The organism is Streptomyces kaniharaensis (assembly GCF_009569385.1).
Classification (GTDB): domain Bacteria; phylum Actinomycetota; class Actinomycetes; order Streptomycetales; family Streptomycetaceae; genus Kitasatospora; species Kitasatospora kaniharaensis.
The window spans coordinates 280304-510989 of sequence record NZ_WBOF01000002.1 but is presented as its reverse complement, the minus strand read 5'-3'; the positions used below and the strand labels follow the sequence as shown (position 1 = coordinate 510989).

Annotated in this window: 197 protein-coding genes and 20 pseudogenes (2 of these 217 cut by a window edge); 118 read left to right on the top strand and 99 right to left on the bottom strand. The window is 71.2% G+C overall.

What is annotated here, in order from left to right; translation table 11 throughout:
* Positions 1-563: the 5' portion of a hypothetical protein gene (locus F7Q99_RS29910; protein WP_153467029.1), read on the bottom strand. It extends 205 nt beyond the left edge of the window; 563 of the gene's 768 nt are visible here — the first part of the coding sequence; it begins with the start codon at positions 561-563; the stop codon falls past the left edge of the window.
* Positions 564-725: 162 nt separating this feature from the next.
* Between F7Q99_RS29910 and F7Q99_RS29905 the strand changes: the two genes are divergently transcribed.
* Positions 726-1073 (top strand): hypothetical protein, encoded by a 348-nt coding sequence (locus tag F7Q99_RS29905; protein WP_230210995.1) that lies wholly within the window; start codon positions 726-728, stop codon positions 1071-1073.
* 56 nt (positions 1074-1129) lie between these two features.
* Here F7Q99_RS29905 and thpR read toward each other — a convergent pair whose 3' ends face one another.
* The gene (gene thpR / locus F7Q99_RS29900) at positions 1130-1717 is read right to left on the bottom strand and encodes an RNA 2',3'-cyclic phosphodiesterase (protein ID WP_326847329.1); all 588 of its coding nucleotides are present in this window, start codon (positions 1715-1717) and stop codon (positions 1130-1132) included.
* 99 nt (positions 1718-1816) lie between these two features.
* Between thpR and F7Q99_RS29895 the strand changes: the two genes are divergently transcribed.
* A complete protein-coding gene (locus F7Q99_RS29895; RefSeq protein ID WP_326847328.1) occupies positions 1817-2314 on the top strand; it encodes a phosphoribosyltransferase in 498 nt (165 codons plus the stop codon).
* 40 nt (positions 2315-2354) lie between these two features.
* Here the strand turns inward: F7Q99_RS29895 and F7Q99_RS41800 are convergent, their stop codons facing one another.
* Complete coding sequence (locus F7Q99_RS41800; protein WP_230210994.1) at positions 2355-2849, bottom strand: transglutaminase-like domain-containing protein; 495 nt, start codon at positions 2847-2849, stop codon at positions 2355-2357.
* Between F7Q99_RS41800 and F7Q99_RS41795 the strand changes: the two genes are divergently transcribed.
* Positions 2829-3089: a hypothetical protein gene (locus F7Q99_RS41795; protein ID WP_230210993.1), complete on the top strand. Its 261-nt coding sequence runs from the start codon at positions 2829-2831 to the stop codon at positions 3087-3089. The two genes, F7Q99_RS41800 and F7Q99_RS41795, sit on opposite strands and share 21 nt — an antisense overlap.
* A gap of 73 nt (positions 3090-3162) precedes the next feature.
* Here the strand turns inward: F7Q99_RS41795 and F7Q99_RS29885 are convergent, their stop codons facing one another.
* Positions 3163-3570 carry a DUF3592 domain-containing protein gene (locus tag F7Q99_RS29885; RefSeq protein ID WP_153467025.1) on the bottom strand — a complete coding sequence of 136 codons (408 nt, stop codon included), beginning with the start codon at positions 3568-3570 and terminating at the stop codon, positions 3163-3165.
* Between the two features lie 649 nt (positions 3571-4219).
* On the opposite strand from F7Q99_RS29885, the gene F7Q99_RS29880 reads away from it, so the two are divergent.
* A complete protein-coding gene (locus F7Q99_RS29880) occupies positions 4220-4930 on the top strand; it encodes a hypothetical protein (protein WP_153467023.1) in 711 nt (236 codons plus the stop codon).
* Positions 4931-4941: 11 nt separating this feature from the next.
* Here F7Q99_RS29880 and F7Q99_RS40570 read toward each other — a convergent pair whose 3' ends face one another.
* The gene (locus F7Q99_RS40570) at positions 4942-5571 is read right to left on the bottom strand and encodes a hypothetical protein (protein WP_195911308.1); all 630 of its coding nucleotides are present in this window, start codon (positions 5569-5571) and stop codon (positions 4942-4944) included.
* Positions 5572-5636: 65 nt separating this feature from the next.
* On the opposite strand from F7Q99_RS40570, the gene F7Q99_RS29875 reads away from it, so the two are divergent.
* Positions 5637-5873 (top strand): WhiB family transcriptional regulator, encoded by a 237-nt coding sequence (locus F7Q99_RS29875; protein ID WP_153467022.1) that lies wholly within the window; start codon positions 5637-5639, stop codon positions 5871-5873.
* Positions 5874-5995: 122 nt separating this feature from the next.
* Positions 5996-7372 carry an IS1380 family transposase gene (locus F7Q99_RS29870; protein WP_326846949.1) on the top strand — a complete coding sequence of 459 codons (1377 nt, stop codon included), beginning with the start codon at positions 5996-5998 and terminating at the stop codon, positions 7370-7372.
* 671 nt (positions 7373-8043) lie between these two features.
* Here the strand turns inward: F7Q99_RS29870 and F7Q99_RS29865 are convergent.
* Entirely contained in the window at positions 8044-9066 is a 1023-nt protein-coding gene (locus F7Q99_RS29865) for an ArsR/SmtB family transcription factor (protein WP_326847327.1), read from the bottom strand.
* A gap of 102 nt (positions 9067-9168) precedes the next feature.
* Here F7Q99_RS29865 and F7Q99_RS29860 point away from each other — a divergent pair, with 102 nt between their 5' ends.
* The 4 genes and pseudogenes from F7Q99_RS29860 to F7Q99_RS43400 form a co-directional block, all read left to right on the top strand.
* Complete coding sequence (locus F7Q99_RS29860; protein WP_153467021.1) at positions 9169-10461, top strand: MFS transporter; 1293 nt, start codon at positions 9169-9171, stop codon at positions 10459-10461.
* Positions 10462-10813: 352 nt separating this feature from the next.
* Positions 10814-11104, top strand: coding sequence for a muconolactone Delta-isomerase family protein (locus F7Q99_RS29855; protein ID WP_153467020.1), 291 nt, complete (start codon positions 10814-10816; stop codon positions 11102-11104).
* A 136-nt stretch (positions 11105-11240) separates the two neighbouring features.
* Complete coding sequence (locus F7Q99_RS29850; RefSeq protein ID WP_153467019.1) at positions 11241-11612, top strand: nuclear transport factor 2 family protein; 372 nt, start codon at positions 11241-11243, stop codon at positions 11610-11612.
* Between the two features lie 2 nt (positions 11613-11614).
* Positions 11615-11755 (top strand): annotated as a pseudogene (locus F7Q99_RS43400) (IS5/IS1182 family transposase); the annotation flags it as partial.
* Between the two features lie 477 nt (positions 11756-12232).
* On the opposite strand, the gene F7Q99_RS29840 reads toward F7Q99_RS43400, so the two are convergent.
* The gene (locus F7Q99_RS29840) at positions 12233-12697 is read right to left on the bottom strand and encodes a hypothetical protein (protein ID WP_153467018.1); all 465 of its coding nucleotides are present in this window, start codon (positions 12695-12697) and stop codon (positions 12233-12235) included.
* A 151-nt stretch (positions 12698-12848) separates the two neighbouring features.
* On the bottom strand, positions 12849-13106 hold the full coding sequence (locus F7Q99_RS29835; RefSeq protein WP_153467017.1) for a hypothetical protein: 258 nt from the start codon (positions 13104-13106) through the stop codon (positions 12849-12851).
* On the opposite strand from F7Q99_RS29835, the gene F7Q99_RS29830 reads away from it, so the two are divergent.
* The gene (locus F7Q99_RS29830) at positions 13090-13389 is read left to right on the top strand and encodes an alpha/beta hydrolase (protein ID WP_230210992.1); all 300 of its coding nucleotides are present in this window, start codon (positions 13090-13092) and stop codon (positions 13387-13389) included. The genes F7Q99_RS29835 and F7Q99_RS29830 overlap by 17 nt on opposite strands.
* A 79-nt stretch (positions 13390-13468) precedes the next feature.
* Here F7Q99_RS29830 and F7Q99_RS29825 read toward each other — a convergent pair whose 3' ends face one another.
* The gene (locus F7Q99_RS29825) at positions 13469-14290 is read right to left on the bottom strand and encodes an NAD(P)H-dependent flavin oxidoreductase (protein ID WP_326847326.1); all 822 of its coding nucleotides are present in this window, start codon (positions 14288-14290) and stop codon (positions 13469-13471) included.
* Positions 14291-14307: 17 nt separating this feature from the next.
* Between F7Q99_RS29825 and F7Q99_RS29820 the strand changes: the two are divergent.
* Positions 14308-14472 (top strand): annotated as a pseudogene (locus F7Q99_RS29820) (integrase core domain-containing protein); the annotation flags it as partial.
* 334 nt (positions 14473-14806) lie between these two features.
* Here the strand turns inward: F7Q99_RS29820 and F7Q99_RS29815 are convergent.
* Both F7Q99_RS29815 and F7Q99_RS29810 read right to left on the bottom strand, forming a co-directional pair.
* Positions 14807-16138 carry a hypothetical protein gene (locus F7Q99_RS29815; protein WP_153467016.1) on the bottom strand — a complete coding sequence of 444 codons (1332 nt, stop codon included), beginning with the start codon at positions 16136-16138 and terminating at the stop codon, positions 14807-14809.
* 52 nt (positions 16139-16190) lie between these two features.
* Complete coding sequence (locus F7Q99_RS29810; protein ID WP_153467015.1) at positions 16191-16763, bottom strand: hypothetical protein; 573 nt, start codon at positions 16761-16763, stop codon at positions 16191-16193.
* A 988-nt stretch (positions 16764-17751) separates the two neighbouring features.
* Here F7Q99_RS29810 and mscL point away from each other — a divergent pair.
* Positions 17752-18144, top strand: a complete 393-nt coding sequence (gene mscL, locus F7Q99_RS29805; RefSeq protein ID WP_326847325.1) for a large conductance mechanosensitive channel protein MscL — start codon at positions 17752-17754, stop codon at positions 18142-18144.
* A gap of 355 nt (positions 18145-18499) precedes the next feature.
* Here the strand turns inward: mscL and F7Q99_RS29800 are convergent, their stop codons facing one another.
* Together F7Q99_RS29800 and F7Q99_RS29795 are read right to left on the bottom strand one after the other, a co-directional pair.
* Complete coding sequence (locus tag F7Q99_RS29800; RefSeq protein ID WP_195911307.1) at positions 18500-18823, bottom strand: ATP dependent DNA ligase; 324 nt, start codon at positions 18821-18823, stop codon at positions 18500-18502.
* Positions 18820-19044, bottom strand: a complete 225-nt coding sequence (locus tag F7Q99_RS29795) for an ATP-dependent DNA ligase (RefSeq protein WP_195911306.1) — start codon at positions 19042-19044, stop codon at positions 18820-18822. The genes F7Q99_RS29800 and F7Q99_RS29795 overlap by 4 nt, the downstream gene beginning before the upstream one ends.
* Positions 19045-19340: 296 nt before the next feature.
* On the opposite strand from F7Q99_RS29795, the gene F7Q99_RS29790 reads away from it, so the two are divergent.
* The 4 genes from F7Q99_RS29790 to F7Q99_RS29775 are packed head-to-tail and all read left to right on the top strand — an operon-like array spanning position 19341 to position 25010.
* On the top strand, positions 19341-20741 hold the full coding sequence (locus F7Q99_RS29790) for a site-specific integrase (RefSeq protein ID WP_230210991.1): 1401 nt from the start codon (positions 19341-19343) through the stop codon (positions 20739-20741).
* Between the two features lie 53 nt (positions 20742-20794).
* Positions 20795-22489 (top strand): hypothetical protein, encoded by a 1695-nt coding sequence (locus tag F7Q99_RS29785; protein WP_153467012.1) that lies wholly within the window; start codon positions 20795-20797, stop codon positions 22487-22489.
* Positions 22486-24594 (top strand): integrase, encoded by a 2109-nt coding sequence (locus tag F7Q99_RS29780; RefSeq protein ID WP_195911305.1) that lies wholly within the window; start codon positions 22486-22488, stop codon positions 24592-24594. The genes F7Q99_RS29785 and F7Q99_RS29780 overlap by 4 nt, the downstream gene beginning before the upstream one ends.
* Positions 24591-25010 carry a hypothetical protein gene (locus tag F7Q99_RS29775; RefSeq protein ID WP_230210990.1) on the top strand — a complete coding sequence of 140 codons (420 nt, stop codon included), beginning with the start codon at positions 24591-24593 and terminating at the stop codon, positions 25008-25010. Before F7Q99_RS29780 ends, F7Q99_RS29775 begins: the two co-directional genes overlap by 4 nt.
* Before the next feature lie 221 nt (positions 25011-25231).
* Here the strand turns inward: F7Q99_RS29775 and F7Q99_RS29770 are convergent, their stop codons facing one another.
* From F7Q99_RS29770 to F7Q99_RS29755, 4 genes are all read right to left on the bottom strand, one after another.
* On the bottom strand, positions 25232-26221 hold the full coding sequence (locus F7Q99_RS29770; protein ID WP_153467011.1) for a DUF1259 domain-containing protein: 990 nt from the start codon (positions 26219-26221) through the stop codon (positions 25232-25234).
* A 129-nt stretch (positions 26222-26350) separates the two neighbouring features.
* Positions 26351-27391, bottom strand: a complete 1041-nt coding sequence (locus F7Q99_RS29765) for a YncE family protein (protein WP_153467010.1) — start codon at positions 27389-27391, stop codon at positions 26351-26353.
* On the bottom strand, positions 27388-28182 hold the full coding sequence (locus tag F7Q99_RS29760; RefSeq protein ID WP_326847324.1) for an ABC transporter permease: 795 nt from the start codon (positions 28180-28182) through the stop codon (positions 27388-27390). Before F7Q99_RS29760 ends, F7Q99_RS29765 begins: the two co-directional genes overlap by 4 nt.
* The gene (locus F7Q99_RS29755; RefSeq protein WP_326847323.1) at positions 28179-28919 is read right to left on the bottom strand and encodes an ABC transporter ATP-binding protein; all 741 of its coding nucleotides are present in this window, start codon (positions 28917-28919) and stop codon (positions 28179-28181) included. The genes F7Q99_RS29760 and F7Q99_RS29755 overlap by 4 nt, the downstream gene beginning before the upstream one ends.
* A 62-nt stretch (positions 28920-28981) precedes the next feature.
* On the opposite strand from F7Q99_RS29755, the gene F7Q99_RS29750 reads away from it, so the two are divergent.
* The 5 genes from F7Q99_RS29750 to F7Q99_RS29730 all read left to right on the top strand — a co-directional run bounded on the left by F7Q99_RS29750 (position 28982) and on the right by F7Q99_RS29730 (position 33084).
* Entirely contained in the window at positions 28982-29500 is a 519-nt protein-coding gene (locus F7Q99_RS29750) for a Chromate resistance protein ChrB (RefSeq protein WP_153467555.1), read from the top strand.
* Positions 29497-29928, top strand: coding sequence for a chromate resistance protein ChrB domain-containing protein (locus tag F7Q99_RS29745; protein ID WP_326847322.1), 432 nt, complete (start codon positions 29497-29499; stop codon positions 29926-29928). Before F7Q99_RS29750 ends, F7Q99_RS29745 begins: the two co-directional genes overlap by 4 nt.
* A gap of 176 nt (positions 29929-30104) precedes the next feature.
* The gene (chrA, locus tag F7Q99_RS29740; RefSeq protein WP_326847321.1) at positions 30105-31310 is read left to right on the top strand and encodes a chromate efflux transporter; all 1206 of its coding nucleotides are present in this window, start codon (positions 30105-30107) and stop codon (positions 31308-31310) included.
* Positions 31311-31372: 62 nt separating this feature from the next.
* On the top strand, positions 31373-31747 hold the full coding sequence (locus tag F7Q99_RS42775) for a hypothetical protein (RefSeq protein ID WP_153467008.1): 375 nt from the start codon (positions 31373-31375) through the stop codon (positions 31745-31747).
* A gap of 644 nt (positions 31748-32391) precedes the next feature.
* Complete coding sequence (locus F7Q99_RS29730) at positions 32392-33084, top strand: ester cyclase (RefSeq protein WP_153467007.1); 693 nt, start codon at positions 32392-32394, stop codon at positions 33082-33084.
* A 487-nt stretch (positions 33085-33571) separates the two neighbouring features.
* Here F7Q99_RS29730 and F7Q99_RS29725 read toward each other — a convergent pair whose 3' ends face one another.
* Entirely contained in the window at positions 33572-34285 is a 714-nt protein-coding gene (locus tag F7Q99_RS29725; RefSeq protein ID WP_153467006.1) for a DUF4386 domain-containing protein, read from the bottom strand.
* Between the two features lie 73 nt (positions 34286-34358).
* Here F7Q99_RS29725 and F7Q99_RS29720 point away from each other — a divergent pair, with 73 nt between their 5' ends.
* Positions 34359-35147 carry a TetR/AcrR family transcriptional regulator gene (locus F7Q99_RS29720; protein WP_407697883.1) on the top strand — a complete coding sequence of 263 codons (789 nt, stop codon included), beginning with the start codon at positions 34359-34361 and terminating at the stop codon, positions 35145-35147.
* Positions 35148-35365: 218 nt separating this feature from the next.
* On the opposite strand, the gene F7Q99_RS29715 is transcribed toward F7Q99_RS29720, so the two are convergent.
* The 4 genes from F7Q99_RS29715 to F7Q99_RS29700 all read right to left on the bottom strand — a co-directional run bounded on the left by F7Q99_RS29715 (position 35366) and on the right by F7Q99_RS29700 (position 39741).
* Positions 35366-36295 carry a hypothetical protein gene (locus F7Q99_RS29715; protein ID WP_326847320.1) on the bottom strand — a complete coding sequence of 310 codons (930 nt, stop codon included), beginning with the start codon at positions 36293-36295 and terminating at the stop codon, positions 35366-35368.
* Positions 36292-37518, bottom strand: a complete 1227-nt coding sequence (locus tag F7Q99_RS29710) for an MFS transporter (RefSeq protein WP_153467004.1) — start codon at positions 37516-37518, stop codon at positions 36292-36294. Before F7Q99_RS29710 ends, F7Q99_RS29715 begins: the two co-directional genes overlap by 4 nt.
* Before the next feature lie 393 nt (positions 37519-37911).
* Positions 37912-39369 (bottom strand): PI-PLC domain-containing protein, encoded by a 1458-nt coding sequence (locus F7Q99_RS29705; protein WP_153467003.1) that lies wholly within the window; start codon positions 39367-39369, stop codon positions 37912-37914.
* A 12-nt stretch (positions 39370-39381) separates the two neighbouring features.
* Positions 39382-39741, bottom strand: a complete 360-nt coding sequence (locus F7Q99_RS29700; protein WP_326847319.1) for a nuclear transport factor 2 family protein — start codon at positions 39739-39741, stop codon at positions 39382-39384.
* An 893-nt stretch (positions 39742-40634) separates the two neighbouring features.
* On the opposite strand from F7Q99_RS29700, the gene F7Q99_RS29695 reads away from it, so the two are divergent.
* Complete coding sequence (locus F7Q99_RS29695) at positions 40635-41387, top strand: hypothetical protein (RefSeq protein WP_153467002.1); 753 nt, start codon at positions 40635-40637, stop codon at positions 41385-41387.
* An 81-nt stretch (positions 41388-41468) separates the two neighbouring features.
* The gene (locus F7Q99_RS29690) at positions 41469-41969 is read left to right on the top strand and encodes a sigma-70 family RNA polymerase sigma factor (RefSeq protein ID WP_153467001.1); all 501 of its coding nucleotides are present in this window, start codon (positions 41469-41471) and stop codon (positions 41967-41969) included.
* 200 nt (positions 41970-42169) lie between these two features.
* Here the strand turns inward: F7Q99_RS29690 and F7Q99_RS29685 are convergent, their stop codons facing one another.
* Positions 42170-43720, bottom strand: coding sequence for an ISKra4 family transposase (locus F7Q99_RS29685; protein WP_153466693.1), 1551 nt, complete (start codon positions 43718-43720; stop codon positions 42170-42172).
* Complete coding sequence (locus F7Q99_RS29680; RefSeq protein ID WP_153466692.1) at positions 43717-44211, bottom strand: hypothetical protein; 495 nt, start codon at positions 44209-44211, stop codon at positions 43717-43719. The genes F7Q99_RS29685 and F7Q99_RS29680 overlap by 4 nt, the downstream gene beginning before the upstream one ends.
* 251 nt (positions 44212-44462) lie before the next feature.
* Here F7Q99_RS29680 and F7Q99_RS29675 point away from each other — a divergent pair, with 251 nt between their 5' ends.
* From F7Q99_RS29675 to F7Q99_RS29665, 3 genes are read left to right on the top strand one after another with little or no spacing between them, the layout of a single operon-like run.
* Positions 44463-44999, top strand: coding sequence for an RICIN domain-containing protein (locus tag F7Q99_RS29675; RefSeq protein WP_153467000.1), 537 nt, complete (start codon positions 44463-44465; stop codon positions 44997-44999).
* Between the two features lie 18 nt (positions 45000-45017).
* Positions 45018-45386 (top strand): hypothetical protein, encoded by a 369-nt coding sequence (locus F7Q99_RS29670; protein WP_153466999.1) that lies wholly within the window; start codon positions 45018-45020, stop codon positions 45384-45386.
* Positions 45383-46213, top strand: a complete 831-nt coding sequence (locus tag F7Q99_RS29665) for a hypothetical protein (RefSeq protein ID WP_153466998.1) — start codon at positions 45383-45385, stop codon at positions 46211-46213. The genes F7Q99_RS29670 and F7Q99_RS29665 overlap by 4 nt, the downstream gene beginning before the upstream one ends.
* Before the next feature lie 437 nt (positions 46214-46650).
* Here the strand turns inward: F7Q99_RS29665 and F7Q99_RS29660 are convergent, their stop codons facing one another.
* The gene (locus tag F7Q99_RS29660; RefSeq protein ID WP_153466997.1) at positions 46651-47001 is read right to left on the bottom strand and encodes a DoxX family protein; all 351 of its coding nucleotides are present in this window, start codon (positions 46999-47001) and stop codon (positions 46651-46653) included.
* A 95-nt stretch (positions 47002-47096) separates the two neighbouring features.
* On the opposite strand from F7Q99_RS29660, the gene F7Q99_RS29655 reads away from it, so the two are divergent.
* Entirely contained in the window at positions 47097-47528 is a 432-nt protein-coding gene (locus tag F7Q99_RS29655) for a winged helix-turn-helix transcriptional regulator (protein ID WP_153466996.1), read from the top strand.
* A gap of 430 nt (positions 47529-47958) precedes the next feature.
* On the opposite strand, the gene F7Q99_RS29650 is transcribed toward F7Q99_RS29655, so the two are convergent.
* Together F7Q99_RS29650 and F7Q99_RS29645 are read right to left on the bottom strand one after the other, a co-directional pair.
* Positions 47959-48639, bottom strand: coding sequence for a hypothetical protein (locus tag F7Q99_RS29650; RefSeq protein ID WP_153466995.1), 681 nt, complete (start codon positions 48637-48639; stop codon positions 47959-47961).
* Positions 48640-49947: 1308 nt separating this feature from the next.
* Positions 49948-50337 (bottom strand): annotated as a pseudogene (locus F7Q99_RS29645) (IS1634 family transposase); the annotation flags it as partial.
* Positions 50338-50532: 195 nt separating this feature from the next.
* On the opposite strand from F7Q99_RS29645, the gene F7Q99_RS29640 reads away from it, so the two are divergent.
* Together F7Q99_RS29640 and F7Q99_RS29635 are read left to right on the top strand one after the other, a co-directional pair.
* Complete coding sequence (locus F7Q99_RS29640; RefSeq protein ID WP_153463723.1) at positions 50533-51036, top strand: hypothetical protein; 504 nt, start codon at positions 50533-50535, stop codon at positions 51034-51036.
* 71 nt (positions 51037-51107) lie between these two features.
* Complete coding sequence (locus F7Q99_RS29635) at positions 51108-51944, top strand: transposase family protein (RefSeq protein ID WP_326846942.1); 837 nt, start codon at positions 51108-51110, stop codon at positions 51942-51944.
* A gap of 137 nt (positions 51945-52081) precedes the next feature.
* On the opposite strand, the gene F7Q99_RS29630 is transcribed toward F7Q99_RS29635, so the two are convergent.
* The 3 genes and pseudogenes from F7Q99_RS29630 to F7Q99_RS43395 all read right to left on the bottom strand — a co-directional run.
* Positions 52082-52996 carry an IS3 family transposase gene (locus F7Q99_RS29630; protein ID WP_326847294.1) on the bottom strand — a complete coding sequence of 305 codons (915 nt, stop codon included), beginning with the start codon at positions 52994-52996 and terminating at the stop codon, positions 52082-52084.
* The gene (locus F7Q99_RS41785) at positions 52993-53310 is read right to left on the bottom strand and encodes a transposase (RefSeq protein ID WP_230210971.1); all 318 of its coding nucleotides are present in this window, start codon (positions 53308-53310) and stop codon (positions 52993-52995) included. Before F7Q99_RS41785 ends, F7Q99_RS29630 begins: the two co-directional genes overlap by 4 nt.
* Positions 53311-53362: 52 nt before the next feature.
* A pseudogene (locus tag F7Q99_RS43395) lies at positions 53363-54298 on the bottom strand (IS1634 family transposase); the annotation flags it as partial.
* Between the two features lie 905 nt (positions 54299-55203).
* On the opposite strand from F7Q99_RS43395, the gene F7Q99_RS29615 reads away from it, so the two are divergent.
* Complete coding sequence (locus F7Q99_RS29615; protein WP_153466994.1) at positions 55204-55674, top strand: hypothetical protein; 471 nt, start codon at positions 55204-55206, stop codon at positions 55672-55674.
* 141 nt (positions 55675-55815) lie between these two features.
* The gene (locus F7Q99_RS29610) at positions 55816-56079 is read left to right on the top strand and encodes a hypothetical protein (RefSeq protein WP_153466993.1); all 264 of its coding nucleotides are present in this window, start codon (positions 55816-55818) and stop codon (positions 56077-56079) included.
* Between the two features lie 13 nt (positions 56080-56092).
* Here the strand turns inward: F7Q99_RS29610 and F7Q99_RS29605 are convergent, their stop codons facing one another.
* On the bottom strand, positions 56093-57094 hold the full coding sequence (locus tag F7Q99_RS29605; RefSeq protein WP_153466992.1) for a hypothetical protein: 1002 nt from the start codon (positions 57092-57094) through the stop codon (positions 56093-56095).
* Between the two features lie 195 nt (positions 57095-57289).
* Here F7Q99_RS29605 and F7Q99_RS43900 point away from each other — a divergent pair, with 195 nt between their 5' ends.
* On the top strand, positions 57290-57733 hold the full coding sequence (locus tag F7Q99_RS43900) for an LppU/SCO3897 family protein (RefSeq protein WP_456114941.1): 444 nt from the start codon (positions 57290-57292) through the stop codon (positions 57731-57733).
* Between the two features lie 89 nt (positions 57734-57822).
* Here F7Q99_RS43900 and F7Q99_RS29600 read toward each other — a convergent pair whose 3' ends face one another.
* A complete protein-coding gene (locus tag F7Q99_RS29600; RefSeq protein WP_153466991.1) occupies positions 57823-58494 on the bottom strand; it encodes a hypothetical protein in 672 nt (223 codons plus the stop codon).
* Between the two features lie 526 nt (positions 58495-59020).
* On the opposite strand from F7Q99_RS29600, the gene F7Q99_RS29595 reads away from it, so the two are divergent.
* Both F7Q99_RS29595 and F7Q99_RS29590 read left to right on the top strand, forming a co-directional pair.
* On the top strand, positions 59021-59479 hold the full coding sequence (locus F7Q99_RS29595; protein WP_153466990.1) for a hypothetical protein: 459 nt from the start codon (positions 59021-59023) through the stop codon (positions 59477-59479).
* A gap of 396 nt (positions 59480-59875) precedes the next feature.
* A pseudogene (locus F7Q99_RS29590) lies at positions 59876-60109 on the top strand (dehydrogenase); the annotation flags it as partial.
* Positions 60110-60238: 129 nt separating this feature from the next.
* Here F7Q99_RS29590 and F7Q99_RS29585 read toward each other — a convergent pair.
* On the bottom strand, positions 60239-61099 hold the full coding sequence (locus F7Q99_RS29585) for a helix-turn-helix transcriptional regulator (RefSeq protein WP_153466989.1): 861 nt from the start codon (positions 61097-61099) through the stop codon (positions 60239-60241).
* Positions 61100-61186: 87 nt separating this feature from the next.
* Between F7Q99_RS29585 and F7Q99_RS29580 the strand changes: the two genes are divergently transcribed.
* Positions 61187-61954, top strand: a complete 768-nt coding sequence (locus F7Q99_RS29580) for an SDR family oxidoreductase (protein WP_153466988.1) — start codon at positions 61187-61189, stop codon at positions 61952-61954.
* Entirely contained in the window at positions 61951-62259 is a 309-nt protein-coding gene (locus F7Q99_RS29575) for an SDR family NAD(P)-dependent oxidoreductase (RefSeq protein WP_326847317.1), read from the top strand. Before F7Q99_RS29580 ends, F7Q99_RS29575 begins: the two co-directional genes overlap by 4 nt.
* Here F7Q99_RS29575 and F7Q99_RS29570 read toward each other — a convergent pair.
* Positions 62237-62859, bottom strand: a pseudogene (locus F7Q99_RS29570) (winged helix-turn-helix domain-containing protein); the annotation flags it as partial. The gene F7Q99_RS29575 and the pseudogene F7Q99_RS29570 sit on opposite strands and share 23 nt — an antisense overlap.
* 78 nt (positions 62860-62937) lie before the next feature.
* Here F7Q99_RS29570 and F7Q99_RS43895 point away from each other — a divergent pair.
* Positions 62938-63018, top strand: a pseudogene (locus F7Q99_RS43895) (transposase); the annotation flags it as partial.
* 21 nt (positions 63019-63039) lie between these two features.
* Here F7Q99_RS43895 and F7Q99_RS29560 read toward each other — a convergent pair.
* The gene (locus tag F7Q99_RS29560) at positions 63040-63603 is read right to left on the bottom strand and encodes a carboxymuconolactone decarboxylase family protein (RefSeq protein WP_153466986.1); all 564 of its coding nucleotides are present in this window, start codon (positions 63601-63603) and stop codon (positions 63040-63042) included.
* 115 nt (positions 63604-63718) lie between these two features.
* Between F7Q99_RS29560 and F7Q99_RS29555 the strand changes: the two genes are divergently transcribed.
* A complete protein-coding gene (locus F7Q99_RS29555) occupies positions 63719-63994 on the top strand; it encodes a winged helix-turn-helix transcriptional regulator (RefSeq protein ID WP_268267661.1) in 276 nt (91 codons plus the stop codon).
* A 154-nt stretch (positions 63995-64148) separates the two neighbouring features.
* A pseudogene (locus F7Q99_RS43890) lies at positions 64149-64238 on the top strand (transposase); the annotation flags it as partial.
* Positions 64239-64326: 88 nt separating this feature from the next.
* On the opposite strand, the gene F7Q99_RS29545 reads toward F7Q99_RS43890, so the two are convergent.
* Genes F7Q99_RS29545 through F7Q99_RS29535 form a run of 3 tightly spaced genes read right to left on the bottom strand, consistent with a single transcriptional unit; the run spans position 64327 to position 67081 of the window.
* Positions 64327-64857, bottom strand: coding sequence for a hypothetical protein (locus F7Q99_RS29545; RefSeq protein ID WP_153466984.1), 531 nt, complete (start codon positions 64855-64857; stop codon positions 64327-64329).
* The gene (locus F7Q99_RS29540; RefSeq protein WP_153466983.1) at positions 64854-66344 is read right to left on the bottom strand and encodes a sensor histidine kinase; all 1491 of its coding nucleotides are present in this window, start codon (positions 66342-66344) and stop codon (positions 64854-64856) included. Before F7Q99_RS29540 ends, F7Q99_RS29545 begins: the two co-directional genes overlap by 4 nt.
* 41 nt (positions 66345-66385) lie before the next feature.
* Positions 66386-67081 (bottom strand): response regulator transcription factor, encoded by a 696-nt coding sequence (locus F7Q99_RS29535; RefSeq protein WP_153466982.1) that lies wholly within the window; start codon positions 67079-67081, stop codon positions 66386-66388.
* 625 nt (positions 67082-67706) lie between these two features.
* Between F7Q99_RS29535 and F7Q99_RS29530 the strand changes: the two genes are divergently transcribed.
* The 6 genes from F7Q99_RS29530 to F7Q99_RS29505 all read left to right on the top strand — a co-directional run bounded on the left by F7Q99_RS29530 (position 67707) and on the right by F7Q99_RS29505 (position 75619).
* Entirely contained in the window at positions 67707-69752 is a 2046-nt protein-coding gene (locus F7Q99_RS29530) for a transglycosylase domain-containing protein (RefSeq protein ID WP_230210988.1), read from the top strand.
* A 157-nt stretch (positions 69753-69909) separates the two neighbouring features.
* Positions 69910-70929 (top strand): permease, encoded by a 1020-nt coding sequence (locus F7Q99_RS29525; RefSeq protein WP_153466980.1) that lies wholly within the window; start codon positions 69910-69912, stop codon positions 70927-70929.
* Positions 70929-71687 (top strand): TIGR03943 family putative permease subunit, encoded by a 759-nt coding sequence (locus F7Q99_RS29520; protein ID WP_153466979.1) that lies wholly within the window; start codon positions 70929-70931, stop codon positions 71685-71687. Before F7Q99_RS29525 ends, F7Q99_RS29520 begins: the two co-directional genes overlap by 1 nt.
* An 87-nt stretch (positions 71688-71774) precedes the next feature.
* Positions 71775-73040, top strand: a complete 1266-nt coding sequence (locus F7Q99_RS29515) for a polysaccharide deacetylase family protein (protein ID WP_153466978.1) — start codon at positions 71775-71777, stop codon at positions 73038-73040.
* A 136-nt stretch (positions 73041-73176) separates the two neighbouring features.
* Complete coding sequence (locus F7Q99_RS29510; RefSeq protein WP_153466977.1) at positions 73177-73542, top strand: hypothetical protein; 366 nt, start codon at positions 73177-73179, stop codon at positions 73540-73542.
* Positions 73543-73654: 112 nt separating this feature from the next.
* Positions 73655-75619 (top strand): glycoside hydrolase family 9 protein, encoded by a 1965-nt coding sequence (locus F7Q99_RS29505; RefSeq protein WP_153466976.1) that lies wholly within the window; start codon positions 73655-73657, stop codon positions 75617-75619.
* 607 nt (positions 75620-76226) lie between these two features.
* On the opposite strand, the gene F7Q99_RS29500 is transcribed toward F7Q99_RS29505, so the two are convergent.
* Together F7Q99_RS29500 and F7Q99_RS29495 are read right to left on the bottom strand one after the other, a co-directional pair.
* Entirely contained in the window at positions 76227-77093 is an 867-nt protein-coding gene (locus F7Q99_RS29500) for a universal stress protein (protein ID WP_153466975.1), read from the bottom strand.
* Between the two features lie 144 nt (positions 77094-77237).
* Positions 77238-78827 carry an oleate hydratase gene (locus tag F7Q99_RS29495; RefSeq protein WP_230210987.1) on the bottom strand — a complete coding sequence of 530 codons (1590 nt, stop codon included), beginning with the start codon at positions 78825-78827 and terminating at the stop codon, positions 77238-77240.
* 308 nt (positions 78828-79135) lie between these two features.
* Between F7Q99_RS29495 and F7Q99_RS29490 the strand changes: the two genes are divergently transcribed.
* The 5 genes and pseudogenes from F7Q99_RS29490 to F7Q99_RS29475 form a co-directional block, all read left to right on the top strand.
* Complete coding sequence (locus tag F7Q99_RS29490) at positions 79136-81520, top strand: phosphoketolase family protein (protein ID WP_153466973.1); 2385 nt, start codon at positions 79136-79138, stop codon at positions 81518-81520.
* A 29-nt stretch (positions 81521-81549) separates the two neighbouring features.
* On the top strand, positions 81550-82374 hold the full coding sequence (locus F7Q99_RS29485) for a universal stress protein (RefSeq protein ID WP_153466972.1): 825 nt from the start codon (positions 81550-81552) through the stop codon (positions 82372-82374).
* A gap of 144 nt (positions 82375-82518) precedes the next feature.
* Positions 82519-82851: pseudogene (locus F7Q99_RS43390) on the top strand (universal stress protein); the annotation flags it as partial.
* Between the two features lie 128 nt (positions 82852-82979).
* Positions 82980-83123 (top strand): universal stress protein, encoded by a 144-nt coding sequence (locus F7Q99_RS43385; RefSeq protein WP_326847316.1) that lies wholly within the window; start codon positions 82980-82982, stop codon positions 83121-83123.
* A 156-nt stretch (positions 83124-83279) separates the two neighbouring features.
* Positions 83280-83594: pseudogene (locus F7Q99_RS29475) on the top strand (pyruvate formate lyase family protein); the annotation flags it as partial.
* On the opposite strand, the gene F7Q99_RS29470 reads toward F7Q99_RS29475, so the two are convergent.
* The 3 genes from F7Q99_RS29470 to F7Q99_RS29460 all read right to left on the bottom strand — a co-directional run bounded on the left by F7Q99_RS29470 (position 83519) and on the right by F7Q99_RS29460 (position 85877).
* Positions 83519-83713: a hypothetical protein gene (locus tag F7Q99_RS29470; protein WP_153466970.1), complete on the bottom strand. Its 195-nt coding sequence runs from the start codon at positions 83711-83713 to the stop codon at positions 83519-83521. The pseudogene F7Q99_RS29475 and the gene F7Q99_RS29470 overlap by 76 nt on opposite strands.
* On the bottom strand, positions 83706-84128 hold the full coding sequence (locus tag F7Q99_RS43790; RefSeq protein ID WP_407697882.1) for a hypothetical protein: 423 nt from the start codon (positions 84126-84128) through the stop codon (positions 83706-83708). Before F7Q99_RS43790 ends, F7Q99_RS29470 begins: the two co-directional genes overlap by 8 nt.
* Before the next feature lie 180 nt (positions 84129-84308).
* Positions 84309-85877: an oleate hydratase gene (locus tag F7Q99_RS29460; protein ID WP_153466969.1), complete on the bottom strand. Its 1569-nt coding sequence runs from the start codon at positions 85875-85877 to the stop codon at positions 84309-84311.
* A gap of 44 nt (positions 85878-85921) precedes the next feature.
* On the opposite strand from F7Q99_RS29460, the pseudogene F7Q99_RS43785 reads away from it, so the two are divergent.
* From F7Q99_RS43785 to F7Q99_RS41770, 9 genes and pseudogenes are all read left to right on the top strand, one after another.
* Positions 85922-86365, top strand: a pseudogene (locus tag F7Q99_RS43785) (universal stress protein); the annotation flags it as partial.
* Positions 86366-86457: 92 nt separating this feature from the next.
* Positions 86458-86817 carry a universal stress protein gene (locus F7Q99_RS43780; protein ID WP_407697881.1) on the top strand — a complete coding sequence of 120 codons (360 nt, stop codon included), beginning with the start codon at positions 86458-86460 and terminating at the stop codon, positions 86815-86817.
* Entirely contained in the window at positions 86739-87170 is a 432-nt protein-coding gene (locus tag F7Q99_RS43775) for a universal stress protein (RefSeq protein WP_407697880.1), read from the top strand. The genes F7Q99_RS43780 and F7Q99_RS43775 overlap by 79 nt, the downstream gene beginning before the upstream one ends.
* A 27-nt stretch (positions 87171-87197) precedes the next feature.
* On the top strand, positions 87198-87644 hold the full coding sequence (locus F7Q99_RS29440) for a universal stress protein (protein WP_326847315.1): 447 nt from the start codon (positions 87198-87200) through the stop codon (positions 87642-87644).
* Positions 87645-87752: 108 nt separating this feature from the next.
* Positions 87753-88424: a CBS domain-containing protein gene (locus tag F7Q99_RS29435; RefSeq protein ID WP_153466967.1), complete on the top strand. Its 672-nt coding sequence runs from the start codon at positions 87753-87755 to the stop codon at positions 88422-88424.
* A 741-nt stretch (positions 88425-89165) separates the two neighbouring features.
* The gene (locus tag F7Q99_RS29430) at positions 89166-90173 is read left to right on the top strand and encodes an AraC family transcriptional regulator (RefSeq protein WP_153466966.1); all 1008 of its coding nucleotides are present in this window, start codon (positions 89166-89168) and stop codon (positions 90171-90173) included.
* Positions 90174-90456: 283 nt separating this feature from the next.
* Complete coding sequence (locus F7Q99_RS29425; protein ID WP_153466965.1) at positions 90457-90765, top strand: hypothetical protein; 309 nt, start codon at positions 90457-90459, stop codon at positions 90763-90765.
* Between the two features lie 258 nt (positions 90766-91023).
* Positions 91024-91245, top strand: a complete 222-nt coding sequence (locus F7Q99_RS41775) for a hypothetical protein (protein WP_230210985.1) — start codon at positions 91024-91026, stop codon at positions 91243-91245.
* Positions 91246-91257: 12 nt separating this feature from the next.
* Positions 91258-91563: pseudogene (locus F7Q99_RS41770) on the top strand (formylglycine-generating enzyme family protein); the annotation flags it as partial.
* 426 nt (positions 91564-91989) lie between these two features.
* On the opposite strand, the pseudogene F7Q99_RS43885 reads toward F7Q99_RS41770, so the two are convergent.
* The 4 genes and pseudogenes from F7Q99_RS43885 to F7Q99_RS29400 form a co-directional block, all read right to left on the bottom strand.
* A pseudogene (locus F7Q99_RS43885) lies at positions 91990-92228 on the bottom strand (helix-turn-helix domain-containing protein); the annotation flags it as partial.
* Positions 92229-92661: 433 nt separating this feature from the next.
* Positions 92662-93840 carry a trypsin-like serine protease gene (locus F7Q99_RS29410; protein ID WP_153466964.1) on the bottom strand — a complete coding sequence of 393 codons (1179 nt, stop codon included), beginning with the start codon at positions 93838-93840 and terminating at the stop codon, positions 92662-92664.
* Between the two features lie 69 nt (positions 93841-93909).
* On the bottom strand, positions 93910-94149 hold the full coding sequence (locus F7Q99_RS29405) for a hypothetical protein (RefSeq protein ID WP_153466963.1): 240 nt from the start codon (positions 94147-94149) through the stop codon (positions 93910-93912).
* Between the two features lie 53 nt (positions 94150-94202).
* Complete coding sequence (locus F7Q99_RS29400) at positions 94203-94730, bottom strand: hypothetical protein (protein ID WP_230210983.1); 528 nt, start codon at positions 94728-94730, stop codon at positions 94203-94205.
* Between the two features lie 402 nt (positions 94731-95132).
* Between F7Q99_RS29400 and F7Q99_RS29395 the strand changes: the two genes are divergently transcribed.
* Positions 95133-99188: a polymorphic toxin-type HINT domain-containing protein gene (locus F7Q99_RS29395; protein WP_230211065.1), complete on the top strand. Its 4056-nt coding sequence runs from the start codon at positions 95133-95135 to the stop codon at positions 99186-99188.
* A 587-nt stretch (positions 99189-99775) separates the two neighbouring features.
* Positions 99776-100360 (top strand): annotated as a pseudogene (locus F7Q99_RS29390) (ISAzo13-like element transposase-related protein); the annotation flags it as partial.
* Between the two features lie 172 nt (positions 100361-100532).
* Here the strand turns inward: F7Q99_RS29390 and F7Q99_RS29385 are convergent.
* Positions 100533-101909: an IS1380 family transposase gene (locus F7Q99_RS29385; protein WP_326846949.1), complete on the bottom strand. Its 1377-nt coding sequence runs from the start codon at positions 101907-101909 to the stop codon at positions 100533-100535.
* A 210-nt stretch (positions 101910-102119) separates the two neighbouring features.
* On the opposite strand from F7Q99_RS29385, the gene F7Q99_RS29380 reads away from it, so the two are divergent.
* Together F7Q99_RS29380 and F7Q99_RS41755 are read left to right on the top strand one after the other, a co-directional pair.
* The gene (locus F7Q99_RS29380; protein WP_153466961.1) at positions 102120-103271 is read left to right on the top strand and encodes an IS30 family transposase; all 1152 of its coding nucleotides are present in this window, start codon (positions 102120-102122) and stop codon (positions 103269-103271) included.
* Between the two features lie 18 nt (positions 103272-103289).
* Positions 103290-104064 (top strand): annotated as a pseudogene (locus F7Q99_RS41755) (ISAzo13-like element transposase-related protein); the annotation flags it as partial.
* A 140-nt stretch (positions 104065-104204) separates the two neighbouring features.
* Here F7Q99_RS41755 and F7Q99_RS29365 read toward each other — a convergent pair.
* A complete protein-coding gene (locus tag F7Q99_RS29365; RefSeq protein ID WP_230210982.1) occupies positions 104205-105560 on the bottom strand; it encodes a HEAT repeat domain-containing protein in 1356 nt (451 codons plus the stop codon).
* 400 nt (positions 105561-105960) lie between these two features.
* Between F7Q99_RS29365 and F7Q99_RS29360 the strand changes: the two genes are divergently transcribed.
* The 3 genes from F7Q99_RS29360 (at position 105961) to F7Q99_RS29350 (ending at position 107826) form a co-directional block, all read left to right on the top strand.
* Positions 105961-106200 carry a hypothetical protein gene (locus tag F7Q99_RS29360; protein WP_153466958.1) on the top strand — a complete coding sequence of 80 codons (240 nt, stop codon included), beginning with the start codon at positions 105961-105963 and terminating at the stop codon, positions 106198-106200.
* A gap of 336 nt (positions 106201-106536) precedes the next feature.
* Positions 106537-106896 (top strand): hypothetical protein, encoded by a 360-nt coding sequence (locus F7Q99_RS29355; protein ID WP_153466957.1) that lies wholly within the window; start codon positions 106537-106539, stop codon positions 106894-106896.
* Positions 106897-107091: 195 nt separating this feature from the next.
* Positions 107092-107826, top strand: coding sequence for a response regulator transcription factor (locus tag F7Q99_RS29350; protein ID WP_153466956.1), 735 nt, complete (start codon positions 107092-107094; stop codon positions 107824-107826).
* Positions 107827-107918: 92 nt separating this feature from the next.
* On the opposite strand, the gene F7Q99_RS29345 is transcribed toward F7Q99_RS29350, so the two are convergent.
* Entirely contained in the window at positions 107919-109226 is a 1308-nt protein-coding gene (locus F7Q99_RS29345) for an RICIN domain-containing protein (protein WP_153466955.1), read from the bottom strand.
* Between the two features lie 424 nt (positions 109227-109650).
* On the opposite strand from F7Q99_RS29345, the gene eccCa reads away from it, so the two are divergent.
* The 15 genes from eccCa (at position 109651) to F7Q99_RS29275 (ending at position 136775) form a co-directional block, all read left to right on the top strand.
* Positions 109651-113685, top strand: a complete 4035-nt coding sequence (gene eccCa / locus F7Q99_RS29340) for a type VII secretion protein EccCa (RefSeq protein ID WP_326847313.1) — start codon at positions 109651-109653, stop codon at positions 113683-113685.
* Positions 113682-115073 carry a type VII secretion integral membrane protein EccD gene (eccD, locus tag F7Q99_RS29335; RefSeq protein ID WP_153466954.1) on the top strand — a complete coding sequence of 464 codons (1392 nt, stop codon included), beginning with the start codon at positions 113682-113684 and terminating at the stop codon, positions 115071-115073. Before eccCa ends, eccD begins: the two co-directional genes overlap by 4 nt.
* An 8-nt stretch (positions 115074-115081) precedes the next feature.
* Positions 115082-116470: a type VII secretion protein EccB gene (locus F7Q99_RS29330; RefSeq protein WP_326847312.1), complete on the top strand. Its 1389-nt coding sequence runs from the start codon at positions 115082-115084 to the stop codon at positions 116468-116470.
* 14 nt (positions 116471-116484) lie between these two features.
* Positions 116485-118914, top strand: a complete 2430-nt coding sequence (locus tag F7Q99_RS40555) for a hypothetical protein (RefSeq protein ID WP_195911301.1) — start codon at positions 116485-116487, stop codon at positions 118912-118914.
* On the top strand, positions 118911-122210 hold the full coding sequence (locus F7Q99_RS29325) for a right-handed parallel beta-helix repeat-containing protein (protein WP_195911300.1): 3300 nt from the start codon (positions 118911-118913) through the stop codon (positions 122208-122210). The genes F7Q99_RS40555 and F7Q99_RS29325 overlap by 4 nt, the downstream gene beginning before the upstream one ends.
* 177 nt (positions 122211-122387) lie before the next feature.
* The gene (locus tag F7Q99_RS29320) at positions 122388-122720 is read left to right on the top strand and encodes a WXG100 family type VII secretion target (RefSeq protein WP_153466952.1); all 333 of its coding nucleotides are present in this window, start codon (positions 122388-122390) and stop codon (positions 122718-122720) included.
* A 50-nt stretch (positions 122721-122770) separates the two neighbouring features.
* Positions 122771-123061, top strand: coding sequence for a WXG100 family type VII secretion target (locus tag F7Q99_RS29315; protein WP_153466951.1), 291 nt, complete (start codon positions 122771-122773; stop codon positions 123059-123061).
* Position 123062: 1 nt separating this feature from the next.
* Positions 123063-123719 (top strand): hypothetical protein, encoded by a 657-nt coding sequence (locus F7Q99_RS29310; protein WP_153466950.1) that lies wholly within the window; start codon positions 123063-123065, stop codon positions 123717-123719.
* A gap of 24 nt (positions 123720-123743) precedes the next feature.
* Positions 123744-126065, top strand: coding sequence for a WXG100 family type VII secretion target (locus tag F7Q99_RS29305; protein WP_153466949.1), 2322 nt, complete (start codon positions 123744-123746; stop codon positions 126063-126065).
* A 53-nt stretch (positions 126066-126118) separates the two neighbouring features.
* Positions 126119-126550, top strand: coding sequence for a YbaB/EbfC family nucleoid-associated protein (locus tag F7Q99_RS29300; RefSeq protein ID WP_326847311.1), 432 nt, complete (start codon positions 126119-126121; stop codon positions 126548-126550).
* Positions 126543-126938 carry a WXG100 family type VII secretion target gene (locus tag F7Q99_RS29295; protein WP_153466948.1) on the top strand — a complete coding sequence of 132 codons (396 nt, stop codon included), beginning with the start codon at positions 126543-126545 and terminating at the stop codon, positions 126936-126938. The genes F7Q99_RS29300 and F7Q99_RS29295 overlap by 8 nt, the downstream gene beginning before the upstream one ends.
* Before the next feature lie 104 nt (positions 126939-127042).
* Entirely contained in the window at positions 127043-134185 is a 7143-nt protein-coding gene (locus F7Q99_RS29290) for a WXG100-like domain-containing protein (RefSeq protein ID WP_153466947.1), read from the top strand.
* A gap of 106 nt (positions 134186-134291) precedes the next feature.
* Positions 134292-135047: a helix-turn-helix domain-containing protein gene (locus F7Q99_RS29285; protein WP_153466946.1), complete on the top strand. Its 756-nt coding sequence runs from the start codon at positions 134292-134294 to the stop codon at positions 135045-135047.
* Positions 135048-135111: 64 nt separating this feature from the next.
* Positions 135112-135795, top strand: a complete 684-nt coding sequence (locus tag F7Q99_RS29280) for a hemerythrin domain-containing protein (protein ID WP_153466945.1) — start codon at positions 135112-135114, stop codon at positions 135793-135795.
* 65 nt (positions 135796-135860) lie between these two features.
* Positions 135861-136775, top strand: coding sequence for a TIGR03619 family F420-dependent LLM class oxidoreductase (locus F7Q99_RS29275; RefSeq protein WP_153466944.1), 915 nt, complete (start codon positions 135861-135863; stop codon positions 136773-136775).
* 9 nt (positions 136776-136784) lie between these two features.
* Here the strand turns inward: F7Q99_RS29275 and F7Q99_RS29270 are convergent, their stop codons facing one another.
* From F7Q99_RS29270 to F7Q99_RS29260, 3 genes are all read right to left on the bottom strand, one after another.
* Positions 136785-140270 (bottom strand): BTAD domain-containing putative transcriptional regulator, encoded by a 3486-nt coding sequence (locus F7Q99_RS29270; RefSeq protein WP_153466943.1) that lies wholly within the window; start codon positions 140268-140270, stop codon positions 136785-136787.
* Positions 140271-140619: 349 nt separating this feature from the next.
* Positions 140620-141429, bottom strand: coding sequence for a hypothetical protein (locus F7Q99_RS29265; RefSeq protein WP_153466942.1), 810 nt, complete (start codon positions 141427-141429; stop codon positions 140620-140622).
* 125 nt (positions 141430-141554) lie between these two features.
* Positions 141555-145349 carry an RICIN domain-containing protein gene (locus tag F7Q99_RS29260; RefSeq protein WP_153466941.1) on the bottom strand — a complete coding sequence of 1265 codons (3795 nt, stop codon included), beginning with the start codon at positions 145347-145349 and terminating at the stop codon, positions 141555-141557.
* A 344-nt stretch (positions 145350-145693) separates the two neighbouring features.
* On the opposite strand from F7Q99_RS29260, the gene F7Q99_RS43375 reads away from it, so the two are divergent.
* Positions 145694-152935 (top strand): RHS repeat-associated core domain-containing protein, encoded by a 7242-nt coding sequence (locus tag F7Q99_RS43375; RefSeq protein WP_153466940.1) that lies wholly within the window; start codon positions 145694-145696, stop codon positions 152933-152935.
* Positions 152932-153312, top strand: coding sequence for a hypothetical protein (locus F7Q99_RS29250; protein ID WP_153466939.1), 381 nt, complete (start codon positions 152932-152934; stop codon positions 153310-153312). Before F7Q99_RS43375 ends, F7Q99_RS29250 begins: the two co-directional genes overlap by 4 nt.
* Before the next feature lie 133 nt (positions 153313-153445).
* On the opposite strand, the gene F7Q99_RS29245 is transcribed toward F7Q99_RS29250, so the two are convergent.
* The 9 genes and pseudogenes from F7Q99_RS29245 to F7Q99_RS29205 form a co-directional block, all read right to left on the bottom strand.
* The gene (locus F7Q99_RS29245; RefSeq protein WP_153466938.1) at positions 153446-154756 is read right to left on the bottom strand and encodes a tyrosine-type recombinase/integrase; all 1311 of its coding nucleotides are present in this window, start codon (positions 154754-154756) and stop codon (positions 153446-153448) included.
* Entirely contained in the window at positions 154756-154965 is a 210-nt protein-coding gene (locus tag F7Q99_RS29240) for a helix-turn-helix domain-containing protein (protein WP_195911299.1), read from the bottom strand. Before F7Q99_RS29240 ends, F7Q99_RS29245 begins: the two co-directional genes overlap by 1 nt.
* Positions 154962-156417: pseudogene (locus F7Q99_RS29235) on the bottom strand (replication initiator). The gene F7Q99_RS29240 and the pseudogene F7Q99_RS29235 overlap by 4 nt, the downstream one beginning before the upstream one ends.
* 141 nt (positions 156418-156558) lie before the next feature.
* The gene (locus F7Q99_RS29230; protein WP_153466937.1) at positions 156559-157305 is read right to left on the bottom strand and encodes a DUF2637 domain-containing protein; all 747 of its coding nucleotides are present in this window, start codon (positions 157303-157305) and stop codon (positions 156559-156561) included.
* Between the two features lie 41 nt (positions 157306-157346).
* Positions 157347-157547, bottom strand: a complete 201-nt coding sequence (locus F7Q99_RS41745) for a hypothetical protein (protein WP_230210981.1) — start codon at positions 157545-157547, stop codon at positions 157347-157349.
* 782 nt (positions 157548-158329) lie between these two features.
* The gene (locus tag F7Q99_RS29220) at positions 158330-158941 is read right to left on the bottom strand and encodes a class I SAM-dependent methyltransferase (protein ID WP_153466936.1); all 612 of its coding nucleotides are present in this window, start codon (positions 158939-158941) and stop codon (positions 158330-158332) included.
* Between the two features lie 213 nt (positions 158942-159154).
* On the bottom strand, positions 159155-159631 hold the full coding sequence (locus F7Q99_RS29215; RefSeq protein ID WP_153466935.1) for a hypothetical protein: 477 nt from the start codon (positions 159629-159631) through the stop codon (positions 159155-159157).
* A gap of 122 nt (positions 159632-159753) precedes the next feature.
* A complete protein-coding gene (locus tag F7Q99_RS29210) occupies positions 159754-160428 on the bottom strand; it encodes a response regulator (RefSeq protein WP_153466934.1) in 675 nt (224 codons plus the stop codon).
* A complete protein-coding gene (locus tag F7Q99_RS29205; protein ID WP_153466933.1) occupies positions 160425-161729 on the bottom strand; it encodes a sensor histidine kinase in 1305 nt (434 codons plus the stop codon). The genes F7Q99_RS29210 and F7Q99_RS29205 overlap by 4 nt, the downstream gene beginning before the upstream one ends.
* A gap of 261 nt (positions 161730-161990) precedes the next feature.
* On the opposite strand from F7Q99_RS29205, the gene F7Q99_RS43370 reads away from it, so the two are divergent.
* Positions 161991-163289, top strand: coding sequence for an alpha/beta hydrolase family protein (locus F7Q99_RS43370; RefSeq protein ID WP_326847310.1), 1299 nt, complete (start codon positions 161991-161993; stop codon positions 163287-163289).
* On the opposite strand, the pseudogene F7Q99_RS29195 reads toward F7Q99_RS43370, so the two are convergent.
* Positions 163286-164384, bottom strand: a pseudogene (locus tag F7Q99_RS29195) (IS630 family transposase). The gene F7Q99_RS43370 and the pseudogene F7Q99_RS29195 overlap by 4 nt on opposite strands.
* 433 nt (positions 164385-164817) lie before the next feature.
* A complete protein-coding gene (locus tag F7Q99_RS29190; protein ID WP_153466931.1) occupies positions 164818-165357 on the bottom strand; it encodes a YcxB family protein in 540 nt (179 codons plus the stop codon).
* 655 nt (positions 165358-166012) lie between these two features.
* Between F7Q99_RS29190 and F7Q99_RS29185 the strand changes: the two genes are divergently transcribed.
* The 3 genes from F7Q99_RS29185 to F7Q99_RS29175 all read left to right on the top strand — a co-directional run bounded on the left by F7Q99_RS29185 (position 166013) and on the right by F7Q99_RS29175 (position 169329).
* Positions 166013-167572: a HEAT repeat domain-containing protein gene (locus F7Q99_RS29185; protein WP_153466930.1), complete on the top strand. Its 1560-nt coding sequence runs from the start codon at positions 166013-166015 to the stop codon at positions 167570-167572.
* A gap of 294 nt (positions 167573-167866) precedes the next feature.
* Positions 167867-168508, top strand: a complete 642-nt coding sequence (locus F7Q99_RS29180) for a hypothetical protein (protein WP_153466929.1) — start codon at positions 167867-167869, stop codon at positions 168506-168508.
* Complete coding sequence (locus F7Q99_RS29175; protein WP_153466928.1) at positions 168505-169329, top strand: DciA family protein; 825 nt, start codon at positions 168505-168507, stop codon at positions 169327-169329. The genes F7Q99_RS29180 and F7Q99_RS29175 overlap by 4 nt, the downstream gene beginning before the upstream one ends.
* 115 nt (positions 169330-169444) lie before the next feature.
* Here F7Q99_RS29175 and F7Q99_RS29170 read toward each other — a convergent pair whose 3' ends face one another.
* The 4 genes from F7Q99_RS29170 to F7Q99_RS29155 form a co-directional block, all read right to left on the bottom strand.
* On the bottom strand, positions 169445-169720 hold the full coding sequence (locus tag F7Q99_RS29170; RefSeq protein WP_326847309.1) for a hypothetical protein: 276 nt from the start codon (positions 169718-169720) through the stop codon (positions 169445-169447).
* Positions 169713-170012 (bottom strand): hypothetical protein, encoded by a 300-nt coding sequence (locus tag F7Q99_RS29165; RefSeq protein ID WP_153466927.1) that lies wholly within the window; start codon positions 170010-170012, stop codon positions 169713-169715. Before F7Q99_RS29165 ends, F7Q99_RS29170 begins: the two co-directional genes overlap by 8 nt.
* 127 nt (positions 170013-170139) lie before the next feature.
* A complete protein-coding gene (locus F7Q99_RS29160) occupies positions 170140-171006 on the bottom strand; it encodes a hypothetical protein (RefSeq protein ID WP_153466926.1) in 867 nt (288 codons plus the stop codon).
* 70 nt (positions 171007-171076) lie between these two features.
* Complete coding sequence (locus F7Q99_RS29155) at positions 171077-172198, bottom strand: AraC family transcriptional regulator ligand-binding domain-containing protein (protein ID WP_153466925.1); 1122 nt, start codon at positions 172196-172198, stop codon at positions 171077-171079.
* 780 nt (positions 172199-172978) lie between these two features.
* Between F7Q99_RS29155 and F7Q99_RS29150 the strand changes: the two genes are divergently transcribed.
* From F7Q99_RS29150 to F7Q99_RS29140, 3 genes are all read left to right on the top strand, one after another.
* Entirely contained in the window at positions 172979-174061 is a 1083-nt protein-coding gene (locus tag F7Q99_RS29150; protein WP_153466924.1) for a C40 family peptidase, read from the top strand.
* A gap of 194 nt (positions 174062-174255) precedes the next feature.
* The gene (locus F7Q99_RS29145; protein ID WP_230210980.1) at positions 174256-174855 is read left to right on the top strand and encodes an RICIN domain-containing protein; all 600 of its coding nucleotides are present in this window, start codon (positions 174256-174258) and stop codon (positions 174853-174855) included.
* Between the two features lie 357 nt (positions 174856-175212).
* The gene (locus F7Q99_RS29140) at positions 175213-175908 is read left to right on the top strand and encodes a hypothetical protein (protein ID WP_153466922.1); all 696 of its coding nucleotides are present in this window, start codon (positions 175213-175215) and stop codon (positions 175906-175908) included.
* Position 175909: 1 nt separating this feature from the next.
* Here the strand turns inward: F7Q99_RS29140 and F7Q99_RS29135 are convergent, their stop codons facing one another.
* On the bottom strand, positions 175910-176125 hold the full coding sequence (locus F7Q99_RS29135; RefSeq protein ID WP_153466921.1) for a hypothetical protein: 216 nt from the start codon (positions 176123-176125) through the stop codon (positions 175910-175912).
* Positions 176126-176596: 471 nt separating this feature from the next.
* Here F7Q99_RS29135 and F7Q99_RS29130 point away from each other — a divergent pair, with 471 nt between their 5' ends.
* Complete coding sequence (locus tag F7Q99_RS29130; RefSeq protein WP_153466920.1) at positions 176597-177115, top strand: hypothetical protein; 519 nt, start codon at positions 176597-176599, stop codon at positions 177113-177115.
* A 402-nt stretch (positions 177116-177517) separates the two neighbouring features.
* On the top strand, positions 177518-178210 hold the full coding sequence (locus F7Q99_RS29125; protein WP_153466919.1) for a hypothetical protein: 693 nt from the start codon (positions 177518-177520) through the stop codon (positions 178208-178210).
* A 74-nt stretch (positions 178211-178284) separates the two neighbouring features.
* Here the strand turns inward: F7Q99_RS29125 and F7Q99_RS29120 are convergent, their stop codons facing one another.
* From F7Q99_RS29120 to F7Q99_RS29110, 3 genes are all read right to left on the bottom strand, one after another.
* Positions 178285-178689 carry a DoxX family protein gene (locus F7Q99_RS29120; protein ID WP_153466918.1) on the bottom strand — a complete coding sequence of 135 codons (405 nt, stop codon included), beginning with the start codon at positions 178687-178689 and terminating at the stop codon, positions 178285-178287.
* Positions 178690-178923: 234 nt separating this feature from the next.
* Positions 178924-179589, bottom strand: coding sequence for a response regulator (locus tag F7Q99_RS29115; protein WP_153466917.1), 666 nt, complete (start codon positions 179587-179589; stop codon positions 178924-178926).
* Positions 179586-180944 carry a sensor histidine kinase gene (locus F7Q99_RS29110; protein ID WP_153466916.1) on the bottom strand — a complete coding sequence of 453 codons (1359 nt, stop codon included), beginning with the start codon at positions 180942-180944 and terminating at the stop codon, positions 179586-179588. The genes F7Q99_RS29115 and F7Q99_RS29110 overlap by 4 nt, the downstream gene beginning before the upstream one ends.
* A 319-nt stretch (positions 180945-181263) precedes the next feature.
* On the opposite strand from F7Q99_RS29110, the pseudogene F7Q99_RS29105 reads away from it, so the two are divergent.
* A pseudogene (locus F7Q99_RS29105) lies at positions 181264-182740 on the top strand (alpha/beta hydrolase family protein).
* Positions 182741-183381: 641 nt separating this feature from the next.
* On the opposite strand, the gene F7Q99_RS29100 reads toward F7Q99_RS29105, so the two are convergent.
* Both F7Q99_RS29100 and F7Q99_RS29095 read right to left on the bottom strand, forming a co-directional pair.
* The gene (locus F7Q99_RS29100; RefSeq protein WP_153466915.1) at positions 183382-184413 is read right to left on the bottom strand and encodes an SCO2583/SCO2584 N-terminal domain-containing protein; all 1032 of its coding nucleotides are present in this window, start codon (positions 184411-184413) and stop codon (positions 183382-183384) included.
* Between the two features lie 347 nt (positions 184414-184760).
* The gene (locus tag F7Q99_RS29095; RefSeq protein WP_153466914.1) at positions 184761-185063 is read right to left on the bottom strand and encodes a hypothetical protein; all 303 of its coding nucleotides are present in this window, start codon (positions 185061-185063) and stop codon (positions 184761-184763) included.
* A gap of 55 nt (positions 185064-185118) precedes the next feature.
* On the opposite strand from F7Q99_RS29095, the gene F7Q99_RS29090 reads away from it, so the two are divergent.
* The gene (locus F7Q99_RS29090; protein WP_153466913.1) at positions 185119-185682 is read left to right on the top strand and encodes an aromatic-ring hydroxylase C-terminal domain-containing protein; all 564 of its coding nucleotides are present in this window, start codon (positions 185119-185121) and stop codon (positions 185680-185682) included.
* A 724-nt stretch (positions 185683-186406) separates the two neighbouring features.
* On the opposite strand, the gene F7Q99_RS29085 is transcribed toward F7Q99_RS29090, so the two are convergent.
* Positions 186407-187390: an ArsR/SmtB family transcription factor gene (locus F7Q99_RS29085; RefSeq protein WP_326847308.1), complete on the bottom strand. Its 984-nt coding sequence runs from the start codon at positions 187388-187390 to the stop codon at positions 186407-186409.
* 71 nt (positions 187391-187461) lie between these two features.
* Here F7Q99_RS29085 and F7Q99_RS29080 point away from each other — a divergent pair, with 71 nt between their 5' ends.
* Positions 187462-188706: an MFS transporter gene (locus tag F7Q99_RS29080; RefSeq protein WP_153466912.1), complete on the top strand. Its 1245-nt coding sequence runs from the start codon at positions 187462-187464 to the stop codon at positions 188704-188706.
* Between the two features lie 254 nt (positions 188707-188960).
* On the opposite strand, the gene F7Q99_RS29075 is transcribed toward F7Q99_RS29080, so the two are convergent.
* The gene (locus tag F7Q99_RS29075) at positions 188961-190961 is read right to left on the bottom strand and encodes a PE-PGRS family protein (RefSeq protein ID WP_153466911.1); all 2001 of its coding nucleotides are present in this window, start codon (positions 190959-190961) and stop codon (positions 188961-188963) included.
* A gap of 66 nt (positions 190962-191027) precedes the next feature.
* Positions 191028-191162 (bottom strand): hypothetical protein, encoded by a 135-nt coding sequence (locus F7Q99_RS42770; protein WP_268267660.1) that lies wholly within the window; start codon positions 191160-191162, stop codon positions 191028-191030.
* A gap of 31 nt (positions 191163-191193) precedes the next feature.
* On the opposite strand from F7Q99_RS42770, the gene F7Q99_RS29070 reads away from it, so the two are divergent.
* Positions 191194-191541, top strand: a complete 348-nt coding sequence (locus tag F7Q99_RS29070; protein ID WP_153466910.1) for an HIT family protein — start codon at positions 191194-191196, stop codon at positions 191539-191541.
* A gap of 479 nt (positions 191542-192020) precedes the next feature.
* Here the strand turns inward: F7Q99_RS29070 and F7Q99_RS29065 are convergent, their stop codons facing one another.
* The 3 genes from F7Q99_RS29065 to F7Q99_RS29055 all read right to left on the bottom strand — a co-directional run bounded on the left by F7Q99_RS29065 (position 192021) and on the right by F7Q99_RS29055 (position 193635).
* Positions 192021-192590 carry a GNAT family N-acetyltransferase gene (locus F7Q99_RS29065; RefSeq protein ID WP_326847307.1) on the bottom strand — a complete coding sequence of 190 codons (570 nt, stop codon included), beginning with the start codon at positions 192588-192590 and terminating at the stop codon, positions 192021-192023.
* A 126-nt stretch (positions 192591-192716) separates the two neighbouring features.
* Positions 192717-192866 carry a hypothetical protein gene (locus F7Q99_RS29060; protein ID WP_153466908.1) on the bottom strand — a complete coding sequence of 50 codons (150 nt, stop codon included), beginning with the start codon at positions 192864-192866 and terminating at the stop codon, positions 192717-192719.
* A gap of 103 nt (positions 192867-192969) precedes the next feature.
* Positions 192970-193635 (bottom strand): TetR/AcrR family transcriptional regulator, encoded by a 666-nt coding sequence (locus tag F7Q99_RS29055; protein ID WP_326847306.1) that lies wholly within the window; start codon positions 193633-193635, stop codon positions 192970-192972.
* A gap of 109 nt (positions 193636-193744) precedes the next feature.
* On the opposite strand from F7Q99_RS29055, the gene F7Q99_RS29050 reads away from it, so the two are divergent.
* The 4 genes from F7Q99_RS29050 to F7Q99_RS29035 all read left to right on the top strand — a co-directional run bounded on the left by F7Q99_RS29050 (position 193745) and on the right by F7Q99_RS29035 (position 196076).
* The gene (locus tag F7Q99_RS29050; RefSeq protein ID WP_153466906.1) at positions 193745-194710 is read left to right on the top strand and encodes an SDR family NAD(P)-dependent oxidoreductase; all 966 of its coding nucleotides are present in this window, start codon (positions 193745-193747) and stop codon (positions 194708-194710) included.
* Between the two features lie 134 nt (positions 194711-194844).
* The gene (locus F7Q99_RS29045) at positions 194845-195183 is read left to right on the top strand and encodes a hypothetical protein (protein ID WP_153466905.1); all 339 of its coding nucleotides are present in this window, start codon (positions 194845-194847) and stop codon (positions 195181-195183) included.
* An 18-nt stretch (positions 195184-195201) separates the two neighbouring features.
* On the top strand, positions 195202-195837 hold the full coding sequence (locus F7Q99_RS29040) for a helicase-related protein (protein WP_153466904.1): 636 nt from the start codon (positions 195202-195204) through the stop codon (positions 195835-195837).
* Positions 195822-196076 (top strand): hypothetical protein, encoded by a 255-nt coding sequence (locus tag F7Q99_RS29035; RefSeq protein WP_153466903.1) that lies wholly within the window; start codon positions 195822-195824, stop codon positions 196074-196076. Before F7Q99_RS29040 ends, F7Q99_RS29035 begins: the two co-directional genes overlap by 16 nt.
* Here F7Q99_RS29035 and F7Q99_RS29030 read toward each other — a convergent pair.
* The 3 genes from F7Q99_RS29030 to F7Q99_RS29020 all read right to left on the bottom strand — a co-directional run bounded on the left by F7Q99_RS29030 (position 196054) and on the right by F7Q99_RS29020 (position 198155).
* On the bottom strand, positions 196054-196770 hold the full coding sequence (locus F7Q99_RS29030) for a hypothetical protein (RefSeq protein WP_153466902.1): 717 nt from the start codon (positions 196768-196770) through the stop codon (positions 196054-196056). The two genes, F7Q99_RS29035 and F7Q99_RS29030, sit on opposite strands and share 23 nt — an antisense overlap.
* Positions 196771-197057: 287 nt before the next feature.
* Positions 197058-197507: a DUF5994 family protein gene (locus F7Q99_RS29025; RefSeq protein ID WP_153466901.1), complete on the bottom strand. Its 450-nt coding sequence runs from the start codon at positions 197505-197507 to the stop codon at positions 197058-197060.
* Between the two features lie 330 nt (positions 197508-197837).
* A complete protein-coding gene (locus F7Q99_RS29020) occupies positions 197838-198155 on the bottom strand; it encodes a hypothetical protein (protein ID WP_153466900.1) in 318 nt (105 codons plus the stop codon).
* A 142-nt stretch (positions 198156-198297) separates the two neighbouring features.
* Between F7Q99_RS29020 and F7Q99_RS29015 the strand changes: the two genes are divergently transcribed.
* Positions 198298-198525 (top strand): hypothetical protein, encoded by a 228-nt coding sequence (locus F7Q99_RS29015; RefSeq protein WP_153466899.1) that lies wholly within the window; start codon positions 198298-198300, stop codon positions 198523-198525.
* Positions 198526-199032: 507 nt separating this feature from the next.
* Positions 199033-199506 (top strand): DIP1984 family protein, encoded by a 474-nt coding sequence (locus F7Q99_RS29010; RefSeq protein WP_326847305.1) that lies wholly within the window; start codon positions 199033-199035, stop codon positions 199504-199506.
* Positions 199507-200085: 579 nt separating this feature from the next.
* Here F7Q99_RS29010 and F7Q99_RS29005 read toward each other — a convergent pair.
* Positions 200086-201141 carry a transposase gene (locus F7Q99_RS29005; protein ID WP_326847304.1) on the bottom strand — a complete coding sequence of 352 codons (1056 nt, stop codon included), beginning with the start codon at positions 201139-201141 and terminating at the stop codon, positions 200086-200088.
* Positions 201142-201213: 72 nt separating this feature from the next.
* On the opposite strand from F7Q99_RS29005, the gene F7Q99_RS29000 reads away from it, so the two are divergent.
* On the top strand, positions 201214-201954 hold the full coding sequence (locus F7Q99_RS29000; protein WP_195911331.1) for a PI-PLC domain-containing protein: 741 nt from the start codon (positions 201214-201216) through the stop codon (positions 201952-201954).
* A gap of 71 nt (positions 201955-202025) precedes the next feature.
* Here F7Q99_RS29000 and F7Q99_RS28995 read toward each other — a convergent pair whose 3' ends face one another.
* Positions 202026-203288, bottom strand: coding sequence for a YncE family protein (locus tag F7Q99_RS28995; protein WP_153466896.1), 1263 nt, complete (start codon positions 203286-203288; stop codon positions 202026-202028).
* Between the two features lie 248 nt (positions 203289-203536).
* Here F7Q99_RS28995 and F7Q99_RS28990 point away from each other — a divergent pair, with 248 nt between their 5' ends.
* Entirely contained in the window at positions 203537-204163 is a 627-nt protein-coding gene (locus F7Q99_RS28990) for a TetR/AcrR family transcriptional regulator (RefSeq protein WP_326847303.1), read from the top strand.
* 34 nt (positions 204164-204197) lie between these two features.
* Positions 204198-205328 (top strand): DUF6183 family protein, encoded by a 1131-nt coding sequence (locus F7Q99_RS28985; protein ID WP_153466895.1) that lies wholly within the window; start codon positions 204198-204200, stop codon positions 205326-205328.
* Here F7Q99_RS28985 and F7Q99_RS28980 read toward each other — a convergent pair.
* From F7Q99_RS28980 to F7Q99_RS28945, 8 genes are all read right to left on the bottom strand, one after another.
* Positions 205313-205588, bottom strand: a complete 276-nt coding sequence (locus F7Q99_RS28980; RefSeq protein WP_153466894.1) for a hypothetical protein — start codon at positions 205586-205588, stop codon at positions 205313-205315. The two genes, F7Q99_RS28985 and F7Q99_RS28980, sit on opposite strands and share 16 nt — an antisense overlap.
* Positions 205589-205667: 79 nt before the next feature.
* Complete coding sequence (locus F7Q99_RS28975) at positions 205668-206855, bottom strand: alpha/beta hydrolase (RefSeq protein WP_195911297.1); 1188 nt, start codon at positions 206853-206855, stop codon at positions 205668-205670.
* 339 nt (positions 206856-207194) lie between these two features.
* Positions 207195-209081, bottom strand: a complete 1887-nt coding sequence (locus F7Q99_RS28970) for a TniQ family protein (RefSeq protein WP_153466892.1) — start codon at positions 209079-209081, stop codon at positions 207195-207197.
* A 4-nt stretch (positions 209082-209085) separates the two neighbouring features.
* A complete protein-coding gene (locus F7Q99_RS28965) occupies positions 209086-210354 on the bottom strand; it encodes an AAA family ATPase (RefSeq protein WP_153466891.1) in 1269 nt (422 codons plus the stop codon).
* Positions 210351-212582, bottom strand: a complete 2232-nt coding sequence (locus F7Q99_RS28960) for a transposase (RefSeq protein ID WP_326847302.1) — start codon at positions 212580-212582, stop codon at positions 210351-210353. Before F7Q99_RS28960 ends, F7Q99_RS28965 begins: the two co-directional genes overlap by 4 nt.
* On the bottom strand, positions 212579-213430 hold the full coding sequence (locus F7Q99_RS28955) for a TnsA-like heteromeric transposase endonuclease subunit (protein WP_153466890.1): 852 nt from the start codon (positions 213428-213430) through the stop codon (positions 212579-212581). Before F7Q99_RS28955 ends, F7Q99_RS28960 begins: the two co-directional genes overlap by 4 nt.
* A 197-nt stretch (positions 213431-213627) precedes the next feature.
* Positions 213628-214152 (bottom strand): ATP-binding protein, encoded by a 525-nt coding sequence (locus F7Q99_RS28950; RefSeq protein WP_326847366.1) that lies wholly within the window; start codon positions 214150-214152, stop codon positions 213628-213630.
* A gap of 305 nt (positions 214153-214457) precedes the next feature.
* Positions 214458-214958 carry a hypothetical protein gene (locus F7Q99_RS28945; RefSeq protein WP_153466889.1) on the bottom strand — a complete coding sequence of 167 codons (501 nt, stop codon included), beginning with the start codon at positions 214956-214958 and terminating at the stop codon, positions 214458-214460.
* 251 nt (positions 214959-215209) lie between these two features.
* On the opposite strand from F7Q99_RS28945, the gene F7Q99_RS41735 reads away from it, so the two are divergent.
* Both F7Q99_RS41735 and F7Q99_RS42765 read left to right on the top strand, forming a co-directional pair.
* The gene (locus tag F7Q99_RS41735) at positions 215210-215656 is read left to right on the top strand and encodes a MazG-like family protein (protein WP_230211098.1); all 447 of its coding nucleotides are present in this window, start codon (positions 215210-215212) and stop codon (positions 215654-215656) included.
* A gap of 128 nt (positions 215657-215784) precedes the next feature.
* Positions 215785-215907 carry a hypothetical protein gene (locus tag F7Q99_RS42765; protein ID WP_268267684.1) on the top strand — a complete coding sequence of 41 codons (123 nt, stop codon included), beginning with the start codon at positions 215785-215787 and terminating at the stop codon, positions 215905-215907.
* A gap of 435 nt (positions 215908-216342) precedes the next feature.
* Here the strand turns inward: F7Q99_RS42765 and F7Q99_RS41730 are convergent.
* The 5 genes and pseudogenes from F7Q99_RS41730 to F7Q99_RS28920 form a co-directional block, all read right to left on the bottom strand.
* Positions 216343-216483 (bottom strand): annotated as a pseudogene (locus tag F7Q99_RS41730) (helix-turn-helix domain-containing protein); the annotation flags it as partial.
* Between the two features lie 361 nt (positions 216484-216844).
* Positions 216845-217321: a tyrosine-type recombinase/integrase gene (locus F7Q99_RS28935; protein ID WP_153466888.1), complete on the bottom strand. Its 477-nt coding sequence runs from the start codon at positions 217319-217321 to the stop codon at positions 216845-216847.
* 162 nt (positions 217322-217483) lie between these two features.
* Positions 217484-217738, bottom strand: coding sequence for a hypothetical protein (locus tag F7Q99_RS28930; RefSeq protein ID WP_153466887.1), 255 nt, complete (start codon positions 217736-217738; stop codon positions 217484-217486).
* A gap of 124 nt (positions 217739-217862) precedes the next feature.
* On the bottom strand, positions 217863-218414 hold the full coding sequence (locus tag F7Q99_RS28925; RefSeq protein WP_153466886.1) for a hypothetical protein: 552 nt from the start codon (positions 218412-218414) through the stop codon (positions 217863-217865).
* A gap of 127 nt (positions 218415-218541) precedes the next feature.
* Entirely contained in the window at positions 218542-220170 is a 1629-nt protein-coding gene (locus F7Q99_RS28920; RefSeq protein ID WP_153466885.1) for a sigma-70 family RNA polymerase sigma factor, read from the bottom strand.
* A gap of 424 nt (positions 220171-220594) precedes the next feature.
* On the opposite strand from F7Q99_RS28920, the gene F7Q99_RS28915 reads away from it, so the two are divergent.
* The 8 genes and pseudogenes from F7Q99_RS28915 to F7Q99_RS43770 all read left to right on the top strand — a co-directional run.
* Positions 220595-222247, top strand: coding sequence for an NPCBM/NEW2 domain-containing protein (locus tag F7Q99_RS28915; RefSeq protein ID WP_153466884.1), 1653 nt, complete (start codon positions 220595-220597; stop codon positions 222245-222247).
* A 224-nt stretch (positions 222248-222471) separates the two neighbouring features.
* Entirely contained in the window at positions 222472-224121 is a 1650-nt protein-coding gene (locus F7Q99_RS43365; RefSeq protein ID WP_153466883.1) for an RICIN domain-containing protein, read from the top strand.
* 113 nt (positions 224122-224234) lie between these two features.
* Positions 224235-225002, top strand: a complete 768-nt coding sequence (locus F7Q99_RS28905; protein WP_153466882.1) for a ferric reductase-like transmembrane domain-containing protein — start codon at positions 224235-224237, stop codon at positions 225000-225002.
* Between the two features lie 321 nt (positions 225003-225323).
* A complete protein-coding gene (locus F7Q99_RS28900; RefSeq protein WP_195911295.1) occupies positions 225324-226823 on the top strand; it encodes an NAD(P)/FAD-dependent oxidoreductase in 1500 nt (499 codons plus the stop codon).
* Complete coding sequence (locus tag F7Q99_RS28895; protein ID WP_153466880.1) at positions 226820-227041, top strand: hypothetical protein; 222 nt, start codon at positions 226820-226822, stop codon at positions 227039-227041. Before F7Q99_RS28900 ends, F7Q99_RS28895 begins: the two co-directional genes overlap by 4 nt.
* A gap of 187 nt (positions 227042-227228) precedes the next feature.
* Positions 227229-228251 carry a CAP domain-containing protein gene (locus F7Q99_RS28890; protein WP_153466879.1) on the top strand — a complete coding sequence of 341 codons (1023 nt, stop codon included), beginning with the start codon at positions 227229-227231 and terminating at the stop codon, positions 228249-228251.
* 24 nt (positions 228252-228275) lie between these two features.
* Positions 228276-228404, top strand: coding sequence for a hypothetical protein (locus F7Q99_RS42760; protein ID WP_268267659.1), 129 nt, complete (start codon positions 228276-228278; stop codon positions 228402-228404).
* Between the two features lie 430 nt (positions 228405-228834).
* Positions 228835-228930 (top strand): annotated as a pseudogene (locus F7Q99_RS43770) (transposase); the annotation flags it as partial.
* A 112-nt stretch (positions 228931-229042) separates the two neighbouring features.
* On the opposite strand, the gene F7Q99_RS28880 reads toward F7Q99_RS43770, so the two are convergent.
* Positions 229043-230023 (bottom strand): LysR family transcriptional regulator, encoded by a 981-nt coding sequence (locus F7Q99_RS28880; protein ID WP_326847301.1) that lies wholly within the window; start codon positions 230021-230023, stop codon positions 229043-229045.
* A 214-nt stretch (positions 230024-230237) separates the two neighbouring features.
* On the opposite strand from F7Q99_RS28880, the gene F7Q99_RS28875 reads away from it, so the two are divergent.
* Positions 230238-230686 carry the 5' portion of an SDR family oxidoreductase gene (locus tag F7Q99_RS28875; protein ID WP_153466877.1) on the top strand. It continues 421 nt past the right edge of the window, so 449 of the gene's 870 nt are visible here — the first part of the coding sequence; its start codon is at positions 230238-230240; its stop codon lies beyond the right edge, outside the window.

The window sequence follows — 230686 nt, the reverse complement described above, 5'->3', positions numbered from 1 at the left end:
ATCTGCGGGAAGAGGAAGTCCGGGTACGACCTCACCCCCTGGGCACGGGCCGCCGGGCCGCCCCGGTCCCACTCCCAATACCACAGCGAGAAGGCGAGGATGTTGGTCGCCCAGACCGCGCCGCCGGTGCCGAGCAGCGCCAGCGCACCCGGCGAGGCGGACGTGTGGATCAGGTCGCGCACCAGCTTCACCGCCGACCAGCCGTTGGCCAGGCTGATCACCGCCACCAGGGCCAGGCTCATCGAGCGCAGCAGCCGCGACGTCTGGTCGACACGCTTGTGTGGGTTGATGACCGCCAGGGCCACCAGCAGCGCCAGTTCCAGGGTGGGCAGCATCCAGTGCGGATGGATGGTCAGCCGGGTCGGCAGGGCCAGCTGCAGGCCTACGGCGGTGAGGATGGCGACCGAGACCGCCCAGCGCTGCTCACCCAGCGTGACCGAACGCCACGCCGGACGCTGTGGCTCCTCGGGCTCCGCCGGCTCCAGGAGCCGCTCGATCCGCTCCAGCCTGCGGTGCAGTGCCTCGGAGAGCTGGGCCGGGGCATGGGGTTCGGGCTCAGTCATGCCGCACAGTGTGACAGGCGTCCGATTTCACGATCGCGGTCGTGCCGGGTGCTCCGCGGGGCTGGCCTGCCACCTGCGGATAATGGCCGGGGCCGCAGGCGGGCCGCTCCGGCGGCACTGTCGGCACTGGCAGCACCGATCGGATGGAGAGGCGGAGCACGGATGACCCTGGAGGAAGGCCTGCGCGTCAGGCTGGCCGAGGACCTCGCGATCGGTGAGGCCGTTGCCGGGAAGCCCGGGGCCGTCGTCGGGTACCTCTCGCTGGGAGACGGGGTCGAGGGCACCGTCGAGCGGGTGGACGGCGAGGTTCCCGAGAGCCACGAGGTCCGCGAGTACCTGCGGCTCAAGGCGCTGTTCGAGGACTACGGGCACACCATGCCGGTGGCGAGCCGCGAGCCGCGAGCGGCTGGAGGCGGAGATCGCCGTGCTGGAGCCGCAGTAGGCCGCCCACCGGGAACGGGGGAACCTGGTGACGGCCCGGGTTCGGTGGGACAACGGCTTCGTCCTTGACGGGGTGCACCAGGACGTCCTCGCCCCGTTGCGGTGAGCGTCGTCGCCCCGGCCGGCTACGGCGCAGCGGTGCCGAACCGCCACGCCTCGATGTCGCGGTAGCGGATCGGGCCGGGGCCGCGGCCGAATTTGCTGCCGACCAGGTGGAGGCGCTCGGCCGGCCACGGGCGGCCCACGAACCCGGCGAGTCCGGCCGCGGCCTGCGGGACGCTGGTGGGATCGTCGCGGCGGGCGCGTGCCAGGGTCAGGTGGGGGCGCAGCGGGCGGTTGTTGAACTCGATCCCGCAGGAGGCGACGAGGTCGCGGACGTCGGTGGCGAGCTGGTGCAGTCCGTCGAGGTCGCCGTCGATGCCGCTCCACAGCAGCCGCTCGTCGAAGTGGCCGCCGCCGCGCAGGGCCAGGTGCAGGGCGGGGTGGGACGCGGCCCTGGCGGCGAGTACGGATCGCAGCAACGGCACTGCGGTGGCGGGCAGTTCGCCGAGGAAGGCCAGGGTGATGTGCCAGTCCTCGATCCGGTTCCAGCGCAGCTGCGGGTACTTGGCGTAGGCGGGCTGCAGGGCTCGGGCCAGTTCGTCCTTGGCGTCGTCGGGCGGGGCCAGCGCCACGAAGACGCGCAGGGTCGGGGGCTCGGGGTGAACGTCCACGGGGGTTTTCTAGCACCTCGGCCGCGGCGGGCGGCGGGGCGGGGGCTACCCTGTTGCCGCTGCTCGCCGCTCGGCCGGCCGACGAGGAGACTGAACGCTGTGACTGATGTGCGCGAGACCCTGGATTACCAGACGTTCGGGCGGGCGGTGCGCGAGCTCGCGCAGACGATCGCCGCCGACGGCTTCGAGCCCGATCTCATCCTGAGCATCGCCCGTGGCGGGGTGTTCGTGGCGGGCGCTCTGGCGTATGCGCTGGACTGCAAGAACATCCACCTGGTGAACGTCGAGTTCTACACGGGCGTGGGCACCACCCTCGAAATGCCCGTCATGCTGGCGCCCGTCCCGGCGGCGATCGACTTCACCGACAAGAAGGTCCTGATCGCCGACGACGTCGCCGACACGGGCAAGACGCTGAAGCTGGTGTACGACTTCTGTCTCGGTCACGTCGCCGAGGTGCGGTCCGCCGTCATCTACGAGAAGTCGCACTCCCTCGTGAAGTGCGAGTACGTGTGGAAGAAGACCGACGACTGGATCGAGTTCCCCTGGTCGACGGAGGAACCGGTCGTCAAGCGCGCGGGGCAGGTGCTCGACGCCTGACCGGGGCTGGGGCCCGGCCCCGGTGTGGCGGCCGCCCGTTTCAGCCGTCGGTGTTCGTCCCGGGGAGTTCGCTCGGCAGGTAGCCGTAGCCGTAGCCGTAGCCGTAGCCGTAGCCGTAGCCGTAGCCGGACCGGCCGGGCACCGCGTGGGCGAGCGCCTGGAGCACTGGGGCCGGCGGGGTGGCGAAGATGCCGGGGTAGTCGCGCTCGCCGAGTTCCGGGCGGACGGGCCAGGCGAGGCGTTCCGTCTGCAGGTCGTACTGTGCGTCCACGCCCTCCCGGTTGCCCCGGGCGTCCAGGCGGGACCAGCGGCCGTCCAGGTGCACGGCGTTGAGGGCGTGCAGGGCGAAGCCGCCCTCGCCGTACTCCAGCCGCTGGTAGCACAGGCCGGCCGGCACGCCCTGCGCCCTCAGCAGTGCGGCCAGCAGGTGGGACTTGCCGTGGCAGATCGCGTTGCGCGCGGCCAGCACCTCGGAGGCGCGGAACGCCCCGCTGTACGTGCCCGTGTCGGCGGAGTGCGCCACCTGGTCGCGCAAGGTCAGGGTGCGGACTGCTGGCGCCGTCCAGCGCCCGGCGTCTGGGCGCCCACCCAGACCCCCAGCGCCCTCACCACCGCCCGAGGCAACAAGCTCCTGATCACCACCCCGGCCGGCGTCGTCGACTTCCACACCACCACCGGGCGCAGCACCTGGGCCCTGCCACTTCCGGGCACCGGCCAACCATCTGGACCCGGCACGCAGCCGAACCTGCTCGAACGGGTGCCGGGGCGCTGGTGAGTTTGCCCGCCCCGGGGTGACCGGCCGCTGGCGAGTGAGGCAACAGGAATGAGAACGAGGAGGGAGAACAAGCTCAGCGGGTGAGCCAGATCCAAACCGCGACGCCGAGGAAGAGCACGCTTCCGGTAAGCAGGCTGATGACCATAGGTCGGAGGTACCTTCGCATGAACACCCTTCCATTCTCGGGGTGTTCGGGCAGATAGACGACCGGCACCTGGGTTCCAAGGTCCATCCCCATCCGCTTCCCCGTCGCCGCGGGCGTGAACCTGACGGGTCGGCCCTGCCGGTCGGTGAACTCGATGACGGGCGTCAAATCAAAATCGTCCGACGGCGCCAGATGCTGGTCCACCACCACCCCCTCGGTGTGTACGCCGTATTGGCGCAGCCGCGCTTGCAGCCGCGCCTCCCGCATACCACCCCACAGACACAGCAGGCTCGCCAACACGGCCAGCACGAAACCGATCACTTCACGTGTCGTCATATGTTTCCTGCTCTCCCTCGCCCAGCGCCAGCACGGGCCTGGCGCCAGGATGACGTTGCACCTCGCCGCGATGGTTCGCGAAGGCGCGGACACACCGGCTCCTCGGGCTTACGCGGTAGTGGCGGGGCCTGCGAAGGCCGGTAGCCGCCTTCGCCGTCGGGCACGCGACAGTTGCCCCTGATCAGCCTTCGCTGAGTCGAGCCGGCAGAGTCAGTGCAGTCAACTGACCATGCACAGCAGCGCCTCACCGGCCGTCCTGGGCACGTCGTCAGATCGCCTCGGCTCCCGCTTTTGTGGTCTGCCGGTGGCTGTCGCGTCTGCTGTCGCGCCCCTGCCGCGTGGGGGCTGTCGCGTGCTGTGACCTGGGCGGACGAGTGCTTACCCCCGCGTGTGGTCCGGGCGCGACAGCTGGGCGCGACGCGAGGCGCGGCCGTCCGCGGGCCTGAAGATCTGTGAGGACTGCCTGGCATCCCACGCCGGGCCGGTGGCCTACATCGACTGCCCCTCGTGCACCGGCGGAGGGAGGCGGCCATCGGGTGAGTGCGGCCCTGGTTCGGCTCTTGTGCCCGTGTATGCCCGAGGACGTGAGAGCGCGGAAGGGCCTATGTGGGAGAGTACGTGGCGATCACGAATCCTGGGGGTGGGATCAGTGCGCACACGTCACTGCGCGGTGGTGGGGATTGTTCTGGCGGTTCTCGGCGTGCCGGCCTGCACGGCCGACCAGAAGGCCGGGCCAGAGGCCGCTGCGGCCTTCACCCCGGTACCCGCGCCCAAGAACCTGCGCGAGGGCCTGCTGACCCAGGAGCGGCTTCCCCGGGGGTTCCGGCTGAACAAGGTGGAGGTCGACCCGAGGTCGACCGCCGCTTCGGCCACGCCCGTCCCCATCGCCTCGCTTCGGTGCGACGAACTCGAGGTCGACTCCTTCATGACGACGCACGCCCCGCCCTTGGAGAACGTGGCGGTGGACCTGGAACGGACGCCGACCGGCGGCGAGGGCGACGGCTGGTTCGGCCGGGAACTGCTCGACCGCTACGCGCCCGGCCGAGCGAACGAGGTCATGGACGCCATCCGCGGTGCCGCGAAGCGCTGCGCCTCCTTCACCACCACACTCACGGACGGCACGAAGATCCGGGAGACCGCGTCCGTCACGCCAGCCGGGGTGCCGGCTGACGACAGTCTCCTGATCCACTTCACCTCGACCTTCCCCGGCCACTCGAAACCCTTCGAGAAGGTCACCGGTTTCGTCCGCCAGGGCGACGTGATCCTCGTGGTGCAGCACTCCTCCAGCCAGAAACCGTCCACGGACACCCAAGAGGTCCTCGCCGCCGCCGTGAAGTCGTATCGTTCCGCCGGCGGCTGACGCCGTGCGCCTCAGTCCTCCATCTCCGGGGCACCCCAGAGCGGGAACCAACGGGAACGGTCCGGCTCGACAGGAAGATCGTTCTTGAGCATGTCTGGAGATCTCGATCTCCAGAGGATTGTTCCGCTTCTCCTGCCCACGCTGTTTACACATCGGGTAGAAGGTGCCGCCGTGCGGCTGTCAGCGGCCAAGATCGTTTCCCCCTCCCGCACCGCGCCGGTCAGCGGCAGGTGCTCCAGGGCACCGGCAAGGGCACCGTCCATACGCCGGCGCACCGCCTCGTCGTGCTCGGTCGTCTCCGGGGCGGTCGTCTCCGGGAACGGATCGTCGGCTGCGGCGCGGCGGGTGAACTCCTCGATGCGGCCCTGGTGCAGGGCCGGGGCCCGCACCAGCAGGTCGCGCTGCAGGGCGGCGGCGGCCCGGCACCAGCGGGTGCGCTGGGCGTTGGTGAGGCGGGCGGGCGGGGGCGCGGTCACCGGGTCGAGGTCGGCCACGCGTTCCAGGTACCAGGCGCCCGCGGCCCGGGCCGCGGGCGCCGCCTCGCGCCCCAGGTGCGGGAGGCTGAGGATCCGCCAGTTCTCGACGAGGCGCTGCCGGTCGGCCCCGCCGGCGGGGCCCCGGGCCTGCCGGATCGCCTGCATCACGCGCAGGGGGGACTCGCTGGCCGTACGCCCGCCGCGACGACACCGCCCCGCGACGCGACTGGCTGGACCGCGCGGTGTGCAAGCAGGACCCCGAGCTGTTCTTTCCCATCGGCAACCGGGGGCCCGCCCTCCTGCAGATCGAGCAGGCCAAGGCGGTGTGCAACCGCTGCCCGGTGCGCCCCGAGTGCCTGCTGCGGGCGCTGAAGACCAGCCAGGAGACCGGCGTCTGGGGAGGCGTCAGCGCGGACGAACTGTGTGCCATACGCCGCCGCGCCGCCCGGGCCCGGCGCAAGGCCTAGCCTCGCGCTTTCACGAGCAGCGCTGTCCGAGGCGTGATCAAAAGAACGAGGAGTGCCGCTGACCTGGGACGATTGGACTTGTCTAGGGTCATGATCGTCATCAAGAAAGCTGCACTCCTCAGGTGAAGAAGCGTAGCGGGTTGTATCCGAGTGTCCGCGTCGAGGGCGATGGTCGCGGGGTGGTCTCGCAGTCCGGCGCCGTGCTGCTGGTCGAGACCGCCCGCAAGGCGGGGCTGGACGCGGCGCTGTCGGCGGCGCTGACGCCGTGGCGCAAGCAGCGGGCGGTTCATGATCCCGGCAAGATCCTTCTGGACGTCGCGCTCGCCGTGGCCCTGGGCGGGGACTGCCTGGCCGATATCGCGATGCTGCGGGCCGAGCCCGCCCTGTTCGGCCCGGTGGCCTCCGACCCGACCGTCTCCCGCCTGGTCGACACCCTGGCCATGGCCGGACCGCGAGCGCTCGCGGCGATCCGCCGGGCCAGGGCCGAAGTCCGCGAGCAGGTCTGGCGGTTGGCCGGCAACGCTGCCCCGGACGCGGGCGGCGAGGTGATCGTGGACATCGACGGGGTCCTGGTCCTGGCGCACTCCGAGAAAGAGCACGCCGCCAAGACCTGGAAGAAGACCTTCGGCCACCACCCGCTGTTCGCGTTCGTCGACCACGGACGCGATGGTTCCGGGGAACCGGTCGCCGGCCTGCTGAGACCGGGCAACGCGGGCAGCAACACCGCCGCCGACCACATCGAAGCGGCCCGTCTGGCGCTGGCCCAGTTGCCGAGGAAGCACCGGCGCGGACGCCGAACGCTGATCCGGACGGACTCCGGCGGGGGCACCCACAAGTTCCTCAACTGGCTCACCACACGCGGCCGATGGCTGTCCTACTCGGTCGGGATGACTATCACCGATGCGATCCACCAGGCCGTGCTCCTGGTCCCGGCCTCGACCTGGACGGCGGCCGTCGAGCCGGACGGCGAGGTCCGTGACGGCGCCTGGGTCGCGGAGCTCGCCGGTGACGTGCTCAAGGGCTGGCCGAAGGGGATGCGGCTGATCGTCCGCAAGGAACGGCCGCACCCCGGAGCCCAGTTGCGCTTCACCGACGCCGACGGAATGCGGCTGACCTGCTTCGCCACCAACACCGCCCACGCCCCGATCGCGCACCTGGAACTGCGGCACCGCCAGCGGGCCCGCGCCGAGGACCGCATCCGCGCCGCCCGTGACACCGGACTGCGCAACCTGCCCCTGCACGACGCCGCCCAGAACCAGGTCTGGCTGGAGATCGTCCAGATCGCGCTCGACCTACTGGCCTGGATGCCGATGCTCGCCCTGACCGGGTCCGCTCGCCGGTGGGAGCCCAAGCGCCTGCGGCTGCGGCTGTTCTCCGCCGCCGCCCAGCTGGTCACCACCGGCCGCCGCTGGCACCTCCGCCTCGCCCGCCACTGGCCCTGGACCGACCTGATCACAGACGCCTTCGCACGCCTGCAAGCCCTGCCGAACCCCGGCTGACCAGCGACAACACCCCGTCCCGACGAGCACCCGCCACTTTCCGGAGCCGTGGAACCCGGCGCCCACCCGACGCGACAGCCGGGCCCTCGCCATACCCGTCGGCAGAACACCCAGCCCAGCCAAGCAGAAACGGCCCGCCAGCCAGGCTGACGAGCCGTCATGCAAGATCGAGGCTAGAACGCGGGCGCCGCCAACGCCACCGCCACCGACCCCGGCCAAAGCGGGAAACACCAGCACCCGCCCACCCCCGCCCCCGCCCTCGCCAGGGCGTGAACGACGCCCGCCCGCTCGCACCCGCCCCTCGGCACGCGGGAAGTCCCCGACGACGTCCGGGACTTCCCGCACAGCCGCCACCTCGCGTCCCGCTGCCGCGCGACAGAGCCGCCGCCATCCCGGCACAGTCCATGACCGCCGCGGTGGGCAGGGGGCGAACGTCCTGTCCGTACGCGGAGCCGGTCGCGCAGGCAGTCGTGCACCCTCGTCCACACCCGACACGCCGTGCTCCGGACACGGACCGAACGTGCAGACAGCTGAAGATGGCACCACGAACTCCTGGCAGTTACGGCCTGATCTCAACAATCGACCGGACTACCAGGAGTTCTCCATGCTCTGGCGTGTCACCCCGCAAGCCAGTTCTCGGACAGGGCTCTCATCGACGCTTTTGCTGATCTTCATCGAGGAGAACTTCGGGCCGAAGGCACCTCCGCATCGTCACGCCGTGCGTCCGCAGCAGCCAGCAGGACTTCCGCCGCCTCGGTGCGGACGTAGAGCACGTACCGGCCGCTGCGGTGTGCGTCGACCAGGCCGGCGAAGCGGAGAGCGGTCAGGTGCTGGGAGACTCCGCCGGCGGTGATCCCGGTACGGCGGGCCAGGTCGGTCGTCGAGGTGGGTGTGTCGAGTTCTGCCAGCAGGCGGGCCCTGGACCGGCCGATGACGGCTGCCAGGGCCTGTGGGAGGGCGGACCGCCGTTCCCAGAGCGTGGCCACGCCGCGCGGCGGATAGCGCAAAGTGGGTTGCCAGTTCGGGCTGATGACGGAGAAGACCCGGGGCCAGACGAATACCGACGGAACGAGCAGCAGCCCGCGCCCGCCGAGTTGTCGACTGCCACGAGCGTAGTGGTGCCCGACGTACAGGGTGTCGTCGTCCCAGGTGACGCTGGACGCCAGGTCGCCCAGCAGTTGGTCCGCTCCGTGCTCGGCGAACAGTCTGGCCCGGTGCAGCACGTCACCCTCCAGGAGGGAGCGCATCCGGGGCCAGTAGGGCGCGAGGGCGATCTCCCAGTACGACTCCACGATGTCGGCGAGTTCGGCGAGACCGCGGCGTGGATCGCCGCGCAGCCGGTCGATCCGCTCGGAACGTGGCGCGCGTGGACCGCTGAGGCCGGAGCGGACCTGCTCGGGTGGCGTCGCGCGCAGAACGGCGAGCTCAAGTCCAAGATCGGCGACCGAGGTTGTCGGTGGCGGCGCGATGAAGACCGGTATAGCGCCGGGCGGTTCCGGGACCAGATCGGCGAGCAGGCGCCAGTCCAGCCCCGAGACGGCCAACCGGCGGCCGACCTCGTCGCTCCACGGGCGGTGCAGCGGGTGCTCGGCCGGGCGCTTCAGCATCCTGACACTGGCCACCACCTCCCACAGCGGCGACAGGGCGAACCTCGTGCGGGCCAGATCGCGGACGGAGAACGCCAGGTCCAGCACGGTGCAGCCCTTCTGCGGAGGAAGACCCTGCGGTCAACGGGTCAGGATTCAGTACAGCCTAAATTCCTCGCCCGCCGGGCGGCGCCGCAGGAACCTCGCTCCATGACCAGCACTGATCTCGCCCGCGGGCCGGACACGGCCACTCCCACCCCCGATCCGCATCCCTCGGTCCTGCGAAACCCGGACTTTCGCCTGCTCATCGGCGCGGCCACGGTGAGCAAGCTCGGCACCGCAGTGAGTTCCCTGGCGGTACCGCTGACCGCCGTCCTGGCCCTGCACAGCTCGGCCGGACAGGTCGGCCTGCTGGCGATGCTGAGCACCCTCGCCTTCCTGCTGATCGGCCTGCCGGCCGGAGCCTGGGTGGACCGGATCCGCAGGCGGCCCGTGATGATCACCGCCGACCTGGTCAGGGCCGCGCTCCTCGGGTCGGTGCCAGCCGCCTGGCTGCTCGGTTGCCTAACGATCCAACAGCTCTATCTGGTGGTCCTGCTGACGGGCGCGGCCACGGTCTTCTTCGACGTGGCCACGCTGAGCCAACTGCCCGAACTGGTGGGTCGGGACCAGCTCACCCAGGCCAACGCCCACCTGGTGACGGTGGACGCCCTCACCCTGGTCGGCGGGCGCAGCGCGGGCGGCTTCCTGGTGGCACTGCTGTCCGCCCCGACAGCGGTCGTGGTCGACGCGGCCAGTTACCTGTGGTCGGCAATCCTCCTGCTGCGCATCCGCCGACCGGAGCCGCGCCCGCAGCACCGGCGCGACACCCGCCTCAGCGGCGATATCCGGGAGGGTCTGCGCTTCGTGTTCAGCCACCCGACCCTTCGGGCCATCGCGCTCGCCGGCGCCTGCACCAACCTGTCCATCCAGCTCTGCCAGACCATGCTGCCGGTGCTGTTCGTCCGTGAACTCGGCCTCTCCGACGGCATCATCGGCCTGTTCTTCGCAGCCGGTGGTGTCGGCGTGTTCATCGGTTCGCAGTCGGCCCGCCCGCTCGCCCGACGACTCGGCGCAGGTCGGGTGCTGTGGCTGATGGGCCTGGCCGTCGCGCCGTTCGGCGTCCTGCTGGCGCTGGCCGATCGCGGGCCGGCCCTCTGGCTCGCAGGGGCTGCCTGGCTGATCACCATGTGCAAGGTCGGCATCGACAACGTGCTCAAGGTCAGCTTCCGCCAGAGCGTGACACCGGACCACCTGCTCGGCCGGATGAACGCCACCATGCGGGTCCTGCTGACCGGCTCACTCGCGATCGGCGCCGCCCTGGCCGGTCTACTGGGCGAACTCGCCTCCGTCCGAACCGCCCTGTGGGTCGGCGCGGCCGGGCTCGCAATCGTCTGGGTACCGATCTTCTTCTCACCGCTGCGCGCCCAACGCGAACTGCCCGGCGCCGGCGCTCCGCGGTGAACCGATGACCACGACGAAAGAGCCGCCCCGAGGCCGATCGGGACGGCGCTCCGACTGTGGGCCCGTCCGTGACCGAGCTCTCGGACGGGCTCATAGTTCAGTCAACGAGCCTTCAAACGGCTGGCTGCCCTGAACTACTAACTGCGGTTGCAGTACTAAGGGTGGTGCGGGTGCCCAGGTCGCGGACGGCGGCGCTGCCGCCGGCGGCGTGGGCGTCCGCGACGTCCTGCAGATTCCAGGCGTCGCGCCGACCGGACCTCTCGGCGCGCCGCGCCCGCACATGATCACCGACACGCCGGGACCGGCGTTAGTGTCTTCAGTGTCGGGCACGACGTCATAAGGAGAGCCACTCATGGAGTTCCTGGTCGACATGGTGACCAGTGTGCCGGAGGGCACTTCCGAGGAGGCCGTGGCGGAGATCCGAGCCAGAGAGGCGGCCCGGGCCCGGGAACTGGCCGCGCAGGGAAGGTTGCTGCGGCTGTGGCGTCCGCCGCTCGCCCCCGGCGAATGGCGCACCTGGGGCCTGTTCAGCGCGGACGACGCGGAGCACTTGGAGCAGGTGCTTGCGTCGATGCCGCTGCGAGTGTGGCGGCACGACACGGTAACTGCGCTGTCCCCGCACCCGAGTGACCCCGGGCTCTAGGAGTAGCCGTCCCGGTTGCGCGGATCGGTGGTGGGCAGCCGGGCGGTTTCGTCACCCAGACGTTCGGGAGCCTCGAGCGTGCGCATCTGCGGTCCCTGGCAGTTCTGATCCCCGATCGCACCCGAGGAGAATCCCGATGAACAGCACGACAGACGCCGAAGCGATCCTGCGCGGCGTCCTCGACCAGTGGAAAGCGGCCGTCGACGCGCACGAACCGGCGCTGGTCGCCTCCCACTTCACCCAGGACGCGATCTTCCAGGGACTGCACCCGTACAGCGTCGGCCGGAAAGGCGTCGCCGACTACTACGATTCCCAGCCCCTCGGGATGACGACCGCGTATCGCATTCTCGAAACCAGGCGGCTCGCCGACGACCTCGTGCTCGGTTACCTGAGTGTCGACTTCTCGTTCACCGACCGGCCGACGCTAGGCGTCAATCTCAGCGTGCTGGTACAGCGCGCGCACGACGACTGGTACATCAGCCACTACCAGGTCTCCCGCATCGACTAGTCGTGGGGCGGGGAGATCTGACGAACGACGAGTGGGTGCGGCTTGAGCCGCATCTGCCGAAGTCCGGTGCTCGGGGCGGACGATGGTGCGACCACCGTCGGGTGATCAACGGGATCCTCGGCTGTCCCACTCGTAGGAGGCCCACTCTCCGGCCGACACCTTCACCTGCTGGGCCACGTACTCCACCGCAGCCCCGGCACATCCTCCGGACCTTCCGGGAAGCGGGCTCGACCTCGAAGAACTTCAGCAGCAGCGCGAAGCCCAGCCGGTTCGCCCCGGACTTGTTCCGCAGCCGCTTTATGTCCTCTTCCAGCAGCGTCCAGACGGAGATCAGCTCCTCCGGCTCCCACTCCTGCTGCACGACCAGGCCCTTCCCTTCGGCATCGACCACTCCGGCGTGATCAAGATGCCGACGCCCAGCCGGGCTGGGACGGGAACACCGAAACCCGAGACAACACGCCGTCACATCGGCGACAGAGAGCTACTTGTCACTTCGCCGTAGCTACCCGAGCGCAGGGCCGTGAGCCCTGCGGGTTCAGGGAAACTGAAGGCTCTTCAGTGGGAACCCGCGGGTCGAACGCTGTGCTCTGCGGGGGTCGACCCCCGAGTTCCGTGCCAACTCACGGCGAGGCGTCCTGGCGCGTGGGCGTCGCTGCCTCGCGGAGATGCTCCTCAACTGGACCCAGGTGCTGGTCATGGGCCAGGACGATTTCGTCCGCGAGGTTGAGGATGCGGATGGCGCCGTTGGGGAACTGGACGGTGATGCCGACGGCGAAGTCGTAGTCGCCGTTCTGGTAGCGGATCTCTCGGAACGCGAGGATCTGCTGGCCGATGAACCGGGTCATGGGGAAGTCGGGCGGGTCTTCCTCGACCGTGGTGTGGCCGTATTCGTCCATGTCGTAGGGGCCGTGGGGCTGGTCGATCTCCATGGACAACCCGTCACCCGGTGTGTGGAACCGGACGGGGCCGAGGCTGTCCATGTGTAGCCACATCTGCAGGAGGGAGGGCTCGGTGTCCTGGTAGTGGTGCCAGGACGTCGTCACCTGCAGTAGGCGTTTGCCGACAAGGTCCTCAGCGTTGATCATCCCCTGATGCTTTCATGGCGTTCAACGACTCGGTACTGGTTTCCAGGAGGCGCCGGGCCGAGTCCGCGTAGCGGATGGCGGTCTTCTCGTCGATGCCGAAGACGAGGGCGAGGTGGAGCGGGTCGGGTCCGTGGGTGAGGGCTTCTTCGAGCTAGCGGTCGACGCGGAGCCGTTCGAGGGTGGCGGTGAGGTTGCGGGTGGCCCGGGTGGTCCAGAGCTTGTCGGCGGGGCCGAGTTCGACGGCGGTCTTCTGGGAGATCAGCAGGTGGGGGTTGGCGGTGTTCGGCCAGCGGGTTCGGCGGTAGTCGAGCCAGTCCAGCAGGGCCCGGTGGGTCAGGTCGTCGAGCGGGCGGACGTGGCCGCCCACCGTGATGCGCCGGTTGCCGAGCTCGATGTCGTCCAACCGCATCGTGCGGATCATCTTCGGCCGTGCCGCGTGGACGGTCAGTGACATCCCGACCCTCGTCCTGTCCGGCGGCTTCGACGCCCAGATCGCGCCCAGCAGCGGACCGTACGCCGCCCGGACGCTGAGCCGCTCCACCGAGGTCACCGTCCCGTACGTCGCCCACGTGGTCCTTGCCGGCTCCGCGTGCGCGCAGTCGATCACCACCTCGTTCTTCGACACCCCGACGAGCCCGGACACGGGTTGCCTCGCGGGTCTCCAACCGCCGGCGTTCGAGATCGCCCCGTAGCCGAAGCACCCACCGACCGCGGCGGGATCGCCTTCGTGGGTCAGGGGCCCGCAGGGCGCCGGCACCGCGCCGGGGCCGGTCACCGGGCGGCGGCGAGACGGGTGAGGGTGTCGGCGGCGGGTTCGGTGCGGGCCAGGCGGTGGCCGGTGCCGGCCCACAGGTGGATCAGGTCGGTGTCGCCGGCGGCGCCGGCGGCCCTGCGCAGCGGGGCGGTGAGGTGGTGGACCGCCGGGTAGCCGAGCGGGGCGAGCGGTTCGTAGGTGTCGGTGAAGCGGTTGCGCAGGGCGCGGGCGGGGCGGCCGGTGAAGGCGCGGGTCAGCACGGTGCCGGTGAACGCCAGGTCGGCCAGGGCGGCCTTGTGCGGTGCGGAGGCGCCGCTCTCGTGGGTGCGGAGCAAGGCGGTGCCGGCCATGACGGCGTACGCGCCGGCCCGCAGCGCGGCGGCGGTGTCGGCGGGGGTGGCGATGCCGCCGGTGGCGATCAGCGGCAGGGGGACGGCGTGCCGGACGTCGCTCACCAGGTCGGGAAGGGGGATCGTGGCGAGGGGCCGGGCGGGTGCGAGGGTCGCGGAGTGTCCGCCGGCCGCCGGGGCCTGGACGACCAGCAGGTCGGCGCCGGTCTCGGCGGCGGCGAGGGCCTCGGCGGGGGTGGTGACGGACCGGGCGACCAGGCTGACCGCGTCCTGGAGGGCCCGGACGGTGTCGGGGTGCGGCAGGCCGAAGACCAACGGGACGGGGGCCCGGAGGAGCAGGTCGAGCTTGTCCGCCCAGGCGTCGTCGTCCTCCGTCACGGTGTCGGCGGGGAGGGCGACGTGGTGGCGGTCGGCCTCCGGCTGGAGGACGCGGGCGTAGGCGTGGTAGGCGTCCGGCGCGACGGGGACGGGATTGGGGGCGAACAGCACTCGCCGAGTCCTTCTTCGCCACCCTCAAACGGGAGCTGCTCGGCGACCGCCCCTGGCCCAGCCGCGCCGCAGCACGGACCGCGATCTTCGAGTGGATCGAAGCCTGGTACAACATACGCAGGCTGCACAGCAGCCTCGGCTACCGCAGTCCCGCCGAATACGAGACTGTCCTGGCAGCCTGATCACCACACCGATGGTGTCCGTCCAAGCGGAGCAAGCTCAGTGCCGAGCACAGACGTCATGTGCCGGGATCCTACTGTCAGTGACGGACGGCCGTTCGAAGACAACCCAGACTGGTGATCGAGCAGGCGAGTGTTAGCAGGTCCCGATGGATGTCGGCCGCCGCTCGTAGTGGGTCCGCAAGTGTTGAGAATCGAGCTCATCTCCAGGCCGAGGCCGTCAGCGGCGCGGCGGCGAGTCGAACTCCTGCGGCAGGTTCGCGCAGGCCGGTTGACGGCGTCCTGGGCTGGCGGCAGCCGGCAGAGCCGTGGACCGCACGGGACTACGGGCGCGCGCTCAGTGGTGGAAGACCTGCGCGGCGGTGTCCAGCCAGTACCAGTTGACCGGGGCGTACTGCTTCTTCAGCGCGAGGCGCCCGGAAGCGTAGCCCTTGAGCGCGGTCTCGACGGCGGCGGGCAGGATGTCGAGGTCCTCCGGCACCGGTACGCGGAGCAGCACGTTTTGCTTGCGGTGGGCGAGGAGGATTTCGCCGGCCGGGGTGCACTCCAGCAGCTCGAAGTTCTTCAGAGGCTTGTAGGGCTTGTCCGCGGTGGACATCCGGGAGCGCAGCTGACCGTCGGCGCTCCAGGCGAAGAAGCCGTAGCGGTTGAGGTGGAAGGCCCGGCCGCGGTGCGGGTCCGCCACGACCGTGAAGTCGAAGCCGGTGAACGGGCTGTCGTCGTACCGGTGCAAGCCCTCCAGACGGCCGCGCAGGGCGCCCTGGTCGTCGAGGAGCGCGAAGCTGAATTCCTGGCCCCGGTTGGTCGATCGGTAGATCTGGCCGAAGACCGGGATGACGAAGAGGTCATCGCCGAGGGCCGCCGGCCGGGTCATCTTGCAGTCTTCGTACCCGTACAGGCTGCCGGAGGTCCCGGTCAGCTCCGACAGGAGGTCGGTCAGTGTGGGTGACGGTCGGTTGTCCCGCCATACCGGCGCGTCACCATAGACGACGTGAGGGTTCTGGTCGGCGTCGGTCTGGCGGTCGGTCTTCGCGTGGAGGCTTGCGATGGCCCGCAGGGTGGCTTTGGAGCCGGGCGCGAGCGTGCTACCGGGATCGGAGACGGCGACGATGTTGAGGTTCGAGTCGGCCCAGTTGCTGAGCCCGTACTCCGATGTCATGCACAGGAGTCGGCCGGAGGGTGTGACGGTGATCGAGGCGGCGAAGGGGTCGCCTGTCCTCGCCTTCGTCTCCTCAAAGCCCCAGGGCATCGGCCACGTGGCCAGGACCTGGCTCAGGTCGGACGAGAACAGGTGGGTGCTACCGGGCCGCAGACTGAGGGCGATCGTCCCGTCCGGAAGGACCGCCAGGGTGTCGCCGTCCCCGTCCGGGATGATCGCCGACGGGGTGCCGTCCGGCCGGGGATGTCCGAACAAGGCGGTGGCGACGGGCGTTCCGTCGGGGGTGTAGCGGGTGATCGACCGGCAGCTGAGCTGGCAGTAGGTGGGGTCGGTTGGATCGCCCTTGCCCTGCCATGTGCGCCACACGGTGGAGACCACATAGGTGTCGCCGTCCGGAGTGGCCACGGCGTGCCTGGGGGTGAACGCCCAGCCGCCGACAGCCGGGTCGAGACCGTGGGCCTCGGCCAGCGACGCGGGCACCGTCAGAGGGAGGGTGAGTATCCGGTTCATGGTCGGAAATTCTGCACACGCCCACCGACAGCAACAGTCAGGTGGGACCAGCTCATTTCGTCGGTTGGTCGGGGTGCAGCTGGAAGCGGCGGCCCCACGGGCTCCGACGGGCGCCGGTGACGGGGCGCCGGGAGGGCGGACGGTGGCGTGGCGACGGCCGGCGCGGGCCGAGCCGTCCTTCGTGTGAGCCAGTCACGCAGGCGGCCGAGATCAGCAGCTGTGTCAGGGCGGGTTCGCGGGCCACCGCGGGGGCTCGCTGCCAGGTTTCCCGGGCGGCGGCAACGCCCTCGGTGCGGTGGACCGCCATCGTGGAGAGCACCTGGGACGTCACCGAATCCGCCGTCCGCGCCACCTGCCGCAGGCGCTCGACGCCCTGGTGCTCCCCGAGCCCGTAGACCGGCCTGGTCGCCAGGAGACCCAGGAGGAGCAGTGCTGCCTCCCAGAGCGCGTCGTTGCCGCGGCGCGAGAGCTCGGCGGCCAGGTCCCGGCTGGCGGCCGGTGCACCGGTGCGCACTGGGGCGTCGAGGGCGTATTCGACGAGGTCCTCGATGGTGGCGTTCTGGGGGAGCGTGTCGGCCAGGCCGGGGAAGGCTCCGTCCGGGGTGGGGCGGTCGTTGGAGGTCATCCCGTCGACCGTACAGGGCTGGGCGCGCTCGGGTATTCGCCGTCAGCCCCTGGCTGCCGACCGGTTGGGCCGACCACCTGGCCAGCTTCTTCGATACCGTCACCGGAGCCTGACCAGCTCGTTGTGCCCGGCATGATGGACGACCACTCGCCAGCAGGCCGCCGTCCTGGCTCAGCCCGACACCGGCGCGCGGCTCCGCCCGGTCGGCATCAGCCTCCCGCTCACGCCCGCTCTGCGAGCGGAACTCGCGCCGCTCCTCCGGCTGGCGCACGACGGCCTGGCCGAGCTCCCCGGCACCGTCGGGGGCCTGCCCGGCAGCCTGCCGATCCGCTACCTGCCGGTCGAGCCCGACATCGTGGTCAGGCGATCCTCGTGGACGAGGTCCGGCCCGAGTTCGGCCGCTACCGGCACCATCCGTGCGTCGTCCGCGTCCGGGCCGAATTGCATCCGATGCAACTCACGCCAGCGCCTGACCCAGACGAAACCGCAGGTCGTCAACCTGACGACGACTCGGATGACGCCCGCTGACTTACTGCTTCTCGGCCAGGTCCAACATGACGTCACAATGGCCCCGTCCGGTCTGGACATGGGTGCGGAATGCGCGGACCTCTGGAAAGTGCCGGCCTCGAACGACACGGCGGCACGAGGCGGCCGCCGAACCGTCGCCCGACTGGTTCGCCGCCTGCGCGGCGGCCGAGGAGGCAGTGCTCCGGCGGTTTGCGTGAGCTGGCCCGGCCTGCCCACAGAACTTATCGAGCCACTCGCGCAGGACGACGAGGAGCGCCCGTCTTCGCACACCTCACCACCGCCGCGAACCCGTGAGCGCCACAGGCGCGCCGCCGCACTGCGCATCGACCCATCACGAGCGACGAATGTCCGCCCCATGCCGGCCGATAGAGCGCCCCGCCACCCGGGCGGCCCGCCTGCCGTGCAGGAGCCTGCCCGGCGCCACAGACTCGGAGAAGGTACGGCTTCGAGGAGGCTGCGGGTGCTGCACGGGTTCAAGAAGTTCATCATGCGCGGGAACGTGATCGACCTGGCCGTCGCCTTCGTCATGGGCGCCGCGTTCGTCGCCGTGATGAACAGCCTGGTAAGTGACCTGCTGACCCCCTTGATCGCGGCCATCTTCGGCAAGCAGGACTTCTCGGCGCTCACCTTCACGGTCAACGGAAGTGTCTTCCGCTACGGCGCGTTCATCAACGCACTGATCTCGTTCGTCTTGATCGCCACCGCGCTGTACTTTTTCGTCGTCGCACCGCTCAACGCCGTCGCCGATCGCCGCCGCCGCAAGGCCGGTCTCCCCGTCCTGGACGAACCGCCGACCGAACTCGAGCTGCTGACCCAGATGCGGGACCTGCTCCGCGAAGCGCCGCGTCGCTGAACCCTCCGTGACGAAGCCTTCCAGGGCAGGCCGATAAACAAATTCAGGACAGTTCATCCTGGCGAGCCGAAGTCAGTAGCATCGCAATATTGAATGCTGCTCACGAAAGAACGTATATGGCCAATAGGCAATGTGTCTTCTCGTTGGCTTCCTAACTCCGCAATGCGCCTTGATGCGGGGTCGGCGCAATCATCTACTTGGGTACTGCCCCTGCAGTGCCAGCGCACTCAACTCCTGGCGGCTGTTGTTACCGTCCGTCGACCGTGTGGATTCCCGGGTTGCGTAGAGTCACCGCATATGGGCGATTGTTTGTAGAGAACTCATCCACAGTGGCCGCGTTTTGAGCTAGTTGTGATCAGCCACGCAGCCCCCGCCACACGGGTTGCCGGAGCCGGCCGGCGTCGGTGAGCTCCAGGAATTCGACCTCGGCATGCAGCTCGGGGCGGGTGAATCGGACCTCGGTGCCGCGTGGCAGCCCCAGCCCGACACCAGCGGTGAAGGGCGACACCGGTGAGGCGATGCGGCGCAGCGCGGCCGCCAGGGCGCGCCGCTCCGGTCCGGCGAAGCCGCTGCCGACCGAGCCGACGAAGAGCAGACGGCCGCCTTCGGCGGGCACGCCCACCAGGACGGCCCGCACCGTTGCGTTGCGGGGGCCGCCGGGCAGCCAGCCGCCGATCACGACGTCTGCACTCGCAGGTGCTTGATCTTGATCCAGTCCCGGGAGCGCGTGCCCGGTCGGTACAGGGAGTCCGCGCGCTTGGCGATCACGCCCTCCAGCCGGTGCTCCCGCGTCCACGCGTACGCCTCGCTTGCTGAGTCCCAGGCTGGCGGCACTCGAAGCCGCGGCCGCTCCAGGTCGAGGTCTTCCAGCATTGTGCGCCGCTGGCTCCTGGCCGGCATCGTCACCGCCTGGCGCCCGCTCACCCAGGGCCGTGGTGCGCGCGGGTCATCTGGGGCCCACCCCTCACCCAGGAGTGGATCATCTATTCCCTGTTGGATGAGCGTGTTGAAGCTGATCCACGGGAGTTGCGTTGGCCGAGTGGCGAGTCTTCTGGGTGCCGCAAGCAGAGGTCCAGCCTGTTGTCGGGAAGGCCGTGCTGGAGGGCTGGGAGGACCTGGCGGAACGCCAGAGACGTGTAGGTGTTCGCCCGGGAGATCCGATCTTCGTCGCACCCGACTACCGGGTGGATGGGCTGTTGAGTCTGTACGTCCAGAGCGGGGCGTTTCGCCGTCATACGCCGGAGACCAAGCGCAACTACGCGACGGACATCTGCCTGTTCCTTGCCTTCCTGTGGGCGCGAGGCCTCGCCTGGACGCAGGCGGTAGAGCGGGACCTTGAGGACTTCGAGCACTGGCGGCGGTTCGCCGCGGAGAATCCCCGGCTCATCGGCGGGTCGAAGTGGAACCGTGAGCTGGCCGCCCTGGTCGGCCTGTACGCGTGGGCCGCCAGGGCGGGCCACGTCCCAAGAAGTCCCGTCGGTACCCGGCAGGTGCTCGGGCCGTACGGTGCCGTGGTGTCGGCGCCGGTGGCGAGGGCGAAGGATGCGCGTCGCAGCAACGTTCACTGGCTGACCCCGAGGGCGTTTCGCCGGTGGGTCGAGGTCGGGCTGCGTGGCCAGGGTGGGGGCGGACTCCCGTTGCCCGGGTGGTGCGGCCGGTTGGAGGACCGGAACGTCGCCTTCGTCGATCTGCTGTATTCGTCGGGGATGCGGCGGAGCGAGGCCGGGTCGCTCCTCCTGTTCGAGGTGCCGCGGCTGCGGTTGGAGGGCGGCCGGTACTGCGTGGGGCGGATCGCGGCGGCGGTGACGCGTTCGAAGAAGGCGCGGACCTTCTACGTCGCGGCCGGTGTCGTCGGAGAGATCGAGACGTACGTGGACTCCTCACGCGCTCTGGCCGTCCGCAGGGCTCAGCGGGCTGGCCGCTACGAGGACTTGCCGCGGCTTCGGGTTGTCACGGACGTCGCGGGCGGGGTGAGGCCGACGGTGCGATGGCTGGACCACAACGGTGCCGCGGGCGAGCGCAGGCTCACGGATCTCACGGTCGCGGACCGGATGGCGCTGTACACCGAGGGCCCGCACGGTCTGGAGCCGTTGTGGCTGTGGCTGAACGAGCGCGGCCTGCCGCTCGCGGTGGACTCCTGGGAGGGCGTCTTTCGCACGGCCAACGACCGTTGCCGCCAGGTGCTCACCCCGGCGGGCGGCCCTTTCCCGGACCCGCACCGGGTGTACGCGCCGTATGCGACCGCGCACGCGTGCCGCAACAGTTTCGCGCTGTTCATGCTGGTCGTGCTGAACCACCTCATGGACCGCAGGTTCGGCCTCACTCCGGAGGAACGGCGCGACTTCCGGCTGCTGTACGGCGACCCCTGGCGCATGGTGCAGGATCTGCTGGGGCACGCCAGCCGCGAGACGACCTGCGACCTCTACCTCGCGCCGGTGGCCGACCTGCAACTGCGGGCCCTGCTGGCGGCGGCTCCGGACGCCAGCGAGCCGGGGCTGGCCTCGTTGGACGGGGTGTTCGCGCGCCTGGCCCGGGAGAGCGAGGGTATCCAGGACGTCGACGATCTGATGATGCCCGCCGTCGGCGGGGCGGCGTGAGCGGCCGCGGGCGCCGGGCCGCCCTCCCCGAGACGGTTCACCACCGGCCCGACGTGCTCGACAACGATGGGCTGGTCGTCCGTCACGCCAATACCGCCGGGCGGATCGTGGTGTACGACTTCTCCCTCCTGCCGGTGGGGGCGGCGATGCAGCGGTCGCTGGCCGCCGTGTTCGCCGGCTCATGCACACCCCGGACATGGGCCTCGCACTCCACGGGGAGAACGGCCTGGCGGTATGTGCGCCGGTTCGCCGACTTCCTGTCGACCATGCAGCGCCCGCCGGCGGACCTGGACGAGGTGACGGTGGCGGTGTGGAACGAGTGGGTGATGAGCCGACCGGCGACGGGAGCGGGGCGTCTGGACGTGGTCAGCGTGGCCAGGCTGCTGCGGCAGGACGCGCGGCTGCAAAGCGGTGCCGCCGGCGAGGCGCTCGCCCGCCGCAGCCGCAAGCCGGCGAGTTCGGTGGCGTCCTACGCCCCGGCGGAGTTCGACCAGGTCCGGCTGGCCGCCCGCCGGACCTTCCGGGCTGCGCGGCTGCGGATCGCCGACAACGCCCGCCATCTTCAGCGGTGGCACAACGGCGAGTTCCGCGAGGGCGGCGACGACTGGCTGCTGGGCGAGGCACTGGAGTGTCTGGCCCGCACCGGCGACGTCCCGCGCTACGCGCCCAAGGGGATCGCGGCCGCCGGTGTCGTGCACCGCTACGTCCGAGTGCTGGGCGGGCAGGGCGGGGACCGGACCTGGCAAAGGCTGTTCCTGTCCCTTCACGAGGCGACGGCGCTGGGGGTGCTGCTGCTGGCGGAGTTCGGCTGGAACCTGGCCGTGATCAGCTCCCTCGCGGTGCCCCAGGCCTCGCCGGATCCGGGCGAGGACGGCGCCCGGACCTACCGGATCGAGCTGGAGAAGCGGCGCCGTCCGGCGGGCCGCCAGTTCGAGACGCGCAACGTCACTGACGACGGCGCGGGCTCGAAGGGCCGTCTGATCACCGAGGCGCTCGAAGCTACCCGGTTCGCCAGAGCCGCCGTCCAGGAGCTGGCTCCCGGCAACAAGCTGCTCATCGTATGGAGGACGAGTGTCGCGGTGCGGGGGCTGGCGGACCTCGACCGGGAACCCCCGCTGGGGCCATTCCGCTTCGGCATCGAAACCAGGGCCGCGATGGCGTGGGCACGCAGGGAAGGGCTGGACGGATCACCGTTCCAGCGCGGCCGGCGGACGGTGAACGCCTTGTACCGGCGCGAGCCCGGGCAGAACAGCCAGGCCACCCACGACAGCACCTACGTACTGACCGACCCGCAGGTCAGGCACGACGCCCTACCGGTTATCGCGGCCGGCGCCGAGGAGGCCGCCGAGCGTGCCCGTCGGGCCGTACTCGTGGCCGAAGTCCGCGACCAGGCCGACCCCGGCGACCTGGAAACCGCGACCGCCGACTGCCACGACTACACCAACAGCCCCTACCCGGGCGCCAGCGGAAGCTGCGCGGCGTCGTTCCTGATGTGCCTGGGCTGCACCAACGCCCGCGTCCACCCAGGACACCACGCTCGGCTCGCCCACCTGCACCACGCCTTGGACAACCTGCGCACGGCCCTCGACCCCGCGGTGTGGCACGGCGCCTGGTCCGATACCTTCGCGCGCCTGGACGACCTCAAGTCCAAGGTCGGCTCCGGCCCGTGGGCCCAGGCTCTGGAACGCGTGATGGACGCGGACCGTGCGATCGTCGGCCACTTGCTGACCGGAGAACTCGACACGTGACCACCGCACCCAGCACCTCGGGCCGCCTCCTTCCCGCGCCGCACAGCCCGGTCGTCCCGCCGCAGCGCGCCGCCGGGGCCAACGCGCACCTGAACTCCCGCTTCGCGGACGACGTCTGGTCCCTCGCACCACTGATCGAGAACCCGAGCACGGGGACGTCATCGATCCACTGGCGCAACTGCCCCGAGCCGTTCCAGGCGGAGCTGCGGCTGCTGGTGTGGACGCTGATCAACAAAGAGCTCCGCCCGACGTTCCTACGCGAGCGTGCCCGGACCCTGCGCTCGCGCACCAGCGTCGCCGGCACCACGACGACCGTGCGCGTGTGGATGCACCTGGCCCGGTGGCTCACGGGCCGCGGCCTCGACACCCTCGCCGACTGCGATTCCGGTGTGCTCGACGCCTACGCCACGCACCTGCGCGAGCGCGGTGGCAGCCGGAGCTCCGTCGCCCAGGCCCTCCTGGCCCTGACCCGGCTGTGGGCCTTCGACGAACTCACCGCCCGCCCGGTCGGGATCGGAAGGCCGCCCTGGGACGAGCACGGCGTGGACGACTACCTTCCCGCCGCGACCACGAGAGGCGGTGAGAACGCCACCGAGGCCATCGCCGAGACGACGATGGGGCCCCTGCTGGTGTGGGCGATGCGCATGGTCGACGACCTGGCCGACGACATCCTCGCCGCCTGGGCCGAACACCAGCAGGTCCCCGTCGTCGCCAAGGCCACCACGCCGACCGAGACCGGCCTCGCAGCCCTCGACGCCTACACACACCGGCTCGACGCCACCGGCGCCCTCGTTCCCGTGATCCGCTACCGAGGCCGGATCGTCCTCGCCCGCCAGTACATCGCCGTGCTCACCGGGGCCTCCATGGACCAGGTGAACCTCTACGCCAAGCGCGGGCTGACCCGGGCGGCCCGGCTGAGGCCGGGACCGTGCCCCCTGCGTACTCCGATCAGGGGAACCGTCCACGGACAGCCGTGGCGCGAAGCGGTGAACCTAGACGAGGCCGCCACCCTGATGCGCCACCTCGGCACGGCCTGCTTCATCGTCATCGCCTACCTCACCGGCATGCGCCCCGGCGAGGTGCTGGGCCTGCACACCGGCTGCTGCCCCAACCCGCCGCCGGAACCAGACGGCAATCCGGGCCGCCACCTCATCCGCGGCCGCGAGTTCAAGACCGCCCGCGACGAGGACGGCAACCACCTCTCGCGCGGCACCGAGCGCGCCCTGCCCTGGGTCGCCATCGCCCCCGTCGTCAACGCCATCCGGGTCCTGGAACGCATGGTCCCCGACGGCCACCTGCTCTTCGACAGCCGCACCCACCACTTCGCCACCGTCCGTCCCGCAACCGGCTCCCTCGTCGCAGGAGCCATGGTCCGGCGGATCGAGGACTTCATCACCTGGGCCAACACCGAAGCCGCCCGCCACGGCCTCGCCCGTGAGACCATCCCGCCCGACCCCCACGGCAGGGTCGCCAGCGCCCGCTTCCGCCGCACCCTCGCCTGGCACATCGCCCGCCGGCCCGGCGGCCTCGTCGCCCTCGCCATCCAGTACGGCCACCTGCGAACCACGATCTCCGCCGGCTACGCCTCCCGCTCCCGCGACGGCATCCACGTCCTCCTCGACATCGAGACCGTTCGTGCCGTCGGCGACACTGTCACCGGCCTGCACCAGCACCTCGAAGATGGGGGCGGCATTTCCGGCCCGGCAGCGCGCCGCGCCATCCAGGCCGCCGCCCGTGCCCCCGAGTTCGCCGGCACCGTCATCACCGCCACCACCGCCCGCCGCTACCTCGCCAACGACGACCTGCTGATCTACGACAACCCCCACACCCTGCTGATGTGCGTCTACAAACGCGACCAGGCCCTGTGCCACCGAGACAGCGCCGCCGCCACCCCCACCCTCGACCACTGCGTCGCCGGCTGCCCCAACATCGCCCGCACCGATCACCACGCCGACCATCTGCGCGACCGGGCCCGAGCCCTTGCCCGGAAGGCCGCCCACCTGCCGGTGCCGCTCGCCCAACGCCTCACCACGACCGCCGAACGTCTGGACGCCCTCGCCGACCGCCACCACTTCGACCGCCAGATCCTCCAGGAGGGGCCGTGACGCCGGTGTCCGACGAGCGCGACCGCATCGTCGCCGCGATCGAGCGCATCCTCACCGGCGCCCCCGAACACTCCAACGGCGCGCTGACCATCGTCGCGCTCGCCCAGGAGGCGGGCGTCCCCCGCAACGCCCTCACCCAGCGCCACCTCGACCTGAAGAACCACTTCTACGACCGGGTCCGCGAGCGCGGGCTGGTCCCGGACAGCGAGACCCGTCTGCGCAAGCAGATCGTCAGGCTCAAAGAGCTGAGGGCGAGGGACGCCGAGCAGCTTAAGGAACTGCGGGCCGACGTCCAGGGCCTGGTCCAGGTCGTCAACCAGCTCACCCTGGAGAACCAGCAGCTGCGGGACGCACTCTCCTCGCCCGCGGGACGGGTGCGCGCGCTGCCGCTCCGGTCCGGCCCCGGCATGGCCTGACGTCGCCCGACCAGGCGGCCGTCTCAGGAGAGGCAGAGCTCGACCATGAGGGCCGTGAGCCCGGCGGGCAGGGGGTACGGGACGGTGCGCCGGGTCGCGGGTGGGGGCGGTTCCCCGGCGATCGCGCTGGGGAAGACGGTGGGTGGGATGCTTCGCCTTCGGTGCCGGGGCGGGCCGGGATGTCCCGGCCGGCCCCGGCGGTGTGCCGGTGACGGCTCGGGTCAGGCCGGGGTGGTGTTGGTGGCGTCCACCGCAGCGCGCAGGGCGCGGGCGAGGACGACGGCGTCCTCGACGGCCCAGAAGTGGCAGTAGAAGAGGCGGGGTTCGTCCATCAGGCCGTGGTTGTGCAGCTCGACGACGTTGATGCCGCCGTGCCGCAGGGCGGTCAGGACGTCCTGGACCTCGTCGGCGGTCATGCAGAAGTCGCCGTTGATCGCGGCCCTGCCGCCGCCGAGGGGCTGGAAGTTCAGGGCGGTGGTGACGCCCATGGCCGGGGGCAGGATGCGGCCGTGTTCGGTGACGGTCTCGCAGCGTTTGAAGGTGAACTTGTAGATCCCGCCGTCGTTGACGCCCTTGGCGTCGAGGGCGTCGTCGATGCCGACGGTGTCCAGGTCGAGCGCGGGCGGCGGCCCTGCCGGGACGGCCGGCGGGATGGCGGTCGTGTCCAGGGCGCTCTTCAGGGCGCGGGCCAGGACCGCCGGGTCCTCGGCCATGCCGTGGAAGTGGGTCCACCAGATCGCCGGTTCGTGGGCGAGCAGGTGCTTGTGGATCGCGGTCTGTTCCAGGCCGCCCGCGTGCAGGGCGTCGGTCGCCCGCTGCAGTTCGCCCTCGGTGACCACCAGGTCGCCCATCATCAGCGTGCGCCCGTCCTGGTAGCGGGCGAACACCGCGTAGCCGCCCAGGGATAGGCCCGGCTTGATGGTGACGCCGTAGGAGGTGACGTGCAGGTCCCGGCGTGGAAGGCCCACCTTGTACACCGCGCCGCCGTTCACCGTGCCGGAGCGGCTCAGCACGTCGGCCACGCCCTGCCAGTCCGCGTTCGTCGTGGGCACCGGCTGCAAGGCAGCGTGGCCGCCGTGGTGGCCCGGCTCGGCCTGGGCCGCCGCCGCTCCCGCGCCGACCAGCACCGGCGCCACCGCGGCGGCCGTCAGCAGCCGGCGCCGCGAGGGGCTCGCCGCCGCGTCCCCCGTCCGAATCCGCTTCGAGCTCATGACATCAGACCCTTCGTCAGACAATCGGGCGAAGTTATGCAACCACGGTTTCATTAATGGGAGAAGGAGGCGCAGTGAGCGGACGGAGGAAGGACGCGGATCGCTGCGGTCCTGCTGCTGGCCGCTTGCTCAGTGCGTGGCGGTCATGGTGAGCAGGGCGGGGTGGCCGCCGTCCCTGTGGGGGACGGGGTAGTAGGTGCGGTGGGTGACGGGGTCGACGGCGACGACGTGGGCGCCGTCGGCGAGGTGGGCGCGGCCGGTGACGGTCAGGTGGCGGGCCTGGTTGTCGAGAACGGTGACCCAGCCGGACTCGGCGGCCACGTAGAGGCGATGGGCGGCGGAGTCGTAGGCGAGGACGTCCGGGTCCTGGCCGACCTCGTCGGTGCCGGTGACCTGCCAGGTGGTCAGGTCGAGGGTGAGCAGTCGGGCGTTGCCGTCGCAGGCGACGAAGGCGATTCGGTCGTCGGGGGCGAGGGTGAGGCCGTGGTCGTGGTCACAGCCGGGCAGCGGGACGCGGCGGGTGACGGTGAGGGAGACCGGGTCGATAACGGCGAGTTCGTTGCTGCCCTGGGCGGCCACGAGGATCTGGCCGCTGGCGGGGTCGTAGGCGTTGTTGCCGGCCTCGTCGCCGACCTTGACGGTGCCGCGGACGGCGCCGGTGGCGGCGTCGACGACGGTCTCGGAGCCGCCGCTCTCGTTGGTGGTCCACACCGTGCCGTGGGCGGGGTCGTAGGCGAGGCCGTCGGGGAAGTCGCCGGTGGGGGAGCGTCGCAGGACCTGGCCGGTGTCCTCGTCGATGGTGGCCAGCTCGTTGGCGCCGGTGGCGGTGGCGAACACCCGGTGCAGGGACGGGACGGCGAGGACGCCGTGCACGCTGCTCAGATCGGGGATGGTGCGCACCACCTGGTTGCTGCGGGTGTCGACCTCGATGACCTCGCCGGCGCCGAGGTGGGCGATGAACAGCAGGCCCCGGTCGGCGTCCAGGCTCGCGTAGTCGAAGCGGGAGCTGTCGCCGGGCAGGGTGAGGGATTCGACCTGCTGGAGCGGGAGGTCGACGCGTGGCGGGTTCTGGCTTCGGGTGAGGACGAGGCCGAGCGCGATGCCGGCGGCGGCGAGCAGGGCGGCGGCGATCGTGATCACCGCGCGGCGGCGGAGGAACGGGGTGGTCATCGGCGGGCCTCGTCGGGGTCGGCGGCGGGGAGTGGGCGCAGGCGGTGGGCGTCGTCGAACAGGGCGCGTTCGGCGAGGCGGGCGGCGGTGAGCGCGGCGAGGGCGGCTGCGGCGAGCAGCATGTACATCACGACGATCTGGTAGCGGATCGCGGTCAGCGGATCGACGCCGGCCAGGATCAGGCCGGTCATCGCGCCGGGCAGGCTGATCAGCCCGACGGTCTTGGTGGAGTCGATCGCGGGGATGAGCGCGGTGCGCAGGGTCGAGCGCAGGTGGGGCGCGAAGGCGTCGGCGGCGGGCAGGCCGAGGGCGAGGCGGGCCTCGATGGCGGGCCGGGCGGTGCGGGCCTCGTCGCGCAGGCGCACCAGGACGAGGGTGGTGGCCTGCATGGCGCCGGAGACGACCATGCCGCCGACCGGGATCACCACCCTCGCCTGCGAGTCGATCACGCCGAAGAGGAGCAGTGTGCCCAGGGTCGCGGCGGTACCGACGGCGGCGGCCGTGGTGGCGATCGGCAGCGCGCGGGGCATGCCAAAGGCGCGGTGGGCGGAGACCCTTCCGGCGATGAGCACCATGAGCGCCAGCCAGCCGACGCCCCCGGCGAGGCCGGTGTGCCGGAAGACGAAGACCAGGATCGCGCCGACGGCCGCGAGCTGGACTCCGGCGCGGACGGCGGCGATCGCGATGTCCCGGGCAAGGTGCAGCCGTTGGCGCCAGGCGACCAGGACGGCGAGCAAGACCAGGGCGAGGGAGGCGGCGACCCCGGCCCAGGTCGGCACGGCGGGGTTCACGTCCCCTCCTGGAGGTAGTCGATGTCTTCGGCTGGCCCGGCGGCCACCAGTTGCCCGTCGCGCAGGACCAGCACGTGGTCCGCGATCCGGCGGGCCTGCGGCGTGTTGTGACTGACCAGCACCACGGCCAGCCCGCCCGCGACCAGGTCCTTGATCGTGTGCTCGACCGCTTGCGCGCTGGCCGCGTCCAGCGCCGACGTCGGCTCGTCCAGCAGTAGGACCTGGGGCTCGACCGCGAGCGCCCGCGCGAGGCAGACCCGTTGGGCTTCGCCGCCGGACAGCCCGGCCGTGGCCCGCTCCAGCATCCCGGCGGGCAGGCCGACCCGTTCCAGCAGCGCGGCGGCACGCTCCTCTTCGAGGTCCGTGCGGCCGACCCGCAGGTCGTCCAGCACACGATCGGTCAGCAGTACCGGCTGCTGGCCGACCAGGGCGACCCGGCGGCGCAGCTCCAGCACGTCCAGCTGCGGCAGCGGCCGGCCCTGGAACCGCACGAGCCCGGACGTCGGCTCGGCGAGGCGGTTGAGCAGCCGCAGCAGGGTGGACTTGCCGGCGCCCGAGGGGCCGACGAGCGCGGTGCACGCCGAGGCCGGGATATCGGCGCAGACCTCGTCCAGCAGCACGCGGCCGTCGCGGCGCACGGTCACGTGGTCTAGGGCGAAGGCCGTGCCGGGCGCATCCACCGTCGGTTTCCCCTTGAGCGCGGTCGCGGAATTGACGAAACCCAGGTTACAGTTCACCGGAGGCGGGTCGTTCGGACGTGGACAGCACGGAGGTGGTCGCGGTGACGGACCAGGGAGCCATGGAACACCCCCCTGTCGCCCAGCTGGCCCCGGGGCAGTGGGTGCTGCTGTCCTACCGGATGCCGCGCGAGCCCTCCACGCCGCGGATCGCGGTGTGGCGCAAGCTCAAGCAGCTAGGCGTCGCCCAGATCTCCGACGGCCTGGTCGCCCTGCCGGCCGACGCCCGCACCCGCGAGCAGCTGGAGTGGGTCGCCGAGGAGGTCACCGAGGCCGGCGGCACCGCCGGCATCTGGCTGGCCCAGCCCGCCACCCTCGCGCAGGAGCGCGAGCTGGCCGCCGCCATGGCGGCGGCCCGCGCCGAGGAGTACCGCAAGGTCACCGAGGAGGCCACGGCGCTCGGAGGACAGCTGGAAACAGACCGCCTGCGCGGGGTCCGCCGCCTGCGCGCCGAGCTGCACCGGATAGGGCGGCGCGACTACTTCCCGCCCCGCGAACGCGACCTGGCGCGCGCCGCCGTCGAACACCTCGTGGCAGCCTCCGCCACGCCCTCGAAGAAGAGGCCGGTGACGCAGTCGTGAAGTGGGCGACCCGGGCCGGGGTGCACATCGACCGCGCGGCCTGCGCATGGCTGATCCGCCGGTTCATCGACGCACAGGCGCAGTTCGTGTTCGTCGGCGACCCCGCGGCGGTGCCACCGGACGCGACGGCCTTCGACATGCGGGGCGTGGACCTCTCCCACCACGGCGACGACTGCTCCTTCGAGACCATCCTGCGGCGCTACGACCTCACCGATCCGGTGCTGTGGCGCATCGCCGAGATCGTCCACGAGGCCGACCTCGACGACCAGCGCTACGACGCCCCCGAGGCGCCCGGCTTCGACGTCGCCCTGCGCGGCCTGTCGATGGTCTGCACCGACGAGCAGACCCTCGCCGTGACGGGGCCGCTGTTCGACGGCCTGTACGAGTACGTCAAGCGCGGCCTGCTCCTCGGCAGGGAACCCGCCTGACGGCGCCGGGAGCCGGGCCGGCCCGCGCTCCTGATCTTCCCGGGGGCCTTCCGGCGCGCGAGGCCCCGGGCTGCCGCCCCATCGGCATGGGCCGCGAGGTGCTTCCGACTTTCCTGCGGCTTCGGGCGCCATGATCAGCGTTGATGTCATCATGTAACCCTGGTTACATTGAACGGGTGAGTAGCCCCAGCGCATTCCACGGCATCCCGGACGACGAAGCGCCATCGGTACCGACGCCTGTGCCGGCGGCCGACGGCGCCGGGTTCACAGCGGTGCTGCGGTACTTCCTGCGCCTGGGAACCTGGGGGTTCGGCGGGCCGATCGCCGTGGTCGGCTACATGCAGCGCGACCTCGTCGAACAGCGCGGCTGGATCGCCAGGCAGGACTTCCTCGACGGCGTCGCCCTCGGCCAGACCATGCCCGGCCCACTGGCCGCCCAGGTCGCCATGTGGGTCGGCTACCTCAAACGCGGCGCCCTCGGAGCCGCCGCCACCGCGCTCGCCTTCATCGGCCCGTCGTTCCTGATGGTCTCCGCCGTGGCGGCGGTGTACTCGCACTACTCCGGACTGAGCGTCGTCCAGTCGCTCTTCTACGGCATCGCCCCCGCCGTCATGGCAATCATCGCCATCGCCGCCTACAAGCTCCTCCGGCTCACCAACACCAAGGACTGGCGCGCCTGGACGATCAGCGCCGTCGTCTTCGCCGTCACCGCCACCACCGGCCGCGAACCGATCTACCTCATCGTCGGCGCCGGCCTGCTGCTGATCCTCCTCGACGCCCGGCCCGCCCTGCGGTGGCCCCGCTTCGGCAACCGGCTGAACGGCATCGGCCCACTGCCGCTCGCCCTCGGCACGCTCGGGACCGGCGGCACGCTGACCTCGCTCGGTCTGTTCTTCCTCAAGACCGGCGCCCTCGTCTTCGGCTCCGGGCTCGCCATCGTGCCGCTGCTGCGCGAGGGCGTCGTCACCCAGCACCACTGGCTCACCCAGGCTCAGTTCCTCGACGCCGTCGCCATGGGCCTGATCACTCCCGGCCCCGTCGTCATCACCGCCGGTTTCATCGGCTACCTCGTCGCCGGCCCCACCGGCGCCCTGGTCGCCACCGTCGCGATCTTCACCCCGATCTACCTCGGCGTCGTCATACCCGGCCGCTGGTTCGTCCGCCACCGCGACAACCACCAGGTCAAAGCCTTCGTCACCGGCGCCACCGCAGCCGCAGCCGGCGCGCTCGCCGGAGCCGTCGTCGTCCTCACCCGACAGGCCGTCACCGACCTGCCCACCACCGCCATCGCCCTGGCCACCCTCGGCCTGCTCTGGCGCTTCAAGATCCCCGAACCGTACGTCGTCCTTACCGCCGGAGCCCTCGGCCTGGCACTCCACTGACCGCCCGGCCCCAGGGCACCATCAGCACCACCAGGGACGCCCCACCGAACGGAAGACCCCACATGGCCGCCGCCGACGTCGTCTCCACCACCACGTTCAGCCACGCCCACATCCTGCTGACCGCCGCCGTCACCGCCGTGATCGCCCTCGTCGGCGCGGCCTGGCGCCTGCCCCGGTCCGCCTGGCAGGACATCGCCGCCGTAACCCTGCTCTCCGGCCTCTCGGTCTTCCTCTGGCGCACCTCCGCGAACATGCCCCAGCTGAACGACGACGGCCTGCCCGGCTTCTCCGCCAACGACTGGCTCGCCCCCACCCTCACCTACGTCTTCCTCAGCGTCTATGCCAAGCTCCGCCCGCCCGCGGACCCCCGCCGCTACGGACAGGCCCAGGCGATCGCGGTCCTCTCCTCGCTCGCTGTCAACGTCATTACCATCTGACTACCAAGCCCGCCTTCCACATCAAGGACGGCATCGAGCATTGCCTGACCAGTCAGACCTTCAACACGTTGAACTTGACAGGGAACCTCTACACCCCCGGAACGCTGCGCCCGGCCAAGCTGCACGCCGCCCTGCCCGACGGCGAGGAGGCCCAGTGACCGCCGCCCCGCTCACGATCGTGCCCAGCGACCGGAGCGACCGGCTCGCGGAATTGCTGAGCACTTCCCTGATGATTTGGTGAGTTCAAACGTCAGGGCGGCGTCGGTTGGCCAAGTGGCAAGTGGTGTGGGTACCCGATGTTGGCCGGTGGGGCGCGTTGCCACCCGAGGGGGTTCTTGGGATTCAGGATCTGCTGGCGGGGTTGCCCCGGATCGGACTGCGGCCCGGTGATCCTGTGTTCGTCGGCCTGTGGGGATTCACGGCTCTTTGCGGGATGTCGGTTCCCGCGCATGGCCTACTGTCCGTTCTCTCCGCCGTGCGGCGGTGCGGCGATGCGGTGCCCCGATTTCTCCTGCTGGGTCGCATGGAGGGGGCGGGGCCCGGTGCCCCGACTCTCCTCGGCGCCGAAGCGCGACGTGACACCCCGGGGCACAGTGGAGTCGCCACGTTGGTAGGCGAGGCATGTCAGAGGGAGAGGGTTCACGATGACCTTTGTGCAGATCGTCGAGTGCCGCACGGAGCGGCCGGACGAGCTCAACCAGCTGATGGACACCTGGATCGAACAGACTCAGGGCAAGCGAACCGCGACCCACACGATGGTCGGTTCCGACCGGGAGGACGCCCGGCACGTCGTGGAGATCGTCGAGTTCCCCTCGTACGAGGCGGCGATGCGCAACTCCGCCCTGCCGGAGACCGACCGGATCTTCCGCGAGATGGTGGCCCTGTGCCAGGAGCCGCCCACCTTCACCAACCTGGACCTGGTCCGCGACGAGCAGCTCCTCAAGGACGCGGCCCGCCGACTGCTGCTGGAACCCGCGGACGGGGACATGTCCGTCATTGACGACCTGGTCGCACCGGACTACCGGGACCACGACCCGTCGGTGGACGGCGACACGGTCGGCCCTGCAGCCGTCAAGCAGATGATCGAGGGCTACCGTCGCGCCTTCGATTTCACCTTCGACATCCAGAGCCAGATCGCCGAGGGCGACCAGGTCGCCACCCGCTGGATCTGGCGCGCTACGCACATCGGCGAGTACATGGGCATCCCGGCCAGCAACAAGACGATCGAGTCCTCCGGCATGACGATCTGGCGGTTCGAGGACGGCAAGGCCAAGGAAGGCTGGTGGAGCTGGGACGCCGTCGCCATGATGCGCCAGATGGGCATGATGCCCGGCTGACCGCTGGTACGACGGGCAGGGCCGGCCGCTCCCGCGGGCGGCCGGTCCGCCTCGTTCTGCGAGGACGAAGGTCACCGCCGAGAAGGCGCGGCAGCCCTGATCCGCGCGTATTCGCGACCCGCCCGGTGCAGCGCAGGCGGTGGGTCACGGCTGACTCGTGCCCCGGTCGGCCCAAACCCGCCGGGTGCTTTTGGCGACTGCACCGCGGCAGGGCGCATGGAGGAGGAGGTCTGAGCCACGGCGCCGACACCACCGACGCACGCGAGCACTACCCACTCCTCGACCAGGCGGTAGCACTCCGAGGAGGACGACCGGCACCGGCCGGTCAGGCCCTGGCCGAGCGGGACAACGACCCGCCCGGCACTCCCACGCACATCGAGGCGGCGAGGTTGGTGCGGGGCGTGCAGGGTGCAGTCAGTGCGCCTCTGGGCAGTCGGAGCCTTGGTGGATGGGCGGCCGCCCGGACGGGGCGGCCGCGCGAGTCCGGCTACAGCGCTGCTGGCTGTGGGGTGCTCGGGGACGGTGCTGAGGCGGGGTGCGCCTCGGTCGGAGCCCGGAAGCCCTTGATGAGCATGAAGAGGGCGAGGCAGATCTCCCACGCGAAGACGGGGATGGCGGCGAGCGCGGCCCAGACCGAGATCTGCTGGATGAGGCCGAACATCTGGGCGGCGCCCGAGGCGAACACCAGAGGGCCACCGATGAGTCCCAGCACGGGGATGAACCGGGGAACGAGCCGGGAGCGGTGCAGCAAGGAGGCCAGGAGCACGGTGTTGGTCCCGCACGCCAGGCTCGGGCCCACCAGGAAGGTCCAGTTGTGGAGGGCGACCATCGCCTCCCCGAGCGGGACGGCGCCGGGCTGGGCGGCGTGACCGTGGCGCATGGTCACCACGGAGAGCAGCGGGACGATGCCGACGGCGATGACGCCGGCCTCCAGGGTGCGCAGCCCGACGTAGCCGAGGGCCACTGCTTCATTCGTGCGCTTGACGACGGGGAACAGCGCGACGGAGGTGCCGACGATGGCCAGCGCCAGGACGACCTCGAGAAAGGCGCCGAGGAGCACTTGTGTGTCGGGGCCCGAGCCGGTGATGAAGCTGGCGTCGTTGAGGACCGGCCCGTACAGGATCAGCGCCGGAACGGATGTGACGTGGGTGATGAGAAACAGAACGCCGGCGGCGGCGGCGGTTCTTCGGGTGGATGTCATGGCAACCCCTCGGAAAGCAGAGGCATACGGTGTACACCTTGGAGGATTCGAACATAGGTGTACCCTGTACACCGTGTCAAGCAGCCAACGTTCCCGCCTCACCCCGGCCCAGCCGGACCCCTCCACCGCATCCGTCCGGCCGTCCGGCCGGACACGGCTCAACCGGGACCGCGTCCTGCGCGCCGCGGTCGCACTCGCCGACACGGCCGGCATCGACGCGGTGAGCATGCGCCACCTCGCCCAGGGGCTCGGAGTCGTGCCGATGGCGCTCTACAAGCACGTGGCCAACAAGGAAGAGCTGCTCGACGGCATGGTCGACGTCGTCATCGGCGAGATCGACCCGCCCGCCGATGATCCGAACTGGAAGCGGGCGGTCCGAGGACGCGTCCTCTCCGCGCGGCAGGCCCTGCTTCGTCACCCATGGGCACCGCCGGTGATCGAGTCCAGGGGCCAGGCCTCACCGACGGTCCTGGACTACATGAACTCCCTCATCGGCGCCTTCCGCGCCGGCGGACTCTCCGCCGACCTCACCCACCACGCGATGCACGCACTCGGCAGCAGGATGTGGGGCTTCACCCAGGAGGTGTTCCCCACGCCCCCGCCGCCTGCCGACCCCGAACTGCGTGAGCGCATGTTCCGCGAAGTCGCCCAGCGATACCCGCACATCGTCGAGATCGCCACCGCCGGAGCCCACGAACCCGGCTCCGCCGTCGGCAGCGCCTGTGACGACCAGTTCGAGTTCGAGTTCGCCCTCGACCTCCTCCTCGACGGAGTCGAGCGACTCCACCAGCAGTCGTGGAGCTCCACACACGCACGCGACCGCGGCCAAGGGACGCCGGACCGGGATTCGCCCGAGAGGTGACGAACGATCACCACCTCACGACCACGCTCCCGACCAGTGCGGCCCGCCGAGGCCGAAGACCTCGGCCAGCGGCAGGTTGCAGACCACGCACCGCCGCCCGCCACCGGCCCGTCGGGACGGTGGCGGGCGGCGGCCTCCCGGCGCCGGCGCTGCTCGTAGAGACGCCGGTCCTCTTCGGCGTCCCACCGGGCGTTCTCGTTGCGGCGGGGGTTCTCGTGTCAGTCGAGTGGAGCGGGTGACTCGGCGTTGCGGGCCAGCAGGTGGGGAGATCCGGTGCCGTCGGCCGGCACGCTCCAGACGTCGGAATCCTTGCCCGGGCTGGCCGGGAGTCCGTACGCGATCGTGGCGTTGTCCAGCCAGGCGGCCTGGTCGTCGATGCTGCGGGTCTCGGCGAGCGAGGTCTCCGCCAGGTCGTCCAATCGCAGGACGGTGAGTCGCCAGGTGTGGTCCGGCAGCATCTTCTTGAAGGCGATTCGGGAGCCGTCGGGGGACAGTGACGGGCATTCCACGTTGTCCTTGAGGGGGTACAGGTCGCGCCTGGCGAAGTCGCCTCGCATCAGCGAGCGGTGGCCTCCGGCTGACATCGTCAGGTAGAACACGTTGTCGTCCTGAGTGAAGGTCACGCCCCAGAAGTTGGCATCGGCCGGGGCGTTCTGGCCGTCGACGGTGAAGCTCTCCAGCGTCCCGACGATGGTGCCGGTGCGGGTGTCCATGATTCCCGAGCGGGTGGAGAACTGGCTGCCGTTGTAGGAGTCACCGGCCACAAAGACCGTCAAGGACACCATTCGGCCAGAGGGCGAGACCCGGGCGCGGTTGGGAGTGCCGTTCAGCGGCGTATTGGAGAGCTGCTTCAGATCCCGGTCGAGGATGGTGAGTTGGTAGGCGCCTGGCTGCTCCTGCAGGCACACCCCGGTGCCGGCCGCGGCGTAGACCCGGGCGCAGCGCAGGTCGGAGTGGACCCGGCTGCCGTCCGGGCGTTGGACGGCCAGGGTGCCGGTGACGGTGTCGCGGATCAGCAGGCCCGGGCCGGTGAGGGTCACGACGCCGTGGTCGCCGGTCGGCGCATCTCCCCGGCTCAGGGTGTAGCCGACCGCGACCGCGGCGAGCAGCACGGTCGACACGAGGGCGATGAGAATGCGCGACTTCACGAGGTGCGTCCTTTGAGCAGGGGTGTGGAGAGGGCCAGGGTCACCGCGACGGTTGCGGCGGCGGTGAGGTAGGCCGGTGCTGTGCCCCAGCTCTGCCAGGCGAGGCCGAACAGCACGGAGGAGAGGAGGTAGGCCATCGCCTGGCCGGTCTGGATCAGGGCGATCCCGCTGGTCCGCAGCTCCTCGGGCAGCAGTGGACCGGCGATCGCCATCAGGACCCCGTCGGTCGAGGCGTAGAACGCGCCGTACAACGCCAGGACCAGCCAGCTCGGACCGTGCCCGGTGGCGAGCAGCAGGTAGACGGCGAGCAGTACGGCGTAGCCGGCGAGTGCGACCGGGCGTCGGCCGATCCGGTCGGCGAGGCGCCCGAGAGGTGCGGCCAGGAGCAGGTAGCCGAGTGCGGTGGCGACGGCGAGCAGCGGGAACGTGGTGATGGGCAGGTCGTCCCGGCGTTGCAGCGTGAGGTAGACGAACCCGTCGCCGACCGTTGCCACGCCGAGCAGGGCCGCACCCGCGCAGACCATGCGGAACCGGCCGCGGCGCAACAGGCCGAGGGCGGCTCGCAACGAGACTGCTCCGGGTGGGAGTTGGTCGCGCCGGTCGCGGACGAAGAGGGCCAGCAGCAGCACGCCCAGGACGGCGAAGCAGAGGCTGACCATGAACACCGCGTCGTATGAGCGGCCTGGTCCTCCCGCGAGGGCGAGCGTTGCGACCGCGATCAGTGGACCGGCGAACGCGCCGAGGCTGTCCAGGGCCCGGTGGGCGCCGAAGGCGCGGCCGAGCCGGTCCTCGGGGACCGAGAGGGTGATGAGGGCGTCGCGCGGTGCGGTGCGCAGGCCCTTGCCGGTGCGGTCGGCAGCGATCGTCATGCCGATCAGTGCCGGTAGTGAGCCGGTGAACAGCAGGCAGAGCTTGGCGGTCGCGGACAGGCCGTAGCCGATGCCGGCGACCAGTTTGCGCTGCCGGAAGTGGTCGGCGAGGTAGCCGCCGAGCAGCCGGGTGAGCGCGGTTGCGCCGGTGTAAAGCCCGTCCACAGCGCCGAACTGAGCTGCCGACAGATGCAGCCCAAGTACCAGGTACGCGGGTAGCACCGAAGTGACCATTTCGGCGGAGACGTCGGTGACCAGGCTGACCAGGCCAAGGGCGAGGACATTGCCGGTGAGTATCCGAAGTGCTGGTTTTCCGGTGAGGGAGGCCTCGGCGCGGACGCCGGTGAGGTACATCGTGCGGGCTCGTCTCGTCGAGGGATCCGGGGTGCCCTGCCGCGAGCGGTACAAGGGGCCGCTCGCGGCAGGGCGGTCATGCTGAGGTCAGCCTTGTGCGGGGGCTCGTGGAACCTCGCCTGGAAGCGTGTCGCGTGGTGGCAGTGCCCCTGCGGCGGGGGGATCGGTTTACCGGAGGGGCACAGCCGGGTGCGGGTTCGTGGTCGCCGCCTGGGCCGCGCGAGGTGATGAGCCCGGTTGGATCAGCGGGCCGCGAGGGCGGGTCTGGGGATGGTGGTCTCGGCGGGTTGGGCTGCGGACGCCTTCGGCCGGCAGTTGCTGCCGTGAGCTCAGGGCGCCGCTATTCGGTGCCGCATGTCTGTGCGATGGAGGGCGATCGGCCCTGGCTTCGGCTCAGCGGAAGAGGTTGTCGTGGACGGTGGCCATCCGTGCCTGGTTGGGGTGCTTGCGGACCCAGTCCTTGATGATCTTCACCGAGTCGTCGGTATCGGGCTCCTTGCTGTAGTCCGACATCCGGTTTCCGGCGATCACACCGTTCACGCCGGTCTCGCCGAGCATCCGTGCCGCGCAGTCTTCACTGTCGGGCGCGGAGCCGATGGTCCAGGCGAAGACGCCGTTGATGTTCCCCGCTTCACGGTTGGCGACGCTCTCCTTGAGCCCCTTGACCTTGTCGCTGTCGGTCAGGGTCGGGCCGGGCGTACAGCCCCCGACAAAGGTCGCGAAGACCGCCGAGCCATCGGTGGCGAACCGGTGCTTGTTGTCGATGCCGCTGCCCTGCCTGGCAAAGGTGTCGCGCACGTGCGAGTAGGTGCCCGTCACGGCCACCGACTCCAGGGGATCCAGGTTCTGCTTGAGTGCGTTCCAGGCGGCGTTGTTGTCGGCCGAGTAGGGCACCTCGTACATCACCTGGATCCCGGCGGCCAGCAGCGTGTGACGGACCATGCTCCGCAGAAGACTGATCCGGGCAGGCTGGTCGCCTTCACCGTCCGGCTTGATGTCAACCCATACAGCCGCGAGGCTCTTGCCGTTTTGCCGGGCCCTGACCATTGCGTTGAGGATCGCAGCAGTGGTCTTCCGGGAGACCCTTTCCGGGAGGACCATCTCCGAGCTTGGGTTGCCGGGGTCACAGGAGATCCACTCGTGAGTACCGGAGTAGCACCAGTCGCCTTTCTTTGTGTCGAACGAGGCATCGACCTCGATGGCGTTGTAGCCGGCGTCGAGGGCGTTGTCGACCTGGTCGGCGGAGTTCAGGTTGTGGGCGAAAACGTAGGTCGGGCGCTGAGCGGCGACCGGGAGCTCGTACCAGGTCAGTTCCTGCTGGTAGCCGTGCCGCCAACCCCGGGTGTGTACTGCGTCGGTGCGCGGGCTGTCGCTGTTGGGGTCCTTGGCATCGACGTTCTGCCCGCTGTCCCAGAAGGACTGCAGGGCGTAGGCGCCCCAGGCCTCGGCGCCGCCCCAGGAGAAGTACTGCTGGTTGGGTGTGGGGGAGTTCTGGTTCTCCATCACGACGGCGCCCTCGTTGCCGCCCAGGTAGGTGGCGACCTTCTGCTTCTTGGGGTTGAAGAGCAGGAACTGGCCGCGGTCCCCGACCCGGATCCACTGGCAGTACGGGTCGGAGGCGTCGAACAGCGTGAGCCGGACATTGTCGTTGTCAGCGCTGGCACACAGGATGTGGTCTGGCCAGGCTCCGTTGGTGAGGAACATCGGCCCGGTCGCCGAACGCGCCGACGTGGCCGCGGAAGCATGGGTCGCCGGCAGTCCGACCAGGCCGACCAACGCGGTGCTGGCGGCAACGGCGGCGGTCCACAGGCGCCACACGGTGGGACAGGCGGTGCGCAAGAGCGTACTCATGGTCTGACCTCCTCAGCTCGTCGGCGTCAGCGTGTAGCGGACGGTCTGGGTCTGGCTGAAGCCGTTGCGGAAGACGAAGGTGTCCACACCGTGTTCGGCATGGTTGGTGTCGGAATCGGCGGAGCACTCCAGGAACAGGACCTCGCCCTCGAAGGCCTGGATCTTCAGGTCCCACCTGGCGTGCGGGAGGTCGGCGAACAGCCGGGCGAAGCCTTCGCGGACGCCGTCGTGGCCGTGCCTGACACCGGCCGGGGTGATGAAGGAAGCGTCGGGTGCGTAGTTCGCGACGATCCCGTCAAGGTCCTCGGCGACAAGCGCCTTGCCGTGGCTCTGGAAGACCTCTTGCGGGGTCCGGGAACCGGGTTCCTTCACTGGCAGCACCTTTCTGTGTTCGATCAGAGGACGGCCGCGGCGGTACGAGCAGGCCGTAGAGCTGTGTGGAGACCCGCAGCGGATCTCCATCGTTTGACCGCGTGCGCAGAGCATCGAGCCAGGCAGGAACACTAGGAAGAACAACAGGACGATCGGCCCCGTAGTCCTGCCTCTGACTCCAGCTGCCAGGTAGCTCGCGCTGCTTGTCAACGGCTCGTCAGGTCGCCCGTTGCCCCAGGGCTCCGGTTCGTTGCACCTGCCGTGAGCCCGCTCGTGGTCATGCATATGCCAATAGTGCGTGAACAGTCCTGCGGGGCGTGGCCCGGCGGGATGCGAGCAACTATGCAGACGATCCGTCAGATACGCAAGACCGGTTCGAGGACGGCGGAGGCGGCGAGTGGTCGGGCGGCGCCGCGTCGGTACCGCCGGTCCGGGGGACCGTTTCCGCTGGTCAGGGGCGTGGTGAAAAAATTTCGCCCGGGGTGCGACGGAACCGGGGGTCTGATCCGTCTTGGTGGGCAGAGCCCCGCTTGCGGGCGGGGCTCGTGTTGGCCGGCGTGTGAGCGACAGCAGAGGACACCACCGTCATGGACGACTTCCGTACCGCCCTGAGTGACGAGCTGTCAGAACTCGACGCTCCTCCGTTGGGTGATCTGGTCGCGGCTGCCACCCGGCAGGGACGGCGGGTACGTCGTCGGCGGGCTGTCGCCGCCGCGGTCGCGTTGACCGCGGCGGTGGCCGTCGTGACTGCGCTGGTGTGTGGCGTGCCGGGAACGGGCCGAGCGCAGCTGCAGGCGGCGGCCCCGGACAGGGACGGTTCCGTGCCGTCCGCCGGCTACCGTGCTCCAGGTACCGCGGCGAGCCCCGCCCCGGCACCTGCTCCAGGGACCGCGGTGCCGACCACCACGGCCACCGCCGCCCCCACCGGCCAGCTCGTCCCCGCGACCGGTCCGGCGCTCCTGGCCGTACTGCTCAAGACGCTGCCGCCGACCGAGAAGGCCAGCCATTTCGCCGCGGACTCGGGCGAATACCCCAGGGCCGAGGCCGACCTCACCGATGACAGCGGCACCGGAAGGATCACCGTCTCCCTGAGCTCCGACGCCGGGAACCCCTGCGACTCTGGCGCCGGCTCTGTCAACGCGTCCGGCCGGTGTTTCCGCGACGGCCACGGCCAGCAGGTCAGGATCTTCTACGGCCAAGTCGAAGGCACATGCACCCAGTACGTCATGGTGACCGTCACCCACCCCGACGGCACGGCCGTACATATCTCCATGCCCGACTGTCTCCCGAAGAAGGGCGACACCCACCCGCCCGGCACGATCGCGCTGACCGAGGACCAGGCCGTCGCCATCGCCGGAGACCCCGCATTCAGCCTGCGCATGGACGCCGGCTTCGTCCAAGCGGCAGCCGACCAGTTCCACGCCCTGCTTCTTACCGACCACCCTGACGGCACAGCCGTACATATCTCCATGCCCGACTGCCTCGCGAAGAAGGGCGACACCCACCCGCCCGGGACGATCGCGCTGACCGAGGACCAGGCCGTCGCCATCGCCGGAGACCCCGCACACAGCCGGCACATGGACTTCAGCTTCGTCCAGGCGGCAGCCGACCGGTCCCGCGACCTGCCCCCCACCGAACGATCTTGAGGACAGAATCCGCCTCGCGGCCCCGCCCAGGACCGCGAGGCCCCTCCCGTATCCGACGACACCAGGGCAGGACACCAGTACATGCGCAGTGAAGCAGAGTTCACGGCCTTCGCCGACGCCAACGCTATGCGGCTGCGCCAAATCGCGTACCTGATGTGCCGCGACTGGCACCTGGCCCAGGACCTCACCCAGACCACCCTCACCAAGATGTACCTCTCCTGGAACCGCGCCATCCGCCGCAACGACACCGACCCCTTCCCCTACGCCCGCAAAGTGCTCCTCAACACACTCCTCGACCACCGCAAACTCCGCCGTACCACCGAGCTGACGGTCGATCAGTTACCCGACCGCCCAGGCAACAGCGACCCCACCGAGACCCGCCTCACCCTGCTCGACGCACTGGCCCTGCTGCCCCCACGAGACCGCGCGATCGTGCTGCTGCGCCACTGGGAGGACCACAGCGTGGAGACCACGGCGCAGATCCTCGGCGTCAGCGTCTCCGTGGTGAAGTCGCAGAGCACACGCGCGCTGGCAACGCTGCGCGGCCATCTCGGAGCCGACCGCGAGCTGCTCTTCGGCTGACGAAGATCCAGTCGGACATGCCGCGGTTTCAACTGGCCAGCAAGCGCCCGGAACTCTGTCAGGAAGGGGGTCCTCGGAGGTCGCTTAACCGCCCTGGTTTTCCAAAGGAGTTTTGAAGTCCGGCGCGCAGCCTGTTGCAGGCCTGTGACGCCTACCGCGGCTATCCGGGATGGGTGCAGATCTGATGAGGGTGCTGTTGATCAGGCCGCGAGTGTGAGGTGGTCGCGGTAGCGGGCTTGGTGGTTGCGGGCGAACTCCTGCTTCTCGTGCCAGGTCCAGTAGGTGTCGAAGTCGCCGTTGGCGCGTAGAGCGCGGAGCTTGAGCACGGCTTCGGCGCCGGCGAGTCCCCAGCGGGCGCCGGTGATGTCGAGTCGGTCTTTGACCAGGTGGCGGCAGGCGCCCTCGATGATGCCCGTCGCGATGGGCCAGCCGTGTTCCAGCGCGGTGTCGTAGCGCAGGTACTGGGCCTTGTTGCGCAGGTAGCCGATGGCGTCGTCGATGCCCTTGCGGCGGTTCTTCTTCAGCCGGGCGGCGCGAGCGGCCTTCTCGAGGGAGGTTGCGACCTGTTCGGCGCCGCCGCCGAGGATGGTGCGGGCGTGGCGGGCGACGAAGGCTTCGGCGGCCTGGTCGCCGGCCTGGTGCAGGCACCAGGCCGCGTCCCAGAGGTACTCGAGCACGTGGATGAGGTCGATGACGATGTGCACCCGCGCGCCTCGGCGTTCGGCCTCCGCGGTGATGAGGTCGAGTTGGTGGCGGGCGCCGTCCACGAGCACGACCCAGGGCCGGCGGTTGGTGGGGTCGCGGTGCTCGGCCTGGTCGAACGCGGCGGCCACGACCTGGGCGGCGGGGTCGTCGACGGAGCCGGTCAGCCACTTGGACCTGGCCTTGGGCCCGGGACGGCGTTCGCGCCCCTCGCCCTGGCCGCCGTCGTCGCTGTCGCCGTCCTCACGGGGGTCGGGGTCGGTGATGATGTCGTCGACGCCGCGCTTGGTGGGCTCGGCGTCGTAGACCGCTGCGAGGGTGGCCATGCGCTTGCGGCCGTGCTTCTCGCCGGCGGCGAGTCGGGACTTCATCTTGTTGCCGCCCTTGACCTGCGCGGCCTTCGCGGTAGCCTCGCGCAGTGCTTCCGGCCTTATCACCACGCCCTTGCCGTCGACCGAGACCACCAGAGTGGTCGTGTCGGTGCACGGGGTCGGCACCAGGGCGTCGTAGAAGTCGTCGATGTCACAGGCGGCGCCGACCGCGAGTTCCTGAACCTGCCGGGGCCCGATCCCGGCGCCGGTGACGGCGTTGATCCGCTCGGTGGCCTCGGCGAACGAGCCGCGGGATGCCTCGATCGCGGCGAGCTTGGCCAGTCCGTGGCTGTGCATCCCCGCGGGCAGGTTCAGCACCGCGTCGGCCGGGTGCAGATCGGCCACCCCGCTGCCGCGGTAGGCGATCCGGGTCACCGTCACCTTCCCAAACACCGTAGCCAGGATCCGGGAGCGGCCCCGCTCGATCCTGGTGCGTTCGACCCCGCTGGCGTCCACCACCTCGGGCAGTCGTTGCTCGGTCAGCTCCCGCAGCCGGACATGGTCCTGGAACAGCTGCCGGGTCACTTCACGCATCCGCGAGCTCAGCAGGTCCTCCAGTTGCGAGTGCGTCAAGGCGGCTGTCTCGGCGGACCCGAGCTCGTCGGTGACCTGGTCGAACAGGTGGCGGGAGGCGGTGAACGCGGTCTCGGCGGCGGCCAGAGCCGCCTGGTCGCTCACCGGGCACCCGACCGCGACGCCAGCGCGAACAGCCCCGAGGCGGCCTCGACGAGGATGCCGCGCTCGACCAGCCGCTTCAGCTTCGAGCGCATGCCCTCAACGTGGTTGGCTTCCGTCCCCAGCCCCACCGCGGTGCACACCTCCTTGCACCGCAACGGGCCCGGCGCCTCGGCGAACGCGACCAGGACCCGCCGGTAGGCCGGCGAGGTCACCGTCGCGTCCCCGGCCGCCTCCGCCGCGAGCAGCACCGGCACGAGTTCCGTCAACGGCACCACCGCGGACTCGACGTCCCCGATCGGCTCCGAAGCAGCCGCACCCGGGCCATCGGCCAGCACCTCGTCCACGGTCTCCCGCGTGATCCGCAGCCGCGACAGCTCGGCCTCCACCTGCGACAACTCCTCGGACAGCTCAGCGATCCGCTCGCGCAGCCCCGCGGCCCGACTCCGGGCCCGATCCTCCCTGGCTTCCAACACGGCCAACAACGACGGCATGACCCCCACCCCTCGCTCGGCACCCGCGCACCACAGCGGGCTCATCACCACCGACGCTAGGAACCCCAACCACCCCACCGCCCACCGAACCCCAGCAAATCACCCCAACGAGGCACCCCTACAAGATCTGCACCCATCCGGGATTGCCCCGCGGGGCAGCCCGACACTCGACGCGGCACGGGACGCCTGGCAACGCCTGCTCGGCTCCCTCGCCCGTCCACACTGAATCCGACTCCAAGGGAGATCACCTGATGACACGCCATACGAAGCTCACAGCCGTCCTGCTCGCCACCGCCTCGCTGGCGCTCGCCGCGCCGTCCGCCGGGGCCACCACGAACACCGCCTCCGACTTCGGCCCGGCCGAGATCCGCACCGGCATGTACGCGGGCCCGGACGACCTGTGCCTAGAGGTCGCCGACTCGCGCACCGACGACGGCGCCCCGGTCCGGATTGCGACCTGCACCGGCGGCGACAACCAGAAGTGGACCCAGAGCGCCAACGGCTGGATCAACCTGCACAGCAGCAAGTGCCTGGAGATCCCCGCCTTCAGCACCACCCCGGGCACCCAGGCCGACCAGTGGACCTGCAACAGCGGCGCCAACCAGGCCTGGACCGACCCGAACGTCAGCCACTCCGGCACCCCCCGGCACATCGTCAACGCCAACAGCGGGCTCAGCCTGGACGTCGCCGGCGGCGTGATCGCCGACGGCACCCCCGTCATCCAATGGGACTTCCACGCCGGGGACAACCAGTTCTGGCACTACAACCCCGACAAGGGCCCGTTCTAAAGACAGGAGCTGCACATTATGAGCAAGCGCAGCTCGCGCTCGACCGCTGTCGCCACCGCCGTGGTCCTGGCCGCCGGCCTTGCGGCCGGGGTGGCACCGGCGGCGGTGGCCGACACCGCCCCGGCGGCCCTGGCACCCCTGGTGCTGGCGACCCCGGCCGGCACGCAGTTCAGCGAGCCCACCGGGGTCAGCAACAAGGGTGTCGTCGTCGGGTGGCTGTACGGGGAAGGTCCCACCTTGACGTACCGCGCGATCCGGTGGAACGCGGACCTCACGCCCACCATCCTCGCCCCGCTGGCGGGTGACACCGAGGACAAGGCCCTCGGTGTCAACGACGCGGGCACCGTGGTCGGGTTCTCCCGCCAATGGTCCGGACGCACGCGGTGAGCTGGGCTCCCGACGGCACGGCCACCGCCCTGGCTCCGCTGCCCGGTAACACCAACTCCCAGGCCACCGCGGTCAGCAGCACCGGCGTGGTGATCGGCTCCTCGTGGGCGGACACCGCGCACGAGCACGCCGTGGCCTGGGATCCGGACGGGACGGCGGTCGCGCTGGAGCCGCTGGGCGACGACGTCCGCACCGTCGTGGCCGGGATCAACAGCTCGGGTGTGGCGGTCGGGTACTCCCAGGGCGACGACATCCTGGGCCCGCGGCACGCGGTGGTCTGGAGCCCGGACGGGACTCCCACGGCCCTGAACGCGACGGGCTGGGCCGATAGCCTGGCCGTCAGGATCAACGACGCCGGTGTCGTGATCGGCTTCGGCGGGCCCAACCCCGCGGCCTTGCACAGCCTGATCTGGCGTGCCGACGGCTCCGTCACGGACCTGGGCTACTCCGTCCGGGTGGCGGCCGTCAACAGTTCGGGCACGGTGGCGGGCACGTCGGCCGCCTCGCTCGACACGCTGGGGTACGCCATGAAGTGGACCCCGGACGGTACGGCGACAGCGCTCGGGCCGAAGACATCGGGCTCGGATTTTTCTGACGCCACCGCGATCAACGACAGTGGCACCGTCGTCGGGTACTCCTGGTACGCCGACCCCGCCCGTGAGTTCCAGACGGCGCTGCGCTGGAACCCCGACGGGACGACCACCGTGCTGTGCCAGCCGGACGCCGCGTCGGCCAGGTTCATCAACAACCCGGGACTCGTCGTGGGGGTCTCGCTGGTCCACGGCCTGCACGGTTACGCCAGGCACTTCGCGGCGGTCTGGAAGTAGTCCCCCCACCTGTCGACGAGAACGGAGCCGCATGTCATGCGGATCGCGCCTGAGTCCTGCACGGCCCCGCTGGCCAACGATCCATCTGCCGAGCGGGTGTCCGTCGTGGACGGTGGAGGCACTGATGTCGGCCAGGGAGCCGTGTTCGGCAGCCCAGGGCGCGGGCGTGTGCGAGGGCTTCCTCGGCTGCGGCCCGGATATTGCGGCGCCGGGGCCGGGCGTTGGCCGCCGCCGTGCTGTCGATGCCCAACTCGCCCAGCAGCCACCGTTGTCCGGGGTGCAACTGCGCGTAGCGGGTGCATTTTACGCTGTGACCCACGGCCACCGGCTGATCTTCGTTTGTCGACACAACTCACGATGATCAACGGTGGCCGCCCTCGGAGGAGACCAACCTCACTCAGCACGATCAAGGCCAGCGTCAGACCGGCTGTCCGCTGTCAGAGGGTGGCAGCACGCAGCACGATCAGGGCGACGGAGGCTATGGTGAGGACCACCGCCGGAGACGCGCCCTTGCGGTCGCCGACGCGCAGGTGGAAGGCGACCGCCCCAGCGAAATAGAGCGTCAGGCCGATCGCGGCGGCGATTCCGATGGGTCCCCACCAGAGTCCGGCGATCGCACCGGCCGTGCCCGCGATCTGAGCGCCGATCAGGAAAGCCATCATGCTCTGCGGCACTCCGAGGGTGGACATCTGCTTGGTGATGTGCCGCGTCCGCAGAGACTTGGCCCCGGCCGATACCAGGAGAAGCGCCGACATGAACACGGTGACGACGGCAAGGGAGACGAACATGGCTGAAACCTCAATCATGCGAGATGCGAGTAAGGGGCGTGCGCACCTCGACGACGATAGGCGGCCATAAGGTACCTCCAGGTAACCTTCGGGGCATGAGCCTGCGACCCGGAATTGCCTTCCTCGCCGACTGTCCCGCTCTTCTGGCCATGGAGATCATCGCCAGCAAGTGGTCCATGGTCACGCTCTTCGCGCTGACCGACGGCCCGTTGCGCCACGGCGAGCTGGTCGAGCTGAGCGGTGGCATTTCGCGCAAGGTACTGACCCAGACGTTGCGCCGGCTCCAAGCCAACGGGCTCATCGAGCGGCACGCGTACGCCGAGGCGCCGCCGCGCGTGGAGTACGGCCTGACCGATCTCGGGCGAACCCTGGAGGAGCCCATCAGGATGCTCACCGCATGGGCGCGGGAGAACGGCGAGGCGGTCGTCACCTTCAGGGAAGCAGCCGAGGGGGCCAGGACCATCGAGGCGGATCAGGCGACCCCGGTGAAGACCCCTCCTGTTGATGAGAACCCGAGCCGTTTCTGATCAAGAAGAGGCTGAACCTGTAGACCCTGCCGTCGCCGGAGACTTGGCCATTCTCGTGATCGGGCCCTCCTGCAAGAGGCCAACGACGACCGTCACCTCAGGGTCAAGCCCTGGTCCTGAAGGAGCTCCCGCAACCGAACCCAGAGGGTGCTCGTACCAGTCCGCAGGTACTCGGTGTAATGGACGACGATGCTCGAAGCCATGAGGTCAGCCTTCCAGTCCGCCCGCGCGCAGCGGCACGGATGAGGCCACCAAGAATCGACGACGGGCGGCGGCAACAACAGGTCGCCCCGCAACAGTGATTAAGAACTACAGCTGGAATATTAGTGGGCAGCTGTAAATGGCTCTGGCGCGAGTTCCGTGAAAGGCCAGGGTCAGCCCGCCAGGGCGTTGGCTGACCGAACCCGGTCTGTGCAGGAGTTTGGCTGCGCTAGAACGCGACTGCCGACAAGTCGGTAGCGACTTCGACGGCCTGGTAGCCGTAGGTGTCCGCCGCATCGACGCGCAGCATGAGACAGAATCGATTGAGGGACTCGACCTCCTTGGCGAGACGCTTGTAGTCGTGCTTGAGCAGGTGCACCGCCGCGCGATTGGCAATCGCCGACTGCCCCATGATCATGAGGACCGGCTGTGCCGACTGGGGAGGGGTGAATTTCGCGACCAGTGCATGGTCCGTTCGTCCCTGCTTGTGAAGGAAGCGCTGACCATCGACGGTGAAGTCGCCACGTTGGTTGACCTTCACACCGGGCAGGTGCCTCGCCAAGTACTCGACGTTGCGTCGGTTCGATCCCAGACCACCGATGCTGAGTTCGGTACGATCCCCGTTCAGCTCAGGTGCTTCTGCGGCAACGAGAGAGAATGCACACCCTGATTCCTCGGCGAGCATCGCGAGTTCGATGATCGCGTAGACATCACCGTGCTCGGTGACGGTGGGCATCTGCCAGTGGCTGTTCAGGATGATGACGCACGGTGCACCGGGCCGCAGGCCAAGCAGTGCCTGCTTCTGGTGCAGGATGCGAGCGGTGCTCACACGCTTCCAGGCCCAGACGGACCCGCCGCTGACGACGCTCGTGATTAGCCCGATCACGACATTCAGCACTGCATCCGACACGAAGCCCCCGCCCTCGTCGTAGCAACACGATCTGATAGTCGGTGAGCCAGCCTACTGATCAACGGCCCCTGGGGCGTGGTGATTCGGTGGCTCTCGCTGGGGAATGTCAACGAGGCCAATCAGGGGTCCAGTACTGGTAGGAGTCTGTGATCGGGTGATCTGAGTGGGTTCGGCCAGGGCTTCGCATCGTCACTTGCTGTCACCGGCGGCGCTGAAGGCGCACCCCTATGACTCACCGGCGGCGAGATGCCACACGCCGTGGGCCAGATCGAGCGTCGCTGTATAGCCGGCCCGCTCCGGTAGCTGCTGGCCAAGGCGCCACGGCCGAGACAGAGCCGACAACTTGACGGTCACCGTGGTCCCGGACGTGTTCCCGACGACTCCGATCCAATGGGGGCTCTCAGCAATGAGCTGCTCTGGCAGCGCACTGTCCGGTTCCGGGACGCTCACTGATGAGGCTCCACTGGCGCACCGGCCTGCGCCTAGCTGCCGTCCTCGTCGCCGTTCGGGCTCGCCTCGTTCCGGCTGGGGGTTTGCTGCGTCCGGTCCTGCGCGCCGGGCGGGGTGGTGGTCTGGTCGTCCGTCAGGCGGTCGGGTGGTCCTCCAGGCGCTAGGCTTGTCGCTGCGGCAAAGGTAGTAGGTAAGGGGTGGGCCGCGGTGTCGCACTTCGATTCCTTCGAGTAAAAGGACACGTCGTGCCCACTCCTGGTGTGTTGAGGGTCTTCCTCCCTGCACTCTCGCTCCTGCCCCTGCTGCTGTTCGTCTTGCTGTCGGCGCCAGCGTGGGTTTGCTGGCCCTTCATGCCGGAACGAAAGCAGAGGGTCATGATCGAGGTGGTGCAGAAGTTGATCGACTGGACGCGCGCTTGCGCTAACGGCCGATAGCCGCCGGAGGAAGCGAGGAGGCGGGTGGCTGCCAGCAGCCACCCGCCTCCGGCCGGTTCTGGGAGCCCCGCGCGTCCTGTGTTGCTGGTCTGACCTGGTGTTATGCAGCCCAGGAGGGGCCTGGCGGGGCGTGTTGCGCCTGTCGTGTTGCACCGGCCTGCGCCGGTCTGCAGGCCTCGGCTGCTCCCCGCCGCCCGTGCCGCCCCCGGCCCGCTGCTGCGCCCGGCCGCCGTTCAGGCCGTGCCCCTGCTCTTCCCGCTGCTGCGCCCTGGCCGCCGTTCAGGCCGTGGCCGGGGCGTGGCCTGCCTGGCCCCGGGTTCGACGTAATTCGGTGCGCTGGAGTGTCGAATCTGGGCTCTGACCTGGGCGGACATGGGTGTGGCCGCCTGGAGAGCGTTTCTCTAGGAGGTGGCGTTTCGGCTGGTCAGCGGGGTGCGGGCTGGAGGTCGATGACCTGCTTCGGGTGAGGGATGCCGAGCTTGGCCAGCAGGTCGGTCTGTGGCTTGGTCAGGCCCGTGACCTGCTGGAACGTGCCGGTGGGGCCGGCGAAGGTCCCAACGTGGAGGCGCTGGAGCTCGCGACGGGCCTGGGGCCAGGTCGTCCCGGTCCGGGTCTCGATGATGCGGATGAGGAGGAGGAGGGCGAGCCAGCACAGGACGACGTGGGCGCGGATGCGCTCTTCGAGCCGGTGGTAGACCGGCCGCAGGTCGATGATCTGCTTCATGTCGCGCCAGCCGCGCTCGACTTCCAGGAGTTGCTTGTAGCCCAGGGCGATGTCCTCGGCGCTCAGGTGGGGGTCGCTGCAGTGAGGAAGTTCCATCGTGATTCGTGCAGGTCACCGGCCCTGGTGTGACAAGTGGTTGGGGTGCTCGCGCAGCTCATCACGGTGATCGTCGCGCGGAGATCATCCGTCAGCCTTTCTGGCTGTCTTCCCGGGATCTCCTGCACGCTGTGTGCCGGTCCCCTACTGTGCGAGCAGGGGCTGTGGTGGGCCCGCGCGGGAGGGGATATGGCTCAGAACCTGATGGTGTGGCTGCTGGAGCGCCGCGTGGTGCTGGAAGAACGCGTTGAGCGGCTGCGCAAGCAGCTGGCAGACACCGAGGCCGAAGTGGCTCGGTTGGAGGCCGCTGAGGTCGTCTACCGGCAGTACCAGGAGGACGCTGACGCCGGGCATCCCGACGCCGAGGCCTGGCAGCAGGCCCTGGAGGAGGCCACCGGCGGAGAACCCGCCGCGCCCGCGCCCGGCGCCGGTGTGACGCCGGGCGCCGCAGGCCAGCTGCTGATCCCGCACTGCGGCCAGGACAGCGGCCCGCAGGACCTGCCGGCCGACTATCAGGCGATCATGGGGATCGTCGCGGACGGCGACGGCCCGCTGCAGGCCAAGGACGTGGCCCGTGAGCTGGGGCTGGATCCGGTGCCGGCGAAGGTGGAGCCGGTGCGCGGGAAGCTGCGCAAGCTGGCCGAACGCGGCTGGATCACCCGAACCGCGGCCGGACGCTACCTGCCCCGGTAGGGCGCGCGGTCCCGGAATAACGGCCGATTCCCGCCGCAACACGGCTTACCCCGGCGGGAGTTGGGAAGCTCGTGAAAACCAGGACCAGCCCCACCGGGGACACCGTCAGCCTTGTCTACTCCGTCCGCCTGCCGCTGTCCAGCCGGACCGTCAACTACGTGGCCGGCCTGATCCGCGCCCACCGCAAGACGATCCGCTCCCGCTGGCGCAAGCTGGACGCCGGGCGGATCGCCGTGATCGCACTGGCCCACCTGCGCAACGACGAGCGGCTGGCCGACCTGGCCGGCGGCAACGCGGTCTCGGCCTCCACGGTGCGCCGGTGGGTACTGGAGGTGATCGACCTGCTGGCCGCACGCTCTCCCCGCCTGGACCGAGCGCTGGCGAAGGTGGCCAAGGACAGCGGGTGCGTGGTGCTTCTGGACGGCACGCTGATCCGTACCCGGCGGCGGACCGGCCGGGCGAACCGGAAGAACTACTCGGGCAAGCACAAGGCGCATGGCCTGCTGTTCCTCGCCCTGACCGACGCGAAGGGGCGGCTGTTGTGGATCTCCTCGGCCCGCCGGGGCGCCTGCAGCGAGATCACGGCCGCCCGCTACGAGAAGCTGTGCGCGCGGCTGCGGGAACTTCGACTGGGTGCGGTGGCCGACCTGGGGTTCGTCGGCCTGGACGACGGGGACCAGGAGCAGCCGGCGGTCATCACGGGGTTCAAGGCGAGCGGCGGAAAGCGCCTCTCGTCCCCGAAGAAGGTCGTGAACCGGCTGGTCAGCAGCCTGCGAGCGCCGGTCGAGCACGGCTTCGCGAACCTGAAGACCTTCCGGATCCTGACCAAGGTGCGCATGCATCCGCGGCACGCGACCGCACTCGTGCGGGCCCTGCTGGTGCTGACGCACCACCAGGTGGCACGGTGACGGATGATCTCCGCGCGGTGATCACCGTGATGAGCTGCGCGAGCACCCCAATTATTCGTCACACCAGGACCGGTGACCTGCACGAATCACGATGAAACTTCCTCAGTGTCAATCCCCTGTAACCGTGGAGTCCTCCGCTATGCGGCCTGGGCCTCCTGATGGGCCTCGGCTCGTGCCTTGCTGATGATCCGTTCGAACTCGACCGGTGGCAGCCCGCCGGCCGCGCTGTGTCTGCGCCGGGTGTTGTAGAAGTCCGTGATCCAGGTCGCGATCTTCAACCGGGCCTCTGTCCGGGTCGCGAAGCGGTGCCGGTGGATGTACTCGACCTTGATCGTCGAGTGGAAGCTCTCAGCGGCGGCGTTGTCCAGGGCCGACCCGACGCGCCCCATGGACTGGACGACGCCGAGGCGGTCACACAGCTCGTTGTAGGCCGCGCTGCTGTACTCGCTGCCGCGGTCCGAGTGGAAGATCACCCCGTCCACCTGGCCGCCCCGGGTGGCCGCGGCCATCTTGAGCGAGGCGCTGACCAGGGCGGCGTTATGGTGAGCACCCATCGCGTAGCCGAGCAGGCGGCGGGAGAACAGGTCGATCACCGTGGCCAGGTAGAGCTTGCCCTCGCCGGTGTCGATCTCGGTCATGTCACCGACCCAGAGCACGTTCGGCGCCACGGCGTCGAAGTGGCGATGCACCAGGTCGCGGGCCGCCTTCCGCTTGCCCTGCCTGGTCAGCGACCGGCGTCGACGCGGGGGCTTTCGGCCCTGGAGCCCGAGGTCGGCCATGATCTTGGCGACGGTGTTCTCCGAGACCTGCCAGCCCTCCGCCCACAGGTCGAGAGTGATCCTCGGCGACCCGTACGTGTTGCCGGACGCGGCGAAGAAATGCCGTATCCGCTCGGCGAGTTCAGCCCTTCGCACCTCGCGGCTGGTCGGCTCGGCCGGGCGGCGGCGCCACTTGTAGAACCAGGACTCGGACACCCCAAGTGCCCGGCAGGCGGTCGTGTGCGGGACGCCGTGCTCGGTCCTCTGTTCGGCGATGAAGCCCGCAACCGTCACTTCATCGCCTCCTTCACCCACAGGACCACCGATCGCTTGAGGACATCGCGCTCCATCCCGAGCTCGGCGATCTCCTTGCGCTGCCGGGCGTTCTCCTCCCGCAGCCGCCTCAGTTCGTCGCGCTCGGACTCGCTCAGGCCTCCGGCCGCCTCGGCATCCGCCCGGGCCCGGGCGCGGTGCACCCAGTTCTGCAATGTGCTCGTCTGCACGCCCAGGTCCCGCGCGACCTCCGCGGCTGACTTCCCGGTCTCCATCACGATGCGTACCGCCCCCGCGCGGAACTCCGCGTCGTACGAGCGCCTCTTCCCCGCCATGACCCTCAACTTCCCCTCTGGTCACGACTCCACGCTACGAGGGGAATGTCAGTAGGTAGCGGCGGTTCTCGGCGGAGGAGAAGCCGCGGTCGGTCACCCACACGATCTTCGAGAGGGTCCAGTCCCGCATGTCGTCCTTGACCTGCCGGATCAGCTTCTGGTCGGAGGCGTTGCCCGGCCAGCACCAGCAGCGGACCGGGATGCCGTCGCGGGTGACGGCCATGCCGATGACGATCTGCGGCAGGTCGTCGCGGGAGTCCTTGGACTTGCCGTAGGTGCGGAACCCGGCCGTGGTCGCGTCACCGTCGCTCTGGCCGTCGTCCAGCCGTCGGCCCTCCTCGTTCCGGGCGACGGGTTCGTCGGGCTCCTCCAGTTCGAAGTATGTGCTGGTGGTGTCGAAGAACAGCAGGTCCACTTCGAGGTTCAGCAGGTTGGCGACTTCGTCGAACACCTGCTTCTCCAGGTCGTCGGTCACCTCGTGCAGCCAGTCCATCGCCCGGTAGCAGGGCTGTTCGCCGGTCTCGGTCAGCCCGTCGATGTGCACGTCATGGGTGATCCAGTCGGCGGCCGCGAGCTTGGACGACGGTGCCAGTGCCCGGTTGGCGACCAGGGCGAATAGCATCCGCTCGGTGGAGGCCATGTCCCGGCGGCGGCCGCGCTTGGGCTGCCCGACCCGGCCCACGATCTGATCGATCTTCAGCCTGTGCCACAGGTGGTCGAGCACGTAGGTGCCGCCGAACGGCACCGAGGAGACGAACTCCAGGTCGGAGGCGGCGGTCGCGGCCAGCGCGTCGCCCGGCTCCAGCAGCTTCGATAGAGACACGACCAGGCGCTTGACCGCGTCGCGGTCGAGTTGGTCCTCGCGGCCGAAGGTGAACAGCACCTTCGGCACCGCCCGCCCCTTCACCGGGTCCCACTCGTTGTGGGCCAGGTGCAGGTACCGGACCGTGCCGGACTTGTTCTCCCGCTTCGTCGTCTTCACGTACACGGCTCCAGACCCTACGAGCTGTGCCCAGGCCAGCGCAGGCGAATCAAGAAAATCGCGTCTCTAGGCACTTTTCGCCCGTGGAACGACCTCCAACCCCGTGACCTGCACCTTCAGCCCCACAGAACCTCCATAGCCCCCGAATTACGTCGAACCCGGGCTGGCGGTCTCGGGCCCACCTCCTGGAACTCCTGCAGGACGGCCCCGCAGCGATCCAGCCGCTGCCAGCCACCGACGACCTCACCGAAGCCCGCCGCTGGTTCGGCACCCTCGGCGGCGCCATCGAAGGACGACACGCACCTGGAGCACGACCGTCCCATCGGACCGGGAGGCCTCCGCTGGAGCAATCTCCTGAACTGGTGGCAGGAGACAAGGGGAACCGGCGACGAGGTGGTGGACAGGAAGGCCCTGTACGAGCGGCTGCTGAAGTCGATGCGCACGGACGGCGAGTCGCCCCAGCGCGCCTCGAGGGCTTGTTTCCAGTCGGTGACGAGGTCGGTGAACGGGCGGCGGGACCCGAGGCGGGGGGTAGGGCGCCGGTGTCGACGAGGCCGGCGCGAGCGGCGAGTTGGGCGCCGCGGACTCCGGTGAACAGGGGCGTGCTGGTCACATCGATCCCGGTGGTTTTAGCGCCGGGAGCCAGCAACGCTTGTCGGTACCCGCTGGAAACGCTCTGTCAGCGACAACCTGAGTCTGGGAGCGCGCCGGTACCTGCTTCCGGCCGTCTCGTGTCCTGGTCGGCTCGGAGCAAGTGATCACGGCTCCGGACGCCTAATCTCTGGCCCCAGCCGCAACTGACCGCCAGGGTAGGTCCGGAGCGCGCCGCGGGCGTAACCCCGCCACCGAAGGCGCCGCCCGTACCTCGCTGTTCGCCGACCTCACCACCACCCGAGAGGACCCAGCACCTAATGTCCATATGGCCTTCGATCGTTGCAGTACTCGGTACCCTCGCCGGTGCCCTGACCGCCGGACTCCTCCAGCACCGTTCGGCACGGACCGCACGCGCCGAGGAACGCGCCGACAACCACCGCCAGGACCAGCTCGGCGCCGTCACCGACTTCGCGGCCGCCCTGGACGCGCACCGCTCGGCGATGTTCCATCGGGAGCGTCTGGCCCTGACCGAGGCCGGCCCCGAGCACCAGCTGGAGGCCCAGACGAGGTCCCACGACACCCGGGCGGCAATCACCGCGCCCCACATCCGCCTTCAGGTCCTGGTCCCCGAGCTGGCAGCCCCCGCCCAGCAGGCCGCTGATGCCACGTACGCGCTGCGCAAGGCCGTCGACCGGACCGAGCTGGACACCCGACGGCATGCGGCCAAGGAAGCATCCATCGCCCTGATCGCCGCGGCCGCCACCCTGCTGGGCCCCAACAACCGCTGACTGAGGGCAACAATGTTGGCGTCCTGGCCGTCCGGTCGTGCGGGTCCCATACGCCCTACAACACTCGTACGCTCCCGTGGCGGGTGCTCCTCTTTCTCGCCGACAAGCGCTCCTGGAAGCCGCAAACAACCGTTCTTGGAGATGACCTACGCAGCCAGCCGGGTCATCCTCGGTGCCCGCCCGGGCCTCGCCGTGCCGGAGCCCGTCGTGCACGCCGAGGCGTGGGAGGCCGGCGCGATGCTGCACGCCGCCCTCGCCATCGTCTTCAAGCTCGTCGAGTCCGTCAGGCCCGTTGGCGGGCCGTCAACGGCTCCCAGCTCGTCCCGCTCGTCCCCGCCGAGCCCGCTTCGAACGCGGCCAGCTGGTCGAGCGCCCCGCGGCGGCCGCGGCCTGAACGAGCAGTGACAAGGCCAGGCGGCTACATCAGGTCGCTGATGACCGGGTGATCCGTGGAGAGGGGGCAGGTGAAGACGCGCATGGTTTCTCGTCCCCCGAGTACGACGTCGGTCGGCCCCTGGTTCCGAAGCCGTTCGCTTGGACTACCTTCAAGGAAGCCGACAGGCGCCCAGGTCTCCGTGCCCCCGTCCCATTCGTCGCTGGCGATCGCGGCCACGAAGCGCATCCCGCTGCCGCACGTGCCGCACCGCACCGGCCCGTGGTAGCCGTGGTAGTTCCAGGGTTCATGGCCACCGAGCTTCCAGCCCGGGGCCGTCGAGAGGTCCCAGGAGTAGCGGGGGTCGTACTCTTCGGGGTCGTCGGGGTCACCGAAGGTTGCCATCTCCCATTCCTCGACCCCGGTTTCGAACTCCTCGCCCAGGGCGCCCGGGTGCGGGTACTCGGTCACCGGCTCCGGCCGCAGCAGGCAGGGGGTGGGCAGATAGCCGGGCTCACCGATGGCCACCGGCTCCGGCGGGGTCAGGAAGCGGTCTCCCAGGTCACCGGTGTGGCGGTAGCGGACTTGGACCCACGGGCCGGCGATTCCGTTGTAGGGCGCCCTCTGATCGTCGTAGACGTGCTGGAACGGACACCACAGGATCTGGAGGACATCCATGCCCTCCGGGAAACCGTCGTACCAGGGCACGTCATGCGCATACACCTGCATCACGGGCAGCAGAGGCCACGACGCGTCCGCGGGTATCTCGTCCCAGGTGATCTCACCGTGGTAGGTGAACCTTGTCGACCGCTCACCTCGGACGTTGGCGGGGCGATGGGGGTGCCGGTGCAACAGATGACTGCCGCCTGGGCAGGTCGGCCATGCTTCATCCTCCGGCCAGGCCAGCGGTCCTCCCACGGAGCTGTCGCGCGGGCCCGGAATCGCCGGCGCAGGATGCAGCCGGACCGCTGTCCTCGCATGGGCGGCGAGCTCGGGAAAGACCGAGGTGACATCCAACGGCCGCGGCGGAGAGACGGCGGCTTTCATCGCCGTCCCCGACGGTTTCCCGCGTAGTCAACGCGGTCGATGGGAAGAGCATCAGACGGCCATGGCGTCTGGACCAGACAAGCAGGCATTTCCTTGATCACACACGGCATCGTACGGAGGACCGTTCTCCCGCGACAGGGAGCCTGCGGCTTCCGGACCACGGTGGCGTTCCACAGGTCTTGACAATTGCTCGAAGTGGTGCCGTTCGTCGACGAGGAGCGGGACTCCGTGGCCCCTCGTGGTCAGGGGTCCGGGACGCGCCGGCGCCGGCGCGGTTGGTGGGTGCTGGGTCTCCTGTGCATCCTTGCGGCAGCGACCGCCGTCCCGCTGATCGCTGACCGGGCGGGTAAGCCGGAGCCGACCGGCGGGAGGGCGGGCGAGTGCCTGCGTGACCTCGGTGACAGGGATTCGCCCAAGCTGGAGCGCGTGTCCTGCACGGCTGCCGAGGCGGACTACAAGGTCCTCGCGCAGCTGCAGGACGCTACCGGATACAACCCGTGCACCTCGGCGACGGTGCTCGGAACCTTCGGCTCGGCGGGTCGATCATGTGCGGATCATCGCACTTCAGTCCGACAGGACCGCGACAAGGCTCAGGACCGGGGAGCCGGGGGTGGTGGCGGGCTTGGTGTTCGGCCTTAGTCGCCGTACTCGTGGGTGGGCATCTGCCGTCCTGGCCGCGCTCGTTCGGGCTTCGTTGTCGTGTTGATCTGCGGTTTCGGTCGCTTCGGTCACTGGTATCGGTTCTGACCTGCGGAAATCGTGCGATGACCGAGGGCTGCGGGCGCTGCCCGCTGGTCGCCGTCCGGGCCTGCCCGCTGAGCCCTGGCCCGGTCTGCCCGCTGGTCGCCGTCCGGACCGGGCCTGTCGTTCGGGCCGCCTGCTGCTGCGCCCGGGCCGGCTCGGCCTGGCTGTTGTGCGCCGCCGTTGTCTGGCCGGGTGTCGTTCCTGTTGGCTTCGGTCGGGCTGGGAGGCCTGGTGGAAGAGGGGGGGCAGCGGCCGGCGAGGTGGCGGGAGGTGAGTTCGATGTCCTGGAGCTGGGCGGTGGTCAGGCGTCGGGTTTCCCAGATGACCGTGGCCAGGTCCGCGGCTCGGGAGTGGAGGGGCGCCAGGTCGTCGGGTAGGTGGATGCCGCCGAGCGCTGCGAGGTCGGGGGTGGGGATACCGAGCACGCCGGCGAGGCCGGCGACCAGCTCGGGGGTCGCTTTCACGGTGCCGCGGCCGATCCCGCCGATGGTGGACGGTGACAGGTAGATCCGTCCGCCGGTGACCGCGTACAGGGCCTTGGCCGTGGACGTCCAGGTGAGATTCCGGCTGTGGGCGAGCTTCAGGAGCACCGCGCCGAAGCCCGGCTCGTACCGGTGGTATGGCCGGTCGACCCCGCCACGCCCCTCGCGCCGCACCAGGGGCTGCGCCCGGATCGCCGCCGCACGACCGCGATGCGTGGAAGTTTCCGCTTGTCGCGACGGTTCTGCTGCCGCTCTGCCAGATCCTCTACTGGTACTTCGTGCTGGTGCGCGCGGTCGAGGTCGACCAGTGCATGCCGCGGGGTGCCTGTGGGCGGGACTGGGGCCTGCAGTACGACGCTGCCTACGGTCTGATGGGCGCACAGTTGATGCTCATCTCGGCTGCCTGGTGCCTGCCGCCCCGGATGCGCTGGGCTGGTGATCCAGGACCTCGGCTGAGGGCGCCTTCCAGTGCCTGATCCGTCGGCCCTCGGCGTTCAGCGGCGGTGGCCTCGGCCCGCGCTGCTCTCCTCGTTCGGGGCGCCCAGGCCATCACAAGGGCGTGTTGCGGGTCTGACCAGGCGTTATGTGGCCGGGAGGGGACCAGGTGGGGCGTGTTGCAGCGCCGTGTTGCACCGGCTGCGCCGGTCCGCCGGCCTCGGCTGGTCCTTCGCCGGCCATTGGCATGGATGACAATCGGCTCATGAGCTTTCTGCAGGAGAAGGTGGAGCGGAACGATCTGATCAGGGTGATGATCACTGGTTCGCCTGCCCCGCAGCAGTTCACCGCGATCGTCGAAGAGGTGTACTCGGCACGGGTCTTCGAGGGCAACGTGGGATCGGAGATCCGCTTCGTCGGCAAACCGACTCACTGGGGCCAGCGGTCACTCGCCGTGGGCCAACGCGCGCTCCTCTTCATCTCCCGTGTCTCCGGCAGGTGGTACGAGGACGCCTGGGAGGGCGACCTTCCCATCGAGGAGATCGACGGCTCCGAGTACGCGCTCTACCGGGTCGCTCACGAAAGAGTCCTCACCTTCGACGGCCTGTCCGACTCCCTCAGGGCCAGCTGCCGACCGCACCCCACCCTGCCGATCACCACGTGTTTCAACCTCGCCGCGTTGGAGTGTCATCTGAACCGCCTCATCAAGCAGGGCCTGCCGTAGACAAGCAGTGTGCGCGCGGCTCCGCGCCGGGCCGCCGGCCTCGGCTGCTCCCCACTGCCCGCGCCGCCCCTGCTGCTGCGCCCTGGCTGCAGTCCCGGCCAGCACCCGTTGCCCGGCCGCGTCCAGCAGCACCTCGGCGTCGGCCCGCACCGCACCGCTTTCGTGCCGCGGCCGCTGGCCGCGGCACTGCCAGTACGTCAGAAGAGCGCCGTCGTCCAGGCCGTAGCGGGCGGCGACCCGGTCAAGAAGCGAGAAGGTCGTCTCCCCAGCGAGAGGCGACACACGGAAGACCCCGGAAACCATGACCCAGCCTTCCGTAGAAAGGCGGCCGACGACGTGTGTTCCCTGCTCTCACCGCCCTGGGCCGTCGGCTGGTGGGCCAGGAACACCACTGCCGCGCCTCGCCCGGCCTTCCTCAACGCCGTCACCATCCAGTACGCCAAGGAGCTGAGCGGCACCAACATTCTGATCAACAAAGCCTGCCCCGGCTACGTGGCGACCAATCTCAACAGGTTCAGCGGCACTCGGACCCCTGAGCAGGGTGCGGCGATCGCCATCCGTTTGGCGGCGCTGCCCGACGACGGCCCCACGGGCCGGCTGTTCGACGACAACGGTGTCGTGCCGTGGTGACGGACGTTACCTGCGCCGAATGACCTGCACGGCGCGATGTGAACCCCAGACGGCCGGCCTCCCCGCATGCTGGATGCGGGGAGGCCGGCCGCGTCAGACGAGCCGCCTGCGTTCGGGCCGGCTGCGTCGTCAAGGTGTCGGTTCGGCGACTTCCTGCGTGCCGATGACCGCGAGGAGGTCGAGCAGGCCGGAACTGTCCGTACCGGTTGCTGGGGTGAACCACAGCAGGCGCTGCCGACCGTCCTCGCTGAACAGGTTGAGGCAGTTGACCTCGACCAGACCGAGCACGGGGTGGTTGAGGCGCTTGCGGTCGTTCCGCCGGACCGCCACGTCGTGGTCGGCCCACAGCGAGGCGAACTCGGAGGAGGTGCCGAGCAGCGACTGGATCATCGAGGGGGCTTCGGTGTCCCTCGCGTCCCTGCGCGCGGCAGCGGCCCGTAGATCCGCGACGAAGGAACGGGACTGGGCTTCGTGATCGGCTTCGGGGTAGAGACGTCGGGCGTCGGGTTCCGTGAACCACCGGTGGACGAAGCTGGCCCGAGGCCCTCGGAAGCCGGTCTGGTCTCCGATCAGGGCCACCGCGGCAGGGTTCTGCACGAGGGTGACGTGCAAGTCGGTCATGACTTGTGCTGGTGTCGATGCCAGCCGGTCGAGGAGGTCGAGCATGCCGGGGTGCACGTGCGAGGCCGCTCCGCCCTGTACGGGCACCGGACGGTCCGCCAGGTGAAAGAGGTAGTCGCGTTCGTCGGCGGTCAGGCGCAGGGCCCTGGCCAGCGCGGCGATCATCTGCTCGGACGGCTGGGACCCGGCTCCACGCTCGAGCTCGTTGTAGTAGTCCACCGATGCTCCGGCGAGTTGGGCGACCTCCTCGCGGCGCAGCCCGGGGACCCGGCGCCGGAGCCCGGTCGGGAGCCCGATGTCGGCCGGGCGGATGCGTTCACGTCGCGAACGCAGGAAGGCTCCCAGCTCGGTGTACTTCGCAGGACTCATGACCGCCATTCTGCGCTTCGCCGGGACCTTGGCCCAGGGGATGGCATCCCCTGGTTGCGCGGGTGGGAGCGGTGCACCGTGGAGGACATGACCACGAACCACCAAGCTCGAACTCATGAACCGCCCGTCGCGCGGGTTGCCGTCGTCACCGGAGGATCACGCGGCATTGGCCGGGCGGTCGCCCGCAAGCTCGCCCAGGACGGCCTGGCCGTCGTCGTGAACTACGCCCACGACGCGGCTGCCGCCGAGGAGACGGCGGCGGCGATCACCGCTTCCGGCGGGCGGGCGATCCGGGTGCAGGCGGACGTGGCGGACGAGAGCGCGGTGGCCGCGGCGTTCGACCGGGCGGAGCAGGAGTTCGGCGGCGTGGACGTCGTCGTGAACTGCGCCGGTCGACTCGCTCTGTCGCCCATCGCCGACCTCGACCTCGCCGTGCTCGACGCCGTGCACCGCACCAACATTCGCGGCGCTTTCGTCGTCGCCCAGCAGGCGGCCCGGCGCCTGCGTGTGGGCGGCTCCTTCGTGGGGTTCTCGACCTCCGTTGTCGGCACCCAGTTCCCCGGGTACGGCGCGTACGCGGCGAGCAAGGGCGCCGTCGAGTCGATCACGCTGATCCTCGCCCGCGAGCTGCGCGGACGGAACATCACCGTGAACACCATCGCCCCCGGCCCCACGGCCACGGACATGTTCCTCGACGGCAAAACGCCCGACCAGATCGACCAGCTCGCCAAGACCCCGCCGCTGGAGCGGCTGGGCACCCCTGAGGACATCGCCAACGTGGTCGCGTTCCTCACCGGCCCGGAAGGGCACTGGGTCAACGGCCAGATCCTGCGCGCCAACGGCGGCATGGTGTGAGTGCGCGACCGAAGGTCGTGGTGATCACCGGCGCGTCCAGCGGCTTCGGGAACCTCACCGCACGGGCCCTGGCCGAGGCCGGCCACATTGTCTACGCCGGCATGCGCGCCACCACCGGCCGCAACGCACCGGCTGTCGCCGCGCTCGCCCAGGTCGAGAAGGACCGCGGCGTGCGGATCACCGCGGTGGAGATGGACGTCCAGAAACAGGAATCGGTCGACGCTGCCGTCGACCACGTGATGGCGGAGCAGGGACGGATCGATGTCGTGGTCCACAACGCCGGCGTCCCGATCGGCGGCCGCTGACCGTCACGACCGGGGTGCGGCCTCGCCAGCCCCAGGTGCGTCCTCTGGGCGGACGGCGGGTGAAGCCTGCTTCGTCCTCGAAGCAGATGTAGCCCCCGCAGGCCGCCCGCGCTCTTTTACCTCCGCCCAGGTCGCCTCCTTCCACACGCTGACGGCCTGCTCGTCCCGCTCGGCCACCCTGCGGGCGGGGACCTGTGGGCTGAAGCCGAGCCGGTGCATCAGCCTCGTGGCGCCCGAGACGCTGTAGGAGACGTGGAACTTCCGGCCGATCAGCGTGGCCACCCTTGCCGCGGTCCAGACCTGGTCCTCTACCCAGCCGTGCGCGGCCGGACCCTCCTCCAGATAGGCGGCCAGTTTCTCCAAGCAGCGCGACGACAGACGGCACCGCGATCCGCTCGGGCCGCGAGAGGCCAGTGCCCGGGCCCCGCCCTCCTGCCACAACTGGTGCCACTGGTAGGCCGACTTCGGGCTCACCCGCAGACGGCGCGCGACCTCCGGCGGCTTGACTCTCTGCTCGAACAGCTCGGCGGCCTGCATCCGCACCGACTCCCGGCGCACCCGTCCCGCGGCGGTCAGCCCGCCCCCATCCGCATATCTCACCCACCACCAGATACAGCCACCGCACCGCACCAATCAGGGACTTCGAGAAGGTTCACCCTGACGAGCCGAGGTCAGTAACGGCTGCAGTACCGGCCCGACACCCTCGACGGCTTCATAGCCGGCACCGACCTGACCCTCGACACCCCAACACCGCCCTGACGCGCGAAAGCCGGCAACGGATCACACCGCGGCGATTGGCTTGGTGCCGGGCTCAAGAGGCAGACGGAGCGCCCTGACGGCGAACGAGACGGCGTGGTACCAACCGCAGATCAGGACCAGCTCGAGCGCGGCGTCTTCATCGGCGACGGCGACCAGGTTCGCCCAGGTGTCGTCGGAGAGATCGAAGGTCGCGTGGAGCTCGTCGACGGCTTCAAGCACCGCACGGTCAGTTGCGTCCCAGCAGCCGTCCGCCGGCCTTCCGGCCGCGAGGGACGCGAGCTGCGCGGCGTCGAGTCCCGCCTTCTCGGCGAAGCCCGCGACGTGCACGGCCCACTCGTAGTCGGCGCCACAGAGCGCGGTCGTCCGGTCGATGACCAGCTCGCGCTGACGGAGAGTGAGAGCAGAGCGCCGAGAAAAGTAGTAGCTTCCCCAGCCCGCGATGGCGCGGGCGAGCTCGGGCCGGCGCGCCCACACCCGGAACAGCTGGATAGGCGAATGCCCGAGGAGCTCGAGGGCTGCGCCGGCTTCCTCGTCGTACGGCGGAGAGAGAGGTTCGATCCGCGAGTGCTTCGGTTTTAGAGGCATGGCGGCACGCTAACATTGATGCTTCGGAAAGCGAAGCAAATGAGGGAAGCAAATGGCTCGACCAACACCCCTCCCGGGCCGACGGGTCCGCGGCTCACAGACGGGGCGCCCGATCATGGCGCTGCTCGACCTCCTGGGTCGGCGCTGGGTGCTGCGAGTCCTGTGGGAGCTACGGCACGACTCGACGCCGACGTTCCGGCAGCTCCAGCAGCGATGCGACGGCATCTCCTCAAGCGTCCTGGCAGACCGGCTTCGTGACCTTGGACAGGCCGACCTCGTCGAGCACGCCGGCGAAGGCTACCTGCTCACCGGACAAGGCAGGACCCTTCTCGAACGTCTCGCCCAGCTCGACGCGTGGGCCGCTGACTGGCGGCCCAAGGCCGAGGACTGACGACCATCCCTGATCTTGGCCGGGAATCCCGGCCAAGCGCCGTCCGGCTACGGCTGGTCCGGAGCGGAGCCCCCGGCTGCAGCGCCGGTGCAAGCCCCGCGGGCCGGGCAGACGGGCCAGGTGGGTCAATCAGGCTCCTGCGAGACGGGGACGGCGCCCCAAACGCCTGCAGTACCGGCCCGACACCCTCGACGGCTTCATAGCCGGCACCGACCTGACTCTCGACACCCCGACATCACCCTGACGCGCCGACGTCAGTAACGGCCAGGTCGGACTTGGAGCTGGGGAACGGAATCTCGCCGTGACTGCGGTCGGTTCGAGCTTGGCAGGGGTTACCCGCCTGGCGGGTGCGCCGGTGTCTCGGTCGAGTAGGCGGCGGGCCGAGGGATGGAGCACTGGCTGCTGCCCTGAGTGAGCCGCCCGTCGGGTCCGGCCACCACGACCGTGACCCCCGTCGTCGCGGTGTCCGGGTCCTCGGTCTGGCGTGCCGCGGCGGCCGTGCAGATCAGTTGCCGGGTGGCCAGCGGCGACAACGGTCCGGTGCCCGCAGCAAGCTGTAGCCTCACTTCGGCGCCGCTCGCGCTAATCGTCGGGGCGGGGATGCGGGTCAGCGCGGTCGTCAAGCCGAGCTGACGGTCCCGCACGTCTGGGCCCGCGAGCAGGAGTTGAATGGCCGTGCGTACATCGACCGGGTTGGTGAGCTCACGGACTACCGGGACCACACGGCCGTCGGTGACGAAGAAGATCAGCGCTCTGGGCTGGATCCCGGTGGCCGGGTCGCCGGACTGGATCACGCCGGTCGTGGGAATCCCGCAGCCGGACAGCAGCAGGACTGCGGCGGCGAGCAGCATCGTGCGCCTCATGACCGCTCCTCCTCTCGGAGCTCGGGGAGGGGGAGTTCGACAATGAACTGGGCGCCGCCGTGGGGGTGGTTGGCCGCGCGGATGGTGCCGCCGTGGAGGTGCACGTTCTCGGCGGTGATAGCCAGGCCCAGGCCGCTGCCCTGCGTGCGGGTGCGGGCGGTGTCGGACTTGTAGAAGCGGTCGAAGATGTGCGGCAGGACGTTCTCGGGGATGCCGGGCCCGGTGTCCTGCACCTCGATCACCGCCCACCTCTCAGTTCCGTGCGCGCCGTCGCGGGCGGGCCGCGGGTCCGCATGCAAGGAGAGCCGTACCGGCGGTGCCCCGTGCCGCAGCGCGTTCGCGATCAGGTTCGCGACGACCACGTCGAGGCGGCGGGGGTCCACCCGGCCGCGCAGCGCGGCGGGCTCGGGTAGCCGGGTGTCCACGTGGTTCTGCCAGCCCCGGGCGATGAGGGTGCGCTGGACGGACTCGGCGAGGTCGATGTCGTCCAGGTGCAGGGCGGCGGCGCCGGCGTCGAAGCGGGAGATCTCCATGAGATCCTCCACCAGTCGGGCCAGGTTGGCGGTCTCCTGGCTGATCAGCCGGACGGCGGCGGCGGTGTCGGGGTCGAGCCCGGCGGCGTCCTCGTCGAGGATGTCGGTGACGACCGACATGGCCGCCAGGGGGGTGCGCAGTTCGTGGGAGACATCCGCGGCGAAGCGGCGGGCCTTGGTCTCCATGCGGCGCAGTTCGGCGACCGATTCCTCCAGGGCGGCGGCGGTCTCGTTGAACGTGTGGGACAGGTCGGCGAGTTCGTCGGAGCCCTGGACGGCCAGACGGGTGTCGAGTCGTCCCTCGGCGATGCGCCGGGTGGCCTGGCGCAGGTCCCGTACCGGGCGCAGCACGCCCCGGGCGGCGAGGAGTGCGAGGAGCACGGCCAGGACCAAGGCCGGTAGGGTGGCCCGTTCTGCGGCTGAGACGAGGGCCTGGACGTAGGCCTGTTCGGCGGTTTGAGGTACAACTACGAAGACGGTGAGGCCGGTGGCCGCGCGCTTGTGGTCCGCCGAGGCGAACGTGATCGGCATGCCGACGACCAGGTCGGAGCGGCCGGCGACGGTCACGCGCTGGAAGACGGTCGGCGTGTGGGTGGTGGCGGCGGTGCGTAGGGCGGGCGTCAGTTCGGTGAACGGGTCCTGTGGTGCGGAGGTGGCATTCAAGCCGCGATAGGTGGCCATGACCCGCCATTGCCGTGTGGGATCGGCCTCGGCGACGTTCGCCGCGAGGGCTGCCAGGTCCTGCTGCGTGGGCGGGAAGGTGAGGCCCCAGGCGAGGGTGTCGATTCGGTTCCGCACGAGGCGTATGACGGTGTCCTGGCTCTGCTGGAGGATGCCAGTGCGGGCCTCACGGAACGTCAGAGCGCCCGTGGACAGCGCGGCGAGGGCGGCCACCAGCGCGAAGGCCGCGACCAGTCTGATTCGCAGGCCGCCCGGCAGCAGTCGATGCCGCAACCGTTGGCGCGGAGGGGAGGTGTGTGGGGACAAGGGGGCCGTCACCGGGGGCTGTGGAACCGGTAGCCGAAGCCCCGGACGGTCTGGATGTAGCGCGGCTGCCGCGGGGGCTCGCCCATCTTGGTCCGAAGTCGTTTGACGCAGGCGTCCACCAGCCGGGCGTCACCGTGGTAGCTGTGTTCCCAGACGGCTTCCAGGAGTTGCTGGCGGCTGAACACCTGGCCGGGGGCGGCGGACAGTGTCAGCAGCAGCCGCAGTTCGGACGGGGCGAGCGGGACCGCCGCTCCCCCGCAGGTGACGGTGAGTGCGGCTCGGTCGATGCGCAGTTCGCCGTGCGTCTCGGCTGCCGGAGCAGCGCCCTCGGGCGACGGACCGGCTTCGACGCGGCGCAGTACGGCGCGGATCCTGGCATCCAGGACGCGGGCTTGGACGGGCTTGACCACGTAGTCGTCCGCCCCGGTCTCCAGTCCGACCACGATGTCCACGTCGTCGCCTCTGGCCGTCATCATGATGATCGGGAGCTGGCTGTCCGCGCGGACGCGGCGGCAGACCTCAAGGCCACCGATTCCGGGCAGCATCAGATCGAGCACCATGACATCCGGCTGGAACGACCGAAGCTGGGCCAGCCCGTCCTCCCCGGTCTCGGCCGCGGCGACTTCGTGCCCTTGGCGGCGTAGTGCAAGCCTGGCGCCTTCGCGGACAGCGGGGTCGTCTTCAACCAGTAGGACACGAGACATGAGGTCAGTATCGGTGCAGGCCGCCGGTCGGCCCGAACACTGTTACCTGATGATCACAATGCGGGAGCTGTTGCGGTTCGGTCATATTCCCAGCCCGGTTTCGATCACATACGCGGGCCAGCCTGAACGTCTGTGAGCACATCACGTCGAACTCGCCTTCCCGCGCAAGCACTTTCGAGCATCGGATCCCCGCCCGGCGGCGAACGGCCTGACCAGCTCAAGCTCCCCGGCGGCACGGTCCCCCGCCGTGCCGCCGGGGTCGTTCGCGCGCTCCCACCCTCCCGAAACCGAAGGCAGCCGCCATGGCCGAGAAGAATCCGTCCTCGCACCGGCCCGCCCGCCACCTGAGCCCGACTCGCCGAACCCCGTGCGGGACGACCACGCCCGCAACACCCCATCCGGCAACGTCCCATCACAAGGAGACATGAGTGAGGCTCAATCCGTCGACCCGTGCCCGACGCGGAGAGCCGCTCGAGGCCGATGGCTGCGCCCGCCGGGACCGCCGGCTCGACACCTGAGCGGTCGGCCGGCATCCGAGGCGGTCGGCGTGTAACCAAAATCCCTCCCCGACGTCGCCTCAAGGGGAGGAATTCGAACGAGAGTCCAGATCATGGAGGGGCGCGCATTGCCTGCCAACAGTCGCCACCAGGCCAAGCGGAGTCCGAGCCAGGGCAGGAGGGCCGGGCTGCGGCTGCGTCGGCTGGCCCGGGCCCTGGTCCGTCCCGAGCGCCGCAAGCCCCGGCGACCCAAGGGCTACCCCCGGCCGGACCGCACCGGGCTGCGCCGCTGGCTGCCGTCCTGGCGGCACCTGCTGCGGATCACACTGCTCGGCCTCGCCTGCCTGGTGGGCCTGGCCTGCTACGCCTACCACGAGACGAAGATCCCCACCGACCTCAAGGCCTTCGCCACCCAGCAGAACAACGTCTACTTCTGGGCCGACGGCCCCGAGATGGCTCGCACCGGCGACATCAACCGGGAGGACATCCCGCTGAGCCAGATCCCGCAGGGGGTGCAGTGGGCGGCGCTGGCCGCCGAGAACGAGACCTTCTACTCGGACCAGGGTGTGAACCTCCAGGGCATGCTGCGGGCGGTCTACAACATGGCGAGTGGTGGTGGTACGCAGGGCGGCTCCACCATCACCCAGCAGTACGTGAAGAACGCCTACCTGAACCAGCGTCAGACCATCGGTCGCAAGCTCACCGAGATCTTCATGTCGGTCAAGCTCGACCGGAAGCTGAGCAAGCAGCAGATCCTGGAGGGCTACCTCAACACCAGCTGGTTCGGCCGCGGCGGCTTCGGCATCGAGCGGGCGGCCCAGGCCTACTACGGCGAGGACGTCTCCCAGCTCAACCCGAGCCAGGGCGCCTTCCTGGCCGCTCTGCTCAAGGGCGCCGGACTCTACGACCCGGCGATCAGCCCGGCGAACCACCAGCGTGCGGTGGACCGGTGGAACTGGATCCTGGACCGCATGGTCAAGATCGGCAAGCTCTCCCCGGCCGAGCGGGCGACCTACACCACCTTCCCCGAGCCCCAGGCGCCGCCCAAGCAGGTTGGCCTCAGCGGCCAGACCGGCTACCTGGTGGGCATGGCCCGGCAGTACGTGACCTCGCGCACTGGCATCACCGATGCCCAGTTCGACCTCGGCGGCTACCAGATCTACACCACCTTCGAGAAGCCCGCGGAGAACGCGCTGACCGCCGCGGTACAGGCCGCGTCGGGCCGGCTGAAGGCCGACGACCAGCTGCGGGTGGGCGCCGCCTCGGTGGCCACCGACGGCCGGGTGCTCGCCGTCTACGGCGGCCCCGACTACCTCAAACAGGGCTACGACAACGCCAATTCGGCGATCGTGCAGGCCGGCTCCGCCTTCACCCCGTTCGTGTACGCCGCAGGGCTCGGCCAGGGCGTGCAGCGGCAGGTGGACGGCGGCCGCACGCCCGTCTCCCCGAGCACCACCTACAACGGCGACGACCAGGCGCCGATGCAGACCGCGGAGGGCCCGTACTGGGACCGCAACGGGAAGATCGTCAAGGGGCTCAACGACGGCGGCAAGTCCTTCGGGACGATCACCCTGCAGGAGGCGGTGGCGCAGTCGGCCAACAGCCCGATGGAGCAACTCGGCCTGGACGTCGGCCTGGACCGGGTCCGGCAGACCGCCACCTCGCTGGGACTGCTGCCGGACAGCATGGGCCCCCAGGTGCCGGCATTCTCGCTCGGCAACTCCACCCCGAGCGCTGTCCGGATGGCCGACGCCTACGGCACCTTCGCCGCCGGCGGCATGCACACCGACCCGTACTCGGTGCTGCGGATCACCCGCAACGGGTCCGGCGTCGGTCTCGACAGGCCGACGGCCACCCGGGTGCTGAGCCCGCAGGTGGCGCAGCACGTCGACGCGGCGCTGACCGAGGCGGTGCAGCACGGCACCGGGCAGGGAGCCCGGCTGCCCGACCGCCCGGTCGCCGGCAAGACCGGCACCACCCAGAACAACACCGCCGGCTGGTTCGTCGGCTACAGCGGCAAGGTGTCCACGGCGGTCGCCGTGTTCCGGCTGGACGCGCGCAGCGTGCAGACGCTGCCGCTGGACGGGCAGGGCGACCCGGCCAAGTCCGCGGCGGCAACCGCCTTCCCGGAGGACGTCTGGAGCAGCTACGAGAAGGACCTGCCGGCGGGGTGAGTCCACGAGCCTGGAATCGGGATCCCATGCCGCTCGGACGGGCGGTGACGCCAGGGACGTGGACACAGCGGGTCTTTGATCTCCAAGAAGACGTAGATGCGCCTGAGGAAGAGGTCCAAGGAACAGTGATCGGGGAGTGCGGGGGTGGCGGACGGCCATGACGGAGCAGGGGCGGGGCAGCGCCGTCGCGCAGCCGGTGGCGGCGCCACCCGGCAGGCGGCGCAGCAGGCAGCGGATCGGCTCGCTTGAGCTGCTGGTGGCCGGCATGGTGCTGCTGCTCGTGGGGCGGCAGTGGCTGGCCGGGTGGTTCACCGCCCCCGGGGTGCAGGCCTGGGCGACGGTCTTCGTGGCCATCTGCGTGCAGGCTGTGCCGTTCCTGGTGCTGGGGACGGTGCTCTCGGCGGCGATCACCGCGCTGGTGCCGACCTCGTTCCTGGAGCGGGCACTGCCCAAGCGGGCGGCGCTCGCGGTGCCGGCGGCGGGGTTGGCCGGGGCGGTGCTGCCGGGCTGTGAGTGCGCCTCGGTGCCGGTGGCGGACGGCCTGATCGCGCGCGGGGTGGCGCCGGCCGCCGCGCTGGCTTTCCTGCTCTCCGCGCCGGCGATCAACCCGGTGGTGCTCACCGCGACTGCGGTGGCCTTCCCCGGCCGGCCGGCGATGGTGCTGGCCCGGTTCGGTGCCTCGCTGGTCACCGCCGTCGTAGTGGGCTGGTTGTGGGCTCGGTTCGGTCGGCCGGAATGGCTGCGGCCCTCGGTGCGGCGGGAGCGGGGAGCCGGGGAGCGGCGGTGGACGGCGTTCCGAGCGGCGTTCGCGCACGAGTTCCTGCGCGCGGCCGGGTTCCTGGTGATCGGTGGCATCACCGCGGCCACGCTGAACGTGGTGGTTCCCCGGGAGTGGCTTGGTGGCGTCGCCCACCTGTCCGGCGTCTCGGTGCTGGTGCTCGCGCTGTTGGCGGTGCTGTTGGCGGTCTGCTCGGAGGCGGACGCGTTCGTCGCGGCCAGCCTCAGCGTGTTCCCGCTCGCGGCTCGGTTGGCCTTCATGGTGGTCGGTCCGATGGTGGACGTGAAACTGGTGGCGATGCAGGCCGGCACCTTCGGCTGGTCCTTCGCCTGGCGCTTCTCGGGGACCACGTTCACGGTGGCCGTCGCGGCTTCGGCGGTGGCGGGGTGGTGGCTGTGATGAGGCGTGAGGCGCAGGCGATCCTGCTGGTGCTGCTGGGCACCGCGGTGCTGCGGATCTCGCTCCTCAGCGACGCTTATCTGCGCTACGTACGGGCGGCGCTGCGGCCGTACCTGATCGCCGCCGGAGTGGTGGTCGTGCTGCTGGGTGTGCTGACCGCCGCAGTGGCGCTGCGCGCGGCCCGGCGTGCGGATGGGGACCACGACGTCCACGGCCACGACGTCCACGGCCACGACGCGAACAGCCACGATGCCCACGGCCACAGCCATGGCCTGCGGATCGCCTGGCTGCTCATCCTCCCGGTGATCGCCATCCTGCTGGTCTCCCCGCCCGCCCTCGGCCCCTACACCGCCCAGCACGCCGGGAACACCATGGCCAAGCCCGACACGGCCGCCACCGGCTTCCCGCCGTTGCCGACCGGCGATCCGCTCCCGCTGCCGCTGGCCGAGTTCGACGTCCGGGCCGCGTGGGACACCACCGAACCGCTGCTGGGGCGTCGGGTGAAGCTGCTGGGCTTCGTCATGCCGAAGAGCGGCGGTGGCTGGTACGTCACCCGTCTGGTGATCAGCTGCTGCGCGGCCGACGCGGTGACCTACAAGGTCGAGATCCGCGGCATGCCGATGCCGCCGACGAACAGTTGGGTGGAGGTGACCGGAGTCTGGCAGCCGGACCCGGCGCAGGCCCGGTCTGATGCCGTGCCGGCCCTCAACGCGGCCCAGGTGACGGCAGTTCCCCAGCCGCGCGATCCGTACGAGTAAAAGTCGTCACCATCCGTGCGGGCGACGGATGTGACTGCCATCGGCGTCTCCCCCATAGGGAGATCACTTCCAGGAACGAGGTTGACAATGAAGACCACCCGTCGTACCACGCTGCTGCTGAGCGGTGGCATCGGACTAGCGGCCGTGCTCGCGCTGGTTCCCGCCACGCCGGGCCCGGGCGGCCATCCGGGGGCCGCCGGGGCGACGCCGGAGAGTGCCGTGCCGAGCAGCCCGGAGGCCGGCCGTCCGAGCCCTTCGGCCAGCCAGACGTGGGACGGCACGGTCCACGTGCTCGGTGACGGGTCCACCTCCGACACCGGACCGGAGCCCAAGCAGCTAGTGCCGCAGAAGCTGAAGCCGGGCGAAAAGCCGCCGCAGTTCGTGGTCTTCTCCTGGGACGGCGCGCTGGAGGGCGACGAGCGCCTGTTCTCGCACTTCCTCCAGGTGGCGGAGCAGAGCAACGCCCAGATGACGTTCTTCCTGGCCGGCATCTACCTGCTGCCCAAATCCAAGCGCTACCTCTACCACCCGCCCCAGCACCCGGTGGGCACCTCGGCCATCGACCTCCCGACCGACCAGCACATCAAGGACACCCTCGCGCAGCTGCGGCAGGCCTGGGCGGACGGCGACGAGATCGGCACCCACTTCAACGGGCACTTCTGCAAGCCCGCCCCCGGCGGCGGCGACACCTGGAGCAGCTCCGAGTGGCTGAGCGAGACCCAGCAGGCCTACTCCTTCGTGGAGAACTGGAAGACCAACACCGGATACAACGACATCCCGCCGCTACCCTTCGACTACCAGAAGGAGCTGGTCGGCGGCCGGGCGCCGTGCCTGGAGGGGCAGACCAACCTGCTGCCGGTCGAGAAGCAGCTGGGCTGGCGCTACGACGCCAGCTCGCCGGGCGAGTTCCAGATATGGCCGACCAGGACGAACGGCATCTGGAACTTCCCTCTGCAGCAACTCCCGTACCCCAAAAAGAACTTCCAGTTCCTCTCGATGGACTTCAACCTCATGGCCAACCAGTCCGGCGACAACCCGTCGGACGACACGTCGAAGTACCCGGGCTGGGAGAAGGAGACCCGGGACGGCTACCTCAACGGCTTCGAGCGGGCCTACAACGGCAGCCGGGCACCGCTGTTCATCGGGAACCACTTCGAGACCTGGAACGGCGGCATCTACATGAAGGCGGTCGAGGACGTGATGCGGACCGCCTGCACGAAGCCGGACGTGCGCTGCGTCTCGTTCAAGGAACTCGCCGACTGGCTGGACGTCCAGGACCCCAGCGTGCTCGCCCGGCTGCGCACCCTGGATCCGGGCCAGGCACCGGACTGGGCGAGCTTCGTCAAGAAGTGACCTGCCGGGAGTAACTGCCTCACCATCAAGAACGGGTCGTCGAGAACGGCCCCCGGCCTGCCGACGCACGGCCGCCTTCGACGCCTGAAGGGTGTCAAAACCCCGATTAGGCCGCTGATACGGGCGATCGGGCAGAGTGCGGTCGGCGATCAGGGACGGCGAGTTTGAAGTCAGCCTCGGCGAGATCGCCGGCGAAGTCGACGGCGAAGCCGGCTTCGCGCAGGCCTCTGGTGATCGCCGGGCCAAGCTCTGGGTCGTCCTCAAGGACCAATACGCGCATGACCGGGGAGCCGACTTGGTCGGAAAGATCGCGAAAGACTGGGTCACGGTGATGGGAGTAGATTATGCGGCTTTGATGGGTCTAGGCATCCCCGAAGTGGACCGGTGGATGCCGGTTCGCGCTCGGGAGGCCGTCGAGGCCCGAAGAGCAGCGCCGGTCACCGGAGCAAGGTGCGGCGCGGGGACGGCGAGCCGACGGACGGCCTCACTCGACCGGTACTGAAGCACCAGGATGCCGTCGAAGGCGGCTTCACGAGCGTCGACGTGGCATGGGAGCTCCAGGTGCTGTTGCCTTCCTCATGATCGCCTCATGAAGCCGCTGGCAGCCTGCGGGCATGGAAAAAATAGGTGCCGGCGTCATCGGCATGACCGCTGTCGGCGTGGCGACCACCGTGCTCGCGGTCTGCTGCATCCAGTCCGCCCAGGGAACGACCGCAGCGGCCTCCACGTCCGCAGCACCTCGCGCCGTAGTGCGCGTGGACCAGGTCGGCTACACGTCCGGTGAGGCCAAGCAGGCCTACCTCATGACCTCCGCCTCCGCGTCCAAGGCGTCCTTCCGGGTGCGGGACGCCTCCGGAAAGGAAGTGCTGAGCGGCAAGGTCGGGGCCTCCACCGGCGGGTGGAACAGCACCTACAAGGCCGTTCACACCCTGGACCTGTCCCGCCTCACCGAGCCCGGTGACTACCGGGTGGAGGTGTTCGGGCCCGTGAGTGCGACCTCCCCGCAGTTCCACATCGCTCCCGCGGACGAACTGTTCGGCAAGCTCATCCAGGACAACGTCCGCTTTTTTCAGGCCCAGCGCGACGGAGCCAACGTCGTTCCCACCGAGCTGCGACGCAAGCCCTCACACCTGGCGGACCGCCAGGCCACCGTGTACGACACCCCCGCCTACGACGCGGACGAGAAGGTTCTGCTGGCGCCCCTCAAGCCGGTCGACGGCCCGGTCGACGTCTCCGGCGGCTGGAACGATGCCGGTGACTTCCTCAAGTTCACGCACACCGCCTCCTACTCCACCGCGAGTCTGCTGCTCGCGCAGCGGGCCATGCCCGTCGGTGGGAAGGAGCTGGCCGCCGAGAGCCGCCACGGGCTGGACTGGCTCGACAAGATGTGGGACGACGAGTCCCGCACCCTCTACGTGCAGGTCGGTCTCGGCAAGGGCGACACGGACGACGGCAGCGGCAAAATCCGCTCCGATCACGACATCTGGCGCCTGCCCGAGGCCGACGACGCCCTCCAGGTCAAGCCCGGCGACCCGAACTACCTGATCAAGCACCGACCGGTCTTCCGTGCGGCACCCCCCGGCAAACAGATCAGCCCCAACCTCGCCGGGCGCGTCGCCGCGACCTTCGCCCTGGCCGCCCAGCTGGACGCGGCAGACAACCCGGACCGGGCACACGCGGAGCTGGAAAAGGCCGCACACATCTACGAACTCGCCAATACGGCACCCGGTGACCAGCTGGTCACTGCCTTCCCCCACGGGTTCTATCCCGAGGCATCCTGGCAGGACGACATGGAATTCGGCGCCAGCGAGCTGGCCCTCGCCGGCCAGGCCCTCGGCGACAACCGGGCAGCCGACTGGATCAAGCAAGCCGGCCACTGGGCCAACCAGTACATCAACTCCGACACCAAGGGCACCCTGGGGCTTGGCGACGTCAGCGCACTCGCACACGCCGACCTCGCCAAGCTCCTCAACTATGGCGCCCCGAACACAGAGGTGACCAGCAGCCAGCTTGTCGCCGACCTCAAGCGACAGCTCGACGACGGCAGCTCCCGCGCGGCCCGCGACCCGTTCCGAGCCGGCGCCGTCTACACCGACTTCGACTCCGTGCCCCACACCTTCGGTCTGGCCGCCACCGCCCAGCTGTACCACCGCGTGACCGGAGACTCCCGCTATGACGCCTTCGCCACCCAGCAGCGCAACTGGACGCTGGGCGCCAACGCCTGGGGCTCCTCCTTCGTCATCGGGGCAGGCACCACCTTCCCGCACTGCCCCGAGCACCAGGCCGCCAACCTCGCCGGTGACCTCGACGGGGAAGGCGACATCCTGCTGGGCGGTGTCGTCAACGGCCCCAACGCCGCTGCCAAGCTCAAGGACCTCAACTCCTTCCCCGCCATGCGCAAGTGCCCGACGAACCAGGGCAACCCCTTCGCGGCTTTCGACGGACGCGGCAGCGGCTACATGGACCATGTAGGAGCCTGGCAGACGGTCGAATCCGCGGACGACTTCACCGCCACAGCCCTGCTTGCCTTCACCCTCTCCACCTCCACCCCCCAGAACGCCGAGGCCAACACCAAGTGACAACAGCGCAGCGTGGATCGCGTCGCGGCGCCGGGTGAGGTCGGCGTGCAGCAGCGGTGACAGACCGGGCGGGATCGGAGCCGGGCGTCCAGGCGCTCGGCCTCGGCGGCCACCGCGGTGGTGTTGCCGGGGTGAGGACGACGTTGTGGCATTCCAGCGGGCGGCACTCCAGCGGGACCGGGAGGGCCCGGCCCCCGGGGGCGGAGCGGGGGCGGTTGATTACCCACTGGCCGGCGCCGTCCCGGCTGCCGTCCGCCCCGTGCCGGTGGAGTTCTTGAGCTCTCTGTCCGGTAGGTGTCGAAGGCCGGGGTCGGTCCATGTTCGGCGGGGTCGTGATGCGCGGTCTGCGCGACGGCTGGACCAGTACGGCTGTCCCGGGGCAACGAGCCGTACACGGCGCTCTCCACCGGTCGGGTGCTCAGAGAACGTCGCATTCCAAGCGGGCCGGGGCAGTCAGGAGGAACAGCTGACCGGCCGCGTCGGCGGCCGGGAACTCGAGCCGGGTCCGGCGGACGCCTTCGGATGTTCGGCGTAAGCCTGGGCACGGGAAGAGGGCGGTGGACGCCGGGCGTGCCGCGGTCCACCGCCCTCGATGCGGTGGGTGGGTTCAGTCGTGCGGGACGACGGCGACCGGGGGCTGCGCGTGGTGGAGCACGGCGTGGGCGACCGGCCCGAGCCGCATGCCGCCGTGGTGCTGTGGGCGGCGTCGGCGGCCCACCACGACAAGGTCCGCGTCGGCGCAGGCGTCGACCAGGGCCGCGGCGCCGCTTCCGATCCTGCTGTCCTGGACCACCGTGACCTCGGGGTACTTCTCCTGCCAGCCGGTCATCGCCAGCGTGAAGAGTTCGTCCTCGATCTCCCGGAACTGCTCGGCCTCGGGCTGCGGGGCCACCCAGCCGGCGTAGCCCCAGACCGGCGGGGGCGTCCAGCCGTGCACGGCTCGCAGCACCGCCCCGCGCCGCTCGGCCTCGCGGAACGCGAAGTCGATGACGTCAGGGGCAGCCTCGCGGGTGTCGACGCCGACGACGACCTCGGCCCCGTCGGGCCGTTCGGTCCCGCCGGAGCGGACCAGCACGGTCGGGACCTCGCTGCGCGCGGTGACGGCCAGGCCGATGGAGCCGACCATGAGTCCGCCGAAGCCGCCGAGCCCGCGGGAGCCGAGGACCAGCATGCGGGCGTCGGCCGCCGCGTCGACCAGCACGTCGACAGGCTCGCCGCCCCCGATCAGCTCGGCGCGGATTTCCAGTCTCCGGTGGGTGTCGTCCACCGCTCGCTTGGCATCGGAGAGCATGCGCGTGGTCAGGGCACGGACGTCGGCCGGCTGACTGCGGTCGTTGTGCAGGTCGTCGAGCCAGGTCTGGGCGTGGACCAGGCGCAGCGGCAGGCCGTGGCGGGTGGCTTCGTCGGCCGCCCAGCGAGCGGCGGCGATGCTCTCCTCCGAGCCGTCAATGGCGGCGAGCACGTATTCGGCCATGGATGTTTCCTCTCCAGGATGGGCGAGTGCGGTGATGGTGCCGGGCAAGTTTTCGCGGGCACGGGCTTTCCGGGACAGGGCCGACCGGCGCCCGGCGGGCGGCCCGAAGGTCCCCCTGCCGGGCGCCGGCTGAATCCCCGTGTTTCAGGCGAAGGCGGTTCGCAGGGCCCGCAGGGCCGTGGCAGGCTCGGCCAGGGCGTGGTGGACCGGAGGGACGGGCAGGTCAAGGCCGAGGAGTTGGTAGACGGCGTGCATGGCGCCGCGCACGGAGTACTCGACGGTGAAGACCACGTCCTCGGGGATCTCGACGTACTGGCCGAGGAGGGCGAAGTTGCGCGCCCCGTGCGGGATCACACGCGGGCGGTCACCCGCGCCGCGGCGGGCGAACTGACTGGTGATGTAGGGCATCATCACGGTGGTGACGGTCGTGGTGGCGAGGACCTCCTCGGTCAGGTCCTCGAAGCCGAGCTGTCCCAGGAGTTCGGTGAGGATCTCTCGCCCGGTGCACTCGGCCATGGTCTTGGCAGTGTGTTCGCCCGGGGTGTCGATAAACAGGCCGTAGCCCCACAGGGTGAAGACGTCGTCCGGCTGTCCGTCGAAGTGCGGGGGGCGGGGGACGACGATCGACATCAGCCATGGCGAGTCCTTGAAGGTCATCAGCGCGCCGGTGCCCGGGGCGTTGCCGCTGAACTCTTCGATGCGCTTGAGCAGCGCGGGGCTGCGCATGGTGAGGGTGAACGACTCCCAGGCGGCCTCGGGGATGCTGCCGTTGAAGACGGCGGGCCGGCCGAAGTCGGAAGCCTTGCGGGAGAGGGTCTCCCAGAGCGTCCAGCTCCCGTCGCGCTTGTCGCGGATGACCTCGGGTGCGGTGTGGTCATCTCCGTAGGAGGCGTCGGCGGTCATCGAGCCGAGTGTGATGAACGCCAGGTCCAGATCGCCGAGTTCGACCTGCTCACGGAGGCCCTCGCGTTCGAGGTACAGGCGCTTGGCACGGCGGATGCCGCCGTGCTCGGTGAAGTCGACGTCGGTCACGGTGACGCCGTGCTCGAAGCGCACCCCGTGCTCCAGCAGCCACGCGGTGAGCGGCCGCACGATGGAGTCGTACTGGTTGAGGCGGGTGCGGCGTACACCGGCCAGGGTGTGGATGCGCGGGAACTCCTGGAGGAAGCGCAGCAGGTAGCGCTTCAGCTCGATGGCGCTGTGCCAGTTCTGGAACGCGAAGGTGGTGCGCCACATCGCCCAGAAGTTGGTGCCGAAGAAGTGCTCGGTGAAGAACTCGTCGATCCGGCGCGCGCCGATCACCGACTCGGGCAGGACCAGCAGCCGGGTCAGCTCCAGACGGTCGTGGGCGTTGAGGCCGAGGCAGGCGGCGTCGACGATCCAGTGGTCGCGGTCAATCAGCCGGGCCTTGGCGTCGGTCGGCCATGCCCGGTTGAAGTCGGTGATCTCCTGGCTGACGGAGACCTCCGGGTCGTCCAGCGTGGGGATCGTCTCCAACAGGTTCCACAGGCAGGTGTAGGCCTCGTCCTCCAGCATCCGCCCGCCGCGGGTCACGTACGCCGCCTCCGGTGAGCCCCGGCCGTCGAGCGAGCCGCCCGCGAGCGGGAGCTGCTCCAGAATGTGGATGTTCTCGCCGGGGACGTCGCCGTCCCGGATCAGGAAGGCCGCGGCGGCCAGGGCGGCGATCCCGCCGCCGACCAGGTACGCCTTCGCCTCGCGCTCGCTGTCGATCATGTCGTGTTCCATTCGTCCGCCGGGTCCGCCCCTGCGACGGTCGGCAGGGGGTGCCGCCAGCCTCCGGCAGCGCCGGGGAAGCGCGCGCGGGCCGACAGGCCCCGCTCCGGGGTCGTTGGTCCCCGGCTTTCTGGCCCGTCGGGCCCCGCGGCGGCGCACGGGAGGTTCGGCTGGGCCGCAGGTCCCTTTCCCACCCGCTGGACTATGACCCGGTCGGCCCTGTGTTGGAGCGGGTACGCGGCGTGACGATGGGTGCGGTCCGCGTCGGCGGCCAGCGAAGTCGACCGAACTCCGAGGAGACCGCAGCCATGACCGTGACCGCCGCATCAACGCCCGGAGAGCCGACCGAGGCCGAGCTGCGGGCGCTCGACGCCCACTGGCGGGCCGCCAACTACCTGGCGGCCGGTCAGATCTATCTCATGGCCAACCCGCTGCTGCGGGAACCGCTGCGTCCCGAGCACATCAAGCCCCGCCTGCTCGGCCACTGGGGGACCTCGCCGGGACTGAACCTCATCTATACCCACCTCAACCGGATGATCTCCCGGCACGACCTGGACGCCGTCTGCGTCTGGGGCCCGGGACACGGCGGGCCGGCGGTGCTGGCCGGCTCCTGGCTGGAGGGCAGCTACAGCGACACCTACCCGTCCGTCACCCGCGACGAGGAGGGCATGGCGAAGCTGTTCCGGCAGTTCTCTTTCCCCGGCGGAGTCCCCAGCCACGTCGCGCCCGAGACGCCCGGCTCCATCCACGAGGGCGGCGAGCTGGGCTACGCGCTCTCGCACGCCTACGGCGCCGCCTTCGACAACCCCCACCTGCTGGTCGCCTGCGTGATCGGCGACGGTGAGGCGGAGACCGGGCCGCTGGCCGCCTCCTGGCACAGCGACAAGTTCCTCGACCCGGTGCACGACGGCGCGGTCCTGCCGGTCCTGCACCTGAACGGCTACAAGATCGCCAACCCGACAGTGCTTTCCCGCCTGCCCGAGGACGAACTGGACGCCTTGCTGCGCGGTTACGGCCACGATCCGCTGTACGTCACCGGCGACGACCCGATGGCCGTGCACCGCGCGATGGCCGCCGCCATGGACACCGCCCTCGACCGGATCGCCGCCGTTCAGCGCGCCGCCCGCGAGGACGGAGCCACCGAGCGTCCGGCCTGGCCGGTGATCGTGCTGCGTACCCCCAAGGGCTGGACCGGCCCGCACGAGGTGGACGGCGTGCCGGTGGAGGGCACTTGGCGCGCCCACCAGGTGCCGCTCGACCAGGTCCGCGACAACCCCGCCCACCTCGCACAGCTGGAGGAATGGCTGCGCTCCTACCGCCCCGAGGAGCTCTTCGACGAGCAGGGCCAGCCCACCGACCAGGTCCTCGAGTGTGTTCCCGAGGGACGCCGTAGGCTCGGGGCGAACCCGCACGCCAACGGCGGCCTACTACTGCGCGAGCTGCCCCTGCCCGAGCTGGAGCGCTACGCCGCCCCGGTCGACAAGCCCGGCGCCACCCTGCACGAACCCACCCGGATCCTCGGCGACCTGCTCGAACAGGTGATGGACGATACCGCCGAACGCCGCGACTTCCGGATCGTCGGCCCGGACGAGACCGCCTCCAACCGGCTCCAGGCCGTCTACGGCGTCACCGGCAAGGCCTGGCAGGCCGCCACCCTGCCGGTCGACGAGCATCTGGCCCGCGATGGCCGGGTGCTGGAGATCCTCTCCGAACACACCTGCCAGGGCTGGCTGGAGGGCTACCTCCTCACCGGCCGGCACGGTCTCTTCTCCTGCTACGAGGCCTTCGTCCACATCGTCGACTCGATGGTCAACCAGCACATCAAGTGGCTGCGCACCACCCGGCGGATCCCCTGGCGAGCCCCCATCGCCTCGCTCAACTACCTACTCACCTCGCACGTCTGGCGCCAGGATCACAACGGCTTCTCCCACCAGGACCCGGGCTTCGTCGACCACGTCCTCAACAAGAGCCCCGAAGCTGTCCGGGTCTACTTCCCACCGGACACCAACACCCTGCTGGCCACCGCCGACCACGTACTGCGCAGCCGGGACTACGTGAACGTGGTGGTCGCCGGCAAGCAGCCCTGCTTCGACTGGCTCACCCTGGACGAGGCCCGCGGGCACTGCGCCCGGGGCGCCGGGATCTGGGAGTGGGCGGGTACGGACGAAGGCGACCGCGAGCCCGACGTGGTGCTGGCCTGCGCCGGAGACGTCCCCACCCAGGAGGTGGTCGCGGCGGCTGAGCTGCTGCGCCGTCACCTGCCCGACCTGGCGGTGCGGGTGGTGAACGTGGTGGACCTGGCCCGACTGATGCCCGCCGAGGAGCACCCGCACGGCATGCCCGACGCCGAGTTCGACGCCCGCTTCACCCGCGACAAGCCGGTGATCTTTGCCTACCACGGCTACCCGTGGCTGATCCACCGCCTCGCCTACCGCCGCGCCGTCCACCCGCAGCTGCACGTGCGCGGCTACAAGGAGTCCGGCACCACGACCACCCCCTTCGACATGGTCGTCCGCAACGACCTGGACCGCTACCGCCTCGTCATGGACGTCATCGACCGGGTGCCCGGCCTCGCGGTGCGCGCCGCCGCCATCCGGCAGGCGATGGCCGACCAGCGCAGCCGGCACCACGACTGGATCCGCGAGCACGGCACCGACCTGCCCGAGATCGCCGACTGGCAGCCGGGCAGCTGACCCGGGCCGGGGCGCCCCACGAGAGGGAGATGAGCACCATGGACCTGACTGTCACCGTAGGCGTCGACGGCTCCGAGGCCAGCCTGGCCGCCGCCGACTGGGCCGCACGTGAGGCGCTGCTGCGTGACCGACCGCTGCGCGTACTGCACGCTCTGCCCCTGATGCCGCACCTGCTCCCCAGCTGGAGCCGCCAGACTCGTCCCAGCGGTGACCTGCTGCACGAGGTCCGGCACGTCCTCGCGGTGCGCCACCCGCAGGTGCCGGTCCGCACCGACGAGGTCCACGACGCCGTCACCTCGGCGCTGGTCGCCGCTGGAGAGGACGCCGAACTGCTGGTCCTCGGGGCGCGTGGCAGCGGCGGCTTCCCGGAGCTGCGGGTCGGCTCCACTGCCCTGCACATCGCCGCGCGGGCCGGCTGTCCTACGGTGCTGCTTCCGGTGGACGGCCCGGGCGCGCATCCGCGTGAGCAGGTGGTGGTGGGGCTGGACGCCCGCCGCCCGGCCGAGGAGGCGCTCCAGTTCGCTTTCCTGGCTGCACGAAGCCATGGCCTGCCGCTGCTTGTGGTGCATGCCGACGAAGGTTCGGAAGCTGGAGGAGCGGAGCGGGGCCGGAACGGCGGGGGCACGCTGCTCTCTCGAGTCCTGGAGCCCTGGCAGCTGACCTATCCCGATGTCGAGGTGGTCGCGGACACCGAGTGTGCCTCGCCGGGCCGGGTGCTGGTGGAGTCGTCTGCCAAGGCCCGGCTGCTGGTGCTCGGCCGCCGCCCGGGTGATCGGGTCGCCTGGCTCGGCCCGGTGGCCCACGCGGTCCTGCACCACGCCGACTGCCCGGTGGCGGTCGTGCCCGAGGCATGAGCTCAGCCCCTGACCGGGACCTTTGGGACCGGCCAGGGGCTGCTCGGCCTCTGTGGCAGGCCTTCACCAGCCGTGAGCCTGTCCATCAGACACGGGGTTCGCGCACATCGGTGCCGCGACCGGAGAGCGGAGGAGGACGTGATCATGTCTCACGCGGTTGTGGTGGGAGTCGACGGATCGGCGCAGAGCGCGGCGGCGGCCGAGTGGGCGGCCTACCAGGCGCATCGGAGCGGTCGGGCCCTGCGGCTGATCCACGTCGGCGCGCGGCCGGAGTTCTCGGTGGAGGCCGCGGACCCGGTGGAGCTGCTGCCCCGGCCGGTGCTCGCGTTGCGGGATCAGATCGTGGAGGTGCTGCCGGGCCTCACGGTCTCCTGCGAGCACGTGCCCGGCAGTCCGGCCGAGGCACTGGTCGCCGCCGGAGACGGCGGAGGCCTGCTGGTGCTCGGCTCGCGCGGGATCGGCGGCCTCGCCGGGCTGCTGCTCGGGTCGGTCGCGTTGCGCGCGGCGGCGCACGCCGCCTGCCCGGTGGTCCTGGTCGGGGCCGGTACGGACGGCCAGGGCGACGTGCACGGTGACGTCGTGGTCGGGGTGGACAGCAGTCACTGGTGGAGGCCTCGCGCAGCGCTTCGCTGGTGGTGGTGGGCCGGCGGATCCCGGCGGGCCGGCTGGCTGTTCCCGGGCTGGGCGCCGTGGCCCACGCGGTGGTGCACCACTCACACGCCCCGGTCGCGGTGGTGCCGCACGACTGACCGACAATGCCACGCCGGCCGTGGCAGGACCGGCACTTGGTCCTGCCACGGCCGCTGGCGTGCTCGGCCCCGGGCGTTCTTGGGTGTCGCAGCCTGCGGTGAGGGACCTTCGGCCCGCAGGCATACCCCATCGGCCGCCTCCCCGTGCGGCACTCCCCGGCCTACGGCAACAACGACGACCGGGCCGACGAGATCGCCGTCCGACTGGTCGAGGACTTCATGGCGAAGGTGCGCAGGCACCCCACCTACCGGGGCGCCGAGCACACCCAGTCCGTCCTGACCATCACCTCCAACGTCGTCTACGGCAAGAAGACCGGCAACACCCCGGACGGCCGCCGGGCCGGCGAGCCCTTCTCCCCGGGCGCCAACCCGATGAACGGACGCGACGCCCACGGCTACGTCGCCAGCTCGATGTCCGTCGCCAAGCTGCCGTACGAGCAGGCCGAGGACGGCATCTCGCTCACCAACACGGCGAGGCGGCCAAGTGCGTCGAGTTCATCCGCGCCTCCGGCGGCGGCGCCACCGGCGGCGGTGGCGAGCCTCCGCTCCAGCCGGTCTTCACCGGCGAGCTGCTGCACCGCTTCAAGCACGCAGGACGCCGCCACCGGCGGCGACGCGCATCCCGACGCCGCCGACGAAGGCGAGGCCTATGCCGAGCAGGCCGAGCATGAACAGCCAGTCGGCCCAGGCCTGGCCGGCCCACTGGTGGAAGGTGGACTGGAGCGGGCCAGCCGAGACGTGGCTGAGGAAGCCCTTCGTCGGGGAGCTGCCGTTGAGCCAGGATCCGGCCTCTCTGGTGGCGTAGCCGAGGCCGAACGTCTTGTCGAGGAAGGCCCAGAGGAAGACGAAGCCGACAGTGATCCTGGCGCCCGCGATTGCGAGCCGTGCCCCGGTGGTCAGGGCGATGGCGTTCGGTGTCTCTTGGGCGTGCCGGGCCGCGACCGGTCGCCGGTGCGTGGCGAGACGGTGGGTGAACCGGGGGAGGTGCGGGTGGTGGACGGCCATGGAGAGCTCTCCTTGTCGATTTCGCGGTGGATCGGTCGTTTTGCGGCGCTGGGACAGGACCGTCGGCCGGCCTTTGAGGCACCGGGCTCCGAGGTGCAGGGCTCCGAGGCGCCGGGCCGGGTCGTGCGGGTGGAGCGGGGAGGCGGGCGGTGCCCGCCTCCCCGGGGCGAGCCGGTCGGGCTACTTCCGGTGCATGGTGTGCAGTGCCTGGGCCAGGACGTGCGGGTCGTGGTGGCCCTTGTAGACGGCCGGGGGCTGCCGGTCGAGGTCGAGCAGTTGCGCGACGGCGGTCCAGGCGGTGCGCACGGAGTACTCGACGGTGAAGACGACGTCGTCTGGGACCTCGGCGTACTGGCCGATGAAGGCGAGGTTGGTGGAGCCCTTCGGCACCACCTGCGGCCGGTCGCCGTGGCCGCGCGCCAGGAACTGGCTGGTGATGTACGGCATCAGGCAGGGGATGACGGTCGAGGTCCCGGCGATCTTCTCGGCGGTGTCGGGGTCCAGGGCCAGGTGCTGGAGGACCTCCTGGAGGATCTCCGCGCCGCTGCACTCCCGCATCGGCTTCTTGACGAAGGTGCCGGGCTTGTCGGGGAAGAGGCCGTAGCCCCACCACACGGAGACGCCTTCGGGCTGCTGCTGGTAGACCGGCTGACGGTTGACGACGACGGTGAGCAGCCACGGGGAGTCGGTGAGGGTGAGCAGGCCGCCGCGGCCGGTCGGCCGGCCGGTGAACTTCTCCATCCAGTCGAGGAAGGCCGGGTCCTTGGCGGTGACGGTGAAGGACTCCCAGGTGGACTCGCCCGCGTGGAGGTCGAAGACGGCGGGGTTGCCGAAGTCCTCGCGGCCGCGCGCGATCCGGTGCCACAACAGGAAGGAGTCGGGGCTGAGGGAGGTGTCCGGGTCCTCCGGCGGGGCGGTGTGGGAGCCGAGGACGGAGTCGGCGGTCATCGAGCCGTTGGTGACGAACACGAGGTCGTCGTCGTTGACCGGGATGTCGTCCTGCGCGCCGGTGAAGTGGATGCGTTCGACGCTCGTGCCGGGCCCGTGCCGGAAGGCCAGGTCCGCGACCCGGTGGCCGGTGTGGAGGTGGACGCCCTGCTCCAGGAGCCAGGCGGTGAGCGGGCGGACGATCGAGTCGTACTGGTTGTAGCGGGTCCGGTAGATCCCGGACATCGTCTCGAACTCCGGGAAGAGGTGGACGAACCGCTTGAGGTAGCGCCGGAATTCGATGGCGCTGTGCCAGGGTTCGAACGCGAAGGTGGTGCACCACATGTACCAGAAGTCGGTGGTGAAGAACCCCTCGTCGAAGCAGTCCGTGATGCGCTTGCCGTCCAGCAGCCGCTCGGGCGTGGCCAGGCACTTGACCAGTTCGAGCCGGTGGCGTTCGGAGAAGCCCATGGCGTGTCCGTCGCAGATCTCGCCGCCTGCGCGCACCAGTCGGGCGGGGTCGTCCCAAGGGGACTCCTCGTGTGAGTCGAGGATGTCCTGGGTGGCCGACTTCGACGGGTCGTCCAGCGAGGGGATGCCGGACAGCAGGTCGTACGTGCAGCGGAACTGTGCCTCGAACATCCGGCCGCCGCGCATCGTGTACCCCGTTTCAGGCGTGCCGCCCGCGTCCAGGCTGCCGCCGACGTCGTCCTGGCCCTCGTAGAGGTGGATGTCGCCGCCGGCGAAACCCGCGTCCCGGATGAGGAACGCTGCTGCGGACAGGGCGGCTATGCCGCCGCCGACCAGGTGGGCCTTGGGCATCGGATGTCTCCTCAACTGTCGTGCGCCGAACCGTCATCGGCTGGATGACCAGCGATCCCGGCGGTTGGTGCCGGGCGATCGAGTCCATCGATCGGGGGTGTGGACGACAGCTTGCTGCCGGGCCGGCTGGTGGGTCGTTGGGCCGTTGGTCACCGGTGGCGGAACGACGGTCCCGGTGGCATCCCGGGTGCGCGGGACCGGCGGACCGGGACCTTCGGGCCGTCGTGCCCGTGCCCGGGCCCTTGGTCGTCGGCGTCGGCCGCTCCGCGGCCGGCCGCGGAGCCGTGAGCTGGGCGGCGGACGAGGCCGCCCGCACCGGCCGGGCACTGCGGCTGGTCCACGTCCTGGCGTGGCCGCGGACCGATCCGGACGAGGACACCCCGCGCCTGCTGGACGATCACGTCCGGGGCGGGGGCGACATCGTCCTGGCACAGGCACGCAAGCTCGTCGAGGAGCGGCACCCCAGCCTGGAGACCGGGACCCGTGTGGTCGACGGGCCGCGGGCGCGCGGGCTGCCGAGCAGGCCGCGGACGCCTCGCTCCTGGTCGTCGGAGCCAAGCGCAGGCCGGTTGTCGAGCAGGTGCTCACGCTCCCGCCGATCGGCATCCCGCTCAGCTCCCACGCCCCCTGCCCGGTGGCGGTCGTCCGCGAGGCGGCAGACACCGCCGCGAATGCCCCCAGGCCGCTGGTCGACGTCGGAGTGGACGGATCGCCGGGCTCCCTGGTGGCTCTGGAACTCGCCTTCGCGCAGGCCGGGGCACACGGGGCCGTGCTGCGCGTGGTCCAGGTCTGCCGGTCTCGGCCGGGGTGGACCTCCGCCGCACGCGCGGAGGCTGCAGGCTGGGATGAGGCCGAACTGCCGTGTGTAACACGCGAGTTGCGCAAGAGCGCGACCCGCGAGTCGAGGTCGAACACGAGGTGGTCTTCGGACGCCCCGTGAGAGCACTGCTGGGCGAGGCCGCTCGGGCCCGGTGTCTCGTCGTCGGCTCGCGGGGCCTCGGCGGCTTCCGGGGTCTGCTCCTCGGGTCGGTGAGCCATGCCCTGGTCGAGCACGCGAAGTGTCCGCTGATCGTCGTCCCCCGCGCAAGGGGCCCGCTGAGGGCATGGCGCGGATCCCGGCCTCGGCCGCTCACGCGGTCCGGGCGGGACCGGCAGGCCCGAGACCGCACCGAACGGCATTGCCTTCGGCAAGGAACTCGCATCCCTGTGCCGGGCAAGGGCCGGGCTGAAGGTCCCGGCCTTCGGGACCCGTTCGGTCCTTCGCAACTTCGCCGGCAGTGCCGATGGTTGTGACCAACGAGAACACGAAGGAGAAGGCACGTGAGCGAGCAGACCGGACCGGAGCAGCGGATCGTGGTGGGTGTAGACGGATCGCCGGCGTCGGTTGACGCACTCCGGTGGGCCGTCGGCCAGGCCCGCATGCAGGGTGCCGTGGTGGAGGCCCTGATCGCGTGGCAGCACCCGGTGGCCACCGGGTGGACGGTGCCGATCGAGGCCTACGAGGACCTTCCGGGCCTCGCGCGGAAGGTCCTCGACGACAGCGTCAGGGAGGTGACCGGTTCCGGCGCTCCGGTCGGGATCAGGACCCGGGTGCAGGAGGGCGGCGCCGCGGCGTGCCTGCTGGAGGCGGCCCACGGCGCAGAACTCCTGGTCGTCGGCAGCAGGGGCCACGAAGGCTTCGCCGGAGCCCTGCTCGGCTCGGTCGGCCAGCACTGCGTCCAGCACGCGCCCTGCCCGGTCATCGTGGTTCGCCACCGGAACGACTGACCCGGCCGGCGCACCGGCCCGCCGGCCCACACCCGCACACCCAGCGACCCGCACACCCAGCACCCACACGCGCGGCCGTGCCGCCGATCGAAGAGGAGCGAACCGACCATGCGACACCGGATCGTGGGAGAACTGATGACGTCGGCCGTCGTGCACGTACGGCCTGACACCGGGTTCAAGGAGATCGCCCGGCTGCTCGCCGAGCACGACATCACCGCCGTGCCTGTCCTCGATCAGGAGGACCGGCCGCTCGGCCTGGTCTCCGAGGCCGACCTGCTGCTCAACGAGGCCGCCCAGGAAGACCCCGCCGGACTGCTCCTCACCCCGGACCTACCGCCCCGCGAGCGCGCCCGCAGCCGGGCCACCACCGCCGTGGGCCTGATGACCGCCCCGGCCGTGTGCGCGCGCCCGGAATGGACGGTCGTCGAAGCGGCCCGCCTGATGCAGAGCGAGCGCGCCAAGCGCCTGCCCGTCGTCGACGAGGCCGGCCGCCTGGTGGGCATCGTCAGCCGCAGCGACCTGCTCCGCGTGTTCCTCCGGCACGACACGGCGATCCGCGAGGAGATCCGGGCCGAGGTCCTGCGCCGCGTCCTCGGCATCGACCCGGACGCGCTCGACGTCCAGGTCCACAACGGCCGTGTCACCCTCACCGGCACGCTCGACCACCATGGCCAGGCGCCGGTGGTCGAGCGCCTGTGCCGAAGCGTGGACGGCGTCGTCGACGTCACCAGCCACCTCAGCCACCGCACGGAGGCCGCCGCCCTGCACCGGGTCGGCTGACCCACCGCCGGAGTCCCCTGGGCCGCCATCGACGACTTCGACGGCGGCCGACCGGTATCGTTCGCATCCCCGGAGGTGGATCTCCTTCCTGAGCCGCCCTCCGGACAGCACCGGTCGGTCGCGGCGGAAGGACGGGCGTGATGGGGCACCCGGACGCGGAGCACTCCGGTGATGCCATCTCCCCGGCACCCAGTTGCGCACTGCCGCGGTGACGGGGACCTCCACCGGTGTCCCCGCACGCTCGCGGGTGGTGAACGTCCAGGCAGAGGCGTCGAAGGCCTCCCAGGTCGGGGCTGCGGTCTCGAAGGTGGCGTCGCCGCCGTCGACCTGGCCACCACACCAACGGTGTCCGTCAAAGCGGAGCAAGCTCACTTCATCGGTGCAGCCATGGCAGAGGCTCCCTTCTCACGGCCAATCAGGCCATATCCGGCAACCTTCCGCACCCCGGGGGAACCTCACTTGCCGAGCCGGCCTACAGACATGGCCAGCAGGAACGGGCCGTCGCGGTCACGAGCCCGCGATCAGCGCCTCTTGCGAGAACCCGCCCCCTGCCCGTCTCTCCGAGCGGACCCACAACAGGTCACTTGATCGGGGCCCCCTGTGGGCCGCCGTCACGGGGCCGGTTCCGTTGGCACTCCGGTTTCCTTCGGGTGCGTACTTGGCGTGGACATTGCTGTAGATGATGATGTCGTCGGGGAACCTCGCCGGTTCGGCGGGGGAGTGCTTGCTGGAGGGGTGGAGATGGCGGTTGATGTCCCGGGGGCTCCGTGGGACGAGGGTTTGCCGGCGAAGGAGCGTTTCGAGTACTGGCGGGACGTGCTGGGCAAAACGCGGGATTGCGATGCGACGAGTGCGCACGCGGACAGCTTCGACGCGGAGTTGCGGTGGTCGGAACTGGGTCCCGTGGCGATGTTCTGGACATCGTTCCGGTCCGTCCGCTTCGTCCGCAACGAGCGAATGGTGCGGCGCGCGGACAGTCCGGAGCTGTATCACCTGACCCTGCTGACCTCCGGTGCCCAGGCACTACGGCGCGGGGAGGACCAGCGAGACAAGATCGGCCCCGGGGAGCTGTCGCTGGTGGACAACACGACCCCGTACGACGTGAGGGTCTTCGGCGCCGGTCCGGAGGACGCCCACGCGGCCGGGTTGGGCATCGACATCCCCCAGCCGTTGCTGCCGGTGCCTGGCTGCCTGGTGCGCGACCTGCTCGGCCGTGGATTGTCGGCGAACGTGGGCTCGGGCGCAGTACTGGCGCACTTCCTGATCGGGCTGGAGCGTCAGGCCCACACCCTGCAGCCGGCCGAGGCGGCCCGCCTCGGGACGGTCGTGGTCGACCTGGTGGCGGCCTGGATCGCAAGGGAACTCGACGCCCTCCCCGCCCTGCCGCAGGAAACCCGGCGGCGGGCCCTGATGGAGAGCGTCCGCAGGTTCATCCGCCACAACCTCCACGACCCGGATCTGACCCCGGCCACGGTCGCCGCCGCCCACCACATCTCCCTCAGCTACCTGCACCGTGTCTTCACCCAGGAGTCGCAGGGCGAGACTGTCGCCGCCTGGATCCGCAGCCAGCGGCTGAAGAAAGCCCACCACGACCTGGCCGATCCTGCGCTGCGCGCCGTGCCGATCCACATCGTCGCCGCCCAGTGGGGCATCCCCCGGGCCGACGACTTCAGCCGAGCCTTCCGGGCCGCGTACGGGATCTCGCCCAGCGAGCACCGGCACCAGGCGTTCGCGCTGACAGCCGAGTAGATGCACAACCAAGGAACTGTCGACCCAGTGCCAATCTATTCACGCGACTTCGGAACTATCGTGGTATCACGTGAGGGCGCGGAAGAGATCGGGTCCATGAGCCTATTCTCGGATGCCCTTTCCGGTCAGAGAGGTCGATGGAAAGCTGGGTGAGCAGCAGAGCCGTGTGGCGCACAACTCCAAGGTCATTGCCATTGGCACTGTTGGAATCCTATAGCAAGGTGACAATCAAACAGGGGGAGTAACCATGCTGTTTTCTGGAATAGCTCGCAAGGGTGCCGCCGTGGCACTGACTGGCGCATCACTGGTGGGCGTCAGCCTTGCCCTGGCGGGCCCTGCTTCGGCGGATTCGCCGTCGATCTCGTGCACGACGGCGCAGAACGGACGCACGATGAACTTCAGCTGCGACGTGAACTCGACCGCCACGTACTACCTGCGCGTGGACTGCAAGGGGGCCATTCCCTGGATCGGTGACTTCACCAAGGTGTGGACCGGCACGCTGGATGGTCCCCAGCACTACACCTACTCCATCACCTGCCCGTACACCTACGGTCCCAGCAATGCGGGTTGGGGCCTTGGGCTCGGCGCCTGACAATGCCTAGTACAGCGTCAGGCAATCCTTCGCCCTGTCGCGCAGAAATTGCCTGACGCTGTACTAGCATCGATCTTTCGTGACGGCCCGTCGGTTCATTCGGCGGGCCGTTTCGGCTGCTCGGGCTGGTGATGGGCACGCCTGCGGTCCGGCTGTCGCGTCGGGTGGGCGCCAGGCTTCGGACGTCATGGAGGATCGCGGCGACCGCGACGTGCTCGGCGTGCGCCGAGGGCCCGAGCTGCGGGCAGCACCGGACGCTTGCTCGCCTGGGTGCCGGTGGCGGGCGGGACGTGCCTGTTCGGCGACCGCCGGAAACCGGTGAAGGTGGCCGACCTCGAGTGGACGGCCGCACCGCTGACGCCCTTCCAGCTCGGGCTCGGGCCGGATCACCGGCCACTGGTCGCAGTGGCCCATGCGCAGGCGGCCCGGATCGCGGCCGACCTGGGCGGACGGCTGCCGCTGTCGAAGGAGTGGGAGTAGGCGGCCTCCGGGGCCGAGCGCCGTCCGTACCCGTGGGGCGGCGAGGACCCGGACCAAACGCGGGCGAACCTGCGTGGCACACGCGGACGGCTCACCCCCGTGAACTCCCACCCCGACGGGCGAACCCCGGACGGTCTGTGGGACATGGCGGGCAACTGCTGGGAGTGGACGTCGTCGGCCACGATCGGCGACGGCTTCGCGATCCGGGGCGGCTCCTACAACTCGCTCCCGCTGTACGCCAGATGCACGTTCTTGAACGCCGCCCCCGCCGAGCTCATCTCGCCCGGCATCGGCTTCCGGGTGGTGAGAGCGGCGTGATCGGCGACCTCGTGATCGCGGGCTGCTCGCACCACAAGGCACCGGAATCCCGGCCGCTGCCCGCCCTGGAGCGTGGCCATCCGCCCTGGGTACCCCGCAGCGCGACCGGGATCCGGTGGGCCGAGATTGACGACGCCGAGGCCGACGACGTCATTGGTATTCGGAGAGCATCGTGTCCTCAGGATGGATGTCCCAGGCTCGGCCAGGGCAGCTCACTGGTGGTTCAGAATCAGCTCATCGTGGACCGGGGCTGCGGTCATTCGTCGATGCGTTGAAGGATGTGCGTGAAGTCGCCGGACTCCACCAGGCCGACAAGGACCTGGGGTCATATTGCTGATGCCGGCGTCGCGGACGATGAGGCCGTCCGAGCACGAGAAGTAGGCGCCGCCGAGGGCTTCCCCGGTCGCCGCTCACCGCTTCATGAGGCTCCTTCCACGCGGCGACGGACTGCTCGTCGCGCTCGGCGACCCGCCGCGCGGGAACCTGCGGGCTGAAGCCGAGCCGGTGCATCAGCTCGTGGCACCCGAGACGCTGTAGAACACCTGGAACTTCCGACCGATCAGCGTGGCCACCCTCGCCGCGGTCCACACCCGGTCCTCCATCCAGCCGTGCGCGGCCGGCCCCTGCTCCAGGTACGCGGCGAGCTTCTCCAGGCAGCGCGGGCTGCGGCTCAGGTCCATGCAGTCGGCGAGGAATTCGGCGCTCACCGAGGTGGCCTCGACCATGTCGAACTCGCTGTCGCGGGCGACGAAATAGAGCCGGTTGCGGTTATCCTTGCGCCCGTGGCAGGGGAGGTGGAGCAGGAGGACGTCGCCGCGTTCGGCCTCCTGGAAGAACCGCTGGATTGCCCGCCGCCAGGTGTGGGCCGGCTCGTTGTGCAGCACCCTGGTGGCCGGGATCTGTGAGGTGGAGGCGTCACGTGACGGCTACAGGTCGGGTTCGGAGCCGTTCGAGCCGGTGGCGTCCTTCACCGGAGCAACCCGGGCGTCACCCTCATCAGCTGGTCCCAGCAGGTGACCGGCGCGTAACTGAGGCCCACGACAAGCGGAGCGGCGTCCAACCTGGGACTGTCGGACGCCGCTCGGTGGTGACTTACAGTCAGATCGTCCAGACCTGGTCCGCGTACTCCGGGATGCAGTCGAACTGGGTCAGCTTCTGGCCGGCTGCCGCCTCCGGCGACCAGCCGATCATGCACTTGTTGCTCTTGACGTTGCGCAGCTGGTAGCCGCCGCCGTTCACCGGCTCCAGCTTCCACACCTGGTCGGCGTACTGCGGGTCGCAGAAGATCTGGACCACCTCGGCGCCGTTGTTCGGCGTCTGCCACGGCACGTAGGCGCACTTGTTGGACTTGACGTTGCGCAGCGAGTAGCCGCCGTCGACCTTCTGGAGGTCCCAGATCTGGTCGACGTACTGGCGGTCGCAGCCGACCTGGACCAGGTTGGCCATGTCCTGCGGCGTCTGCCACGGCACGTAGGCGCACAGGCCGCTGTAGTTGTTCTTCAGCGAGGCCGTGTGCAGCCGGGTGTCGAACACCCAGCTCGCCAGGTCGTCCACCCGGGTCTCCACCGCGCCGGTCCGGGTCTCCGCGCCGGAACCGAGGCAACCACCCTGCCAGGACAGGCTGTTGACGCCCGCCAGCTCCACGGCGCCGCCCGCCGTGGCGCGCAGCGCCGGACCGCCGGTGTCACCCTTGCAGATCGCGTCCTTGCCGGCCGTCTTGCCGGTGACGGCGACGGTGGTGGCGGTCGAGGACTGCACGGTGAACGAGGCGCTGTGCAGCGTGTTCGGCACCCACTCGTCCTTGGTGCGGCCGTAGCCGGCCACGGTGAGGGTCTCACCGGCGGTCGGCGCGGCGCCCACCTTGACGGTGGGGATGCCCTGGGCCGGCTGGGCGAGCTTCACCAGCACCAGGTCGCGGTCGGCACGAGGCACCAGCTGGGTCACCTCGGACGTGAACCCGGCGTTGGTCGTCAGGTCGGTGCGTCCAACCGTCGCGACCGTCTTCAGCTTCGGCGCACCGGCCTGCAGCGCCTGCGGCTGCGCCGGGTCGTCGGCGAAACAGCTGCTCGCCGTCAGCACCCAGTACGGGTCCACCAGCGAACCGGTGCACGAGCGCTGGCCGCCGATGTCCAGCTTGGTGGTGAACGCGTACGTGCCGTTCGGCACGCTGTCACCGACGGCGGCGCCGGCCGGGACGGAGGCGAAGGTGGTGAGTGCGCCAGCGGCGAGAACGGCAGTCAGGCTGCCCGTCCGTGCCGGCCGCGAGGTGAATAGCATTGGTTAGTTTCTTCCTGGAACGCGTGAGAGTTGGCGCCCCGGCCCCGGGGGCAGGGCGCATTGACTGGGTCAGCTGGTGGTGGTGGCGGTGATGGCCTTGGCGTTGGTGGCGCCGCCGGCGACCTCGCCCCAGGGGGTCCACCTGCCGGCGTTGTAGTCGGCGTCGCGGTTGTAGATGGACGCGTACGCACCGTCGCCGGCTATCTCGCCGGTCGTGGCGCTGGCCGGCGAGACCGTGAGTGCACCGGCCGCTATTGCGGGGGTGAGGAGTACCGCCTTCCACGATGAGCGTGGAGTGGTGCCAGGCAAGAGTTCAGTCCTTGGGAGAATGAGAGAGACGATACTTAGAGGTTCGTAGGGGATCAGCCAGTGACGCGCAGTTCGACGAGGACGGAGCGCTTTCCGCCGGGCAGGCTTTCACCGACGGGCGCGGTTGAGTTCGGGCTGACGTCGACCTTCTTCTCCTCGCCGCCCGCGACGAGCCTGGCGCTGACGGCGCGTTCCTCGGTCCAGATGCCGTAGACGTCCGGCAGTTCCATGGCGAGGTAGCCGCTCGTGCCGGAGACGGTGAAGCAGTAGCCGCGCTTGTCGAGTCGGGACTCGATGAAGATCTCGTTCGACGCCTGGCAGTCGGTCGGCACGCTGTTGTCCGGGCCCTCCTTGAGGCGGATGTGCCCGTCGCCCTGCTTCAGTGAGATCTTCCGTTCTTTGAGGATGCGGTCGGCCCCGGGGTACTGGAAGTCCTCGACGGCGGAGGGCATGGCAATGTCCGCCGAGTCCGCACCGGGGGCGGCCTGCGCGGCCGTGAGGGATGTGAGTCCGATGCCTGCTGCGGTCAGGGCGCCGACGGCGCAGGCCAGGACTGCCGTCCGGGAGCGGGATATCAGCATGGTTGGGATCCTTCTTCTTGATGCTACGTCACTATGGTTTGCTGGGTGACTACATGATTATTACTCACGATTAGGCGTGCGTAAGATAGCAGCATTAACTCGCCCGCGAACCAATCGCCGGCTCGTGCAGTATCAGGTTGTGGCATGCGGTGACATGGGCATTTGCCGCGACCGGATCCCACCTCGCGAGTGTCCCCCGCGCCTCCGGGTGCGGTGCCGGGGCGCCAGGTGGATCCAGGACGCGTGCTGACGCATGCCCCAGGAGAGGAATGTCTTGTGAAACACCCCTCGCGCTCCTCGGGAGCGCCGGGAGGCGCCGGGAGGAAGCGGCCCCCGGGAAGCCGGATAGCGGGGTTGCGTCGTGCATGCGCGGTCCTGCTGCCGGTGGCCCTCGCCACCAGCATGCTCAGTGCAACACCCGCGTTCGCAGCCTCCTCTGACCATGACTCAGACCTAGCCGGACTGACTGACCGCGGCTATGTCGTTGGCCTCTGGACTACCGGTGGTCCCGGTGTGAAGGCGGCTGCCGAGGCCGCGCTGACTGGCTCGGACGAGGACGTCAAGCGCTTCCTCGAGGTCGAGAGGGACGACGCCGAGTACCACGACGACCGGGTGTCGGCGTTCCAGATGTTCAGCCTCGGCGGGCCCGGGGTGCGCGAGGCCGCCACCAAGGCGCTGAAGGGTTCCACGGACGACCTGCGCGCCTTCCTCAGGGACGGCTGGCGGACCCCGCTGGAGCAGGACCGGCGGGTCGAGGCCTTCCAGCTCGTCGCCACCGGCGGCGTGAGCGTCAGGGAGCAGGCCACCGCCGCGCTCAAGGGCACGCCCGAGGACGTGAAGAAGTTCCTCGAGCAGGGCCAGTACGACGCCCTCGAGGTCGACAACCGCGCACGAACGATGCAGCTCCTCGGCTCCGGCGGCCCGGCCATGAAGGAAGCCGCCAAGGTCGCTCTGCGCGGCACGCCCTCCGACATCGCCGAGTTCCTGAACATCGGCCAGTTCGTCGCCCGCGCCCGGGACCAGGAACGCGCCACGATCTCCCAGCTGGCCGACCAGGCCGAACAGGCCGGCGCCCAGGCGCAGGCCGCCAAGGACGCCGCCAAGGCCGCGTCCGCGCGCGCAGTCGACGCGTCACAGCAGGCCAAGGAATCCGCGGAGACCGCGGCGAAGGAGACCGAGGCAGCCGGCCAGGACCTGACCCGCGCCACGGAAGCCGCCACGCGCGCGGCCGATGCGGCCCAGGGCGCGGCGACCGCCGCCCAGCAGGCGGTCGCCGCCGCCGGTGCCGCCAACCAGGCCTCCCGCATCGCCTCCAGCGCCGCGGCGCAGGCCGCCAGCGCGGCCAGTGGCGCAGCCCTCGCGGCGGGCAACGCCCGCAAGGCCGCCGCCGCCGCCTCCTCGGACGCGGGCAAGGCCGCCGAGGCCCGCCAGCGAGCCGAAGAAGCACGCAACGCCGCGAACGACGCCCAGCGGGCTGCGGACGCCGCGAACAATGCCGGCACCGCCTCCCAAGCGGCGGGCGAGGCCTCGGCTGCGGCCAAGAGCGCCAGCGGTAACGCGAACGCGGCCGCCGGTTCGGCGGAGAAGGCCGGCCGTCTGGCGAGCGCCGCCGGTGCCGGCTCCAACCGTGCGCAGGCCGCGGCCGAACAGGCCCGCCGCCAGGCGAACGAGGCCAACCGGGCCGCGGAGGCGTCCGCGACGCTGGCCGGCCAGTCCGCCCAGGCCGCCTTCCAGGCCCGCGACGCCGCCCACACGGCGGCCACGCACGCCCAGAACGCGGCGACGGCCGCGGACCAGGCCGCCGAGCACGCAGGCCAGTCCGCCGTCTCGGCGGCCGAGTCCGCCCGGCAGGCCGGCGAAGCACGCACGGCTGCGGCGGCGGCGAGCGAGGCGGTGAAGACCGCCAGCGGCGTCTACGAACTCGCCCGCAAGACCGAGGCCGAGGACCTGACCGCCCGCACCGCCGCTGCCGTCGAGACCGCCCGGGACACGAAGAGGGCCGACGACGAGGCCATCGGTGGAATCGGCACCCTCCTCGCCAACTGGCGGGCCCAGGACCAGGAAGCCGCCGCCCTGGCCGCCGAGGCCGCTCGTCCCGGCGCGGACCCGAAAGCACTCGCCGCCAGGGGCCGCAAGGCCGCACTCCAGGCCATGAAGACCGGCGGCCCCTGGAGCCAGGAAGCCGCCACGGTCGCCCTGGCCGGCACCGACGACGCCGTCCTGAACTGGGTGCGCACCGGCCGGCACAAGGCCGAACTGGACGACATGCGCCAGAACGTGCAGGAGATCGCCCAGGACAGCCCCGACGAAGCCGTCCGCACCGCCGCCACCGCCGCGCTCAAGGGCGACGCCCAGCAGATCGAGGCCTTCTACACCACCGGCCAGCACGAGGCCGCGGTCACCGACAACCGCGTCCGCGCCTATCAGCTGATCGCCACCGGCGGCACCAGCGTCAAGGAAGCCGGCGAGAAGGCCCTGCGGGACGGCTCGCCCAAGGCCGTCGCCGCCTTCCTGATGACCGGCCAGTACACGGCCCGCCAGATCGACGAACGCGTCCAGGCCACCCAACTGCTCGCCAGCGGCGGCCCGGAGGTCCAGGCCGCAGCCAAGTTCGCACTCGCCGGCACGCCCGATCTCGTCAGCTCCTTCCTCAAGACCGGCCAGTACATGGCCGACCGCAAGGACCAACTCGCCACCGCCCACGCCGCGCAGATGCGCCGCCTGATCGCCGAGGCCTCCCAGACCGCGGCCAAGGCCCAGCAGGACGCCTGGGAGGCCACCGAGGCCGCGGCCGTCGCCGCCGGCGCCTCCGGCGACGCCGACAACGCCCGCAACCAGGCCCGCGCCTCCGCCGACCAGGCGGCCGGATTCGCCGCTGACGCCGGCAAGTCCGCCCAGGACGCCGAAGCCTCCGCCACCCGCGCCGCCCAGTCCGCCACCACCGCCCGCACAGCCTCCCAGGCCGCCGCCCACGACGCCGGCAAGGCCACCGCCTCCGCCAACCGCGCACGCGCCTCCGCCGCCCAGGCCCGCCGGTCCGCCAACACGGCCCGCGACGCCGCGAACCAGGCCTACACCTCCGCCGTCGCGGCGGGACAGGACGCCGGAGCTGCCCAGCAGGCCGCCGACGAAGCCTGGAGCATCACCGCGGAGAAGCAGATCCAGGAACGCCAGGCCGAACTGAACGCCGAGGATCCGGGCATCCAGGCCGACACCAAGAAACTCGAGGAAGAATTCACGAAGGAGCTGGAAGCACAGATCCGGGCAGAAATCTGGAGGGCCGAGTACGAGCGCGAGCGCAGCGGTCAGCCAATCTGCAATGCGGTCACGATTGCCGATGCCTGGAAATGCACGCTACCCGGACCGAACGGGACACCTCCACTCGTCGGCGGCGTACCAGGACTTCTCGCCCAGTGGGGATCCCAATTTCAGGATTTCCAAGACGAGGCCCTGCTCGTCAAGAAGGTCGTCAAGGCCATCCTCGGTGTTGACAGCGCCGAAGAATGCATCAATCAGAAGAGCGTCAGCGCCTGCGCAGAAGTCGCCATCACCTTCTTCCCGGCCGGAAAAGCGGCAAAACTCGCAAAACTAGCAAAGGAAGCCAAGGACGTTGAGGATGTGGTCAAGGCACGGCGGCTAGCCCGGGCGGCTGAGGCGGCTGAGGCATGCGAGCGGTCTCACAGCTTCCCGGCTGGTACTCCCGTTCTGATGGCCGACGGAGAAGCCATGCCGATCGAGCGGGTCCGTGCCGGCGATCAGGTGCGGGCAACCGACCCCGAGTCCGGCGAGACCAGCTCCCGCCGCGTCGACGCCACCATTTACACTCCCGACGACCGAGACTTCACCGGCCTCACCATCAAGTCGGCGGACGGCACTACCGCCACCATCACCTCCACCGACCACCACCCGTACTGGGCCGAGAACCGGCACGCCTGGCGAAACGCCTCCGACCTCACAACCGGTGACACCGTGCACACGGCCGCCGGCCAGCCCGCGCTGGTCACCGCCACCCAGCACTGGAAGACCCTCCAGCCCGCATACGACCTCACCGTCAACACCGTCCACACGTATTATGTACTCGCCGGGAACATGCCGGTGCTCGTCCATAACTCCAATGGCTGTGGCGTCATAGTAGATCCTGGAAAGTGGGACTATTTCTTCGGTCGAGTAACCTCGGGCACTCACAACGCACCGAGATCCGCACAGAATTTGGCGCAGCTGACACGCATCGGCATACATGACAATCCCGAAGGCCGCCAGATAATGATGGACTTCTTCAATAGCCAGTTTGCCTCCGGCGGCAACATATTGAAGGAATGGACCGATCAATACGGAAAGTATGAGGTCAGGGACGGCCTCCTGGCTGGACCGGGTGGATTCCTGCATGTAGAGTCAACCTGGCAAATTACCGAGAATGGACCTCGCCTTACCACCATCATTCCTCGAGGAGGCCGGTGATGTCATATCAGAGTTTCGTCGTTCCCTCTGATTCTGCGATCCTCGACGCCCTGGGTGTGGAGCCGACCGTGTCGGAAGTTGGCGATTCCAGTCGGGTTATCACTCTTCGGTCAGGCGATGACGATAGGATCGTTTTTTCCTACGACATCCCAGGGAGGTCAATTCGGATTCAATGGTTCCGAGGGGCGGCAATGCTGGTTGATCTATTCCGAGAGGGTGCCGTTCTTCTCCGACTTGAATCGGAAAATGGCAGCCCGACAATCAGGGTCTCCTTCGATGTGAATTCAATGGCCGGTGAAATATTTATTCGGATATGGCCGGAGGTTGCAATTGGTGACCAACTCTTGATGCGGTGATACATTCACTCGCTTTCTAGCCTCGATCTTTCGTGACGGTCCGTCGGCTCATCCGGCGGGCCGTTTCGGCTTTCCTGGCCGGTGGCGGGCATGCCTGCGACCCCTGAGGGGTGTCAAAACTCCGATCAGGCCGATGAACTGGGGGTTTCCTGCGGGTTGCGAGGCGGCCAGGGAGCTGACGATTAATAACTTATTGTTCTGGCCAGGTGGTTGGGGCCATAGGATCCCGGTGTGACGGAGGAGACTGAGGCTGTGCTCGGGGAGGCGCTGGCCGCGCTGCTGCCGCATCTGGATGAGCGGCAGCGGCGTCTGGCGCTCGGGGCGGCGGCTCAGGTGTTGGGCTGCGGCTCAGGTGTTGGGCTGCGGCGGTATTCGTCGAGTCGCTCGCGTCGCGCGGGTGGCGGAGTCGACGGTGACGCGCGGTGCGCGGGAACTGGCCGCGGGCGGTGAGCCGGCTGACCGGGTCCGGGCCGTGGGCGGTGGCCGCAAGCGGCTGCGCGAGAGTGATCCGGGACTGGTGGCGGCCCTGCTGGCGAGGTGCTCGGCCACTGCGCGGTCGCCGGGCGGGAGTGGCACCGGGCCGGACAGCCGGTACGGGTCCGCGCCCACGACTATCCCGAGAAGGACGCCCGAAAGGCTGTCCCCTACGGGATCTACGACCTGAACGCCGATGCCGGGTGGGTATCGGTCGGCTGCGATGGGGACACTGCCGCCTTCGCGGTCGCGACCCTGCGCCGCTGGTGGGAGGCGGAGGGTCGGGCACGCTACCCGGGCGCGACCCGCCTGCTGATCACCGCCGACGCGGGCGGCTCTAACCTCGATCTTGCATGACGGCTCGTCAGCCTGGCTGGCGGGCCGTTTCTGCTTGGCTGGGCTGGGTGTTCTGCCGACGGGTATGGCGAGGGCCCGGCTGTCGCGTCGGGTGGGCGCCGGGTTCCACGGCTCCGGAAAGTGGCGGGTGCTCGTCGGGACGGGGTGTTGTCGCTGGTCAGCCGGGGTTCGGCAGGGCTTGCAGGCGTGCGAAGGCGTCTGTGATCAGGTCGGTCCAGGGCCAGTGGCGGGCGAGGCGGAGGTGCCAGCGGCGGCCGGTGGTGACCAGCTGGGCGGCGGCGGAGAACAGCCGCAGCCGCAGGCGCTTGGGCTCCCACCGGCGAGCGGACCCGGTCAGGGCGAGCATCGGCATCCAGGCCAGTAGGTCGAGCGCGATCTGGACGATCTCCAGCCAGACCTGGTTCTGGGCGGCGTCGTGCAGGGGCAGGTTGCGCAGTCCGGTGTCACGGGCGGCGCGGATGCGGTCCTCGGCGCGGGCCCGCTGGCGGTGCCGCAGTTCCAGGTGCGCGATCGGGGCGTGGGCGGTGTTGGTGGCGAAGCAGGTCAGCCGCATTCCGTCGGCGTCGGTGAAGCGCAACTGGGCTCCGGGGTGCGGCCGTTCCTTGCGGACGATCAGCCGCATCCCCTTCGGCCAGCCCTTGAGCACGTCACCGGCGAGCTCCGCGACCCAGGCGCCGTCACGGACCTCGCCGTCCGGCTCGACGGCCGCCGTCCAGGTCGAGGCCGGGACCAGGAGCACGGCCTGGTGGATCGCATCGGTGATAGTCATCCCGACCGAGTAGGACAGCCATCGGCCGCGTGTGGTGAGCCAGTTGAGGAACTTGTGGGTGCCCCCGCCGGAGTCCGTCCGGATCAGCGTTCGGCGTCCGCGCCGGTGCTTCCTCGGCAACTGGGCCAGCGCCAGACGGGCCGCTTCGATGTGGTCGGCGGCGGTGTTGCTGCCCGCGTTGCCCGGTCTCAGCAGGCCGGCGACCGGTTCCCCGGAACCATCGCGTCCGTGGTCGACGAACGCGAACAGCGGGTGGTGGCCGAAGGTCTTCTTCCAGGTCTTGGCGGCGTGCTCTTTCTCGGAGTGCGCCAGGACCAGGACCCCGTCGATGTCCACGATCACCTCGCCGCCCGCGTCCGGGGCAGCGTTGCCGGCCAACCGCCAGACCTGCTCGCGGACTTCGGCCCTGGCCCGGCGGATCGCCGCGAGCGCTCGCGGTCCGGCCATGGCCAGGGTGTCGACCAGGCGGGAGACGGTCGGGTCGGAGGCCACCGGGCCGAACAGGGCGGGCTCGGCCCGCAGCATCGCGATATCGGCCAGGCAGTCCCCGCCCAGGGCCACGGCGAGCGCGACGTCCAGAAGGATCTTGCCGGGATCATGAACCGCCCGCTGCTTGCGCCACGGCGTCAGCGCCGCCGACAGCGCCGCGTCCAGCCCCGCCTTGCGGGCGGTCTCGACCAGCAGCACGGCGCCGGACTGCGAGACCACCCCGCGACCATCGCCCTCGACGCGGACACTCGGATACAACCCGCTACGCTTCTTCACCTGAGGAGTGCAGCTTTCTTGATGACGATCATGACCCTAGACAAGTCCAATCGTCCCAGGTCAGCGGCACTCCTCGTTCTTTTGATCACGCCTCGGACAGCGCTGCTCGTGAAAGCGCGAGGCTAACGGCTACCGGGTGCGGGCCTGGAAGAAGGAGCTGGTGCAGTCAACCCGTCAGCGCAACATCCCAGATGACGGAGGATGTGACGCATGGCGAGGTTGGGGCGTCCGGGCATGTCGGACACACAGAAGCGAGAGTTGTGGGACCGCTGGAAGGCCGGAGAGTCGATCAGCGAGATCTCGCGGGCATTGGGCAGGCCACCAGGCTCGATCTTCACGATCATCAAGTCCAACGGCGGATACGTGCCACCGGTCCGGCAGCGGAGATCGGGCCAACTGACGCTTCCCGAGCGGGAGTCGATCTCGCGCGGTCTTGCTCGGGGCGACTCGATCCGCTCGATGGCCCGTGCCCTGGGTCGGGCCGCCTCGACCGTCAGCCGGGAGATCGCTCGCAACAAGGGGCCCGCCCGCTACCGGGCCGTTGATGCCGAGGACCGCGCCTGGGACCGCGCCCGCCGCCGCCAGCCGTGCCTGCTCGCGACGAACGCGCAGCTTCGGGACTTCGTGGCTGAGAAGCTTGCCGAGGACTGGTCACCGGGGCAGATCTCCGGTCATCTGGCCAAGGTCCACGCTGCCGGATCGGGGATGCGAGTGAGCCACGAGACGATCTACAAGTCCCTGTTCATCCAGGCCCGCGGCGTGCTCGCCAAGGAGCTCCAGAAACACCTGAGGTCCGGCCGTCCGACGCGCCGCAATATCCACAACACCGTTACGGGGCAATGGCGTTCGCAGATCAAGGACGCAGTCTCGATCAGCGAGCGGCCTGCCGAAGCGGATGATCGCGCGCTTCCGGGCCACTGGGAAGGAGACCTTCTCCTCGGCCGCGGGCTGACCCAGATCGCCACGGTCGTCGAACGCTCCACCCGCTTCACCGTCCTCGTCCAGCTCGACGGGCGGGACATGGCCACCGTCACCGCGAGGCTGTCCGCCAAGATGCTGGAGCTGCCCGCAGACCTCAGGAAGTCTCTCACCTGGGACCGAGGCATGGAGCTGGCCGGCCACAAGGACGTCACCGCCGCGACCGGCCTGAGCGTGTACTTCGCCGACCCGCGAAGCCCATGGCAGCGCGGTACGAACGAGAACACCAACCGCCTGCTGCGTCAGTACATGCCCAAGGGCACGAGCATGGAACACCTGACCCAGGACGACCTCGACAAGATCGCATTGAAGCTGAACACACGCCCCCGGAAGACCCTCGACTTCGACACGCCAGCCGATAGGCTGGAGCCCCTGTTGCGCTGACGGGTTGACTGCACCTCGGCTTTTTTCGCCCACGCCACCGGCCTGGCAGTGACGGTCTGTCACTTTCCTCCCGGCACTTCGAAGTGGAACAAGATAGAGCACCGGCTGTTCTCACGGATCTCAACCAACTGGCGAGGCCGCCCGCTGACCAGCCACGAGGTCGTCGTCGGCGTGCATCGGCGCGACCACCACCACTGGCCTGACCGTCCACGCAGAACTCGATCCCGGCAGCTACCCCACTGGCATCACCGTGCCCGACCGGGTCATGGACCGGCTCCCCCTGGACGTCCACACCTGGCACGGCACCTGGAACTACACCCTGCGTCGCGAGCCGCTCGCCCCCGAACCCCCGGCAGCCTCACCGGAGTTCGGCCGCTTCCCCGTCGGTGACAATGCCCCGGCCTGGCTGCACCACCCCAGCCTGACCGGCATGGATCAACCCGACTGGCAAGACCTCCTGGAGCACTACCGCCACTACCTCGCCGAGAACCCTCCCATCATGATCCCGGGCAAGAAGACCGGGCCGGGCACCGGCAGTCGCTACCTGTCCGCCTCCGACCGGCTGCTGGTCGCCGTCCTCAAGAAACGCTGGAGAATGCCCCAACCGCCCCTCGCGGCACTCCTCGGCACCTCTCAAGCACTGATCGGCGACGCCGTCCGCGAAGCCACCCGCGTCCTCCAGGCCCTCGACCACACCATCCCCATCGGCGCCATCACCGTGACCACAGCCGACCAACTCGCCGCGATCGCGGGCCATGTCCAGAGCTCGGAGAGGCGCACAGAGACCAAGTAGTAAATTTTCGTCAGCTCCCAGGTGCCCGGCGATCTCCCGATTCGCCCGCTTGAGCTTGAAGTTTCGGGCGACGAGCCGGTCAGACCGGGTCGGGTGATCGGCCCCCGCGGCATCCGAGGCTCGCGTTAATTTCCGCTTCGTCAGACTCGGTCGGGTTGGTTGCGTGTGCGGTACCGCCAAAGGGCGAACAGTCGGTGGTCGTGCTCGGAGAAGGCATCGAGCGGTCCGATCCGCTGGTACGCCTGCTCGGCCCGTGGATCGTCGCGGCGGGCGAGCGCGAAGGCCGCCTCCAGGCGCAGGTCTTTGTCCTCCTCGTCGAGGAGTGTGAGGAAGGCGTCCAGACTGGGGGTGGTCCGGTCATCGGAGAGCGCGAGGGACTCGGCAGCGTGGCGCCGTACCCAGAGGGCGTCGTCGCGAAGCAGCAGAAGCAGGGCGTCCCGGATCGCCGGAGCGAGCTGATTGTCGAGCGTGAACCGTGGGGCGAACACCTGGGCCACAGCGGCCCGGACCTTGGGATCGGGATCGCGAACCATGCCGAGCAATGCGGACGTTGCCGCCTCACTGCGTGCGGTCCGCTCCCGGCTCAGACAGAACGCCACCTCGCTGCGTACGCGCGGGTCCGGATGGTTGGTGTACTGCAGGCCGATGGCCTCCTGGTCCGGATGCTCCCCACCGTTGTAGACGCCCAGGATGTTGGCGAGCACGTGCCCGTCGGGCTCGTCCTGTGCCCAGGACGCCAGGAAGTCGACATCGCGGGCGACGTCCGATGCGCGGTCCGCCGTCGCGAGAAAGCCCCGGTGCCACAGAACCGACGCCAGGAAACGACGGTGCGTGGGATCGGGATGGTGACGCAGAGCGGTGAGCTCGGACCATATGCGTGGGCCCCGGCGCTGGCTCAGATAGTAGGAGGCGGCGAACCAGTTACTGTCCCCGTCCTCCGCGTGCGGGACGGCGCGTGCCATCACTTCAGCGAGGGGCGGTAGTACACCGAACCGCCACTCCAGGTGGGTGAGGATGGCCCCGTGTCCGGCCCGTACGGTGAGCCCGCCGAGGGAAACCTCGTCGATCGTGTCGCCGTGGGCGTCATCGATCCGATGCGTGACGGCCGGGCCGGCAGCTCCGGTCCGGCGGCGCAGTTCCTCGACCACGCCGATCTCGTACCAGTGCCGAGCCAGGTCGAGCAGTTGTCGTTGCGAAGCTTTGGGCACACGGAGCCGAGGAGCATCTCCGAGTACCACGGTGACCAGCGCGGGGGAGCCGGTGTCGACTGCCCGCACAAGCGGCGTGCTGCCGTCCGGAAGCTCACGGTCCTGGTTGGCGCCCCCGTCGACCAGGACCTCGGCGGTGAGGTGATCGAGCCCGGCCACAGCGGTGCAGAGCAGGGGCAAGCCATCGGAGCCCAAGGTGTCCGGCGCCGCGCCTTGCTCCAGACAGGCCCGCACCGTGGCGGCGTCCCTTGCGATCACGGCGCTGACCAACCGGTCGGTCAGGTCCAACGACGGCTCCGTCAATGCTCCCCCTGATGATGTGTTCGAAGAAAGCAACGTACCCGGAACAAGCGAGATGATGCCGAGCCCGCCCGGCAGCGACGAAGTGCTTGACCAGGTGCGGGAGGAACGCGACGCAGCGTGAACGAGTTATTCGTCGGTCTTGTCCGTCAGGCCGCGCACGGCAGACAGGCGTCGAGTCCGTCGATTGAGACGCTTGCTTGCTGGTGTTTCTCCCACCGCGCGCGGGTGAGCCGCAGTCGGCGCATGATGGTGACCTGGCCGCGCACGGTGAGGTGCTCGATGCCGTCTGGCTCGTAGCCGGGCTGCTGGACACCTGGAACGATGACGGGTTGTCCGCGAAGGCGCCGGAGGTTGCCTCGGCTGCTTCCAGCCCTGCGACTGCCACGTGGAGGACGGCTGCGCGCATTTCGGTGCCGATGCCTCGTCCCTGGTGTCGAAGGCCTATCCAGGAACCGGTGTTGACCTCACGCAGGATCGCGTAGTTGCGGGCGGCGATCGTCTGCTGACCGACGATCTGGCCGTGCTCGAAGACCGCGATACCCGGTGGGTAGTCGAGCGGACCACCGCCGCCCACGCCTTCCTCACTCTCCGGCGCCTCGACCCAAAAGTCGAGGCGCCGGCCTGAGCGAATGCGCAGGTCGCAGTGGGGTTCCGGGCCGGCCGAGGGCGATCTCGGCGTCGCCCCCGGGGGGAGTCCGGGCTGGCCAGGGCGCTCGCCAAGCTCGGCGCCGGCTCGCCCGCCGGGCGGGCCCCGGCGCTGGCCGCCGCGGGCCTGCTCGCGCTGGCAGCTGCGGGCGCCCCGGCCTGGTGGCCGGGCGGCGGTGCGCGGGCCGTCGAGGGTCCCCGGGGCAGCGACCGGTGGCCCGAGGGACACCGCGCGCCCCGGGCCGGTGACGGGACCGGCCTGCGCGCGGTTACCTCACGGGGTCAGATGATCCGACGACCCCTCCGGGAGACCTTGATGAGCCCGAACGGAACGATCCCGCGCCGCCTCGCCACTGCCGCCGCCCTGGGCGCCGCCGCCCTCGCGACCGCCCTCGCCCCGGCCGGTGCGGCCCAGGCCGCGACGCCGGGGCAGTTCACCCTCTGCTCCGACGGCTACTACTCCTCCTACGCGGAGTTCCCCGACCGGCACTTCGCCACCAGGATCGTGGACCCGGGCACCTGCGCCACGATCGGCGTTAGCGGCCAGAGCAAGGACATCGTCGTCCTCCACCAGGCCAACGGCGCCGTCATCGGCTCCTTCTCCTTCGACGACGCGACCGGCACCGGCGTCTCGACCACCGGGAACGCCTGGTCGGCGGGCTACTACCGCTGGTGACCCGCCGCCACGGTCGCACCTGAGGACCGCCGGTGAACCCCCGGTCACCGGTGCACCGCGCCGCGCACCGTCCGGGTGTCCCCATCCCCGGGCGGTGCGCGGCGCGCCCTGCAACCCACTTGCAAGTTCCCACCAAGAGGGCCCGCCTAGCGTCATCGATCTCCGAACCGTCGAGGACAGGCGAGCCCGAACCCCATGAACACCATTACGACCCCGAGGACCCCGACCGCCCCCGAGCCGGTCGCGGTCCCGGCCCCCGCCCGCCGCGGCCCGAGCGCCCCGAGGGACGTCGGCGTGATCCGGACGATCGCCGTCGCGGTGCTCGCGAGCGACCCGATCACCGGCGAGGGGACGAGCCTCGGGCTGCGCCGCCACCCTGGCCTTCGGCTGCTGCAGGACGACGAGTTCCCGCTCGCGGACGTCGCGCTGCTGCTCACCACCGGGGTCACCGAGGAGACCATGACCCGGCTGGAGGAGTTCGCGGCCCGGTCCGACAACCCCGGCCTCGGCGTCGTCCTGGTCACCGAGAGCATCCGCGAGCACCAGGTGCTGCGCGCGGTCGAGCTCGGCCTGCGCAGCGTGCTCTGGCGCCAGCAATGCGACTTCGACAGGGTGCTGGAGGCGGTCCGCCGGGTGGCCGTCGGCGGCACCGACCTGCCCCCGGCCGTCCAGGGCTGGCTGGTGGACGGCTTCCGCTCGGTCCAGCGCGACGTGCTGGGCCCGCGCGGCCTGACCGCGGCCGGCCTGGAGACCCGCGAGGTCGCCGTGCTGCGGCTGCTGGCCGACGGCCTCGACACCGCCGACATCGCCCGGGAGCTGAGCTACTCCGAACGGACCATCAAGAACATCGTCAGCGGCATGATGACCCGGTTCGGCTTCCGCAACCGGACCCACGCTGTGGTGCACGCGATCCGGTCGGGCGTGTTCTGAGCCGGTCGGGCGCGCCCCTGGCCCGGACCGCCGGATGCACCCCGAACGGTCCGGGCCGCCCCGCCGCCCGGTGGGGCGGCCCGGACGGACGGTCAGCGCAGGTACCACTTCTGGTTCGACGTGCCCGTGCACTCCCACAACTGGAGCCCCGTGCCGTTCCCGGAGCCGTGGTCCCGGGCGTCGACGCACTTGCCCAGGTGGGTGTTGACCAGGTCGTGCGCGGGGTTGAGGCCGAACTGCTGGGCCCAGCCGCCGTTGCAGCGCGCCAGCTGGATCACCGTGCCGTCGTCGGCCGAGGCGCCGGCGACGTCCAGGCACATCCCCATCGCGCGGACGGTGCCGTCCGGCCGGAAGTCCCAGGTCTGCGCCGCGCCGCCGGTGCAGTCCCACAACCGCAGCGGGGAGCCGTCCACGGCGGCGCGCGCCGACACCTCGACGCACCGGTCGGACTCGTAGCCGGCGACCATCCGGCCGCTCGGGGCCGGGGCGGGCGCCGGTGTCGGCGGCGCGGGCTGTGCCGCGGCCGGTGCCGGTGCCGCGGGCTGGGCCGCCGCCTGAGGCCGGCTGCCCGCCGGAGCGGCCGGCTGGGCCGGGTTCGCGGCCGGGGCGCCGGGCTGCTGGGCCTTCGGCGGGGCGGCCGGTCCGCTTGCCGGCTGGGGCGCGGCCGGGGCGCCGGGCGCGGCGGCGGGGTTGCCCGCAGGCGTCGCCGGGGCGGTCCCGGGCAACGGTCCGGCCTCCAGCGGGCCGTCCACCGGCCCGGTGGCGGACGGCGAGGCCGCGGTGGTCGCGGTGGTGGTGCTCCCGGGGGAAGCGTCCGCCGTGGCCGGGACGCTGCCCTGGGTCCCCGGGACGCGGGGTGCGGTAAGGACCGGACCGGTCGGCAGCACTCCGTTCGCCGGGTGCTCCTCGCCTCTGGGACCGGCGGTGACTGACACGGCCGTCACGGCGAGGGCGACCAGCACTCCGGCGGCGACCAGCACCCCGGCGATCCGGGCGCTCCGCTCCGGCTGTTCCTCCTCGGCGCCGGCGCGTTGCGCGGACTCCGCGTGGGGCTTCCGCTCCTTCCGTGCGGTGACGGGCCCGGTACCGGCGGTTCCGGTGCCGGGCTCCCCGGCGGGGGTGCGCTCCGGCCGGGCGGGCTCGCCGCCGGTGCGCTCCGGCCGGGCAGTGCCGGCCTCGGGTTCCCCGGGCTCGGGTTCCCCGGCATCCGGCTCGCCGGCCGCCGGACCGGCCGGGGCTTTCGCCGGCGCGGGGCCGGAACCGGCTCCGGCGGCGGCTTCCCACGGCAGGGCGCGGTCCCAGAGTGCCCCGCCCGGGCCGCTCCCGGCCGACGGGGCGCCACCGGGCGGGAGTTCGGCGGACCCGCCCGGCGGGTCGGTGGACGGCGTCACGCGATCCATATGTCTCTGCTTCCACTCTTCGTCGGCCCCGCACGTCCGTGCCGCGGCGGTCGATCGGGCGCACGGGGGAGGAACGACCGGCCCGGCCGCTGACCGGTGCCCGGGCGACTCGCACGGGCACGGCCGGCGCACACGGACGGCGAGGCCGCCGCCAGTCAACCGCCCCGACCGGCCGCCCGCCCCGCCCCTGGCGCGGACGTGGACCCTTCGCACGGGATTCGTTGCCTCAAGGTGCAGATCCCCACCGGACACCGCGGCCCCGCCCGCCGTCCGGTTGCCCCACCGGACACGCTTCCTGGTCCGCCGGGACAGCGAAGGGCCGTGACGGCAGGGCGGGCCCGCCGCATCTCCCTAGGCTGCCGACGCACAGCGAACCGCCCGGCTCCGCAGCCCGGGGCACGGGAGAGACGGGAGAGAACCGGACGTGAGCACCGTGGTCGTCAAGCGCCCACCACGCGCCGAGGGCCCCCGCCCGCCGGAGGAACAGGTCGAACTGGCCGAGCCGCCGGTGCTCGGCGAGCCCGCCACCGCGGACTTCGGCTCCGTGCTGACGTACCTGCCGATGGGCCTCGGCGCCGGGGCGATGGTGCTGATGTTCTCCGTCGGCAACGGTGGGCCGGCGATGTACACGATGTCCGGGATGATGGGCGTCGCCATGGTCAGCATGACCCTGGTCCAGATCGGCCGCCCCGGTGCCGAACGCCGCCGCCGGGTCCGCGCCGAGCGCCGCGACTACCTTCGCTACCTGGCCCAGAAGCGCCGGCAGGCCCGGCAGGCCGCCGAACAGCAGCGCGCCGCCCTGCTCTGGGACAACCCCGACCCGGCCGACCTGTGGACCCTGGTGCCGGGCCCCCGGCTCTGGGAGCGTCGGCCCGGCGACCAGGACTTCGCCCGGGTCCGGATCGGCACCGGCACGCGCCGCGCCGCCCTGGAGTTCCTGCCCCCCAGGACCAAGCCGGTCGAGGACCTCGAACCGCTCTGCGCGATCTCGCTGCGCCGCTTCACCCGCGCCCACCAGACAGTGCCGCACCTGCCCGTCCCGGTCTCCCTGCAACGCTTCACCGCCGTCGAGTTCGCCGGCGAGCACGCGGACGCGCTCGCCCTGGCCCGCGCGATGGTCGCCCAGCTCGCAGTCCTCCACTCGCCCGACGAGCTGCGCGTCGCCGTGCTCGCCGACGACGCCGGCCGGCGGGACTGGGACTGGCTGAAGTGGCTGCCGCACAACGCCCACCCGCAGGAGGAGGACGCCGCCGGCCCCGTCCGGCTCGCCGCCGCCGACCACGACGCGCTGCTGGACCTCCTCGGCCCTGCCGTCCGCGACCGCCCGGACCACGACACCGGCTCCACCCCGAGCGTGGCCGAGCCGTTCACGGTGGTCGTCGCCCAGGGCGTCCGCCTCCCCGAGACCTCCCGCCTGCTCGGCGCCGGCCTGCGCGGCGTCGTCCTCCTCGACCTCACCGGCACCGTCCCCGGCGGCCCCCGGGTGCTCCGGCTGACCGCCCGCGACGGCCGGGTCGAGTTCCCCGCCGGACCGGAGACCGTCACCGCCCGCGCCGACCGGCTCGGCCCCGCCGAGGCCGACACCCTGGCACGGGCGCTCGCACCGCTGCGCACGGGCGGCGGCGCCGACCTGCGGGACCGTCCCCTGGAGTCCGACCTCGACCTGGCAGCCCTGCTCGGCATCCGCGACGTCCGCGGCTTCGACGTCGCCGCCCGCTGGCGCCCCCGCCAGGCCCAGGACGCCCGCCTCAAGGTGCCGATCGGCCTCACCGAGGACGGCGAGGTCGTCGAACTGGACCTCAAGGAGTCGGCGCAGGGCGGCATGGGACCGCACGGACTGCTGATCGGCGCCACCGGCTCCGGCAAGAGCGAGCTGCTGCGCACCCTGGTCGTCGGCCTGGCCGCCACCCACTCGTCCGAGCTCCTCAACCTGGTGCTGGTGGACTTCAAGGGCGGCGCCACCTTCCTGGGCCTCGACCGGCTGCCGCACACCTCCGCCGTCATCACCAACCTCGCCGACGAGATCCACCTCGTCGACCGGATGCGGGACGCCATCAGCGGCGAGATGATCCGGCGTCAGGAACTGCTCCGCGAGGCCGGCCACCCGTCGCTCTACGAGTACGAGAAGGCGCGTGCCGCCGGGGCCACCCTGGCCCCGCTGCCCGCGCTGCTCATCGTCGTCGACGAGTTCTCCGAACTCCTCGCCAGTAAGCCCGAGTTCATCGACCTCTTCGTCTCCGTCGGCCGGCTCGGCCGCAGCCTCGGCGTCCACCTGCTGCTCGCCTCGCAGCGCCTGGACGAGTCCCGGATCCACCGGGTCGAGGGCCACCTGTCCTACCGGATCGCGCTGCGCACCTTCTCCGCCATGGAGTCGCGCAGCGTCATCGGCACCGCCAGCGCGTACGAACTCCCTCCCGCCCCCGGCAACGGCTACCTCAAGGTGGACACCACCAACCTCGTGCGCTTCAAGGCCGCCTACGTCTCCGGCCCCGCGCCGGCGCCGCCGCACCCCGACCAGCAGGCCCGCACCGCGCCCGCCCGGGAGGTCACCGCCTTCGGCCTCGACCAGCAGGGGCCGCTCGCCTCCGCCCGCGCCGAGGAGGAGGCCGCGCTGCTCTCCCTCGCCGAACAGGCGCTGCGGCGACGGACCGCCGAGCCCGCCGCCGGGGAGACCGCCGAGAGCCTCTCCGAGGTCCTGATCGCCCGGCTGGAGAACGGCGGACCGCCCGCCCGCCAGGTCTGGCTGCCCCCGCTGGCCGCCCCGCCCAGCCTGGACCAGCTGCTGCCCGGCCTCGTACCGGACCCGGACCGCGGCCTCGGCACCCCCGACCCCGGACTGCGCGGCGCGCTGAAGGTCCCGCTCGGCACGGTGGACCGCCCCTTCGAGCAGCTGCGCGACCTGCTGGTCGCCGACCTGTCCGGCGCCGACGGCCACATCGGCGTGGTCGGCGCCCCGCAGACCGGCAAGTCCACGCTGCTGCGCACCCTGATCCTCGCCCTCGCCCTGACCCACACCCCGGCGGAGGTCCAGTTCTACTGCCTCGACTTCGGCGGCGGCGGCCTGGTCTCCACCGCCGGACTCCCGCACGTCGGCTCCGTCGCCACGCGCCTGGAGCGCGACCGCGTCCTGCGGACCGTCGCGGAACTCCACCAGCTGCTGGAGCACCGCGAGCAGCTGTTCACCTCGCGCGGCCTGGAGTCGATGGCCGCCTACCGCGCGCTGCGCGCCCGCGGCGGGGGCGGCGGCACGTCCGGCGACCCGCTCCCCGACGACCCGTACGGCGACGTCTTCCTGGTCGTCGACGGCTGGGCCACGCTCCGCCAGGACTACGAGGAGCTGGAGCAGCGGGTCATGGACCTCGCCGCCCGCGGCCTCTCCTTCGGCATCCACGTGGTCGCCTCGGCGGTCCGCTGGTCCGAACTCCGCGCCCGGCTGCGCGACCTGCTCGGCACCAAACTCGAACTGCGCCTCGGAGACGCCATGGAGTCCGAGGTCGGCACCAAGGCGGCCGCCGCCGTGCCGCACCGCCCCGGCCACGGGCTCACCGCCGGCGGACACCACTTCCTCGCCGCGCTGCCCAGGACCGACAGCTCCGCCCGCACCGAGGACCTCACCGCCGCCACCAAGGCCGCGGTCGCCGAGATCGACGCCTTCGCGACCGGCGCCGCCGCCCCCGGCGTCCGCCTGCTGCCCACCCGCCTGGACGCCCACCGCCTCCCGGGCCCGGACGACACCCCCGAGCTGCGGTTCTGCCTCGGCTGGGACGAGCAGCGCCTCGCCCCGGCCTGGCACGACTTCGGCACCACCCCGCACCTGGCCGTCTTCGGTGACGGGGAGACCGGCAAAACCAACGCGCTGCGGCTGGCGATCCGGGCCGTCACCGCCCGCTACCGCCCCGAAGAGGCCCGCATCCTGCTGGCCGACCCCGGCCGCGGGCTGCTCGACGACGTGCCCGAGGCGTACCGGGTCGGCCTCGCCGTCGACGCCGACGGCCTCACCCGGCTTGCCGAGAGCGCCGTCGCCTCCGTCGGCAACCGGGTGCCCGGCACCGACGTCACCCCCGCACAACTGGCCCGGCGCGACTGGTGGCAGGGGCCCCGCCTGTTCGTCCTCGTCGACGACTACGACCTGCTCACCGGCGCCCCCGGAACGGCCGCCCCGACCGCCCCGCTGGTGCCGCTGCTCGCCCAGGGCGGGCACATCGGGCTGCACGTCGTCGTCGCCCGCAGCACCTCCGGCGCCATGCGGGCCGTCATGGACCCGCTGCTGCGCCGGATGTGGGAGCTCGGCAACCCCGCGCTGCTGCTCTCCTACCCCAAGGAGGAGGGCAAGTTCCTCGGCGAGGCCAAGCCCCGCACCCTGCCCGCCGGACGCGCCCAGCTCGTCACCCGGCGCACCGTCACGCTCGTCCAGACCGGCCTCGTCCCCGCTGGCCCCGCCCCGACTGGAGCACGATGACCACCGCACCGCCCCCGGTCGAGGCCACCGAGGTCTGCCGGCTCACCGTCGACGGCCCGGCCGGCCGCGCCGACCTCGCCGTCCCCGTCACCACCACCGTCTCCGCCCTGCTGCCGGTGCTGCTCCGCGCCCTGCCCGCCGGGCCCGACCGCGCCGACGGCCGATGGGTCCTCCAGCGCCTCGGCGACGAGCCCCTCGACCCCGGGGCCACCCCAGCCACGGCCGGTCTCCGTCACGGCGACGTCCTCCACCTGCGCCCCGCCGGGGCGCCGTTGCCCGTCCCACACTTCGACGACCTCGCCGACGGCGTCGCCGACCGCGTCGGCCGGGGCCCCGGCCGGTGGCGGCCCGGCCTCACCCGCGCCCTCGCCCTGGTGCTCGCCGGCGGGGCCCTGGCCGCACTCGCCGCCGCCCTGCTCGGCGCCGGCGCGGGTCCGGCCACCGCGGCGCGCTGCGCGGCCGCCGCCGCCGGCCTCACCACCGCCTGCGCCGTGACGGCCCGGATGCGCGCCGACCGGGGCAGCGTGCTGCTCACCGGCGTCGGCGCGCTCTGGTTCGTCGCGCTCGCCGGGTTGACCCTGCGGGCCCCCGCCGGCGGCCACCTTCCGGGCGCCACCGCGGTGCTGGCCGCCGCCGGCGGCGTCGTGGCGCTCGCCGCGCTGCTGCTCGGGATCGGCGCGCTGCCGCTGGCCGTCCCCGGCACGGCTCTGGTCACCGGCGTCGCCGCGGCCTGCGGTGCGATCGCCGTCCGGGCCGGCTGGGCCGGCGCGGTCCAGGCCGCCGCCGTCCTGGCGGTCGCGCTCTTCGTGCTCGGCCACCTGGCGCCGCGGCTCGCGCTGCGGGCGGCCCGGCTGCGCGTGCCGCACCTGCCGCGCGACGCCGACGAACTCCAGTGCGACATCGAGCCCGAACCCGGCGAACGGCTGGGCCGCCGGGTCACCCTGGCCACCGCCTTCCTGGACACCATCGCCGCGGCCTCCGCCCTGGTCCAGGCCGCCGCCGTCACCCTGCTGGTCGTCCTCGACCCCTCCTGGGCCGGGTGGCTGCTGCCGCTCACCCTGGGGGCCGCCCAGCTGCTGCGCGCCCGTGGCACGGAAGGCACCCTTCAGCGCGTCCCCGCGCTGCTGTGCGGCGCCTACGCGGCGGCGCTGGTGCTCGTCCTCCGGGTCGCGCCCGCCGGCCCCGCCGGGCAGGCCGCCGCGATCGCGGTGCTGCTCGCCGCCGCCGCGCTGCTGCCCGCCGCCGCCTGGCGGCTGCCGCGGGCCCGGCTGCTCCCGATCTGGGGCCACCTCGGCGACCTCGCCGAGACCGTCACCGCGATCGCCCTGCTGCCGCTGGTGCTCCAGGTGATCGGTGTCTACGCCCGGCTGCGGGCCCTGGCCGGCTAGGGGCGACCGTGCAGACACGACGCGACCACGTGCAGTCCTACCAGTTCGCGATGGGCCGACTGGCCTCCGCCCTCGTCGGGGGTGACCCCGGCCAGGGCGACAGCCCCACCCGCCGGTCCGCGCTCGGCACCGTCCTCGGCGCCGGCGTCGCCGTCCTGCTCTGCGGCGGCTTCGCCGTCGCCGGCCTGCTCGCCCCGCCGGCGAGCACCGCATGGCGCAAGGACGGCGCCGTCGTCGTGGAGAAGGAGACCGGCAACCGCTACGTCTACCTGGGCGGCGAACTCCGCCCGGCCCGCAACCAGGCCTCGGCGCTGCTGATCGCCGGCGGCCCGGCCGCGCCCGAGACGGTCCCGGCCGAGGTGCTGGCGGGCACCCCGCGCGGCGTCCCGGTCGGCATCCCGGACGCCCCCGACGCCGTTCCGGCCGCCGCCGGGCTGCTCGACGGTGCCTGGGCGCGGTGCCTGCGCACGGACGTCACCGGCGCTCCGGCGCCGGGTGCGGCGGGCGGCGGAGCACCGGCCGGGTCAGCCGCCGGGGGAGGCGGCCAAGGCGCAGGGGGAGGTGCGGCCGGGGGTGCCGTCCCGGTGGGCCAGACGCTGGTCTTCGGGCCGGCCGCCGACGTGCTGCCCGGCCTGCCCGCCGGCCGGGCAGCGCTGGTCGCCGGCCCGGACGGCGCCCGCCACCTGCTGGTGGGCGACACCAAGTACGCCGTCCCCGCGGACTCCGCCCTGATCGCGCTCGGCCTGGACGACCGGCCCGCCGTCGCCGTCCCGGCCGACTGGCTCGCCGCCGTGCCCACCGGAGCGCCCCTCGCGGCGAGCGCGCCGCCCGGCGCCGGGGCCCCGGCCGGCACCGTCGCCGGCCAGAGCACCGTCACCGGCCAGCTGTTCAGCACCGGCCCCGGCGCCGACGCCCACCACTACGTCCAGCGCGCCGACGGCCTCGCCCCGGTCGGCCCGACCGAGTACGCCCTGCTCGCAGCCCTGCCCGGCGCTCCCGCCCCACGGACCGTCACCGCCGCCGACCTCGCCACGGCCCCGCTCTCGGCCGACCGCGGCGCACTCAACCGACTCCCCGCCGTCACCGGCCTCCCCGCCCCCGACGCCGGCGCGCTCTGCCTGCGGACCGGGCCCGGCGGCACGGTCCGTCTCGTCCTCGCCCCGGTCCTCGCCCGCCCCGTCGTCCTGCCGCCCGGCACCGGGGTGCTCGCCACCGGGCCGGTCGGCGGCCCTCCGTACCTCGTCACCGAGCAGGGCGCCCGGTACCGGGTCACCGACGGCGACGCCCTCCGCGCGCTCGGCCTCGGCGACGCGCGTCGCGTCCTGACCCTTCCCGCCGACGTCCTCGCGCTGCTGCCCGAGGGCCCCGCCCTCGGCCGCGCCGCGGCGCGCCGGTGAAGGGGGAACGGACCGTGCGACTGCGCCTGCGCGCCGGAGACGGCGGCGCCCTGCTCATCCACCCCAAGGGCGGCCCGGACGGCCGGGCCGTCGCCTTCGCCCGCGGCCTCGCCCGCGACGAACGGCACATCCTGGTCGTGGTCGACCTGCCCGCCGGCGCCGCCGAGCGCGAGTGGACGGCGGTTGCCCGGCTGCTCGCGCCCGCCCGCTACGGCAGCCTGCGGCTGGTCTTCGGCCGCGGCGACCGCACCGAGGTCGGGCAGGCGGCCGCGCGGATCGCCGAACGGCTCGACCGGGAGGTGATTGCGCCCGACGGCGAGGTCACGCCCACCGTCACCGGCGGACTCTTCGTACCCGCGCACCACGGCGACGGGTGGCTGCGGTACCGCCCGGGCCGGGCGGCCGAGCGGGACGGACAGCGGTTCCCCAAGCCGTCCTGGGAGTTCTCCACCCCCGTCCGCCCCTGGCCGGCCGGTCCGCACGCGGTCGCCGAGCCGCTGCCCGCCGGGGTCTGGCTGCGCAGCACCCGGGAGGAACCCGCGGACGCCGAGCGGCGGCACCTGGTCGAGGCCGTACCGGCCGACCCGGAACTGCTGCTCGTCGTGCTCGGCAGCCCCGGCGCCCCGGCGGTCACCCTCGACGAGGTGGCGAATTTCTGGGGCGCGGTGCTGCCCAGCGCCCGGCCGGCGGTCCGCTTCGTCCTGCACGGCACCCTGGACACCCCCGCCACCGCCGATCCCGGGCAGGCCCTCGCCGACGCACTCGGCCACCCGGTCGTCCGGTACGCCGCCCTCCCGGCCGCGGTCGGTGACGCCGGGGGCGTCCTCGTCGCCGCGGGCCCGGCACCGACCGGGCCGGGCCGCCCGGCGGAGCTGGTGCACCTCCCGGGGGGCGGCACGCGCTCCGCGCCACCGGTGCCGGCACCGGGAGGTGCTGCCGGGTCTCCGGGGGCGGATCCTGGCCGGCCATCGGGCGGGGCGATCGAGGCGGTCGGTGCGGCCGGGTGCGAAGCCAGGGCCGCCGTTCCCCGGACGGCCGACGCGCACCAGACCGTGGTCCGCGCCCCCGCGGCTCCGGCTCCGGTCGCTCCCGGGACGACGCGGCTGCCGGCCATCCCGGCGCCGGCCGGCGCCGCGCCGGTGCGTGCCGGCGCGACCGTTCCCGGGCCGAACGGCTCGCAAGCCCCTCACCCCCAGGTTCCCCTTCCCGGGGCGGCTGGTCCGGAGACCGCTCGTCAGAGCGCGTCCCTTCCGGAGCCGGGCTCGCCGGAGAGCCTTCGCGGCGGCGGAACGGCCACGGAGCCGGCGCGCCACGAGGCCGCTCGCCGGAGCCCCGGCGCCCCTGCACAGGCCGGGCCCGAGCCCCGTGGCGAGGATGCGGCCGCCGGCGGTCCGGGAGGCTCGGACGGCGTCGGTCCGGACGCGGCCGTCGCCGAGCCTGCCGTGACCCTTCCGGCACCGGACCCCTCGAACCCGGACCCGAACCCGAACCGCAACCCGGCCCCGGCGCCGGCACCGCGGTTCCGGCTGGAGTCCGGCGGGCCCGTGCCCGCGCCGGCGGCGGCCCGCCCGGTGCCCGACCCCGCGCCGGAGCCGTCGCGCCACCCGGTGCCCGCGCCGCCCGAGCCGACTCCGCCCCCGACCCCCGCGCCCGCCCGGGTGCGGATCCAGCCGACGCCGACGGTTGCCGCCTGTGCGGTGCCGTCGGAGCGCGGGATCGACCAGGAGCGGGACTGGGTGCGTCGTACGTTCAGCGAGCAGTTCAACGCGATGGCCGGCTCGGTGTCCCGGGTGATGTCGGAGTCCCCGGGGCTGCGCGGGGAGGGCCGGGCCGGGGGGTCGGCGGCGCTGACCGAGCTGGTCGCCGTCCGGCTCTACCTCTCGGGCGACGGCCGCCGGGCCGACGCCGCCGTCCGGAGCGCGGTCCCGGGCCCGCACGTGCCGATGGCCCGCTGCGTGGCGGCGGGGCTGGGCCGGCTGCCCTCGTACCGCGGGCCGGCGCTGCTCCGTACCCGGCTGGACGCGTCGGAGCGGGCGCTCTACCGCGAGGGGGAGCTGCTCACCGAGTGGGCCTTCTGCCACGCCCGCACCACGTTGCACCCGGGCCCGTCGGACGGGACCGATGTGCTGGTCTGGTCGATGACGGCCCGTCGGACCGCCCTGCTGGACCCGTCCGTGCCCGACCGGGTGCTGTTCCTGCCCGGCACCGGCTTCAAGGTGCTGCGGGTGGACGGGCGCACCGTGCTGCTGCGCGAGCTGTCCCCGTCCGAGATCACCGCCGACGGCCGGGTGCAGCTGCGCCCGGCGAAGCTCGACGCGCTGGCCCTGGCCGGCCTGGAACGGATCCTGCCCGCGCTCGCCGGTGCCGGGACCGACGACGACGCCGAGGGCGCCGACCCGCCCGGCCTGGTCCCCACCACCCCTTCGGAAGGAGCCCGCCCGTGAGCAGACAGGTGCTGTTGGTCTCCCCGGTCCGCCCGGGCGCCCACCGCTCGATCTCCGCCGCCCTCGCCGAGGCCCCCGAGGGGGCGCTGATCACCGTCGCCCCGGGCCGGTACGAGGAGGCGCTCGTCATCACCCGCGCGGTCACCGTGGCCGCCGGGGACGTCGGAGGCGCCGGCGACGGCGGGACCGTCGAGGTGCACGCCGTCGCCGGCAGCACGGTCGTGGTGGACGCCGAGGCGGTCGGGCTCTCCGGCCTGGTGCTCTCCGGCACCGACCGGCAGGCCCCGGTGCTGGACCTGCGCCGCGGGCAGTCCGCGCTGGACGGCTGCCGGATCCGCGGCGAGGCGTGGGCCGCCGTGCTGGTCCGGCAGGACGCCACCCTCGCCGCGCGCGGGTGCCGGGTCGACAACCCGCACGGCGCGGGCGTGGTGGTCACCTCCACCGGCGCCAGCGTGCTGGAGGACACCGAGGTGGCCGACGCCGGCTCCTCGGCCGTCGTGGTCGCCGAGCGCGGACGCCTGGAGGTGCGGGACTGCCGACTGGTCCGTCCCCGGGGCAACGGTGTCTGCGTCAACGGCAGCGGCACGGTCGTCATCGAGGCCACCCGCATCACCGGCAGCGCCAAACCGGGCGTCGCCGTCGAACAGGAGGCCCGGGCCGAGCTGCGCCGGGTCACCGTGTCCGGCAGCGCCGCGGTGGACGCCTACCTGACCAGCCGGGGCGAGACCGTCCTCGCCGGCTGCGCCTTCGAAGGGTCGGCCGGCCAGGCGGTGCACGTCGCGGGCGGGGCGGCGCCGGTGCTGCGCGGCTGCACGGTCGACGGTGCGGCCGACACCGGGGTGGAGGTCACCGGGGGCGCCCGGCCGGTGCTGGAGGACGTCCGGATCACCGGGGCACCGGTGGGCCTGCGGGTGACCGGCGCCGGCAGCGTCGCCGTGGCGGACCGGCTGACCGTGCGGGACGCCGCCACCACGGCCGTCCGGCTCGCTGACGGTGCCGCCGCCGAGCTGGACCGGCTCACCGTCAGCGGGACGGCCGGCGACGGCGTCCGGGCCGACGGAGGGGCCGAACTGGCCCTGCGGGAGGCGGAGATCACTCTCGCCGGCGGCCACGCGGTGGACCTGGCCGGCCGGTCCACCAGCGGACGCCTCACCGGCGTCAGGCTGGGCACGACCGGCGGCGGTCGGGGCCTCGGCGTGCTGGACGGCGCGAGCGTCAGGCTGTCCGGTTCGACGCTGGACGGCTGCCCCGCGGTTGTCGGTGAGCAGGGCGAACTGGACGCCCACGACAGCGAGTTCACCGGATCCGGGGCCGACGGCGTACAAGTCCTGGAGGGCGGCTCGTTCACCGCCGTGGGCTGCCGGATCAGCGGTGCGCGTGGCCACGGCGTCGACGTGCGGGCCGGGGCCCGCGCCGACCTCGGCAACTGCACGGTCGTCGACAACGCGGGCGACGGGGTCAGGTCGGCAGGCCCGGACGGCTCGGCGCTGGTGCACGACAGCGACGTCCGGGACAACGGGACCGCCGCCCGTCCGGAGCGCGGCGCGGGGGCGGACGGCGCGCGGCCGGCCGACGGCACCGGCGCCGTCCCGGGCCTCCCCGGCACCGGGCCGCTGGCCGAACTGGACGCGCTGGTCGGCCTGGAGAGCGTCAAGCGCGAGGTCACCGGCCTGATCAACCTCAACCGGATGACCCAGCGGCGGCAGGAGATGGGCCTGCCGATGCCCCCGATGAGCCGCCACCTGGTGTTCGCGGGCCCGCCCGGCACCGGCAAGACCACGGTGGCCCGGCTCTACGGCGCCGTCCTCGCCGAACTGGGCATCCTCGGCCAGGGCCACATCGTCGAGGTGGCCCGCGCCGACCTGGTCGCCCAGATCATCGGCGGCACCGCCATCAAGACCACGGAGGTCTTCACCAAGGCGCTCGGCGGGGTGCTCTTCGTCGACGAGGCGTACACCCTGACCAACCAGTCCCGGGGCACCGGACCGGACTTCGGACAGGAGGCCGTCGAGACCCTGATGAAGCTGATGGAGGACCACCGCGACGAGATCGTCGTCATCGTCGCGGGCTACTCCGAGCAGATGGACCAGTTCCTGGCCTCCAACCCCGGCATGGCCTCCCGGTTCTCGCGCACGGTGGAGTTCCCCAACTACGAGCCGGCGGAACTGGTCACCATCGTCCGGGGCCTGTGCGCCAAGCACTGCTACGAACTGACCGGGGACGCGGGGGCGGCGCTGACCCGCCACTTCGAGGACGTCCCCAAGGGGCCGACGTTCGGCAACGGCCGGGTCGCGCGCCAGGTCTTCGAGACGATGATCAGCAACCAGGCGTCCCGGCTGGCCGTCCGGCCGCCCGCGGACGACGGCGAACTCAGCCGCCTGACCGCCGCCGACCTCACCGCCCTGCCCGGCGAGGCCGAACGGCGGGACCGGCCGGCCGGGGAGACGCCGCCGGCGCCGGCCGCCGCCCCTGCCGCGCCCCTGCCGTCACGGGCGGCCGCGGCCTCGTGCCACCTGGCCGGGCTCACCGGCCTCACCACCGTCCGGCAGGCGCTGGCCGCCCGGCTCGACGTTCTCGTCGAGCGCGACCAGGGCGCCGCCGGCCTGGCGGACGTCGTGCTGGAGGGACCGCCCGGCAGTGGTCGGCGCGCCCTTGCCACCGCCTATGCCCGCTCGTTGGCCGGGGCCGGCCTCGTGCCGCTGGGCACGCTGGAGCGGCTGCCGCTGTCCGCCGTCCCGGCCCGGTGGGCGGAGCAGCCGCGCGCCCGGCTGGCCGACGCCTTCCGGGAGGCCGCCGGAGGGGTGCTGCTGGTCGAGGCGGATCCGCTCTTCGAGCGCCGTCCCGCCGCCGAACAGGCGGCGGTGGTGGACGCGTTGGCGGCCGAGGCGGCCGGACGGGACGCCCACGGCGCCGTCCTGGTGCTCTCCGGGCGGGCGCCGTACCTGATGGACCTGCTGGTCGCGCGCACCGATCTGGCGGGCGGGTTCGCCGAGTACCTGCGCCTCCCCGCTTACAGCGGACCGGAGTTGGCCGAGCTGACGGAGCGACGGCTGGCGGCGCTGGGCCTGGTCGTCGCGCCGGAGGCCCGTGCGGTGCTGGCCGGGCAGGACCCGGCGCACGGCGCCCGCGGAGCCCACCTGCTGGCGCGCCGGATCGCCGGGAGCGCCGGGTCCCGCACCGTGCTCCCGTCGGACGTGCCGCCGCCGGGAGGGGCGGGCGGGGCGGTCGTCGGCCGGCCGGACGTACCGGCTCCCGCCGTCCACGAACCGGCGGCCGCGGTGCCGGCGGGGTCGTGAGACGGTCGGCCGGGGCAGCGATCGGGGGTCGGCGGGGCAGCGCGGCCGCGATCCGCTTCCCGGCCGGCCCGGAGCGGACCAGCATGACAGACCGGGACATTCCCCACCCCGCCGCCCCGCCGCGGACGACCCGCGAGCCGGGCGGTACAGGGGCACCAGGACCGAAGGGACCGGCCGATGGCCAATCAGACGACCTCCGTCAACATCGAGGGGATGCTCGGTGCCCAGGGCAGCTTCCAGACCGCGGTGGACGAGGTGAACCGCACCTACACCCAGATGGCCGGCCAGATCGAGGCGCTCCAGTCGAGCTGGACCGGGGACGCCTCGGCGACCTTCCTCAGCGCGATGAGCACCTGGCTCCAGGACTTCGGCACCGTCCGCCAACAGCTCGGTCTGATGCTGGAGAAGCTCCAGGCCAACACCGGTACCTACGGGACCACCCACCAGGCCACCACGGACGTGGCCGCCCAGCTCGGCAGGGGGATGGCCAACCCGCTGCCCGGCTTCTGACCGGCCCCGCCCCGCCTTACCCGCCGCCCCGCACACCAGAGGAGTCACGCATGAGCACGTACGTCGTCAACATGAACCAGGTTGAGTACGTCGTCGGTGAGATGGCCGCGATCAGCAACAGGCTCCAGGAGACCCTGAGCCAGCTGGACGACGGCACCAAGCAGCACCTGAGCGAGTGGAGCAGCGACGCCCGCGGCACCTACGACGCGGCGAAGCTCAAGTGGGACGCCGCAGCCGCCGACATGGTGCTCCAGGCCCAGAACGCGACCACCGCCCTCGGCCAGATCCACGAGGCGTACCACGCGGGCGAGCGGCACGGCGTGAGCCTCTGGGCGCAGTGACATGGCGGACACCGACGACTCCCTCGCCGCCCGCGACGACTCCCACAACGCCTCCGACGGGACCTACAACAACAACGACTACGGGCTGGGCACCGGCAGCAACGAGAGCGGGAACGGCACCGGCGTCTCCATCCACTGGGACGGCGATTCCAACGTCGGGGCCGGGCACGGGACGTTCGGCGACTCCAGCCCGGTCCCGGTGCCGGCGGTGCCGCGCAACGGCGCGACCGGCCCCGGCGCGGTCGCGGTCAGCACGCCGTCGCTGGACCTGTTCGCCGCCAACATCGAGCGGCTGATCCAGCCGGTGAAGGACGTCGCCACGGCCCTGGAGGACGTCTCGGTCGCGCCGGGCGCCTTCTACCACGCCAACATGATGCGCAACAAGGTGAACGGACCCAACGGCGACACCGGGCTGAAGAAGGCGTTCACCGACTCGCTGGCCTCGCTGGTGACCGGGCTGACCGACCTACGGGACGGGGTCAAGGCGCTGAGCGCCAAGTACCGGACGGTGGAGGAGGCCAACGGCATGACGGCCAGGGACTTCCACGACGCCCTGTCCGACGCGGTCGGCGACTTCAACGCGGTCGCCACCGTGGCCGGTGGCGCCGGAACGGACAAGCCCGGTCCCGGCGCAGGGAACTCCCCGGCCCCGTCCTGACCGAGGACCGAAAGGAGAGCGGACGTGCCCGATTACAACAACCACGGCTTCCACCAGGGCGACGACGGGGCGGTCTTCGGCAACCCGGACCCCTCCGCGACGGGTTCGCGCGGCGACTACGAGGTGTGGGACTGGAAGCAGATCATGGCGGCCATCAACGGGATGTCCTCCGGGGTCGGCAACGAGGCCAATCGGTCCCACGCCCGGGCGATCTCCGACCCGCAGTCCCTCCAGGACGCCGCCAACACCTTCTACCGGGTGCAGAAGGCGCTGGAGGCGGTCGGCAAGAGCCTGGTCGACCAGGCCAAGGCACTGGCCGGGGACGACGGGCCGTGGCGGGGCGCGGCGGCGGACTCCTTCCTCGACACGATGACCACCTTCTCCCGGCAGGTCCTCGCCAACGCCAAGGTGCTGTCCGGCGGTTCGACCGGGATGCACTCGGTGCCGCATCAGCTGGCGAACAACGCCGTCACGCTCCGGAACGCCCAGCTCAAGATCGTCGAGATCGACACCTGGTACGCCAACCGGGCGCACGCGCTGGGCATCACCCCGATGTCCAACGGCCTCATCCCGATCAGCCTGCGGCCGGAGCTGGTGCACGCGATGAGCGAGGACATGCGGGTCGTGCTGAAGACCCTGGCCTCGCACTACCAGTTCACCTCGGACGCGATCGTCTCCCCGCAGCCGGTGCCCTCGCCCGTCGACGGTCCGGGTACCGGCGACGGCCCGAACACCGCCGACCTCCCCGGTGGCGGTCCAGGTCCGCTGCCCGACCCGGCGGGGACCGGCGGGGGGCTCCCGGGCGGCGGCGACCTCGCCGACCTCTCCGACCTCGCCGGCGGAGGCCTCGGCGGCGCCGGCGGGCTCGGTGACCCGGGGGACCTCGGTGGTGTCGGCGGGCTGGACGGCGTGGGTGGCCCGGGGGACCTCAAGGGCCTCGACGGCTCCTCGTTCCCCGGCGGGCTGGACCTCGGCGGTCCCGGTCACGAGCTCCCCGGCCTCCCCGGCCTCAACGGACTGGACCCGCTCTCCTTCCCGGGCCTCGGCGGGCTGGGCTCCGTGGACTCGCTGCGCGGCCTGGACGGTCTCGGCGGGGCGGGCCTCGGCGCGCTGTCCGCGATCCCCCCGCTCGCGCTGGGCGGGACGGCCGGTCTCGGCGGCATCGGCGCCCTCCCCGAGGGCCTCGCCACTGGCCGCGGCACCACCTCCGGCCTGGCCGGCTTCCCGCGCGGGCTCGGCCTCGGCGGTCGCGTGGGCGCCGCCGGTCCCGCCGACGGCGAGGAGAAAGCCGCCGAGGAGCTGCGCGACGGCGCGCCCGTCGGGCTGCCGGCCGGCGCCGCCACCGAGTCGGCGTTGCCGGCCGGACTGGCCGGGGCCGGGATGCCTTTCATGCCCGGCATGGGAGGCGCTTCCAACCGGTCCGAGAACGCGGGTGAACGGTCCGACGCCTCCGGCCTGCTGACGCCCAGTGCGGAACCGTGGGAGACCGGGACGGAGCAGGAGGAGCGGGAAGCCGGATCGGACACCGGCGCGGCGGCCGGCGGCGAGGGGCTCACCGTGGGCGGGGTGCCGTTCCTTCCGGCGGCCGGTCCGGCGGCGGCCGCCCGGGACACCGGGGACGGGACCGGATCGCGGTCCGAGGCCTCGGGCCTGCTGGACGCGGGCACCGACCCCTGGACGGCCTCCGGGCCGGTGGCCGCGGACCCGGCGGAAGCGAGCGCCGGTGCTCCGGCCGGTGCCGGCCCGGCCGTCGTCCTGCCCGGCTTCGGCGCCCCGGCCGCGGCCGGCCCCGGAGCGGCGGCGCCGCGGACGGGGGCGCGGGGTGGCGCGGAGAGAGCCGCCGCCGCGGCCACCGGCCCCGGTACCGCCGCCGCCCCGTCCGCTGGGGCGCAGGGTGGGGCGGGCTCCACCGAGGACCGGACGGCGGTACTTCCCCGGCCCACGGCGGACGGCGCCGAGGAGGACACCGCCCTCTGGGAGCGCGGCGCGGGTGCCTTCGTCCCGCTGCTCTGGGCGGCGGCACCGAGCCGGGACGGCCGGTCCGCCGGCGAGGCCGACGGGGGAACCACCGAGGCGGCCGAGCCCTGGTCGACCTGGCAGCCGGACCGGCTCGTCTCCGGCACGGCCGGCGGCTCGGGCGACGGAACGGGTGTCACCGTTCCGCCGGTGACGGGCTGCGGCGACGGCCTGCCGGAGCCGGCCGAGCCGGCGGAGGAGGCCGTGCCGGCCGACGCGGACCAGGCCGACGAGACCGCCGGGCGGTCCGGGGTCGCCCACCTGTTGGTCCAGGAGGAGAGCACCTGGGGCGCCGTTCCGGACCGTTCCGCCTCCGGCACGGCCTACTGACCGGCCCGCCCGGAACGACCCCACGACGAGACCCGACGACGAGAGGAACACCCGTGCCCAGCCCCTACGACCAGGAGATCGAGGACCTGCTGGCGCTGTACGCCCGCCAGCGGGAGGAGGCCGCCGAGACCCGGCGCCGGATCGCGGCCACGACGGCGACCGCGACCGATCCCCGGCAGGCGGTCAAGGTCACCGTCGGGGCGCAGGGCGAGCTCACCGCGGTCGAGTTCCCCACCGGCGCCTACCGCCGGATGGCGCCCAAGGAGCTGGCCGACCTGCTGGTCACCACGGCCGCGCGGGCCCGGGAGGAGGCGCTGGAGATGGTGGCCGGGGTGGTGTCGGACGGGTTGCCGCCCGGCGTCACCGTGGGCGACCTGCTCCAGGGCCGGGTCGACCCCGCGGCGCTGCTGCCCGAGGACCCGGCCCTGGCGGACGCCGTCCGGGAGTACGTCGAGCACGGTTTCGAGGGGGCGGACCGTGGCTGACCACGTCTTCTCCGTCGACACCGAAAGGCTGGCGGCCGCCACGCCGCAGGTGCAGGAGCTGGCCGGGCTGATCAGGTCGGTCGGCACCCGGCTGGAGGCCCGGCTCGGCGAGTTGGGCGAGTGCTGGGGCGACGACTACACCGGGCGGGAGTTCCGGGACCAGTACCTCTCGCCCAAGGAACAGCTGACGGAGGCCGTCGGCGGCACCGCGGAGGTGCTGGACAGCACCGTCGACGGCATCGGGACGATGGCCAAGGGCTTCCGGCGGACCGAGGAGCAGAACGTCGAAGCCCTGCGGACCCTGACCTCCGCCGTCCCGGACGTGCCCGGCGTCGGCGACGCCGGGCACGGGCCGCGTACGGGCGGGCCCCACGTCGGCCGCCGCTGACCTCCGCCGGCCGGCCCCCGCGCGTGCCCGCGTGCCGCCGGGGCCGGCCGGCCCCGCATCCCTGTGACCGCCGACGAAGAACCCGACGAAGAACACGGTGCCGAATGAGCGTCGAGATGCCCCCCGCCCTCGCCTGGGTCTCCAAGCTGGCCGTCGGCCAGTCCTGGCCCAAGGGTGACGAGGACAGGCTGCGGAAGCTGGGCTCCGCCTGGGACGACGCGGCGCAGGAACTGCGGGGCATCAGCGAGGGGATGGGGTCGTCGGCCAACGGCGTCCTGGAGAGCATCAGCGGGCAGGTGGCCGAGGAGTTCCGGGCGTTCGTGACCCAGCTGGAGTCCGCCCTCCCGGAGATGGCGGAGTCCTCGAAGCAGCTGGGCAAGCTCGGCCGGCACACCGGGGTCCAGATCGAGTACTCGAAGTACATGATCCTCGGCCAACTCGTGCTGCTGGCCGGGCAGATCGCGCAGTGGGCGTTCTTCGCGCCCGAGGTGCTCCCGGCCGCGATCACTTCGGCGCGGGCGGCGGTCAAGAAGATCCTGCGGCGCCTGCTGATCTCGGTCGCCGCGGGTGTGGCGCTCAACCTGGGCCTGGACGCCGCCGTGCAGACCATCCAACTCCTCAAGGGCGACCGGACGCAGTGGAGCGTCGACAACACCGTCTCCGCCGCGGTCTCCGGGGCGATCGGCGGCGCCGTCGGCGGGGTCTTCTTCGGCGTCGGCGGCGTGGTCGTGCCCCGGTTCGCAAACTCGCTGATCGGCAAGGGCGTGTTCGGCGCGGCCACCGGGGTGACCACCGCGGGGATCATGCTGGGCGCCTTCGGCGGCGAGGAACTCCTCGGGGCGTCCGTCCTGGCGGGTGCCGTGGGCGCGGTCGGCGGCGGCGGCCGGCGGCGGTTCGGCGGTAAGGGCGAGAAGGTCGACGTGGACCCGGTCGACGTCGACCTGCCGGACAAGCCGGTACTCGACCTGCCGGAGGCCGGGCCGCCGGAGCGGGCCGACGCCCCGGTGCCGGTGGTGGGCGGGTCCGGACCGGGCGGTACCGGTGGTGCGGGCGGCCGGGGTGCGTCCGGCCCGGCGGCCACGGTCGCCGACGACCGTCCCCGGACCTCCGGCGGCCCCGGACGCGACCACGCCGGTGGTCCGCCGGGCGTAGTAACCGGGCGGGCCGCCGCAGTCCTGCCGGGTTTCGGGCCGGCCACCGCCGACATCGGCCGGGCCGGCGGCCATGGCGCTGCCGGGACGACGACCCGGGGTGCGGGTACCGGCGGAGCGGCGGCCGTTCGGCAGGGCGCGGTCGGCGCGGCTACGTCCGCGGGATCCGGCCGCGGGCAGGGCGGTACGGGCGGGGCAGCCGTGCGCGCCTCCGGGCCGCAGGCCGGCGGCGGTCGGGCGGCCGAGGGCGCGTCGTCCGGCGGGCACGCGGGGCCGGCCGTGCGGACGGTGGCCGGCCCCGCCTCCGCTACCACGACGGCGGGTGGCCCCGGGACGGGCACGCCCGCCGGTGGCGCCGTGAGCGCGGGCCGGACGCCCACCGGTGCACCGGAGATCCGCACCGAGGGCTCGCGGGGCGTGGCGTCCGGCGCCTCGGCGGCCGAGGCCCCGTCCGTGCAGGCCGGCCGCCCGGCTCCGGCCGGCGGCAGGCCCGTCACCTCCGGCGGTCCGTCCGCCCCGGGCGCCGCTGCGGGCGGTCCCGCGCGGCCCGCCGCCGGGCCCTCCGCCGCGGAGGGCCCGCGCCCGGGGGACGGACCGGCCACCCGGACGGAGAGCGCCGGCGGACCGGCCGCCGCGCGGGCGGAGTCGACCCCGCGCCCCGCGACCGCGACCGCGGCGGCGACGGCCGGCTCCGGCCCGGAGGCGGGCGTCGGGCGCGCCGCCGGTCCGCGGCCGGTTGCCGAGGAAGGCCCGGGCGTCGGGCCCGCCACCGCGGACCCGCGTCCCCCGGGGTCCCGCCCGCCGGTCCCGCCGGCCCGGCTCGACCCCACGCCGCGCTTCGTCGTCCGTTCCGGCTTCGAGGCGCGCCGGGTCGCCCACGAGGGGAGGACGGTCACCGACCTGACGGTCCGGATCGCCTTCCGGGGCGGCGGCTCCGGACACGACCTCGCCGCGATCTGGCGCAGGGTGACCGAGGGCGTCGAGGAGCACTACAACCGGCCCGGCTACCGGCTCGCCAACGGGGACCGGCTGCACGTCACCGTCCTGCGCGCCGACCCGGGCGAGTCGGCGCACCTGACGGTCGACCTCGTCGGCCGCGACCGGGGCATGGACCAGCGGTCCTGGTGGCCGGACGCCGAACCGGTCGACTACGCCCACGAGGTGGGCCACCAGCTCGGCCTGCGGGACGAATACCGCACCAAGGACCTGCCGCACCGCCCCGACGGCGCCGGCAGCCTGCTCGGCGACTACCGTGCCCCGGCCGCCGGAGGCCTGCGGCAGGCGGGTCTGCGCGAGCGGCACCTCCAGCTGATCTCCGCCGCGGTCGGCGACCTGGCGGCCCCGCCCGCCGGCCCGCACCACCCGAGCTGGGACCGGGCGCGGGCCGCCGCCACACCCCACGACCGCGGCACCGCCTGGGTGGACCCGGTCTCCGACCCGCTCAAGCGGCAGGGTAGCGGGCCCAGGCTGCACCCCGTCGGCGCGCCGGCGGTCGCCCCGCGTACGCACACCACCCCGACCGGTTCGCACGGCACGCCCGGCGGAACCGCCGCCGGACCCGGGCACACCGGCGCTGCCGCAGTCGGCGGCGCCCAGCCGGCACCGCCCGACACCTCCGAAAACTCGCTAATCATGCAGCCGGGTTACGCGTCCGGCGACCAGTTCGGAATCTGCGTCTCGCTCCTGCACGACCCCGGCCTGCACGTCCTGATCGCGCGCGGACCGGCGTTCGGCACACCCGGCCACGACCCCGTCCAGGACAAGTCCCGGGCGATCGCCGACTTCTACCGCTCCAGCGGGATCGACGACAGCCGGATCCTCTTCGTCGACGTGCCGGGGATGGAGAAGCACGGCGTCTGGCAGGCCCTGAAGGCCGAGGCCGGGCGGATCGCGCAGCAGGACTGGGGGATCCGCAAGGCCTACCGCGACATGTACCAGGTCAAGGAGATCTGGGGGGTCACCGACGGCACCGGCTACGTGAGCGAGGTCTTCTCCCAGGAGCTGCGGGGCACCGTACGGACCGCCTGGGGTCTGACGGACGCCCACGACGGCCGGATCGTCGACTGGCTGGCCGGCCGCGGGATCCACCTGCCCGCCGGGCAGGGCCGGGTCCTGGTGCTCTGGTCCCGCTTCACCGGCAAGGCCACCCAGTGGAACGACCTCCGCAGCCGGATGGAGCACGACACCAGCTTCCAGGGCATCCGGCAGATCGTGCGCGACGTCGCCGGCTCCTACGACGCGGTCATCATCACCGGCGACCCGCATCCGAACCCGGCGAAGAGCGACAAGTGGGACGACCTCGTGATGCAGCTGCGCACCGAGCTGCGGACCGACACCATCCACCACATCACCGGCTTCTGGAAGGGCGGTTCGCCGGAGCTCACCTCCTGGGGCGGCGACACCCGCACGGGCCAGTTCCTGCTCTACGACCACCTCGACCGCCACCACCAGCTCGACCACCTCGGCTTCCGCTCCGGGAACCTGGAAGCCGTCGCGCTGATCGGCCACCGGGTCTCCTACCTGGAGGAGGAGGGCGCGAGCGGCGCGGCCCGGATGGAGCAGTGGCACGACAAGCGACACGGCTTCACCCGGAAGGGCGGCCTGGCGCCGGGCTACGAGCGCGTCATCGTCCCCGACCCCCCGACGGCGTCCGGCCGGTACTCCAAGCAGTTCGACGTGGACGGCTACATGAAGGGCGGCCGGGCCTACGAACCGCCGGACGAGCACGCCTGGTGGCGCAAGCCGGTCGAGGTGTACGGACACGAGCGCGGCTTCGGTCTCGACGGACTCGACTCCATCCGCCACCAGTTGGGGCTTCCGGCGGTCGACCGGGACCACGGCGCCGCCGCCTTCTTCACCGACCGGATCCAGCACGTGGCACGCAAGTACGAGACGCTGCGCAACGCCGTCGTCACCTACGGGGGCGACAGCCAGTACCTGGCCCCGTACGACGCGTACTTCAGGACGCCGCCCGAGCAGTTCCAGGGCGGGCCCGAGCAGCTGTACCGGGCCATCGTCCACGGCGGCCTGCCCGCCCTGCCCCGGCTCTGGGAGTACTACCGCGGCCTCGTCGTGCAGTCGTACCTCCGCACAGCGGGCGCGCAGGGCGCGTTCGACCCGCAGGGGGGTGCTTCCCAGGGTGCGCACGGCGCGGCGGGCGGTCACGGCGCGACGGGGTCCGGTGAGCTCCCGCCGCAGGCACCGCAGACCGACGGGTCCGGGCGGACGGACGGTGCGGCACGTACGGACGGTGCGGTGCGGGAGGACTCCGCGACGCGGCAGGACACCGTCGCGCCGGCCGCCGCCCGGGAGCTCTACGGCATCCCGGAGAAGAACTTCGGCAAGTTCCGGCGGCTCGCGCAGGAGCGGCGCCTGGTGATCGACGTCCGGCCGACCAACACCGACGCCCCCAAGTGGCTCGACCAGGGGATGCTGCCCAAGCCCAAGGACATCAAGGCCAAGACCATCAACGAGCTGGACGTCCACCTGGGCGCGAACCGTGAACACGTCGGCCTGGTCGGCTACTTCGAGCCGGTGCCGCCCTCGCACGAGGGCCTCGACGCGACGACCCGGGCGCGCCTCGACGCGCGGTACCGCCAGCGCGCGCACGAGTTCGCCGAACTGGCCCCGGTCATCGACCGGTTGACCGCGGAGGGCCGGTTCCGGGTGGAGAACGGGCTGGTGCTCGGTCAGGACGGGCGCGGCGAGTGGCGGGCCATCACCGGCGACCACGACGTCTTCGACATCTCCAGCCCGGGCGGCTCCCGGCTCACGCCGAACCGGTACGGCAGCGTGGTCGAGGAGATGATGGCCAACGACATGGCGGTCATGCACGGCGCGCACAGCTACTGGGAGCCGCAGTCGCCGTTCAGCAAGGGCATCTTCGACAAGATCAACGCGTCGCACCTGCCGGGCGGCGAGCCGCTGCTCCGCTTCCGTCCCGACGCCGACCGGGCCGACCTCGTCCACGCCGTCGAACGGCCGGGACGGCCGGAGGGCCCAGCTTCCGCCGGCCAGCCGGGGGCCGAAGGTCCGTCGGCGCACCCGGGGCGGTCGGCGGCCCCGCCGCACCCAGTGCCGGACGCGCTCCCGTCCGCCGGCCCGGAGTCGCCGCCGTCCGCCGTCCCGCCCGCGCACGACCACGCCTCTTCACCAGGCCCCGCGCCCGCCCAGCGGCGTGCCTTCGCCTTCACCGAGGGATCGACCGAGCCGGCCGGGGCCGAGTCCGCCCGGGTCGACGCCTTCGCCGCCGCGCTGGCCCGCGACGTGGCCGAGCGCGCGGCCGCCGGGCTGCCGCTGCCTCGGCTCACGGTCACCGGCCACGGCAACGGGACGGTCGCCGGCATCCCGCACTTCGGCCGGGCGATGGCGATCGGCCGGGAACGGGCCGAGGCCGTCGCCGCCGCCCTCGTCCGGCGGCTCGACACCCACCTGGCCGACCGCCACCCCGGGCCGACGGCGGCCGACCTGGAGATCACCGTGCGCTCCCGGGGGCAGGAGCCGCCCGACGGCGAGGACGCCGGCCGCGCCACCGGGCAGACCCTCCGTCAGGTCGTCGTGACCGTGGAGCACCCGACCGCCGCCGCCGACCGGTACGCCGGGGAGGTCGCCCCCCGCGCCCCCGCCGCGGATCCGCACACCCCGACCGAGGGCACCAGTACGGCCGCCGGCGGCCACGGCACCCACGTCATCGGCGGCCACGGCACCCCCGCCGCCGGTTCGCACCCCCCGGCCGAGGGCAGCGGTACGGCTGCCGGCGGGCACGGCACCCCCGCCGCCGGTTCGCACCCCCCGGCCGAGGGCAGCGGTACGGCTGCCGGCGGGCACGGCGCCCCCGCCGCCGGTCCGCACCCCCCGGCCGAGGGCAGCGGCACCGCCGCCGACCGGAACGCCACTCTTGCCGCCGACCGGGCCGCCGCGTGGAACCTCTCCCGGGAGGACCACGACAACCTGAAGGCCGCCATCCGGCACGGAGTCGACGAGGAGACCCAGACGTACCTGTTCAACAACGGCCCCCGCCCCGAGCACGCCGCCACCGCCATCGGCGAGCACCCCTCCTGGGTCGACGAGCGGGCGCTCGGCCGCTGGGCCGTCGGGCTCAAGCTCACGCCCAAGTACGAGACCACGGTCGCCCTCAACCGGCTGACCGCGGCGGGCGACGGGCCGCAAGGGCGCTCGCTGCTCTACCTCGGCGCCAACTCCGACATCGAGCACCCGCTCTTCACCACCCGTGCCACCGAGATGACCCTGGTCGGGGTCGATCCGAAGGGCCTCAACGCGAAGACCCGCGCGGCCCACCTGGAGGAGGTCGTCGAAGCGCTGGAGCGCTCGCTGGGTTCCTACGCCGGGCCGGGCCACACCGTCGCCACGGTCAAGAAGGTCGAGGGCGTGGTGGCCACGATCACCGTCGAGGGCCCGGGCGGGCCGGTGCTCACCGTCGACTACCACGCGCTGACGTACGACGAGTACCTCGAAGCCCACCCCGGCGAGCGGTTCGACGTGGTGATGGACAAGGACTCCTGGCTGCTGGACTGGCGGCCGGAGCAGGCCGCCGCGGAGGCCGTCACCGGTCTGCTCGCCGACGGCGGCACGTGGGTCGGCGGCACCGCCCTGGGGCCGTCCGTCGAGGCCGGCTTCACCCGCACCCCGAACGACCGCCTCGGCCTGGCGGGAACCAAGTGGAGCGGCTACCAGGACCTGTACGTGCGCACCCCCTCCGGCCGTGCGGTAGCCGAAGCCACCCGCCTCGACGACCTGCTCTCCTCGGTCGCCAAGGTCACCGAGACCCGCTTCAAGTTCCGTGACTTCACCTTCGACGAGGACAGGTACCGGGAGATGCTGGCGGCGGATCTCGAGTACGTGCTGCCCTTCCACGAGTACTTCAACAGCTCCGACGCCGCCCAGAACACCGCGAGCGCGATCGAGCTGCTCCCCGGCGTCGCGGAGCACCTCGCCGCCGAGATCGCCTCGTTCGCCGGGCGGAGCGGCGACTTCGGTGCCCGGCGCATCCTGGCCGACCTGGCGCGGCTGCTCGAACTCGACCCCGCCCTGGTGCTGCCCCCGGACGGGGCGGAGGGAGGGGGCGCTGCCGAGTGACCCGCCCGGAACCTCCCCCGTGCGGGTACGCCCGGCCGGCGGCCGGCCATGTCCGGTCGCCTTTCGCTGCGCCCGTCCGCACCGGCGGGGCGCCTAGGCTGGGGCCGTGATCGAGCTCCCCGGCTTCGCCGTCCTGTTGGCCCGTCTGCTGGACCACCGGGGCCTGGCGCCCGCCGACCTGGCCCGGCGGGCGGAGGCCGCCGAGCCCGAGGTGGCCGCGGTCCTCGCCGGCGCCGCGCCCGAACCCGCGCTGCTGCGCCGGCTCGCGCCCGCCCTCGGCCTGGACCCCGCCGACCTCTTCGAGTTCGCCGCCTTCCCGCTGCCGGAGGACCTCGCCCCGGCCGGTGGCATGGCCACCACCTCGATCACCGGTGTGGTGCGGCTCGCCCTCGCGCTGCCGCCCGCGTCCCGGGCCGAACTCCGCGCCGGCGTCGCCGGGCTGCCGTCCGCGAAGAACCGCGGGCGGATCGAGGGCCTGCCCGCCGCCCTGCCGGACCGGCACACGCCGGGGAACCTGCTGATGCGGATGGTCGCCACCCGCAACCTCGGCTGGAACGGCACCGCGAAGGTCGTCCAGCTGCTGACCGGCCGGTCCCGGATGGCCACCGTCTACGGTCGGATCGCCTCCGGCGAGGCCGAGTTGACCCCGGAGCTGGTCGCCGACCTCGCCACCGTCCTGGCCCTGCCCGCGGCGGACCTCGCCGCGGTCCTCGGCCTCCCGGTGCCGGCGGACGCCCCGGCCGCCCCGGCGCCGGGCGAGGCCGTCACCGACGCCGCCCTGCTGCTCCGGGACCTCCGGCGGCTGGGCGTCGAGCAGTTGCGCGAGGCCGAGGACCTCGCCCGGGTCCTGCCGCCGGCCTGAGACGGGCGCATCGCGGCAAGTCGGGTGCAAGTGCCCTGCAACCGGGCTCCGAAGACTGGGTGTCATGACTTCGAGCAACTCCTCCGATGCCACCGTCCACCACTACACCCGCGAAATGGCGATGATCCACCAGGTGTTCCGCCGCGAGTCGCGCCTGCTGGCCGAACTCGTCCAGGAGGTGCGCCCCGGCGACACCGAGCGTTCCCGGATCCTCGCCGAGCACTGGCGGCAGTACGCGGTCGGCCTGCACGCCCACCACACAGGCGAGGACGAGATGCTCTGGCCGGTGTTGCTGCCCCACCTGGACCTCGACGCCGAGCAGGTCCTGGCGATGGAGGCACAGCACCACGGGCTCAGCGACGGGATCGAGGAGGTCCGGGGGCTCGTGGAGCGGTGGGAGTCCCGTGCCCTGGCCGAGGACCGCGACGAGCTCGTCGCGGCCCTGCACCGGCACCACCGCCAGCTGTGCGCCCACCTCGACGAGGAGGAGCGGCAGGTCATGCCGCTGGTCGCGCTCCACGTGAACGAGAAGCAGTGGCAGGCGGTGGGGGAGCGGGGCCTCGCCGAGACGCCCAAGAACCGGCTGATGATCGCCCTGGGCGCCATCCTGGAGGACACCTCGCCCGAGGAGCGCCGGGAGTTCCTCACCCGGCTGCCCCTGCCGGCCCGGGTGCTGTGGCGGCTCTTCGGGCAGCGGCAGTACCGCCGCGAGACCGACCGGATCCGCGGCCGGCGCACCGCCGCCTGATGGGCCGTCCCCGTCCCACCCCCTCCCGTCCCACCCCCGCCGTCCCGACCGAGGAACTCCCACCGATGCGCATCGGATTCTCCGTCCCCCAGTTCGGCCCGTTCGCCGACCCCGACCGCAGCGCCGCGATGTGCACGGCGCTGGAAGCACTGGACTGCCACAGCCTCTGGGTGGGCGACCGGCTCCTGTCGCCGCTCACGCCCCCCGACGGCTACGCCAGCGGGGGGCCGATGCCCGTCCGGTACGGCACCCACCTCGACCCGCTGCTCGCCCTGGGCCTGGCGGCCTCGGTCACGGAACGGGTGCGGCTGGGCAGCAGCACGCTCAACGCCCTGTGGCAGCCGCCCCTGGTGCTCGCCCGGGCGCTGACCACCCTCGACCTGATCAGCCGAGGGCGGCTGGAGGTGGGCATCGGGCTGGGCTGGATGCGGGAGGAGTACCAGGCCACCGGGGTGCCCTGGCAGGGCCGCGGCGCCCGGCTGGAGGAGACCCTCGATGTCCTGGACGCCGTGTGGTGCGGTGATCCGGTCGTCCACACCGGCCGGCTGTGGACGATCCCCGAGTCGACCGTGCTCCCCAAACCCCTCCAGGGCCCGAGGCCGCCGATCCTGCTGGGCGGCTTCACCCCGCCCGCCCTGGAGCGGGTCGGCAGGCGGGCGGACGGCTGGCTCGCCGCCTCGATGCCGGTGCCCTACCTCGACGGTCTCTGGGCGGTCGCCGCCGAGGCCGCCGAGCGGGCGGGGCGGGACCCGGCGGGCCTGCGCCGGGTGTTCCGGGTGAACCCCGAAGTCACCACGGTGGAGGCGGATCCCTCGGAGATCCACCACCGTGGGACGGTGCGCCAGATCTGCGACCACCTCAGGGTGATGTGCGGGTCGGCGACGGACGAGGTGCTGGTGGACCTTCAGCTGACGACCGATTCGCCCGAGGAGTTCCTCGACCTGGCCGCGGCCTTCATGGCCGAACTGACCGGACCGTGACAGTTGCCGCTACGCGGGTGCCGGCGGCAGCCCGTCCAAGGCCGTCCGGGCGGCGTCCGCCCACAGCGGGGAGTCCCAGGCGGCCGCCACCCGCGCGGCTTCGAGGTAGTGGCACCGGGCCCGGTCGGGGCGGTCCAGGAACCGGGCGAGGTCGCCCAGGGTCTGCGCGACGGGCCGGAAGACGATGCTGAGGCTGCTCGCCCCGCCCGGGGAGGACTCCAGGGGGAGCAGGTCCCGGTAGACCTCGGCGGCCGCCTCCCGGTCCTCCAGGGCGATGGCGGCCGCGCCGCGCAGCCCGGTCAGGATGAGGAAGGCGAAGTCACGCCGGAGCGGCGCGCGCCGGCCGAACACCTCCCGGGCCTCGTCGGGCCGGCCGGCGGCCAGCAGCGCGAGAGCGGTGAGGGACTCGTTGACCGGCTGGTACTGCTCCCACACCGCGAGCAGCATCGGCAGCACCTCGGCCAGCCGGCCCTGCTGCAGCCGGATGCACCCGACGGCCAGCGCCGCCAGCCCGTCGAGGTCCACCGCTCCCCGGGCGCGCAGCTCCGCCACCCCCGCCCCCAGCGCCTGCTCGGCCTCGTCGAAACGACCCCGGGCCATGGCGAGCATGGGATCGCGCAGCCTCGCGACCGCGAACGCGCCCTGGAGCTCGTAGGTGCGGGCGATCCCGTCCGCCTGGACCAGGCACCGTTCCATCTCGGCCGGGTCGTTGTGGGCGGCGGCGATCCGGGCGGCGATGTAGGACGTCATCCAGGCGTACTCGGGGCTGTCCTGGGAGGCGGCCACCTCGGCCAGTTCCCGGTGGAGTTCCGCGTAGGCGGCGGGTTCGAGTTCGCCGTCGACCCGGCGCAGCAGCGAGGTGAGCGTCAGGCCCCACAGCCGGGGCTCGCCCACCCTGCGGGCGAGTTCCACGGCCTCGCGGGAGACGGCCACGGCGTTGGGGTCGATGTCGTCGAGCGCGTCGGCCAGCTGGTCGAGGAGCAGGCACCGCTGCCGGTCGGATGCCGCCGGGCTCTCCAACAGCGTCCTGAGCTCCTCGACGGCCTCGGTGTCGAAGCTCGCGTAGGCGCGCACGCGCCAGGGCGTCGGTTCGGTCCACGTCGTGTAGGCGGCGGCCAGCAGGTCGTCCCGGCCCTCGGCACGGGCCACCCGGACGGCCTGCTGCTGTGCCTCGCGGGCCGGCACCACGGCCCCCATCCGGACCCGGCAGTCCACCAGCTGTCCCAGCAGCGACACCTGCAACAGGGCGGCGTCCTGGTCGGCGAAGGCGGCCGGGTGGTCGGCGAGGAGGCCGAGGGCCGAGGTCAGCAGGGCCTCGGCGTTGCGGGGGGCGTAGCGGCGCACCGCCTGCTCGCACGCCAGCCGGGCGTGGTGGACCGCGGGCCCGGCGTCGGCGGTCACCACCGCAGCCGCCTGCAGGAGGTGGTGGGCCGTGGCGGCGACGTCGTCCGAGCCGAGCGCGATCAGGCTCCGGCCCAGGCGGGAATGCATCCGTGCCAGGCGCAGCCGGGTGAGGTCGTCCTCCAGGGCGTCCCGCACGAGGGCGTGGGTGAAGCGGACCGTACCCGGACGGGGCTCGGTGAGCAGCCCGGCGGTGACACCCGCGTCCAGGGCGTCGAGCAGCTGCTCGGCATCGCAGTCCGCGGCGTGGACCAGGAGGGCCACCGCGGCCTCGCGTCCGGCCACGGCCGCCAGCCGCAACCCGGCCGTGACGGTCGGCGCGAGCAGGGCCAGCCGCCGCCGCAGGACGTCCTGGACCCCCTGCGGCACGCGGGCCAGCGCCTGCTGCTCGCCCTCACCGGCCATCAGCAGCGAACTCTCGTGCAGGTAGAAGGGGTTGCCCCCGGCCCGTTCGGCCAGCGCCGCCGCGGCGTGCTCGCTCATGCCGGCCGCGCCGCGCCGCAGCAGCTCCTTCGCCTGGGCGTCCGACAGTCCGCCGATCGCCAGCCGGACGGGCGAGCAGGCGGCCAGGCGGGCCAGCGCCCCGGTCAGGTCGCCCTCGCCGGTGCGGTACGAGCCCACCAGGAGCAGCGGGACGTCCCGCAACTGCTCGGCGCAGAGCAGGAACAGCTCGATGCTCTCCTGATCGCCCCGGTGCAGGTCGTCCAGCACGATCGCCAGGGGCCGCCGCCCGGCCGTCTCACGGAGCCAGCCCAGCAGCGCCCGGTGCAGGCGGAAGCGCCGGGCGGGGCTGCCGTCCGGCTGCTCGGCGTCGCTCGTGGTGCCCGGCGCCAGCAGCGGGGCGAGCTCATCGGCGTACGGGCCGGGCGGCGAGGCCTGCGCCAGGGTCGGCAGCATGTCGAACCAGGCCCGGCCGGGCGGGGCGCCGTCGGTCTCCGGGCAGTTCCCGGTGCCGACCAGCCAGCCCTGGTGCGGCAGTTGGCGAATGGCGGCCTCCAGGAGGCTCGACTTGCCGATGCCGGCCTCGCCGGTGACCAGGACCACCTGGGCCCGGCCGCCCCGGGACCGGTCCGCCGCGGCCGCGAGCCGGGACAGCTCCTCGTCGCGGCCCAGGAGCCGACCGGGCGTGAGCACCGTGGGCGTCCGGCGGTCGACCGTCACCACCGGAGCGCGCATCGCCTCGGCGGGCGCTTCGGTCGTCCGAGCCGCGGCGGGTGTCCCGGTCGCCCGGTGGAGCACGTCCAGGCGCTGGTGCAGCAGGGCCTGTTCCAGTTCCAGCAGCGCGGGCCCGGGTTCGACGCCGAGTTCCTCGTCGAGGACGTGGCGGGCCCGGCGCAGTGCGGCCAGGGCCTCCCCCTGGCGGTCCCGGGCCCACAGGGCCAGGGCCAGCAGCCGCCAGCCCTCCTCGTGCAACGGCTGCTCCCGGGTCAGCGTGCCCGCGTCGTCGAGGGCCTGCGCGACCTGCCCGCAGCCCAGCCGAGCCGCGGCCAGCCGTTCGCGGGCGGTGCGGTGCACCTCCTCCAGCCGAGCGCGTTCACCGGCCGTCCACGGCTCGTCGGAGAACTCCGCGTACGGCTGCCCACCCCAGGAGGCGAGCGCCTCGGCCAGGCCCTCGGCGGCGATCCGGGCGGGCAACCCTGCCTCCGAACACGCCGCCACCCGGCTCTCGAACACCCAGGCGTCCACCGCGTCCTGCTCGACGGCGAGGGCATAGCCGTACGGCGCGCTGACCAGCAGCCGCGCGGGCGTGCGCGGTGCCCGTTCCGGTTCGAGGACGCGCCGCAGACGCGCGATGTAGGCCTGGAGCGATCCCTGCGCACTCGACGGGACACGCGTCGGCCACAGTCGCTCGATGATCCGCTCCGTGGGTACGACGGCCCCACGGGCGAGCAGCAGTTGGACCAGCACCATACGGGCGAGCCGACCACCGGTGTCGACCGGGCGGCCGTCGACCTCGACCCGGAACGAGCCGAGCACCTTCCATACGATCATGACGAGGACATCATAGGAGGACGGGACGTCGGCCACGGACGGCAGGACGTGCTGCTCCTGTGCCGCGTCGGGCCCGGCCGCCACGTGGTGATGCCAAGTCATGTCCGCGAGCCCCACATGAGGATCCAGGCGAGGACACGCCCGCTCCCTGATGCACCAAATCACATGCGGTCAGCATGGCTGGACTTGAGTGGATGCGTTCCAGGTGCGCTGGAGGCAGTGGACCCTTTGGTCGATGAACGCCACCCTGAAGATTCAGATGATCTCCGCAATTGAGTGTGATGCATGTCATGCGTCTGTATCGAACCGCTCGGCCCCTCGGGTCCGGGCGGGCTCCTTGACGGTCAGCCCAGCCAGTCTTCGGCGGGGTGCCGTCGCAGCAGGTGGTCGGCCTCCGGGCGGGCCCGCCGGCCGCCTTGCACGGGGCAGGCGCCCAACGGGCCCACCCTTCTCAGGCTCCGGCGCTCTTCTTCAGGGCTGCCAGGTCGATGATTTGGTCGGCAGGCGGGAGGGCGGCGTCCAGCGGGGTGCCGTAGTCGGCGAAGTCCATGGCCACGTCCTGCTCCTTGGACTCGACGCGCACTGGGCGCGCCGGGGTCTCGGTGGAGACGTGCCCGGTGAACCCACCCTCGTCATGGGTGATCGCGAGGATCTCGACGACCTTAACGCCGTTGACGGTCGTGGTGCCGCTGTTGACGACCTGGTTGGCGCGGGTGCCGTCGCCGAAGACGGGGATGCTCTTGCGGTCGCACACCTGGGTGACGGTGGTCATCGCGTCGCCGGGGACGAGGCGCAGCCAGCGGTCCTTGCCGAGTTCGGCCGCTGCGGGGCCGGTGAGTTTGGCGAGGGCCTGGGCGTCGGGCTTGACGAGGGTCTGTCCCGAGGTGCGCAGCACCTGCGTGGTTCCCTGACCGGCGGTGGTGAAGGATCCCTTGCAGTTGCCCTGGGTGTCGGTCTGCACGGTGAAGTCGGTCTTCTGTCCGTCGGTGGTGAGGTGTCCGGTGATCTTCACCGTCGGGGCCTTGAGGAAGTCCTGCTGGGCACGTTCGAGGATGATGACGCCGGTCATCGACTCGAGTCGTTCGGTGGGGCTGGGGGAGGCGGAGGCGGCGGTGCCGGCAACGTGGCTGTCGACCTTGTCGGGGCCGCAGGCGGCGACCGATGCCAGAGCGAGGGCTGCGGCGGTTGCAGCGAGGGCCCTCTTGGTGGTGACGCTGGTGCTGCGCCGCTGGTCGGCGGGGTGCTCAGGGGTGGTGTTCACGGGTTCCCATGGGTGTGTACGGGGTGGTGGTGTCGGCGTGGGGCGGGGCTTCGCGACGGGTGCCGGAGCCCCGCCCCTGCGCTTGCGTGTCGGGTCAGTTCACGGTGTTGGTGCGGCGTGGCCGATCAGGGGGCGTGCGGTTCGTAGTTCAGGGTCCATTGCTGGTTGGCCTGGAGGCTGGGGCAGTCCCAGATGTCGAGGCGGGTGCCCTGGGCGGTGGACCAGCCGGGCAGTTCGAGGCAGCGTCCGCCGGGGTTGTCCGGGGTGACGGTGGCGGGGAGGTAGATGCGGCCGTCGGCGCGGACGGACCACTTCTGGCCGGTGTTGCCGATGCACCTCGACAGGACGAGGCGGGCGCCGTTGCCGAGGGCGTTGTCCTTGGTGGAGACGCACCAGCTGCCGGCGCGGATGGTGCCGTCGGTGGCGAAGTTGAACCGCTGGTTGATGGTCTGCCAGCAGGCGTAGGCGGCGATCTCGGTGCCTTCGTTGGGGCCGCCGATGGCGTCGGCGCACAGCCAGTTCACGAGGTTGGGGTGGACGGTGACGCTGGAGTCGGCGTAGCCGGCGAAGTTCCAGTGGTCGAAGGCCTCGACCTTGCCCTTGACCCCGGTGCTGCTCTTGCCGGGGAAGATGGCGATCGCGTTGGTCCTGTCGATCACCCAGAGGTCGACGGTGCCGTCGTTGTTGAGGTCGCCGGCGCCGATGCGGGGGTAGTCGGCCGCGGGCAGGGCCTGGCCGACGGCCAGCTTGATCCCTTGGCCGGGCTTGGTGAGCGCGGTGTAGTCCACGGTTCCGTCGGCCTTCCAGCCGAGCGGGTAGGCGAAGACGTCGCCGGTGGTGCGGTTCCGTGCCCAGAGGGTGGTCTGGTAGGTCGGGTCGGTGGCGCCGGGGAGGGTGGTGGCGCCGTTGGCGGCGCCGGGGTTGATGAGATCGAGGTCGGCCCAGCTGCCCGAGGTGGCGGGGATGAGCGTGGCGGCGTCGAGGCTGTCGACCTGGCCGTTGGGCTGGAAGAGGTAGAGGTTGTTGTTCTCCAGGGTGAGGATGGAGGTCTGGGTCATGATGACCTTGCGGTCGGGGTTGTTCGGCTCGCCGCCGATGGCCTCGCCGTCGGGTGTGCCGAGGGCGATGGCCTGGGAGACGTCGCTCCAGTTCTTGCCGTTGTAGCCGGGGCACGGGGCGCCGGTGCCGTAGGTGGTGCACGCGGGCCGGTTGAGGGCGATCGGCATAAGGGTGTCGTAGCGGCCTGTGCCGCTGTTGGGGATCAGGTAGAGAGCCTCCCGCAGCTTCGAGGTCGTGTCCTTGTTGTAGTGGGCGATGATCTCGTCCACGGCCTGGCCGACGGCGAAGGTGCCGTGGTGGCTGACCTGGAAGTCGGACCACGTCGCGCCGTAGTCGCGGTTGCCGGGCGCGGCGGCCGCGGGGGCGGCGAGGGACGTGGTGGGGTCGCTGGTGCCGCCGATGATCCGCAGGTCGCCGTTCTTGTCGACGGTGACGACGTCGGGCTTCTGGTCGTTGTCGACGTCGCCGAACAGGGGCTGGGTGCCGGGCTTCCAGGGGACGTAGAAGTTGTAGACGGCCGGCTGGCTGTAGTTCCCGGCGTTGTCCATGGCCTGGGCGTAAAGGGTGTTGGTGCCCCAGTCCTTGGGCTTGTACTTGTAGGGCTGGCCGGCGGGCATGGTGCCGCTCTGTCCGCACTTCCAGCCGGTGACCGGAGTCGAATCCGTGCTCACCCGGACGCAGGCGACGCCGGACGCCTGGAGTCCCTGGCCGGGGGCCGGGTCGTCGGCGTTGATGACGAAGGTGCCCTCGTCGTTCATGTACTTGGCGGGGTTGGGGTTCGGGGTGCCGGACGGCGGGAAGTCGTTGGAGCTGATGCTGACGCGGGGGTTGGTCTTGTCGACGCGGAAGTAGCACCACGCGCTCATCGGCGAGGTGAGGAGGCCGTCGGAGGATGCGGCGTACCAGCCGTACTGGTGGCCGTCACTCAGTGAGCCGACCGACAGGTTGTAGCCGGGGTTGTTGTAGCTGCCGAGCCAACCGCCGTCCTTCACACTGAAGTTGGGGTCGTTGTCGTCCCACATGTGGAAGCCGGTGTAGAGGGGCTGGCCGCTGGGTGAGTAGCTGTTGGCGGTGAGGTAGACGTTCTGGTTGCTGCCGATCCAGCCGGGGTTGTCCCAGGGGTTGGCGCCGCCGCTGGTGCACCGGGTGGTGGTGCCGTTGCCGGCGAAGCCGGGGGCGGGGGTGGTGTGGGGGTCCCAGATGGTGGGGGTGATGTCGTAGGTGGTGGTGACGCTGGGGTTGTTGGCGATGTAGTGGCGGTATTCCTTGGTCCACTCGGTGTCGCTGGGGGCGATGCCGATGGTCCAGGTGGCCCACTTGCCGGCGGCCGCCTGCTTCATGATGTCGGTGACCTCGACGGCCATGGGGCCGGTGCCGGTGATGGGCTGGCCGCCGACGTACGTGCAGCCCCCCATGATCTGGTTGCCGTTGTCGTTGCACGGCTGCTGGTACCAGTTGGTGTCGCCGTTGATGGCGGTGGGGGCCCAGTAGACGCCGAGGTTGGTGGCGGTGCTGGGGCTGGAGGCGCCGGTGACCTGGGCGTTGAGGATGGAGGTGAAGAGCGTGGGTGGCACCTGGGCGCCGGCGACCTGGGTGTAGATGGCGGGGTTGACGCCGAACTGGAAGTAGGCGCGCTGGCGGCCGAAAGTGCCGCAGTCCTCGCTGGGGTCGGAGCTGTGGTAGCCGCAGAAACCGGTGGCGAGGTTGGACTTCGCGTTGAAGTTCTTCGCGTCCTTGTGGTTCTCCTGCACCTCGACGGAGCTCTGCGTGTAGCTCGTGACGGCCGTGAGGGTCGGGTCCAGATACCAGGGGCCGGTACCCGAGCCCAGCGCCTTCGGGTCCGGGGTGAGCTCGATGGCGTCGCCCGTGGCCTTGCTGCCGATCCGGGCGACGTTCGCTCCGTCGCCCGGGGCCTCGGCCGTGGACAGGGTCCCTTCGACCGGTGCAGGGTCGGCGGCCGGCGCCGCGGTCAGCGCCGCACGCGCGAACGACCTGGAGGCGGCGGCGGGCGCGGCTGCGCCGGGCTTGGAGGAGTCCCACTGCAGGGGTGAGGGGGAACGGAACCGCAGAGCGCCCTTGTCATCCTTGACATCGATGCGTCCCTGGTCGTCCGAGGAGACGGTGAGCCCCTGGGCGGTGAGGGGGAAGTGCAGGGTCTTCAGAGCGGGGTTGGCGGCGGCCGCGGGTGTGCGGACGACGATCACGTCCCGCCAGCCGCCGACAGGAAGTGCCGTCAGTTGCAGGTCGACGTCGGGCAAAACGTTCCGGTAGGTGGCCGTCGCCCCGTTCAACGACGGCTTCGGCAGCGCGAAGGGGGCACCGACGGAGAGCTTCTTCCCATCACCAGTGGTCACGGTGGCCATCGGCCCGTTCCCGCCGCCGGAGAACGTGAGGGCGGTGCTCGCAACCGTAGGGCTGACTGTGCCGTCGGCGTTGGGCCGCAAGGTGGAGTCGATGTCGGCCCACACGCCGTCGCGCTTGATGCGCACGGGCTGGGCGTTGTCGGTAGTCGACAGTGTGCCGTTCGGGTTGGCCACGGTCTTCGAGGCCGAGTCGGTCATCGCGTCGACCACGACCGGCTTGCCCGTGGACTTGGCCTTGGCGATCGCGTCGAGTATCGCCTGCTGCACGGGAGTTCGGGGTGGTGCCGGCATCGACGGGACGATCGGCCTCACTCCGCCCACAGGTCCGTGGGTCGGGGTCGCCGGAGTTGGGCTGCCGTCGGCTGCGAGGGCCGTCGGCGCGGTGAGCAGGGCGAGGCTCAAGGCGCAGCCGGTGCCGAGAGCGGTCAGGGCGAGCGCGCGTTTGCGTATGGATGGTGGCGGTGGAGTGTCCATGATTGTGCGCGGCGTGGTGGACATGCTGCTTGTGTGATTCCCTCCCGGTCGGCTGCCCCCGTGATGGGGGGCGTTCGGGTGGGAACGATGCGGTCTGATCTACGGTCGGGTCAAACCCGTTGCCGACTTGCGTGGACATGTCCGGAAAGCCGCGGACAGCGAGGTCAAGAGTTTATAAAAATCTCATATGCAGTGTTCGAACGATCTGGCGGCGTGTCGGTGAGCTCACATATCGTCACCTCGATCATGGCATAGCCATGCCCATATGACGTTGTGTCGATAGTTAGTGAGGAGCCGTCACGGTGCTGGATAGGCCTGCCCGGAAACGGGCCGGGACACGAATAGGCGGTCGATGGCGGTCGCCGGCGGTGGCGGCAGTGGTCGCCCTGGCGATGGCCGGAGTGTCCGTGCCGCCAGCGGCGGCGTGGACCTTCCCCCAGCCCGAGGGGGAGGTCTGGACTCCCCCGAACACGCCTCTGGGCAACGAGACCGTCCCGGTCAAGGGCCGCGATGTCCGGCCCCCGGGTGCCAAGCCGGCGGGAAGGACGGCGCAGTGGAAGCCGGAAGCGGTCGCGCCGGTGGTCACCGGTACCGAGACGGTGACGCTCGGGCTCAACAGCGCCGAGGCCGACGCCGCCCGAAAGGCGACCGGCGGCGCATCGCCCGCCTCCGGCGGGACGACCGGCACCAAGGCCGGGGCGCTGGCGGTCGAGGTTGCGCCCGGGGCCGGCAAGGGCGAGAGCGCACACGCCGTCACCGTTCGGGTCGCCGGCGCGGACAAGGGCAAAGCCGCGGGCGCGGCGGGGCCGCTGATCGCCCTCTCCGACGCGGAGCCGGTGGCCGGTGGCAACGGGCGCAGCGCAAGCGTCACGCTCGACCTCAAGGCTCTCCAGGCGTCTGGTTGGTCGGATCGAGCCGCCCTGGTCGCCCTGCCGGCGTGCGCGCTTACGACGCCCGAGCGCCCCGAGTGCCGGACGCAGACACCGGTCCCGTCCAAGACGGACGGCTCCGGCAAGATCACTGCCGACGTGACTCTGCCACCGGCGGCTGCCGCACCCCTAGCGGGCAAGGGCCAGAACGGCGCCGTGAAGACGTCGTTCACCACTGCGCAGGCGGCGGCCGCCGACGCAGGCAGCGGTAGCTCCGTGGTCATTGCGCCGACGCCTTCGCCGTCGGGCCCCATGGGTAACTACACCGCGACTTCCCTGTCGCCGTCGATGGCATGGACAGCGGGGTCCAACGCGGGCAACTTCACCTACAACTACCCGATCCAGGTGCCCCCCTCCCTCGGCGGGGCTGCCCCGGTCGTGGCGCTGGGCTACAACTCAGCGGCGGTGGACGGCAAGACCTCCGCAGTGAACGCCCAGCCCTCGTGGATCGGTGACGGCTGGGGCTACGAGCCCGGATTCATCGAGCGCTCGTACCGCAGCTGCGACAAGGCCGGCATCACGGGTTCGTCGGACCAGTGCTGGGGCGGCCAGAACGCCACCCTCTCCCTGGGTAGCCACTCCGGCACGATCGTACGCGACGACGCCAGCGGCGTCTGGCATCTCCAGAGCGACGACGGCTCCAAGATCGAGCAGCTCACCGGCGCACCGAAGGCGGCCGGCGATATCGACTACCGGGACATGGAGTACTGGCGGATCACCACCTCCGACGGTGTCCAATACTACTTCGGCCTCAACCACCTGCCCGGCGGCGACGGCACCGACCCGGCCGCGAACTCCGTCCTCACGGTCCCGGTGTACTCGCCGAACAGCGGAGACCCTTGCTACAACTCCGGCAGTGGGAAGAACTCCTGGTGCCAGATGGCGTGGCGCTGGCAGCTGGACTACGTCATCGACCCGCACGGCAACCTGACCACCTACAAGTACGCCACCGAGGGCAACAAGTACCAGCGCGGCACCGTCCAGGGCGGCGGCACCGGCACCCTCACCGACTACCAGCGCGCCGGCTACCTCAAGGAGATCGCCTACGGCCAGCGCCTGGACGACCAGAAGGCCGCCAAGGGCACCGCCAGCCCGGCGGCGAAGATCCTCTTCACCGTCGCCGAGCGCTGCACCCCCGGCGCCACCACCGACTGCTCCGAGAGCCAGCGCACCACCGCCAACGCCAACGCCTGGCCGGACACTCCGGTTGACCAGATCTGCACCGACAGCACATGCGTGAACTCGGCGCCGACGTTCTTCACGACCAAGCGCCTGACCACGATCAGCACCCAGGTCTGGGTCAACTCCGCCCCCCGCACCGTCGACACCTGGAATCTCAACCAGGAACTCGCCGACCCCGGCGACGGGACCAAGCGCCTCCTGCAGCTCGACTCGATCCAGCGCGTCCCCAGCAACGGCCAGGCCGAGATCAAGAACCTGCCGGCCATGCAGTTCGAGTACAAGATGCGCGCCAACCGCATCGACGGTCTCGTCCCGGCCGAGAAGATGTTCATGCGTCCGCGCATCCAGGGCATCACGACGGAGACCGGCGGACGGATCGACGTCCTCTACACCGACCCCGAGTGCTCCCGGGTCAACAACCGCATGCCGGCCTCCGAGGACAACAACTCGATGGCCTGCATGCCCACCAAGTGGTACCAGACCGACCCTGCCACCGCCAAGAAGACGCTGATCACCGACTGGTTCGACAAGCCCCTCGTCAGGAGCGTCGTCGAACAGGACCGTGTCAGCACCCCCGCGATCGAGAAGACCACCGAGTACACCTACAACGGCGGGGCCGCGTGGCACCGCAACGACGCCGAGTTCGCCGACCCCCGTACCTGGGACAACTTCCGCGGCTACCAGTCGGTCACGACTACTACCGGCAGCGGTGCCGCGAGCGAGGCGCCCAAGACCCAGCAGACGGTCACCTACCTGCGCGGCATGGACGGCGACTACCTCGCCACGGGCCAGCGGAGCGTCCAGGTCGCCAGCCCCCTCGGCGGAACCGTCACCGACAGCGACTGGCTGAGCGGGCGCGCCGTGGCCACCGAGGTCTACGACAAAGCCGGCGGCACGGTCCAGACGATCAGCGGAAGCACCTACAGCGGACAGCCGATCACCGCCACTCACACCCAGAGTGCCGGAGCGCCCGCGATCTACGCCCGATTCCCGGACTCCGAGACCACGGCCACTACCAAGGCCCCCCTCGCCGACGGCAGCTGGCGCACCACCACAACCGTCACGACCACCGACCCTGCCAACGGCAACCGCGTCAAGCAGGTCAACGACAAGGGCGACGGCACCGCCTCCGCCCCCGAGACCTGTACCAGCGTGAAGTACGCGACCAGCGACAACCCGCAGCGTGTCCTGCTGACGTCGGAGATCGTCACCGTTCAGGGCCCGTGCGGTACCACCGCGTCCGCCGCCAACACGATCGCCGGCATCCGTACGCTCTACGACGGCAGGCCCTTCAGCAAGGCCGGCGCGACCGGCGATGCGACCAGCACCCAGGTCCTTGACCACTTCGACCAGGCCGGAAACCCGGTCTACATCCAGGGCGCCACCGCGACCTTCGACGCCTACGGGCGCCCGCTGACGACCGCGACGACCGACGGCTCGGCCTACGACCGCGACGGCGCGCAGGTGAGCGGCCCGTCGACCACCCCCGCCGTGACGTCCATGGCGTTCACCCCGGCTTCCGGAGCCCTGCCGACCGAGACCCGGTCCACCGGACCCATGCCGGGCTGGACCAGCACTGTCACGCAGGACCCCGCGCGCGGCTCGCCCTTGACCGACACGGACGTCAACGGCCGTGTCACCACAGCCCAGTACGACGCCCTCGGCCGCATCACCGCAGTGTGGGCGCCCGACCGTCCTACGAGCGAGCTTCCCAGCAAGAAGTTCACCTACGCCGTGAACGGGACGACGGCGCCGTCCACCGTCAAGACGGAGTGGATCAACGACGACGCGGTCACCTACTCCGCGAACATCGACATCTACGACGGCCTGGGACGGCCCCGCCAGACCCAGCGCACCAGCGACGCCAAGCCCACCGGACGCCTGATCACCGACACCGTCTACGACACACACGGCTGGGTGATCAAGACCTCCAACCCGTACTACGAGAAGGGCTCCTTCCCTACCGAGTCCGTCTTCATCCCCGCTGCCGACGGCCAGGTACCCGGCCAGATGTGGAACACCTACGACGGCCGCGGCCGGGCACTGCGCTCGGAGTTCCGCTCCTACGGCAACCTCCAGTGGGCCACCACCACCGCCTATCCCGGCGCGGACCGCACCGACGTCACCCCGCCTGCGGGCGCAATGCCGACGACGGCCGTGATCGATGCTCGCGGGCACACGACCGCCCTGTGGCAGTACCGGACCACGTCGGCGACCGGCAACGCCGCTGACGCGGATGTCACCACCTACGGCTACACGCCCGGCGGTCTCGCGTCCACGCGGACCGACAGCAGCGGCAACACCTGGAGCTACACCTACGACCTGCGCGGACGCCAGGTTTCCGCTTCCGACCCGGACACGGGCGTGAGCCAGACGTTCTACGACGTCAACTCGCGCATCGACCACACCGTCGACGCCAAGAACAACACGCTCGCCTACAGCTACGACCTGCTCGGCCGCAGGACCGGCATGTACAACGGCAGCGTCGCACCGGCGAACCAGCTGGCGTCCTGGACCTACGACACCATCCTCAAGGGCCAGCCCACCTCCTCCACCCGCTACGTGGGCGGCGCGAGCGGAGCGGCCTACACCAAGGCCGTGACCGGCTACGACACCGCCTACCGCCCGCTCGGCGCCTCCGTCACCATCCCGTCCGCCGAAGGCGCGCTCGCGGGCACCTACACCACCACCAACACCTACAGCCCGGTCATCGGCTCACTGAAGAAGGTCAGCATCCCCGCCGCCGGCGGACTGCCGGCCGAAACCGTCAGCTACGGCCGCACCATCACCGGCCTCCTCACAGCAGCCGCCAGCCTCAACAAGGCGGTCATCGCCAAGGTCGAGTACGACGCCCTCGCGCGACCCGTCCGTACGACCGCCGGCGAATACGGCAAGCAGGTCGTCTCGACCCAGCAGTACGACTGGTCGACCGGCCGCGTCATCAACTCCTTCGTGGACCGGCAGGTCGGCACGACCTCCGTCGACCAGACGAGCTACACCTACACCCCGTCCGGCCGGGTGACCTCGGCCACCACCGTCCAGGACGCCAGTGTCACCGACACCCAGTGCTTCACCTACGACTACCTGGGCCGGCTGACCAACGCCTGGACCGACACCGGGGGCACCTTCACCACCGCCGACTGGACTGACACCTCCGGCGTCGTCCACGGCACCGGTAGCTCCACCACCGTCGCCGGCATCGGCGGCTGCAAGAACGCAACCGGCCCTGCCGTTGTCAGCCCCGGCGGGCGCACGATCGGCGGACCCGCACCGTACTGGAACACCTATGGCTACGACGCGACCGGCAACCGCACGAGCCTCGTCCAGCACGACATCACCGGCAACAGCCTCAACGACACCACCACCACGCAGACCTTCGGAGCCGCCAAGAGCCTCAACACCCCCACCAGCGCCCCCAACACCGGTGGCGGAACCGGCGGGCCCCACGCCCTCCTCACCTCCACCACCACCGGCCCGAGCGGCACCAAGGCCGTCGGCTATCAGTACGACGCCAAGGGCCGCACCACTGCCATCACCGACACCAGCGGCACCACCACCCTGACCTGGAACGGCGAGGACAAGCTCGAGAGCCTCGTCAAGACGGGGCAGGCCGGCGCCACGACCTACCTCTACGACGCGGACGGCAACCAGCTCATCCGCCGCAACCCCGGCAAAACCACGCTCAACCTGCCCACCGACGAACTCACCCTCGACACGGCCAGCGGCTCGCTGAGCAACGTCCGCTCCATCGCCGGACCCGGCGGCCTGACCTACACCCGCGTCACCGCCGCCATCGGCGGTGGTCAGGTCCTCATCCAGGCCTCCGACCCGCACGGAACCAACAACCTCCAGATCACCGCCACCGCGACCCAGCCCGCCACCCGGCGACTCAGCGATCCGTTCGGCAACCCCCGCGGCACCCAGCCTGCGGCCGCCGCCTGGGCCGGCAGCAAGGGCTTCGTCGGCGGAAGCAAGGACGACACCACCGGCCTCACCAACCTGGGCGCACGCCAGTACGACCCCGGCACCGGCCGGTTCATCAGCCCGGACCCGATCCTCGACACAGCCAACCCGCAGCAGTGGAACGGCTACGGCTACAGCGAGAACGACCCGGTCAACCTCAGTGACCCCAGCGGCCTCAGCTCGGAAGAGTGCGGCAAGCTCTACGACTGCCACGGCGGCACCATCACGTTCAGCAATACAGCGGAGACCAGCGGTTACGTCGACGCAGACACCCAGCGCCGCTACTACGAGACATTCAAGGACGACACTCAGAGCACAACCCACCAGTGGATCAGCGACCAGATCACCAAACACCCCGGTGTATCTAAGCCCATGGTGGTCAAGCCCATGAGCAAATACGATCAGGGCGTCGCGGATGTTCTCATCGGTTTCGTCAACGGCCTGGTCCAGCCGGCCAAGGATCTCAAGGGCTGCGTGACCGGGAAGGGCTGCAAGCCGCTCGCGACCGACGCGAACCCGATTGCGGGGACAATCCAGAGTGTCTCGGGGATGGTCGACACCGGCAAGCAGATGTACCACCAGATCCAAAATGGCGAGTACGAGTACACCGGCGGAGAGATTACAGGCCTGATCCTGATAGCGCTAGTGACGCATAAGGTCGCTAAGGGGCTGGGCGCCGAAGTCCCATGCCGAAACAGTTTTCCGCCCGATACACCGGTCCTGATGGCCGACGGAAGCGCCAAGGCCATAGGTGACATCAACCCCGACGACACTGTCACGGCCACCGACCCACAAACAGGCCAAACCTCATCCGAAACCGTCACCGCCAAAATCGTCGGCCACGACGACACCCAGTTCACGGAATTGACCCTCTCCACCTCAGACGGGAAGACCACCCCGCAGACAACTCACTCCCTGGTCTCGACCGCCCACCACCCCTACTGGGACGAAACAACCAAGACCTGGACCGACGCCCAGGACCTGCAAGCCGGCCACCAGCTCTACTACCCGGGCCACGGCCTGGTCGTCCTCCTCGCCATCCGGACCTACACCACAGCACCCCAAACCGCCCACAACCTGACTGTCGCAAACCTCCACACGTACTATGTACTCGCGGGCAACACTCCGGTCTTGGTCCACAACAGTAATTGCGGGCCAGACCTCGGTGGCAATTGGACGCCGCGCGCGAAGTCTGCAATTAACGGCGTCGCTGACTGTGACCAGTGTGCTCTCGATATTCAGAAGGCGCTCGGGGGTGGTGACATCTACCAGGTTGCTGGCCGATTCCCTGGCGCCCGGCCATACGTGTACCGTGGCGTCGAGACTAACTGGCCTCAGCATTTTGTTGTCATCAAGGATGGAAGGGCATTTGATGCCTGGACTGGCAGAGGTGGGGAATCAATCGAGGACTATATGAAGAACTTTGCAGACCCGAGCATCCCTGGCGACGATGCAAATGAGATCCTTAAGCTGACACCGGGGACTCTGACGCCAAATCCAGCTAGTGGCGGTCTCACCTGGAGGCCTAACCCATGACGGCCGAGGTTCTGCCCGTTGAACTGCTGTTGAGAAACCTGAAGTTCAGGCCATCGATGTTCTTCCTGGATGGCTCGTTCGCGCAGTACGTCGCATTCTTTTCAGGGTTCGGTGTCAGTTCAGAAGCTGCGGAAGTCCCTTTTCTGGACGGGTTCGCCGAATGGATCGCAGCACATGCGAGAAGTGGCCATAACTTGACTTGGCCTACTCTCGTTCTCCGATCCATCTGGCCCGAGTGGAACGGCTCTGTATCGGACTGGAGTAAGCTGGATTCGATTTCCGACAAGCATGCGGTTCGAGTGCTATTCGAGCTGCTAGCGGCCTTCAAAGGAATCGATCCAGGCGTGCTCGGCCTTGCGACCGACGGAACGCCGTGACGGCCTAAGTCTGCGATGCGGCGTTATTGCAGATAAAAGCCGTCGGCCAAACTAGAATGCCATGCCAGAAGCCCCGCTGAAATGTCATCAGCGGGGCTTCTGGGGCTCTTGACGGCAGTAGTTGACGGCAACGTCAGCGGACGGGTGCTGCACAGAGCGGCGGCTCGTTGCCGTCGTCGGGGTCGGTGGCTGCCCCGGAGGACTGTCCGAGGGTGCGGCCGAGGAGGTCGATGGCGTCGCGCTGGAGGCGGAGGCGGACGTGTGCGTAGACGGTGGCGGTGACGCCGATGTGGGCGTGGCCGAGGAGTTCCTTGATGACGACGAGTTCGACGCCCTGTTCCAGGAGAAGGGTCGCAGTCGAGTGGCGGAGGTCGTGGAAGCGGATCTGGCGGAGGTGGGCGCGGCGGAGGAGGGCGTTGAAGCGGCGGGTGAGGGTCGCGGGTTCGATGGGGTGGCCGTCGGGCCGGGTGAAGACGTGGCCGCTGTCCATCCAGCCCGCGCCGGCCTTTTCCTTCTCCTGGGCCTGCTGCTTGCGGTGGGCGCGGAGTGAGAGCAGGCAGGGGGCTGGGAGTGCGATGCGGTGTTCGGAGCTGACTGTCTTGGTGGGGAGGGTGGTCAGGCCGCCGGTGCGGGTGCGCTGGAGGGTGCGGCGGATGCTGGCGGTGCCGCTGCTGTGGTCGAGGTCTTCCCAGCGCAGGCCGAGGAGTTCGCCCTTGCGGAGTCCGGTGCGGAGGGCGAGTTCGAACAGGGCGTGGAGGCGGTGGCCCTGGGCGGTGGTGAGGAAGGTGCGGGCCTCGTCAGCGGTGAGGGGTTCGAAGCGGCGGGGGCGGGGTGTGCCGGTGCGGACGTTGCGGGCGACGTTGCGCGGGATCTCTTCCTCCCGGACGGCGTGTTCCAGGGCGGACTTGAGGACGGAGTGGATGTAGGCGAGGGTCAGCGGGGAGAGCCGCTTGCCGCAGCATGTGCCGGTCGCGCAGCAGCGGGGTTGGGTGCGGGCGGCGTCGAGGCCGCGGGCGCAGCACTGGCAGGTGGTGCGGAGCTGGTTGAGCCAGGTGCGCACGTCCTTGGCGGTGAGTTTGGCGAGCTTCTTCTTGCCGAGGCCAGGGATGAGGTAGCGGTTCGTGCAGGCGGTGTAGCGGGTGTGGGTGTTCTCGCGGAGCTGGTGGATGGCGACGTTCTCCAGCCAGTAGGTCAGGTACGCGCCGAGGCTGCCCTGTACGGAGGGGGCGGGGACGCCGCGGTTGCTGGTGGCGATCTTCTCGGTGAGCTTGGCGAGGGCGTCCTTTCGGGTGGTGCCGTAGACACGGACGCGCTTGCGGGTGTCGCCGACGGCGAGGACGTAGCCGGCGGCTTCCCAGCGGCCGTCCTTGCGCTGGTAGACGGTGCCGTCGCCGTTGGCGCGGCTACGACGCGAGGGGGCGGGGGTGTCGCGGGGTGTGGTCATCAGGCGGCGTCCTGTTCGAGTCGGGTGCGGATGAAGTCGGTGAGTGCGTGGGTGGGTATGCGGCGGGCGCGGCCGAGGGTGATTGAGGCGTGTTGCCGGGTGCGGAGCAGGTCGTAGACGGCGGAGCGGCCGAGTTGGAGGCGGGCCATGACCTGGGGGACCGTCAGCAGGTCTTTGCTCATGCCCGGTCCGGGGAGCAGAGCGGTCATGAGGGGCCGCCCTCTACGGTGAACTGCCGTGCCAGTTCTCTGCGGTGCCAGACGGCGGCGGCGAGGAGTTCCGCGCCGGGGCTGTAGCCCGAGCCGTGGTAGGTCCAGTTGCCGATTACGAGGGTGGTGCTCGGGTCGAGGTCGGGCAGGCCGGCGTGTGCGCGGGCCTGTTCGGTGCGCCAGGCGCGGCGGTCGTCGCGCAGCGCGCCGAGGGTGACGGAGTAGCAGCGGGACTTGGTGGAGAAGTGGCCCCGGAAGCCGAGCATGTGTGCCCACTTCCAGAGCTTGAGGTCGGCGAACACTCCGGGCGGTTGCCCAGTTCCCAGCATGTGCGGATCATCTGCCGCACGTGGCGTTCGAGGCGAGGCGGGGCAGGGGTCGGGCCTGTCCGGTGCCGCCGCAGGTGGTACACGTGAGCGGGGTTCCGTGGCCGGTCAGGGTCATGCCGCGTCCCTGGCAGGGGCGGCAGAACAGGGCGCGGTCGAGAGCGCCGGATGAGTCGGCGGACTTGGTGGCGTACTTGGCCACGTAGGCGGCGACCGCGTGATCGGTGAGCTCGGCGTTGGTGCCGAAGGCGGCGATCTCGCGCACGTCGAGCTGTTCGCCCCAGGTGAGTTCGCGTTCCCCGACCGCGTCCGAGACGACGCTGACCGAGACGCGGGCGGCGGCGGCCCGGATGGCGTCGGCGAGCAGGGTCACGGTGGCGGACGGGGGCGGGGGCGGGGGCTGGGTGCTGCCGTGCGGGCCGTCGAGGCGGATCACGGCGTGGAAGTGGACCAGGCCGCGCTTCTGGTACTCGGCGACCTTGGCGAAGGAGACGCGCAGCACTGCGCGGGCCGCCTTCTGGGTCAGGCTGAGCCGGGCGGCGATCTCGCGGCGCAAGTAGATCGTGAAACGAACCCACAAGGCTCCGGCGTGGGCGTCGAACAGCACCGCGCCCGGGTAGTCGTAGGTCTTCGGGTCCAGCGGCGTGCCAAGCAGCGCGTCCCCGAGTTCGTGGCGCTTGCCGCAGCGGCAGGGCCGGAGGGCACCGCCCGTGTCGGTGAGGCGGCTGTGGACGGGGTCGAAGGACGGCGCGGTGAGCGTGGCGAACACGCGGGGGTGGGTGCGGACGGTGTCCGGCACGTTCTTGCAGCCGGTCAGGCCGGCGCGGATGAGTTGGAAGGTGTCGGCGGCGTAGACGCGGGAGCAGGCCGGGCAGCGCGAGGCGCGACGGTTGCCGCAGGCCGTCAGCAGGCTGCCCGTGGGTTCATCGGCCGTGGTGTAGGAGCGCAGTACCTCACCGGTTGCCGTGTCGATGGTGGTGGTCTGGTCGAGCAGGCGCACGGGTTCGGTGCAGCCGCCGAGGCGGTCGATCTGCTGGTGTGCGCGGTCGAAGTCGGGCAGGTTGACCAGGTGGATCAGGTCCCGCACGGCGGGGCTTGCCACGTGGCGCAGGTCCAGGGTGACCATGTCGGGGCGTGTCCCTTCTGTCGGGTGGGGTTGCCCCGAGCAGCAACCAGCCGGGCAGGAAGGCGTGTTGGTGCTGCTCGGGGCAAGGGAAGCCGAGCGCGGTCGGGCGGGGTCGGTCAGGTGGGGAAGGGGCCGGCGGGCTCAGGCGGAGAGCTGAGCATGTGCGGCGGTGGCCAGCGGCAGCGTGACGCCCAGGCGGGCCTTGAGCTGACCGGGCGTAATGTGCGCGCCCTGTTCGGCCTGATGCGTCTCGGCGACGCGCCGGGCAGCGATCAGCAGGGCCTCAGGGACGGCCGGGAGCGAGGCGGAGACGATCGTCTTGGCCGGCACGGGAGCGGGCTCATCAGTGAGGATCGCAGCCGGGGCAGGCGCCGGCTCGGAGGCCGGTGCGAGGGCGGGTTCTGGTACGGGGTCGAGCGCTGCGAGCGGGTCGGGCAGGTGTTCCACGGCCGGAACCGGGGCGGGGACCTCCGCCGTCTTCGGGCCGCTCAGGGTGTGGAAGTGGCGGAGGAACTGGGGGCCGACCTGGCCCCAGCCGAGCAGCAGCAGCGGGGCGACCGCATCGACGGCGGCACGGCCGTAGTGTCCGGCTACCAGGGGTTCGGCGACGTTCAGAGCCAGGGTCAGCAGGCCGCACAGGTGCATCAGGCGGGTTGCGGCCGTCAGCTCCTGTTGTGGAACACCGCGCAGGGACAGCAAGCGCAGACCGACGAGGAGCCCGATCACGGACAGGTCAACCATGGGGGCGATCAGCGGCGCGATCGGGTGGGGCACCCCCAGGCGCAGGGCCAGTGCCCAGACGTTGCCGAAGGAGAACACGAACGCCAGCAGGGCGATGACCGCCATGACCACGGTCACGGTGCGCTGTGTGAGGCGATCCTCGGCCATCAGGCCAACTCTCCTTTCTTGATGGTGAGTTGCCAGATGCGTCAGGCCGCTTCGGTCATCGGGGTGTCGGCGTCGTCGTTTATGAAGGCGGGCTTCCAGTCGACCGGGCCCGGGTAGACGTCGAGGTACGCGGCCGGGTCTTCGGTCAGGTGGGCGGTGTCGTCGGCGATCCGGGCCGCGTCGGCGTCGGACACGTACGGGGTGCGCACGCGGGTGAAGCCCGGACGGCCCTGCACTCCCATGGAGGCCACCCCGACGTAGGCCGGGTCCTGGAGATTGACCGGGTTCGCGTCCGGCCAGTTGCGAATGTCGTCCCCGAGCGCGGCAACGGAGGCTTCCGCCGTCTTCTGCGAGTGCGGCGACGATCGTTGCCAGTCCTTCGGCGAGGATCTCCTCGGCGGTCGGGAGCGGTGGCAGGAGGGAGGGCCGCTTGCGGACGGCGGCGACGGTGGTCTGGTGGTTCTCGCCAGTCTTGGCGACCCGGGCCCGGGCGGCGTTCTTCCGGGCGTGGTTCTTGACCATCGGGTGTCCTTGCTGGTGGCCGGCCCGCGATCCGGGCCACTGGACGGCACCGGGACAGTCTGCTGCGAGGCGGGCGTTGATGCGGGGCACCGTCAGGACGTTGGTGCTGCCGGTCGCGGCCGTCAGCGGTCCGGGACCGACACACCGAGCGGCCCGCCAGCAGGGTATCGGGACGGCCGGCACCGTCGGGCCGACTTCGCCTTGTGGCGCGCTGTCAGCTGATCGAGCAGCTGGCCCGCGCGGACCGCATCCCGGGGTGCTGGGTAGCCCGGGTACCCCCTTGCCCTCGGGAGCCTGTGCCCTGGGCAGGGGGACCGGTGGTCGGGGTGCTCTATCCGGCGGCTGCTGTCTGGATTTCGCGGATCGGCGCGCGGAGGTCGATGACGGCGACGCCGTCCGGGGCGTCGATGTCGCCCTTGCCGAAGCGGATCCAGACCGACACTGCCTACGGCTACGGCCGTCCAGTCTATGGTTCGGCCGGGCGGGAACCGCCCGAGCGGCGTCAGGCGTCGATCGGACGCAGCACCGCGTAGTACGCGAACGGCGGACCGAAAAGCCGGGCGACCCGCATCCCGGCTCCCTCCGCCAGGCTGATCAGCGAGGACGGCCGGATCTGATGCCGGTCGAAGAACTCGCCGACCACCAGCCGCCCGAACGGCTTCAGCGCCCGGCGCAGCTCGGCCAGCGTACGCGCCGGATCCGGGATCTCGCCCAGCGCCGTCACCAGGTAAGCCGCATCGAACGAGTCATCCGCAAAAGGAAGTTCATGTGCGTCGGCGCAGTTCGGCACGATGTTGTCGATGCCCTGCTCCTTGGCCCGGCGGCCCACGTGGTCGAGCATCTTCTGCTGGATGTCCACGATGTCCAGCTGGCCGTTCGGGCCCAGCTGCGGTGCGACGTGCAGCGACTGCAGGCCGGTTCCGGGGCCTATCTCCAGGATCCTCTCGCCCTCCCGGGCCTGCAGCACGTGGTCCAGGCGCTTCAGAGTCAGGAACGGCAGCGGCAGGTCGAGCAGCCAGCGCTGAGAGTACGGGTACGGCGCGGAGTCGGTGAACCACCAGGTGGCGACGGCGGCGGCAGCGCCCGCGCTGATCAATGCCCGCGAATGCCTCATAATTCCTCCCTAAATGTCCGATTGGGCCATCGAAGCATCTCTGATGGTCAATCAGTTGTGTTTGTGTGCAATCTGCTTGCGCCAGCGCCGACTTTGTCGGCAGTCGACCCGAGCGGGCCGAACGAACCGCCCGTGGACCGCCGTTGCGGCAGGCCGGGGACTTCCGAAACGGACCGGACCGCACGCGCCGATCACCGTCACGAACTCTTCCGCTCATCGGCCCGGCCGAGGGAAGGTCCGGGTCGCGAGAGCCGCGCAGGCCACCGCCAGCGGCAACTCGGCGAAGACCGCCATCAGCACCGCCAGCTTGAAGTCCGAACCCGGGGCAGCCGTCATGGTGTCGAACCAGGTGTCGACCAGCAGCAGGGCCGAAGTCGCGGCGGAGGTCAGGCAGGCCCGGCAGTCGCCGCGCCTGAGGAGCAGTCCGGTGGAGAACAGGCCGAGCGCCTCAAAGCTGTCCAGACCCGTCCACGTCCAGGCCCAGTGCGAGGCCTGAGCGGTGGCCGGCAGCCCGGTGTGCAGGAAGACCAGCCAGGGAATCATGGCCAGCCCGAGCACGGTGAGGACCGTGGCCGCCCGGCGAAGCAGCAGGGGGAACGTCGAAGCGGCCGCGGCCTTCGGAAGGATCCGCGAGACACCGGAGCCCGAACCGGCGTCCTCGCGGACCAGACGGACCCGATGCGTCCCCATGTCCCTGTGCTCCCTCGCTCGTCCGGCTGTGGCGACGAGGAGGAATCTAGGAAGGCGACGGCCCCGCGGACGTCACACTGCGGGGCCAACTTCGGCGTGATACCCGGGTACTCATGGGGGCTCTACTGGCCAGGCGTCACGAGCCCGGACTCGTAGGCGAGCACGACGGCCTGGGTCCGGTCGCGCAGGTCGAGCTTAGCGAGGATGCGCCCGATGTGGGTCTTGACGGTCTGTTCGGCGAGCACCAGCTGCGCGGCGATCTCCTGGTTGGACAGGCCCCGGGCGATCAGCTCCAGCACCTCCGTCTCGCGCGGGGTCAGGCCGTTGAGCCGCAGCTTGGGGTCGCGGCGCCGGGCGGGCCGGGCGCGGGCGAAGTCCTCGATCAGGCGGCGGGTGACGCTCGGCGCGAGCAGCGCCTCGCCGCCCGCCACGACCCGGACGGCGGTGATCAGGTCGGCGGGCGGGGCGTCCTTGAGTAGGAAGCCGCTCGCCCCGGCGCGCAGCGCCTCGTACACGTAGTCGTCCACGTCGAAGGTGGTCAGCATCAGCACCTTGGGCCGGTGCGCTCCCGGGACGGAGGGGTCAAGCAGCCGGCGGGCGGCCTCCAGGCCGTCCATGACGGGCATGCGGACGTCCATCAGCACCACGTCCGGGTGGGTGCGGCCGCTGACCTCCAGGGCCTCGACGCCGTCCGCCGCGTCCCCCACCACGTCGATGTCGCTCTGGGCGTTCAGCAGGGCGGCGAAGCCGGCCCGCACCATGGCCTGGTCGTCGACGATGATCACGCGGATGGTCATGCGGCTGTCTCCCGGGGCGGTTCGATTAGCAGGACGGCGGCCACCTTGAAGCCGCCGTCCGGCAGCGGGCCGGTGTCCAGACTGCCACCCGCCAGCCGGACGCGTTCGCGCATTCCGACCAGTCCGTGCCCGGTACCCTCGGCGGCGGCCTCCAGGGACTCGGTGCGCTCCGCGGGGGGCGCGTTGACGACCGTCACCCGCAGCTGCGGGCCGTCCGAGGCCAGCGACACCCAGGCGCGGGCCCCGGGCGCGTGCCGGACGACGTTGGCCAGCGCCTCCTGCACGATCCGGTACGCGGACAGGGCGGCGGCGGGCGGCATCCGGGCGTCGAGCCCGTCCTCGACGGCGAGTTCGGCGGGCACCCCGGCCCGGGTCACCGCCTCGACCAGCTGGGCGAGTTGGGGCAGCCCGGGCTGCGGGGCCCTCTCGGTGGCGGACTCCTCGCTGCGCAGCACGCCGAGCAGCCGGCGCATCTCGGACAGGGACTGGCGGGCGCCGTCCGCGATGGCGGTGAACTCCTCGGCGGCGGCGGCCGGGACGCCCTCGATCCGGTACGGCGCGCTGACGGCCTGCACCGCGATGACCGACATGTGGTGGGCGACGACGTCGTGCAACTCCCGGGCGATGCGGGCGCGTTCCTCCAGCAGGGTGCGCCGTTCGCGCTCGACCTCGCTGATGTGCTCCTGCTCGCTGAGCAGCCGCCGGGCCTCGGCGCGGTCGCGCACGGCCCAGCCGAGCAGCAGCGCGGCGCCGCTGAGGGCGATCAGCAGCACGGCGGTGCCGTCCGCGGCCCGGGGCTGGCCGAGCAGGACGGTGAGGGCGGTGAGCAGCACGGTGGTGACCCAGACCGCGATCACGGTGGGTCGGCGCTCGCGCAGCCCGAGGGCGAGCAGCACGAAGGTGTACGCGATGACCATCGGCGCCGTCCACGGCCAGCTGCCCATCAGGTGGGGGTGCCTGGCGGTGACGGTGGCGGTGGTGACCAGGGTGGCCGCGCTGATCCACCAGGCGGCCAGGGGCCGGGTGGTGGCGAGCAGCAGCGGCGTGGTCTGGGCGAGGGTCAGGGCGGCGGCGACGGGGAGGGGCACGTCGTAGAAGCCGCGCAGGCAGGCGATTCCGGCGGAGATCAGCGGGATCTGGAGGATCATCGCGACGGCGTACGGGAAGCGGCGGATCCAGCGGCGGCGGGAGCTGCCGAACAGCGGGGTGGGCTCGCCGTTCGGGGTGGTGAGGTTGCGGTACAGGGCGCGCAGTTGCCGGGCGGCGTAGCTGCGGGCGTCGGTGGCGGTGGGCGTGTTCATCGCGGGCCAGCCTAGGAGCCGGGGCCCGTACGGGCGTCGGACCGGAGTGCGAGATTTTGGGGGCTACTCCGGTACGGGGTGATACCTGGGTATTAGTGCAGCGCCGCGTTGATCCTTCGGGGGTTCATGCGGCTTTGAGTGGGCTGCCGTCGTAGGTCCAGCGGTAGGGCTTGGCGTCGTGTTCGTCGTAGGCCAGGACGAAGGTGGCGCTCGACGATGCCGGCGAAGGGAGCCCCGCGCCGCACGACATAGTCCCGGCGTATGACTCCGGTACCTCGTGGGGGCTACGAACGGCACCGGAATGTTTGCCTCTGTGGGTTGATTCGATACGGAGCTGTGGAACCTAGCGTCGATCCCATGAAACGCAATCGCCGTATCAGCGCTGTCGCGGTGCTGGCGCTCGCCGCCCTCGTCACCGGAACCGGCGCCGGGTTCGCCGCCACGACCACACCGTCGGTCACACCGGTGGCCACGCACGCGTTCGACACCGCACCAGCCAAGGCCGCCGCGCCCACGCGGTCCTTCCAAGGCACGCTCCCCGCGCCGACCGGCCCCTACGCCGCCGGCGAGGACGTCATCCACCTCACCGACGCGAGCCGTCTTGACCCGTGGGTGCCGTCATCCGGCCCCCGCCAACTGGCCGTCACGATGGTCTACCCGGCCGTCCCCGGAACCGGGACCCCGGCCCCCTACATGACCCTCGCCGAGGCAGCCGGAATCGTCCAGCGGCAGAAGCTGCCGACGAGCTCCGGCGTCACCCCACAGACCCTTTCCAGCGTCACCACTCACGCCTTCGACGGCGCGCGGCCGCAGCGCGGCAAGTATCCGCTGGTGGTCCTCTCACCCGCGCACGAGGACCCGCGCATCACGCTCACCTCGCTCGCGACCGACCTGGCCAGTCACGGCTACGTCGTCGCGCTCGTCGGCGACACCTACGAGGACAGCGGCGAGACGCTGGCGAACGGCCAGACGCCGCCGTGCGCGATCTGCGGTGACCCGGCGCGGATCGACTCCATCCCCGCCAGCCGCGCGCGGGACGTGTCCTTCTTGATCGACCAGTTGACGCATGGCAATACCGGGTGGCGCCTGGCACACCTCATCGACAAGCACGAGATCGGCATGGCCGGACACTCCATCGGCGGAGCGGCGGCCTCCGCCACGATGATCGCCGACCCGCGAGTACGGGCCGGCGTGAACATGGACGGCGCCTTCAAGCCGGCCCCGATGCCCGGCCAGATCAACCGGCCGTTCCTCATGCTGGGTACGGCCGACAACCACCCGGTCGGTGGCGACGACACCACGTGGGGGCAGGTCTGGGCCGCCCTCGGCGGCTACAAGAAGTGGCTGACGGTCGCCGGCGCCGACCACTTCAGCTTCAGCGACCTGGACCTGCTTCACGAGCAGGCCGGGTTCCCGACGCCGCCCCTCTCCCCGGAACGCGGGGTGGAGATCACCCGCGAGTACGTGACAGCGTTCTTCGACCAGACCCTGAAGAGGATCCACCGTCCGCTGCTGGACGGCCCCTCGCCGAACAATCCGGAAGTACTCTTCCAGCCCTAGTGTCCTGCGCCGGAGATCCGTCGGCAGAATCGGGCGAGGGAGTCGAAGGATCTCGTCGGCGGTCTTGGTCCAGGTGAACGGTTTGGGGTCCTCGTTCCAGTTCTTGATCCAGGCGCGGATGTCCCTCTCAAGGGCCTGAACGTTCTTGTGGGCACCACGTCGGATCATCTGGTCGGTGAGAAAGCCGAACCACCGCTCCACCTGGTTGATCCACGAGGACCCGGTCGGGGTGAAGTGCATATGGAATCGGGGATGTTGCGCCAGCCAGGCACGGATGGCCGGGGTCTTGTGGGTGCCGTAATTGTCGCAGATCAGGTGGATGTCGAGCCCGTCGGGAACCTCGCGGTCGATCTTGACGAGGAACTTCTTGAACTCCGCCGCACGGTGCCGGCGGTGCAGTGAAGTGATGACCTTCCCGCTGCTGGTGTCGAACGCGGCGAACAGGGTGGTCAGACCGTTGCGCACGTAGTCGTGGGTTCGACGCTCCGGCATGCCCGGCATCATGGGCAGGACCGGCTGGGAGCGGTCGAGGGCCTGGATCTGCGACTTCTCGTCGACCGACAGCACCACCGCACCTTCGGGCGGGTCGAAGTACAGGCCGATCACGTCGTGGACCTTCTCGATGAAGAGCGGGTCGGTGGACAGCTTGAAGGTGCCGACCAGGTGGGGCTTGAGCTGGAACTTCCGCCAGATCCGTCCGACGGTCGACTTCGAGAGGCCGCTGCGGGCGGCCATCGAGCTCCGGGACCAGTGTGTCGCGTTCTTCGGGATCTCCTCCAGCGTCGCCACGACGACCGCCTCGATCTCGTCGACCGCGATCGTGGGCGGCCGGCCCGGTCGGGGTTCGTCTACCAGGCCGTCCAGCCTCTCGGCGAGGAACCGGCGTCGCCACTTGCGGACCGTGTCCGCAGTGATGCCCAACTCCCTTGCCACGCCGACGATCGACGGCACATCAGGACCGTCGCAGGCCAGCACGATCCGGGCCCGCAGAGCCAACGCCTGGGCGGACGAGGCTCTGCGGGCCCACCGCGTCAGCGTGGCCCGTTCCTCGTCGGACAGCAACAACGGTTCCAAGGCGGGACCACGACGGCGCACCGGGAGATCAGGAGAAGAAGAGCTCACACACAACTAACGACGGATCTCCGGCGCAGGACACTAGTGCAGCGCCGCGTTGGTCCTTCGAGGGTTCATGCGGCTTTGAGTGGGCCGCCGTCGAAGGTCCAGCGGTAGGGCTTGGCGTCGTGTTCGTCGCAAGGCCAACACGAAGGTGTCGATGGCCGCGGCCAGTTCGTCGCGGGAGGCGAACTGGCCGCGGCGTAGTAGACGTCGGGTCAGGGTTGGGACCGACCGTCGGGCCGGTGCTGATTCCTGGGCGACCGTACGCTGCCCACAGTTGGAAGCAGCACCGGCCCACGACCCAGTCGTCCCGGCTTCCGCTTTCGCGGCCTCCGGTGGCTGTCGCGCCCCCTGTCGCGCTCCCTGTGCGGCGGCTGTCGCAGTCAACGGCCTGGCCCGGGCCCGGGTTCCATCAGGCCCGGACCTCCGGGGCCGGGCCTGCAGGCGCCGGACGGTCGACCGGGGCCGCGTGCCGGGCGAGCAGGGCGCGCAGCGCGTCGGGGTCCGCCGTCCCGCGCTTGGCCAGGATGAGCAGGCAGGAGCCGCTGCGGTTGAGCACCACGAACAGGTGCTCCGTCTCCACGAAGCCCGACAGCGTCGCCCACGCCCGGGTCTGGGTGCCGCACCGGTCGGTGACGGTCACCCCGGCGCCGTCCACCACCACGGTGCGGGGCCCGCCGCGCCGGGTCACCCGGCGGTGCGCCGAGGCCGCTTGCAGCCGCGGGGCGTACACCGCCAGCGCCACCAGGGCGACCGCCATCACCACGTCCGAGGCCCCCACCTCGCCGTCCGCCAGCTTCAGCGCGCCGCCCAGCAGCGAGACCGCCGCCGGGACCCACCAGACCACCCGTGCCGCCCGGCCCACCGTGGTGTGCCGGGCCTGGGCTGCGAAGGCCTCGCGGAAGTCCTCGCCCGTCGGCGTGTACGCCAGTTCCATCCGCCCCTGCTCCACCGCTGCTCCCTTGATCCACATTTCGGTGCGCGGATGCTAGCAAAGGGTTCGCAAAGCGGTGCGTCAGGCCCGGTCCCCGGCCGGCCGGCCCGGACCGGCTGGAGTGCCCGCAGTGCGCACGGGACCGCGCTGAGAAGAACCTGGGCCCGTTGGTGCTGCCCGCCCCGACCAAGCGCGAGCAGGTCGCCGCGCTGGTGTCCGCTCCGGAGGATCCGTGGTGGGAGGACCGGTGCTGCACGCGAAGCTCTACCCGGCGAGGGGCCGCCGGGTGTGACCTGTTGGTGTTGTGGGGCGCGAAATGGCCTCACGTGCCGTGTTGTCTGGACCTTTGGTTGTGCCTGTTGGGGGTTTTGGCCGGGTCGGCGTTGGGCTGGATTGATGATCGGCGTGATGTTTTCAGTGGGTTCGGCGTTCCTGTTCGCTCGGGGTTGGGTGGTGGTTCTTCCTGCTCAGAGGCATGTTGTGAGTGGGCAGTGGTGAAGGGCCGCGCTGATGTGGTGATGAAGCATCACTCCGAGGTGCGGTGAAGCACAGACGCCGATCGTTATCGCGGCTGCTGGGGACCGGCTGGCAGTGGTGAGGCCCGGGACAGGGATCTTGTGGGCGTCGTATATATGGGAAGCGGCAGGTTGATCGGCTCCGGCAGGATGGCGCGGTGAACTTCTTCTTCCGTCGCCAGCAGCCGCTCTCGCAGACTTTCCCGGGCGTGGATGTCTTGGAGGGTGTCCGGCTGGCGGTTGCCGAGGCGCGGTCTCGGGACGGGGATGCGTTCGAGGAGTTGATCGCCGCGCTGCTGGAGGTCGGCTCGGCCGGGGATCTTGAAGACTCGTTCGAGGCGCTGCGTGTGCTGGCGGGACGTCCGGCGCTGCTGCTGCGCCTGGACGCCTTCATACGACGGGAGTCGGCGTACTCGACGCGCCCCGCCCCATCACTCGCCGAGGCCGACCCGGTCGCCCTCGTCCTGGCGGCCTCGCACGCCGATGGCCGCATCCGTGAGCGCGCGCTGCAGCGGATGCTGAACCAGCCGCGTCCCGAGCTGATGCCGTTTGTCGTCTTGCGGACCAGCGACTGGGTCCGTCAGGTACGGGCGCCCGCGTGCGCGGCTCTGGCCGTGCTGCTCCACGACAACCCCATGCTGGCCACCTCGGCGACCGTGCGCACGGCCCTGCTGATCAACCGGCGCCGGCGCGGCGCCTTCGCCCACGGTCAACTGCTCGTGCCGCTGCTGGCCGGGTCGGGCACGGCCCTGTCCGGAAGGCTTCTCACGGCGCCCGAGCCGGCGGTACGGCGCTTCGTCCTCGACACCACCGCGCACCGCCTTGGGATTCGCGCCCTCGCCGCCCTCGCCGAGAGCGACCCCGACCGGCAGGTCAGAGCCCGGGCCGCCGAGGCCGCCGCCCGGCAGGCGGTGTGGACCGACCAGGTCGAGCTGCTGCGCCGCCTGGCCCGCAGCCGCCACGCCGAGGTGCGGATCACCGCCCTCACGGGGCTGATGCGCACCGGCTCCCCACAGAACGTGGTGCCGTACCTCGACGACCCGTCCGCACTGGTCCGGGCCCTCGCGCGAGAGGCGGCACGCCGCACCGGCATCGATCCGCTGGCGCACTACCGCGCGGCCATCCAGACCACCGAGCCGCAGATCGGGGCAGTTGGAGGGCTCGCCGAGACCGGCAGCCGGGCCGACGGCCCGCTGCTCACCGCCCTGCTGGACAACCCGGCTCCTCAGGTCCGCGTCCACGCGCTGCGGGCCCTGCGGAGCCTCGACGTGGTGCCCGTGCCCCGGGTCACGGCGCTGCTGCGGGACGGCTCCTCCGCGGTGGTCAAGGAGGCCGCCGCCACGCTCGCCCCCAGTGCCACCCAACTGCCTGCCGACCTGCTGTGGGACATGCTCACCGACCCGCAGCGGCCGGCCGTCCGACGGGCCGGCTACCGGTTGTTGAGCCGGCACGACCGTCTCACGGCGCTCCGCGCCGCCCTCGTCGTGAGTGGCGACACCCACCCGCGACTCGCTGTCCAGGGCAAGAACGACGCCACCACCCAGATCCGCAACCTGGCCCCGCACCCCTGGCGCACCCGCCCGGTCCCGTCCCTCGACGCCAGCCCCGCACAGGCCGCCGATCTGCTCGCCCTGGCGGAGCAGCGGCGTACCGAGCTCACCGAGGACGTGGTCCGACTGCTGCGTGACGCGCTTCGTCCGGGGCCCGGCAACTGGTAGCCAAGTCGCAGGCAGGGGCACCTCGTGCGGCTCGCTCGTGTTCGGCGTGTGGGTTTCACCGGGTTCGGCGCAGGCCTTCACTCTGGCTGTCGGCCGGTCTGTTCCGGCTGGCGGGGTGTCCTCACAGGTGGGTCGTAGCGCACGGCCTGCCTGGAATCCGGTGAAGCATCGCGCCGAAACCGCGATGAGGAGTGGACACCGACCGCCGTCGAGTTCGGCCTGTCAGCCAGGTCCAGTGGCTGGCTGCCGTGTTCTCGGCGCTGGTGAAACACCGCCCACGAAGCTTCCCTTCGATTGAGTGCTGTCTCCCGGCGCCGCCCGACGGCCTACCCTGAGGCTGGCGGAATCCTTGCCGGGCCGGTCAACCGCCTCGGTGGGGAGGCGGACCCGGCGTTCCGCCTCAAGGTGTGGCTGCGCGAGCAGGACAGGGTGCCGGTGGGACCGCTGCGCCCGGCCGCTGGTGCGTCAGTCGACGCCTGGCTGACCGGCCGCGGCCTGCCCCGGCGTGGCTGCGACCTGGCGTCCTGCGAGTCCGGGACGAACGTCGAGCTCGACGGCGAGTGCCAGGCCTGCGCGTACCACGTCGAGGGTGCCCAGCACCGGCACGCGATGCGCCGCCAAGCCGAGCGGGCCCTGGCCAAGGCCCGCACCACCTCGGCCCCGGCGGAAACCCACGGTCGCGCCGACCAGCCCAAGGAGCAGCAGTTGGAGGCCTACTGCGACCGGCACGTGCGGACCGTGCTGCCGTGCGGCCTGTGCGTGCCGCTGCTGGACCAGCCCGCCTTGCCCGAGGTCCCCCGGACGATCGACGGCACCGAGCTGCCCCCGGCCACCGTCCCGGCCTGGATGACCGAGGACAACTCCGAGGGCATCGCCTTCCGCGAGCAGCGGGCCGCCCGCCGCCGTGAGCGCGCGCTCGCCGGGAGCCGCTCATGACCACGACCACTGGCGCCGACCTGGCCCGCACCGCCCTGCGCGCCGCCCGCCAGGCCGCCCGCACCAACGGAAACGTCCCTGCCCAGCGCACCCGCACCGCCCGCCCGACCATGACCGTGCGCCGCGGCCCGCGCGAACCGCAGCCGATCGCCGACGTGTTCCTTGCCCTGGTTGCCGCGTACGGCTGGACCCTGGGCACCGCCGGCGGAGGCCTGCGCGACCGCTGGCCCACGATCGTCGGCCCCGACGCCGCCGCCAACTGGCACCTCGCCGGCTACGACCCGACCACCCGCCGCTTGCGCATCACCGCCGATTCCCCGGCCTGGGCCGCCCAGCTGCGCTTCCACGCGCACCGCATCCTCGCCGACCTTGACCAGCTGCGTCCCGGCACCGTCCGGGCCATCGACGTCCGCGTCGGTCCCGCCCCCGTGGTGCAGCACGACCAGGACCACGACGACCGGCCCGCCCGCCGCGACAACGGACCCACCGCGCAGCCGGCCCGGCCCCCGCTCGCCGACCACACCGCCTACCAGGAACTGCGCCGTCGGATGCGCGAGGACGCCACCGCCCGCCAGGCCGCGCTCGACGAGGCCGCCGCCGAGCGGGAGGCCATCCTGCGCAAGCACTACAACCGGCTGCGCGAACCCGAGAACGCCCACCGCCCCCCGATCCAGGACACCTCGGTCACCGACGCCGACCAGCACGCCCGACAGCAACGCGAACGCCACCGCGCAGCCCTCATCGTCGCCCGCGCCACCCGGGCCGGGGCAATCCCGCTGCGCACTGCCCGTCAGGCCCCGCCGAGGGCCGGGGCGGCGTGAGCCGTAGCCTTGCTCGTTCGGGGAAAGCCGGGACATCCGCGCGGTGACCGCCCTGCTTGATTCCCGATGGGACCTCGGCCAAAGCAGCTGGCTGCAGGGTTGAGGAATGGCAGGGTCAGAGCGGGATGACCCTGGTGAGGCGTACGAGGTGGTTGTCGGTGTCGATGACGTATTCGACCAGGCCGCGTCCGTGGGGGATCGGGAGTCGGCGCCAGTCGCCGGCGCTGTCGCGTACGGTGCTGGCCTCGAGCCAGGGGTTCTCGGCGATGGCGACGGTGAGTGCGACGATCGCGGAGAACAGTTCGACGGGCAGGTGGGGATCGGACAGGGCGTCCTGGACGGCTTCGGAGGGCAGGACCGGCCACAGGTCGTCCGGCTCTTCGTTACTCACCCGGCAGGTCCCCGCCCCGGTCACGGCGCAGCCGCAGGACGTCGGCCATGGTGGAGGTGGGCAGGGTGCCGTTGCGGGCGGCGGCGATGATGCGGTCCTGTTCGGGGTCGGTGTCCATCTCGGCCTCGCACCACCAGCGGTTGAGGACTTGTTCCGCCTGGTCGATGGGGGCTTGGCCGAGTTCGCGGTAGAACTCCATGCGGCGGCCGCCCTGCAGCGCGGCGGCGATGCCGTCGAGGGTGCGGGGCACTCGGGGCTGCGGGGGGTGGTGGTACACGGGTTGGACGCTCATCGGGTTCCTCCTGCCTCTGCCTCTCGGCACCACGGTATCCGGTGCCGACCGGTTGCCGGGCCGCGCCCGCGATGATGGCCCCGGCCAGCCGGTGGTCGGACGGCCCGGGGCCTGCCGTCGTCGTGGCCTACAGGGTGCCGCGCAGGTGGTCCTGGCGGGTGGTGACGAGGGTGCGCCACCGGTTGCGGACCGTGTCCTGGCCGTCGATCCAGTGGGCGGTGGAGGGGGTGGTGAGGGGGAGGGCGGCCATGTAGTGGGCGATGTCGGTGTAGTAGGCGTGGTCGCCGTTGTCGGTGAGGTCGCGCAGGCGGGCGATGTCGGCGGTGAGCGCGGCCTGGTCGTCGGTGACGGCGTGGTGGAAGGCGAGGGCGAGCGCGAGGGTGGCCCGTTGGTAGGTGATGCCGGCGGCGGCGATCTCGGAGTCGAGGACGCGGGCGCGGTCGTCGACGTCATTGTGGCCGGCGTCGCGGAGCAGGGCGGCGATGCGGACGATGAGGCGGGTGGCGGTCAGGTTGAGGCCGGTGAGGTGTTGCTCGGCGAGGGCGATCTCGGCGTCGGCCTGCCCGGGGTCGGTGAAGGCGGTGGTGAAGGCGAGCTGGGCCTGGATGGCGCGTTCGCTGGCGTTGCCGTGGTGTTCGGCGTCGGCGGCCGCGGTCCGGTAGGCCGTGGCGGCGCGGTCGGTGTGGGCGTGGGGCCACCACACGTCGCCGGTCACGCGGTGTTGGCGGCCTTCCCAGCCGAGCTGTTCGGTGGTGGCGAGGGCGGTGGGGAAGTCGCCGGCGAGGCGGGCGAGGCGGGCGAGGTGGGCGAGGCCGCGGCGGGCCGCGGGGGCGAGGCGTGTTCCGCCGTCGGCGACATGCTGCATGCCGCGGCGGGAGGCCTCGTTGCGGCCGAGGTCGCGGTGCGCTTTGGCCTGGTAGTACAGGGCCAGGTCGGTGAGGCACCTCCTGCGGCCCGGCTGGGCCCCCGGCCCCCGGCACACCGCTTTCACCATGTGACCGGCACTGTCCGGCTGGCCATGACCGACCGAGACCGCACTGGCCAACCGGCCGTCGGGCGCCGCCTCAGTGGAAGCAGCCTCCAGGGTGAGTGCACTCGCGGTCGGCGGTGGGGTTGCTGCCGATGGAATCCTGGCCCCGCGAGCGTCGCCTTTGGGCGATGAGTGTCTGGCGGAGAGCGCCCGGGGTGTCGCCGTACCAGCGCTGGACCGCCCGGCGCAGGGCACGGGCATCGGCGTACCCGGTGCCGGCGGCGATTGATTCGATGCTGAGGTCGGTGTTCTGCAGCAGGTGGGTGATGTGCTCCCGACGTATCGTCTCGACCTGGTCCCTCCAGTTGGTGCCGTGCTCGTCAAGGCGACGTTGCAACGTGCGGGGGCTGAGACCGACGCGCCGGGCCACCGAGGCCAGCGTCAGGTCGCCATCGGCGAGAGCAGCCCGCACGACGGCCTGGAAGGTGTCCAGCCAGCTGTGCAGGGGGATCGCGGCGGCCAGTGTGTGCTCGGCCTGCCGGCGCAGTACGGCCGACAGGCCCGGTTGTGTATATGGCGCCGGACTGCGGAGGTCGGTGGCGAGGAACGTGATCGAACTGACGGGGGCCTCGAAGTCGATGGACCGGGTGCCGTACAGCTCCACCAAGGGGTCGTGGCGCCGCGGGGTCTCGGCGGCCAGCGAGACGCGGACGGGAACGAGACTGCGGCGCGCGGCCTCGCTGAGCCGCCGCTGGTAGAGGCCGAGAGCGTACGCACGTAGGGCGCAGGCGACCTCGTAGCTGGTGTCGGCCAGGTTCACATGGCTGATGATGACCTGCTGGCCGCTCTCCACAACCTCGATGGTCTCGGTACCGGTATCGGCCACGACGCCCAGGTAGGCCGAGGCGTCGCGGATTCCGTCCAGCAGGGTGGGGGCCGAGGTGATCAGGTAGTCCCAGATGCCCAGGGCACCGAGATGCGACCGCTGCGCCAGAAGCAGGGCCACCTCGGGCCAGGGGGCGTTGGCTGTGAGGAGCTCCCAGACCTGGCTCGCCGAGGCTGCCGGGGTCCGGTAGAGGTCGCCGTTCAGGTGTTCGGCGGCCAGGCCCGTCAGGTGAGCGTACTTGGCCGACGCAATGCCGAGTTGGGTGGCGCCGTCCACGGTCAGACGAGTGATGGCGGAGGACGTCGTGCCGTCCTTGGTGCGTCCTGACACCCTGTCAGCCTACGTCAGGGGGAGGGACGCAGCTGACGTGAACGGTCCCCTTCATGGCGTGCAAGGACCCCCAGGTCGCGTTCTCCGGCGCCCTAGGCTGAAGTGACCATCATGTGAAGACAGGGGGGAGTCATGGTTCTGGGCTTGTATCGGAGACGGAGTTCTGCTGCCGGGCCGCGGGCCCGGTGGCTCGCGCCAGGCCGGCAGCTGCGGCTCAGGCAACCGGACGGCCTTCCGCCGTAGACAGTCCGGCCCCGACAGCAGCCACTTGCCGTCTCCGGAGTGGAAGCCGGCAAGCCGACTTCCAACTCCACTGCCACCAGGATCGGGCAGGCCTGGTGCATCGTTCATCGAGACAGCTCTGACTGACCATCGGACTCGGCTCGAGTGCGTACGGTTCTGGTGCGCCAAGGGCTGACCCGCGGCGAACGGTGTCGCCCGGCAGAACAACCGGGCGACCATCGACGAGGACGGGGTCTGGGGCCCGCAGGCCAAGGACCAGGTCCAGTGGTTCCAGACCCCTTCGTTCACGTGCCGCCGGACGGCATCGTCGGCCCACTCACCGGCGACAGCGTCCTTGCCGCGGCGACCAGTAACTACGGCGGAAAGTCCGGCTACTGCTTCACCCATGTGTCCAGCGACTCGGGGCTGTTCGAGTGGAACGCGTTCCGGCCGACCTCCGGCCGTCCGCGCTCAGGTCAGTCCCGGGCGGCCGGGTCCGTGTCCGGCAGTCGCCGATGGCCCTTTCTGACGAATCATCATTGACCTGGAGAACCTCCTGTGCGAACCGTCCTCCCCACCCGGCGCCGCTTATCGCTGGGCCTGGCCCTGGCGGCCGTCCTTACCGGCGTCGGCGTGTACACCGCCTCGGCCGCACCCGCAACGGCCGCGCCGACCCCGATAGCCCTCACCTCCCCGGCCTGCCCGGCCAACCTGCAGCAGGGCGAGGCCGACGGCTGCATCACCCAGCTCCAGCTGGAGCTCAACCTGACCGGCGCGGCCCTCACCGTGGACGGGCAGTTCGGACCCGCCACCGACACGGCCGTGCGCAACTTCCAGTCCGCGCACGCCCTGACCCCCGACGGTATCGTCGGCCCGGCCACCAAGTCGGCGCTCGACTCGGCAGCGGCCTCCGCCTCCGGCACCGCCGACCTGCGCACCCAGTGCGGCGACCTGCGGACCGGCGCCAGCGGCCCGTGCGTCTCCACCCTTCAGACGATGCTGAACAAGTTCGGCGCGGGCCTCACCGTGGACGGGCAGTTCGGCGCGGCCACCGACACGGCCGTGCGCAACTTCCAGGCCTCGCACGGCCTGACCATCGACGGGGTCGTCGGCACGGGCACCAAGAACGCCCTCTACGCCAGCGCCCCCACCCCGCTGCCCAGCGGCCGCGTCGACCCCGCCAAGGTCCTGAACGCGGCGAAGTCCTACCTGGGCGTCCCTTACGTGTGGGGCGGCGGCCACTCGCTTCGCGGCGAGGGCCCCGGCCCGTCACTCGGCACCTGCGACGGCTACACCGGCTCGACCCAGCCCTGCCCGGCCAACACGACCGCCGGCCTGGACTGTTCGGGCCTGGTCCGGGCGGCCGTCTGGTTCGGCGCCGGCATCGACCTCGCCAACGGCGGTGACACCAGCGAGCAGACCCGGGACAAGCACCTCACACCGATCGCGGAGTCCCAGCGCCGGCCGGGCGACGTCGAGTACTTCGGGACGGACGCGCACACCACCACGCACGTCGTGCTCTACGCCGGCACCGACCCCGGCACCGGCGCGGACATGATGTACGAGGCCAAGGAGACGGGCACCAACGTCCACTACGTCACCCTGCACACCGGCGGCTACTGGTACCACGTCACGGCCTGACCACCCGCGCGACGCCCGACACCACCGGCCCCGGGGCTGTTCGCTCAGGCATGTCATCGACGGGCCGACGGCACCGTCGGCCCGAAGACCTGGGCCGCGCTGGACGGCCAGAGCGACATCGACACCGCGGCGAACTACATCTGCTGATCCGGCCCGACCACGTACTCCCGACCACCTGTACCGAAGGAAGAACCATGCGTAACAAGCTCGCGGCCGTCGCGGCCGCCATCGTTCCGGCCACAATCAATGGGGAGAACACCACCATGCGCAAGCGCATAGCCAAGATCGCCGCCGTAGCCGCAGCGCCGCTGCTTGCCGCCACCCTCGGCACTGGCACCGCCCACGCCGGCTCCTCTGGGGGAGAAATCAGGTTTTCCAACGGCTACTGCCTCGACGTCTCCGGCGGCAACTTCGTGTCCGGTGCCACGGTCCAGCTCTGGGGTTGCAACGGCACCTCCGCTCAGCAGTGGTGGCTGGCGCAGACGGACTCCACCCACTTCCAGGTCCAGGCAGCCCGGAGCAACGACCCCAACGGCCGCTTGCTGTGCCTGAACAACTGGGAAGGAGGCGACGTCACCGGCAACCACATGCGCCTCTACCCCTGCTCCGCGGGCTCCGCAGGCGACACCCAGTTCAACTGGGTCTACAAGGGCAACGGCAAGCAGATGCAGCCACGCGTCGCCTCCGCCAACTGCGTCGACGCCTGGGGCGGCCTCTACCAGGGCGCCGAGGCCCGCCTGTACGGCTGCACCGACGCCGCCGGAGAGAACATCATCTCCAACCCGCCGCTGTAACCCCGCCACGACAGGCGCGACCACTCACCCTTGAGCCGCCTGATCCCCGGCGCGCCCTACGCGCCCAACGGCCCCGCACTCCCACTACCGGGAGTGCGGGGCTGCGCCGTCGCATGAATTGATCCGCGTTCCTGAGCGCAGACTCACTGCAGGACGCCGAGACCGGTCCTCAGCGGGAGGAGCGGCGACGCATCCGACGTCGCCGCCCTGCGCAACCGCGCCCAGTACCAGGTCCGTACGGACCTCAGGGACTTCGCGCGAGCCCGGAGGGACGCGACGCCCTGCTGGTCAGGCGTGTGGCTGGTCAGGCTTCGGAGACCGGGTGCGATGTCCCCAAGGCCGGATAGCATCCTCGCCGTGGATCACAGTGGAGACGACGCCGGGACGGCTACCTGGGAGTTCGATGCCTCGCAGGTGCAGCGGATCTGGCTCGATACGCGCCAGGTTTTCGGCAACAAGCTCTGGATAGACGGGATGTGCGGCGTCTTCCGCGACGAATGGCGGCGGGAGGCGGAGGAGCGCTCCGGCCGCAGCTTCTTCGACCTGCTCTGCTCGGCCGCAAGGGACTTGAGTCCGGGCGATCCCAGCGAGATCTTCCTTGCGTTCCAGCGCGAGTTCGCGAAATACGGCATCAGCACGGTCTTCGCCCGGCACTTCGATCACGGCGACGTCCTGGAGCGAGCCCGGCGGCTCGACGCGGGCGAACCGCTCCCCAAGCCGGGCCCGTACCGTCTCGACGAAGACCTCGTCACCGAGGTGTGGGATCTGATTGCCGATGGCTTGGCTGACGGCTTCATCGACGGGTGCGCCGTGGTCGAGTGCTTCCCGGACGACCTGCTGGACGAGCTCGAGCGTGCCTCCCGTGAGCAGGCGTTCCTCCTCGTCGACGAGGTACTGGACAAGTTGGCCGAGGACGCCGACCCCAGCCAGGCCTTCCTCGGCTTGCGGGAGCTCGCCGCCGAGCACGGTGTCGAGTTGACCTTCGCACCCCATCCGCGCTTCGACGATCTGATCGAGCGCGCGACGCGGTTGCGGGCCGATGAGCCGGCCTGACTCAACCGAGCCCTGAGCCGCCTCGTCGCCCCGGCAGGGCCGTGAAATCGGTGTAGCCCTGGGGGAGATCGACCGGCACCGTCCAGGCCTGCTGGTGCGTGGCGGCGTCCATGGCCACCAGCTCGATCGCCGCGCGGTCCACGGAGGTGCCCTGGCACCTGATGATCGTGCGGAACGCGGTCAGCACCAGGCGTCGGCCGCCGGCGTCCGCGAGCACGGGTGTGGAGTTGGGTTGCCGTGGTTTCCCGGACCCTGGCGGGGTTGCTGTCACCGGCTGACACGTAGACCTCGATGCTGGAGTTCGTCGCGCGGTAGACGGTCGTCCCGTCGAGGAGGGCCCTCCATGCCCGCCGTGACTGGGGGTGTGCGTGACGCCGACTGGCCGGCTGTCCCTCCCCGCATGGCATACGCCCAGGCCACGGCGGGGCGTCGTGGGGCAATCACGTTTGAGTGCAGGTCAAAGCGCTGGTAGCGTCCGCATGCTCGCGGCCGTTCGGTCTCGAAGCGCTCGTCCACGGGGGGACCATGCTCACGCGCCGTGCCCTGGCGGCACGGGTACCGGCACTCGCCGTCGCGTCCTGACGCCCCGCCCGCCGTCCGTTCGTGATGTGCCGCCAACCCGGCTGGCAGCAGGAGGAATTGTTCTATGAGTGCCGTCTGTCCTCAGTGCGCTTCGGCGGATCAGTGCGTGCCCGTGCCGCGGGCTCAGGTGGACGGCGGCCTCGACCGGGGAGTGAGGGCGGCACTGGCCCCGCCGCCCGAGCCGCAGCCGGGCCCGGTCCGCCTGCACAACGCCTCGATCGCGCTGTTCTCCATCGCCGGCTTCTTCCTCATGTCCGGCATCACGACCGCACTGAAGTCCGTTGGTCAGGACGGCTCCAGCAGCGCCTACCAGGCGGGTGTCTGGGTCGGCGTGTTCCTGCTGCCCGGGCTGCTCGTCGGTGTCGGCTTCCTCGTGCAGTCCGCGACCCGCGAGCGCCGCACCGGCACGTCCGTGGCGGACATCGCGCGGCAGGGGATGTGGCAGCGCTACCTCCAGATCTGGCGGGCGGGCTGGTTGTGCCGGAGCTGCTGGACGGCGTTCTTCCCGGCCGGAACGTTCCACCCGGATTCCCCGGCCACGCCCGCGATCCCCCTCGCCCACTTTCCGCACTGGGTGATGACCGGCACGGCCCCCGCGCTAGCCCCCGGCCGGACGGAGGCGTGAACCCGGCCCTCGCCCGGTCGTTCGCCACTGCGCGGTAGCCGGCGGGCGAGGTCGGTCTGCGAGCCGTCGGCGAGCCGCCCCGCGACACGCGCCACCGGCCGGCCCCTGGGGGCTCAGGTCCATACAGGTGCTGTCGCCGATCACCGACGGCCCTGCGTACTGGTCCGTCGCAGGAGTGCCTGAAGGGACGGACGGCGTCTCCGGGCTGGAGGCCAACGGCGCGCCGGGCGCACCGGGCCGCGCGCAGCGCTCTTCCAACTCGCCACCGAGATCCCCGCTGCGATCCTCGCCCGCACCCTGGGCATCCACACCGACGTCGCCGTCGTCTGGCAACGGCTTTCCGCAGGCGGCCGGGCAACCTACGCCAACGAAGTCAGCCGCCGCACCCGCAACGGAGCACCGATGAAGCTTCCCGTCGTGATACATCAGGCCCGCTTGGGAGCCGATGAGTTCAGAGTCATCCGACCTGCCCAGCCTCTTACCCGTGCAGTGCTCACCGACCACGACCGGCATCTGGACGCCTACCTCGACCAGGACGCCGCCCGAAGCATCGCCGGACTGTGGCTGCTCGCCGCACGCTCACCGCGTTCGCTGATTCACCTCCCCATGCGAGCCAACCACCCACCGGCCCGGGAGGTGCCGAACGCCGGCTCCCAGCTCGACCTCGTACTCCTGCACCATTCACTCCAGTTCGCCCCCTCACGCTGGAAGCACGTGCGAGGCCGCCTCGGCCCCGGCCGTCCCCAGACCGTGAGCCTGCCCGAGGCAGAGCATGACGATGTTGCGGTGACCGACTACGCAGCCCGTCACTACCGGGAGAATCGTGACCTGTTTCACCAGCATCTTCGTGCCGAGACCCTGTTCATGACCGGCAGCACGAAGGCGTTCCGAGAGACCGCGCGTCACTTCCTCGATGTCGCCCGCAAGGGGCCGGGCTACATCCCAGTCCACCCCGGCTACCCGCACTTCTGCACGGAACTGCACTCGAACGACGGCGTCCTCGGCGACGCCCGCGAGATCCACATCGAGTACTGCGACCAGTGGACTGATCACACGAAGGTCGCACCCACGTCTCGGAGACATCCGAACGAGTGATCACCGGACGCGCCCGTTCGAATTCGGATGTTAAAGGACAAGGCCCAGAGGATGTTCCTGTTGCGAGCACCCAGTCAACGCCGGAGACCGAGCAGCTCGGCCCCCTCGGCGCGCCGGTTCCAGGCGATGACGGCCAGCGGCACCATGAAGATGAACGGGGTCCCGGCGTTCTCTCCGTGCATCGCGGTGAGCTGGGTGACGAACGCGAACACCAGGAAGACGATGAGCGCCGTCGCGGCCGGCCCGGCCAGCCGCTCGACCAGTAGGCCCACGGCCCCGGCGAGCTCCACCAGTCCGGTCAGGTACATGAACCAGTGGCCCCAGCCGATGGCGTCGAAGACGGTTGTGGCGGCGGGCAGCGCGAGCAGCTTGGGCAGCGCGCTGGCCAGGGCGAAGAAGAGCGCGAGCAGGATCCGCAGGGTCCAGACCGACCGGAGGGCGGTCTTGCTGGACTTCACGGCGGTGGCGGTGCTGGACATTTCAGGTCTCCCCGGGTCAGCTGTCGTTGCTTCCTCAGGTTTGACCGCCGCCACCGTCTGAACTCATCGGTCCGGTGAGAGGAAATTCTCCGGGCAGGCCAAGGCCCGCATGAATGGGAAGCTGACCGGTCGGCAGACCGGGCCCCTGGACGCTGCGTACCCGGGTGTTCGGTGGGGTGCCCCGGCGGGATCCAGTGGAAGGGTCGGGAGGCTGTCCCGTTGGGGGCGGTGGTGTCAGGTCGGGTGGACGAGGCGGCTGTCGTAGGCGAAGACGACCGCCTGGATCCGGTCGCGGAGTCCGAGTTTCTGCAGGATCCGCCCGAGATGGGCCTTCACGGTTGCCTCGGCGAGGTGCAGGGCGGCTGCGATCTCGGCGTTGGACAGGCCGCTGCCCACCTTGACGAGGACGTCGCGTTCGCGCGTGCTGAGCCGGCTGAGTCGTTCGTCGTGGTGATCGGTGCGGCTCCCGTGGGGGAGGTGCGGCCGGAGGTTGTCGAGCAGGCGGCGGGTGATCCTCGGGGCGAGAACGGCGTCGCCCGCGGCCACGTTGCGTATCGCGGTGAGGAGTTCCTCGGGCCTGGTGTTCTTCAGCAGGAAGCCGGAGGCTCCGGCGGCGAGTCCGGCGAAGGCGTGTTCGTCGAGGTCGAAGGTGGTGAGGATCAGTACCTTGCTCCTGGGGGAGATGTCGGCGAGCCGGCGGGTCGCCTCAATGCCGTCGGTCCCGGGCATCCGGACGTCCATCAGGACGACGTCGGGGCGCAGTTCCCGGGTGAGGCGTACGGCCTCGGCGCCGTCCGCGGCCTCGCCGACGGGTGTCATGTCGGGCTGGGCGTCCAGGATCGTGCTGAAGGCCATCCGGAGCAGCGCTTCGTCGTCGGCGATCAGGATGCGGATCGTCATGCGGGAGCTGCTCCGTCGCTGTCGAGGTGGAGGCGGGTGTGGACGTTCCAGCCGCCGCCCGGGAGCGGTCCGGCGCGCAGTGTCCCGCCGTAGGCGGCCGAGCGCTCGCGCATGCCGGGGATGCCCTGGCCGGACGGGGCGGACGGGGTGTCGGCGGGAGACGACGGGCCGGGGCCGGGGAGGTGGGGGCGGAGGCCGTTGTCGGTGATGTCCACGGCGACGGTTGCGGCGCAGCACTGTATCCGGACGTCGGCGCGGGTGCCGGCGGGGGTGTGTTTGAGGGTGTTGGTCAAGGCTTCCTGTACCAGGCGGTAGACGGTCAGTTGGGCGGTGGCGGGCACGTGGGTGTGGCTGCCGAGGATGTCGAGGCGGGTCGGCAGCCCGGCGGCGCGCATCCGGTCGGCGAGGGCATCGAGTTGGGGGATGCCGGGCAGGGGGTGGCGCTGCGCGTCGGGTTCGTCGGTCCGCAGGATGCCGAGCGAGCGCCGCATGTCGGTCAGGGCCTGCCGGCCGGTCTCGGAGACCTGGAGCATCGCGGTGGTGGTCCTGTCGGGTGACCGGTGCTGCGTTTGGACGGCGGCGTCGGTGAGGGCGACCATGACGGACAGGTTGTGGGTGACGATGTCGTGCATCTCCCGGGCGATGCGGGTCCGTTCCTCGGCGACGGCCAGTCGTGCCTGCTGGTCCTGGTGTTGTTCCAGGCGTGCGGCCCGTTCCTCCAGGGCGGCGAGGTAGGCGCGCGCGGTCCGCGCGTTCGTGCCCAGGGCGACGGTGGCGACGACGGTCGCGGTCAGCGCGACGATGGGGGCCAGGAATGCGTCTTCCGTCGCCCAGCGCAGGCACGCCAGCAGGGCCCCGCCCTCGACGACGGCGCCGGCGACGAGTGTCGCGCGTCCGCCCGCGTGCGCGGCCACCGTGTACAGGGCTGCCAACAGCGCGACGTCCGCGGGCAGTTGGACGTTCGCCAGCCACTGGACGAAGGCTGCGGCTGCGACGGCGCCGAACACCGTGCGTGGGACCCGCTGCCGCCACAGCAGGGGCAGCATGAGGGCGACGGTGAGGGCCACGGCCAGCGGGAGCTCGTGCGGCGCGCGCGTGGCCGCGACATGGAGCAGGAGCAGGGGTACCAGCAGGAGCGGCGCGGGCGGCAGCGCGCGCCGCACGGCGGGCGGCAGCCGCCCGCCGTAGCGCCGGGCGGCTTGTGTCCGTTCCGCCGGTCCCGTCGCCCGCCCGGTGGCGGTGGCGGGGCCGGGGCCGGGGGCCGTGGTCGGCAGCCCGGTTGTCGTCGCCTGCTGTGCGCGGTCCCGGTGGCGTACCGGGCGGGCCTTGTCGTGCCCTGCGGCCGCCTCCGTCATCACCACGTCCCTGTCGATGTCCCTTGCCGATGCGGCGCCGTGGCGACCCCGGGTCCACGGGCCGGGGCCGCCGCCGCGTATGGCCGGAGCCGGGCCGCCAGGGGACAGGGCCCACGGCCCCCTGCGTCCCCGCGTTGCCGTGCTCCGTCCTGCCACGGTAGGTGGCGGGGCGGCGGCGCACATGCGTCCGCCGTCGGAGGACACCGCGCCGGAGTACGACCGCAGGAGGAGCGCGGGTACCTCCTGCGGTCGCACAGCGGCCTCCCTTTCGGGGTGTCCGTTTGCGACTGGGGTGGCATGCGCCGGAGACCGCGGGCCGATGTGCCACCGTGTGCGCCGCTTCGAGGATGGCGGGGTGACCGAGACAATCGCGGGACTGTCCATGTCCCTTCCGGAGTTCCTCGCCGTGCTGGGCGCCGTCGCGCTGGTGGTGGCGCGCTGGCTTCCCCCTGCCGCCCGTCCGCGCGTCACGATCGCGGCGGGGGCGGTGTTCGTGCTGTCCGTGATCGTGCTGGGTGTGGTGGGGATCCGTTGGCAGTTGCTGCCGGTGCTGGCGGCTGGTGCCGTCGCGCTGCCGTTCGCCCTCTCCCCGCTGCTCCGAACGCTCCGGCGCCGTCCCGGCCGGCGGGAGTGGCGGGCGCGGTGGTGGCTGGCGTTGCCGGGGTCGGTGGCCTGCCTCGGCCTGATCGCCGCCGGGCCGGTGGCCGCCTGGGCGTTTCCCGTGCCCGTGTTCCCCGAGCCGTCGGGCTCCTTCGGCGTCGGCACCCGGGTGATGCAGTGGACCGACCCGAACCGCCTCGAGACCTTCACCGCCGACCCGGACGACCGGCGCACGGTCGTAGTCCAGCTCTGGTACCCCGCGCAGAAGAGCCCTGCGGGCGCGCAGCGGGCCCAGTACCTCGGACGCACGGAACAGGAGGCGCGCACCGTCTCCGATGCCCTGGCCCGTGCCGTCGGCCTGCCCGGCTTCCTGGTCGACGGTGTACCGCAGGCCCGCACCCACGCGGTCTTCAACGCCCCGGTGGCCGGTGGGGGCGAACGGTTCCCCGTCGTGCTGTTCTCTCCCGGAGCGGGCGGGGTGCGCACCCAGAACACCGCTTGGGCGGAGGAACTGGCCAGCCACGGCTACGTGGTGGCCGCCCTCGACCACCCGTACGACTCCGCGGCGGTCGTCCTGGACGACGGCCGGACCATCCGCGCCGCGACCGCCTCCACCGGCGACCGGGACGCGGACGAGGAGCTCGCGGCCGGCTGGACTGCGGTCAGGGCCGCCGACCTCGGCTTCGTCCTCACCCAGCTGGAGGGCCTGGACCGCGGCGCGTCTGGACACCGGCCGGGCCGTGGTGACCGGCCACTCCATGGGCGGTGCCGCCGCCCTGCAGGCAGCCCGGCAGGACCCCCGGTTCGCCGCCGTCATCGACCTGGACGGCTACCCCCACGGCCCCGCCTCCCCGGCCCTCCACCAGCCGGTGCTCGCACTCACCCAGGCCATCACCCCGAGCACCGACCCGCGATACCTGCCCCGCCTCACCGAGGCCCTCGCATCCGACACCGCGACGAGCTACCGGCTCACCGTCCCCGGCGCCGCCCACCTCACCTTCATGGACGGCCCGCTGTACCTGCCGCCGGTGCCCTCGATCGTCGGCTCCCTGGGCCGCACCGGGAGCCCCAACGTCGTCGCCGCAACCACGCTCGCCTTCCTGGACGCCACCCTTCGCCACACGCCTGGCGACCTGGCCGGCACGCTGTCGGCCTACGGCAGCCTCAGCGTCCACCGCCCGGAAGCCCCCCGCTGACCGGCCGCGCCGCCACCGGCCCACCGTCCGGCGCTACGTTGCTGGGATGGCTGGTTGGTGTTGCCCGTGACTTCGACACCGTCTGCCGGGACGCCGGCCGGCGGTACGACGACGAGGACGTCCTGGACTGCTGCCCGGCGATCGCCGCCGTGCATGCGCTGAAACCGCTGCTGTTCCAGGCCGGTCGCCCCATTCCTCGACGATCCCGACGCCGACGTCGCCGAGACGGCGCTGTCCGGTGCCCTGGTGTTCGCCGAACATCCCGCTCTGGCCGGGCACCGTGAGGGCTGGCCGCCCGCTCCCGCGAACTCCTGCTCGCCGGTGGCCAGCGGTTCCGCCGACAGGCTCTCGATGTCCTGACCGCGTGGGGCCACGACACCACTGGCCTTGCCCGGTCCAGCGACGACCGATGCCTGTACATGATGACCGTCCTGCCTGGGTTCGAACGCAGCCGCAGCTGGGACCCGGGAGGCCCGCCTTTCTGATCGTCAGACCATCCCCGCGGGCTGGTAGCCGGCCCGCGGGGATGGACCGTGGTGTGGGGTACATTCCGATGAAGGGTGCATACTCGGCTGGACGCCAAGCGGACCGCCGTACCGCCGTACGGTTCAGTGTCGTCGGAACCTTTCAGGTGGCCCTGGTCAGTGGGTCACCCGGTTGTCAGTTGCCAGCACGTCGCCCGGCACCGTCGAGCCGACCTGGCGCCGCAGCGCGCCGATCGCCGGATCGGAGATGGAGACCGTGAGCCGGTAGGGCGGCTGGCCGATGATGGTGTTGTGCGAGTCGGTCGGCGCCATCAGGCGTTGCTGGACGGCGAAGCCGTCGAAGCCCGGGCACAGGGCCTCGATCGGGAGGGTCACCTGTACGGACGCGCCGTTCTGGGGTCCGACGTGGACGGTGCCGCCCGCGTCGGACGGGGCGTCGTCGTCGCGTGTGAGCGGGAGGCCGTGGGCCCCGCCGACCAGGCCGTCCGGGCCCTCGATCTCCACCGCCACGCCCTGCGGGCCGAGTGGCGCGGACAGGTCCAGCGTGCGGTCGCCGGCGCCCGGACCGAGCTGCAGACCGATGGCGAAGTGCCCGGGGTCTTTCGCCGAGATCCGTGAGAACCCGTAGGAGCCGAGGACGAGTTGCGGTCCTGGCAGTGGGGTGTCCGGCTGCGATCTGGTGGCGAAGGTGAAGGATGCGGGCGCTGGTTCGAAGTAGTGGAAGCCCTTGGTGCCGCACCTGGTGCCGTCGGAGATCCCGCCGCCGGGCAGCGCGACGTCCACGGTCGGCCGGGGCGATGCGGGCACGGCCCGCGGGTTGCGCGCCGCCAGGCTGTCCCTGTTCAGCAGACCGGCCGGGTCCGCCCCGACCGCGACGGCCAGCAGCGCTGCGAAAGCGGTGACCGCGATCAGCACGGTGCGCCGGCGTCCGGGCCGGGTCCAACGTGAGCGGGCCGCGCCGGAGGCCGCCCCAGGTGCCCAGCGGCGGCCTCCCGGGTCCACCGGCGGCTCCTCCCGCCACTGCGCGGCGAGCATCCGGGTTCGGGCGGTCGGCTCCTTGACGGCGGCGTCCCCGATGAAACGCTCGTCCAGGACGAGTCCCTCGAACGGGTCGGGTGTCGCCCGGCCCGGCGCTATTGGCTCCGGCTCAGGGGAAGGGGGCTGGTGGGGTTCCTCGGCGGTTGGCACGGCGCCAGTATGCCCGCCCGTTCGGACACACCGACCCGGCGAAGCGGCCCGGAACGCCTTGTGGCGTGGACACCGACGGTCACTCATCCTTCGGGCGTCCCAGGTCACCGGCCGGCCGCAACACCGCATTCCGCGTGAAGGTCCGTGACAACGATCCGGCTCTCGCCGACCAAGAGCCAGCCGACTGGACGGTGCACTGGTGGCGCCGCGCCTACCGCGGGCACCCCGTGCCGGGTACCCGCCCGTGGCCCTGGTGGTCACCGAGGCCGGACAGGTCGGCCTGGCCAACCGCCAGAAGGCGGTGGCCGACCTGTCGGCCGGGGTCTGGGGCGGTAGTTGGTGGACCGTCACGCGAGACGACAACGACGGGGACGGCTGGCGCGAGGTACAACGACGCCGCGCCCATCGTCGCCACCACCCTGGAGCTGCTGGCCGAGGCCGCGGCAGCAGCACGGGCCGTCGCAGCGGTGGTCGACCCGGATCCGGGCGGCGAGCAGCGCGGCGGCCTCGTCGTCGCGGCCGGCGACGGCAGCTACGTCGACCAGGGCGGTGGCGAGCGCCCAGTCGTCGGCGTGCGGCAGAAGCAGGGCGAACGCCTCCGCGGCGCGGCCGTGCCGGGCGAGCAGGCGCGTGTAGGACTCCAGCGCCATAGCGTGCCCGGCCTCCATCCGGGCCGGAACGGTCCCGATCGCTTCCTCGAGGGCGGTGTCGTGGTCGGGGCGCCCGCGAGGCCGCCCACCAGGCCCGCCAGACCACCGACACCGCTCACCGCCGCCGAGCCCCTCTACACCCGAGCTGCTGCTCACCGCCGCCTACCGCTCCACCGCCGTCCTCGCCGACCCTGACCCCGACCCCGGCACCGATACCCTGCCGCGGCCAGCCCTGGATCCCGAGGGCGAGCACCCCGGCGGCCGGCCCGGCTGCCGAGTCCCGCACCTGCGGCCGGCCGGGACTTCCGGGGTCACGTCCACCCTGGACCTGCTCGGCCCCGGCTTCACCCTGCTCACCACCGGCGCGGACCCCACGGACCCCGCCTGGCAGCGGCAGGTGGAAACCGCCGAGGCGGCCGGCCTGCCCGTCGTCCTGCGGTCACCGACCGGCGAGGACTGGTCGGACCTGTTCGGCCTCCCGCCCACCGGAGCGGTCCTGGCCCGCCCCGACGGCCACATCGCCTGGCAGGCGCCACAACCGCCCGCCGACGACGCCCAGTTGCTCGACGCGCTGCGCCGGATCCTCTCGGCCCGCCCGTCCGCGGACGTCGACCGGTAGCCGGCCGGGCCCGGGGGGCGGGGCGGCCGGAATGCGCAGAACAGGCCGCCCGCCATCCGGTGCGACAGCACGGCGAAACTGAGAACGAAGATCCACCGGCCCGGCTGGGCCGGGACGAGTACCAGGTCGTCAGCGCGGCGCGCTGTACCGACGCGAGTGGTGGCCGGAGATGTTCGTCGACCGCGAGGATGCCGCGGACCTCGCCGCCGCCCGGGGGCTTGCAGCGCGCTCCCGCCGGTCCCTGGTCCACCTGCCGCTGCGCGCCAACCCGGGCAGAGCCTTCGGCATGACGACACCCTCCACCAGGCGCCCCCGCCGCCGGCGCCGTTCGGCCGCGCCCACCGTCCCCGCACCCGCTGCTCCGGTCCGTGCCGCCAGGCCGCCTTCGGTTCCGTCGGCGTGGGTGTCTGCGGCGGGTTGCCCGCGGTGTTGTCCCAAGGCGGGCGCGCCGAGTAGGACGGCGGCGGCCGCGGTACGCTCCGCCGTGACGGACGGGGCCGTGTGGGAGACGACGGCGTCGAGGGTGACCTGGTGGTCGCCCGGCAGTGCCACCACTCCTGTTGGGTGAGGTGGCCCATGCAGGGGCGTTTCAAAGTTCACGTGATCGTGTAAGCGTCCTGGTCAGGGGATGTCCAGCAGGTCCAGCGGGCGGTTGAACGTGCACGACCGCGGTGTCTCTTCACGCTGCGGTGGTTACCGCCGGGAGCGCGCGCCGGTGGTCGGATCAACCATCGGCACGGACGGCCCGGAGGAGGAGTTCGGCCGCGTCGGTGCGCAGGTACAGGACCGTGCGGCCGGTGCGGTGGCGCGCGAGCAGGCCGGCGCCGCGCAGGGCGGTCAGGTGGTGGGAGACGTTCGGGGCGGACAGGCCCGTGCGTTCGGCGAGTTCGCCGGTCGAGGCGGGGGCGTCCAGCTCGGCCAGCAGCCAGGCGCGGGTACGGCCGATCACCCGCGCCAGCCCTTCCGGCACCGCATTGCCCGCGGTCTCCCACAGCGTCGCCACCCCGCGCGGCGGGTACACCAGGCCCGGCTGCCACGGCGGGTTCTGCTGGGAGAACACGCCGGGCCAGGCGAACACCGTCGGTACCAGGACCAGGCCCCGCTCCCCGTCCAGCCGCCGGTGTGCGTCGACCATCCGGTAGCCGATCCGCAAGGCGTCCCGTTCCCATGCCACCTGCGGGTGCAGGTCGGCGAACAGCGCCGCCGGACCACCCACAGCCATCTGCCGGGCCCGGCGCAGGATCTCACCCTCGGCGAGCCGCTCGATCCGGTCCCAGTGCGGGGCGATCGCGGCATCCCAGTACACCCGGATCTCCGCCACCAGCCGGGCCAGACCGGGCTCCGGATCCCGCGCCAACTCCGCTACCAACGGGGACAGTTCACCCCCGCTCCGGGCGAGGTCGCGACGCACCGCCGCAGGATCGGTGGCGGCCAGATCGGCCAGCGCCTGTTCGATCGTCGGGCTGGACGCCGTCGGTACCGGAGTCAGGAAGTCCGGCACGTACACCGTCGGCAGCCGCACCAGCTGGGACAGCAGTTCCCAGCCCACCCCCGCCAGCTGCGCCCTGGCCTGCCGCACCCACGGCAGATGGACCGCGTGCCGGCCCGGGTCCTTGAGTACCTCAACGCTCGTCGTCACCTCGCACAGCGGCGAACGGGAGAACCGCGTCCGGGCGAGGTCTTGTGCGGAGAACTCCCAGGTGAGCACGGGCCCTCCGCGAGGATTCGATCAGGATGGAATATCTGGGCGGCAGTGATCATTCCAGAGAGCCTCGGTGCATGACCACCGCCACACCCCTGCCCTTGCGCGACCGCCTCGGCCTGCCCGACACCGCCGGCCGCGCCCGCCTGATCGGCGCCCACCTCGTCGACAGCCTCGGCACCGGGTTGATCCTCGCCTTCGTCCTCGTCTACTTCACCCACACCACCAACCTCCCTCTCGCCACGGTCGGCGCCGCCGTCTCCACCGCCCGGCTGCTCGCCCTGCCCACCGCCCTCGCGGTCGGCCCACTGATCGACCGCCACGGCGCCCGCGTCGTGGCCGTCGGCGCCAACGCGCTCTCCGCGCTCGCCTACTGCGGGTTCCTGCTCACCCACCAGGCATGGCAGATCGTCCTGGTCTGCCTGCTCGCCCAGATCGGCCACGTCGGCTACTGGACCGCCAGTACCGGCCTGGTGGTCCTCGCCTCCCCCAAGGGCGAGCGCACACGGTGGTTCGCTTTGGTGCAGACACTGCGCAACACCGGCATGGGCCTCGGCGGGGCGCTGGGAGCCGTCCTGATGACCGGCGGCGGTACCGGAGTGCTGCGACTGCTGGTGGTGCTAAACGCGGCCAGCTACCTGCTCGCGTCCATCCTGCTGGCCACGTGGCGGCCCACCGCTGCGCCCGCGGGGGAGGCCAGGACGGCCGAGCCGGGCGGTTACCGGGAGGTGCTGCGGGACCGGCGGTACCTGCTGCTGGTGGCGGTCAACCTCAGCTTCGTCTTCGCGTCGATGATCCTCAGCATGCTGCTGGCCGTCTACCTCACCGTCGGCCTGCACCGCAACGCCTCGGTGGCCGGCTCCCTCCTCGTCCTCAACGGCGTGCAGGTCGTTCTCACCCAGAGCGTCGTCGCCCGCCGTCTGGAGGGTCGGCGTCCCACCCGGGTGGTCGCCGCCGGGGCACTGCTCAACGCGTTCGCCTTCGGCCTCTTCGCGCTGCTCGCAGCCGCCCCCGGCTGGGCCGTCCTGCCAGGCCTGTACACCGCGATGCTCGTGTACAACCTCGCCGAGACCGTCGCGACCCCCTGCCGAGAAGACCTCAGCGTCTCGCTCGCCGACCCGGCTCAGCGCGGCCGCTACCTGGCCGTCTACCAACTCTCCTGGAACGTCGGCCAGGCCGTTGCCCCCGGCCTGCTCACCCTGCTACTCGACCGCGGCGCAGCCTGGCCCTGGCTCTTTCTGCTCGTCCTCAGCCTGGCCGCAGTGCCCGGCCTACTACGGCTCGGCCGACGCCCTGCCACCTCAAGCGCCCGACATGTCTGACGAGCCCTCGGACAGCAGTGGGGTACGTACGAGAACAGGCTCCGTGTAGCCGAGGTCAAGACCTGGTCGGCCAGTTCCAGGAGTTGTCGGGCCTGGCTGATGCGACCGGCGAGTCCGGTGTAGGCATCATGGCGGGTGCCCACGAGCCCGGCGGCGCTGTCCGCCCACGTCCCGGGCACCGTCGGAGAGCACGAGACGGGCCAGTCCTTGGCGGGAGAATGCGGCTCGGTCATCGTCGTAAGGGGTCGTCTGGCTCACGAGGGAAGGGTTCCTTCTGGAGCGGTGGCTGAAAACTGGAGCCGTTGGATCATCTGGCGTATGACGTGGGCGGGCAGTGCCGGGCATCGGGCTGCTGCCTCTGCGGTGTCGGCGTCCCGCAGCAGCCCGACCAGCACCCGCGCGGGCAACTGGGGATGCCTAGCGGCCGCCTGCCGGACATGCTCGTGCGGGTCATCGAGCAGACGTACCGCTGAGGCTGACGTCAGCCGTGGATCGGATGCGGCCCGGTACCTTACTTCCTCGTTGCCGTCCCGGCTGAACCTCTCAACCAATTCGGCCGTCGACTCCGCGTCGTCGAGGGCGAGTTGGCGCATCCGTGGGTTCGGGTCGTCGGCGTAGCGCAGGAGGTTGGTCCGCGGGAAGTTCGGATGGCCGTGCGGCCGGTCAGGGGTGCTCAGACTGCCGGTCCACCACTGCCAGACTTCCAGCAGCATGTCGGCGGGTGCGTCGTCGCAGGATTCGGCGAGAAAAAGGCGGACGACGCGGTCCTCGTCCCGGGCAAGGACCTTAACGACGTCCGACGGGAGGCGCTTGGCCCGCGCAACACTTCTGCGCACGAGGGGGTGCGACGATGCGGCCAGGCGACGCATGGCGTCGGGGTCGTCGTGCAACGCCATGACCCAGTCGAGCGGGTAGTAGTGGGCGCGCGGATCGAAGTCGATCCGCACGTGCGCCCGCTGCTCCTCGGTGAGGTCGGGGCGCTTGGAGACTTCGAAGCGGACATCTTCGTCAGGGTCCTGGGCGAGGAGAGTGACCAGGTCCGGGTCCAGACGCGGGTTACGTGCGAGGGAACGCCGCTGGGCCGGGTCGCCATGGCGGGCCAAGTGTTCGGCAAGGTCGCGCTCCAGACGGCTGGTCTCCACCGCGCGGTCTTCGAGGCCCTCGGAGTTGAAGACCGACCGGGGCATCGGGTGGTCCTGGTGGTGGCACAGCAGCGCTGCGGTACGAACCTTGCCATCGGGGTCGTCGATGAGTACGTGCCGTGCCGGGCCGTCCAGGTGAGGCCAAGCGCCACGGCAGGCAAGGGCTCGTACAGCCGGATCGGGATCGGCTGCCAAGGCGGTCAATATCCGTACCGGCAGTCCAGGGAGGCGAGCGGTCTCTTCCCGGACCCGGGCGGACGGGTCGGCGGCGAGCTGCTGGTAGGCGGTGTCGGTGAGCTCGGCTCGTCGGTCCGCCGCGAGCATGGTGAGAATCCACCGATGCCGGGCGTCCTGCTCGCCGAGAATCAGGCGCGCCCACTGTTCAGCCGTGATGTTCGGCTGAGACTCGGCGACTCTCCCTCGCGTTTTCCAGTCCGGGTGGGCGATAGCTGCGTCGACGACCGACGCCGGCATCGGGCGCCAGAGAAGGAAGGGCGACAAGTCGAGCAGGCTGGCGTGCATGTCTTCGGGTACGGCCGGGTTGAGCGCCAGCCCGTTTGCCCACATCTCGCGTAGCCTCTCGGAAGGCCCCGGGCCCCGCAGCAGCGATGCCCAGGCCGCTGCCCGCTCCTGCGAGGTCTCCTGGGCCGCCGCCTCCTGTCGCTCTCCGGGCCGGTCCACAGAGACGAGCCAGACCTCGTCCTCTTCGGTGGTCGCCCCCAGCAGGCTGTCTCCGTTCGTCGAGAGCGCGACGAACTCCGGCTGGCCGGGCCGTTCGCCCAGCACTCCGGCGAGGTCCCACTGAGCGGTGAGCCGGACCCGCGTCCAGGACCTGGCCGCACGGCCCGTCCAGTTGCCGGCCACGTCGATGAGGAACACCCCGTCCTCGCGGATGATCCCGCCGTCGACCGCGAGCCGGTGCCACTGCGCGTTGAACTCGGCGACCAGATCAGGCCGGTCTCCCCGCACGGCCACGGTCGGCTTGGCTCCGCCCGAGATGATCGGGCGCCACGCGGCTCGGGGCGGCAGCACGTCCTCGATCCGCCCTTCGCCCGCGATCTCCAGCCCGGCGCGCTGAAGCAGCTCCGCGAGCTTGTCTCTCCCACCCGTCATGAGAGCCCATCCTGCCCGAGCCGGTTCCCGGCCTCTTCAGCGGCCGGCGGGGTACGGAAGAGGCCGTCATCGGCGGCCGAGGTCGGCGGCGTACTCGGCGGCGAAGCCAGCGCGATCGCGCTGCCAGTGGTCGGCGGTGCTCAGGTGGTAGCCGAGTAGCCGGCTGACAACGACAGCTGGCAGGTCCGCGGCGAGGTCCATCAGTGCGGTCTTGCGGGCGTGGCGGGCGCGGATGCCGATGCTCCTGGTGGTCCCGAAGCGGCACCTGGAGCACGTCGTCACGGACCTGACCGAGCAGGATTACCTCGCCATCATGCGCACCGTGCGGCTGGTCGCCCTGGCCGCCGAAGACGTCCTCGGCGGAGAACGGACCTACCTCTTCTCCCTCGGCTCCCAGGCCGGCAACAGCCATCTGCACTGGCACATCGCCCGCCTGCCCCACGGCGTGCCCTACGAGCAGCAACAGTTCGAAGCCCTCGCCTTCACCAACGGCCACCTCGCCTACACCCCCGCCGAGCGCGCTGAACTCGCCGACCGGCTGCGCCAGGCCATCACCGCCCGCGCCACCGCGGTGGGCTGACCTGCCGTTGCCCCATCGGCTGCCGCTCGTTGGACCCGCCGAGCGCCTCCACCAGGGCGCGTGGCTGCGCCTGCTCCACACTGCCCGGCACGAACACCCCCACGGGCCGGGCGCCGCACGGTGAAGCCCTCGGACGGCCGGGACCGTACACAGCCCGGCCGCCCAGCCCCCGCGCCGTCGAGGTGGAGTCCGCTCGTGCCCGTGCTCCGCATCCGGGGCTGCCGGTGCAGCAAGCCCGTCCGGCTCTCCGAGGACGTCTACGCCCTGGACGGCGAGTGGCAGCGCCGCCACCCGGACATGCGAGGCGTTCTCGCCTGCCAGGCCGCGCGCTGCGAGGTGGTTGGGGATTCTGCGAGCCACGCGGCGGCACGCTCCCCACAGGGCACGTCCAGTTCGCGGACTGGACGGACGGCTGCGACTCCTGGAACCACGTCCTGATGTCGGGTACCCAAAAGGCGATGCGCCGCGCCTCGCGCTGCCTACGCCTGCCGCCGCTCCCACTGCTCCTTCGTGATCTCGTACCGCACACCCCCGTGCTCGGAACCCTCGACCGCCATCATGTCGTCCGGCGTGGGGATGTTCTCCGCGAGCGTCATCCCGAGCTTCTCCATGACGTTGCGCGAAGGGCGGTTCACGGTCATCGTCTCGGCCCAGACCATGCGGATGCCGAGCTCGGCGAATCCCTTCGCCAGCAGCGCCTGCGAGACCTCGGTGGCGTAGCCCCTGCCCCAGGTCGCCTGGCGCAGGCGGTAGCCGAGTTCGGCCTCCTCACGCGGGCCGCTGCGCAGCGGACGCAGGCAGAACCAGCCGACGAACGCGCCGCCGTCCTTCTCGTGCGCGGCGAACAGGCCAAGGTCGTGATCCCAGCGCTCGTAGCCGGCGAGGATGCTGGGGATGGCGAGGTCGCGGACCTCCTCTGGCGGGGTCGGAGCGCCGCCGGTCAGGTAGCGCATCACCGCCGGGTCGCTGTCCAGCTCGATCAGCAGGTCCGCGTCGGCGGCGGCGAAGGGGCGCAGGGTCAGGCGCTCGGACTCGAGGTAGGTGGTCACGTGAGGATCATGGCCGAGACGGGTCGGACGGTCCAAAGAGTTTTCGGGCCGCGTCCGTCACCGGGTGGCGTGCTGGAGGAACAGCAGCATGGCACGGCCGCCTTCACGTCACGGCCGAGGACCCGCCTATATCGCTCCCCAAGCCATAAGGGGTTCGCGTAGTGCGACCACCCCCGTCCGCGTGGTGCGGCCACCCCAGGCCTGGTCCACCAGGAAGCCGGCGGTGCCCCGCTCCTGGCCGAGCTGGTCGGCGGGATCGTCGCCGCAGCGGTTCATGCCGCCCATCCTCTCTGATAGCTCACAACGGACCGGCAGAGAAGTCGAAACGGTTCAGCTCAAGAGGCACAGAGGTTTTGGCCTGTTCAGTGCAACGCGCTGGTCAGCGGCGGGGTAGCACGCCCAGGAGGGTTGCGGTCAAGGCCTGCTTCAAGTAGTCCTGCAGATCCAAGTGGAAGCGGGCCAGGTCGGGCTCGGCCTCGTAGGCCGCCTGCAGGCTGGGTGGGGGCGTGCTGAACGCCGACAGTGCGCCGGCCATGACCATGGTCTGCAGGCTGAACAGTGTTGCGTTCTCACCCAGCTCCGGCAGGTATTTCCGGAGCAGGGCGGTCATGGTTGTCAGGCGGTCCAGGGAGGCGCGCTTGTAGCGTGCTACGACCTCGACGGAGACGTTGTGTTCCAGGACGCTGCCCTGGGCGCCGAAGAGCTCGCACAGCGCCATTCGGCCGGACAGCGAGCGACTGAGGATCTCGGCCACCGCGGCCGCTCGCTCGGGCATGGGGAGATCTTCGTCGATGCCGGCGGCCAACTCCCCTGCCAGTTCCGTCAGCCACTCCCGCAGAAAGCGGTCAAGCAGCTCCAGCAGCACCGCCTCGCGAGACTCGAAATAGCGCAGCACGTTCGGCTTCGCCAGGCCTACCCGGCGGCTGAGCTCGTTCAGGGTGACCGCGGCCACAGGCATCTCGTCGAGCATCGCCGACGCCATGTCGAGGATCGCCCGTCGGCGGATCTCCCGCTGCTCTTCAGTTCGCGCCCGCTGGAAAGTCACGATCGCCAGTCTAGGTTAGGTACCTTCGGTACGTTGACAACATACCGAAGGTACTTTAATGTCGACCACGCAAGATACCTTCGGTACGTTATCTGGCTGGGAGCCTGACATGGGCGAGAAGTGGACGACAGCGAACATTCCGGACCAGCGCGGGCGGGTGGCCGTGGTGACCGGGGCCAACACCGGACTGGGGTACGAGACCGCCAAGGCCCTCGCCGAGCACGGGGCGTCCGTGGTGCTCGCCGTGCGCAACATCGAGAAGGGCCAGCAGGCCGCGGCCCGCATGACCGGCGAGGTGACCGTGCAGGCGCTGGACCTGACCTCGCTCGACTCCGTGCGGACCGCGGCGGCGGCGCTGCGGTCCCGGCTCGACCGGATCGACCTGCTGATCAACAACGCCGGCGTGATGTACACCCCGAAGCAGACCACCGCCGACGGCTTCGAGATGCAATTCGGCACCAACCACCTCGGCCACTTCGCGCTCACCGGACTGCTGCTAGACCTGATGCTGCCAGTGCCCGGCTCGCGCGTGGTGACGATCAGCAGCACCGGCCACCGCATCCGGGCCGCGATCCACTTCGACGACCTGCAGTGGGAGCGGTCGTACAGCCGGGCCGCCGCCTACGGCCAGTCCAAGCTGGCCAACCTGATGTTCACGTACGAGCTGCAGCGCCGGCTCGCCGCGCACGGCACCACCATCGCGGTCGCCGCCCATCCCGGCGTGTCCAACACCGACCTCATCCGCAACACCCCCGCCGCGCTCCGCCTGCCCGTCACCTGGCTCGCGCCGCTGATCACCCAGACGCCGGCCATGGGCGCCCTGCCCACCCTGCGCGCCGCCACCGACCCCGCCGCGCTCGGCGGTCAGTACTACGGTCCCGGCGGGCGCAACGAGGTCAAGGGCCACCCCCGACTGGTCACCTCCAGCCCGGAGTCGTACGAGGTAGCCGTCCAACAGCGGCTGTGGGCCGTCTCCGAAGACCTCACCGGCGTGAAGTTCCCCGCCGTTCAGTCCCAGCAGAACTCTGGGTTCTACCAGCCGTCCATCGCCCGGACGTCCCCGGAGATGGCGTAGCGGCGGCAGGCGAGGATCTCCTCGGTGGTGATGCCGATGTCGTTCGCGAGGCGGGCGAGACCTGCGTCCTCGGCCTGGCCGACCTCGCCGACGCCGACAGCGAGAGCGCGGAGAAGCTGCCCGCCCTCTGCTCCATGACGGACACCCGGATCTACGGCAAGACCGTGTTCACCTGGACCCTCGGACAGGGCATCGAGCACGGCTACCTCGCCGACTACCGCGTCCTCGTCCCCGTCGTCACCGACGAGGACCTGCGCGACCTCCTCAACCTCCCCGCCGTCGCCGACCTGCGCTCGCAGCGCTCGAACGAGGAGCTGCTGCGCCTGGCCCTGCAGATCGCGGTGCTGCGCGCGGTCGCCGACCTCGGCCTGCGCCGCGTGATCACGTTCCACTCCCGGGTCAGTGCGGCGCGGGAGTTCGCGGGCACCCTGCTGGAGGCCTCGGAGCTGTTGGAGGACGCGGAGCGCCCGTAGCGGATCTGGGCGAAGGCGGTGGCCGGCACCGACCGGCTCAAGGACCGCCGCGCCGCCTTCACCGAGTTCAAGGCCCACACCGGCGAGGACGGTGAGGAGTGCGGCATCCTCGCCAACGCCCGCCTGCTCTCGGAAGGGATCGACATCGCGGCCGTGGACGCCATCTGCTTCGCGGACCCCAAGTCGTCGGTCATCGACATCGTCCAGGCCGTCGGCCGCGCGCTGCGCCAGTCCTACCGGCAGGCCAAGGTCTCCTGGGTCATCATCCCGGTCTACCTCCCGACCCCCGAGGTCGGCGACGACACCGCCACCGCACACCCGGCCGAGGTCCACGACGCCGGCGAGGCCGTGAAGGCCGAGGCCGACGCCGAGATCGAGGCCAGCTCGTTCCGCACCATCTGGCGGGTCCTGCGCGCCCTGGCCGCGCACGACGCCCAGGTGGTCGGCCGGATCACCGAGCTGCGCGCCCACCGCTCCCAGGGCACCGCGCACACCACCGCGGCCAAGCCGACCGAGGGCGAGACCGAGGCCGGGGAGGGCGAGCAGCCGGCGCCGGTGGAGTTGCCGATCCGTACGGCCGCTACCACTTGGTGGCGGCCGCCGTTGAACCCGCACAGCCAAGAAGGGGAGGCACCAGCATGCCGGAATCCGTGAAGCCGGTCCCGTCCTACGCCTGGTGGGGCGACGTTCCCGACCACCTGCGAACCACGACCCAGCTCGCCGCGCTGGACCTGCCGCGCCACATCCTCACTGCTCTCGGCGAGCAGACCGTCGTCGTCCCGGGCACGGACGCCGCCGCACTCATCGTCCCGAGCCCCCGCGAGCCGGGCTCGGCGGCCGGCACGTCAGATTGGCATCTGGCTGCTCCTGCTACCGGGATGGGTACGTCTTGATGCTGACTGCCTGCCCGGCTCCGCGTTCGCGGATCAGTGCCGCGGCGGACGCAGGGACCTGGACCACCAGGTCGCCCTGGGGTGGCACCACGGCGAGCCCCCCGATCGGGGTTCGGTGCACGACCTGCTGCGAGGCTCCCGGCGGCGGCGAGTCGTAGACCAGGTGCACCACGCGCAGTTTGACCGGCACCGGGTGCGGGTTGTGCAGGACGACCGCGTCGAACGGGGCGAACCTGCTGACCGTCGCGCCGTCGCGGGTCGGCCTCGCATCGATGTAGTCGTTTGGGCTGGTGGTGGGCAGTGCCAAGAGCTTCTTGACGGTCACCAGGACATCAGCCACCTGGTCCGCGCCCGGGCCCGAGAAGTTCAGCACGTCGAAGCCATCGCCCGGACACACCACCAGCTCGCCCCGGTCACTGCCGTACGCCGTGCCGACCCGAACCCCGGGCAAGACGCGCCCGTCGCTGCTCACAGGAGTGAACGCGAGGACCGGAGCCACGTCGACAGCGTCCGGGTTGATGATGTGCAGCGTCTGGTCGATGCGGTTGGAACCGCCATGCGCCCGGTACCCGAATGCCGGTGGCGTCACCGCCGGCCGTGCCGGTCCCCTGGTCCGCGCGCGGAGAGCGCGCACGGCCATGGCAGTGAGGACGGTGATGCTGCTGGCCAGGCCTATCAGCTGATGGGAAGACACGCGGGGAGTGTAGTAGTTGCGGTTTCATCAGCTGGTTCTTGCCGTCGAGGCAGGCCGACGGGCAGGAAGGACACCGGGACGCTATCCCAGGCAAAGCGTCAGCGAACACAGAGCATGAGACACATCTACGTGTCTGGAGAACCGTCGGCCTTCGGCTCCAGGCTCACTGCGTCGCCGGACGGGAACACGGTGACCGGGCGGGCGAGCGCGACGGCGACCGGCAGGACGAAGGGCAGCACCGGGGCCTACCCGCCGTCGTCCTGGGAGTCGACCACGCAGCCGTGCGGTCAGCCGTACAGGAGTTCTGCTGCCGGGGTGTGGTTTCCGGTCGCCGAGGCGCCGGCCATCGCCGAGGCGGCCGTCGTCGACTCGGTCCCCGGCGGTACCACCAGTAGCAGGAAGTGGTCCTGGAAGCCCCGGGTGACACTGATCGTCGCGTCGCTGCCGGCGAACCAGTTGATCCTGACCGTCAGGCCGTTCGCCGCGACGGACCGGGGCACGCCGTCCCAGGCCGTGGTGTCGAGGCCGACCCGGACAATGCGCCCGAAATGGGCGCCGAGTGCGATGATCAGGTCCGGCAGTTCGGCGAGGACGTGGTTCGAGCGGGGCCACCAGGCGCCGTCGAAGACGCCGTCCCGCGACATCGTCGGCTCCAGCACCAGGCGTGGCAGCAGCGGGGCGTCGGGCACCGTCCACGGCCCGGGAGAGGAAGAGGTGAGGAAAGGAATCGGCATCATGCGAAGCCGCCCGTCCGGTCCGCGAGGGACCCGTTACGACCCAGGGCGACGTCGGCGCTGATGCCGGTGTGCGGAATGTCCTTGGTTGTCTCCCACGGTACTCCGCACCGGTCTCCTCCGGGCCGTCCGCCGCGGGAGTAGGCTCGAAGAGATCCAGGGCATCCCGCATTCCGGTACCTGTTCCGGCTTCGTTCTGGGTGAAGGACAGCCCGGCAGCCCCCAGCGGACAGCCGGAGACGGGAACGGTGAACAACCGTGACCACCCACTCCCCGCAGTCGGCACGGCCCGGCCACGGGCCTCACGGTCGCCGACGCCATGGACCCCTGCGACTACCAGATAGCCGACGCCTCGAAGCCAAGTGGGAAGCCAAGCCGGTCAGTGTCGACCCGCTGATGAAGATCGCGGACCGATTGACGAACCAGCCGTCTGGAACCCGCGCCATCGTTGTGTCCGTCTCCGGCTACACCGGGCCCGCGCTGAAATGGGCCATAGAACGCCAGAGCGTGCTGATCCTCGACATCACGCACATCGAGGCCATGCTGTGCGGCCTTCTCGGGCCTGAGGACCTTCTTCACGCGCTGTACGCCGAGACCGCCGCCAGCGGCAACCGCCTGGTCTGCCTGGCGGACATCCTGGTCCCCCAGCACGTGGACCCCGGGCCGGCTCCCACCCTGCGCCGTAGTAGTTGGCCACGAGGACTGGAACCGCACGCGACTGCATCCTTTGGACTACTGCGTTTTCGCCCCTGTGGAGGACGATCTTGCGGCACCGCCGCGAAAGAGTCGACCCATGCGAACCACCATCGGATACACCACCGAAAGCATCGGCTACGTCGTAGGAGCCCAGGGGCTTGTCAGCTTCGCTTCGCAGACCCTCTTCGGCACGGAGTGGGGCTGGATGCACAACGTGGTCGACCTTCCGTCCACCGCTTACCTCGGCATCGTCGCCGTGGGGCTGGCGCTCATCGTCGGCGGGGTGAAGATGCGTAAGACGCCCCAGCGCCAGAAGGTCGCCTGACCGGCGGGCCTTTCAGCCCGCGACCAGCGAAACGGCCGCACCGGCGCCACATCCTCGAACCCGGCCGTCACACAGTCCAGCAACGGACGCCGCGGTCGCTTGCGTACAGCGTCCACGTACGACAGCTCGACGTCACAGCCCCTCAAGATCCACCCCAGCCCGTACAGCCCCCAGCGCCCTCAGTGCGACCAACCGGACGACTAGGTGCGCTGAGACAGAAGGCCAAACGGCTAGGTTCACTGAGCAGACGCCTCGATTGGATGAGAACGGTCACCCGTCCCCGGCTGACCCTTCTCACCGAAGTTTGACCGGCGTGGTTCTGTCTCAACGAAGTCCGACTGCCTGGGGTACGACTGTCCGGTTCTCATTGGGCCCGTGAGGTCATTTCATGAACCCGTTCGGCGCCCGCCGGGTGAGTCCGGCTGGCCCTACCCCGCGAACCGCACCGTCAGCCACTGACATGCATACTTGCCAGACGATCAATGGCAGGTAGAGGTGGATGACGCGGTGAAACTGGCTGAAGCGCTCGCGCAGCGCGCGGCGGCGGTGCGGCAGGTGGAGCAGTTGCGGGCGCGCGTTGTCGGCAGTGCCCGCTACCAGGAGGGCGAGGAGCCGGCCGAGAACGCGGCGGAGGTCCTGGCCCAGGCCGGGGAGGTGCTGGATGAGCTGGAGAGGCTGATCCGTCAGATCAACCGGACCAACTCCACCGTGCTCATCGAGGGTGGCGGCACTCTTACCGACGCCCTCGCCCGCCGGGACGTCCTGCGGCTGCGCCACTCGGTGACCACCGCAGCCGCCGACGCCGCCTCCGGACGCGACCAGCGCGGAGCCGTACGACAGTTGCGGTCCGAACTCAGGATCCTCTCCGCGCTGCCGGTCGCCGAGCTCCGCGCCCAGGCGGACGTCCTGGCCAAGGAGATCCGCGAGGTGGATACCTTGATCCAGCGCACCAACTGGGAGATCGACCTGATCGAGGACTGACCCCACAAGCTGGGTGTGGGAAGCAGGTAGTCGTCATGGAGGCGTGCACACACCGCGGCCGGCGGTTTATCCGGCCCTGGCGCGTGAAGAGCAACGCAGGGGTTCGATTCCCCACCAACAGTGCAGCTCAGCATCGCGTACAGGTGACAGAGCACACTGCACAGCTCACCACCATGTGCAGATCCGGACGACGAGGGCGGGAACGGGGCGCCCACACCCGGTGCGGGGGCCGTGCACACTGTCACAGCCCCCGCACCTACTCCACTGTCGACACGTACGGCTATGTCGAGAACGCGGACAGCGCCGACACCTTCATCCCGCCGGGCGAGGAAATGGAACTCCTCTGGCCGGAGGCCTGATCGCAGGTCAGCAGCCGGTCAAACTTCGGTGGGACTGGTCAAATTCCGTTGAGACGGGAGACCGGCATCCGGACCACCAGCCCGGGGACGCGGTGCGCGCCCCACGTGAGCTGATGTTCGGGCCTGGCCGGTGCTGGACGGTGGAGCCGCGCTGGCGCTGGGTGGAGATCCGGATCGGCGGCCGGTGGCGCCCCGGCGGGCTGGAGCTGTGGCGGCTTCATCAGGGATCGACCCGCTGGGTCGCCCTGGTGCGCTGGGGCCCCGGCCCGGACGACTGGGGCGGGGAACCTGTTTCAGCGAGCGGACGATCCGGCCGCTGCCCGAGCCCGGCGGCCGGGCTCCGGCCGCGGCGCCGTTCCTGGGGACGACGTGGCGCGACGCCGCGCTGGTGCCCGCCGAGCTCGCCGGGCCGCCCGGTGCGGACGGCGACGTCCGGGCCCCCGACGTTCACGGCGATGGCTGTGAGTACGTGTTGCAGGTGGGCTTTCGGCTGTCCTCGGTAGCGGCAGCGGCGCATGCCGTGTCCGTGGGCGAACTCGTTAATGGTGCCTTCCACTCCGTAGCGGACCGCGTAGCGGGCCTTCCAGGCGGGCGTCTGCTGCTCGGTGCGGACGCGGATTTGCAGCTCGCGGAGTTCTCGTGGCGGAAGCCCCCGGGCGTTCTCGCGGGAGCTGGTGCACCGGGGACGGTCCGGACACGGTTGGCACTGGCTCTTGGTGAACCGCGCCACGATCAGCGGTGCCGCGGTGGGCGAGGAGGTCGGGTAGGGGCCGTGCCAGCCCGCGCTGACCTGGCCTCGGGGGCAGGTAACTTGTCGGCGGTCGAAGTCGATGTGGAAGTCGTCCCGGTCGAAGCCTTCACTCCGGCGGTGTTGGCGGGTCGGGTTGCCCGGCAGCGGCCCACTGACGGTGACCTGGTGTTCGCGGGCGGCTCGTTCGAGGTGGACCAGGGAGGTGTAGCCACCGTCGACCAGGTGCTCGGCGGGCAGCAGTCCACGACGCGCCAGCCGGGTGTGGATGCCGGGCAGGGCCTGAGCGTCGTTGGTGGCGGCCGAGGTGGTGGGCACGTCCGTGATCACGTTGACGCTGTCGGAGGCGCACGTCTCGGTGAGATGGGCGGCGAATCCCTCCCAGCGGATGATGTGCCCGTGACGGACATAGCGCGCCGTGGTGTCGTAGGGAGAGACGATCGCCGAGGAAGAGGACGGCAGCCCGCCGTCATCAGCGGTGCGCCAGCACAAGCGGCTTGCCGCGTTGCGATAGTAGTTCTGGACCACGACCTGCCGCAGGGCCCCTCCACCTGCGGGCCGGGCCGGTAGCCTGATCCGTGCCGGTGGAGGATGGTGTCCGTGAAGATGGCCTGCCCCACGGCCCTCGTTCCGACGATCCGGGTCTGGCTCGGCGCCCACCCGGGAGCCGGCCCGCTGGTGGTCAAGCTGGAGCTGAAGGGCGGCTTCTCCGCCAACCTCGGGATGGGCCCCGACCAGCTAGACCGGCTCATCGCCGCCCACCTCGGCGCCGCCGTGCTGCGCCCGGTCGACCTGCTCGCCAAGCCCGGCGGCGGCTCGTACGGCAGCGTCGACGAGGCGGTGCGGGCGGGCAACTGGCCGAGCCGGTCGGCGCTCGCCGGGCGGGTGCTGCTGTACGCGATCCCGGGGACGGTCGAGGAGGGCAACCCCTTCGACACCCTGCACACCGACGTCGAGTACGTGCGGCACCTGCGCGACCTTGCCGCGGCCGGCCGCATCAAGGACGCCCAGCTGTTCCCCGCCGTGCACGGCGCGGTGGCGGGCGACGCGCGCAGCAGGTGCTCGGGCGCGGACGCCGGGATCTGGCCGTGGTTCGTGGTCTTCGACGACGGCGCCGCCACGTACGTCAACGGCATCGACACCTTGTGGTACGACCGCTCGCACTACCTGCTGGTGATGACGGACGCCCACCAGGTGGCGCCCGCGATCAGCGCCACGGACCCGACGGCCGACCAGGCCCGGGCGCTCGCCGAGCAGTTGGCGCGGGCGCACGCGAGCATCGTGTCGAGCGACTGGCGCAACCTGGCGGCGGTGCAGTCCCTGGTGCTGTCGCGCGGCTGAGGCCGGGCCCGTGTGCCACCGGGTGGTGAACTGCTCGGTGGCGCACGGGTTTTCCGTGGGTGGCCCGGTGCTCAGCTCCTGGTCGGTCCGGTCCAGTCCGCGGGGACGTGGCCGAGCCGGACCCGCTGCGGGTGGCGGCCGACCGCGACCGAGGCCGTCCGCTGCCCGCTGGCGAAGTCGATCGCGGTGACCTGGTCGGCGCCGCTCTCCGAGATCAGGCAGGCCTTGCCGTCCCCGCTGACCGTCGCCCAGTAGGGCTTGGCGGCCGGGATCCGCGGGCCCTCGTGGAGCGTCGAACGGTCCACCACCGTGGCGTAGTCGTCGACCGTGCCGGCGACGCAGAGCTTGTCGCCGGCCGGGCTGATCGACAGGCCGTGGTGGCGGGAGTCGTTGGGCCAGCTGGTGCGGTCCTCGTCGGTGGCCGGGTTCCTCGGCAGGGTCTTCACCCGGGTGATCCGGTCGGCGGCGACGTCGTACTCGAGGAAGCCGTTGAAGAACGAGACCTGGAAGTAGAGCCGGGTTCCGTCGGGGGAGAAGACGGCGGGGCGGACTGCGTTGGAGAGGCCGCCGAGGCCGGCGTCGTCCAGGCGCTTGCGCATGTCGATCTCCCTGATCGGCGCGAGCGTCGCGGCGTCGACCACGGTGATGTGCCGGTCGCCCTTCGTCCAGTCCAGCCAGGGAGCGTCGAGGGCGGTCTCGACGTTGCCGATGGACATGTTCCAGAGCTGCCGGCCGCCGTCGGTGAAGATGTTCTCGTGCGGCTTGTCCCCGGTGCGGAAGGAGCCGAGCTCGGAGCCCGTCCGGACGTCCAGGAGGTGGACGGTGTTCGCGGTGGAGGCGGAGACCGCGACCCGGGTTCCGTCGGGGGAGAGCGCCATGTGGTCGGCGCGGTAACCGGCGACGGGGAAACGCCAGTTGATCCGGCCGGTGGCGAGGTCCAGGGAGACGACGTCGGCGAAGCTCGGCCGGGAGACGACCACGGCTGTGCCGTCCGGCGTGGTGTACATGTCGTCGACGAACTGGTCGTGGCCCTCGCCGGGGCCGAGCCGGATGCCGAGGAAGAAGCCGAGCTTGACCGGGTTGAGGTAGATCTCGGCGAGGCGTTCGTCCTTGTCGGGGATGACGTTGATCCGTCCGACCTTGGTGAGGGCGCCGGAGGACTCGATGACGTCGGCCGTACCGTCCCAGTTGTTGCCCACGAACATCACCTCCCGCAGGGCCGGTGCGGCGGCGTGGCTCGTGGCGGTGGCGGCCGGGACGAGCAGGCCGAGGGCGGCCGCCAGGGTGCAGAGGGATCGGACGCCGAGGCGGCGTCGGGAACCTGGCCGGTGCATCGTCGCTCCTTCGCGGGTGGCACGAAGCGGGGGTGGTGGGCGCGAGAACGGGTTGGCGCGAGAACGGGGGTGTCACGTCGGCAGGGGCGCGGTTCTGCGGCGGGTGACGTGACGCGAAGTCTGAAAAGACGGTTTGTCAGATTGCGTTACCCGACGGTAGGGAGGGGCGGACCCGGCTGGCAAGACCCCGGTGGCCGACAATCGTCCGGAGACGTCGATCGAGCGGATGGGGGCGGGTGCGGTTGGGGGTGGCCACGGGAACGTACGGAGGCAGGTCCGCGCAGGAGCGCCGGGCCGAGCGCCGCGAGCGCTTCCTCGCGGCGGGGCTGGAGCTGTTCGGCGGCAGCCCCGGCTACCGAGCCTCCTCGGTGACCGCGCTCTGCGAGGCGGCCTGGCTCTCCACCCGCCAGTTCTACGAGGAGTGCCGCAACCTGGAGGACGTCCTCGCCCGGCTGCACCTGCTGGTCAACGACCTGACCGAGCAGGAGGTCGTCCGGGCCCTCGCCGAGAGCGCCGAGGCCGGGTTCGAGCAGCGCATCGGGGCGGTACTGCGCGCCTACGTCACGGCCGCGACCCGGGACCGGCGCCGGCTGCGGATCGCCTTCGTGGAGATCATCGGCGTCAGCGAGGCGCTGGAGCGGCAGCGCCTCGTCCGGCGGGCGCGGTGGGTGGAGCTGATCCTCGCCGAGGCCGGGGCGGCCGCGGCCCGCGGGGAGGTCGCACCCCGGGACTACCGGATCGCCGCGACGGCGTTCATCGGCGCTGTCAACGGGCTGTTGCACGACTGGACGGCCGGACAGTTCGAGGCCACCCTCGACCAGGTGATCGACGAGCTGGCCGGGCTCCTGCTCGGGGTCGTACGACCCGGGGCCTGAGGGGGCCGGGCCCGGGCGGATATGCTCGCGCGCCATGGCGAAGACGATCAAGCAGCTCGTGGAGGGCCTGGCCGGGCAGGACGCCGTGGGGGACGTCTGCCGGCTCCTCGACGAGCACCTGGAACGCGGCGACACGGCCTACCTGGCGGAGTTCGGCGCCGCGCTGCACACCCGCTACGGCTCCGGCCGGGCGGGCGCCGAGCACCAGTACCTGTTCGACCGGATCCTCTGGGACGTGGTCACCACGCCCGGGCCGGAGAACGTCGGGTACGCGCTGTGGCTGGGCCTGGCCACCCGCTCGCGCAGCGGACGGCCCGTCCGCCGCGCAGCCGCCGTCCTGGCCGCCCATCAGCCGCTCGCCGCCCTGGCAGGGGTGTTCGCGGGCGACCGCGCGTCCGAGACCGCGCCCGAGGAACTGCGGGCCTGCCTGGTCCACGAGCTGGTCCTGCGGGGCGCGCCGATCGCCGAGCGGCCCGAGGTGGTGGCCTGGGCGGCGGCCTCCCCGTACTGGGCCGGGCATCCGCTGGCCTGGCTGCCCTGGACGCTCGCCCCGTTGGAGGGCGTGCCGAGCCTGCCGCACTACTCGCGGGGCGGCGCGGCGTACGGCGTCGGGTACGGGCTGCCGGAGGGCGAGCGCCTGACGGGCGGCGGCGCCGCGCCGGTGGTACGGCGGGGCGCGGAGGAGCCCGGGCTGGGCGCCGCCGTGGAACGGTGGGCCGGCCGGTTCAACGGGCGGGTGGAGACGGCGGTCTTCCACGCGGCGGAGCCGGTCGGGCCCGAAGCCGTACCGGCGGTGCTGGCCGCGCTGTCGCTGGACTGCCTGGCGGGCTCCGATCCCCTCATGGTCGTCCCCGGTACGGCGGCGCAGGCGTGGCGGCAGCTCTTCGGCGCGGCCTCCATCGGCGGTGGGCGCGAGGACGAGTGGTGGTACGGCGCCTACGGCCGGCTGGCGGCCTGGCGCTCGCTGGCGGCACTCGCCGGCGCGGCCGAGGACGCGTCACCGGAGGAGGTGCAGCGACGGGCCGAGGGCTGCGCCTGGTACTGCTTCGCGGCGGCCACCGACGACTGGTTCAACCTGGACACCATGGACCTCGGGCTGGCCGTGCTTGACACCGACCGCCGTCGGCTGGCGGTGCTGGCAGCCACCGACTATGACGGGGGCTGACCAGGCCAGGTCGCGTGCGGGTACGCCGAGACCCCGAGCCCGGCCAGGGCGGCGTCCCGCAGGGCGGAGCAATCCAGCAGGACCAGGGTGAGGCCGATCGCGCCGAAGGTCTCGGCGGTCGCGAACCGCCGGCGGTGGCGCAGCGGCAGTCGGTAGGCGGGGCAGCGGGCGGGCACGGTCGGTTCGAGCGCGGCGCCGCAGCGAGGGCACCCGGGCGGGGCACGCGGCGGCTCGTGCGGGGGCGGAGTGCTGCTGGTCATACCCGGGAGTCTGGTGGGGGGTGCGGGGGCCGCACATGAGTAGGCGTACTCAATTCGCAGCCCCCGCCTGTTCCTCCCGTCAGTCGGTTAGGCAGTGCGTCCCGGCAGCCGGCACGGTGCCGCTGACCAGGAAGGCGTCGACTGAGCCACGGATGCACTTGCTCGCCCCGTACGCCGTGTGCCCCTCGCCCTCGCGGGTGAGCAGGACGGCGTTGCCGAGCTCGGCGGTGAGCTTCTCGGCCCAGGCGTACGGCGTGGCCGGGTCGCCGGTGGTGCCGACGACCACGATGGGCGCGGTGGCGGTCGACTTGATCGCGTGCGGCTTCTCGGTGGAGCGGAACGGCCAGATCCGGCAGTCCGGGTCGAACAGCGCCGCCAGCGGGTCGTGCTTGCTGACCAGCGGGGCCTTGGCGGTGAGGTCGGCGAGCGCGGCCTGGAGCTGCTCGTCGGCCGGGGCGTCGGTGGCGCCGTCGGCGACGTCGAGCAGGTAGTCGCCCTTGCCGCGCACCATGGCCCAGCCGAGCGAGTTGCGCAGGCCAGCCCAGGCCTTCTCGCCGCCGTACAGCCGGCTGAGCACGCCGGTCCAGGCCGCGGTGGCGGTGAGCTTGCGGCCCTTCCCGGTCGTGAGCGGCTTCTCCTTCAGCCCGTCGAGGAAGTCGGCGAGCTTCTGCGGGGCCCGGTCGGCGTCCTTGTCGAGCGGGCACGGGTCCTTGGTGACGCAGTCGGCGGCGAAGGCCTTCAGCGCCCGCTCGAACCCGGCCTGCTGCTCGATGTTGTGCTGCACCAGGGAGGTGGAGGGCGAGGTGGCGCCGTCGAGGACGAGCCGGCCGACGCGGTCCGGGAACTCCTCGGCGTAGAGCGAGCCGAGGTAGGTGCCGTAGGAGAAGCCGAGGTAGTTGAGCCGCTCGTCGCCGAGGGCGGCGCGCAGCACGTCCATGTCGCGGGCGGTGTTGTGGGTGCTGACGAAGGGCAGCACCTTGGCGTACTTGGCCTGGCAGGCGTCGGCGAGCTGCCGGCCGTGGTCGGCGCCGGGCTCGTCGGTGGTGACCCAGGTGTCCCGGGCCTGTTCGTCGAGGCACTTGAGCGGGCTGGTGCCGGCGACGCCGCGCGGGTCGAAGCCGACCAGGTCGAAGTGGTCGTGCAGCGGACCGTCGAAGCGCTTTGGGTCGCCCTTGACCGTCTCGACGCCGGAGCCGCCCGGGCCGCCCGGATTGAGGAGCAGCGCGCCGACCCGCTGCTCCGGTTTGGCGACCGCGTTGCGGGTCACGGCGACGTCCAGGGTGCCGGTGGCCGAAGCGGTGTAGTCGAGCGGGACCTTGAGGGTCGCGCACTGCAGTGTCGCCTCGTCGACCTGCTTGGTCGCCGGGTCGTCCGGGCAGGCTGCCCAGGCGAGCTGCTGGCCGTGCGGTCCTCCTTGCGCAGGCGTGCCCCGCCCTGAGCCAATCGGGCCCCGGACGCCAGGTCTGGGGCGCCTCCAGTATCTCCTTTGAGACCGGAATCGGTTGTTGGCCCCTGATCCGTCGATCGGTGCTGGTGGAGGATCGTGTAGGAATCGATAGTTGGCCCAGTTCGGAACCGATAGTTGGCCTGAGCAAGTCGCGCAAAGTCACGGAGAGTAGTCACCTGGTTGGCGATCTGCGCTGCCGATCAGGGCCCGGACCCGGTCGTCGAGGACCGTCCGTAGCCTGTGGTCTGTGGCGTGATGGATGTGGTGCAGAATCCGGAGCTCGGGTGTCCCGGGCCCAACTCGGCGGTTGAAGGCGGACAGCGGCGCTCGGAACGAGGGTGCGAGCTGCCATTCGCTGCCGGTGACGGCGGCCCAGACGTAAGCGGAGGCGCACTCCCGGAGTAGCTCGTGGGAGCTTGTCCGCGGGCCTTGACCGAGCATCCGGCCTAGCTGTTGGGTGATGGTGTCCCAATCGGAGTGCCCAAGGTGCCAGAAGGCGAGGTTCTGGCGGCGCTGGTAGTAGTTGACGGGTTCTCGGGCGATGTGCTGGGTGAGGGCCTCGAAGGCCTCGGCGATATCCGCGCTCAACAGCGGATGGGCGCTGTTCTGGCTCGGATGGAGGTTCTGACGCATGAGCGCGCCGGGGCCTGAGCGGTCCCAGCTATGGGGAATGCCCAGCAGCTCGGCTGCTGCGTCGACGGAACAGCCCGCAGCGGCCTGGACCAGTTGGACTGCCACGACTCGGCGGAACTGGACGGGCTTTCGCAGGTGCCCTGGAGGTGCCCCGTTCTCTGCCAGGACGGTGAGCCAACTGCCCGGGGGACGCTGAGGGATGTGCTCAGGCAGGTAGCCGCGTTCGCGCACCGGGATGACTAGCGGGCCGGTGTGCGAGATATGCGTAGGCACGAAGATCTTTTGGCAGCACTGCTCGACGTCGTGCCTGAAGAGCGGTGAACACCTGGTCCTCAGGATGTCCCAGGTCTGGCTCCAGGCGGATGCGTCGTAGCGCGGGGCGCGTCCTGCGAGGTTGTGGATTTCGGCCCGGAACGCAGTTCTCGGCAGGCGGACGAGCCGGTCGGCGAGGCTGAGCACTTCTGCGGAGGCCGTGCTGGCGGTGGGCAGAGCGCCCCAGCGTGGCTGTGTCTGTCCGGGCCAGGGCCCGTGAACACCGCGTCTGTACTCGTCCATGAGCTGCGAGATGGCGCCGCTGGGTGGCCCGGCTGGGTCTGGCGGCTGCCGGGCCGCGGTGATGAGAGCGACAGCGACTCGAAGGTCCGAGAAGCGCGAGATTGCCGTCGAGGGGTAGTGGCCGGGTTCCAGCATCGTCTGGAGCCTGCGTTGAAGGTCAGCGAGGTCCGGAGCGAGCTGTGTTGCGGGGCTGGCCGCGAGATCGTCCAGCGGGTGGCCGCAGACCGTGCCCTGAGGCCCGGCTGAGACCCGGTTGCGGCAGCGTGCGGGGTGAAGGTGGCCGAGGCCCGGGAGGGGAACAAGCTGGGGGCTCTTTGCCCATGATCCGGCCTGGGCCGGCCGCCGACAGCGTGGGCAGGTGTCGACGAGCATGCGGTTGTGTTCCAGACAGGCGAAGATCACGGGCAGGCGCCAGGACAATTTCCAGGGTCCGCCGTGCAGTTGCTGGATCCGGCTCCCGTCGCCGGCGAGGCAGTCCGGGCAGTAGCGGCTGGACGACAGCAGCATCCACTCGGTGGTCACCGTTCGGGGTCGTGGTGCTTGTCCGGGCCAGACCAGGACGTCGGCGACCGGAGGGTAGTGGCTGCTCCAGGGGCGGAGGGTCAGCTGGTCGGACTCGTCCTCGGTCAGCCGGGTCGAGCGGGCGAACGCTGCCCGGACGTTCGCTTCGAGCATGAACAGGTGCCGGAGCGGGGCCTGGCCCCGGTCCTCGAATGCGAGCCCCGTTCGCCTGACCACCTGGGTCGGGGTCAGATCGAGGTGATGGGCGAGTCTCAGGACGAATCCGGGCAAGCCCTCGCCGGGCAGCGGGGCCAGGCTCCTTGGCAGCGGAGGGTGTGCGTCACGGCCAGGAACCATCGACTCAGGCCCCGCCCGCGGCTGCCCTGGGGCCGAGGTCGTCGAAGACGGTGTTGCGCGGGCGCTTCTGCCGTCGGGTCGGAGGCTTCTTCGCCTTGGAAGAGGAGAGGTCCGGAACGATGGGGATCTCCCCGGCTCCGGGATCGCGGCCCAGTGCGTCGAGGCTGATGGTGATCGTGTCGAGAAGCTCCTCGTCGAGGTACTCCTTCCCGCTGGCCATGGCCTCCATGGCGCCGTCCTCAATCAGGCGCGCGAGCAGGCCGATGACACCGTTGGTGCGGCGCCTCAGGTATTCGGGCATGGTGCCCCCGGTGAGCATTCCTGGCCAGGCCTTGAACAGCCGCAGGCCGTCTTCCAGGCCGGCCAGGTGGTCCAGGAAGGCCTCGATGCCTTCCGAGGTGGTGCATTCGAAGGTCCCGAGTTCGACGAGGTCGAAACGGCGCTCGGTCTGGGTCACCTCCAGGCCGTGGACGTGGGTGCTCGCCGAGGGCGGGAACACCCACTGGCGGGCCCGGGAGTCCCACTTCGCCTTCCGCAGCAGGCCGGAACCGGGGATGTCGGCGCCGATCAGGACGAGGGTGACGTTCATGCTCATGAACGCCCGGATCAGATCGAGGACGTCCTGGTCGTCGGCCCGGTGCATGCGGAGTCTCGTGATGTCGTCCAGAATCAACGCGCGGACCCCATGGCCGTCGAGCGAGGCCGCGACCTGCTGGACGAGCTGGGGAAGGGTCAGGCCCTTCGTGTGGGCGCCGAAGAAGTCGAGGATCGCCTGGCAGGTGCTCTTCGGCGTCGCGGTGACCGGCGTCTGGACATAGACGACAGGGGCGTGAAGCGCTCGCGTTCCGGGCATCGCGTGCGGATTGATCTGGTGGCCCGCTTCCCGGAAGGTGACCTCGAACTCGGCGGCGATGTCGCAGACGGTCTCGGTCTTTCCCTGGTAACCGAGGCCGAAGACCATCACCCCAGGCCAGGTCGCGGACGTGAGCCGCATGGCGTTGCCCCGGATGCGCCGGTCGACGAGAGAGGCGACCCTCTTTGCCATCGGTGTCTCCTGCAGCGGCATGTTGACGTGCGTCGCCGTGCGGTGCAGGTTGTGGAGCGCTTTGTCGCGATCGCTCATCGCCTGCCACTGGTCCAGGGACAGCCGGGGCGCCGGGACGAAGGACCGGCGGGACCGGCAGTAGTACTGCCAGCCCTCGTGGGTGTCCCGGCGGGGAGGCTTGCCGCCGAGGATCTCGGCGAGCGGGTGGGTCGGTGCGGCATCGGTCATGCGTGGTCCTCAAGCGGGGCGGGGGCGTCGTCGGGCGGGATGAGGAAGAGGTTGCGTCGGCGCAGGCTGTCGCCCAGCCGCGGCGGCGGGACCGGGCGGCGGACCACCGACGCCTCGCGTAGCCGGCGTCGTTCCGCATCGACCGCCTTCGCGATGTCGGCTGCCTCGACGGGCCAGGCGACCACTTCGGCCGCCGGGCCCTCCGGCGTGGAGGGCTGGTCGGCTGCGGCTTGCGCGGCGTCTGCGGCCCGGCGCGAGCGGGCGCTCTTCTCCCGCTTGCCCATCTGGGAGGGCCACTGGCTGACCGGGATCGCCGAGCCGAGGATGTCCAGGAGCACCGGCAGCAGTTCCTCGTCCGAGCGCGGTTTCAGCCCGGCCCGGCGGACCTCGCCGAGCAGGGCGTCGACGTTGGTGTCCGAGAACGCCGGGACCTCGCCCTCGGGAGGCAGGCCGGTCCAGCGCAGGACGTGCCAGCGTTCGGGATCGTCGGGGTCCTGGAAGAACACGGTGCGGCGGTCGCGGCGGTCGGAGCGGATGACCCACTTGCCCTTGTGCCGGCCGCCGCGCGAGGACCGGCCGTGGAAGCGGTCCTCGTCCAGGACGTCGGCGTAGTAGTAGAGCCCGAGGATCTTCACCCCGCGGCCCGCATGGATCATCACGTGGTGGGGCCGCAGGAGCTTGTAGTAGAGCTCCGGGCCCGGGATCTCGAGGTCCAGGCCGCCCTGCCGTGTTGATGCCGCGAAAAGCGAGTTCGGACTGTGGGGCCCGTCCGGCGCCCAGGCCGGCGCGTACTCGCCCAACTCCCGGTTCTGCCAGACCTTCACCACCCAGGTGGCGACCACATGCTCGACCTGAGCCAGCGTCAGCACCGCATCCGCCTCGGGGCCGGCGCCCCGGTCGGCGACATCCGTTCCGGTGAAGCCCAGCAGGTGCTCCAGCAGGAGCGTCTTGATCGAGGAGAACGCCCGCTCGACGGCGAACTTGTCGTGGGCCCGCAGCGTGCGCGCCGGCAGGATCGTGCAGCCCAGCGCCCGCTCGGCGGCGACGATCTGGTGGCTCTTGTAGGGGCCGCCGTGGTCGGTGGTGACCGTCTCCGGCGCGAAGAACGGCAGCGCGGCGACCCTGTGCCCGGCGAACTGGGCGACCAGCGTGGCCGGAGCGCCGGGGTAGGGCCACTCCATGTCCTCGCCCCAGCCCTCGCGCATCGGCAGCGGCATCACCACGTCCCGCAGCAGCATCGCGATGTCCACCGACGTGTCCGACACCAGCGTGAGCCGGAACGCCACGATCGAGTGCGTGTAGAGGTCCAGCGCCAGCGACATCACCGCCGACACCGGCTCGCCGAACACCTGCTCGCGGACCTTCACCGGCAACGGCGTCGAGTCCAGAGCGACCACCTGCCCCGGCCGGTGGACCACCACCCTCCGCCCGGCCTGCGCGATCTCCGCGGTGCGGACGTAGCGCTGCCGCGAACCGTCGGGGCCGAACCACTCCTGCCAGACCGCCGCCAGCGTCTTGCAGCACGGAACGTCCTCGGCCGGGAAGTCCGGGAACACCTCCCGGATGTACTGGTGCAGCAGCCGGTGCCGGGCGGCCATGGTCATCCGCGAGCGCCGAAGGCATTCCTCCCTCACCGCGTAGATCCCTTCCCGGATCTCCGGGGTGATGCTGGGGCGGCCCCCGCCCGCGCGGAGCCAGCGGCCGTCCGCGCAGGCCAGCACCAGGTCCTCGCCCTTGCTGCGGGCTAGGCGCTTGAGCGTCCGCTCACTCATGAACCGCAGCCCCAGTGCCTCCGCCTCAACGGGCGGCATCGCCCGCAGTTCGGCGGCCTTGGCTCGGCGGCGCTCGCCAAGCGTGGTCATCGCCGGATCGAAGCCCGGCCTCGGCTCGCCCTGCAGGGCCCGCGCCGGGTGCCCGGCCCGAAAGCCGGTCTCGGTCTCCAGCACGTGCTCGGCCCGGATCCGGGCCCGCCGCATCTGCTCGGGTGTCAGGTCGGACAGAACCGTTCCCCGTCGGTCGCCGCCGGTCCGGGCCAGACGGCCGGGAGTGGGCAGCGGACGGACACCGGGGTGGTTCGCCAGCCAGCGCAACGACCGCCGGCTCAGCTCTCCGCCGGCATCGGCCAGGACCACCCGGCCCAGATGCGGTTCCAGCTCCTCGACCGTGAAACAGACGCCACCGAGCTCCAGCCGGACGCCGGGCGCCAGGACCAGGACGCCGCGGCTCACTGCCGCCGCCCCTGCGACGGAATCATCGGCTGCTGTCCGGCGAGCCAGACCGGGGACCGGTCGCCGAGCGGCTCGCCCAGATCGACACCGAGCCGGCGGTGCCAGAGCAAATGGACCGCCTCGGCCCGCGCCAGCTCTGGCCAGTCCGTCGACTCCACCAATTCCCCGAACCGCAACGGCCCCTCGGCGACGGCGTCCAGCAACTCGCCGTGCAGGCCGAGCAGGTCCTTGCGCGGGCGGCGCCGGGCCGACAACGCGTCCAGCACCCCCACCACGTGCGGGCGCCAGCCGGTGACCACGGTGTAGTGCCAGCCGGCCGCCGTCGCGACTTCTCGTGTCGCGGCGAACTTCCGCGCGTCCTCGTCGCGGACCAGAGCGGCCGGGCGGACGTCGAAGAGCCAGTTGCCGTCGGGCATCAGCGCGAGGAAGTCCGGGATGTGAGCCGCGCGGCCGCCGGTGTGCTCGAAGTCCAGGCGGAACGGCTGCGGCAGCACCTCCCGGGCCCGCAGGAAGTCCAGCGCCCGCAGCAGGTCCCGCTCCTCCAGCGACTCGAACCCGTGCTGGCGGCCGGTGGAGATCATGGGCTCCAGGCCCGGCCGGTGCCGCTGCCGGGCCCGCCAGGTGAACCGGCGAACCGGCTGCGAGTCGAGCACCGGCACCGACTCCAGATCCCTGACCGGCCAGACCACCTGGCCGCCGTCGAACAGCCAGGTCGTCGACCAGCGTCTCGGCCAGGACGCATCGAGCACCAGGCGCCGGCGGTGATCGCCATCGCCGGTGAACGTGCTGATCAGCGCGGTGAGATCGCATGCGTCCGAGCGGATGGCGGGTCCGGTCCGGAAACTCATGCGCCAACCCCAGCACCCCCGGCGCCCGCGGGTAGCCAGGCGGGGTGATGTTCACCCGGTCAAGTGAAGATCACGAAGCGGAGGCCGGAGCGTGGCGGGCAACCTGACCGCCGAGATCAGGAGGATGGCGGCCAGCGCGGGGATGACAGTGCGGTGCTGGGCTGAGCTGGCCCGCCTGTTTCGCGTGGCGGCGGACCTCAACTCCTGACGGCCTCTGCGATCTGCAGGGCGGCCTGGGCGGGCGTGAGGTGCGTGGTGTCGACGACCTCGGCCTCGGCGTGCAACCAGGTGCGGGCCGCCTCGGCGTAGGGCTCAAGGTATTTGAGACGGAACCAGGAGTTGGGACCAACAACAGTGTCCCCTGCGATGCGCCCGCGGAGGGTCTCCTGGTCGGCATGGAGAACGAAGTGCCGCACCGGAATGGCGTGTTGGGCGAGGCCCGTGCTGATCTCGCGCCAGTACTGCTCGACCAGGACAGTCATCGGCATCACCAGAGTCCCGCCGGTGTAGTCGAGCACGTGGCGGGCGGTCTCGACTACGAGTGGCCGCCACGGCGGCCAATGCTGGAAGTTGTCCGTCCCGGGCAGCCCCGGTGTGATGTCCATGAGTGTCTCGCCAACCTTCTCGGCGTCGAACACCCGGGAGTCGGGGATCAGCTGCTGCACGAGTGCACTGGTCGTCGTCTTGCCTGCACCGTGGGTGCCGTTGAGCCATACGATCACGGGTTCGACACTAACGGCGCGCGGGTCACAGGAACGGGCATAGCAGAAATCCGGTACGGCTTCGGCGCTGACTGCGACGGTGTCAACCACTGAGATCGGATGTCACCTAGCTCGAAAAGTCGCAACTACTGAGCCGGGACACGAGAGTTGGAACCAGTGGGGCCGAGCGACCTGACGGTTTCTCGTCGATGGGACACGCTTGTTGGCACCAAGTGGTCACGATTCTTGGAACCAGCAAGGCCCTTGTATAGCTTCGCCGGTACCAGTGCTGAGGACCCTGCGGCTTACCGGCCCCTGGAGGGGTATCACTGACACGTGATCAGGCTCTCGCCGTCGCCGAACCTGAACCCCAGGGCATGGACCAGGTCGAGTACCAAACCCTCGGCGAGTGGGTCACATTCCGCCTCAAGGGTGGTTCTCACCGCCACTGGGTCGGGTTGAAGGCCGGCTGCCTCCGCCCAGGCCACGGCCTGACGGGTGACCTCGTCGGGATCACCGATCCACTCCTCGGGGACGTCGTAGTCTCGCGCCATCTCCGGAGACAGTGCGCAGTGCCAGGTCAGACCGCCGGGGCTGGCTGCTTCCACGCTGACGACGTCGCTGTCGTGGACATACATGACGAGGGCCGGGGCTCCCGTCTCAGTCGCGATCGAGTCATGCGGAGCAACGCCTGGAGACAGTTGCAGGATCTGCCAGGCGCCATCCCTGGCCGACCACCACGACGTGGCGGCAAGCGCCTGTACTGCTGCCAGCTCGGTCACCGGCTGCTCGGCCCGTGCCACAACGAAAGATCCGGAGAAACCCATGGATCGAGACCGTAGCCCCCGGCGCTGACACCCCCGGCTTCCTCACTGGTTCCAGGCCGCCGGCGCCCACATCCCTCAGGGTCGACAGGGTCACTCAAGGGTCCCCGAGAAGGGTCGCCCGGTTCCAACATGCGTGGCCAGGTTCCAACCATCGTGGCCCGGCTCAACTACCCGGTGTGGCCAGAACCCCGCAGGGGCCAACTATCAATTCCAGGGGCCAACTATCAATTCCGGCCTCATCCTTGACGGCCTTGGCCACCGGTGAGCAGCAGCCCGGCGTCCGGGCGCTCGAAAACGCCGTGTTCACCCGGGGCTCGCCCGGAACCGCCCAGGTTGATCGCACGCATCGAACAGGGGCAGGATGCGACGCCATGACGGACTCGTGGGAGATTATCAATTCCCTTGCAGAGAAGCTTAATTCACTCTCCACCGTGCCTCATGAGCAGGAATTGCTCGGGCAGGCTCTCAAGCTCGCCGAGGAGACCGGAGAAGTTGCCGAAGCCGCCATCGGGGCTCTCTCGATGAACCCCCGGAACGGCAACTCGCATACCTGGGACGACGTCCGCAAGGAGGCCTGCGACGTCGCCGCCACCGCGCTGATCCTCATCGCCCGCACCGGCGCCGACCCCCGCGACATCTTTGAGAGCCACCTGCACTTCCTCCAGCGTCGATCACTCACCGGGGAGGCCACAGAGTGAACACCCCCACTGCGACGAAGACCGCCGGCGGCGAGGAGAACGACGACACCGCGATGATGGAGTACCAGCCGCCCGGCAGCGCTTCGGTGCGCTCCCCCTGCCGGTAGAGCACGGTGGCCAGGCGGGTGGTGGCCATCGTCCGTGCCCGGGCCTGGGTGGTGTTCGGCGTCGGTGGCCCGGCGCAGGTCGGCGACGACCTGGGGCCCGGTGTCGCCGTGCTCGCGGCCGGCGGTCAGGCCGAGCTGGAATAGCGGGCGGGCCTCGTCGTACAGGCCGGCGTCGAAGCTCGACCAGGCGGTCAGGTTCGCCAGGCGGGCGATCGCGCCGAGCAGCGCGCCTCGCACGGCCGGGCTGGTTGACGCCTCGGTGAATTCCACCGCGGCGTGCAGCTCGCGCAGCGCGAAGTCGCGCACGGCCCGCCCGCCTGAGGTGCGGTCCCAGTGCTCCAGCACGCTGGTGCGATGGGCGATGGCCCGGACATCGCCCATGCGCAGGCGCGACAGGGGCGGCGCGGGCGGCAGCAGGGCGAGGGCGGCAGCCAGGACTTCTCGGCGGGTCGAGGAACTCACCTCATCAGGGTGGTCGCGGTGGTGGACCTGCTTGGCGATCAGGCCCAGCTCGGACGCCGTCTCCGCCCCCAGCACGAGGCAGAGAGCGTGCCGGTAGTGCTCGTGCGGCCAGGTGATGAGGCCACGTTCTATGCGGGAGACGTAGCCGGCGTCAAACGGCGATTCCCGTCCGGTGACCGCCTCGACCAGCGTGCATACCCGCTCGGCTACCTGGCGCTGCGTCAGGCCCAGCGCGAGGCGTGCCCGCCTGAACAGCACGTTCGCCACGGTGTCCCGCCCCCAACTCTCGGTTCAGGGAGAGGATTCAGCGTATCGAGCGGCTCGCGGACTGCCTACCGATCTGCCCTGCCGCTGTCACCCGATCTGGTGGTCTCCTGGACATTGTGGGTGCCGATAAATCATCCGGCCTGGTCACGCGGCATGTTGGTATTCGTGGAGGGTTCCGCTCAGTCGGTCTCGCCGACGGACCACCAGACGTCTGATCTGTGCTGGTTCGTTGATCGGTTCGGGTAGCGGGCGGACCTCGTCGGCGGCAAGCCATCCGCGCTGCTGCGACAAGAATGCGCGGCAGGGCGGGAAGGGCCCCGCGCCCAGCCGGAAGCGCCGATCTTGTCGACGGCTACACAGCCTGCGGCATGCCGTGCTCGCCGCGCGGGACAGCGCGGAGTCGGCCTGCTTGGGCGTGATCGAGTGCGCGGGCAAGGGCTTGGACGGCTTGGTCGGCGGAGTCCTTGGAGAGGTGACCGTAGAGGTTGATCGTGGTCGCGAGGGTGGCGTGGCGCAGGGTCTTGGAGACGATGGCCAGGGGGATGCCTTCGGCGATCATGATGCTGGCCGCGGTATGGCGTAGGGCGTGCAGGCCGATCCGGGGAAGGCCGAGTTCGGCGGTGCGCTTGTGGAGCTGGTCGAGGACCCACTGGGGCCGCAGCGGTGTGCCGCCCGGGCGGGCGAAGACAAGGCCCTTGAGCCGGCCTTCTGGGTGGGCGGCCATCTGGAGGGCTGCCTGGCGGTGGAGGGCCGTCATGACCCTGGGGGAGAGGCTGATCCAGGCGCGGCTGGCCTCGGTCTTCGGCTGGCCGAGGCTGAGGGCGGTCACTCTTCGTTACTGGCAGCAGGGCGCCCGCCTTCGAGTCTTGTCGGGGTCGCGAAAGACACTTGGCCCGTCAACTCTTGGAGGCGCGCCTGCGGTCACGGTGAGTCACATTTTCGGCGTGGCCGGGGCTTGGGGCAGGTTCGGGTGCGAGTTCACGTGAGCCGGTCACGGTGGTGGGCGGCTGCTTCGCGGACGAGCTGGGCGAAGCGTTCGCGGTTGCGGTTCTGGTGTTTCTTCGGCGCGTTCGTCGTCGAGCTGTTCGCGCAGGTCGACGAGGTCGGGCAGGAAGCCGTCGGCGATGCGGAGGGCGTGGCGCACCAGGCCAGTGACCGCGTCGTTGGGGGAGGTGCCCGCTTCGAGGAAGCCGAGGACGAGGGTGGGGGTTTCGTGGGGGTGGGCTTCGATGTTGTCGGATTCCATGACCACTGCGGTGGGCGCCGTGCCGGAGGCTTTGGCGGTAGCCTCGGCTGCGGCTGCGGCTGCGGCTGCGGCTGCGACGGCGACGGCGAGCCAGTGGGCCGCGGCGATGGCTGCGGCGGTCGGGTCAATGTCGGAGAACAGCTCCGGTGGCCCGAACGGGTTCCGTTGGAGGAGGCGTCGGCGGCGACCTGGACAGGGGAGAGGCACCTTCGCGGCTGAGGAGGACGGCCTGTCGGGCGCGGCCGGTGAGGTTGCCGAGTTCGGCGGCGGCCTCCGCGAGGACGGCCTCGGTCAGGTCCTCGTTGTCGAGGGCGAGCAGGGCGCGGCCGATGCGGTGCGCGGACTCGACCAGGGGGCTGTAGGAGACGTCGAGCATGCCGTCCTGCGGGAGGTTCGGCTGGGTGATGACGTCAGTTACCTCGCCGAAGGCGTTGCGTTCCTGTTCACGGCGCCAGCCTTCGGTGTTGGGTTCCAGGGAGCCGGCGGCGCTGGCGGGGTGGGTGTAGGTGCGCCAGGCCGCTTCCGACAAATGGCCCAGGGAGTCGGCCAGCCGCAGGAGCGCTGGGAGGTCTGCGCCAGTCGGGAGAGTGGCGATGCGGGACGCGAGGTCGCCCTCGCTGATACCCCAGGTGGCGATCAACCCGTGCCGGACGGGGTCGACGCAGTAGCGGGTCATGAACTGGCTGCCTCCGGGATCGGTTCTGCGTGCAGGCTGACGCGCACTCGGTCTGGCGGCCATCAAGGTCCGTACGGGCCAGGCATGTCCGTGCTTCTTGCAGATCGTGACCTACGTGTCATCCGGGTCAGCCCATCGTGAAGAGGAGGTTGACGGAGTCGTAGTAGTCGGGCAAGTGCGCCACGAGCGAACCCACCTGCGGTGGGTCGATCTTCGCCCAGTTATGTGGGCCGAGCAGATGCTGGGAGTAGTCGCTCTGCGGGACCGGCGGCACGAACCAGAGCCGGAACGCACCGGGCTGCGCGGCCGGCTCGAAACGCCAGAGTTGCTCGGCGCGGCCCGCGTCGGAGCGGCAGTCGCGCAGGGTGACCGGGATGCTGTTTCCGCCTGCTGTTGTTCCGTCGATGCAGGTACCGGTGGCCGCGTTCCTGAGCTGGTAGGTGTCCTGGCTGGCCGGCAGGCGCTGCCAGCGCTGGGGAGGCTTCCCGCTGCACTGCTGGAGCTGCAACGACCCGGCGGCACCGCTGTCGGCGACGCCGATGCACAGCCCCGAGCCGACGTTGACGAGCGGAAGACCGGCGGCATCGGCCGACGGTGAGGCGGACGGTGAGGCGGACGGAGGCGTGGACGAGGCGGGGGCCGCAACGGGTGTCACCACGGCTGTCGGGACGGTCGAGGCCGCAACCGGTGCCACCGGGGCAGCTGGGGCGGTCGGGGCAGGGCTCGCGGACACGGGGACGGATGCGGCCCGGTCGGGCAGGCCAACGTCGTTCGGCAGCAGGGCGACGGCGGTCACTGCTGTCCCTGCGACGGCCGCCGCTGTCCAGGCCCATTTCGCGGCGCCGAACCGCGCGACGCCCAGCTTGGCCGCACCGAGCTTGCCCGCCGCCAGGTGGGCACCGTGTCCTCCGAGGGACGACCAGAGGGTGCTGGGGCTCCACAGCAGGATTCCGGCTGGCAGGATCGCGCCGAGGCGGCCGTTGAGGTCGCGCAGATCGCGCTCGGCCCGGGCGCATCCGGCGCAGGTCTGAAGGTGTCGGCCGAGGTCTCGGGTGGCGCGCTTGTCCGGTCGGCGGATCGAGGCGGCGAGCAGGCCGCCGTAGTGCCGGCACTCGTCGCTTACGGCCTGGTCGAGGTGTTCGCGTAGGTAGGCCTCGCGCAGGCCTTCCCGGGCGCGTGCGACCAGGGAGCCGATGCCGCCCGCGGTCATTCCGAGGCGCCGGGCGGTGGTGGCGGCGGGCTCGTGCTCGACGACCGCGTGCCAGAGCACGGCCTGCCAGCGCTCCGGCAGCGCCCGGTAAGCGCGCAGCACAAGTGATCCCTCTTCCGCCGCGAGGACGGCGTCCTCGACGTCCTGTGCGGCGGGAAGGGATTCGGCCCACTTCTCGAAGTCGTCCGACAGCTGGGTTCGGGCGCCGGTGTGTGCCCAGTCGGTGGCCACGTGGCGTACGCAGGTCAGCAGGTACGGCCGCCAGGCGTGTTCCGGTCCGTGCCCTGCGGCGACGGCTCGGTAGGTACGGGCGAAGGCCTCGGCGGCGAGGTCGTGGGCCGTGGGCAGGTCCCGGCAGCACGTGCGGGCATAGGCGAGCACCGCGGAGTGGTGACGGGCGAACACCTCGCCCATCACGTCGTTGATTGCTGGTCCCGGCGGGACGGCTGCCCCGGGCCGGAGGGCGGGATCGCGCAGCAGGGCGGAGAGCTCCGCGTCGCTGAGGTGGTGGAGGTCCTGCTGGCGGGCCGTTGCCGATGGGCTCAACGCTCACTCCCGTTGGCGTGCTGTTGGCCGGCGCGGGGTGTCGGCGACGCTGCCGTGCTCCGGCCGCGCCCGGCCGGGAATTCGCGACAGTGTGCCACGTTCGCGGACATTTGCGAACCCTGGATGTTCGGCCGCGTGTGAGCTCGCGCGGCCGACGCTCGATCGGCACCACCGAAGGCGTACCGGGCCGACGTTGGTCGGGTGCCACGGGTGCGTCCTCGGGCCGCAATGCGGTCGTGGCCTGCGCGGGAAGCCGGTGCGAGGGCCGGCTTGACGCCACTTTAGTAAAGACTTTGCAAAGTCGCGGGTCGGTCGGCGCCCTGCCCGGTCTCCCCCTCAGCAACGGCAGGCCAGGTGCCACTCAAGCGCTCCTGGACTGACGGTGCCGCACCGAACCGTTCGTCAGCAGAAAGGGCTGTGTTCAGTGGCAACCCACCGTCTCAGCAAGAAGCGCCGCCGCGTCATCGCGGGTCTGCTCTCCCTCGGTCTGGCCGGGGGTGGAGCCGCCTACCTGCTCAGTCCCGGGGCGAGCGCCGGGGAAACCCCGAACGCGTACACGTACTACTCGTTCCCCTCCGGCACGCCCGGCAGCCTGCACGACGTCACGTGGACGACGACCCCCCAGCTGGACCCGGGCCCCACGTCGAACATCTACTGGAGCCACCAGTTCGCCCTCGACAACGGCAAGACCGCCTACATCGGCCTGCAGAGCAACGGCGGTGAGAAGCGCCACTTCCTGTTCTCGGTGTGGGATGCCGACCAGTCCAAGGCCGGCCCCACCGGCTCCTGCGTGCGGTTCACCGGTGAGGGCGTGGGCCAGCACTGCGAGACGCGCCTGGACTGGGAGCAGGGCCACACCTACGAGTTCAAGGTCGCCGCCACTGGCGACCCTGGCTGGTTCAACGGCAGCTTCACCGACACCACCACCCACACCACCGTCGACATCGGCACGATCCACTCCCTCTCGGCGAAGGGCATCTCGCCCGGCGGCATGATGGACTGGACCGAGTACTTCGAGTGGAACTTCGCCGAGTCCAACTGCTACAACCAGCCCGGCTCCGCGGCCGCGTTCACCCCACCGCGCGCGAACGGCGGCACCATCGCGGCCAAGGGCGCCGGCAACCGCGCCAGCACCGGCGACTGCAACGCGAAGGTCGAGACCACGCCGCAGGGCGTCGTGCAGCGCGGCGCCATCGGCAACACCGCCCGCGGACACGTCCAGAACGGCGCCAAGTGCCTCCAGGCGCCCGGCGATCCGGCCGTCAGGACGGCCGACTGCACCAACAGCTCCAACCAGGCCTGGGTGTACGCCGCGGACGGCACCCTGCGGCTGAGGTGGGACTCCTGCCTCACCGCCCAGGGCTCCACCGTCGCCTCCCAGGCCTGCCAGGGCACACCCCGCGTGGGCAGGGTCAGCGACCCCGCCAAGCAGTGGACCTACGACCCCACCGTGCACACCCTCAAGAACCGCCAGTCCGGCCAGTGCCTGACCGTCGCCGCCGACGGCAAGCCCACCACCGAGACCTGCGCCGGCACCCCCGGCCAGCAGTGGACGCTCCCGCCCACCGAAGGCTCCACCCAGCCCACCCCCAACCCGACGCCAACCCCCACCCCGGACCCGACCAAGCCCACCGACCACACCACCCCCCTCGGCGACCGGCCCTGGCTCACCGCCAGCGGCGGCTGGGGGTCGGTGGAGAAGAACACCAGCAACGGTGAACGAGCCGCCGGTGACGGACACCCCCTGACGATCCGCGGCACCACCTACCCCAAGGGGATCGGCACCCACGCGGCCAGCACCATCGAGTACAACCTCGGCAACAGCTGCAAGAGCCTCTCCGTCGACGTCGGCGTCGACGACGAGGTCCACGGCAAGGGCTCCGTCGACTTCCAGATCTACAGGGACAAGACGAAGGTCGCCGACAGCGGTCCCCTCACCGGCACCTCCCCCGTTAAGCACCTGACCGCCGACCTCACCGGCGCCACCAGCCTGCGCCTGGTCGTCACCGACAACGGTGACGGCAAGGGATGGGACCACGCCGACTGGGCCAACCCCCAGCTCACCTGCACCAACTGACACCCACCCAGTCCGCGCAAGCGCGGTACTGAGGCCGAGGCGGCGAGCCGGCCGATGCTCCCCGCCCGCAGGGCACCCGGTGCCCCCGTGCATGTCCGAGAGTCCTCCCCCTTGCTCTCGGACACACCCCGGCAGACCTGGAACCCCAGGTCTGCCGGGAACCCTCCCGACCCCCTGTCCCCCCGGCACCCACGCGCACCCCGAGACCCATGGAAGAAGATCCAGTGTCAGACCCAGCCGGCCGGTTCCCGGAAAGCGAACGCACACGCCTTCAAGCAGCCCGCGAGCTCACCGCCCGCCACTATGCCGCCGTACTGGCCTACGCGCACCTGCTGTGCCGTGACCAGCACATCGCACGCGAGCTTGCAGGCGAGGCCTTCGCCGAGACCCTGGAGGCCGCGTTCTCGGGAATGGGCCCCACCCACGCCTGGCGCCCGCACCTGCTGGCCGCCACCCGGCGCACCGCCGCCCTGTGGGCCGACACCGACCGGCGGACCGCCCTCTCGCCCGGCTTCCTCGACTGGCTCCAGAGCCTTCCCCTCCCCGACCCGGCATCCCCCTGCGCATCGATCACAAACGCCGCCGCGGAGGAGAACTCGTTCACCCTGCAGGCTTTTTGGAGGCTGCCGGGAGCCTGGCAGGCGGGCCTGTGGCAGAGCCTGGAGCAACCGGCCGATCCGGAAGAACGCGCGCCGTCCCCCGACCTGCCCACCGCACTCCTCCCGCCCATTCACCTCGTGCAGGGCTTCTACGACGCCTACCTGCAGCGGTACGCGGCCCGCACGCCCCGTGACTGCCGTATGCTGACCGCCAGGCTCGGTGACAGCGTCCGCCGAGGCACCCTCCAGGACCGCGAACTCGAACTCCACCTGACCCGGTGCCCGGGCTGCAGCCACGCCCGCACCGAGCTGATCGCCATCCACACCTGGCAGCGCCCCTCCCTCCTGGAGGCACTGCTGCTGTGGACGGGCAACCCGTCGCCAGCCACCGCGGACATCACGATCCTGCCCTCCCGAGGTCAGGCTCAGCTCCCATGCGTCCAGGCCCCGCAGCCCAGGCAGATGACGCATCCCATTGGTGCCGGCGACCGCAAGCCCGTCCCCTCCGGCAAAAGGACCATCCGCAGGCCCGCCCCGTCCAACAAGACGATCGCGATCGGCCTCACGGTGCTCGGCCTGAGCGTCCTCGCCGCAGCAGCCGCGGCCGTCACGGCCAACCGCCCGGCGCCGCCAGCTGCAGCCCCCCAGCCACCACCGCCTCCGTCCCCCTCGCCCACCACCGCGCAGGTGACCGCACCGGCCACCTCGCCCGCCACTGCACCGGCCACCTCGCCCGCCGCCGCACCACTGGGAATCCCTGCCGTCGCACCCGGCCGTTCTGAGACAGCCACGGCCAACATCCCCTCCGCGTCACCGAGTAGCCAGCCCGCCGGCTTCCGCCTCGTCAACGCAGTCACCGGCCTGTGTGTCGGCCCCGACGACGACAACGTCGGCATCCGCCTCCAAACCTGCACCCGCACCGGCCTGCAGACCTGGCAGCTCCTCAGGACCGACACCGACGGGCTCTACCAGCTCCGTCACACCGCGACCGGCCAGTGCCTTGACGGCACCACCACCGGCGGCAACACCGTCCCCGTCACCCTGCAACCCTGCCGCCCCGCCGCCGAGCACAGAGAACAGCTGTGGAAGCCAGGCCCCGACAAGGTCCCCGCCGCCTTCCGCCTCTACTTCGCCCCGCCGGTCGCCTCCAGCGACTACGGCACCCACCTGCTCGGCCCCACGGACGTATGGCCCGGCCCGCCCCGAAACGGCTCACCCCTCGTCCACCAGCCGAACTACTACAACAAGGACTACTTCCTGTTCACGACCGGATGACCAGCCCAACGAGTGCGGCGCCCCCGGAACGCCGGACCGCGCGCTGAGGGCAGAGGCTCACCCCGCCCTCCCGTCCGACCAGGCCGCAACAGAACACCGACCCAGGAAAACCCATGCCCCCACAACTCGGCGCAGCAGCACCAGCAGCCCCGCGCAGAGCAGACCGTGCCAACAAGCCCAGCCTCCCGCGCTCCCGCGCTCTCGCCTGCGCGGCTGTGTTCCTCGCGGCGGCAACGGTGCTGCTGTTCGCCTCACCGGCAAACGCCCAGGCGCCCATCCCGGGCTCACCGCTGGACGCCTATGACCAGCACACGCCCTACGACCCAGGGGTCCACAAGCTGGCGCGGCTCGCCGCCCTGATCTCGTACACCCTGATAGTGTCCACCGTCCTGCTCGGAACGGCGCTGCGCCTGCGTCACCTCGAACGCTTCGTCAACCGCACCACGATGTACGGCGCCCACATGACGATCGCCCTGAGCGCCCTGATCTTCGGCGCCATCCACGGCGTGACGTTCCTGTACCAGCCGATCTGGCACATCGGCACCAGCGAGCTCGTCATCCCCTTCACCAGCGGCCCGCAACGCCTCCCGGTGGGCTTCGGCATCCTCGGCACCGAACTGGCGATAGCGGTCGGCTGTTCGGTCTGGCTGCAACGCCGACTCGGCTACCACCGCTGGCTGCGCTTCCACCAACTCGGCTACGCCGCCTTCACACTGATCTGGCTGCACGTCTTCACCGTGCACCCGGAGCCGCGCCACGTCGGCCCCGTGGCCGTGACCATCGCGGTCGGCGCCGGCCTGTGCCTGCTCGCCTTCCTGACCCGGGCCATCCCGCCGACCTCGCGCCTGCGCGCCTCCTCCTTGCGCACCAACCTCCCCTGACGAGGCAAGCCAGCAACCCCGCCGTCACGTGGCGACCCCGGTTCCGACCCCAACAGGTGACAACGCATGACCCACCAACCCGCACCGCCGCAGCAGCACCCGGCATGGCGCGCCGGCACGACGACCGCACCGCGAAGCGCACCCCAGCACGCGTTCCCCCACGAGCGGACCCAACCCCTTCGCCCCGCGCCCGCCGACCCCAGCCAGCCGATTTGTTCCGGACCCTCGCCCCTCGCCACCCCCGCCCACCGGAGCACCTCCGCGACCGCAGCGCCGCCGCGGCCCGGTCTCGTCCCGGAGACCGGGCCCGTGAAGGTGAGCGTGGACAATCTCCGCTGCCACATCTACGGAATCTGCCAGCAGGAAGCCCCCGAGGTCTTCCGGATCTCCGAAAGCGGGTCACTGCACTACACGGCGAGCGTCCCGGCGCCGCTGGCCGCCCAGGCCCGGCAGGCCGCACGGTGCTGCCCCATGCAGGCCATCGCCGTCCGCCGCGCCCGCCCGACCCCGGCGCCTCCGCCTGGGCACCCGGCCGCCCGTGCGAGCGGCAAGCGGCACCGGATCGTCGTCGCCGGCGCCGGGCTGGCCGGTCTCAGCTCGGCCGCCCGCCTGCGCGCCCGGGGATTCGACGGCGAACTCGTCCTCATCGGTGAAGAGCAGCACCGCCCCTACAGTCGACCGCCGCTGTCGAAGCAGTTCCTGGCAGGCCAACTCGACAGCGAGGAGCTGCTGTTCCGCGCCGAGGACGACTTCGACGCCCATTGGCTGCTTGGCTCACCGCTCGTCGGGCTGGACCCGGCGCAGCGGACCGTCCTGCTGCGCGGCGGCGAGCGGCTGCGCTACGACGGCCTGGTGATCGCCACGGGCGTCGACGCCAGACGGCTGCCCGAGACACCCGTGCTCAGCGACCGGATCCACACCATCCGCACCCTGCAGGACGCCGCCGCCGTCCGACAGGCCATCCGCGCCGCCCGGGCCCGCCGCGTAGTCATCGTCGGTGGAGGCTTCGTCGGCTGCGAGCTCGCTTGCACGGCCCGCGCCCAGGGCATGGACGTCACCCTCGTGGTGAACGGCGCCTCGTTGCTCGGCAGGGTCCTGGGTGAGCAGCTGGGCGAGGTGGTGGCACGCATCCAGCGGCGGGCCGGCGTCGACGTACGCCTGGGCACCCGGATCACCGACTGGACCGACACCGGGACCGGACTGCTCCTGCGATTCGACGACGGCGACATGCTCGATGCCGACCTCGTGATCCTCGGGATCGGCGGCATCCCCCGCACCGACTGGCTGAACGGCAGCGGACTCGACACCCGGGACGGAGTCCTGTGCCACGCCACATGCCACGCGGTCGACCTCGCAGGCCGACCCGTCCCCGGGATCGTGGCGGCCGGCGACGTCGCCCGCTGGCCCAACCTCCGCTTCGACGCCACCCCGCGCCGCGTCGAACACCTCATCAACGCCGTCGAGATGGGACAACACGCCGCGGACTCGCTGCTCGACGGACCCAGCCGGGCCCAGGCGTTCACCCCGGCACCGCGCTTCTGGTCCGAGCAGCACGGCACCCGCCTGCAGGCAGCCGGAGTCCCAGCCCTGGGCGAACAGGTCGAGATCGTCGAAGGATCGCTGCACTCCGAGCGGTTCGTCGCCACCTACCAGCGCAGCACCCCGCGCGGCGCCCAACTCGTCGCGGCCGTGGCCTTCGACATGCCGCGCGAGCTGATGCACTACCGCGACCGCATCGGCCTCACCCGACCAGGCCCGCAACTCTCCTGGCAACCCCGCAGAGCCCGGACCCACTCCGCAGCCAGGCATGGGCGCCGATGAGCCGCCGACACCGCCGCCGCGTCAACGCGTCCCGGCCGGGATCGGTCCGCGAACTGCTCGCCCTGCCCGCGCTCCTGCGCGTGCGCTGGCCGTGCATCCTCGCGGTGATGGCCGTCGCCACGGTGCTCTACGCGGGGACGCTGCTGACCGCGTCCCCCATGCCCCCCAGCCAGGTCCCGGCCCAGCTCGACGCGGCCACCCACCCGCCGGGCGGTTGAGACAACGCGACGAAACCCGGCGGCAGCCGCGCTCCCCGCAGACGAAGCCCCTCGAAGCCGATCCCACACTCAGCCAAGTCACCAACCCCCGAACGACTTTCGGCGCTGCTCCGGCGACCGCCCGGGTCACCCGGGCGTGCCGGAACGAAAAGCCAAGACAGACCACAGGACAGCGAAGGCGGAAACCATGGACAGCTACCACGGCGCTTACCCCGACGCGGAGACCGTCGTCATTCCTCCGGCCGGCGACTGGGAGCCGACAGCCCGAAGTACGGAGTCGACCGAGCACCGCCCCCGGGACGGCGCGCGCACCACCCACCGCGCAGACGGCGGCCGCCGGCGAGCTGTTGCACGACGGGGCCTCCCCGGCGCGCCGCTGACCCTGGCCGTCGTGGGCACCGCCGCTACGGTGGCGGCGCTGGTGGCGGGAGTGACGGCATCGCTCGTCGGAGACCCGGGCCGGATTCCGGATCGAGCCGGCAGCATCGTGACGCAGGCCGCCCCGCCGGACGCGACAGCAGCCGCACCAACCCCGACCCCGACCACGAGTCCTTCCACCGCCGGTTCCGCCACCGCGCAACCCACCCAGACAGCCGCCGCAAGCCCCACCCCGGTGGCCCCCACCACCATGCCCGCTTCCGAGCGAACCACGACCGCCCCGCACAGCACCCCGCCCCTGGCCGGGCATCCCACCGCCGCCGCACCGCCCGTCAACCCGCCCGCGGCCGGGCGTAGCACCAGCGCCCCGAACACCAACCCACCCGCCGCCGGGCGCCCCGCCGCCGCCGCACCGCCTGTCGGCCCACCCGTCGGCGGCGGAACCGCGCAGCAGTTCGCCCAACAGGTCCTCGACCTGACGAACGAACAACGCGCCCAGAACGGGTGCGGCCCCCTCACCGGCAACGTCAAGCTGCAGGCCGCAGCACAGGGCCACTCCAACGACATGGCCGCCCGGGACTTCTTCGACCACACCAACCCCGACGGCGACAACCCCGGACAGCGCATCGACGCCACCGGCTACCAGGGGCGCGGCCTGGGCGAGAACATCGCCAGGGGCCAGGCGGACCCTGCCACCGTGGTGGACGGCTGGATGCGCAGTCCCGAGCACCGAGCCAACATCCTCAACTGCGCCTTCACAGAACTCGGCGTCGGCGTCCACCTCGGCCCCGGCGGCCCGTGGTGGACCCAGGACTTCGGCACACCACGTTGAGCCGCACCTCGACATCCCGGCAAGATGCTGATGGAGATCGCCGCGCCGGACCGAAGCGGCCTGCCGCTCGGCGCGGTCGTCGGACCGATATCGCTCGCCCAGGTCGCCTTGACCACACAGGGTGTTGGCGGTCACGATTTGCGTGACCGCTGACGATCGTTCGGCCCAGAGCCGACATCCACAGCGGCGCCGCAATGAGGAACATCGGAGGCCTCGGAGGGGGCGGGACGGTGCGCCGATCTCGGTGGTTAATTCGAACTGTGATGCTATGCCCGCGAGTTGACTGCCCTGGCTCCGTGGATGGGATCATGACGGTCTTCCTGCTTCTTGGTGGATCGGAGTGTGTCGTGTCGGTGCAGCCGGGGCCGGGGCCGTGGCCGGAAGCCGGATCCGCAGATCGCGGCGGCGATTCGGGCAATGTACCGGGGCAAGCGCGAGGCCCCGCTGGCGGTGCAGGTCCGCGACCGGCTCGGCGAAGTGTTCCCAGACGCCGCCTTCGCCGACGCGTTCGGACGGGCCGGCAAGCCGGGCTGGTCACCGGGCCGGTTGGCGCTGGTGACCGTGCTGGCAGAAGGCCGCGAACCTGACGGACCGGCAGGCCGCCGACGAGGTCCGCGAGAACCTCGCCTGGAAGTGCGCACTCGGGCTGACACTGGACGATCCTGGCTTCGACCACAGCGTGCTGTCGGAGTTCCGCACCCGCGTGGTCGAGCACCAGTCGGAGGAGCGCGTGCTGGACCTGCTCCTGGAGCGGCTGCGCGGGCTGGACCTGGTGCAGCCGGGCGGGTAACTCACAGCCCTGCGTGGAGCAGCTGTGCGGTTCCCACGGGCGCGTGACCGGGCGCCTCCGGTTGCGCACCCGTTCCGGTCGGCATCCGACTCGCGTGGCTGAGGGCCCTGGTGGCACAGATGCGGAAGGCCGCCACCAGGCGGTTGCCGTCCCCGGCGCGGGTGGCCAGCACGATGTGGCTGGGCTCGACGCCGTCGAGCGGGATAGCGGTGAGGTCGGGGCGCAGGGTGGGGGTGGCGACGGAAATGGTCACGGCCTGGCCGCCGGCGATGAGTTCGAACTGGTCCGCGACGGTGTCGATCAGTGGTCCGTCGGGGGCGGGACGGCCGTCGGGGCGCGGGTCGATGCGCCAGAAGGCGCTCTGGAGCGGGTCGGCTCCGCGCACCTTCGGCAGGGGCTCGTCGGCGATGTCGGCGAGGGTGACCGAGGCCCGGTCGGCCAGCCGGTGGTCGAGTGGCAGGACCACCACCCGGGGCTCGTCGTAGAGGGGCGTCACGTCCAGCCCGTCGGTGGCGAACGGCAGGCGGGCGATCACGGCGTCCACGCGATGGGCCAGCAGGGCCGGATGCGGCTCGTCGGGTGTCAGTTGTGTGGTGCGCACCTCGGCCTCGGGGTGCTGGTGGCGCAGCTCGCGCACCGCCGGAGTGATGATGAGACCGGGGGAGTGCCCGATGGTGATGCGGCCGGGTCGGGCGGCGGCCCGGGTGGCGGCCGCGGCGCGGTCGGCGGCGCGCAGCAGGTCCGTCGCCAGGGGCAGGAAGACTTCGCCAGCGTCGGTGAGGTGGTTGCCCTGCGACGTACGCTCGAACAGCAGGACGCCGAGGTGCTGTTCGAGACGGTGGATCTGGCGGCTCAGGGACGGCTGGGTGATGTGCAGGGCTTCGGCGGCCCGGCCGAAGGGCCGGTGCTCGGCCACGACCGTGAAGCTCTGCACCAGCCGTAGATCCAAGGGTTCGGCCGAGGGTGACGTCGAGTCGGGCACGTCCTCAGTGTAGTCCCCGCCATGGCCGACGATGCCAACTGCCGGCCCCCGTAACTCCCTTCCTGATCAGGTGCGATACGCGCGGCGTATCGCCTCCTGCGAAGCATTCATTGGACCCGCCCGCGCGCTCGGGCACAGGCTGGACCCACCGGCCGGAGCTCGGCACCCGCACCCTTTGGGCCGGTCCTCACCCACGTCCAAGGAGTGCATCGCCATGCGCGTTCTCGTCACCGGCGCGTCCGGTTTCATCGGTTCTGCCGTCCTCACCGAGCTCATCGGCGCCGGGCACCAGGTCCTCGGGCTCGCCCGCTCCGACGCTTCGGCCGCCGCCGTGACGGCCGCCGGAGCCGAGGCCGTCCACGGCACGATCGAGGACCTCGACGCCCTGCGTGCCGCCGCAGCCGGGTGTGACGGAGTCGTCCACCTCGCCTTCCACCACGACTTCGCGCGGCACCAGGAGGCGGCGCGCGCCGAGTCGGCCGCCGTCGAGGCGTTCGGCGAGGCTCTCGCGGGCACGGACCGGCCGCTGGTCATCGCCTCCGGTGGCCCGGTGGGGACCGAGCGGGACATGCCGCCGGCCACCGGCAGCCCCCGGGTCGCCGCCGCCCGCGCCGCACTCTCGCTGGCCGAGCGCGGCGTGCGCTCGTCCGTCGTGCGGCTCGC

Bases quoted from the DNA above. Each gene is read 5' to 3' on its own strand.
- F7Q99_RS29905 (WP_230210995.1), top strand. From the start codon at position 726: ATGACCCTGGAGGAAGGCCTGCGCGTCAGGCTGGCCGAGGACCTCGCG.
- F7Q99_RS29885 (WP_153467025.1), bottom strand. From the start codon at position 3,570: ATGACGACACGTGAAGTGATCGGTTTCGTGCTGGCCGTGTTGGCGAGC.
- F7Q99_RS40570 (WP_195911308.1), bottom strand. From the start codon at position 5,571: ATGCAGGCGATCCGGCAGGCCCGGGGCCCCGCCGGCGGGGCCGACCGG.
- F7Q99_RS29860 (WP_153467021.1), top strand. From the start codon at position 9,169: ATGACCAGCACTGATCTCGCCCGCGGGCCGGACACGGCCACTCCCACC.
- F7Q99_RS29855 (WP_153467020.1), top strand. From the start codon at position 10,814: ATGGAGTTCCTGGTCGACATGGTGACCAGTGTGCCGGAGGGCACTTCC.
- F7Q99_RS29850 (WP_153467019.1), top strand. From the start codon at position 11,241: ATGAACAGCACGACAGACGCCGAAGCGATCCTGCGCGGCGTCCTCGAC.
- F7Q99_RS29840 (WP_153467018.1), bottom strand. From the start codon at position 12,697: ATGATCAACGCTGAGGACCTTGTCGGCAAACGCCTACTGCAGGTGACG.
- F7Q99_RS29830 (WP_230210992.1), top strand. From the start codon at position 13,090: ATGTCGTCCAACCGCATCGTGCGGATCATCTTCGGCCGTGCCGCGTGG.
- F7Q99_RS29835 (WP_153467017.1), bottom strand. From the start codon at position 13,106: ATGCGGTTGGACGACATCGAGCTCGGCAACCGGCGCATCACGGTGGGC.
- F7Q99_RS29815 (WP_153467016.1), bottom strand. From the start codon at position 16,138: ATGAACCGGATACTCACCCTCCCTCTGACGGTGCCCGCGTCGCTGGCC.
- F7Q99_RS29810 (WP_153467015.1), bottom strand. From the start codon at position 16,763: ATGACCTCCAACGACCGCCCCACCCCGGACGGAGCCTTCCCCGGCCTG.
- F7Q99_RS29795 (WP_195911306.1), bottom strand. From the start codon at position 19,044: ATGCCGGCCAGGAGCCAGCGGCGCACAATGCTGGAAGACCTCGACCTG.
- F7Q99_RS29770 (WP_153467011.1), bottom strand. From the start codon at position 26,221: ATGAGCTCGAAGCGGATTCGGACGGGGGACGCGGCGGCGAGCCCCTCG.
- F7Q99_RS29765 (WP_153467010.1), bottom strand. From the start codon at position 27,391: ATGACCACCCCGTTCCTCCGCCGCCGCGCGGTGATCACGATCGCCGCC.
- F7Q99_RS29750 (WP_153467555.1), top strand. From the start codon at position 28,982: ATGGAACACCCCCCTGTCGCCCAGCTGGCCCCGGGGCAGTGGGTGCTG.
- F7Q99_RS42775 (WP_153467008.1), top strand. From the start codon at position 31,373: ATGGCCGCCGCCGACGTCGTCTCCACCACCACGTTCAGCCACGCCCAC.
- F7Q99_RS29730 (WP_153467007.1), top strand. From the start codon at position 32,392: ATGACCTTTGTGCAGATCGTCGAGTGCCGCACGGAGCGGCCGGACGAG.
- F7Q99_RS29725 (WP_153467006.1), bottom strand. From the start codon at position 34,285: ATGACATCCACCCGAAGAACCGCCGCCGCCGCCGGCGTTCTGTTTCTC.
- F7Q99_RS29710 (WP_153467004.1), bottom strand. From the start codon at position 37,518: ATGTACCTCACCGGCGTCCGCGCCGAGGCCTCCCTCACCGGAAAACCA.
- F7Q99_RS29705 (WP_153467003.1), bottom strand. From the start codon at position 39,369: ATGAGTACGCTCTTGCGCACCGCCTGTCCCACCGTGTGGCGCCTGTGG.
- F7Q99_RS29690 (WP_153467001.1), top strand. From the start codon at position 41,469: ATGCGCAGTGAAGCAGAGTTCACGGCCTTCGCCGACGCCAACGCTATG.
- F7Q99_RS29680 (WP_153466692.1), bottom strand. From the start codon at position 44,211: ATGCCGTCGTTGTTGGCCGTGTTGGAAGCCAGGGAGGATCGGGCCCGG.
- F7Q99_RS29675 (WP_153467000.1), top strand. From the start codon at position 44,463: ATGACACGCCATACGAAGCTCACAGCCGTCCTGCTCGCCACCGCCTCG.
- F7Q99_RS29670 (WP_153466999.1), top strand. From the start codon at position 45,018: ATGAGCAAGCGCAGCTCGCGCTCGACCGCTGTCGCCACCGCCGTGGTC.
- F7Q99_RS29660 (WP_153466997.1), bottom strand. From the start codon at position 47,001: ATGTTCGTCTCCCTTGCCGTCGTCACCGTGTTCATGTCGGCGCTTCTC.
- F7Q99_RS29655 (WP_153466996.1), top strand. From the start codon at position 47,097: ATGAGCCTGCGACCCGGAATTGCCTTCCTCGCCGACTGTCCCGCTCTT.
- F7Q99_RS29640 (WP_153463723.1), top strand. From the start codon at position 50,533: ATGGCTCAGAACCTGATGGTGTGGCTGCTGGAGCGCCGCGTGGTGCTG.
- F7Q99_RS41785 (WP_230210971.1), bottom strand. From the start codon at position 53,310: ATGGCGGGGAAGAGGCGCTCGTACGACGCGGAGTTCCGCGCGGGGGCG.
- F7Q99_RS29615 (WP_153466994.1), top strand. From the start codon at position 55,204: ATGTCCATATGGCCTTCGATCGTTGCAGTACTCGGTACCCTCGCCGGT.
- F7Q99_RS29610 (WP_153466993.1), top strand. From the start codon at position 55,816: ATGACCTACGCAGCCAGCCGGGTCATCCTCGGTGCCCGCCCGGGCCTC.
- F7Q99_RS29605 (WP_153466992.1), bottom strand. From the start codon at position 57,094: ATGAAAGCCGCCGTCTCTCCGCCGCGGCCGTTGGATGTCACCTCGGTC.
- F7Q99_RS29595 (WP_153466990.1), top strand. From the start codon at position 59,021: ATGAGCTTTCTGCAGGAGAAGGTGGAGCGGAACGATCTGATCAGGGTG.
- F7Q99_RS29585 (WP_153466989.1), bottom strand. From the start codon at position 61,099: ATGAGTCCTGCGAAGTACACCGAGCTGGGAGCCTTCCTGCGTTCGCGA.
- F7Q99_RS29580 (WP_153466988.1), top strand. From the start codon at position 61,187: ATGACCACGAACCACCAAGCTCGAACTCATGAACCGCCCGTCGCGCGG.
- F7Q99_RS29560 (WP_153466986.1), bottom strand. From the start codon at position 63,603: ATGCCTCTAAAACCGAAGCACTCGCGGATCGAACCTCTCTCTCCGCCG.
- F7Q99_RS29555 (WP_268267661.1), top strand. From the start codon at position 63,719: ATGGCGCTGCTCGACCTCCTGGGTCGGCGCTGGGTGCTGCGAGTCCTG.
- F7Q99_RS29545 (WP_153466984.1), bottom strand. From the start codon at position 64,857: ATGAGGCGCACGATGCTGCTCGCCGCCGCAGTCCTGCTGCTGTCCGGC.
- F7Q99_RS29535 (WP_153466982.1), bottom strand. From the start codon at position 67,081: ATGTCTCGTGTCCTACTGGTTGAAGACGACCCCGCTGTCCGCGAAGGC.
- F7Q99_RS29525 (WP_153466980.1), top strand. From the start codon at position 69,910: ATGACGGAGCAGGGGCGGGGCAGCGCCGTCGCGCAGCCGGTGGCGGCG.
- F7Q99_RS29520 (WP_153466979.1), top strand. From the start codon at position 70,929: ATGAGGCGTGAGGCGCAGGCGATCCTGCTGGTGCTGCTGGGCACCGCG.
- F7Q99_RS29515 (WP_153466978.1), top strand. From the start codon at position 71,775: ATGAAGACCACCCGTCGTACCACGCTGCTGCTGAGCGGTGGCATCGGA.
- F7Q99_RS29505 (WP_153466976.1), top strand. From the start codon at position 73,655: ATGGAAAAAATAGGTGCCGGCGTCATCGGCATGACCGCTGTCGGCGTG.
- F7Q99_RS29500 (WP_153466975.1), bottom strand. From the start codon at position 77,093: ATGGCCGAATACGTGCTCGCCGCCATTGACGGCTCGGAGGAGAGCATC.
- F7Q99_RS29495 (WP_230210987.1), bottom strand. From the start codon at position 78,827: ATGATCGACAGCGAGCGCGAGGCGAAGGCGTACCTGGTCGGCGGCGGG.
- F7Q99_RS29490 (WP_153466973.1), top strand. From the start codon at position 79,136: ATGACCGTGACCGCCGCATCAACGCCCGGAGAGCCGACCGAGGCCGAG.
- F7Q99_RS29485 (WP_153466972.1), top strand. From the start codon at position 81,550: ATGAGCACCATGGACCTGACTGTCACCGTAGGCGTCGACGGCTCCGAG.
- F7Q99_RS43790 (WP_407697882.1), bottom strand. From the start codon at position 84,128: ATGGCCGTCCACCACCCGCACCTCCCCCGGTTCACCCACCGTCTCGCC.
- F7Q99_RS29460 (WP_153466969.1), bottom strand. From the start codon at position 85,877: ATGCCCAAGGCCCACCTGGTCGGCGGCGGCATAGCCGCCCTGTCCGCA.
- F7Q99_RS29435 (WP_153466967.1), top strand. From the start codon at position 87,753: ATGCGACACCGGATCGTGGGAGAACTGATGACGTCGGCCGTCGTGCAC.
- F7Q99_RS29430 (WP_153466966.1), top strand. From the start codon at position 89,166: ATGGCGGTTGATGTCCCGGGGGCTCCGTGGGACGAGGGTTTGCCGGCG.
- F7Q99_RS29410 (WP_153466964.1), bottom strand. From the start codon at position 93,840: ATGCTATTCACCTCGCGGCCGGCACGGACGGGCAGCCTGACTGCCGTT.
- F7Q99_RS29400 (WP_230210983.1), bottom strand. From the start codon at position 94,730: ATGCTGATATCCCGCTCCCGGACGGCAGTCCTGGCCTGCGCCGTCGGC.
- F7Q99_RS29395 (WP_230211065.1), top strand. From the start codon at position 95,133: ATGCTCAGTGCAACACCCGCGTTCGCAGCCTCCTCTGACCATGACTCA.
- F7Q99_RS29380 (WP_153466961.1), top strand. From the start codon at position 102,120: ATGGCGAGGTTGGGGCGTCCGGGCATGTCGGACACACAGAAGCGAGAG.
- F7Q99_RS29355 (WP_153466957.1), top strand. From the start codon at position 106,537: ATGAGCCCGAACGGAACGATCCCGCGCCGCCTCGCCACTGCCGCCGCC.
- F7Q99_RS29350 (WP_153466956.1), top strand. From the start codon at position 107,092: ATGAACACCATTACGACCCCGAGGACCCCGACCGCCCCCGAGCCGGTC.
- F7Q99_RS29345 (WP_153466955.1), bottom strand. From the start codon at position 109,226: ATGGATCGCGTGACGCCGTCCACCGACCCGCCGGGCGGGTCCGCCGAA.
- eccD (WP_153466954.1), top strand. From the start codon at position 113,682: ATGACCACCGCACCGCCCCCGGTCGAGGCCACCGAGGTCTGCCGGCTC.
- F7Q99_RS29320 (WP_153466952.1), top strand. From the start codon at position 122,388: ATGGCCAATCAGACGACCTCCGTCAACATCGAGGGGATGCTCGGTGCC.
- F7Q99_RS29315 (WP_153466951.1), top strand. From the start codon at position 122,771: ATGAGCACGTACGTCGTCAACATGAACCAGGTTGAGTACGTCGTCGGT.
- F7Q99_RS29310 (WP_153466950.1), top strand. From the start codon at position 123,063: ATGGCGGACACCGACGACTCCCTCGCCGCCCGCGACGACTCCCACAAC.
- F7Q99_RS29290 (WP_153466947.1), top strand. From the start codon at position 127,043: ATGAGCGTCGAGATGCCCCCCGCCCTCGCCTGGGTCTCCAAGCTGGCC.
- F7Q99_RS29280 (WP_153466945.1), top strand. From the start codon at position 135,112: ATGACTTCGAGCAACTCCTCCGATGCCACCGTCCACCACTACACCCGC.
- F7Q99_RS29275 (WP_153466944.1), top strand. From the start codon at position 135,861: ATGCGCATCGGATTCTCCGTCCCCCAGTTCGGCCCGTTCGCCGACCCC.
- F7Q99_RS29270 (WP_153466943.1), bottom strand. From the start codon at position 140,270: ATGACTTGGCATCACCACGTGGCGGCCGGGCCCGACGCGGCACAGGAG.
- F7Q99_RS29260 (WP_153466941.1), bottom strand. From the start codon at position 145,349: ATGTCCACCACGCCGCGCACAATCATGGACACTCCACCGCCACCATCC.
- F7Q99_RS29250 (WP_153466939.1), top strand. From the start codon at position 152,932: ATGACGGCCGAGGTTCTGCCCGTTGAACTGCTGTTGAGAAACCTGAAG.
- F7Q99_RS29245 (WP_153466938.1), bottom strand. From the start codon at position 154,756: ATGACCACACCCCGCGACACCCCCGCCCCCTCGCGTCGTAGCCGCGCC.
- F7Q99_RS29240 (WP_195911299.1), bottom strand. From the start codon at position 154,965: ATGACCGCTCTGCTCCCCGGACCGGGCATGAGCAAAGACCTGCTGACG.
- F7Q99_RS29230 (WP_153466937.1), bottom strand. From the start codon at position 157,305: ATGGCCGAGGATCGCCTCACACAGCGCACCGTGACCGTGGTCATGGCG.
- F7Q99_RS41745 (WP_230210981.1), bottom strand. From the start codon at position 157,547: ATGGGAGTGCAGGGCCGTCCGGGCTTCACCCGCGTGCGCACCCCGTAC.
- F7Q99_RS29220 (WP_153466936.1), bottom strand. From the start codon at position 158,941: ATGAGGCATTCGCGGGCATTGATCAGCGCGGGCGCTGCCGCCGCCGTC.
- F7Q99_RS29215 (WP_153466935.1), bottom strand. From the start codon at position 159,631: ATGGGGACGCATCGGGTCCGTCTGGTCCGCGAGGACGCCGGTTCGGGC.
- F7Q99_RS29210 (WP_153466934.1), bottom strand. From the start codon at position 160,428: ATGACCATCCGCGTGATCATCGTCGACGACCAGGCCATGGTGCGGGCC.
- F7Q99_RS29205 (WP_153466933.1), bottom strand. From the start codon at position 161,729: ATGAACACGCCCACCGCCACCGACGCCCGCAGCTACGCCGCCCGGCAA.
- F7Q99_RS43370 (WP_326847310.1), top strand. From the start codon at position 161,991: ATGACTCCGGTACCTCGTGGGGGCTACGAACGGCACCGGAATGTTTGC.
- F7Q99_RS29175 (WP_153466928.1), top strand. From the start codon at position 168,505: ATGACCACGACCACTGGCGCCGACCTGGCCCGCACCGCCCTGCGCGCC.
- F7Q99_RS29165 (WP_153466927.1), bottom strand. From the start codon at position 170,012: ATGAGCGTCCAACCCGTGTACCACCACCCCCCGCAGCCCCGAGTGCCC.
- F7Q99_RS29160 (WP_153466926.1), bottom strand. From the start codon at position 171,006: ATGGTGAAAGCGGTGTGCCGGGGGCCGGGGGCCCAGCCGGGCCGCAGG.
- F7Q99_RS29145 (WP_230210980.1), top strand. From the start codon at position 174,256: ATGCGTAACAAGCTCGCGGCCGTCGCGGCCGCCATCGTTCCGGCCACA.
- F7Q99_RS29125 (WP_153466919.1), top strand. From the start codon at position 177,518: ATGAAGCTTCCCGTCGTGATACATCAGGCCCGCTTGGGAGCCGATGAG.
- F7Q99_RS29120 (WP_153466918.1), bottom strand. From the start codon at position 178,689: ATGTCCAGCACCGCCACCGCCGTGAAGTCCAGCAAGACCGCCCTCCGG.
- F7Q99_RS29115 (WP_153466917.1), bottom strand. From the start codon at position 179,589: ATGACGATCCGCATCCTGATCGCCGACGACGAAGCGCTGCTCCGGATG.
- F7Q99_RS29110 (WP_153466916.1), bottom strand. From the start codon at position 180,944: ATGACGGAGGCGGCCGCAGGGCACGACAAGGCCCGCCCGGTACGCCAC.
- F7Q99_RS29095 (WP_153466914.1), bottom strand. From the start codon at position 185,063: ATGGCGCTGGAGTCCTACACGCGCCTGCTCGCCCGGCACGGCCGCGCC.
- F7Q99_RS29080 (WP_153466912.1), top strand. From the start codon at position 187,462: ATGACCACCGCCACACCCCTGCCCTTGCGCGACCGCCTCGGCCTGCCC.
- F7Q99_RS29075 (WP_153466911.1), bottom strand. From the start codon at position 190,961: ATGACGGGTGGGAGAGACAAGCTCGCGGAGCTGCTTCAGCGCGCCGGG.
- F7Q99_RS42770 (WP_268267660.1), bottom strand. From the start codon at position 191,162: ATGGACCTCGCCGCGGACCTGCCAGCTGTCGTTGTCAGCCGGCTACTC.
- F7Q99_RS29070 (WP_153466910.1), top strand. From the start codon at position 191,194: ATGCCGATGCTCCTGGTGGTCCCGAAGCGGCACCTGGAGCACGTCGTC.
- F7Q99_RS29060 (WP_153466908.1), bottom strand. From the start codon at position 192,866: ATGAACCGCTGCGGCGACGATCCCGCCGACCAGCTCGGCCAGGAGCGG.
- F7Q99_RS29050 (WP_153466906.1), top strand. From the start codon at position 193,745: ATGGGCGAGAAGTGGACGACAGCGAACATTCCGGACCAGCGCGGGCGG.
- F7Q99_RS29045 (WP_153466905.1), top strand. From the start codon at position 194,845: ATGACGGACACCCGGATCTACGGCAAGACCGTGTTCACCTGGACCCTC.
- F7Q99_RS29035 (WP_153466903.1), top strand. From the start codon at position 195,822: ATGCCGGAATCCGTGAAGCCGGTCCCGTCCTACGCCTGGTGGGGCGAC.
- F7Q99_RS29025 (WP_153466901.1), bottom strand. From the start codon at position 197,507: ATGATGCCGATTCCTTTCCTCACCTCTTCCTCTCCCGGGCCGTGGACG.
- F7Q99_RS29015 (WP_153466899.1), top strand. From the start codon at position 198,298: ATGCGAACCACCATCGGATACACCACCGAAAGCATCGGCTACGTCGTA.
- F7Q99_RS28995 (WP_153466896.1), bottom strand. From the start codon at position 203,288: ATGCACCGGCCAGGTTCCCGACGCCGCCTCGGCGTCCGATCCCTCTGC.
- F7Q99_RS28985 (WP_153466895.1), top strand. From the start codon at position 204,198: ATGGCGAAGACGATCAAGCAGCTCGTGGAGGGCCTGGCCGGGCAGGAC.
- F7Q99_RS28980 (WP_153466894.1), bottom strand. From the start codon at position 205,588: ATGACCAGCAGCACTCCGCCCCCGCACGAGCCGCCGCGTGCCCCGCCC.
- F7Q99_RS28970 (WP_153466892.1), bottom strand. From the start codon at position 209,081: ATGGTTCCTGGCCGTGACGCACACCCTCCGCTGCCAAGGAGCCTGGCC.
- F7Q99_RS28965 (WP_153466891.1), bottom strand. From the start codon at position 210,354: ATGACCGATGCCGCACCGACCCACCCGCTCGCCGAGATCCTCGGCGGC.
- F7Q99_RS28955 (WP_153466890.1), bottom strand. From the start codon at position 213,430: ATGAGTTTCCGGACCGGACCCGCCATCCGCTCGGACGCATGCGATCTC.
- F7Q99_RS28945 (WP_153466889.1), bottom strand. From the start codon at position 214,958: ATGGGTTTCTCCGGATCTTTCGTTGTGGCACGGGCCGAGCAGCCGGTG.
- F7Q99_RS28930 (WP_153466887.1), bottom strand. From the start codon at position 217,738: ATGGAATCCGACAACATCGAAGCCCACCCCCACGAAACCCCCACCCTC.
- F7Q99_RS28925 (WP_153466886.1), bottom strand. From the start codon at position 218,414: ATGACCCGCTACTGCGTCGACCCCGTCCGGCACGGGTTGATCGCCACC.
- F7Q99_RS28905 (WP_153466882.1), top strand. From the start codon at position 224,235: ATGCCCCCACAACTCGGCGCAGCAGCACCAGCAGCCCCGCGCAGAGCA.
- F7Q99_RS28895 (WP_153466880.1), top strand. From the start codon at position 226,820: ATGAGCCGCCGACACCGCCGCCGCGTCAACGCGTCCCGGCCGGGATCG.
- F7Q99_RS28890 (WP_153466879.1), top strand. From the start codon at position 227,229: ATGGACAGCTACCACGGCGCTTACCCCGACGCGGAGACCGTCGTCATT.
- F7Q99_RS42760 (WP_268267659.1), top strand. From the start codon at position 228,276: ATGCTGATGGAGATCGCCGCGCCGGACCGAAGCGGCCTGCCGCTCGGC.